This window comes from Gordonia mangrovi, from assembly GCF_024734075.1.
In the GTDB taxonomy this organism is placed as follows: domain Bacteria; phylum Actinomycetota; class Actinomycetes; order Mycobacteriales; family Mycobacteriaceae; genus Gordonia; species Gordonia mangrovi.
This window is the reverse complement of record NZ_CP102850.1, coordinates 742804-973489: the sequence shown is the minus strand read 5'-3', so window position 1 is coordinate 973489 and position 230686 is coordinate 742804. Positions and strand designations below refer to the sequence as shown.

Below are 230686 nucleotides of genomic sequence, written 5' to 3'. Positions count from 1 at the left end.
GTGTACGATGATCGCTGTGCCTGGTGACGTCGATGATCGTGTTGCGGCGCTGACGCGTGCGCTGGCCACCCAGCTCGACGAGCGGGTCCGGAGGGCGCAGCGGCGGGGAGTGGATCTGTCCTCGGCGCTCGACGATCCGGATGTCCTCGCTGAGCGCATGATTGCGGCATTACCGCTCGGCGACCCCTACGACGCGTTGATCGGCCCCTTCTACGACATGCAGGGCATCATCGGCTTCCTCGGCATCACCAAGAATGCGGTCGTCAAACGGCTGCGCGCCGGCCATCTCATCGGCTGTCAGCTCGCCAACGCCAGCCGGAGTTGGGTTTTCCCGACGTGGCAGTTCGGCGGAGAGCCGGTGCTCGTCGACGGGATGGCGGAGGCGTGGGCGATCGTGACCGTCGACGCCGACCCGTGGACCGCAGCAGCGTGGATGTGCAGCGGCAACGCCGGCCTCGACGGGACGACGCCGGTGGCGTGGTTGCGTGCGGGCCGACCCGTCGACGACGTGGTGGCCGCGGCTCGTCGTACCGCCGCCCGGTGGAGTGCATGAGCCGTCAGCGCTCGTTCCAGAAACCGCCACCCGCAACGCTCGACGGCTTTCCCGTCTGGGATCTCGGTGCCGACGTCGACCTGTTCCGTTGTCACCGGGCATCGCGGGGTCCGTGGTGGTTCACTGGGCTCGGACAAGGCCGGTTCGATCTGGTGCCGCCGCGGGGGACCTGCTACCTCGGCCTTGACGAGGCGGCTGCCGTTCGTGAGGCCGTCGGCCCGGAGCTCGTCGACTTCGGCTGTATTACTGCCGACTTCGCCTCGGCGCGGCGGGTGTCGCGGGTGCGGGTGCCCGAGCGGCACCGGCTCGCCGACCTCACGGCGTCGGAAGCCGCGGACTTCGGTGTCACCCGCGAGTTGTGTTCGATGACTCCGTACGACGTCCCGCAGCGGTGGGCGACGGCACTGGCCGCGCGCGCAGGCGGCATTCGCTACGAGCCGCGGTTCAGCACGGGGCCCGACGCGGTTGCGGTGGCGCTGTTCGGGGAGATGGGCGATCCGGGTTGGCCGGAGTCGGAGCGTGAATCGGTCAGTCTTGGTGTTGTGGCGCGGCGTGTGGGGATCGAAGTGCGTCGGGCGCCGTCGTCGGTGACGGTTGTGCAGCCGCCAGTGCGGTGAACGTGCTGGGAACCGGGACGTTCACCTCACTTGAGCTGGTCGCGCGATCGGATTAACGAACATAGCATTGATCTGACACCGTTAGAGGGAGAGGATCGCCATGTCGACCGCGGACGACGACCTCGACCACTTGCTGCGCGATCGTTTCGACCTCGATCGAGAGACTCTGGTCGCAGCGTTACGCACCTTGCCGGCGCAGCGCCCCGGGGCGGCGCGACTGACCGAGGGCGAAGCCCGGCTGCTCGACGCCGCCGGGTTCACCGAGAACCCCGACGACTACGCGCAGATCGCCGCGGACGTGACCGCGCACATGGCGCGGCTCTACAGCACCGCCCTGTCCGCGTCCGAGGTGGCCAAGGGGCTACAGGTCTCCGACTCGCGGGTGCGTCAACGTCGACTCGCGCACACATTGTGGGCAATTCACGACGGCCGGTCGTGGGTGTTCCCGGTGCTGCAGTTTGAGCACATCGAGCCGGACAAGCTCAAGCACGTTCGTGGGTTGGATCAGGTGCTGCCGCAGTTGCTGTCCCGTGGGCTGCATCCCACCGCGGTCGCGGGGTTCCTGGAGTCGCCGCAGCCGCAACTGCTCATCGGTGGACAGCCCCGGTCGGTCAGGCAGTGGCTGTTGCACGGCGAATCCGTCCAGGCGGTCCTCGAGTTGCTCGAGATCGCCGACTGGACAGCCTCGTAGTGGTTTCGGACCCGATGCTGCCCGCCCCGCCCGAGCTGGGCGATCTCCGGGCCCTGGGGTTGCGGGACGACGAGGTCCGGGTCGTCGGAGTCGACGAGGTGTGGTGGCGTGTGCACCGCACCGTCGGCGACCATGTGCTGGCATGGAACGCGCTGCGCACCTATGGGCCGGTGCTGCGGTTCGACCCCCACCATCTGCCGCGTGGTGAGGACCCTGACGGGCGGGGTGTCTGGTACGGCGCCGAGACTCCGGATGCCGCGCTGGCCGAGGCCTTCCAAATCGACCGCACGATAGACCGCGGGCGCCCTTACCTCACCGGCCTGTCGTTCAGCCGCCCGATCACCGTCATCGACATCGCGACCGACAGCTCAGGTGCCTGGGCCACCCGCGCCGGCGGCACCTACGCCCTATCCACCGGACGCCACGACATCACCCAACGATGGGCCCGCCACATCGTCGAGGCCCACCCCGACATCGACGGCCTGCGATACAACAGCCGATTCGCCGGTACGCCGTGCCTGGCCTTGTTCACCCCGGCCGCGACTGCCATGCCCGGCCGCCCGCAACTGTCCTTGCCGCTGACTCACCCGGAGTTCGCCGTCCGCATCGCGGGTGCGGCGAAGCGGCTTGGGTATGGGGTCGTCTGAGATGCCAGGAGACCGCACGGGATCGGGTGTCGTTACCTGGTCAAGGCCGGCGTGAGCATCGTGCCGACGTCGAGGGAACCGACCTGTCCTCCGCTGCTGCAGATCGGTGGCTACTTCACTTCTCGTGCGGCGGGTCATGGTTCGATGTTGTGCTCCCGGTGCTGACGGCCCAACGTCAGGACCCCGGGCACGAGAGCAGCAAGCACGACGGAGGCGATCAAAACGGCAAGGGATGCGGTCGACACCTCCCCGAACGAGAGATACCCGAGCGCCAGGCCGGTGATGAGGATGCCGACGAGCGAGAAAGCGCTGTTTCCGAGCGCGTCTATCGAAAGGACTCGGCCGAGCAGCTCGGCCGGGACGGTTGCCTGCAGGGCTGAGATCCACAATGTGCCGAATATGCCCATCGCCAGTCCGAGAACGAAATACGCGGGATAGATCAGGATCGTCGGGGCGCCACAGATCACGACGAGCAGTACCGCCCCCTGCAGGACGAGCACTGGCATCCCCAGCGTGGCAGGAATTCGTACCCCCCTCGTGAACAGCAGCGTCGCGGTCAGTGCGCCGACCGCCTCGATCGCCATCGCATACCCGTACTGCCCCGACGCGTGCTGATCGCTCAGCCACAGCGGGACGATGAGAGTGATTGGGGCGCTGACAAAACCGATCTGGATCGCACCTTGCGCGATGATGGCCATCACCCATTTGTGTGACCACACGAAGCGGAACCCGGCAGTTGAGAATCCACTCATCCGCCAGTGCCTTTCCGGAGTCATGCCGGGCGGCCCCAGAGTGAACCCCGCAATCGAAACGCAGGCGAGTAGGCCGGCCAGGATCGGGATCGCCATCTGTGCATCGACGTTGGCGAGCACACCCGCCAGAGCCGGGCCGGCAATGCTCGACAGTTTCGATGCCGTCGACCGCAGAGCATTCGCGGCGTGACGGTCGTCGGGTGCGGCAATGTCGCCGATGTAGGCGCTGAACGCGGGACGATACAGCGCGACACTGATGCCGGCGGTGATGCCGATCAACACCAGCAGCCACGTCTGCTCAGAGACGAGGTAGGCAACTCTGAGCACCGCCGCGATGACGCGCCCGACATCGATCACGATCAGGGTGCGGCGCCGATTGAAGGCGTCCAACCATATCGACGATCCGAGCAGGGCGACGATCCCAGCGGCAGTACTACACGCCAGTAGAAGCGTTAGTGCAGTGGCGCTTTGCGAGACGTTTACGACGATGAGCGTGAGCCCGACGGTGAGCAGGCCGTCGCCGAGCATGTTGAACAGTTGCACCGAAAGCAGTGCACGCAGTTTCGGCTTGGAGTACTGCTGCCGTGCGGTGTCGGTGGCGTCGGACGGTCTCACCTTGTGCCCAACGCGACTGAGCTCGCTCGAGCCAGTTCTATGACTCGCATGTCGGACTCTACGTACACAGCTCGTTGTCCCCCGACAGAGTGAGTTTCACAGCTGGACTGCGTTCGGAATGCGAGTCCGTGGTTTGTGCAGTGCTGATTCCGGCTACGCAATCAACCTATCCGCGGCTGTGGGATCTGGCACCTCGTGTGTGGCTGATTCATTCGGCTGACGGACGGGTCTCTGCGGCTCGGGCCTGTTTTCGAGCATTATCCGCTCTGTAGGTGCGATGCGGGTGTGGTGGGGCCCTTCGTGACACTCGGCTAGCGCCTCGTTCCTCAGGGATCGGGGGTTGCTGGGTGAATTACTTTGGGGCCCTTCGTGACCCTTCGTGACACTCGGCTAGCGCCTCGTTCCTCAGGGGTCGGGGTGGCGCCTCGTTCCTCAGGGATCAGGTGGTGGTGCTGGGTGCTGGAGCCGCGTTGGCGTGGTCTGCCGCCGAGACATGCTCGATGTCCGTCCGGGCGGCCGATCGGCGGGAACTGGACGACTGCGGCTCACCCGAACCCGGCGTGAACTCCGCCAGCCACCCAAACAGCGGCCGGGCCGGCTCCGAGGGTTTTGCGGGGACGAGACCCAGGGGGCTCATGATCGGTGGAAGCTTGTCGGGGAATAGCGGTTTGCTGATGACGTGGCCGTCGTCGAGGGGTGTGGCGGTTCGCCACCCGCCGCCGGCGTTGACCAGCGCGACGAGGTGGCCGTGATCGGTGACCGCGGCGCCCACCTCGATGTCGAGGGCTCCGGCGAGGGCGAGGAGGACACATTCGAACTCGCGGGGTGTGGCGCGTCCGGCCTTCAGCACGGCGGCGGCCGGGCGGGGAGCGCTTGCGGCCGACGCGTCGATGCTGAGCAGCTCCTCCAGGGCTGCCCGAAGCGTGATCACGCGGGTCTCGTCGTCGTCGGCGTTCCCGCTCAATGCCTCGGCGACGGGCAGCAATTGCGGTTCCGGGGTGATCTGCGGCAGCAGATCGGACAGGAGGCGTTTGCGTTTGCCCTGCACCATGCTGCGGACCCGGCCCGGTGCGGCGACCACCGCCGTCGGCGGCGACAATCGGCCGATCAGCTCGCGGGCGTCGTCGACGGCCGACGACGCATCGACCACGCCGGTCTGCGGCAGGTCGACGACGGCGTTCTGATAGGCAACATCACCGCGACGCGAGAACAGGATCACGTCGGCGGCGAGCACGGTGGCCCGTGCCGACCGCGGCATAGGCAGTTCGACGTTCCGCGGAACGGTGTGGGTGCGCAGGGTGGCGCGGTTCGCGCCGTCGTTGCTGATGATCGCGAGGGTGGCCTCGGGCGGTGAGGCGTCGAGCGGCAGGTCGATGCCGTCGGCCGGCCCCAGCGCCAGGTGTGCCCGGCTGCCGACGAGATGCTCGAAGTCGTTGCGGGGCAGATCGACTCCGCGGGGCGGCGAATTGATCCCGTTCGGGTTGGTGAAGTCGGCGCCGCGGGCTCGCCGCCACAGCAGCGGCACGCGTTTGCGGCGGGCCTCCTCGTCCTGCAGCTGTTCGAGGAACCACAACAGCCGCCCGCTGCCGCGCTGCGGATGAGGGGTGAGTTGCCACCAGGTCAGGCGGCGGGCGAGGTCGCCGGCCACCACCGGCTGCCACGAGCCGATGCCGATATGGCCCAGTGCGGCGATCCAGCCGAGGTAGCGCGGCAACGCGTCGATGGCGCGGATGAGTTCCGAGCGGGACATCGCACCGGACACCCGCAGACGATCCGGGCTGTTCAACGCCGCCACGGCGGCGGCCGCGCAGAACTGGCTGCCGAACTCGATGTCGAGCCGACGGTTCAACGTCGGGGCCGTCGCCAGGGTGTCGTCGACCCATTGCCCGTACGGTTTGGGATTGACCGGCCAATCACGCAGCGCCGGAACACTGTTCGCGATTGCCGCGAGGATGAGCTGTTCGGCTTCGGTGGCGTCGGTGGGAGTGGGCAGCGCGGCGAGGCGGGAGTGCAGGTTGCTCGCCGCGTCGACCCCCACCATCAGGCGGGTGGTGAGCGCGCCCAGATCGGTCACCGTGAGCGTGTCGTCGGCGTCGGTGACCAATTGGTGGGTGATGAGGTGATCGAGCACTCCGTCGAGGTCGCGGCGTCGGTTGTTCTGGGCGTAGGCGAAGGTGCCCTCGTACCAGAGTTGCGCGTCGGCGCGACGGGTGATGCTGCCGAGGAGAATCTCGGCGAGCAGGGCGTCGGCGAGTTTGTCGATCAATCGGCTGTCCACCCGATACCCGGTGACAAGCCTGCTGCGCCACGCGAGTTCCTCGCTGTGCGGCACCAGGATGAAGCCGAAACCCTCCGATTCGTGTCCGGCGCGACCGGCCCGGCCGAGCATCTGCTGGGCCTGACTGGTCTCGAGTTCGGAGATGCCGAGGGTCAGATCGCGGATGATCACCGATCGGGCCGGTGTGTTCACCCCCGTCGACAGGCCCGACGTCGCGACCAGGGTGTCGATCTGGCGTGCGTTGAACGAGGCGAGCGCCCGTTGGGATTTCGGCGCGTCCCGGAAGTGGATACCGACGCCTTTGGCGAAGGTCTGCTCCACCAGGGTGTCGTCGTCGACGCCGCGGTAGCGGACACCGGCCAGTTGGCCCGCGGTACGTCGCACGGCGTTCTTGCTGCCGCAGAAGATCAGGACACTGCCCGTGCCGGAGGCGTCGTCGTCGGACAGTTCGTGCAGCAGGTCGGTGAGGGCTTCGTCCTTGGCGTCCTCGTCGTCCCAGGGTTTGCCCGGCGTCGAGTCGTAGGTGACGAACTGGGTGATGAGGCGGGTGGGGCGCCAGTCCACCGTGATCAGTTGGGCGTTGAACCAGTCGGCGAGTTCTTGGGCGTTGGCCGCCGTCGCCGACAGGGCGACGATCCGCGTCCGGTCGGCTGACGCCCGCAGCCGCGCGAGCAGCGATTCCAGGGTGGCGCCGCGCTCGTGGTCGCCGACGAGATGTACCTCGTCGACGATCAGGCAGCCGACGGTGTCCAGGAAGGACCGCAATGATGAACGGCGATAGAGAGATTCGAACTTCTCGGTGGTCGCCACCCACAGCTGCGCGGTGCGGATGCGGTCGCTGGACATGTTGGTCTCGCCGGTCAGCTCGATCGACGCAATGCCGTGATCACGCCAGCGGGCGGCGGTCGCGGCCACCTCGGCGGCGAGCGCCCGCGCCGGCAGCAGCCACACCGCGGGCCGGTGCTCCAGCAGGATCGACCGCAGCGCGGCCACCTCGCCGATCAGCGTCTTACCCGAACTGGTCGGCGCCACCACCATCACATGCCCCGAGGTGTTCAGCACCGCCGGAACGGACTTCGACTGCAGCGGGTTCAGTTGGTCGAAGCGATCCAGGTAGGGCAGCAGCGTCGGTGGGATCAGGGTGGCGGTCGGCGTCCAGGTCTCCTCGCCGGATGCGGTGCGGTCCTGGTTGTCGGCCATCAGGTCGAAACCCGCGACGAACGCGTCGACCAGCCGCGGCGTGGTGTGCACGGTCCCGGAGTTCTCGTTGACCTCGAGTTCCTTGCGGGTGAAGTTCGTCGAATGGTTGAGGACGCGGTCGTCGGCCAGGACGACCTTCTCGTGCAGATTGCGGACGGCGACCACGCGGATACCGGCGCTGCGCAGGCGACGCAGCGCGGCATCGTTGGAGGCTTCGGGGCGGGCGAGGATGAGGACGTCGACGTGGCGTCGGTGCGCGGCGATCGTGTCGTCGAGCAGGGTGGTGGCGTGGGGCGAGGCGTCCCACCACGGGACCTTGATCCACAGGCGCTGCTGGGCTGAGCCGAGGAAGGACCGGAGGGTGCGGTAGAGCGCGCCCTCGATGCCGCTTTCCGTCGAGTAGCTGTCGACGTACTCGCTGACCACCACGCCTCCTGTGTTGACTCGTTGTTCATTGAAGTGCGGGCGGGAGGGGAATGCAATTGCGGGCTGTGGACGTCGGCGTGCCGTCGAGGTGTCGCATTGTGACATCGGCGGCAGGTTTTTGTGCCGAATCCACCGCATTTCTCTGCAATCGGAGCTGCGGCTCGTTGGGTGCTGCTTAGCTGGGCGCGGAGAACCGTGACACTCGGTCAGGTGGCACCACGCGGTGCTCCCTCATTCGATCCCAAGGAGACGCTCAAGATTATGTGCACGCGCGTGATGTGGCCAGATGCCAACGGATCGGTCATCGTCGGCCGGAACATGGACTTCCACCAGGACCTGCACACCAACCTGTGGAAGCTGCCCCGCGGCATCAAGCGCGACGATCGTGTCGCCGGCAAACTCCAGTGGACCGCGAAGTACGGAAGCCTCATCGCGGGTGTGTACGACCTGCTGTCGACCGACGGCCTCAATGAACGCGGGCTGGGTGCCCACCTCTTGTGGCTGGCGGAGTCGGATTACGGCACTCCCGATGACTCGAAGCCGCAGCTGGCCATGTCGGTCTGGCTGCAGTACTACCTCGACAACTTCGAAACCGTCGCCGAAGCCGTGGCGTGGACGCAGTCGGCCCAGCCGCAGATTGTTCCGATGGCCGATCCGACGGGCCACAGCAAACCTGCGTTGCATCTCGCCATCGAGGATGCCAGCGGGGATTCCGCGATCTTCGAGTACATCGACGGCGAGATCCAGATCCATCACAGCCGCGATCACCTGGTGATGACCAATTCGCCGAGCTACGACCAGCAACTCGAACTGGTCAAGAAGTACGAAGGGTTGGGCGGCGACGACCCGCTGCCCGGCACATGCCTGGCCACCGACCGCTTCGCCCGCGCGCTCTACTACGTCGGCGTGCAACCGGAGCCGACCTCACAGCTGCAGGCGACCGCGGCGATGATGAGCATCATTCGCAACTGCGCCCAGCCGTTCCGCAATCCCGAGCCCGGCAAACCCGATGCGTCGCAGACCTTGTGGCAGGTCGTCCTCGACCTGACCAATCTGCGCTACACCTTCGAATCCACCACCCGACCCAACACTGTGTGGGTCGATCTCAACGACCTCGACTTCTCCGAGGGGTCCGGCGAGACCAAGTTGGACCTGATCGGCAAGCTCGCGCTGGAAGGTGGCATCGCCGGCGAGGTGCACAAGGACTTCACACCGCGCCGCACCTTTCACATCGTCTCCATCGATGAGGCCAAACTCATCGGGCAGCTGGTGCAGAAGGCCGGCGCCGATCTCAAAGGCATCACGACACCGATCGAGAAGTACGAGAACAAGATCCAGGGGCTGGTCGAAGAAAAACTCGCGTCCTTCGTGACCGCGGAGTAGCGGCGGTCGGTGCGGTATGAGCAGTGAGGTGAACGTGCCGGAAATCGGAACGTTCACCTCACTCGCGGAGGTCCGGGGGAGCCTATTTCCTGGCTATCGATAGGCCAGAAGTGTGGCTAAAATGGGCGTATGACGACCGTGCCGCTTGGCGAGGCCAAGGACAAGCTCTCCGCGCTGGTCGACAGCGCCGAGTCGACGCACGACATCATCACGATCACCAAACACGGTAAGCCGGCCGCGGTGCTCATGTCGGCCGACGACCTCGAATCGCTGCACGAGACGATCTACTGGCTGTCGCGGCGCGGCACGGCCGAAGCGGTCGCCGCCGCCGACGACGAATCCGCGGCCGGAAAGACCATCAGTCTCGACGACCTGCGTGCCGAGCACGGTCTTCCCCCACGATGAGCGATTCGACGCCGCAACCCTACGACGTCGCCATCGCCTCACCCGCGCGCCGCGCCCTCTCGCGCCTTCCCGGACGCGTTGCGCACGCCGTCATCGAGTTCATCTCCGGTCCGCTCGCCGAGAATCCGCGGCGGCTGAGCAAGCCGCTGCGCAACCAGCTCGACGGCCTGCACAGTGCCCGTCGCGGCGACTATCGGATTCTCCTGCGGATCGATGATGACAACCGCACGGTGCTGATCGTCGACATCGACCATCGTGCGCATGTGTATCGCACATGAGCAGTGAGGTGAACGTGCCGGAATCCGGAACGTTCACCTCACTCGCGGAGGTTAGGTCGCCGGCATCAGATTGTGCACGAAGCGGATCTTGTCCAGCACCGCCGGCGGCAGCACGAACGGGTACAGATCCGGGTGGCCCATCGAGCGGTTGATCTGGTTGAGCGCCCAGCTCAGCGGCAACCACCAGCCGATGAGTTGTTCGAACCCGACGTCGCCGGGCAGCACGCTGTCCAGGGTGGAGCCGGCGGGCGCCATCGCGAAGGCCGCGGCGGTGTCGAGGGTGTCGCGGATGTGCAGATAGTGCGCGAAGGTCTCGGCGAAGTCCTCGGCCGGGTGCATCGTCGCGTAGGACGACACGTAGTTCTGCGGCCAGCCGGCGGGTGCGCCCTCGGAGTAGTGGCGGTCCAGCGCGGCCTGATAGTCGTCGTCGGGGTTGCCGAACAGTTCCTCGAACTTCGGGCGCACGTCGTCGTCGATGAGGACGATCTGATAGTAGTGCCCGATCTCGTGGCGGAAGTGGCCGAGCAGGGTGCGATAGGGCTCCTCGAGCTGCACCCGCAGCTTCTCGCGGTGCACGTCATCGCCCTCGGCGAGGTCGAGGGTGATCAGGCCGTTGTCGTGGCCGGTGATCACCGACTGATCCGAACTCGACAGCAGATCGAAGGCGAGACCCGTCTGGGGGTCGTCGTCGCGGCCGACGATCGGCAATTTCAGCTCGTCGAGCTCCAACACCAGCCGTCGTTTGGCGGTCTCGGCACGGCCGTACTCGGCGCGGGCCTCGATGTCGGTCTCCGGTGGCAGGGTGCGGGTGAGTCGGCACGACTCGCACAGGCTGGGGGTGCCGGTCCAGGCGACCAGCCAGTTGCATTGCGCGACTTTGGTGTTCTCGCACCGCTCGAGGAGCGTGCCGTCGATCTCGGTGCGCTCCTTCTCGTCGAGGTTGTGGATGGTCCGGGTCTCCAACCAGAAACCCAGGGGCTTGCCGCAGTTGAGGCATTTGCTGTTCTCGAAGGACAGACGCTGGCCACAGTTGTGGCAGAGGAAATCACGCATGGTGTGTGTCGCTTTCTCGCGGCGGGGGTCACGCACAGTTGTACCCGAGAAGCTGCGGTCTCAACCACTGACGCGTAGTGAGGTGAACGTACCGGTTTCCGGCACGTTCACCTCACTGCGACGAGAAGCGGGCGCGCAGGGCGCGGCGGTTCACCTTCCCCGGGCCGCGCGTCGGCAACTCGTCGATTTCGATCACCTCGCGGGGAGCCGCGTAGCGGTCGAGGCGGTCGGTGACCATGCCGCGGATGCGTTGCGGGTCGATGGTCTCCGCGGCGACGACGAAGGCAACCACCTTCTCGCCCAGCCGCTCGTCCGGAAGGCCGACGACAGCGCATTCGCGCACGGCCGGGTCGTCGAGGATCACCGCCTCCACCACCTGCGGCACGACGGTCAGCCCGCCGGTGCTGATGGCCTCGTCGGCGCGGCCCACGATGGACAGCACTCCCTGGTCGTCGACGCGGCCGAGGTCGTCGGTGCGAAACCAGCCGGGTTCGGCGAACGCGGGATGTTCGGGGCGGTTGCGGTAGCCGTGCGCGACCATCGGGCCGCCGAGCACCACCCGGCCGACGCCGTCGGGGTTGGGGTCGTCGATCCGGATCGTCACACCGTTCAGCGGAACGCCGTCGTAGACGCACCCGCCGGCGGTCTCGCTCATGCCGTAGGTCCGGATGATCGGCACTCCTGCGTCGACTGCTCTGCGCAGCAACGGAACCGGGGTGGCGGCACCGCCGACGAGCAGGGCGTCGGCGGCGGCGAGGGCGGTGGTGGCGCGCGGGTTGTCGAGGACCTTGATGAGTTGGGTGGGGACCAGCGAGGTGTAGCGGCGCGGGCCGTCGAGGTTCTCGAGTGCGTCGGCGAAGGCGTCCGGGTCGAAGCCGTCGGTGACGTCGAGGACGGCCGGGGTGAACCCGGCGGCCAACGCCCGCAACAGCACCTGCAGCCCGGCGGTGTGATGCGGCGCGAGTGCCAGCAGCCAGTTGCCGGGGCCGCCGAGGTGCTCGGCGGTGGCCTGCGCCGATGCGGTGAGGGTGGTGGCGGTGTGTTGGGCGCCCTTCGGCGTGCCGGTGGTGCCCGACGTCGAGATGACCAGTGAGACATCGTCGGCGATCGGGTCGTCGACGCCGAGAGCCGCACACAGCGTGGCGGTGGCGTGCGGGTCGTCGGGGACCGGGACGTAGGCGGCCGAGCCGTCGAGGATCGCGGCGAGTTCGGCGCGGTGGTCGAGCACCTCGGGCCGAGGGGGTAGGTGCAGGGCGCGCAGCGATCTCAGGGTGCGCCCCCGATCGCGTCGATGGTGGCCGTCGGCGAGATGGCGGTTGCTCTCGGCGGGATGCGGGATGCTGTCGGCGAGGGCACGAGCATCATCGTAGGCGCCCGGCCGGTCGTCGGCGTCGGGCTATCGAACGTTAGACCGGCCCTGTGATGCGGACGACTCCTGTGGAAGAATCCGACCATGACTGCTGCGATGAAGCTGGGAATGCCCATCAACTACGCGGGCGACTTCCGCGAGACCATCAACAACCTCGTCGACTACGAAGCGGTCGGCGTCGAGCGCATCACCGTGCCGGAGGCGTACAGCTTCGACGCGGTCAGCCAGCTCGGTTACATCGCCGCCAAGACCGAAAAGATGGAACTGCAGACCGGCATCCTGCCGATGTACTCGCGCACGCCCACCAACCTGGCGATGACCGCCGCCGGCATCGACTACATCAGCGACGGCCGGTTCGTGCTCGGTATCGGGGCGTCGGGCCCGCAGGTCATCGAGGGTTTCCACGGCGTCAAGTACGACTACCCGGTGGGCCGCGCTCGTGAGCACGCCGAGATCTGCCGCATGGTGTGGCGTCGCGACAAGACCGACTACCAGGGCAAGCACTACACCCTGCCGCTCGACAAGGAGCACGGCGGATCGGGCCTGGGCAAGCCGTTGAAGATCATCAACCACCCGACCCGCGAGCGCATCCCGATGCTGCTGGCCGCGATCGGTCCGAAGAACACCGAACTCGCCGCCGAGATGTTCGAGGAGTTCCAGCCGATCCTGTTCCACCCCGAGCAGATGAACGCCGCCTTCGGCGAATCGCTGAGCGCCGGCAAGGCCAAGCGGGACCCGTCGCTCGGCGAACTCGGCATCGTCGTGCAGGCCACCGCCCGCATCTCCGACGACCCGCAGGAGATCACCAACGCCAAGACCCTGGTGCGTCACCACGCCGCGCTCTACATCGGCGGCATGGGTGCGCGCGGCAAGAACTTCTACAACACCCTCGCCCAGCGCTACGGCTACGTCGAGGAGGCCAAGCTCATCCAGGACCTCTACCTCGACGGCAAGAAGCAGGAGGCCGCCGAGGCGGTCCCGGATGACCTGGTCAACTCGATGTCGCTGATCGGCTCGCGCGCCGAGGTCGCCGAACGCGCCGACGCCTTCCGCGCGGCCGGCGTCACCTGCCTGCTGGCCTCGCCGGTGGCGAGCACGCACAAGGAGCGCGTGGCCGACATGGAGGTGCTGCGGGGGATCTTCGGCTGATCAGCGGGTCGCCGGTTGCCCGGCCGATTCCCGCCGGCTCGGCACCGCCGCCTCGTCTGTGCGGAACAGCCGCAGAACGATCGTCGGTACCTCGCCGTCGCGCAACGGCCACGTCGTCAGCATCGAGCGACGCAACTCGACGAGTTCCTCGCCGTGCCGCTCCGACAGACCGCGTGTGGTCGCGTCGTCGGTGGCGTAGAGAAACGTCGGCGTCATCGGATGCACCGCGAATCCCAGCGACTCCGCGGTCAGCCACACCTGTTGGGTGACCTGGCCGGCATCCACATAGGTGGCCAGGTCGTCGCTGTCCTGCACCACGATGACCAGCGCCGACGACGACACCACCCGGGCGGCGGCATCGGCGCCCAACACCTCACCGGCATCCAAGTCGTCGAGCAGCGCCATCACGTCCGGCCGCCGTAGCACCTCGAACATTCCCTTCATCGCCGGCGGCAGCGCCAGGGACTCGACGTAGATGCCGGTCGGGTCGTCGGGGTCCTCGGTCAGCTCGGCGAACATCTCCCGGTGCAGTTCGGGGGTCAGGAACCGGATGCGATCCGATCGCGCCGCGAGCGTCGCATAGCGTTCGATGTCGGCCCGGTCGGTGAGCACGATCGCGCGGGTGTGCTCGGTCTCGGCCGCGGCCGTCACCTGGCCGGCATCGGCCGTAGACATCGGTGTGCCGTCACCCGGTCCGCGACGTGTGGTGCGGGCCCACATCGCCGACAGCTCGGTGCCGGCGGGTGGGGCATCGGCGGCGCCGTCGAACGCGATCTGCACCCCGAGCTGATCACCGGCGCCGATGATCTGCGTGTGCGCCGTCAGTCCGCGGCTCGCGGCAGCGACGCGCGCGTTGTAGGTCGCAGCACCCACCGCCACCGCGGAGGCCCGGTGACCGACGTCGAGGATCGAGGTGCGGATCGGGTCGAGCCAGATGGTCACCATCTGCTCGTCGGTGTCGATCTGCCACGGCTGCTGGTTGCCCGCCGACGGCGCCCGCGACGCCGCGTAGGCGACCAGGTCGGGTCCGGACATGTTCTCCAGGGCGGGCGGTTCGACGACGGGACGGGGCGCAGCGGTGCTCGACGCCGACTGCGCCGCGACGGGATCGGTGAGGCCGTCGAGCCACGCGTCACGGTCGAACCGCACTCGGCCCGACGGTAACGGCCGGCCCTGCACGAACCGCCGAACCGCCGCCGCGACGGTGGCGCCCCCCAGCAGGACGTCGCCACCCAGTTGCGGCCACGCGGTGACGGTCTGGCCGAGTTCCAGCGCCGAGGCGGCCATCGCGGCGGTCACCTTCGCCGGCTCCAGCACCTTGACCGCGAGCGGGGTCGTCGCGGCCCGATCCAGACCCACCAAGTCGTCGGCCTGCAGGTCGCCGGCGAGGCCGTGGAAAAGCGGTCGCTGGGGTTCGAGGTCGAAGCGTTCCACGTCGAGGGTGCCGCCGTCGCTGGTCTCCATCAATACCGGGATGCCGAGTTCTCGACAGCGGTCGCGCACCATGACCTTGACGTCGAAGGAATCGCACTCCTCGATCACGAGGTCGAGGCCGCCGACGAATTCATCGATGTTCTCCGGCGATATTCCGTCGGTGAAGCAATGCGTCTGCACATACGGATCTATTTCGGCGATTCGGCGTGCCGCGATGATCGCCTTATTGGTGTTGACATCGACCACCGAGCTCGGCACCCGATTCAGGTTCGTCAATTCCAGAGCGTCGAAATCGGCCAATCGTAATTCACCGGCCAGGCCTTCCAATGTCAACGTCAATGCGATGGAATGCCCGACGCTCAATCCGACGATCCCGATCCGCAGACTCGCGGCCCGGTCCTGTTCCTCCAGCGTCATCTTGTGTCGATTGCGGTCCAAACGAAGGCGCCGATAGGTGTTCGGGCCGGGTATCCGGACCAGGGTCCGGCGCCACGGAAAGTAGGCATAGCGTGGAGGTTCATCACTCAGGTTCCTCAACGATCGTTGTAGGAGCCCCGCGTAGGCGACCTCGGACGATATCGTTATGTCGATCACGTCGATGCCCGGGTCGGAGAGGAGGTCTGCGGGAACCGTGTCATCGGTGTAGACGGTCGCGACGGCGCCGTCGGGGTTCTGCATGATCGTATCTTCGCTCACGCAACAATAGTTTGCCACGCTACCGATCCGGTAAATAATGGTCCGATGACCGCGCATACTGTGCAGTATGGCAAGTCTGTGAGTCAGTTGCGCGCAGTCAATCGACTCAATGCGAACTAAGAAAGGTAGCCCCCGTCATGACCGTGATTCTCGACGGCACTGAATTCTCCGAATCGGCCTCGGCCCGAACCGGCTTGCTCCGCGCACCCGAGTACACCCTCGTCACCGCCACTCCGCGCGCCGAACGACGCCTGTGGGAGCGGTACCTGCGCGGAGCCGCACAGGCGTACACCCGTCACGGATGTGCCGCGGCCCTCGACTACGACCTGGTCGCCGACGGCGCGAGCACGGCCCGGTTCTTTGCCGTCCTCGGCGAGGACCGCAAGGTGGTCGGCGGCCTGCGGGTGCAGCATCGGTTCGAGCACGCCGGGCAGTCGCATGCGCTCGAGGAGTGGTCGGGGCAACGCGGACAGGTGCCGCTGGTGGACGCGATCGAGGCCCGACTCGATGAGGGTGTGGTGGAGGTCAAGACCGCGTGGGTCGACGAACGCTCGCCGATCGCCCGCGACGTCGCCGGCCAGTTGTCGCGGCTGGGCCTGCCGATCATGGAGTTGGCGGGGGTCGGACACATGATGGCGACCGCCGCCGACCACGTCCTCAAGAGGTGGGAGTCCGGCGGCGGTCGCGTCGACGGCTCCATCCCGCCCACCCCGTTTCCCGACGACCGCTACCGGACGCAGCTGATGTGGTGGGACCGAGCGCGGCTGACCGAATTCACCACTCCGGAGACGTGGGCTCGGATGCGCGCCGAGGCGGACGCGCTCTGGACCTCGGATCCGACTCAGTTGCGATCGGCGGCCTGATCGTTCGGGCGTAGTTCGCGCGTGAAGAGTTCGAGCACTGTGTACTGCAGGGTGGCATCGAGTCGTTTGGTCGAGGCGGGTTCGGCCGGTGGCCGACGCCAGAGAACCGGGTCCATGGGCTCCACGAAGGAACGATCCCGGCCCTGGGTTTTCGCCTGATAAACGCAGTGATCGGCGCTGTCCAGCAACGTCGACACGACTTCGTCGGTGGGTGCGGCGCGGGTCCGTACCGAAGCGATCAGGGGTGCGCAGACCCCGCCGACGCTCACCGTCACGGGCGTGGCCTCGGCGACCGAGCGCCGAAAACGCTCCGCAGCCGCACTGAGTTCGGCCTCGTCGCGTACCACGCAGAACACCAGGAACTCCTCCCCGCCGAAGCGGCAGACCACCGATCCGGACGGCGCGACCTCCCGGATCGCGGCTGCGGTGGTGAGGAGGACGCCGTCGCCGGCGAGGTGACCGTGGCGGTCGTTGATCCGTTTGAAGTGATCGAGGTCCATCAGCAGGATGCCGATCCACCCCGTAGAGACGTGCGCGGCCGACAGCAGGTGGGCCACCCGGCTCAGGAATCCGCGGCGGTTCAGCAGGCCGGTCAACGGGTCGATACCGCTGAGTTCGGTCTGACGTTTCAACGTCGCCTCGAGCGAGCGGCGCAGAGCGACCACCAGGAACACGGGCACGGTGATCACGCCCACGATCGCCCCGGTCCCGATGAGAAACGCCGCCACCGTCGGTGTGATCATTGCCAGCACCATGACCGAACCCAGAACGGCCAGAGAACTCAGCGACAGGATCAATGGAATCGACGGGGAGATGGCCGCGATCGTGGGTATCACCGCGACCAGCGCGAGGACCGCGGTTGCCGACGTCTTGTACGACAAGATCAGCGCGGTGCCGCAGATGCCGATGATGCCCATCCCACCGAGCACGGCGAACTCGGCGTCGCTGAGGTGCCGGCGTACCGCGGTGACCACGAACACTGCTGCGATGAAGGCCCAGATGACGAACAGCAGCAGCATGCCGCCGGGGCGGAGGGAGTCGGGAGCGAGCACCGCGATGATTGGTAACGGGAGTACCCCACCGGTACTGATGAGAGTGGCCATCGATCGGGCGTCATAGCGATCGAGCAATAGCTTGAATACGGTCACACTTCGGCTCCCTGGCGGCCCCGACCGCATTTTCTTTTGCTGTAATGCTTTGTGAACGAAACGAATTCATCAACCGCGGCTGGCCGAGAGTGGACGCACGAACACTTCAGATTTCGAGATTAGCGTAGGACGCCGCATCTGGCGACCATGAGAGCACAAATACCCCAATGTATTGACCTTCGGATGTGTCGGACACCGGCCGACCCGTTGCGGGAATGGTGATATCGCGGTGACCCGACACCCGACGCTCCGAGTGAAACGGGCGTTGACCACATACACTCACACGATGCAGATGAGTGACCCTGACGGTTGCGGAGGTCACCCGCCGGTCTTCGCAGCGACCGTGATCGCACTCTGTACGGATCCTTGTCATCGCGCGGCCACCGCCTACGGACACGCGACCTCGACCATGATGGCCCAGCGGTTCGTGGAGGAGGTGCTCACGCCGTTGTGTCCGCATGGCTCCTTGGAGCGGCGCTCCGATCGGGAGTGGCTCGTCAGTCTCTCGCCACAGGACGGGGACCCGGAGTTCTTCGTCAGGGCTTCGCGGGTCCGGTGCGGTGCGCACCCGGTGCATATCGACGGGAAGACCACCTTCCTCGACGTGTGCATGGGCGTCGCGGTGCGTGACGAGTTGCCCGAGGTCGTGAACCACGATGACCTGGTCCGATGTGCCGACGCGGCACTGTCGTTCGCGTTGACCCGGCAGCGCCAGGTCGTGTTCGCCGATGACGAGATGTTGCCGCTGGTGCGCGAACAGGTGGAGATCGCCAACCGGCTAGCAGCGGCGCAGCCGGAGGAATTCCGGCTGCACTACCAGCCGATCGTCCGGTCCGACGACCGCCGGCCGGTCGGGTTCGAGTCGTTGCTGCGGTGGTACGTCGAGGCCGAGGTTCTCACCCCTGCGTCATTCCTCCCGGCTGCGCAGGCCACGTCACTGATCCTGCCGATCGGCCAGCACGCGAGCGGGATGGCGATCCGAGCACTGGCCGGCCCGATCACGTCGGCCTGCGGTGACACGGCGTTCGTCTCGATCAACCTGTCCGCCCAGCAGCTCTGGGCCGATGACATCGTCGCGCACTTCGGTGAGCTCATCGCGGCCAGCGGCGTGGCGTCGCACCGGGTGTGGATCGAGGTCCGGGAGGACGAGGTGATCAAGCTGGGCAGTGCTGCGGCCCACGCGATCGAGGGCCTCGACGAACTCGGCTGCACCATTTGCATCGACGATCTCGGCGCCGGGTACTCGGCCCTGCGGTACGTGCGGGATCTGCCGGTCGATGTCGTCAAGGTGGATCGGAGTCTCATCGGCGGGATCGCCGACGACGAGTCGGATCGAGCTGTTGTGCGGGCGATCTGCGACATGGCGCGGGCGACCGGGATGACCAGCCTCGCCGAGGGCGTCGAGACCGAGGAGATGCTCTGCGCGGTGGTGGATCTGGGCTTCGACCTCGCGCAGGGTTACCTGTTCGGAAAGCCGCAACCCGCCTCGTCCGCCTTCGAGTGGTGATCCGGCCGCATCCGGGGCGGAGACATTCCGGATCGCGAATGTAGAGTCCTTGCCGGCCCGATGGGGCGATGTCCGAGTGTGCGGGAATGGTAGGGTTTGCGACGTAAGCGGCTGCGCCACGCCTACTTTGATGACGAAGAAGCCGTTGTGGCGAGGGTCGTTCCGCCGGTGCCGGTAGTGGGCGATGTCGTATCTGTCGTCGAAGGGAGGCGCCGTGCGCCGTGATTTCGATCAGCGGACACTGGCTCTCCTCGCCAGCGAGACCGGCGCGATTCCGTTGTTGGTCGTCGCATACCTGTCGCCGGAATTCCTTCGCCCCGGGACTCGCTGGTGGGTGGTGGCAATCGGTGTGTACACCGTCGTCTCCATTCTCGTCACCGTGCTCGCGCGGCCCCTGAACGATGCTCACTTCGCCGTCCTCAGTTTCGGCGGCATGGTCGGGATCGCCACGTCGGCGGCCGTCATCGCCGACGACGGTGCGGCACACGCCGTGCTGATCCTGTTGGCTGCGATACCCGCGTTGGCGGCGATCGAGTCACCACCCCGCACCGTCATCGCATTCGTGCTGGTGGCCGCCGGCCTTGCCGTCACCGTGGTGGCCACACGGGCGCATTCGGCCACGGCGATGTTCGTTGCCGGCGGGGCGGTGATCCTCGCGATTCTCGTGCCCACGTACCTGGTGACGACGCTGCGGCGCTCCCTGTCCCGGGCGCTCGAGGCGCAGGCCGCGATCAGCGAAACCGACCCGCTGACCGGCATCCTGAACCGGCGTGGGCTGGCCGGGCGCTGGGGGCAGGTCTTGCTGGGCGCGGTCGAATCCGGGTTGCCGATCGGATTCATCGAGGCCGATATCGACTATTTCAAAACCGTCAACGACAGGTTCGGCCACTCGGTGGGCGACGCCATGCTCGTCGCCGTGTCGGGTGCGCTCGCCGAAGCTGTGCCACCGGCGACCCTGCTGGCACGGACCGGCGGGGAAGAGTTCGTCATCGTGCGCAATGTCGCCGACGAAGCCGACCTGGATCGTCTGTGCGAGGAACTCCGCATGCACGTCGCTGCGAGTACCGATGTCACGGTCAGCATCGGGGCGGTGTGTGCGTCGCTGTCGATCATTCCTGGACGATCACCGGCCGCAACCCGGGAGATGGTCGACGGACTCTTCTCGATGGCCGACCGGCAGCTGTACAACGCCAAACGGAAGGGTCGCGACAGTGTGTCGGTGACGCGTGCGGGGCTGGTGTCCGGCCCGTTGACGGATGTGGCCTCGGGCCGGGCGAAGTCGCGATCGGACGACTCCGCCGGCCGGATTACCGAACCGCGCGAACGAGTGACCGACGATCGATGATGGTGCGTCGCGGTCAGTAGGCCCCGTCCGTGGAGACGACTGCGCGCAGGGTGCGCCACAGAATCACCAGATCCTGCATGATCGACCAGTTCTCGACGTAGGAGACATCGAGGCGAACGGACTCGTCCCATGACAGATTCGAGCGTCCGGACACCTGCCAGAGACCCGTCATGCCCGGCTTCACCAGCATACGGCGGGCCACCCGGCCGTCGTAGGTGGAGGCTTCGGCGGGAAGCGGAGGACGCGGACCGACGAGGCTCATCGATCCACCCAGCACGTTGAACAACTGCGGTAGTTCGTCCAGGCTGTATCGGCGGAGGACGCGGCCCACCGGTGTCACCCTCGGGTCGTCGCGCACCTTGAACAGGGGGCCGCTGCCCTCGTTGCGGTCGGCCAGGTCGGCGATCAGCGCCTCGGCGTCGGGGACCATCGATCGGAACTTCCACATGCGGAACGGTCGATTGTTCACGCCCAGACGGGTCGACCGGTGGAATACGGGTCCGCGCGTATCGAGTGCGATCGCGACGGCGATGGTCACGAGCACGGGTGAGAGGGCGAGCACGATCAGCGCGCCGCCCACGCGGTCGAGGGCCGCCTTGCGGAGCCGGTTCGCGCCCGCATAGCGCGGACGGTCGATGTGCAGCAGCGGCAATCCGGCGACGGGGTGCACCATCATGCGTGGGCCGGCGACATCGGCGACCCCGGGAGCGACCAGAAGATCGACATCCATGAGGTGCAGATTCCACGAGAGGTCCTGCATGGCACGGTGTCCAAATGCATCCGGGGACGTGACCGCGACGGTGTTCGCGTGGCACCTGGCGGCGGCGGTGGCCACCTCGTCGAGGTCGCCGTAGACGGGTACGCGCGCCGTGCCGATCGTCGTCGACGCCGAGCCGGATGCGACGTTCCGAACGCAGGCGCCCACCACCGAGAAGGGTTGTTCCGGAGCCCGACTGAGCCGATCGGTCACGGTGGATACCGATTCGGGTTCACCGACCACCAGCAGACGTTCCACGGCCAGGCCACGCGATCTCTGGCGGCTCAGGCGCCTGCGCCACACCCACCTCGACACCAACAGGCCGAGGGTGCCCAGCGGCAGCGCCAAGGCGAAATAGCCGCGCGACACGTCCAGATTCAGGACGAGAACGACGATCGCGAGGACGCCGAACACGCTCAGGCAGGCCGTGGCGACCCTGCTGTACTCCTCCGAGCCGCTGCCGAGGATGCGTCGGTCCAGCGTCTGGTACACCCGCAGCGAGAACAGCCACGCGGCGATCAACGCCGTCATCACCACCAGTGGATGGCCATGGACGCCGCCGAAACCCTCGGAATCCAGACTGGATCCGAACCGAAGTAGCTGCGCCCCAACGACTGCCGCCGATATCACGGCAACATCCGTCAACGCGATCGCAGTGGCGAACCGCGGCGCCCACGCGCGTCGGTTCTCGGTCGACGAGATCAGCAGCAGCGCACCTCGATCTCGACCGGGCCGACGGCGACGTGGGGCGCCCGACGACTCGTGATCCGATGTGCGATACGCGGTCATCATCCCCCAAACAGGTCTTCTGATGGTGTTTTTCGGTTCGCAGCCCACGGTGCGAACTCCGGTCGACGCATCACCAATGTAAATATGGAAATCACAACCTACAATCACAGCGTCGTGGACAACTGACAAGGACGAGTTGATGAAGAGCCGAGACGATCTGGACCTGCGCCGACTGCGGATGTTCGTGACGGTCGCGGAGGCACCCAGTCTCCGCGTTGCGGCCGAGAAGATGTTCATGACGCAACAGGCGGCGTCGTCGGCGATCAAAGAACTCGAACGGACCCTGGGTGTCGAGTTGTTCTCGCGCTCTCGGCGCAGCCTGATGCTCACGCCGGCCGGCGAGACCTTGTACCGGGGTGCCGCGGCGTTGCTCGCCGGAGGACATCAGCTGACCACGCTGGTGCAGGCGGCAGCGTCGGAAAGCGTGCCGCCGTACGTGATCGGCCACACGCCGAATCTGGCGACCTCCGAGGTGTTCAGCATCATCGAACCGGTGGTGGTGGCCGATCCGTCGGTGCCGATCACCGTGCGACCCATCTTTGCCGACCAGATTCGCAGCAGTCTGCTCGACGGGCAGATCGACCTCGCCCTGCGGCGAGGCATCCAGACCCCGCCGGACCTGGCCGGGTCCGTCGCCGGCCAACACGAGCTGAGGCTGGCCGTGGGCCGCGACCATCCGCTGGCGCAGCACGACCGGGTGGCCCTGGCGGACTTGGCCGAACACGAGATCGTGGTGTCGGTGGCAGAGCCGGAAGAGGACCGCGAGTACGTCCGCCTGCTGATATCGATCTGCCAGGCTGCGGGGTTCGAACCGCAGATCACGGCGTCCAGACTGCGAGGTACGCCGCCGCACACCGCGGTCATCGCGCATCCACAGGCCTGCACTTTCGTCACCAATGCACCGGGCTGGCTCTACGGCAACAGGATCCGGATCATCGAGCTCAACGAGACACCGACCGTGCCGGTGCAGGCCATGTGGCTGCCGCACACGTCGTCGGGAATCCGGGCGAGCATTCTCGAGGCGCTGCGCCAGTGACACGTGACGCACGCAGCTCCGAGCGCGGCGTGCGTATCCGAAATCGTGGTGCAGTTGCTCGCAGGACGGCTGCTCCGACCAGTGCAGACAACGGCTGACTGTCAATTGTCACGCGGAATCTGATTGTGGCCCGCGGTGGCGGACCATAGATTTGGGCTTGACCACCTCGACGAGCGCACGGTTCAGTGGCGAACCGGCCTTGCCGATATTGCCTAGCCATCATCCAGTTTCCCTGGGGGGCAGTTGATTTGTCGTGCATGAACCTTTCACTCAATATTCCTGACGGGCAGCTGTTGCCGGGCCCTGTTGTGCTGCAACACGTTCCGGAGGTTCGTCGATGAGGATTCTCGTCACCGGACACCTGGGATACCTGGGATCGGAGATGGTTCCGGTACTCCGGGCGCGCGATCATGAGGTGATCGGCCTGGACACCGACTTCTACGGTTCCTGCGATTTCCACGCCGTGCCGGTCGACGCGCCGATGCTGCCCCTCGACGTCCGAGATGTGACCGTCACCGACCTCGCGGCCCTCGATCTCGATGCGGTGATCCACCTCGCCGCACTGTCCAACGACCCGCTGTCGGACCTCGATCCTCAGCTGACCTATGACATCAACCTCGACGGCTCGGTGCACCTGGCGGAGGTCGCCAAGCAGGCCGGCGTGCGGCGGTTCCTGTTCTCGTCGTCGTGCAGCCTCTACGGCAAGGGCGGCGACGCCGCGCTCGACGAGAACGCCGCGTTCCATCCCGTGACGCCGTATGGCGAATCCAAGGTGCGGGTGGAGCAGGCTTTGAGCGCAATGGCCGACGACACGTTCTCGCCGGTGTACCTGCGCAACGCCACCGCCTACGGACTGTCGCGCCGGCTGCGTGCCGACATCGTGGTGAACAATCTCGTCGCGCACGCCGCCACCTCGGGAAAGGTCCTGCTGGAAAGTGACGGGACGCCATGGCGCCCGCTGGTCCACGTCCTCGACATCGCCGACGCGTTCGCCGCGGTGCTCGACGCGCCGGCCGAGGCCATCCACGACCAGGCGTTCAACGTCGGACGGTCCGGGGAGAACTACCAGGTGCGCGAGATCGCCGACATCGTCGCCGACGTCGTGGGAGACTGTGCCGTCGGATTCGGTGTGAACGCGTCCCCCGACATCCGCGACTACCAGGTCGACTTCACCAAGATCCACCGCACGCTCACCGGATATCGGCCGCGCTGGACCGTACGGCGCGGGGTCGAGCAACTCTGGGCGGCCTACCGGCACGGCGGGATGACCGCCGACATGTTCGCCGGACCGGCCTACGTCCGGTTGCGCGAGATCCAGCGTCTGCGTGCTGCCGGTGCGATGGGGGCGGACCTTCGATGGAGTGCAGCATGACCGATCTCGCCGCACTGTCCACACCGGTCGTGTGCCCGACCGGACCGCGTATCCCGGTCGCCGGCCCTTGGGTTACCGACCTCGAGGTGCGTTACGTCAGCGAGGCCGCCGCCACCGACTGGTACGGCAATGCCGGACGTTCGGTCGCGATGTTCGAACGGGAATTCGCTGATCATCTCGGCCTGCGCCATGGGATCGCCGTGCCGCACGGCACCTCGGCGCTGCACCTGGCAATGCTGGGCTTGGGGATCGGACCCGGCGACGAAGTGGTGGTGCCCGAGGCGACCTGGGTGGCCAGTGCGGCGCCCATCGTCTACCTCGGTGCGACGCCGGTGTTCGCCGATATCGACCCGGACACCTGGTGTCTCGATCCTGACTCGTTGCAGCGCGTGATCGGGCCGCGGACGAAAGCCATCGTCACCGTGGACCTGTACGGTAACACCCCCGACATGAACCGAATCCGGCGGATCGCTGGGGACACGCCTGTCATCGAAGATGCGGCGCAGGCGATCGGGGCATCGCGAAACGGTTCTCCCGCAGGAGCTCTGGGCGATATCGGTGTCTTCAGCTTCCACGGCACCAAGACGATGACGACGGGTGAGGGCGGCATGGTCGTCACCGACGACGACGCGCTGCACGAACGGATGTCCCGAATTCGGGATCACGGTCGCACGCCCGCCGGACACAAGTTCTTCGTCACCGACGAGATCGGCCACAAGTTCCGGATGAGCAGCCTGCAAGCGGCTTTCGGTCGCGCGCAGCTGGCCCGCATCGACCAACTCGTGGACAAGAAGCGCCAGATCTTCGACTGGTACGAGCAACGCCTAAGTCCGATCGCCGGTGTGACCCTCAACAGTTGCGAACCCGACGCGATCAACACCTACTGGATGGTCACCGCGGTGGTCGATCGATCACGGCGACTGTCCAGCCACCGGATGATGGCCATCCTCGACGATCACCAGATCGACAGCCGACCGTTCCTGCCGCCCCTGAGTTCACTGCCCGCATTCGACGGCTACCAGAGCGCCGCCGAGGCGGCCCGCCGCAATCCGGTTGCCTACGACATCGCGTCGCGGGCGATCAATCTGCCATCCGCACTCATGCTCACCGAGGACCAGGTGGAGGCCGTGTGCACAGCCTTCGCCGCGATCCTCGACGACGGAAGGGACCCATCGTGAAAGCAGTCATCCTCGCCGGCGGGCGCGGAACCCGGATCAGCGAGGAATCGCAGACGCGTCCCAAACCGATGGTCGAGATCGGCGGACGGCCGATTCTGTGGCACATCATGAAGATCTACGGTGCCGCGGGCATCACCGACTTCGTGATCCTGCTGGGCTACCGCGGCTACATGATCAAGGAATACTTCGCCAACTACTTCCTGCACATGTCCGACATCACCGTCGATCTCGGTGACGGTGCGGTGAGCACCCACAGCTCTAAATGTGAGCCGTGGAAGGTGACGCTGCTCGACACCGGCCAGGAGACGATGACCGGTGGCCGCCTGCTGCGGGCCCGTGACCACATCGGCGACGACACCTTCACCTTCACCTACGGCGACGGTGTGGCGGATCTGGACGTCCGCGCGGTGATCGACGCCCACGAGCGCAGCGGCACGGTGGCCACGGTGACCGCTGTGCAACCCCCGGCACGCTACGGAACCCTCGACATCGAGGGCGGTCTCGCGCAGTTCCAGGAGAAGCCGCACGGCAGTTCGGGCTGGGTCAACGGCGGGTATTTCGTGGCCTCACCGAAGCTGCTCGAGTACATCGACGGCGACGAGACGATCTTCGAACGGCAACCTCTGGAGAAGCTCTCGGCGGACGGTCAGCTGTCGGCGTACCAGCACGGCGGCTTCTGGCGCGGGATGGACACCCTGTGGGACAAGGTGATGCTCAACGACCTCTGGGAATCCGGCAAGGCACCCTGGAAGATCTGGAACGACTGAGATGACCTCTCCGGTATGCCGATCCTGCTGGACCCCGTTGACCGAGACCTTCTGCGATCTGGGTCTGTCGCCGATGGCGAATTCGTACGTCGCGCCAGAAGACCTGGACAGACCAGAGGTCTTCTATCCCCTGCACGCCTACATCTGCACCGAGTGCCTACTCGTCCAACTCGGTGAATTCGAGACCCCCGAGGCGATCTTCTCCGACTACGCCTACTTCTCGTCATACTCGACGAGTTGGCTGGAGCACGCCCGAACCTACGTCGAACACGTCACCCGCCGCTTCGACATCGACTCGTCGACGAGAGTGGTGGAGATCGCCAGCAACGACGGTTACCTGCTGCAGTACTTCGCGCGCAACGGTGTCCCGGTCCTGGGTATCGAACCGGCCGCCAACGTCGCCGAAGTGGCGCGGGACCACGGGATCGAGACGCGCGTTGAGTTCTTCGGGACGAAACTCGCCGAGAAACTGGTGGACGAAGGTCGATTCGCCGACCACCTGATCGGCAACAACGTGCTCGCGCACGTGCCGGATCTCAATGACTTCGTCGCGGGAATGAAGCTGCTGATCGCGGCGGATGGTCGCATCACCATGGAGTTCCCGCACCTGCTGCGCCTGATCGGCGAGACGCAATTCGACACCATCTACCACGAACACTTCTCGTACTTCTCCCTGCACTCGGTGACGCGGGTCTTCGCCCGCCACGGTCTGCGATTGTTCGACGTCGAACAGGTCCCCACCCACGGCGGTTCGCTGCGGATCTACGCCTGTCACGAGGACGCCAACCGATACGCACCATCGCAACGCCTGGAGGCGGTGGCGCGCAGTGAATCCGACTTCGGCCTCGACCGGCCGGCGGGGTACCGCGACTTCGCGCCGGCGGTCGAACGCGTGAAGCGCGATCTGCTGAGCTTCCTGATCTCGGCGCGCGACCGCGGCGAGCGGGTGATCGCCTACGGGGCGCCGGCCAAGGGGAACACGCTGCTGAACTACTGCGGTGTCGGGCCGGAACTCATCGAGTGCACCGTCGATCGGAGTCCGCACAAGCAGGGCCGCCACCTTCCGGGTACTCGTCTGCCGATCAAAGCGCCCGAGTACATCCGGCAGGCCAAGCCCGATCACGTGCTGATCCTGCCGTGGAATCTGCGTGACGAGATCGTCCGCGACCTGGAATACATCGGGGAGTGGGACGCACAGTTCGTCATTCCGATCCCGGATCTGGAGACCTTCAGCCCCGGGTCCGGGGACCAATAGTCAGGAGCTGCCATGCCTTTCGTCGTATCCACCGAAGCGAACCTGCCCGACGACATCCGCCGCGAACGGCTCTACGCCGGAACGGTGTTCTGCATGCCGCCGCGCGACTCGATCAGAGCGCTTGCCGACTTCGCGCTGGAGATGGTGTCCCGTGCGTTCGACGGCCGCGATCCGATGACGGCCCACCAGGATATGCCGGTGGAGGACTACGTCGGAGTCCTTGCCGCGCTCAAGCCGGCGTTCACCCACCACCGGCGCTGCAAGGAACTGCTGCGCGAGATCCTGGCCGATCTCGGGGCCGACATCTCGATGACCTACTTCGACGTGCCGAAACTGCGGGTGGTGCCCACCGCGAGTTACCTGTCGTCGGGGCTCGGGTACAACTACGCCGCGCACCGCGACACCTGGTATGCCTCACCGGACTGTCAGAACAACTGGTGGGTTCCGGTGGCCGGTAACGCCGCAGACAAGGGCATGCAGTTCCATCCCGATTTCTGGGGCCGTCCGGTCGACAACAGCAGCGCCGATTTCGATGCCTACGAGTGGAACCGTACCTCGCGACGTGACGCGGCCAAGTATGTCACCCACGACCCGCGGCCACATCCGAAAGCGGCGGCGGGCATGGAGGGCTCCGCGGTGCGCGTGGTGGGGGAACCCGGTTCGATCCTGTCCTTCTCAGGTGCGCAACTGCATTCGACGGTGCCCAATGAAACCGACACCGCACGAATCAGTTTCGACTTCCGGACGCTGCACGTCGACGATCTGGTGGCACACGCCGGACCGGTGAACGTGGATTCGCGTTCCACCGGAACGTCGGTGCGTGACTATTTGTGCGCGGACACCTTCGCGCCGTTGCCCGACGACATCGTCGCGATGTACGACGGCAACGGCAGCGCCGACGGTGTCCTCGTGTTCGATCCCGCCGTTCTCGAAGTCAACTGAAAACGAGAGTTGAGGCTTGTGGTCCGGTCACCGGTCGTCACCGGCGACGATAACCCCGAAGTGACGGGGACGCCGCCCGCACAACAACATTCGCTGCGCGCGGGGACCATCGCGCAGATGTTGCCGCTGGTGGCGGGCTACGGCGTCAACCTGCTGGTCACCCCCTACATCGTGCTGCGGCTCGGGATGCACAACTACGGCATCTGGTCGGTCACCGGTGCGTTGGCGCAGTATGCCGCGTTGTTCGACCTCGGGGTGTCGCGAGCCGTCACCCGCTTTGTCGCGTTGCATCATGCGCGTGATGAACGCGGCGACGAGCGCGCCGTGCTGGGGGTGGCCCTGGTGGTGACCGTTGGACTCGGTGCCATCTTGATCGGGCTGGGCGCAGTGGCGGCCTTCGCCTTCGAGGGGTCGCTGCACACCGGATCGGTCGGGTTGGCACGGACCTTGCTCGTCGCCGCGGTGGTGATTCTGGTGACGGGGATGGTGGCGCGGGTGGTGGCGGCCGCGGCCTTCGGGCGCGGCCGGATGATCGCGGGCAATATCGGGCTGGCGGTCCAAACGGCGTTGATCGCCGTCGGTGGGGTCGGCGGCCTGATCGTGGCACCCGAACTCGCGACGTTCGCGGTCGCGAGCGCACTCGGCGCGCTCATCGGCCTGGTGGTGGTCGTGGCCGCCGTCGTGGTCGACGAACGCCAGTTTCCAGTCGGACTCCCGACAGTGCAGATCACCCGCGACGTGATCGCCTTCGGGCTGAAGGGGCAGGTCCTCGGCGTCGGCGACATCGTCTTGTTCCAGTCTCCCAAGCTGGTCCTGGGGTTCATCGTCGGACCGGCCGCGGCCGGCGCGTACGACCTGGGCAGCCGACTGGCGCTCGGTGCGCGGGCCTTCGGGTCGATCGCCTCGGTGGCGCTCACCACCCACATGACCCGCCGCTTCGCGTCCGGTGGCGACCGCGCGGTGCGTGACGCCTACCTGCCGTTGGTTCGATTGAACTGCGGTGTCTCGATTTTCGGGCCGTTCCTGCTGGTGGCAACGTCGGTCAGTGCCATCCCGCTCTGGTTGGGGCAACCCAACAGCGACGTGCTGTGGGCGGCGGTCATCCTGTCGGTGGCGTTCACGTTCAACGTCGCGACGGGCGTCAGCACGGCGGCAACCCTGGCCATCGACCGGATGCGGATGCTGATCTGGTCCGCCGTCGCGTCGTGCGTGCTGGCGTTGGTGCTGGCGATCCCGGCCGGTGTCCTGTTCGGCTATCACGGCGTCGTCGTCGCGGCCGCCGCAGCCGTGATCCTGGGCGTCGCGGTGGGTGTCGTGCTGGTGCACCTGGCGTTGGATGTGCCGATTCGGGACTACCTGACCAACGTCGCACCCGGCTATGCGGCCGCCGCAGTGGGTTTGGCCGTGTCGGTGCCCATCGGTGTGCTGGCCGACCCCACCACGAGAGAAGCCGCAGTCCTTCCGTTCCTGCTCTCGGCCGTCGTGTTCACGACGGCATACGTGATCGTCGCCGCCGCGCTCAAGACGCTCCCGCAGGTGCGCGGCAGGAAGCCGAATCGCGAGCGCACCTGATCGACCGATTCCACCAGACCACCGCGCCGCGGTCCTGACCGTCGAGGCGCCTTCGTAGGAGGAGACCAGCTATGAATCGTGGTGACCTGCACCGCACGTTGCGCACGAGCAGTCTCAAATGGATTGTCGCGGTAGCTGTGTGCCTGCTCTGCGTGGGTGCCGCGGCAGTGGGCAACGCGACCGCGACACGCGAGTACACCGCCGTGTGCGCGCTGTACGTCTCGCCGGCGACGAGCGGAACGCCCGGGGAGACGTATCAGGGCTCGCTGATGGCGCAGGACCGGGTGATGTCCTATCGGGATCTCGCACTCAGCGATCGGGTCTCGGAGAAGAGCATCGCGTCCCTCGGCCTGGACATGAGCGTTCCGGAATTGCAGTCCCGAATCAGTGTCGAGACCCAGCCGCAGTCGGTGGCGATGGATGTGAGCGTCACCGGCACGTCGGCCGCCGAGGCTGTTCGAATGAGTCGCGAGGTCTGTCAGCAGCTCGTCGAGGCCGCGCGGTGGGGAGACTCACCCGACGACGGCGGTGGTCCGATCGTGGCACTTCGAATACTGCAGGAACCGCTGACACCCGAGACGCCGTCGTCGCCGCGCACCGGGCGCAACCTCGGCATCGGACTCTTGGCCGGCCTGCTGCTGGCTGCGGCCGTCGTCGTCGGCTGGGATCGGGCCGAGCGCGGCTTCCGGGATCGGGGTGCCCTACCGGACACGGACGAAAAGATCCGCGGCGGTCGACATTTCGAAGTGCCGGACTGGCCGACCGAGGAACTGAACGTCGATTCGTGGCGTTCCGGGGACCGGCCCCAGGACCGAGAGGAGTCACGGCCATGACAAGTGAGGCAACCGCCATCGACCCGGGAATCATCACAACGTCGACGGTGACGACCTGGCTGAATCATCACAGCGCGCTGGTGGCCGACTGGGATGCGGTGGCCCAAGCCGACGAGGTGGGTGTCGACGGTACGTTCCTGCAGTTGATGCTGCGTCTGCAGGGCGCATCGGTGGCGCGGTCCTCGGCGGATCTCGACCTGCCGGCCATCCTGCGTCAGCGACATCGGGAGGGGCGCACGATGGCGTTCGTCGGTGGTGGCCCCGGCATCGCGAAGGCCGCTGCCGAACGCTTCCCCGGCGTGGTTCTCGCTGTTGACGGATTCGACGGGGTCGCCGATCATCCCCGGCTCGTCCAACGTCTGCGAGTATCCGGTGCGTCGGTGATCGTGCTCGGCATGGGCTCGCCCGCGCAGGACCGGATCGCGATCCGGTTGCGCGACGATCTGCCGGGCGTCGAGATCTACACCGCAGGTGGCTGGTTCGACCAGCTCGCCCATGCCGAGAACTACTTCCCGCCGATGGTGCACGCACTGCGACTCGGATGGCTGTGGCGGCTGTGCCATGAGCCGCGGCGGCTGGCCGGGCGATACACCATAGAACCGTTCGTGGCGGCCGTGCGGCTGCGCACCGTGGCCCGCCGACTGGAGGCATCCGGGTTGCGGCTCCACGGCAACAAGCGCTTCTTCGTGCACCGGGGCATCGCCGAGGAGCGCGACGTGGTCCAGATCGTCACCCAGCTGGAACGGGCGGGCGCGCAGACGTTGTCGTGGTGGATCGAGAACCAGGCGTGCGGGACCCCCGGGTTCCGTTCGTACTTCCTGTACAACAAGTCCGGCAGCGATCTGTTCACCGGCTCCCGGTGCCTGGCTGCGTCCCGGCCGGCGACGCCTGGTGCGCTGGTGACGATGCTGCGCAAGCTCCGTGATCTGATGCGCGGTCGCGATGCGGTGATCGCGCACACCCACTACGCCATCGCCGCGGTGGTGCTGATGTCGATGCTGCTGCGGCCGGCCGACCGTCCGAAGGTGGTGGCGGTGCATCATTGGCCGATTGAGCGGTATCCGCGACTGGCGGCGACGGTGTACTCGCTCGGTGTGCGCAAGGCTCTCATCGACGAGGAGGTGTTCGTCTCGCCATCGGTGCGCCCCGACGCCGGTCGCGGAGTGGTGATCGAGAACCCGGTCCCGTTGGCCGCATTCGGCAGAGCTGCACCGCGTCGCGAGGTGGACCTGCTGGTCGTGGCGCGACACTCGGCCGAGAAGTCGGTGTCCACGGCGATCGATGCCCTGCCCCACCTACCCGGCCGGACCCTGACGCTGGTGGGTGAGGGGCCACTGACCGCCGAGCTCGAGGCGCAGGCGCGGTCTGCGGGGGTCGATGATCGAGTGGTGTTCGCCGGACCGCGCCCCAATGTCGAGGTCAGAGAAATGATGGAACGCGCCTCCGCACTCATCCTGCCGTCTCGGTGGGAAGCGATGCCGATGGTCCTTCTCGAGGGCATCGCGTGCGCGGTGCCGTTGGTGGTCAGCCGAATCCCCGCCCATGGTTTCGTCTCCGAATCGGGTGCCGCGCTCGGCTTCGAGGTCGACGATGCCGCTGGACTCGCGGAATCGGTCCGCAGCCTCGACGACGACGCCACGCGGAACTCGCTGGATGCCGGTGTACAGGTGGTCCGGGAACGCCTCTCCGAACCAGCCGTCGCCGAGCGGTGGTTGACCCTCGTCGACGACATCCTGGCACCGACATGAGCGGTGCAGCACCGGTATCCGGGGACCTGCGATGGGTTGCCCTGGCCGGTGGTGCACTGCTGGCCGTCGTGGTCGGACTGGCCACCGCACATGTCGACGCGGCAGTGGCGGTGGCTGCGGTGGTCGCACTGGTGGTCGTCGTGTGGCGTCGGCCGGCCACCGTGGTGGATTTGGCCATCGTCGTCACCTTCGTGACCGTGCCGGCGTCGGTGTCCGACGGTGTGCGCGTCGGCGGCCTGTTCGTGTACTTCCACGAGGTGGCGGTCCTGGCCGCGGTGATCTACGCCGGGCTCCGGTTACGCCAGGTGCGGTCGCTGGGGCGGCGACTGGTGCGGACTCCGACCAGCATCGCGATCGGCGTCTTCGTGGTGACCCTGCTGTTCGCGGTTTCGCGTGGACTGCTGACCGGATACCCGATTCGTGACATCCAGTACGACCTGCGGCCAACGGTGGCCTTGCTGGGTGCAGTGTTCGTCGTGGCCGTGGTGGTGGCGCTCGGGGAGGTGGCGCGCCACATACCGGCGTTGTTCGTCACCTTGGCGGTGTCGGCATTCCTGATGCTGGTGTCGTCGGCCACCGGGTTCGCACTGGCCGGACGAGAGGAAGCCGCCCAGCTCTACACGATCTCCGGCCGTCTGGTGGCCGGTGGGTCCGATGCCCACCGGTTGCTCACGGCCACCACTCCGGCGGCACTCGCGGTGACGCTGGTGGTCTCGGCCATGCTGCTGGTCGGGATGGGCCGGACGAAGGTCCTCCTCGCCCTGCTCCTGCCCGCGGTGCTGATCGACTTCTTCAGCTTCTCGCGCAACGTGTTTCTCGGTCTGGCGATCATGCTCGGGTTTCTGGTGGTGGCGGCCGCGCTGAACGGCATGCTCATGCGGCTGCTGGTCCGGATCGCGTCGGCACTTGCGGTGCTGGCGGTGGCCATGGCGTTGGCGTTTGTCGGCGCGAGCGGTATGGGTGGGGCGCAGTGGGTGCAGAGCCAGGTCAGCGGCTACTCCCACCGGGTGTTCGCCGGGCTCGACGAGTCGATACGGACGGTCGACTCGTCGACCCAGGACAGACGGCTGGAGAATCGTTACCTCACCGACAGCGTCGGGGACAAGGAGACCCTGGGCAACGGGCTCGGATTCCGGTACAAGCCGCCGATGGGTGAAGCCGACGAGTTCGCGGCGAACGAGGGACAACTGTACGCCCACAACTACTACGGCTGGATCAGGACCAAGGCCGGTCTGCTGGGACTCGTCGCGTTCATCGCGGTACTGGCCACCTGCCTGCTGCCGGTGATCGTCCGCCGATGGCGCGACGGCGTGAGTATCGCGGTCTGCGCCGCCATCGCAGGTTCGGCAGCGATCGTCGTCGTGTCCCCGATGCCGAATGATCATGGCGGCTCGGTGGTGTTCGGCTCCCTGCTGGGCTACGCGATCGCACGATACGCGCGCCGCAGAAATGCGGTGAGCACGGCCGCCGCGGCCGATATCGGCACGGGTCTGCCGGCGGGTGAGCATCGGGCGGAGGCACTCCGGTGAGAATCACGCGGCGCCGGTTCCTGGAACTCGCGGCAGCGGCCGCCCCCGCCGCCGTCGTCGGATGTGCGGCATCGCACGGTGCGAGCGAGCCGATCGAACCCTCCCGAATACTCGACCTCGATGGTAGGCGGGCATCGTTCGACCGCGACGGTGCGACCTCGGTGATCCGCAACCAGGTCGACGCGGGTGTGCGCGGCCCGGTCGGGGTCCGCGGCGCCACCCTCCCCGAGCCGACGCCTGCGGGCTGGCGCTTCTCGGCCTTCAATTCCATGGTGGCGGAGATTCTGCCGAGCCTCGACCAGTTCGGGTTGATGGTGGTTGTCGACGCCGCCGGCGGCGCAACCGGGCGGATCTGCACCGTCGGCGACGCGTCGGGCAGCACCCTGCAGTTGGTGCTCGCAGCGCCCGACACGCTCGCGGTGTGGTGGGCAGACGTCGAGGTGCTGCGAGTGCAGGAGGCGTCGATCCGGCAGGGGTCCTGCGTCTTTGCCGTGACCGTCGATCCCGCGCGGATCGTCCACGGATTTCTGAACGGAGCGCATGCCGCGACGTCCACCAGAGCTGTCGGGCTTCGAGGCGTGCAGCGATTGACGCTGGGGTCCGACGGGCCGGATCGGTCATTCACCGGTGTGCTGCAGCAACTCCGATGCTGGGACCGCGCGGTCTCGGGCACTCTGCTGCGGAGAAACTTCGATGTGTTGGGGTCGACGTGGGGCGCGTCCATTGTGCCGTTGATCGGTCACCGGCATAGTTCGGCACGACTGGTTCCCATGGGGCTCAAGGGAAGTTGTGTGATCCCGAAGGCGTCCGACATCGATAACGGCTCCGCGTGGCAGAACTTCTGGAGTCGATGGGACTGGCCGTGGGTGCAGGAGTCGATCGATCTGGCCGTCGAGGCCGGATCGAGATCCATCAGGATCATCGGGGACGTCGGCGCCCTGATACTCGGCTCGGTCGACGCCACGACCTACCGTCGCCGACTCGACCAGCTGGTCACCTACTGCCGGCGGCGGGGACTGACGGTCTACTACTGCCTGCTCGATCTTCGGCATACACCGCTGGGCCGTTTGGCCGAGGTGGAGCCGCTGGCGAGAATGATCGTGCGTCGGCTGTCCACGCACGACAACGTGGTCGCCATCGAGCTCTGCAACGAGGTGTCGGTGATCTACCCGCAGATGCCGAAGGAGACCGTGTTCGCTTTTGTCAGTCGGTGGGCTGCGGCCATCCGACACGAGACGAACCTACCGCTGTCGGTGTCCGACGTCCGCACCGGAACCCTCATCGAGAAACTCACGGACCGAACGGAAATGAGTAGATGGCGCGAGGTCGTCGATTTCTTCGACTTCCATGTCTACCGGCCTCCGCGGCTCGCGCCCGGTACCAACTACCTCGCGCCGTACGAACTGGCCACCGACATCCCGCTGGTCTTCGGCGAGGCGGGAGCCAGTCGCGACGACGACCCGGATCGAGCGGGGACGTATCGAACCATCGAGCAGCTGGCGACCTCATCGGACCGGGTGCACGGCGTCTACCAGTGGGGGTTGATCAACGATGAGTACGGCCTCATGACCGAGACCGGCCGAGTGCGGCAGTCCGCAGTGCTCGCAGAGTGGCGAACATTCGAGCCGAGGGCGTGATGAGCGACCGTGAGAGCCGTGACGTACATGTGGCGATCGTCAACTATTTCACCGCGCACTACCTGGATGTGCTTGTCCGCCAACTGGTGGCCGATGGCGCGGCGTCGGTGACCATCCTCGACAACAGTGTGGACGATGGCCAGTGGGCCGGCTTGTCGGAGCTCGCGGCGGGTCTCGACACCGTCGAACTGCTGCGCAGCCCACGCAATGTCGGCTTCGGTGCCGGACACAACGCGATCGCGCGGCATCTCGGGGCGCTCGCCGACGATCAGGTGCTGTGCGTGTTGAATCCCGACACCCGGATGGAGCCGGGGTGTCTTCGCGCACTGTCGGATGCGCTCGACGAGATCGGTGCGGACGCGGTGGTCTCACCGGTGATCGTCACCGGCGACCCGGTACGCCCGGTGACCTGGTTCGCCGGCGGAGAGATCGACCTGCGGCGCGGTGTGGTCACCCACTCCGGATATGGACAGCAGCCGCCGCCCCGCGACGGGTCGGTGTTCTCGACGGGGTTTCTCAGCGGAGCTGTGCTGGCTGCGACACTGAAGGTCTGGCGCACTGAGCCGTTCGACGAGACCCTGTTCCTGTACTGGGAGGACGCTGATCTGGCCCTGCGCTGGGCGGCGCGCGGCGTGGCGCTGATCGTGCAGCCGCGCGCCCGGGTCTGGCACGCGGAAGGTGGCTCGCAGACCGACGGCGGCCGGCAGCACGGCGCCGTCTATCACCGTTACATGAACCGCAATCGCACCGTCGTGCTCGCCGCACACATGGGATTGCTGTCGCTGTTCGTCGGCGCCGGGGCGAAACGCACCGTCGGCCAGCTCGTGGCACCGTTGCGCGAGCGCCGATGGCGAGGCGGTGCTGCCGAATGTCACGCCGCCCTCGCCGGCCTGATCGACGGCCTACGCGCGGTGGCGGTACACACGGCGGCACGACGGGCCGTGGGTCGCTCGCGGCGCCGCGCTCACCGTTGCAGTGAGCGGGGCGACGGGGGTGAGGTCACCACCGTGGCGGTGTTCGCCCCCACCCCGTCCGGTGGTCATCCGGAATACGTGTTGAAGGCGCTCGACGGTGTCCTCGACTCCGATGACGACATCCGGTTCGTCTGGCCTCGCCGCCCAGATCTCGAGCGCCGCTTCGTCTCCGATCGAATCAATCAACCCGTGGCGATTCCGGCTCAACTCCCGAGAACCGACGTGGATACGACGTGGCGATGGGTGAGCGAGCGAGCGCGGCCATGGCGACGGCATGACATGGCCTTCTGTTGGTTCTTGCTGTGGCGCCGCGACATCGATGTCGTTCTCCTGGAGGAGATTCAACGCTTCACCCTGCCGCTGGTGGTGGGGCTGTCCCGGATGCGGGGAAGGCGAGTGATCGTGCGGCTGCACAACATCCGACGTCACGACTACGCCGGATCGTTGGTGGACGCCGTGGACGAACGGCTGACCGGCCGGGGGTTGCGGATGGCAGACTCGGTGCTGGTACACACCGCGGGGAACCGCCGGGTTGCCTGCGCACACTATGGCCTGCGCTGCGTCGACGTTGTTCCGCATGGTATTTCGGTGGCTCCGGCTGCCGGCTCCGCGGCCACGGGGCCGCCGACCTTCCTGTTCTTCGGGGAGATTCGGCAGAACAAGGGTGTCGACATCCTGGTGCAGGGCTTCGCGAAGTACTCGGGCGAGTGCACGCTGATGATCGCCGGTCGATCCGAGGACTCGACACGGGCGAGGATCGTTGATGCCGCCGATCGAGATCGCCGGATCGAGTGGATCGACGGGTTCGTCGCGCCCGCCGCAGTGCTGGAGCTGTTTGCCCGCGCACGGGCTGTTGTGCTGCCCTACACCGACTTCGAAGCGCAGAGTGGGGTTCTGCACATGGCCATCGAGTACGGGGTACCGGTGATCGTGTCCGACGTGGGTGCGCTGGGGGAGACGGTGCGGGCGCTCGGCATCGGCCTCGTCGTGGCGCCCCGGGATCCTGTTGCGCTGGCCGACGCGCTCACCACCATCGAGGATTCCCGGGTCAACGGCGAATTCCGGCGAGCCATCGGCGACGCCCAGAATTCGCTGGACTGGCGCACGATCGGTCCGACGTTGTCGTCGGCACTGCGTGGTGTGTGTGCGTCAGGATGATGTCGCGGAGAACGTGAGCGGTCTGCGCCTGGCGGTGGCGGTCAGCTGACGGCCGAGTCGCTTGATCAGTGCCAGGCGCTGATCTTTCCGATTGCGCATCAGATCCTCGGGTACGTGCCACAGCGACCGTAGCCACAGGTTGACTGCCCGCCGCCGCAACGAGTTGTCGAGTTCTGGGCGTTGCATCAACCCCGTCATCACCCACATTCGGTCGATGGAGGGTGCGCCCTGATGGATGTCGGTCTCCGAACCGGCATGATGCCATCGCACGGTCAAGGGTTCGTCCACGTAGGCGACATCGCCCAACGTCATCACGCGCAGCCACGCATCGATGTCCTGTAGCTGCGGCACGTCGGCGCGGAATCCGCCTGCCTCGATCAGGGTCTCGCGTCGCACCATGACGGCAGTCGGCTCACCGATCGGGTTGCCCCCGCCGCCGGCCGCGAGGTGTCTGCGGATGAGTTCCTGGCCATCGTTGACCGCTGCCAGGGGAGACAGCGGCGTCTCGAGACGCGAGAAGTGTGCTTTCCATTCGGTGTCGTCGCTTTCCACGGTGCGCGGGGCAAACGCGAGACCCACCTGGGGATCGTCGAAGTAGGGCAGTAGCCGTTCGAGGCAGTGCGGCAGCAGCCAGTCATCGCCGTGGACGAACTGGACAACGCTGCCGCGGGCGAGTTCGATGCACCTGTTGTGGTTGCCGACCAGACCGACATTGTGTTCGTTGCGCACCAACCGGATGCGCGGGTCGTCGAACTCACGCACCCGTTCGGCCGTCCCGTCGGTGGAGGCGTTGTCCACCACGAGACACTCGAAGTTCTCGTAGGTCTGTGACAGAACGCTTTCCAGGCATTTCGTGACAGTGTCCGCGCTGTTGAACAAGGGTACGCACACACTCAGACGCTGCACTTCGACCTCCGTCTGGGCTTCATCGGTCAATCCAGTGATCGTTGCACCGAGCATAGCCTGCGCTCGCCGGATTTGTTGACGTGCAGGAGCGCATCGCCAGCTGCATTGGCGTCGTCTGAGATTCGGTGAGGATCAACCAAATCCGTACCATTCACAAGAACTACAGCAGGGACGATGTCCCCATTGCGGGGGGTACAGGACTTAGACTGTGGGGACCGGCTGACCGGGGCCGGGATTTAGGGACGGGGACGCCGGTGATAGACGAGGGATATTCGACGATGACCGCGATCGCAGTGGCGGCAGACCCGTATCACCGGGCTGCAGTGGCCTACGGTCGTGCGGAATCGGCGCTGATTGCTGACGAATTCGTCGATCAGGTGTTGCGGCCGGTGAGCTCTGCGGCGAGGTTCGAACAGCGGTCGGCATTCGAATGGTTGATCTGGCTCTCGGCGCACGACCCCGGCCTGGCGGGACTCATCGATGCCGCACGCGGCCATCTGCTGTCCCGTCAAGTGGAATACGGTGGTGTCGCCCGATTCCTCGATATCTGCATGGGGGTCGCGGTCGGGGCGGATCTGCCCGAAGCGGGCACGGCACGAGCTGTCACCGACTGTGCCGACGCTGCGCTGTCGACCGCCATCCTGCAGCATCAGACCGTGGTGTTCGCCGACCCGTTGACACCGGAGCAAATCCGGAAGGATGTGGACATCGCCACCCGGCTGAGTCGATCCGGTGGGAACGACTTCGTCCTCTACTATCAGCCGATCGTCACGCTGTCGGATCATCGGACGGTCGGATACGAGTCGCTGCTGCGATGGAACACCGAGGCCGGTCTGCTGTCGCCTGAGGTGTTTCTCGCCGTGGCCGAGGACACGTCATTGATCGTGCCCATCGGCAGACATGCGATCAGCGAAGCGATCCGGGCGCTGGCAACGGTGGTCGTGCCCACGATCGGCGAACACTCATTCGTGTCGTTAAATCTGTCGGCTCAACAGCTGTGGGACCCCACGATCGCCCGCTCCGTCCGGGATCAGATCGACGCGAATGCCGTGGCTGCGCGGCAGGTCTGGATCGAGATCCGGGAGAACGACGCCGTCGATCTCGGCACCCCGGCCGCGCGCGCCGTCGAGCAGCTTCACGAGATCGGTTGCACCATCTGCATCGACGATCTCGGCTCCGGATTCTCCGCGCTCCGATACGTACGCGACCTACCGGTGGATGTGGTGAAGGTGGACAAGACGCTGATCGACGGGGTGCTCGACGACCCGGCCAGTGAGGCGCTGGTGCACGCCATCCGCGACGTGGCCCAGTCGACCGGCATCGCCATGGTCGCCGAAGGCGTGGACGACGCGGCGCTGGCCCCGGCGTTGCGCGAGCTGGGCTTCGAATTCGCCCAGGGGTATCTGTTCGGACAGCCGTCGCCGCTACCGCGATAGTCGGCGCTGCCGCGATGGTCGGCGCTGTCGGATGTCGCGCGCCGGTCGATCATTCGCGCGTGAAATGGCACGCGCGGAAGATCGGCAGGCGCGCGAGGTCGTCGGCGGCTTGTCGGGTCCGGGGTTCTGCGTCAGTAATAGTAAGGGAAAGCGTCCCAGTCCGGGCTGCGCTTCTGCAGGAACGCATCCCGACCTTCCACGGCCTCATCGGTCATATACGCCAGGCGGGTGGCCTCGCCGGCGAACACCTGCTGACCCATCAGGCCGTCGTCGGTGAGGTTGAACGCGAACTTCAGCATCCGCTGCGCGGTGGGCGATTTGCCGTTGATCTTGCGGCCCCACTCGATGGCGGTGGTCTCCAGGTCGGCGTGGTCGACGACCCGGTTCACCGCACCCATCTGGTGCATTGTCTCGGCGTCATAGGCCTCCCCGAGGAAGAAGATCTCGCGGGCGAACTTCTGGCCGACTTGCTTGGCCAGGTAGGCGCTGCCGTAGCCGGCGTCGAAGGACCCGACATCGGCGTCGGTCTGCTTGAACCGGGCGTGCTCGCGTGAGGCAAGGGTCAGATCGCACACCGCGTGCAGGGAGTGTCCGCCGCCGGCGGCCCAGCCGTTGACCACCGCGATCACCACTTTCGGCATCGTGCGGATCAGCCGCTGCACCTCGAGGATGTGCAGCCTTCCGCCCTCGGCCTTGACCCGCGCCTCGTCGACGCCCTCCACACCGGCTGCGGCGACGTCGGAGTCGTGACTGCTCGCGTACTGGTAGCCAGAACGACCACGGATCCGCTGGTCGCCGCCGCTGCAGAATGCCCAGCCGCCGTCGCGGGGGCTCGGCCCATTGCCGGTCAGCAGAACGGTCCCGACGTCGGGGGTGCGGCGCGCATGGTCCAGGGTCCGATAGAGCTCGTCGACGGTGTGCGGACGGAAGGCGTTGCGCACCTCCGGGCGGTCGAACGCGATGCGGACGATGCCGTTGCTGCGGCCCTCGCCGGCATGCCGGTGGTAGGTGATGTCGGTGAGGTCGTCGAACCCGGGCACCGGCGCCCATTGGGCGGGATCGAACGGGTTGTCAGACGCTGCGGCACCGGTTTCAGTCATGGAATCGAGCCTAGTAGGAGGGATATCCGCAACGGTCGTGGCATCCTGGACACGTGGGCTGGATCATCGCCGCGATCATCCTCACCGTGTGGCTCACGGTGGCGGTGGTGCTCGCGTTGGTGATCGGCCGTTCGGTGCGGCTGCGCGACCGCAACGAGAAACCCCAGCCCATCGGGCACGACGATCTGCCGGGAGCACGTCGCGACGGGTGAACGGACGTTCTATACGGTTGGTCCATGAGTGATGGTTCAACCGGCCCGGAGGCGGCCAGCGAGATCGAGGAGGATCCGCACGAAGGCGGATTCCGGGCACACACCGCCATCACCACCGAACGCGGCGGCCCCCGCTACGGCGAGTTCAGCGAGCAGGTGCGCACCTTGATGGACAACGTCCGCTACGCCTGCCCGACGCCCGAGTTGGCCGACGAGTTGATCGCCGACTTCGAGAAGGTCAACGCGAAGCTCGCCGCGGCCCGCATCGACGAATGGCATTCGCCGTCGGGCACCCGCATCGACCTCCCGGCGCGCGGCAACATCACCTTGCCACCGTTCGAGGTCACCGATGTCAACGACGACGGGGTGTTCGCGTCGGTCACCTTCCGGGACTTCCACCTCGGCGGCAACAAGGCCGCGCACGGTGGGCACGTCGCCGTCGCCTTCGACGACCTGGGCGGCTACGCCTCGGCGGTCGCCGTCCAAGGTGTCAGTCGCACTGCCTATCTCACCGTCCAGTACCGCTCGATCACCCCGCTCAACACACCGCTGCAGGCGCACACCTGGGCCGAGAAGGTGGACGGCCGCAAGGTCTTCGTCAAGGGCACCCTGCACGACGGCGATCGGTTGTGTGCGGAGATGGATGCGCTGTTCATCAAGCTGAATCCCGGCCAGCAGTAAGGCGTTCCGCGCCCCCGGATGTCCGGTTCGCGTAACGATCCGGCAACGGCCGGCGATCCATTGGTATGTCAGTGAAGAGAGTGGGCCGCACTCGAACCATCGTCGCCTCCTCCGGGATCGCGGTCGCGCTACTGATGGCGGCGCCGGTCGGGGTCGCCGCAGCCGACGAGCTCACCGGCGCGGAATCGGGATCCCCGGTCGGCGCCGAGGATGACTCTGCCGCCGACACCTCCACCGACGCTCCGCCGGGCCCGACACCGCCGGACGCCGGGGACTCGGGAAGTGGGGAGCCAACCGAGACCACCGCACCGCCGGCCGGGGAGTCCGGCGGTGCGACCACAGAACCGGCGGATTCCGGTGAGTCGGGTGAGACGACCGCACCCGCGGAGACCGTGGAACCGTCCGGGGAAACCGAACCTGTCGAGACCACAGAACCGGCGGGGACCACAGAACCGGCGGGGAGCACGCCGTCGGGTGACGAGGTGTCGAGCGGCGCGGCGGAGTCGACGCCGCAGACCCCGGTGCCCGAGAGTTCGGCCGACCAGAGCTCTGCCGCCGACGGTGCTGAGCCGACCACCGTCGGCCCGGTCCCGAGCTGGTCGGCGCCGTCGGGCCGCCACCGTGCCGATGCACCCGCGACCGGCCGTCACCGCGCGTCGACCCTCCCGGATGATGCGGTCAACGCCGCACTCCCGCCGGTCGTCGCGGAGATCATCGGCGAACCGGGGACGGCTGCCGTCGCATCGAAAGCGGCTGACGCCGACGTCGAAACCCCCGAACCGGGTGCCTTCTACGATTTCACCGGCGATGTCGGCGCGGGTGGGCTGATCTTCCTCAACCAGAGCCTGACCACGGGCGGCGCGTTCCTGCGTCGCAGCCGCGGCGACGGCAGCGATCTGTTGGGCCTGCTCAGCCCCGGCGAGCGGGTGACGGTACCCGCCGCGAGTGTCGTCGGCTCGGCCGTCGATCCCCGGCCCGCCGTCGACGACACCGACGATTCGCTGATCGCGCAGGCACTCGACGTGCTGACCGCACGCCTGCAGTGGTGGATGATCGACCCGGACAACCGCTACTACGATCCGTCCGATTTTCAGGTGCTGATCGGCGACAACTACCGCATCGCCGACGCCGAGGACATCACCTACACCTATGACGCGGACGCCGACACCATCACCTTCACCAACACCGGCGACACCGACGTCGCGGTGATCGCGGTGGACCAGTACAACGTGCCGCACGGCGACGGCCTGTACCTGGTGCCGGCCGGGGAGTCGACGACCATCGACGCCAGTGGTGACATCTCCGGCTATGTCGTGCAGGGGGAGCGGGACGCCGAAGGCCGCGCGATCATCTACGGAATGGTTGTGGTGCAGGATGATTCGACGCTGAGTCAGAACTTCAACCCGTTCGGCGGTGCCATCCGCGACGCAGATCAGCCGATCGTGGACCCGGACAACAAGTTCTGGGATCCGTCCGAGGGTTTGGCGACCGGCATCCTGTGGCCGCTCGATGCGGTGGCCGCCGACGGTGCCGCGGACGGGGTGTACTACACCACGGATGCGACTGGGGTGACCGTCCACAACGACAGCGACGCCGACATCGCGATCATCGTGTTCAGCGGAACCGCCGACCGGAACCTGGTGCCCCAGACCGACTTCTACGTGATCACGGCCGGCGGTGCGCACACCATCGAACTCGACGAGGGTGCCTACGCGCTCACCTCGGTGCAGGGCGAGCGCGTCGTCGAGGGTCCGAACGCCGGAAAGCCGCGCCTCTACGGCAGTTTCGTGGCCCAGGGCACCGGTAGCGAGGTGGTGGTCACCGAGATCTGAGGCTGTGTCGTGTCTTGTCCCGCAGCGGTGCGTCGGGCGCTCAGGTGAGTTCGACGGCCTCCAGCGTCGCGCCGGCGTCGCGCAACCGGTTCACCAGCACGTCACCCATCGCCGCGGCGGGCGTCAGGACGCCGGTGAGGCCGGAGAGCCGGTCACGTTCCAGCGCCAGCGACAACGCGCTCTCGCCGAGCATCACGGCCGTCGCCTTGTAGCCGGGGTCGCCCTTCATCTTCATCACCGAGCGGTAGCGGCGGCCGGTGGTGGTGGTCGTGTAGGTCTCGGTGACGAACGAGCCCTTCTCGCGGACCTTTTCGCTCGGGCCCTCGCCGGGCTTCGGCAACAGCCGGTCGAGCAGCTTACGCGTCGGGCCGAAACTCATGGCGCCCAGGAAGACCCCGGTGCCGACTGCCACCACCCCGGCGACCGCGGTGGACACACCCGGGATGGTGCCGACCGACATCGTCTCCGCGTAGTGGAAGTCCTTGCCGTAGGCGTCGTCGAGCAGGGCGTTGGAGCGGCGCACGATGCGAGTGTTGGACGCGGCCATGAAGAACGGCGCCAGCGTGCCGCGCAACGACGGGTCGACCTTCTTGGCGCTCATCATCGACATGTCGCTGGGCTCCGACGAGATCGCCGGGCGCGGGGTGTTGCCGGGCTCGCCGGACAGCGAATGCGGGTTGAGCACCAACCGGCGGGTTTCGGCGTTGCGGGACTCCTCGGCCATCACCCGCACGGAATCGAAGGTGCCACCGGAGATCCCGCCCTTGAACTTCCGCACGATGAACGTGGTGTCGGTGAGTTCCCCCGCGTTGTCGTCGGCGATCTTCTTGTACAGCAGGTAGACGCCGAGATCGGATGGCACGGAATCGAATCCGCAGGAGTGCACGATCCGTGCGCCGGTGGCGTGCGCGGTCTCGTGGGCCTTGTTGATCGAGTAGTGGACGAACGGCGCCTCACCGGTCAGGTCCACGTAGTCGGTGCCGGCGCTGGCCGCGGCCACCACCAACGCCTCGCCGTAGCGCAGGTACGGCCCGACGGTGGTGCAGACGACGCGGGTGCGGGCGACCATCGCATCCAACGAACTGGGCGACGACGCGTCGGCGACGATGAGCGGCCAATCGTGGGCACGGTCGGGCAGTCGCTTGCGGGCGGCGGCCAGCTTGGTCTCCGAGCGGCCGGCCAGCGCCACCTTGGTGCCACGCGGCGCGTGCTCGGCGAGGTAGCGGGCGGTGAGTTCGCCGACGAAGCCGGTCGCGCCGAACACGACGACGTCGAACTCGCGGGCACTGGTCGAATTGGGCTCCCCGTTCATGTCCTCGACTCTAGACAGGTGACCGAGGCGGGTCGAGGTCCGATCGGTGTATCTGCGTGCGGTGCCGGCAAGCGTCCGCGACAACTATGTCCTCGGGTGACCGCTGTGACCGCAGCGGCAACTCACGAGGCGAGCCGTCGCGCGGCGGCCCGGGCCGCGAACGGAGCCACGAACAGCATCAACAGCACGCGCAGGATCTGTGCGGCCACCACGAAGGCCACATTGGCGCCGCCGGCGGTCGCCGCGGCGAGCACGGCATAGATCCCGCCCGGCGTGGTGGCCAGGTAGCAGTCGAACATCGACTCTCCGGTCCACACCGACAGCAGCACCCCCATCAGCGCGCACCCGACCCCGATCGCGAGGATCAGCACCAGCGCCGCCGGCAGCACCCGGCCGATGGCGCGCAGGCGGTCCATGGTGAAGCCGAGTCCGGCCTGCCAGCCGATGATCGCGTAAGCGACGGTGAGCAGGATGGTGGAGACCGCGGCGTCGCCGGCCAGGCCGGTGAGTTCGGCGACGGTGGCCAACGCCATCGGCCCGAGCAATCCGGCCGCGGGCAGCCCGATCTGCCTGCCGACCGGGATGCCGATGCCGAGACACACCGCCAGCAACAGCAGTCCCCAGCCCTGCTCGGCGATGCTCGGCGGCGCCTCGCGCACGGCCGTCGACTCGGCACCGAACACCAGTGAGGCCACCACCGGGATGGTGATGGTGATCAGCGCGACCCGCAGATACTGGATGACCGCGACCATCCGTTCGTCGCCGCCGAATTCGCGGGTCAGCGCCACCAGCCCGGAGGCGCCGCCGGCGACCAGCGCCAGCGAACCGGTGAGCGGGTCGACCAGCCGATGCAGCCCCAGCATCGCGCCGCCGGCCACCGACAGCGCGAGCGTCCCGAGGCCGATGACGAGCACCGGAAACCACGACGACCCGAGCCCGGACAACGTCTCCGGATCGGCCATGGTGCCGATGAACACGCCGAGCACACCTTGCGCGGTGTGCATGATCGGGCGGGGGATGGCCGGTGGGTCGGTGTCCGCGGGATCACCGTCGCGGGTCCGTCGCAGCGGCGGGGCGAGGCCGGCGATGGCCAGCACCCCGGCGACGACGAGTGCGGCGAACAACGCCGCCGCGTCCACCTCGAGAAGTTCGAGTAGATACGTCGCCGCCGCGGTCAGCAGAACCAGCAGTATCCAACGACGCACTCGGTCGAGGATATGGGGTGTCTACCCCACCTGCGCGACGCCGAGGCTCATCGCGGCCATCGGTTTGGGCGTGTGTTCTTCGTAGAAGGTGTCGAGACTGGTGATGGTGAGGCCGGCGTCGCGCAGGGCGGCCGGGATGTCGCGGGTCAGGTGGCAGCCACCGGCGACGCGCTTCTGGATCGGTTCGAGCCGCCGCTGCCATGTCCGCACCGACTCGTCGGGCGCGTTGCCGTGCTCCAGGAAATGCAGGGTTCCGCCGTCCTTGACGACCCGCTTGACCTCGGCGAGTGCGCTGGCGAGGTCGGGGATGGTGCACAGGGTGTAGGTGCTCAGCGCGGCGTCGAAAGTGTTGTCCGCGAACGGCAGGCGCTGGCCGTCGAGGCCGGCCCGTTCGATCGGGATGCTCGAACCGGCGACTCGGTCGGCGGCGATCTTCCAGCCGGTGTCCGACGGTTCGATCGCCGCGACCCGCGTCACGGTCTGCGGATAGAAGGGGACGTTGATGCCGGACCCGAAGCCGAGTTCGATGACCTCGCCCGACAGTCCCGCACACGCCCGACTGCGCAACGGGAGGGTGTCCTTCATGCCACACACCACATTGATCAGATGCGGAAGGATGCGATCTCCGTAGAAGCCCATGTGTCCATCGTGCGCCGATGACGTGACGAGCACCATGGCCTTACGCCGTGCGTAAGGGATTTACATTGGAGGGATGAATCCCTCGACACTGCAGGCCCGGGTCATCGTCGACGAGATGATTCGCTGCGGCGTGACCGAGGCCGTGCTGTGTCCCGGTTCGCGCAACGCCCCGTTGGCGTTCGCCCTGCACGCCGCCGACGTCGCGGGTCGCATCCGGCTGCACGTGCGGATCGACGAACGATCGGCGGGATTTCTCGCGCTGGGTTTGGCGGTGTCGTCGGGCCAACCGGTGCCCATCGTGATGACCAGCGGTACCGCGGTGGCCAACATGGGGCCGGCGGTGTTCGAGGCCAACTACGCCCGCGTGCCGCTGGTGGTGGTCAGCGCCAACCGGCCCTACGAGCTGCTGGGCTCGGGCGCCAATCAGACCGTCGAACAGTTCGGCATCTTCGGCACCCAGGTGCGTGCGGCGATCAGCCTCGGCCTGGCCGAACAGGACCTGGACACGAACAGCCAGTGGCGCTCGGCGGTCGGTCGGGTGCTCGCGGCGGCGCGCGGTGCCCGCACCGGCAACGCGGGTCCGGTGCAGTTCGACATCCCGCTACGCGAACCGCTCGTCCCCGACGCCACCGACGAGGACCTGGGTGCCTTCGCCGGCCGCGCGGACGGTCTGCCGTGGACGCAGGCCCCCGTGGGCAAGCTCGACGTCCCGCTGCCCATCGACCTCTCCCTGGACACCGTCGTCGTCTCCGGTCACGGCTCCGGCGTGCACCCGGCGCTGGCCGGCATCCCGACCGTCGCCGAGCCGACCGCCCCGCACGCCGACACCCTGTTGCACCCGCTGGCGCTGGATTCGATCCATCCGCAGCAGGCGATCATCTGCGGGCGCCCGACGCTGCACCGTGGGGTGTCACGGCTGCTCGCCGACCCGAACGTGACGGTGTACGCGCTCACCACCGGGCCGCGCTGGCCCGACGTGTCGGGCAACGTCTACGCCACCGGCACCCGGGTGCAGCCCACCGGGGAGCCGCGCGAGGAGTGGCTCAAGGAGTGCGCCGACGTGCAGCAACGCGTGCTGGGTGCGGTCGACGCCGAACTCGACAGCATGCTCGACGACCCGGCCGTCACCACCGGCCTGCACGTGGCGCGGGTGGTGAGTGCGGCGATGCGGCCCGGCGATCAGCTCGTCGTCGGCGCCAGCAACCCCATCCGCGACGTCGCGTTGGCCGGGCGGGTCCCCGACGGGGTGCGGGTGCTGTCCAACCGCGGGGTCGCGGGCATCGACGGCACCAACTCGACGGCCATCGGTGCGGCCCTGGCGTTGGACCGGTCCGCGCCGGGTGCGCACACCATCGCGCTGATGGGTGATCTGACGTTCATCCACGACGCCACCGGTCTGGTCATCGGGCCGGGGGAGCCACGCCCGAAGTCGTTGCGCATCGTCGTCGCCAACGACGACGGCGGCGGCATCTTCGGGCTGCTGGAGCAGGGCGATCCGCGGTACAACACGGGCGTGTATTCGGGTGCCTACGAGCGGGTGTTCGGTACCCCGCATTCCGCCGACCTGGCGTCGTTGTGCGCCGGGTTCCACGTGCCACATCGGCGGGTGACGATCGGCGAGTTGTCGTCGGTGCTGGCCGAGCCGGCCCCGGACGGTGGCCTCGAGGTGATCGAGGTCCCCACCGACCGCGATCATCTGCGTGCCGTGCACGCGGCGATCGGGGCGCGGTTGCGCCAGTGTCCCGCGTCGGAAATTCGTTGATGATTTCGACGCCCAGGCGGCGCCTCGCTTCGTTGGCGTCGTCGCAGGTACATCCAGTACCTGCTTCCTCCGCCGCCTCGCGATGCATCCACCTGGACCGCCGAACTCATGAAACGAATTTCCGACGCGGGACACTAGTTGTCCGCGTCGTCGACTTCGGTGGCGACGTCGACCTGGGTGCCATGCCGGATGGTGTCCAGCGTGATGCACAGCGCCTCCGCCTGCGCCAGCATCTGCCGTACCAGGCGTTCGTCGGTGCCGGTCGCCGGACGAACCCGGATTCGGGCGTCGATCTGCCGGAAGCCGGTCCGTACGTCGCGGTCGACGAGGAGGGCGCCGCGTACGTCGACGTCGCCGGTCACCTCGACGGTCAGGTCGTCGAGCACGATGCCGTAATGCTCGGCGACGATCCGCGTGGTGCTCTCCAGACATGCCGCCAGTGCCGCGCACAGCAGGTGGCCGGGGTTGGGTAGGTCGTCGTCGCCCCCGACCTTGCTGTCGATGCCGTAGTCCCACGTGATGCCGGGGAAGCGGGGTGCAGTGATGCGGCCATGCCAGCTGTCCGTGTCATCCGTGGGCACCGACACGACGCGTTTGGTGGAGATGGCCGCGCCCGGATCGTCGAGGTAGCGGTCACGCAACGGGGCCTGGCGGCGGGCTGCGCTGGGGGTCTGGGTGGCAGTGGACATGACGGGCTCTCCTCGGTTAGTTAGCACGATCGTTCGTGCTAACTAAGACAGTACGACCGTGCGTGCTAGCCTGTCAACATGTCGATAGATGACGGTGCGGGACGGCGGGTGCGCGCCGACGGTGAGCGTTCGCGCCACGCGATCCTGGACGCCGCCGTCGACCTGGCCACGGTGGAGGGCTTGTCCGGTCTGTCGCTGGCGCGGCTCGCCACCGTGACGGGGATGAGCAAGAGCGGCGTGTTCGGCTTGTTCGGTTCCAAGGAGGATCTGCAGATCGCCGTCGTCGACCGGGCGCGGGATGTGTTCATCCACGAGGTGGTGCTGCCGGCACTCGAGCTACCGCCCGGGCGGGACCGGCTGGCCGCGCTGTGTGTCGGGTACCTCGATCATGTCCAGCGTCGCGTCTTCGCCGGTGGGTGCTTCTTCGCGGCGGTCGCCTCTGAGGTCAGCACCCGGCCCGGACCGGTCCGCGACCGGGTCGTCGCCGAGCACACGGCATGGACCCGGTTGCTGGCCGAGAGCGCAGAACAGGCCGTCGAGCGTGGCGAGGTGGCGGGCGATCCTGACGCACAGCAGCTGACCTACGCGCTGTCCACCCTGCTTACCGGCGCCGACATCGCCTACCTGTTGCGCGACGACCCCGGCGTGCTCGACGCCGCCCGCGCCGAGATCGAGACCCGCTTGCGCCCGCGCTGACGCGCCCCGCGCTGACGCGCCTCGCGCTGACCCTGGCCTCGGTTCTGGCCGCAGTTTCGGCACCTATCGTCGTGCCGCCCCGACCGATGCGGAAGCGCTCTATCGGGAGCGGGCGATCGCGGCACGGTTGCGGTAGGGGCAGGACGGCGGCGGGAAACTGCGGCGGCGCGGATGTTGGGAGGCGTCAACCTGGCAAGGGCTGATTGCCAAGTCCGTTCAAGGATGTCGCAATGCGGCTGATCCCCTCGGCGGTGGCGTCGTCGGTGCTCTCGATCCGGTTGGCAGCTGCGACGATACGCTGGCCAGTCGACTGCAGTTCGTTGATTGTCGAGTCGAGTTCCGACCGCATGCTGTTGGCGAACGCCACGAGCGCAGGCCCCGTGGCGAAGCCGTCATTGCCGTCGGCCGCCGTTTGGGCAGAGTCGAATAGTGCTAACAGCCCAGCACGTGCCTCACCGGCTTCATTTTCGATGATGGCGCCAGCGTTCTTGACACCAGATGGATTGATGTCGATTCGGTCGGTCATCTCCAGCCTTCCGTACTTGCTGTCATCGCTAGCCGCTGCCGCACGGAAGCCCGCTCCCATCAACTCCGTCGTAGGGCGAAGACGGTGCATCGATGACGGTCACAATGCCATACAGCGCCAACCCAGCGGCGACGACGAGCATGACCAGTGTGATCAGAACCAGCCATGTCGGTGGAGAACTCCGTGTCCACCCGGCCACGATCGCCGCACACGCAAGTATCGAGAGAACGATTGCCAGTCCCCCGAAAAGTGTTGCCGACGGAAGCGGTTGGAGGTCGCGACAACCAGCCTTCACGGCCTGCTCCACCCAAATGTCGCGTTCGTGTTGTAGCACAACAATACTGGCGAGCGCCGCGGCAATGAAGATCAGGGCCGTTGCAGCAGCTGGCAGCATAACCACTCGTGAGCTCTTGGTTCGGTCGTGATCCAGGGTCACCATGTCTCCTTTGGCCTGACGATCGTGATCGTTTGCGCGCCCTCGCCCTGTTCGATCATCGGGAGTCGATCCTGCACGCTGTAATTTGCTGCACCCGGGGTGTGCTGGGTGTACAGCACTTGACCGTCTGGCAGCACTCCTGTCACTACCGCTGCGTGGTGGCTGAAGTCGCCTGATTCATGTGGCTGCGCATAGTTGAAATAGACGACGTCTCCGGGCATCGCCTGATCCAAGCCGACTGTTTGCCCGCCGTTACTGAGGAAGAACTCCCGCTGGGCGTCAGAATTGAACCACGATTTGGTGTGTGTTTTGCCCTCCAGCCCGGGAATCCAGTCGCCTTCACCGGCCGCAGATCTGCCCCAGTTGTCATCGTCGAGCGTGCCCGCCCAAGCATCCATTTTCTCGCCGAGTCCGCCGGCATCGAGGGAGTGCGAGACGAAATTCGCGCAGTTGTTGCCAAAGATGTCTAGCTCGTCGTTCTCAGCGTTTGCGATGGCAAACCGAACTGTCTCTACGGGGTTGTAGCCGCGGCCGCTGTCGGTGAGTTCGCGTTTGACGTCCTTTGATAGGCCATCAAGATCGGCGAGCTCAACCGGCACCGCGCGTTCAAGTTGCAGCTGCTGCTCGGGTGTCAGCCCTGCCCACCAGCGCCGCACTTCCTCTGGCGGTTGGCCGTCCGGCAACAGGTTGCGCATCTCCTTCAAGGCTGCCTGCACCGCTTGCGCCTGTTTCTCGCGAGCAGTGTCCGATGACACGGAATCCGGGTCGACGCTACATGCGGTGATCGCGTCGAGACACGACCGGTCCGCCTGAGAAGCAGCCTCGACAGCGTCGTCGATCATGGACTGAGCCTCGTCTCGCCATAGAATCGCGCGGTAGTAGTCTTCGGCCGAAGTGTCATCGGGAACAGCGACCGTGCCGTTCTCATCTACGGTGAGATTTCTGGAGGTAGCGAAGGTGGTCGCAGACACCAGCATGCGTTGGGCGACACCGATCGCGTCTTCCAGAGTGTCGAGTGCTGTCGCAACCCCGCGCGCCAAGATTCCGGCGTTGACCATTCTATTGGCGCAACTCGTCAAGGAATCGCGGGCTAGCGTGCCGGTGTGATCTGGCCAGTGATCCACCAACGGATCGACGCCGTTGGCATGAATGTTGTCTGCCGTGCGTTCTGCCTGTTTGCTGACGTCGAGGATGTCGTCAGCAGCAGACTCCCATAGGTTGGGTCGAGCATCGCGGAGCTCAGCAAACGTGACCATGACTTCCCCCGGCGTCATATCAGATATCTGGAATCGAACGACCCTGCGATTCCCCCACGCAGTGTACGTCGCTGCTGATCACAACCATTAGTCTGTCATTCGTGAACCCGACCATCCTGCGCCGCACCCAGTATGTGTTGGTGCTGTTGGGTGTGGTGGTTTCGACGATGGCGTTGGTGCTGGTCGCGGGGTGTCAGCGCAACGACGCGCAGATCGACGAGAACATGGCGACGGTGATGGCCGACGTCGTCTCGGCCGACCGGCTGCATGCGGCGGTCAATTTCCAGACCCCAGACGGCAACTTCCACAGTCCGCGGCTCGGGCTGCTGTATCCCACCGAACTGACCCAGGGGCAGCGGATCAGCGTCGAGTACGACGCGACCAACCCCGACCTCGCGCGGCCCGCCGGACGCAACTGGACCCTCGCCATCATCCCGGCGCTGTCGATCATCGTGCTCAGTTGGTTGATCATCGGCGCGGTGATGGTGCTGCTGGCGGAGATCCATCGTCGGCTCAACGCTCGGCGCGCGCGGGCCGGCACCGATCGGGACAAGGGCGATCAGGACGACCCCACCGACCGGGTCGAACCCGAGACCAGCAACGCCTGATCGTCGGCGAGCATTCGCAACGTGAACCGGCCCCCGTAACGGGTGCGCAGGTCGTCGATGACGCCGCGGCCCGACACGATGGCGTCGGCGTGCGGCACGATCACCTCGTCGACCCAACCCAGGCCCGTCGTCGACGCGAGATCGGGCGCTGCGGCTGGGTCATCGAGCAGCCCGAGCGGTTCGATGTCGGCGCCGACGACGCACGCTCCGGCGCTGGCACCCACGTAGGGCAGGCCGGCGCGAACACGGTCGGTGAGCATGCGGTCGACGCCGGTGCGGCGCAACGCCGACAGCAGATGGAACACGTTGCCGCCGGAGACGAAGACGGCGTCCACATCGTCGAGCGCGGCGGCGGTCTGCGATGGGGTCAGGACCTCGAGGTCGATGTCGGTCACGATGAACCCCTGCTTCTGCAGCGTGGTGCGGTCCAGATCCACCCACGCGCGGTCGGGATAGATCGACGACGCGGTGGGCACGAACCCGATACGGGCACCCGCGCCGCACCGGTCGCCGAGGAATCCGGGGACGGCTCCGAGCCAGCGACTGAGCAACAACAGTTCGGCCATGTCTGAAGTGTGCCCGACGCGCCGGGAAACATCCGAGACCACCGTCGCCGGGTCGTTCACCCGAACTTCGGCACGTCGTCACGTGTTCCGCCCACCCGCGCAAGCTGGCTGCCGGACACTGGCGGCATGCGGGTCGCGATCGTCGCCGAGAGTTTCCTGCCGCAGATGAACGGAGTGGTCAATTCCGTCCTGCGGGTGGTCGACCATCTCGAACGGACCGGACACCACACCGTTGTGATCGCACCGGACACACCCCGCGGTGAAATCCCGGCGCCGCGGATGGTGGGTCGGCGGAGCCCCGTGCACCTGGTGCCGTCGGTGATGGTCCCCAAGGTGACGTCACTGCCGATCGGCGTGCCGACCCCGGCGCTGTACCGCGCGCTGCGCGATGTGGAGCCCGACGTGGTGCACCTCGCCTCGCCGTTCGTGATCGGCGCGGCGGGTGCCGTCGCCGCCCGACGTCTCGACGTACCGACGGTCGCGGTGTTCCAGACCGACGTGGCCGGGTTCGCCGCCAGCTACGGCCTCGCGATGACGTCGCGACTGGCCTGGCGCTACACCCGGCGGCTGCACGAGATGTGCGACCGCACCCTCGCGCCGTCCACGGAGACGATGAAAGCCCTTGGCCAGCGCGGGGTTCCGCGACTGTTCCGGTGGGGCAGGGGTGTCGACGTCGAGCAGTTCGACCCGACGCACGCCGATCCCGAACTGCGCGCGGCGTGGGCCGCCGACGACCGGCTGGTGGTCGGGTTCGTCGGGCGGCTGGCGCCGGAGAAGCACGTGGAACGGCTCGCCGCGGTGGCGTCCGACCCGTCGGTGCAACTCGTCATCGTCGGCGACGGGCCCGAACGGTCCCGGCTGGCGTCGCTGATGCCGCACGCGGTGTTCACCGGTGAACTGCGCGGGGCTGCGCTCGCGCGAGCGTATGCGAGTTTCGACGTGTTCACCCACGCGGGTGAGCACGAGACGTTCTGCCAGACCATCCAGGAGGCGATGGCCAGCGGCCTGCCGGTGGTCGGCCCGGATGCCGGCGGCCCGCGTGACCTGGTGTCGCAGTTCCGCACGGGTTATCTGCTGCCGCCCGAGCAGTTCGCCGAGCGGCTGCCCGCGGTGATCGACGTGCTGCGGGATCCGACGTTGCGCGCGGAGATGGGCCGTTCGGCACTGAGCGCCGTGCGGGCCCGCACCTGGCCGGCGGTCTGTGACGAACTGCTGGGCCACTATCGCGCGGTGACCGGCCTCGAGGAGGTACGGACCCTCGCCGGCTGACCCGCCGGGTAGCGTGGTCGCCATGGAATCCGGCTCGCAGGATCGCGCAACTCTGGACAAGGATCCGGCCGAGGTCGCCGCGATGTTCGACGGCGTCGCCAAACGCTATGACCGCACCAACACGGTGCTCTCGTTCGGGCAGGACCGCGGCTGGCGGCGCAAGACCCGCAAGGCGCTGGATCTACGGCCCGGCGACATCGTGCTCGACCTGGCCGCCGGCACCGCGGTGTCGACCGTGGAACTCGCCACGTCCGGGGCGCACTGCATCGCGGCCGACTTCTCGCTGGGCATGCTGAAAGCCGGCGCCCACCGCGACGTCCCGAAAGTCGCCGCCGACGCGCTGGCGCTGCCATTCGCCGACGAATCATTCGATGCGGCAACGATTTCCTTCGGTCTGCGCAATGTGCACGATGCCCCGAAGGCGTTGTCGGAACTGCGGCGGGTGCTCAAACCCGGTGGACGCCTGGTGATCTGCGAGTTCTCCACGCCGACGCTCGCGCCGTTCCGGACCGTCTACATGGAATACCTGATGAGGGCGCTGCCGGCCGTCGCGACCAAGGTGTCGAGCAACCCCGCGGCGTATGTGTATCTCGCGGAATCGATTCGGGCGTGGCCCGACCAGCCGCACCTGGCCGCGCTGATCCGCTCGGCCGGCTTCACCGACGTGGCGTGGCAGAACCTGACCGGCGGGATCGCGGCGATTCACTCCGCGGTGCGCTGACCCTTCGTGACGCTCGCTCCGCAGGGGCGGGGGCGGGAGGTTCAGGCCGTGCGGTCGGTGCCGTGGGGGATGGGACACCCCGGCGCGAAGGTGCCGAGATCCTCGAGTCGATAGCCCTCCGGATAGCCGCACACCTGCGGCATCGCGCGACCGTAGAGCGACTCCTCGCGCGGGCCGGCGAACAGTCGGATGGCCAGAGCGCGCGTCTTCAGGCCACCTCGCACCAGCACGCGTTCGACGGCAGTGGGTTTCGCGTAGCCGAATACCTCGAGCAGTCGATCGTCCATGAGCGCGAACGAGAGTCGGCGCACCACCGCACGTGGCAGCAGGCGGTAGGGCAGAAAGGTGCCCAGCAGGTCCAGCGTGGCGTCGGCGACCGCGAGTGACTTCGGGCTGAATGCGAAGTGGCAGCGTTCGTAGTCTTCGTAGAAGGCCTCGAAGTCGGCGAAGGTCTCCGGGATGTCCTTGATCGCCATGTGTTTTCCGAGCTGCCGGTAGTAGTCGGTGAGGCCGGCGATCTCGTGGTCGGTGAGCGTGCGCCACTCGTAGGCGTTTATCCACTGCACCGGGCACACCACGAACGTGGACAACACGTAGAGCATGTCGTCGTTGGAGATGTCGTACATCGCGTGCATCTGATTGATGCGGCGGATGCCCGCGCGGCCCGTCGGGCTGTCGAAGCCGTGCTCGATCGGGGCGTCGAGCAGGAGGACCGTGTCGTCATAGCGCTTCTGGGTTTGCTCGGTGAACTGGCCGGTGTCGTAGAGCAATTCGCCGATCGACGGCACGGCATAGGTACGGAAGAGGGCGAAGCTCAGGGCCTGGGTGTGTTGCCTCAGGGGAACTCCTGGGTGGCCAGCGTGCGGGCGATGGTGGCCGGGTCGTCGACGCGGGCGATCTCGCCGCGGTGGCGGTAGCGCGCGGCCGACCGGTTCTGGATGGCGTGCCGCGTGCGATGCAGGGCGTTGGGCATGCGATGGAACATATCATTCGTTTTGTTCCAAAGTGGGGTGGGGGGATCTCGATACGGCTCCTCGCTGCGCTCGTCGCCTACTCGGTCAGCGATGGGGACCGCTGTGGTCAGCTGAACGGCGGGCGCTCGTCGATACGGGTGGAGACTCGACCGGCGGTGCGCCAGGCGCGGGCGACGAGATCGGCGTCGTCGGGGGTGATCAGGTTGCCCATCACCCGCACGACCAGCGACATCAGCCGCGCCGAGCGGATGCCGGGCCGGCCCAGGGCGGGCACGGTCTGCGGCACGGTGAGCAGTCCGGCGAGCCGGCGGGCGGCGGAGAAGGCGAGGCCGTAGTGCTCGGCGAGCAGATCGCGCCACCGGGCGCTGTGGTCGGTGGACTCGGCGAGGAGTTCGACGGCCAGCCGACCGGTTTCCAGCGCGTAGTCGATGCCCTCCCCGTTGAGCGGGTTCACGCAGGCCGCGGCGTCGCCGATGAGCATCCAGTTCGGTCCGGCCACCCCGGTCACCGCACCACCCATCGGCAGCAACGCCGAGGTCAGCAGCTGCGGCGGGCCGTGAATAGCCCACTCGTCGCCGACCATCGCCGCGTAGTGCTCGAGGATGGGCCGCAGCGCCATATGTGCGGGCCGCTTGGCGGTGGCCAGCGCGCCGACGCCGACGTTGAGCAGCCCACCCGACAGCGGCAGCGGCCCGGGCGCGACGTCGCCGAGCGGGAACACCCAGCCATAACCCGGCAGCAGATCGCCGTCGGGACCGCGCAGTTCCAGATGCGAGCCCATCCATTGATCGTCGGCGCGGCCCGACGGCACATACGCGCGGGCGGCGACCCCGTAGGCGGTCTCCCGATGCCACTCGCGGCCGAGTTTCTTGCCCAATCCCGACCGCACCCCGTCGGCGACGATCACCTCGCGCACCGTGATCGGTACCCGACCCGATCCGTCGTCGACGATCACCTCGGCGATCCGGTCGCCGGCCATCGTGACGTCGACGGCTTTGGCGCCCTGCACCATTCGGGCTCCGCGGGAGAGGGCGAGGTCACGGATGGCGTCGTCGAGCTCCATCCGCGACACCGCGCTGCCGTAGGCGGGGAACCGGCCCGACGGCCATCGCACCGCTTGGGTGGCACCCCATCCGTGCAGGGCGAGTCCGTCGATGCGCGGCCGGTGCGCGAGAAAATCGCCGAGCCCGAGATGGTCGAGTTCGGCCACCGCCCGCGGAGTGAGGCCATCGCCACAGGTCTTGTCGCGCGGGAACGTCGCCGCGTCGAGCAACACCACGTCGCGCCCGGCGGCCGCCGCATACGCCGCCGCTGCGGAACCGCCCGGACCTGCACCGACGACGAGGACATCGGTGCGTTCGGGAATCGGTCGGGTGACGTTCGGGTGTGGGGAGTCGTCGCTACTCACCCGACCAGTATGTCGGGCCGCGACTACGACTAGGCTCGGCAGCATGGCAGCCGACCGGAGAAGGCCGGTTGCACCGACGACGAGATGGAGCGGCTAGCGCGTGAAGTCCACATTCGCCGGGTTGGACCTGGGCACCGACGAGTTCGCCGAGACCGTCCGGGTGTCGTTGGAGCAGGTCGAGGACCTGTTGCTGACCGAACTCTCGTCGGGTGACGAGATCATGACCGAGGCGGCCACGCACCTGGCCAAGGCGGGTGGCAAGCGCTTCCGCCCCATGTTTGCGATTCTTGCGGCGCAATTCGGCGAGCAGCCGGACGCCTCGGAGGTCATCACCTCGGCGACCGTGGTGGAGATGATCCACCTCGCCACGCTGTATCACGACGACGTGATGGACGAGGCGCAACTGCGACGCGGTGCGCAGAGCGCCAACTCCCGCTGGACCAACTCCGTGGCCATCCTGTCCGGCGACTTCCTGTTCGCGCGGGCATCGCGGCTGGTGTCGACGCTGGGTCCCGACGCCGTGCGCATCATCGCCGAGACCTTCGCCGAACTGGTCACCGGGCAGATGCGCGAGACCGTCGGCGTGGCGGCGGGTGGTGACCCCATCGAGCACTACCTGAAGGTGGTGTGGGAGAAGACCGGCTCGCTGATCGCCGCATCCGGCCGCTTCGGTGCGATGGCCTCGCATGCCACCGCCGACGACGTGGAGCGGCTGTCCACCCTCGGCGACATCATCGGCACCGCCTTCCAGGTGTCCGACGACATCATCGACATCAGCTCGGTCAGTGGCGACTCCGGCAAGACACCCGGCACGGATCTGCGTGAGGGTGTGCACACGTTGCCGGTGCTCTACGCGCTGCGCGAGGACGACGCCGCGTCGCAGCGGCTGCGTGCGTTGCTGCTGGATCCGCAGACGGGTGCGGCCCGGCCGGTCACCGACGACGCGGCCGTCACCGAGGCGATCGAGGTGCTCAACGCATCGTCGGGCATGACGGCCGCCCACGCCCGGCTACGCGCCTACGCCGACGACGCCGAGGCCGTGCTCGCACAGCTGCCCGACGGCCCCGCCCACAGCGCACTCAGCTCACTGGTCCGCTACACCATCGACCGCACGGGTTAGCCCGGGCGCCGCACGGGTTGGCCCGACAGTTCTGGCCGCACCCGCCAGAACCGTCAGGGACCGACGGGGCCGACGCCGGCGTGGTGAAAACCGACGCTACGGAGCACCGAACCCCAGGTTGTGAGCAGTTCGCTAGCCGAGTTCGGACCTCACGGTCCACCCGCATCGGTGGCGGAGGGAAACTCTGCCGACCCCTCGGTCGTTTGGAAGAGTGAAAGCAGCCCGACGACGTGCGTCGGGTGATGCGTGAGAACGAGGGACAGATGCATTTCAATGGTCTGAAGACCGCTGCGTTGATGGGTCTGATGTCGGCGATCATCGTCGGCATCGGAGCGATGTTCCAGAGCCCGACGATCCTGTTGTTCGCGGTCGTCATCGCGATCGCCACGAACGCCTACGTCTACTTCAACTCCGCCAAGCTGGCGCTGCGGTCGATGCATGCGCAGCCGGTGACCGAGGTGCAGGCGCCGGTGCTCTATCGCATCGTGCGTGAGCTGGCCACCACCGCGCGTCAGCCGATGCCGGCGCTCTACATCAGCCCCACCGAGTCGCCGAACGCCTTCGCGACCGGCCGCAACCCGAAGAACGCAGCGGTCTGCTGCACCGCGGGCATCCTGCGGTTGCTCGATGAGCGTGAACTCCGCGCGGTGCTCGGCCACGAGCTGTCACATGTCTACAACCGCGACATCCTGATCTCGTCGATCGCCGGCGCGATGGCCTCGATCATCACCGGCCTGGCGAACTTCGCATTCTTCTTCGGTGGCGGTCGCAACAATGGCCCGGGCATACTCGGCGTGCTGATGATCACGCTGCTCGGCCCGCTCGCCGCGTCGGTCATCAAGATGTCGGTGTCGCGGTCGCGGGAGTATCAGGCCGACGAGTCCGGCGCCGAGCTCACCGGCGATCCGCTCGCCCTGGCCTCGGCGCTGGCCAAGATCAGCGGCGGCATCGACCGCGCGCCGCTGCCCGAGGACCCGAAGATCGAGTCGCAGTCGCACCTGATGATCGCCAACCCGTTCCGCGGCGGCGGTGTGGCCAAGCTGTTTTCCAGCCACCCGCCGACCGAGGACCGCATCGCGCGGCTGCACGAGATGGCGAGACGGGGGCCGCACGCGGGACGGTGATGGGTGATGCGTGATGCGTTATCCTGATCACATGAGAACGACGCTGGACATCGACCCGCAGGTACTCGCGGCTGCGCGTGCTCGCGTGAACGATGGGCGCAACAAGAGCGTCGGAGAAGCTGTCTCGGAGCTCGCCCTCGCGGGCCTGTCCTCGGATCAACCCCGACCGACCGAATCGAACGGGCTCGTGCTGCTGCCCGCTGAGCCGGGCCACGTGGTGACCGATGGGATGGTCGCCCGTGCCATGCTCGATGATGAGTGACCTCGATCTGCCCGACGTCAATGTGCTGGTGGCGCTCCTTGCGCCTGGCCATGTCCATCATCGATCTGCGCAGGAATGGTTCGCCGCCACCGGTCGATTCGCGACGACGCCGATCACGGAGGCCGGCCTGCTGAGAATGGCACTCAACCGGTCGGTCATGGGCCGAGTGGTGGAGGCGGAGGCGGCGTTGACCACCTTGGGCTCACTGCGGGAGCATGAGCGTTCGGTCTTCCTGCCGGACAATTCGTCCCTGGCGTACGCGAGTATCGGCCTCACCGGTCTCGTCGGCTTCCGTCAGGTCACCGACCTACACCTGGTGAATCTGGCCGCGCAGAATTCCGCGCGCCTGGTCACCTTCGACAGGAAGATCGCACCGGTGCTCGCCCCCGACGACCAGCAGCGCATTCACACGTTGGCGTGACCGCAGCACCACCAGAGGCGGTCCACGCAGATCGGGGTCCTCGGCGACTCGTCGGCTCAGCCGGCCGCGATGGCGTCGAGCGTCGCGAGGTCGGCGTCGTCGAGTCGCAGTGATGCGCTCGCGACGTTCTGCTCCAGATGCGCCGGGTTGCCGGTGCCCGGGATGGCGAGTACATGGGGGCCGCGCTGCAACGTCCACGCCAGCCTGATCTGGGCCGGCGTCGCGCCGTGCTTGTCGGCGACCGCCGTGATCTCCGCCTCCCCGGTCGCGTCCGGGCCGTCGACGGGGGAGGCGCCGGTGGCGGTGGCGACGGCGAAGAACGGAACGAAGGCCACGCCTTTCTCGCCGCACAGTTCGAGCAGGTCGTCGTCGCCGCGGTCGGTGAGTCCGTACCGGTTCTGCACGCAGGCCACCGGGGTGATGGAGAGGGCTTCGGTGAGTTGGTCGGCGGTGATGTTGGAGAGTCCGATGGTGCGGAGCAGGCCCGCGTCGCGCAGGTCGACGAGCGCCCCGATGTGTTCGGCGACCGACCCGGCGGTCTTGTCCATCCCGACGCCGAAACGCAGATTGACCAGACCCATCTGATCGACACCGAGATCGCGGAGGTTCTCCTCGACCTGGGTCCGCAGCTGCTCGGGGCGCGCCATCGGTTCGAACTCGCCGTCGCGTGACCGACTGGGGCCGACCTTGGTGGCGAGTACGAGGTCGTCGGGGTAGGGCTGTAGGGCAGTGCTGATCAGTTCGTTGCACGACCGCACCGCGGTGAAGTAGAAGGCGGCCGTGTCGATGTGGTTGACGCCGAGTTCCACGGCGCGGCGCAGGACGGCGGTGGCGTCGTCGCGGCGGCGCGGTGGCTCCCACGGCATACCGCCCAGGCGCATGGCGCCCAGGCCCAGGCGGTTAACGGTGCGGTCGCCGAGCTGCCAGGTGCCGGCGGCGTCGGCGGTTCCAACGATGGCGGAGGTGCTGATATCTGAGGTCATGGAAGCCAGCGTGCTCCTCGCATCGGTCCACGCGCGATGAGCCGGCAACAAGCTGCCAACGCGACACCGGAGCGTCGATCGGGCGCACAATCGATGCCATGCACAGCACCGAGTCGGTCACCGTCGTGCGCGGTGAGGAGGAACTGCTCCGACGAACAGCGCATCTGTTCGCCACCGCCACCGAGGTCTCCTGCGCGGCCAACGATCTGTGGACCTTCGCGTGGGCGCACGGCACCGGAGAACTGGCCGACGCGGCGGTTCGGCCACGTCGGACCGAACAGCGCGTCCGGAAGATCTACCGGGCGGCGAGCCTGCTCGATCCGGTCACCGCCAACGAGCTGGCCAACCGTCTGCGCCGGTTCGGTGCCGACATCCGCGTGACGAGTGACGAGATCAACGAGACCGTCATCATCGACCGGCGGCTGGTGATCCTGGCCGGCGACCGCGCTGCCGGCGCACGCAGCTATAGCGTGATCACTCAGCCGGACACCGTCGCCGGGGTGTCGTCGTTGTTCGAGGCCGCGTGGCGGTCGGCGACCGATCTCGCTTCCTACGACGCGCGCATCGCCGACGTCCGCCGCCTGGCCCCGCAGGTGCTCGACCTGCTGAGCCAGGGGGTGAAGGACGAGACGGCGGCACGCAGCCTCGGGCTCGGTGTGCGGACGTATCGTCGGCGGGTCGCCGAGTTGATGGCGGCGCTCGGCGCGCAGTCGCGGTTTCAGGCCGGGATGCGCGCGCGGGAGATCGGGATCGTCTAGCGGTAGTTCACGAACTGCAGCGCGATGCCGAAGTCCTCGCCCTTGAGCAGGGCGATGACGGCCTGCAGGTCGTCGCGCTTTTTGCTGGAGACGCGCAGTTCCTCACCCTGGATCTGCGCCTTGACGCCCTTGGGGCCCTCGTCGCGGATCTTCTTGGAGATCTTCTTTGCGTGCTCGGAGTCGATGCCCTCGACGATCTTGCCGGAGATCTTGAACGTCTTGCCGGATGCGGCGGGTTCGCCGGCGTCGAAGGCCTTGAGTGAGATGTCGCGGCGGATCAGTTTCTCCTTGAACACCTCGAGCCCGGCCTGCGCGCGCTCCTCGGCGTCGGAGGTGATCACGATGGTCTCCTCGCCGGACCATTCGATGCCGGTGTTGGTGCCACGGAAGTCGTAGCGTTGCGACAGCTCCTTGGCCGCCTGGTTGAGGGCGTTGTCGACCTCCTGGCGGTCGACCTTGCTCACCACGTCGAACGATGAATCAGCCATGACCGACAGCCTATCGTCGTGCGGTGCCGGCTCCGGACCGAACCCGCGATGAGCCGCTGAGCAGCCGATTTGCGTGGAAGCGGGATGCTCGTTGTATTCTTCACGGCGTTGTTCTTACCGCCGTGTGAACGGCCCACGGAACGGCACGGCAGGTTGCCCGAGCGGCCAAAGGGAGCGGACTGTAAATCCGTCGCGCAAGCTACATAGGTTCGAATCCTATACCTGCCACAACGTGGTCCCACGCTGATCTTTCGGCGCTCGCCACCGGTCGCGACAGCGATTTGGTGAGCGCCTGGTTCAGTGTGTAACCTCGTTAAGGCTCTCGAGCAGAAATGCTCGGGCACGCCCCCTTAGCTCAGTCGGCAGAGCGTTTCCATGGTAAGGAAAAGGTCGACGGTTCGATTCCGTCAGGGGGCTCGCTGGACCCCAGTCCACATGGCGGTGTAGCTCAGCTGGTTAGAGCGCACGACTCATAATCGTGAGGTCGAGGGATCGAGTCCCTCCACCGCTACACATCGGTGCCGACCAGCTCGGACCCGAACACGCAAAAGGGCAGCCCGAGCCCGCCACGTACCACCGAAAGAAGGCAACGAAGTGGCCTCCTCAACAGATGTTCGCCCCAAGATCACCTTGGCGTGCGAGGTGTGCAAGCACCGTAACTACATCACCAAGAAGAACCGCCGCAACGATCCCGACCGCCTCGAGATCAAGAAGTTCTGCCCGAACTGCGGCAAGCACCAGGCACATAAGGAATCGCGCTGAGCGCATCACCGGCGATTCCGGTATGAACGACTAAAAGCGGGCTGCCTCTTGATCCAAGAGGCAGCCCGCAGCCGTAGGGCAGGCGAACCGGTCGGCGCTGACCGACCTGCCCACGGAAGAGCACAACCGGCCACGGGGAACGGCCCAGGCGTAGGCGCAGTGAAGGAGCGGCATCCGATGTCAGTGACCGAAGCAGAGATCCAGCAGCGGATCGAGGCACTGAAGAACGGCGTCAAGCTGACTCCGGACGAGATCGCAGCCCACACCAAGGAGATGGTGGGCTTCAACTACACCGTCGACGACTATTACGAGGTCGGCCGCGAAGAGGTCCGCAAGCACGCCCGCGCCGTCCAGGACGACCACCCGGTGCACTGGAACGAGCAGGCCGCAGCCGAGATGGGTCACGACACCCTGATCGCGGCACCCACCTTCGTCTCCGTGCTCGGCATCATCGCCCAGCGTCGTCTGTTCGAGGACGTCGTCACCGGCTACGACCTGTGGCAGATCATGCAGACCGATCAGCGTCTGGTGTTCCATCAGCCCGTCAAGGTCGGCGACCAGCTCATCTGCGACGTGTCGCTCGAATCGTTCCGGCAGATGGCCGGCACCGACGTGCTGGTGACCAAGAACATCATCTGGAACCAGCACGACGAACCGGTGATGACCACCTTCACCAGCCTCGTCGCGCGCCCGGCCGTGGAGGCCGACCCCGACGTCCTCGACAAGCTCGAGCACGTGATGATGAAGGTCGACCGCGAGGCCGTCATGCCCAAGACGGTGCACGGTCCGTTCGACCGCTACTCGGCTCCCGACCCGCAGGTGGACCCCAAGCCGTACTCGGCGATCAACTTCGACGACCTGACCGTCGGTCAGGAACTGCCGCCGATGACCAAGACGCTCACCCGCGGCAATCTCGTCAACTACGCCGGCGTCGCCGGTGACCCCAACCCGATCCACTTCTCCGACGAGGTCGCGAAGGTGATCGGCCTGGAGACCGTGGTGGCCCACGGCATGCAGTCGATGGGTCTGGGCGCCAGCTTCGTCAGCAGCTTCGTCGGCGACCCGGCCGCGATCTTCGAGTACAACGTGCGGTTCACCAGTCCGGTGTACGTCCCGGCCGAGGGCTACGCGCAGGTCGACTTCACCGGCAAGATCAAGTCGCTGGATCCGGAAACCCGCCGCGGCGTGATCGCCATCGTCGCCAAGCAGGGCGACCGCAAGATCTTCGGCCGTGCGCTGGCGCACGTGCAGTTCAACTGAGGGCGGTAGTTCGCTCCAACCGAAGCATGCGGACCCGCAACGTGTCCGCGACCATCACGGGTCAGGGCAGTCGACGGGATAATCCAGTTCGGACGCCTCTGCGGTGATGTCGGTGGACACTTTCCGACGGCGCGGCGCCAGGTGGTGGCCGCCGCGGACCGCATCGAGCACCTTGTCGACGGTTGCCGGCCACTCGTAGACGACGTTCTTGTACGTCAGGGGCAGCCGGTGCAGTCCGAGGCTGGTGGCGACCTGATCGCGCCGATGATCCTCGTCGTAGTTGTGGACTCCGGTGTGGTGGGCCTTGCTGTCGATCTCGATCAGTAGCCGGTCGCCCACCTTCAGATCGACGTGTCCGAGTCCGGGGACATACGCCTGCACCTCGACCTTGAGACCGAGGCTGCGCAGCCGCACCCGGACCATGGTCTCCGTGCCAGAGGCGGCGCGCTCGTCGCATCTGTTGAAACACGCCACGATGTGCTCCGGCGCGCCGTCGAACGCTGACTCGACCTCGCCGGGCGTGAGGACCTCGGCCACCAGCAATCCGCTGCGCATCCGCAGTGACATGTTGAGCAGCGAATCGCACACGACGGTGATGCCCTCGAGGTCGAGGCACCGCAAGGCGTGGCGCAGGGCGGTGTGCGGGTCGTCGAGGATGGTCGTCACCGGGAGCGGCCGGCCGAAGTGGCGACAGTATCGGCCCGGGTGATCGCGGTTGGCCTGCGAGTTTCCGCGCAGGTGAACCTTGTCGACCTGCGGTGGGAGCCAGACCCCGTAGTGCTCGAGGGCGGTCACGCAACTCAATGCGCCGTGCTTGCGGACTGCGGCCAGCGCCGTGGGATCGGCCGAGGGGATGGAGTACCAATTGTTGTGCTCGTGGGTGTAGACCCCCCGGCGGACCTCGCGACGAAGGTCGGAATCGGTGACGTCCCTGCTGCGTAGTTCCTGTCGGGTGTAAACGCCGAAATCGTGCATGCCGGTAGATTGTGGTGCGGATCCGCCGATGTCAGATTTCGGTGTCCACAGGGCTGCGAGGACCTGTGGAGTGTCCGCCCGGATCACCGCTCAGCTCACCCGGCTGGATTATCCAGCCGGTGACGATCAGCGGTGATGTCCGCGGACACGCGGCGCAGCCCCGAGCGTGAGTCCGCACCCGTTTTGGGTTCCGGGCCGCCCGTGCTCTACACTGAGGTGTCTGGTTTGACTTGAGACTTGCGCGCTGCCCATAGGGTAGCGCGTTGGTTTTGTGAGGAGCTTTCCTCTCAGGGTCGGACCAGGTGGCAGCTGTAGCGTGGCGAGAGCCGCGGCACAGTCGCAAAGGGGCGTAGCTCAACTGGCAGAGCAGCGGTCTCCAAAACCGCAGGTTGCAGGTTCAAGTCCTGTCGCCCCTGCCCTGGTGAGGGCACACGTTGACGAGAGGACCTCGAAAGTGAGCAAGCGAGATCGAGCTGCCCGCGCGAAAGGTGCGGACGACACCTCCACCGACAAGGCGGGGGAGCTCGAAGGTCGCGAGAACGTCGAGGAGACCGGCGCGGAGTCGGGTGAAGTCCGTCCTTCGGGCAAACGCTCGTCGCGCCGGCGTCCGTCGGCGAGTGCCTCCAGCACCGGCGGCGACGCGGGCACCGGCACCGGTGCCACGGTCGCGGTCACAGAACGCAAGAAGAAGGCCGATGCAGGCCAGAGTCGCAATCCGTTCGTGCGGATCTGGGTCTTTCTGCAGCAGGTCGTCGCCGAACTGAAGAAGGTCATCTGGCCCACCCGCCGGGAGATGATCACCTACACGATCGTCGTGCTGATTTTCGTGATCGTCATGACCGCCTTCATCTCCGGTCTCGACCTGGTCTTCGCCAGGGGAGTCCTCTGGCTGTTCGGCTGACGACGCCCACGCCAGTGGGACCGAGGCCGAGCCAGGACGACCGGAAACGAAAGAGGAGCGTGGGCTGCAGTGAGCACCCCGGACAACGAGATCGAATCGACCACTGAGTCGCTCGACGCCGTCGAGTCGTCGGCGGTCGACGCCGTCGACGAGACCAACGACCCGGGTGTCGAGGCTCAGGTCGAGGCCGCCGTGGACGACGAAGCGGCCGTCGACGGTGGCGAGGTCGCCGTCGAAGAAGCCGAGGCCGTCGAGGACGCCGTCGCCGACGAGGCAGAGGTGGCCGACGAGGTCGCTGCCGAAGAAGCCCCCGCCGAAGAAGCCGACCCGGTGGAGGAACTGCGCAAGCAGCTGCGCCGCGCGCCCGGCGACTGGTACGTCATCCACAGCTACGCCGGCTACGAGAACAAGGTGAAGGCCAATCTCGAGACCCGCGTGCAGAACCTCGACGTCGGCGACTACATCTTCCAGGTCGAGGTGCCGACCGAAGAGGTCACCGAGATCAAGAACGGCCAGCCCAAGAAGGTCAACCGCAAGGTGCTGCCCGGCTACATCCTGGTGCGCATGGACCTCAACGACGAGTCGTGGGGCGCGGTGCGCAACACCCCGGGCGTGACCGGGTTCGTCGGCATGACCTCCAAGCCGTCGCCGCTGTCGCTCAACGAGGTGCTGCAGTTCCTGATGCCGCGTGTGGAGGCCAAGAAGCCCGCCGCGTCGAAGGGTGCCGCCGCAGAGGGCGTCGAGGCTGCTGCCGCCGCGGCGACCGCGGTCGTCGAGGTCGACTTCGAGGTCGGCGAGTCGGTCACCGTCATGGACGGCCCGTTCGCGACGCTGCCCGCGTCGATCAGCGAGGTCAACGCCGAACAGCGCAAGGTCAAGGTGCTCGTGTCGATCTTCGGCCGCGAGACGCCCGTGGAACTCGGCTTCAACCAGGTCGAGAAAATCTAGCGCCAGCTGCTACAGCTGAGCACGAAACTTTCACGTCTCCAGCGGACGTGAATCTGCAAGGAACAAACAAGGAACAAGGATGCCTCCCAAGAAGAAGAAGCTCGCCGGCATCATCAAGCTCCAGATCCAGGCAGGCGCGGCCAACCCGGCTCCGCCCGTGGGTCCGGCGCTCGGTCAGCACGGCGTCAACATCATGGAGTTCTGCAAGGCGTACAACGCCGCGACCGAGTCGCAGCGTGGCAACGTCATCCCGGTGGAGATCTCGGTCTACGAAGACCGCTCCTTCGACTTCAAGTTGAAGACCCCGCCGGCCGCCAAGCTGCTGCTCAAGGCAGCCGGTCTGCAGAAGGGCTCCGGCGAGCCGCACACCAAGAAGGTCGGCAAGGTCTCGATGGACCAGGTCCGTGAGATCGCCAAGACCAAGCAGGAAGACCTCAACGCCACCGACATCGACCAGGCCGCGAAGATCATCGCCGGTACTGCTCGGTCGATGGGGATCACGGTCGACGGCTGATCTCGCTGGATCTCGATACGCTGCTCGCCTAGCGGCTCGCAGCTACTCGATCAGCAGGGAAGAACACCGCGTGGGAGGGCCGGCTCGGCCCACTAACCACCAACCCGAATTTTCATACACGGAGAAAGAACAGAGCAATGGCACAGAAGAGCAAGGCCTACCGCGCCGCCGCGGAGCAGGTCGATCGCGACAAGCTGTACAGCCCGCTGGAAGCTGCGCAGCTTGCCAAGGACACGTCGTCGAAGAACACCGATGCGACCGTCGAGGTCGCCATGCGCCTGGGCGTCGACCCGCGCAAGGCAGACCAGATGGTCCGCGGCACCGTCAACCTGCCCAACGGCACCGGTAAGACCGCCCGCGTGATCGTGTTCGCCACCGGCGACAAGGCTGCCGAGGCCGAGGCCGCCGGCGCCGACGTCGTGGGCGCCGAGGATCTGATTGAGCGCATCCAGGGTGGCTGGCTCGACTTCGACGCCGCGATCGCCACCCCGGACCAGATGGCCAAGGTCGGCCGCATCGCGCGTGTCCTCGGCCCGCGTGGCCTCATGCCCAACCCGAAGACCGGCACCGTGACCCCCGACGTCACCAAGGCCGTCAACGACATCAAGGGCGGCAAGATCACCTTCCGCGTCGACAAGGCAGCCAACCTGCACTTCGTCATCGGCAAGGCATCGTTCGACACCGACAAGCTGGCCGAGAACTACGGCGCCGCGTTCGACGAGATCATGCGTGCCAAGCCGTCGGCAGCGAAGGGCCGCTACATCAAGAAGGTCACCGTCTCCACCAACACGGGTCCGGGCATCCCGGTCGACCCGGCGGTGACGCGCAACTTCACCGAGGCACCGACCGCCTGACAACATCACCGACGAGACCTCCGACCCACCGGTCGGGGGTCTCGTCGTCTCTGGGCGTCCCCCTGCGCAACGTCGGCCGGACGTGAATAATCACGAGCAGGACGAAACCCACGAGACCAGGCGGTTATCTGATGGATGCTCGACCTACGAAACTGGCCATCATCGGAGCGGGAGCGGTCGGCACCGCTGTCGCCTATTCATCCCTGATCCGCGGCGTTGCGCGGACTGTGGCCCTCATGGACATCAACACCTCGAAGGTCACCGCCGAGGTGCTCGACATGTCCCACGGACTGGAGTTCATCCCGCGCGCCGACATCATCGGCGGCGACGACGTCTCGGTGTGCGCCGATGCCGATGTGGTGGTGTTCACCGCCGGCGCCAAGCAGAAGCCCGGGCAGTCGCGGCTCGAGCTGGCCGAGGCGACCATCAGTCTGACCAAGAAGATCATGCCCGGCGTGCTCGAGGTGGCGCCGAACGCGGTCTACATCATGGTCACCAACCCCGTCGACATCGTCACCTATGCCGCCCTGAAATACAGTGGGCTGCCGAACAATCAGGTGTTCGGGTCGGGCACGGTGCTCGACTCGTCGCGGCTGCGGTTCCTCATCGCCCAGCATTGTGACGTCGCGGTGCAGAACGTGCACGCCTACATCGTCGGCGAGCACGGCGACACCGAGATCCCGCTGTGGAGTTCGGCCACCATCGGCGGTGTCCCACTGACCCATTGGAAGCCGCTGCCGGGTGGGGAGCCGATCGACGCGGCAGCCCGTGAGCGTATCCACCACGAGGTGGTGCACGCGGCCTACAAGATCATCGAGGGCAAGGGTGCCACCAACTACGCGATCGGACTCGCCGCGACCCGCATCGTGGAGGCGGTCCTCGACAACGAACACCGAGTGCTGCCGGTGTCGACGGTCGCGTCCGGGTATGAAGGTCTCGACGATGTGTGTCTGTCGCTGCCGACCGTCGTCGATCGCACCGGCGCGCAGACCCGGCTGGAGATGCCGATGTCCGACGAGGAGCATGCGGGGCTGATGGCGTCGGCCGAGACGCTGCGGGGCATGCAGGCCAAATTCGGTCTGTGAGACGTACGTCGTTCGGCGGACCCGGTGCCTGAACCGGTGTCGCGTGCCCGCCACATCGGCTGACAGTTCTTCCCCCCGGTTTCGGTTCCTCCCCCACAAACTTGTGGGGGAGGAACCGAATTCGGGGGGACGAGCAGAAAAGTGGAACCGAACGGGCCGCTGGATAGTCTCATCTATATGCGCGACGACAAGCTGCTCACCAAGATCGCGGCCCTGCTCCGGCAGGCCGAGGGCACCGACAACCCGCACGAGGCGGAGACGTTCATGCAGGCGGCTCAACGTCTGGCGACGGCCGCGTCGATCGACCTCGCGGTGGCCCGCTCACACGACCCGGCCGGACGCACGTCCACGGTTCCGGTGTCGCGGCAGATCGCGATCGGGGAGAAGGGCAAGCGCGGGCTGCGCACCTACGTGCAGTTGTTCGTGGCCATCGCGCGGGCCAACGACGTGACCGTGGACGTCGCGGGCAACTCCACGTTCGTCATGGCCTACGGTTTCGCCGACGACATCGACACCTGCGAGACCCTGTACACCTCGCTGGTGGTGCAGATGGTCGCGGCCAGCGATGCCTACCTGCGGTCGGGTGCCTACAAGGGGGAGGAGTTCTCCCGGGTGGTCACCCGCGGCACCGGGTGGCGGTCGCGGCGGGTGATCGAGACCAAACCGCTCTCGCCGATCACCGCGCGGCTGAATTTCCAGTCGGCGTTCGCCGAACGCATCGGCAAGCGGCTCAACGAGGCCCGGGAGCAGGCGCGTGCCGATGCGCTCAGCGCCGACCCCGACGAGGCGAGCCGTCCATCGTCGACGGCGGTGGCGCTGCGCGACAAGGAGATCGAAGTCTCCGACTTCTACCGCAGCGAATCGAAGGCGCGGGGGACGTGGCAGCCGTCGAGCGCCTCGGCCGGCTACTCCGAAGCCGCGCGTAAGGCGGGGGACCGGGCGGGTCGACGCGCCAAGATCGGCCCCGACCGTGAATTCGGCGGCCCACGGGGTGCGCTGGAGTGACCTGCTCAGCCGTTCGACGACGGGCTCGGTCGGGCCTCGAGCAGATCGTCGAGCGCTTCCGGCCGCGGCGGAAACGGCGCTGGAGTGCCGAAGCGCTGTCGTATCCAGGTACCGACACGTCCGGTGTCGCAGGTCAGCGAGTGGATGACGATGGTGCAGACCACCACGATGCCGGCGAAGAAGAACAGCCAGCTGATCGCGGCGAAGACCAGACCCAGGGTGCCGAAATGCTGCGTCGTCTCCTTCAGGATCCTCGGCAGTGCGATCCGCGTGCCCACCAGGAAGACGGTGATGAACACGCCGGTCACCACACCGCTGAGCGCCAGCAGACGCATCGGCACCTGACCGGACACCAACAGCCGGGGCAACAGGGTGAACATGAGCGACCAGATGACGAACGTCGCGAGCACCTCCAGGATCACGCCGAGGACGCCGTAGGCCCCGAAGGTGACACCGATGAGGTTGATGCCGTGCAGATTGGCCGCGAAACCCTGGGCAACAACGCCGACGGGGAGCAGCAGGATCACCACCACCCACCGCCACCAGCCCGACAGCGGCAACTTCGTCACCTGCCAGATCGACGTGTACATCCGGCCCATCGCCCGCGACAGCGACGTCGCGCCCCCGATCACCATCAACGCGCCCAGCAACCCGAAGGCGGTAACGGAGTCGGGAACGGTTGCCTCGTCGACGTCGACCTCACCGGTGGCGATGCCCAGGTCGCCGAGCGCGTCGGTGACGATGTCACTGTCGGGGAATGCTGCGAGAAGGATCACCATCGGCAGCACGGCGGTGAAGGCCTGCGCAGCCAGTGTCATGGCCCGGTCGGTGATGTCGCTGACCGCGAGGTCACGCAGCACCCGCAGGATGAGGCCGGCGCCGGGAACCGCGAGTGCACGTTCGGACAGGGCGGCGGCCCGCTGCCGGGCGCGGTCGCCCAGCGATGGAGAGCTCACCGGCCACACCTCCGTTCGTCGCGAGCGCACGCCGCGTCCGCCGGTCAGATGGTAGTTCGTCGTCGTCGCCTGCGACGCGCGAGCCGGCGGGGGACGCGGTGCCACGCGAGCCGGGGATGACACCACGCGACGTCGGGCGGGCGCGCTTCTACGAGGCCGAACGACTCGTGCACCACATGTTCGACCGGGCCGGCTCCAACCGCACGGTCCAGCTCGCCGGGACCGAGCTCACCCTGCCGGTGGAGGCCCGATTCGCGTCGGTGGACTCGGTGCGCGATCACGTCGCCCGGGTGCTGCAGTTGCCCGGGGTGCGCGCACGGTTCGACCGGGCGAACCGGCCGGTGATCGTCCGGGAACGACGCGGACACCGCTCCGCGCACTATCAGTACGGGTCCGGCGGTGACCCCGAGATCGCGATCCCGTCGTCGTCCGACGGCCGCTGGGCGTTGCGGGAGCTCGTCGTGTTGCACGAGATCGCCCACCACCTCGACGACCCGGGCGGCCCCGCGCACGGCCGTACCTTCGCGATCACCCTGATCGACCTCGTCGAGCTGGTCCTGGGGCCGGAGGCCGGACTCGTCTATCGGGTGGTGTTGTCCGACAGCGACGTGCTCTGAGGCGCGCGGCCGTCGAAGCCCGCGGCGAGCACGTCGACGGCCCGCTCGAGCTGCGGCCACAATGAACCCTCCCCGCCGCCGCGGAACCACTCGTCGATGCCGACGGTGAGCGCGTCGGCCACGCAGCGACCCTGGATGCGTGCGGCCAGCGGGTCGGTGCCGCCGGCCGCGATCGCCTCCCCGAGGGTCGTCCCGATCGAGGCCACCATCTCGGCGACGGCCGCGCGCAGGTCACGGTCGGAATCGATGATCCGCAGCTTGCGGATGCCGTCGTGCATCGCGCCGTCGTCGACGGCGTCGGCCGCCGCCCGCAGCGCCCGGCGGATGGCATCGAGCGCCGGCATCGATCGCACGAGGTGGGTGAAGGCGGCGATCGCCACCTCGTCCATCTCGTCGTAGAGCACCACGCCCTGCTTGCTGCCGAAGTACCGGTAGACCGACCGCTCGCCGACCTCGGCCGCCTGCGCGATCTCGGTGATCGTGACCGACGCGTAGCCGCGTTCGTCGAACAGGTCCAGCGCGACCCGCTGGATGTGCGCCATCGCGCGCACGCGGTTGCGGGAGCGCAGATCGCGCGGAGGTGATCGGTCCATCGGTGTTCCTTCTGTCTGCCACCTACCGTACAGTCACTGCCAAGTGGCGGGCACTGCCAAAACGGAGGTCGGAGATGGATCTGGTCGTCGATGTCGAGGGATTGACCAAATCGTTCGGGCGGACACGAGCGCTCGACGGATTGGACCTGGCCGTACAGGCCGGTCGGGTGCACGGATTTCTGGGGCCCAACGGGGCCGGCAAGTCGACGACGATTCGTGTCGTCCTCGGACTGATCCGCGCCCAGGCCGGGAGGGTGCGACTGTTCGGCGCCGACCCGTGGTCGGATGCGGTGAAGCTGCATCGGCGGATGGCCTACGTGCCCGGCGACGTCGCGCTGTGGCCGGATCTGACCGGCGGCGAATGCATCGACATCCTGGCCGCGGGCGGCGCGGGCCTCGACGAACGTCGTCGCGCCGACTTCGTCGACCGCTTCTCTCTCGACGAGTCCAAGAAGGTCGACGAGTACTCCAAGGGCAACCGGCAGAAGGTCGCGCTCATCGCCGCGCTCGCCTCGGATGCCGAGTTCCTCATCTTCGACGAACCGACCTCGGGCCTGGACCCGCTGATGGAGGAGGTCTTCCAGGAGGCCGTCCGCGAGCGCGTCACCGCCGGTGCCACGGTGCTGCTGTCGAGTCACATCCTCGCCGAGGTGGAGGCGCTCAGCGACGAGGTCACCATCATCCGCGACGGGAAGACGGTGCGCTCCGGTGGTCTCGACGAACTGCGCCGAGGATCACGCACGCACGTGCAGGCGCGGACCCGGCGCCGACCCGACGGCCTGCGCACCCTCGACGGCGTGGTGCATCTGCAGTTCACCGACAGCGGCAGCGGCGACCACGCCGACACCGACGTCCGATTCGACGTCGGTGCCGCATCGCTGGAGTCCGCGCTCGAACAGGTGCTGGCCGCCGGCGTCACCGCGATCACGGTGCGCCCACCGAGCCTCGACGAACTGTTCCTGAGTTCCTACAGTGCAGCCGCCGACGACACCGCGGACGTGCCGTCATGACCGCAGCACTCGACACGCGGGCGACGGCTGCCGCGCCGCATGTCCCGAGCGGCGGCGTCGGTGCGATGCTGCGGCTGCAGCTACGCACCGGCTGGAAGGTGTATCTCGCGTGGATCTTCGGTCTGGTCGTCGGGTATGCCGCCACCATCGTCGCGATCGACGGTCTCTACGGCACCCCCGAGCTGCTGGCCACCTACGGCGCCGCGCTCGGCGATGACGCCGCCGTCGCCGCCATCAACGGGACTCCCTACGGCGCCGACAATCTCGGCGGTGTCGCGGCCAACGAGTTCGCGTTCATCGCCGCGGTCGCCTTCCCGCTGATGGCGACCCATCTCGTCGTGCGGTTCACCCGGACGCCGGAGGAGTCCGGACTGCTCGAGTTGATGCGGTCGCGGTCGGTCGCCTCGTGGGCACCGCACGTGGCGGCCGTCGTCGGGTCGATCGTCGCTTTCGTACTCGTCGCGACCGGCATGTTCGTCACGTTGGTCGCCGAAGGCGTGCCCACCGAACGCGGACTGCTGTACGTGCTCTCCCTGCTCGGCCTCGGCGCCGTGTGGACCGGCATCGCGGTGTGCGCCGCGCAAGTGTTGCGCCGGGCGCGTCGGGTCTACACTGCGAGCCTGGTCCTGTTGGGTCTCGCGTACGCGGCCCGCGCGATCGGCGACGTCGGCGACAATGCGTGGAAGTGGCTGTCGCCGTTGGCCTGGCAGCAGGAGACCCGCCCCTTCGCCGACGACCTCCGCTGGTGGCCGCTGCTGCTCGCGGCTGCGGTCGCGGGCGTGTTGATCGGGACGGGGGTGCGCCTGTCGGCCACCCGCGACCTCGGTTCCGGACTGGTCGCCGCGCGGCCCGGACCGGCTCGCGCCGCCGACCACAAACGCTCCATCCCGCTGCGGGCGATCGGCGAGCACCGTGGGTCGATCATCGGCTGGACGGTCGGGGGACTGGCCGTGGCGGTGATCTTCGGCAGCCTGGCCCAGGAGGTCGCCGACGCGGTGGCGGGCAATCCGCAACTCGCGCAAGCGTTCGGTGGCGACGGCTCGCACGGGATCGACACCTACCTCTCCCTGACGATGCTGATCCTCGCGCTGATGGCTGCCGGTTACCTGATCTCGGCGATCGGCCGGATGCGCGGCGATGAGCGGACGGGGCTGTTGGAAGTCGTGCTGGCTCAGTCGGTGTCGCGGGTGCAATGGATCGGCACCCAGCTCGCGGTGATCCTGATCGGGCTGGTCCTGGTGCTGCTGGTGCCCAGTGTGGGGCTCGGCGCGGCGGTTGCGGTACAGGTCGACGACGCCGGCGAGATCGGCCACAACCTGCTGGCCGGCCTCGCCTACCTGCCCGCGGTGGCGGTGTTCGCGGCGGTGTCGGTGGTGTTGTTCGGGTGGCTGCCCCGCGCGCAGCCGGCGGTGTGGGGACTACTCGGGTACGCCACCTTCATCGGATTCCTCGGCGGCAGCCTCGACTGGCCCGAACCGATTCTGCGTGTCTCGCCGCTGTACGCCGTCGGCGCGGTGCCGGCCGCCGATGCGTCCGGTGTCGCCGTGCTGGTCCTCACGCTGCTCACCGTGGCGCTGCTGGTCACCGGAATCGTGGGCTTCCGGCGGCGCGACGTGCCACATCCGTGACACGCCGCCCCGCCGGGACGGCTACCCCGCCCCCGCCGGTCTAGAACTGCCCGCCCGCGCAGAACGTCAGGTAGCTCGGATGGCGCGGGTCGAGGACGAGGCGCTGCCGCCGGCCACGGGCCTTGATCAGGTCGGGCACCACGGTGAGATACCGCGGGAAACTGGCGGCGTACACGTCGACCCGCAGGCGATGGCCGGTGTCGAGGATGGCGTCGGTCGGCACCAGATCGACGTCGATGCGGACAGGTTCGTCGGCGGGCACCGGCAGCTTGCGTTTGTGCGACAGATAGTGATGCGCCGACAGCAGGCTGCCGTCGGCGGCGTAGGTCGACTTGGATTTGTCGAGGGCGCGGTTGGACGCCGACAGCGCGCCGTTGGTCAGGACCGTCGAGGTGCCGTCGGGGGCGACATCGTTGACGGTGACCGCCCAGATCGCCTCGTGCGCGGTGGTGGCGACATTGAGTCGCAAATTCATGGGACCGCTGATCGTGGTCGGTTCGTCGACCGGCTCGGTGCTGAACGAGAGACCGCCGCGCTCCTGGTAGCGGGCATCCACCGTGAAGGTGGGTCCCAACGCCATGGCCGCACCCGCGGTCACCTGGGTCATGTCGCGCGACATCGCGCCGCGGATGTCGGCGCGCACATGTATCGACGTCAGGTGATCGACCGGTTCGCGGCTCAGTGTGCCGTCGTGTACCGCATGCTCGGCCGAGCCCGACGAACTGTTGTGCAGGTAGAGACGCTGGGTGCGCACCCCCGGCCGCGGAAAACTCTGCCCGGAGGTCCAGGAGCCGCCCTGCTGCAGCATGGTCACCGGGCCGTAGTACTCGACCCCGTTGCGGTGTCCCTTGAGCCAGCGGTCGAACCATGCGCGTTCGAGCACATCGAGACGCGGCGGGGAGCTCTTGCCGCCGTACCCCGACCCGACGTCGAGGTGGTAGCCGTCGCCCACCAGCATCTGCTTACGCCCCGGCTCCATCCGCAACCGCTCGTAGATGCCGGTCGCGCTGCGCCCGAACAGGTCGTGCCAGGCGCCGACGGTGAAGGTGGGCACCTCGATGCGATCGACCTGCGGGTCGCGTTCGTCGAAGTAGGGGTCGTCGAAGATGCGGTCGTCGCGGGCGGTGAGGAACCCCCACAGCAGGGACCCGATCTCGGTGGCCGGCGACTTGATGCGGTCACGCGCCCAGCGCAGGGTGTCGCCGCGCAGGATGTCGAGGACCGGGGTCGACGGATTGGGCACCCATTTGAGCAGGTTGACCGCCGAGAGCCAGGTCGGGATGAACGCGGACGGCATGCCGCCGGTGATGTAGATGTCGCGGACGATGTCGTCACAGCCCTCGACGGCGAACACGGCCTTCAGTGCGGCCGGACGTTTGTCGGCCGCCTGCAGCGAGTTGATCGCCGAGTACGACCAGCCGGCGAGCCCGACGGTGCCGTCACACCAGTCCTGCTCGGCGACCCAGTCGATGATCTCCACCGAGTCCTGCTGCTCACGCTCGCCGAGAATCTGCCATTTGCCCTGGCTGGCGCCGGTGCCCCGGACGTCGACGATGACCTGTGTATAGCCGCTGCGCACCAGGTTGCGGTTGATGCCGAAGACGTCGAAAACCCCGCCGGAGAGCGTCTTGGTGAGTTGGGTGAGCCCTTCGAGCCCGGTGCCGGCGGCGTCGATCGACGCCGACGCGGTACGCAGCGCCTTGCCGAGCACCGGCGCGTGCAGCGTGTGGTCGAGGGCGTCGACGGCCACCCGGTTGTACGGATTGATGTTGATGACGGCCGGGTAAGGCGTCAGCACGGTCTGCCCGAAGCGGTTGGCCGGACGTACGACGGTCGCGCGCAGCCGGACCCCGTCGGTCATGGTGAGCACGACGTCGCGCCGGATCGACACCCGCGGATACAGCGGCTTGCCGTCGACCTGCTCGCGCCAGCGGATCGCGTCGGCGCCGCCGGTGGGATCACCGAGCGGTAGCGAGCCGAAATGCGGTGCGCCGAGCCTGCGCCGTGCGGGCGCGGGCGCCGCGGTGGCGCGTCCTGGCTGGTCCAACCGGTACGTCATGGTGCATCACCCTGCCTCAAGGCGCGATGCACCACCGATGTCCTGCGGGCATCATCGCCTGCTCGTCGTCGGCACCTGTCGTGTGCCGAATTGCGAGGTGAGACCCACACCGCAGGTGTGGCGTTCGTCACCTCGCCGGACGAGGATAGCTCAGCCCCGATATCGGATCGCTAACTAGGGTGCGTCGGTTTCATCATGCTCTGGTGACCTCGATTCGACGGCCGCCGCCGCCTCCAGCACCATCCAGCCCGACAACTGGACCGACAGGTCCTGCTCCGGGATCTGCGACGAGCGCACCGATCCGCCGCTGAACTGGGACTTCCGTCCGTCGTCGCCCGGCGACCGCGCAGGGTGACGCCAGTCGGCGCCGAACACGGGTCCGTGCTCGGTGTCGCGACGATGCGTCCACGCGGCGTCGGCGCTGGTGGTCACGATCGCCGCGGCACGCGCGCGGATCCCGTCGCTGCCGGACGGGAGGTCGGTCGCGATCAACGCGACATAACGCGCGAGGATGCCGGCGAACAGTCCGCCGTCGCCGCCGCCCGCACCGGGGATGACCCCGTCCTCGCACAGGTCCTTCTCGACGGCCTGCAGCAGTCGGTCGAGCCGCTCGAGGTGTATCGCGTCGCCGGTCAGTCGCAGCAGTTCGAGTTCGGTGCCCAGCACGACGCCCTGACAGTAGGTGTAGATATCGTGCACCACCTGTCGGGGGCTGTCGGCCAAGCCCGGTTTGACGCCGTCGACGATCAGCCCGGTGGTGTCGTCGACGAGGTTGGCGTCCATCCAGTCGGCCATCGCGACCGCACGCTCGACGTGGCCGGTGCGGGCCAGCAGGATCGCGGCCGGCCCGTTGGACGGGGCATTGAAGAACAGATCCATCGTGCGCCACGGGATACCGCCGCCGAGATGCGGCACCCACGCGTCGTACAGCCGCGACGTCAGCGTCTGCAGGGCCTTGTCCCGCGCCACCCCCAGATGACGATCCGCCCGCTCGAGCGCCAGCCCGAGCCAGGCCATGTCGTCGAAGTAGTTGTTGGTCCACCGGCCCAGATTGCGCAGCGCGATGCCGCGCAGCAGACGGTGCGTATCGTCGGCGAGAGCGGGTGAGCGATGTTTCGCGGCGTCCACGAGCAGGTCGACGACATGTGCCTGCCACCAGTAGTGCCAGCGGCCGAGCGCGCCCGGGATCATCGACGACGGCCAGGCGATCGCGGCCAGCCGGGTGCCGGGCAGGCACGCGAATCGTCGCAGGTGGCGGCTCACAATGGCCTCGGCTGCGGCCGCCGCGCGGGCGTCGGCGGAGGCCTCGGCCGGGTCGTCCCACCCGGCGGCGGCCTCGGATTTGGATGCGTCGACCATCCTCAGGTAACCTCTTCGCTTGGTGTGGCACACATCCGTGTGCCGTATCGGTTCAACCAGAGACCGTCGGTCATCGGGCTCCCAGCTGGGATTCCCGATCGAAGGTCCGGCTCACGTCACCGCGGTGACGACAGGGTCGGCGGCCCACGCAGGGAGAACGAGGAATGACGGCGCCGCTGCGCGCCGATTCACGCCCCGGACCTCTGCGTGCCGGGGCGTTTGTCGTATCTGCACGGCTTTCTTTCCGCCTCTTCGGCTCTCCGGTTGGGTCTGAACCCAACTCTAGTGATGAGAGAGGAGGCGAAGTATGGCCAAGTCCGAAAAGGTCGCCGCTGTTGCGGAGATCGCCGAGCAGTTCAAGGGCTCATCGGCAGCGGTGGTCACGGAATACCGTGGCCTGTCCGTCAGCCAGATCACCGAACTGCGACGTTCGCTCGGTGAGGGCGCAACCTACTCCGTCGCCAAGAACACCCTGGTGAAGCGTGCCGCTGCCGAAGCGGGCGTGGAGGGACTCGACGAGCTGTTCAGCGGTCCGACCGCCATCGCCTTCATCGAAGGCGAGCCGGTGGTGGCCGCAAAGGCGATCAAGAACTTCGCCAAGGACAACAAGGCACTCGTGGTCAAGGGCGGCTACATGGACGGCCGTGCGCTGTCCATCGGCGAGATCGAGCAGATCGCCGACCTCGAGACCCGCGAAGTGTTGTTGGCCAAGCTCGCCGGTGCCATGAAGGGCAACTTGGCAAAGGCCGCCGGACTGTTCAACCAGCCGGCCTCGCAGGTGGCGCGTCTTGCCGCTGCTCTGCAGGAGAAGAAGAACGAAGCCGGCGAGTCCGAGTAATTCGGCCGCGCTGCACCCAAGCAATCCCCGAACCGTACGGGGATGAACCAACCCCCGTACGGGGACTGACAGGAAGGACGCCACCATGGCGAAGCTCACCGCTGACGAGCTCATCGATCAGTTCAAGGAACTGACCCTGCTGGAGCTCAGCGATTTCGTGAAGAAGTTCGAAGAGGTCTTCGAGGTCACCGCTGCGGCTCCGGTCGCCGTTGCCGCTGCCGGTGCCCCGGCTGCCGGTGGCGAGGCTGCCGCCGCTGCCGAGCAGGACGAGTTCGACGTCGTGCTCGAGGGCGCGGGCGACAAGAAGATCCAGGTCATCAAGGTGGTCCGCGAGATCGTCTCCGGCCTGGGCCTGAAGGAAGCCAAGGACCTCGTCGAGGGTGCTCCGAAGGCTCTCCTGGAGAAGGTCGACAAGGACGCCGCCGAGGCTGCCAAGGCCAAGCTCGAAGAGGCCGGCGCTTCGGTTTCGGTCAAGTAAGACCTCTCTCAGCGATTTCGTAGTACCAACCGGCGTATATATATCGCCGGTTCCTACTGCGGATCGAGAGAACTGCGATGGCCCGTGGGTGAACACACCCACGGGCCATCGTCATATCCAGGGGTCAGCCGGCGATGGTGAAGCCCTCATAGCCCTTGGCCGTCACGTCGTCGCAGATCTCCCGGTAGACGTTGAGGCCGCCGACGTAGGACATGATCACGCGCGGCTTACCGGGGATGTTGGCGCCGGTGTACCAGGAATTGCCCTCGGGGTAGAGCGTGGTGTCTGCGAGTTCGACCGCCTCCGCCGTCCACTGCTTGGCGGCGGTCTCGTCGGCTTCGAAGGTGCGGGCCTCCACCGACTCCAGATGCGCGACGGCGTCGGCGGTCCACTCCACATGCTGTTCGATCGCGCAGACCACGTTGGTGAGCACATTCGGGCTGCCCGGTCCGGTGAGGGTGAACATGTTGGGGAATCCGTCCACCGCGAGACCCAGGTAGGTCATCGGGCCGTCGGCCCACTTGTCGCGCAGCTGCACACCGTCTCGACCCCGGATGTCGATGTTCATCAGCGGACCGGTGATCGCGTCGAAACCGGTGGCGAAGACGATGGCGTCGAGTGGGTATTCCGCGTCGGCGGTGCGGATACCGGCGGCTGTGATGGCCTCGATCGGCGCGTCCTTGACGCTCACCAGTGACACGTTGTCGCGGTTGTAGGTCTGGAAGTAGCCGGTGTCCAAGGTGATCCGCTTGGCGCCGAGCGGATAGTCGCGGGGGGAGAGCGCCTCGGCGAGTTCCGGGTCCTCGACGACCGCGCGGATCTTGCTGCGGAAGAACTCCGCGATGGTCTCGTTGGCGGCGCGATCGGTGAACAGGTCGGGATAGCAGGCGATCAGATCGATGGCCCGGTGGCGATTCCAGCGGTCCTCGTAGACCGCGGTGCGCTCCTCTTCGGTGTGGTCGAGGGCGTTGACCTCCAGGGTGTCGGTGAACTGCCCGCTGCCGGACTGGCGGGAGAGCACCTTGAATTCCTCGATGTTCTCCTTGAAGTCGCGCTTCTCCTTCTCGGTCAGCGGCCGATTGCCGCAGTCGAGGCTGAATGCCGGCGTGCGCTGGAACACCGTGAGGTGCTCGGCGTGTTCGGCGATTTTCGGGATGACCTGCACGCCCGACGACCCGGTGCCGATGACGCCCACTCGCATCCCGGAGAAGTCGATGCCCTCGCGCGGCCATGCGCTGGTGTGCAGGGTCTGGCCGCCGAACTGCTCGATCCCGGGGAAGGCGGGGGTCGACGACGTCGACAGGCAGCCGGCGGCGGTGATCAGGTATTTGGCGGTCACCGTCTGGCCGGTGTCGGTGGAGACCGACCACAGCGCCGAGTTCTCGTCCCAGTGGGCCGACTCGACGCGGGTGGAGAACGAATAGTGCCGCTTGATGTCGAGGCGGGCGGCGACGAACTCGAGGTAGCGGAGGATCTCCGGCTGGGCCGGATAGCGCTCGGTCCACTCCCATTCGTCGATGAGTTCGGGGGAGAAGGTGAAGGCGTACTCCATGCTGATGCAGTCGCACCGGGCGCCCGGATAGGTGTTCCAGAACCACGTGCCGCCCACGGTCTCCGCGGCCTCGAAGGCTTTCACGGTCAAGCCCTGCTCGACGAGCTTGTGGGTCATGTAGACGCCGGCGAAGCCGGCACCGATCACAACGGAGTCGTAGTGGCTTTCGGTCATGGGTGTTTCCTCTCGATCGACGTCAGCGCGGACTTTGTGGGGTGGGGCACGAGCGGGGGAGCAAGTGACTCAAATCACCATAACCATGATAATGATCATACGCAACACCGTCGTCCGCCGGGCCGGTCCGGCGGGCCCATGCTGGTCCGACGAGCGCCGGCCTCGGCGAGGTGGATGGACCGTGCGTGGTGGGGCCGCGGCGCACCCCGCGGTCCCTCGGAGTGATCGGTGGCGCACTTTGCCAATCGGGTGGTTTCGACTACGCTCAGCGAGCGAGCCAACTTACCGGCGGGTAAGGGAGTTTGATCGTCCTCGGGGGATTTCGGTCGGGCGTCCCAGTTGGTGTCGCAGGTGGGTGTGAGCTGCAGAGTCGTCCGCTACAGTGACCCCAACCACAAATGTCGCCGGTACGTGTGTGGTCACACCGATCGCAGCGAGGGGGCAGCGAATGTCTGGGAGGATGCCGTGGGTGTAGAGGTCAGTGTCGAGGGGCTCACCAAGTCGTTCGGGTCGCAGAATATTTGGCGTGACGTGACGATGACGTTGCCTGCCGGTGAGGTCTCTGCGCTGCTCGGACCGTCGGGTACCGGTAAGTCGGTGTTCCTGAAGACCCTGATCGGTCTGCTGCATCCGGAACAGGGCTCGGTGATCATCGACGGCACCGACATCACCCAGTGTTCGGCCAAGGAACTCTACGAGATCCGCAAACTCTTCGGCGTGCTGTTCCAGGACGGTGCGTTGTTCGGCTCGATGAGCCTGTACGACAACATCGCCTTCCCTCTTCGTGAGCACACGAAGAAGAAGGAAGACGAAGTCCGCGACATCGTGATGGAGAAGATCGACCTGGTCGGTCTGGCCGGTGCCGAGGACAAACTGCCCGGTGAGATCTCCGGCGGTATGCGCAAGCGCGCCGGCCTGGCGCGCGCGCTGGTGCTGGACCCGCAGATCATCCTGTGCGACGAGCCCGACTCGGGCCTCGACCCGGTCCGTACTGCCTACATCAGCCAGTTGCTGATCGACATCAACGCACAGATCGACGCCACGATCCTGATCGTGACGCACAACATCAACATCGCCCGCACCATCCCGGACAACATCGGCATGTTGTTCCGTAAGGAACTGGTCATGTTCGGTCCGCGTGAGCAGCTGCTGACCTCCGAACAGCCGGTGGTCAAGCAGTTCCTCTCCGGCGACCGCTTCGGTCCCATCGGCATGTCCGAGGAGAAGGACGAGGCCGTACAGAAGCAGGAAGAGGCCATGCAGGCCGCCGGCATCGGCGGTGGCGGCACCAAGGACGACTTCTCCGAGATCATCCCGCAGGTGCAGCCCAACCCGGGGATGCCCGAGCGCAAGGCCATCAAACGGCATCGGGAGCGCGTGCACAACATGCTGCCCGACCTGCCGCCGAATGCGCAGGACGCGATCCGTCGCAGCATGGCCGAAGAGGACCGCATGCGCGACGAGATGGCCGCCCACGTCGACGAGCAGCAGACCGTCGCTGTCGGAGCGGGCCAGGGGTCGGGGGAATGGACCTCTGCCGGGGGCGATGATTACCCGGGTAGCGATGCGCCGACGCAGAGTTGGGCCACCCCGCCCGCGGCGGACTCCACCACTACCCAGCCCATCGACACCGGCCGCCACCAGCAGCCCACCGACGGTCGGAGTCACTAAGGATGAGCAGTGCCACCACGCGTGGCGTTGATCGGATAGCTCAGGCCGGAACGGGCGCTCTCGCCCAGACCGGCAACATCGTGCAGCTCTTCGTCGATGTCGCGCGTCAGTCGTTCGTGCGCCCGTTTCAGTGGCGGGAGTTCATCCAGCAGGCCTGGTTCATCGCGAGTGTCACGATTCTGCCGACCGCGCTGATCGCGATCCCGTTCGGCGCCATCGTCTCCCTGCAGACCGGCTCGCTGATCAAGCAGCTCGGTGCCGAGTCCTACACCGGTGCCGCCAGCGTGCTGGTGGTGATCCAGCAGGGATCGCCGCTGGTGACGTCGTTGCTGATCGCCGGCGCCGCCGGCTCTGCGGTGGCCGCCGACCTGGGTTCGCGCACGATCCGCGAGGAGATCGACGCGATGGAAGTGCTCGGCATCAACCCCATCCAGCGCCTCGTGGTGCCGCGGGTGCTCGCGATGGTGCTGGTGGCGATGCTGCTCAACGGGTTGGTCGCCGTGGTCGGCATCGGTGGCGGCTACTTCTTCAATGTCGTCGTCCAGGGCGGCACCCCTGGTGCGTACCTGGCGTCGTTCGGCGCGCTGGCGCAGCTGCCCGACCTCTACATCTCCACCTTCAAGGCCGCGATCTTCGGTGTGCTCGCCGGTGTCGTGGCCGCCTACAAGGGCCTCAACCCCAAGGGCGGCCCCAAGGGCGTCGGCGACGCGGTGAACCAGAGCGTGGTCATCACGTTCTTGCTGCTCTTCCTGGCCAACCTGATCATCACTGCGGTCTATCTGCAGATCGTTCCGCCGAAGGGAGGCTAGGGGTGGCTGCAGATGGTGGCGGCGTGACGATCGCGAAGTCTCGTCCCGAGTACTACCGGTACGAGGCCCGCAAGCAGCTGGGCAAACCGCTGAAGGTCCTCGACGGTGCGGGCGAGCAGATGTCGTTCTACGGCCGCACGCTGGCCTGGATTCCGCGGACGCTGGTGCACTACACCCGCGAGGTGCTGCGGTTGCTCGCCGAGGTGGCGTTCGGCTCCGGCGGTCTCGCCGTCATCGGCGGCACCGTCGGTGTGATGGTGCTGATGTCGGGCTTCACCGGTGTGGTCGTGGGTCTGCAGGGTTATGCCGCACTCGACCAGTTGGGTTCGCAGGCGCTGACCGGCTTCCTGTCGGCGTATGTGAACACCCGTGAGGTGGCGCCGTTGGTGGCGGGGCTCGCGCTCTCGGCGACGGTCGGCTGCGGTTTCACCGCCCAGCTCGGTGCCATGCGCATCTCCGAGGAGATCGACGCGCTGGAATCCATGGCGGTGCCGTCGATCCCGTTCCTGGTCTCCACCCGTGTCATCGCCGGTTTCGTCGCGGTCATCCCGCTGTACGTACTCGGTCTGTTGTCGGCCTATCTGGCGTCGCGAACCATCACCACGGTGTTCCAGGGCCAGTCCGGCGGCTCCTACGACCACTACTTCAACCTGTTCCTGCCACCGGCCGACGTGTTGTGGTCCTTCGGCAAGGTGCTGGTGTTCGCCTTCGTGATCATCCTGGTGCACTGCTACTACGGCTACTACGCGACCGGCGGACCGGCCGGCGTCGGTGTGGCCGTCGGTCACGCGGTGCGAGCCGCACTGGTGCTCATCGCGATCCTCGACTTCTTCCTCGGTCTGGCCATCTGGGGCACCACCACGACGGTGCGAGTGGGAGGCTGATCGATGTCGACGCTGCGTCGCCGGCTGCTCGGGCTGGTGTTCTTCCTGGTGGTCGCCATGTTCTTCGTCGTCACCATCACCAAGTTCAACGACGGCTTCACGACCTTCACCAATGTGACCCTGAGAACCGACTCGACCGGCAACGCGTTGCCGGCGAATGCCGATGTCAAGGCGCGTGGGGTGCTCGTCGGCGAGGTCCGCGACGTGGAACCGACCGACGACGACGAGGTGGCGGTGACCCTGGGCCTCGACCCGGACATGGCCGCGCAACTGCCGGCGAACACCACCGCGCGCATCCTGCCGAAGACGTTGTTCGGCGAACGCTATGTGGATCTGCAGGTACCCACCGACGACGCGTCGGCGCAAACCCTGGCCTCCGGCGACACCATCTACACCGATGAGAGCGGCAACGCCAAGGAACTACAGGAACTGTTCGACGATCTGCTGCCGGTACTCGACGCCATCCCGCCGCAGGACCTCAACGTCACGCTGACCTCGCTGTCGCAGGCGCTGGCCGGCCGCGGCGAGCAGCTCGGCGTCACCTTCGACGAACTCGACACCATCTTCCGGCGGTTCAACGACAACATGCCGGAACTGCAGAGCACCCTGCGCGGACTGTCGAGCTTCTCGCAGACCTACTCCGAGGCGCTGCCCGACGTCATCGACGCCCTCGACAACTTCCGCACCACCAACGCGACCATCGTGGAACGGCAGGGCGATCTGCGCACCCTGATCGCCACCGTCGGCGTCGCCGCCACCGACACCACGGCGTTCCTGCGGCAGAACCGCACCGACCTGATCGACCTCGCCGTCGACTCCGAGCCGTTCCTGGTGGGTCTGGCCAAGCAGTCGCCGACCTTCGTGTGCACGTTCCGCAACTTCGCCGGCCTGATCCCGGAGTCCCGCAAGATCGTCGGCGAGGGCACCGACAACCCGGGCGTGCGGGTGAACCTGCAGTTCGTCAACCCGCGCGGGCGGTATCTGCCCAACCAGGACGAACCGCGGCTGCTCGACACCGACCCGCCCGCGGTCTGCTACGAACCGGCCACCGACGGCCGGCCGTTCCCGCAGTACCCGGGCGGCGGCCTGGCCGACGGCTCCTATCAGCCGCCGTCGCGTAACGCCGGCCCGCGCGACGTGGCGACCCTGCCGCAACCGCAGTTCTCGGCCACGCCGGTCGGCCGTATCGCGGCCAATCCGTTCGACGATCCCGACTATGTGAAGCAGTTGAAGGTCATCTACGGCGGCGCCAACGGCACCGATCCCGAGCAGGTCCCACTGTGGGTCACCACGATCGGCGGAACGTCGCTTCAGGGAGCGCAGGTCACCATCCGATGAAATCCATCACCGGACCGCTGATCAAGCTGATCACCTTCGGCGTGGTCACGGTCATCGCCACCAGCCTGCTGGCGCTGACCATCGCCAATGCCGGCGGCGACGGCGACAGCGACTACAAGGCGGTGTTCTCCGACGCCGCGATGCTCAACCCCGGCGACGACGTGCGCATCGCCGGTGTCCGCGTCGGCCAGGTCACCTCGGTGGAGGTCTACGAGCGCAACAAGGCGATGGTCGAGTTCAACGTGGACCGCGACCAGCTGCCCGAGGGCACCCAGATCTACATCCGCTACCGCAACCTCACCGGGCTGCGCTATCTCGCGTTGGAGAAGGGGGCCGGCGACCCGAACAAGACCGTCGACACCGGCTACACCTTCGGCGTCGACGGTGCCGAGAACACCCATCCGGCCGTGAACCTGACCGAGCTGTTCAACGGTTTCAAGCCGCTGTTCCGGGAACTGTCGGCGGCCGACGTCAACACGCTCTCCGACCAGATCATCAAGGTGTTCCAGGGGGAGAGCGGCACCATCTCCCAGCTCATCAGCAGCACCTCGCAGCTGACCAACGCGGTGGCCGACAAGGACCGGGTCATCGGCGAGCTGATCACCAACCTCACCACCGTGCTCGACACCGTGAACCGCAACGAGGACCAGTTCACCGCGCTGCTCGACAACACCGAGCAATTGGTGACCGGCCTGGCCGCGCAACGCGGATCGGTGGGATCGGCGATCACTTCGGTGTCGAACCTGACCGCGGTGACCGCGTCGATCCTGCAGCCCACCCGTCCGGCGATCCAGGGGGACATCGCGGGACTGAAGTCGCTGGCCGATCAGATCAACGCCCGTGACGAGGATGTCGCAGAGATCTTGACGAACCTGCCGGTGAAGCTGCAGAAGATCGGTCGTGCGGCCAGCTTCGGCTCGTGGTTCCAGTTCTATCTGTGCGGCATCGACGTGGTGGCGGGCAACGGGAAGTCGACGCTGCTCACCCAGCCGCTGATCCCGCTGCCCGACATCAATCACGTGCTCTACACCAGCGCGGCCACCCGCTGCTGGAAAGACGAGAGGCCGGGGGGATGACCTGTGGCTGACGAACAAGACCGGCAGCAGCCGGGCGGTGACAACCGTGGATACGGGGATGACGCGCAGACCGAACGCTTCTCCACCGAGGACGTCCGGGCCGCCGCACACGCCGACCAGCAGTCCGATGCCGAGCCGCAGGAGAATGTGCATCCGCACCGTCGTTTCGGCGGTCGACGCAGCCCGGTCAGCATCGGCGCGATCGGCATCCTGATCCTGCTGATGACCGCGGTGTCGGCGTTCTTCCTGAACTCGCTGCCGCTGATCGGCGCGGCCGCCCGCTACACCGCCCAGTTCTCCGAGGCCGCCGGCCTCAAGCCCGGCGCGGAGGTGCGCGTGGCCGGCGTCAAGGTGGGCGAGGTCGACGGTGTCTCGCTGGCCGGCGATCACGTGGACGTCGATTTCCGGGTCACCAACACCTGGATCGGCAACCAAACGCAGGCCTCGATCCAGATCAAGACCATCCTCGGTCAGAAGTATCTGGCGCTGAACCCGCAGGGCACCGAGCCGGCCGACCCCGACGTCGCGCTGACCGACACGGTCGCGCCCTACGACGTGGTGGAAGCGTTCTCCGACGCCGCCGATCAGATCGAGGAGCTCGACACCGACCAGCTCGCGACCTCGATGAAATCGCTGAGTGACGCGTTCTCCGGCACCGCCGGCGACATCGGGCCGTCGCTGGACGGTCTGACGCGGCTGTCGCAGACCATCGCCAGCCGCGACCAAGAGGTGCAGCGACTGCTCGAGGCGACGAAGTCGACGTCGCAGATCCTCGCCGACCGCAACGAGGAATTCGTGCGGCTGATCGCCGGAGCCGGCCAGCTGCTCGACGAACTCAACAACCGGCAACAGGCGATCTCGCGGCTGCTGTCCACGACGACCGTGCTGTCGGATTCGTTGTCGGGCATCGTGGCCGACAACCAGGAACAGATCGGTCCGGCGCTGGAGTCGCTGCAGCAGGTCAACCAGCTGCTGATCGCGCAGAACCAGAACCTGCGCGACACCGTCACCTACATGGCGCCGTTCTACCGGCTCTACGCGAACGTGCTGGGCAACGGGCGCTGGTTCGAGTCGGTGGTCACCAACCTGCTGCCGCCGGCGTTGCCGCAGCAGAACACCACCCGACCGCCCAACAAACAGGTACTGCAGAACAACGGTGGAACGGAGGCCGGCTGATGAGCACCGCACCCGACCTCACCGGCACCGCCGGACCGGGGCGCTGGTTCACCCCGCGCCACATCGTGGTTCTCGTCCTCGGGCTCATCGTCGCGCTGATCGTCGCCGGCGTGCTGTGGTGGGCGTTCTCGATGATCGGGACCACCAAGATCACCGCCACCTTCGCCCGCAGCGTCGGCATCTACTCCGGCTCCGACGTCCGGGTGCTCGGTGTCGAGGTCGGCAAGGTCGACGAGGTGACCCCACAAGGTGACACGGTCGAGGTGACGATGACCGTCAACCGCGGCATCGACCTGCCGGCCGATGTGCGGGCCGTGCAGATCATCCCGTCGGTGGTCGCCGACCGCTACGTGCAGCTGACCCCCGCCTACAGCGGAGGGGAGAAGGCGCCCAAGGACATCACGCTCTCACTCGACCAGACGATGGTCCCGGTGGAGGTGGACCAGATCTATGCGAGCGTGCAGGAGCTGTCGGAGGCGCTCGGCCCCGAAGGGGCCAACAAGGACGGCGCGGTCAGCGACCTGGTCGCCACCGGCGCCGACAACCTCGAGGGCAACGGCGCCAAGCTCGGCTCGGCCATCGAGGAACTGTCCAAGGCGACGACGACGCTGAGCAACTCGCGCGGCAACATCGTCGACACCGTGAAGAACCTCGACGTGTTCGTCGGCGCGCTGCGCGAGAACGACGCCCAGGTCCGCCAGTTCAACACGCAGATGGCGTCGTTCAACCAGTTCCTCGCCGGCGAGCGCAACCAGCTGGCGGCGTCGCTGAACAAACTCTCGGTGGCCCTCGGCGACGTCGCGACGTTCGTCCAGGACAACCGGGAACTGCTCGGCGACACGGTCCGGGACCTGCAGCCCACCACGCAGGCGCTGCTCGACACCAAAGACCACCTCAAGGAGATCCTGACCGTCCTGCCGGTCACCATCAACAACCTGATCAACGCCTACGACGCCGAATCGGGCACCCTGGCGATGCGGCTGACCATCCCGGACCTGCAGGACCTGATCGGTGCGCAGTGTCGCCTGCTCGACCTCGGCAAGCTGCTCGACGGCAATCCGGCCGCCGAACAGTTCAGCACCACCCTCGCCCCGATCATCAGTCAGTGCGAGGAGATCGGCCGGCAGATCACCGACGGTGTGCTCGAGCCGCTGCTGCCGGTGCTGCCGTTCGGCATCATGAGCAACGACAAGCTGCAGCGCTATCCGGCGCCGGGCACCACGCCGGGCAACCCCGACCCGCAACTGGAGTCGGGTGCGGAGTCCGCGCCGCCGACCGGACCTGCGGTCACACGGCCCTCGGCCGCCCGTCCCGAGGCCGGTGAGAACTGATGCGCAACGTCCTCACGCGTACACCGCTGCGGGCCGTCGTCGGTGCCGCGATGGCCTCACTCGTGCTGATCCTGGCGGGCTGCGGGACCAACGGCATCCAGTCGATCCCGCTGCCCGGCGGCGTGGACACCGGCGACAACCCGCGGACCTACCAGATCCAGTTCGACGACATCCTCGACCTGGTGCCGCAGTCGATGGTGAAGATGAACGGCATCCCCGTCGGCCGCGTCGAAGCGATCGAGGTGCCCGACAACCAGTGGTATGCGCAGGTCAAGGTGGAGGTGCAGAACGAAATCGACCTCTCCGACGAGGCCACCGCGGCCGTGCAGCAGACCTCGCTGCTCGGCGAGAAGTTCATCGAACTGTCCGAACCCGAGAATGCCAACGAGCTGCCGAAACAGAATCCGGCCGACCCGATCCCGGTGGGTCGCACCCGCACCGCCACCGACATCGAGCAGGTGCTCGGCGCGTTGTCGATGCTGCTCAACGGTGGTGGCATCAATCAGCTGCAGCCGATCGTCACCGAACTGAACAAGGCCCTGGAGGGCTCGGTCGACCAACCGTGTGAGGTCGGTCCGCAGGGCCGGACCTGCCCCGTCGTACGCAGCCTGCTCGAACAGACCGAGGGCCTGATCACCGGGCTCAACCGGCAGCGCGACGACATCGTCAACGCGATCGACGGACTGGCGCGGCTGTCGACGCGGGCCGCGGACCAGACGGTGCAGATCGAGCGGATCCTCGACGAGATCCCCGCAGGTGTGGCCGTGCTCGAGGAGCAGCGTCCGCAGCTCGTCGATCTGCTCACCAAGCTCGATGAGCTCGGTCAGGTCGGTACGGATGTGCTGAGCAAGTCACGCGACGCGCTGATCACCGATCTGAAGGCGTTGCGCCCGGTGCTCACCGAATTGTCGAAGGCGGCACCCGATCTGATCACCGCGGCACCGCTCATGCTGACCCATCCGTTCCCGGACTGGTTGCTGCCGGGTGTCCACGGCGACTCGACCAACCTGTTCATGACCCTCGACCTGCGGCTGCTCAATCAGCTGGAGGCGCTCGGCGTGGGACAGGGGACACCGGAGTACTCGCCGCCGCAGCGGGTGGACGTGCCCGTCAACCCGCGCAACCCGTACATCGGTGACAACGGGCCGCGTTACGGCTGGCCGACCATCACGCTGTTGCCGCCGGGACCGAACTGGGAGCCGGGGCCAAACACGCCGCCGTCCGGTGGCACCTATCCGATGAACCCGGCCTCGGCCGACGAGTCGAGCCCCGAGACCGGCTCCGGCGATGACAACGCCGACTTCACCCTGCTGCCACCCGCCCAGCCGGGCCAGCGGTTCATCGACGGGCCACTGAACATGATCGGAGCGGGACGATGATGCGCGCCTCGGCACGGAACGGAGGACGCTGATGTTGTCGAAGATGGCGCGTATCCAGCTCATCGTGTTCGTCGTCGTCGGGCTGATCGCCCTGGTGTACGTCGGAGCGAAGTACGCACGCCTGGACCGGCTGGCGGGTTACGGCCAGTACACCGTCACCGCGTCGATGCCGTCGTCGGGTGGGATCTTCACCAACGCCGAGGTGACCTATCGGGGTGTGCCGGTGGGCCGGGTCGGCCCGTTGACGCTGACCGACGACGGCGTGAACGTGGCGTTGGAGCTGGACTCGGACGGTCCGGAGATCCCGGCGTCGTCGGCGGCGGTGGTAGCCAACCGGTCGGCCATCGGTGAGCAGTACGTGGATCTGCAGCCGACGTCGTCGGAGGGCCCGTATCTGGAGGACGGCTCGGTGATCACGGAGACGTCGGTGCCGCCGGAGCTGGAGGACGTGGTGGCCTCGGCGATCGATTTCACCTCGTCGATCCCGGTCGACGATCTGCACACGGTGATCACGGAGCTGGGCAAGGCGTTCGATGGTCGGGCCAATGATCTGACGCGCCTGGTGGATTCGTTGTCGACGTTGTCGCGGGCGGGATACGACTCGCTGGATGAGACGATTTCGCTGATCCAGAACTCCGATGTGGTGCTGACGACGCAGGCCGAGCAGTCGGACGCGATCTTGTCGTGGTCGCGGAATCTGAATGTGATCACCGCGACGTTGGCGTCGGCCGATCCGGATCTGCGGCGGTTGCTGACCACGGGGACCGCCTCGGCGACCCAGATCTCGGCGTTGCTGCAGGAGAGCGGCGGTGACATCTCGACAGTGGTCAAGCAGTTGGCGAGCACCGTGCGCACCATCGAACCCACCAGCTTCGCCACCGCGCCCACGTTCGCGATGCTGTCGGCGCTCTCGGCCGGCAGCCACAGCCCTGCGCCGGGCGATGGTCAGATCCACTTCGGCGTGGTGTTGGAGACGAACAATCCGGCGGCGTGTACGCGCGGCTACGAGAGCACGCAGGCGATGGTGGACCGGATGAAGCGTGAGGACCCGTCCTTCGACATCCGGTACGACGAGTTCCCGTTCAACACCGACGCCAAGTGCACGGTGCCGGTGGGTAATCCTACGGGTGTGCGCAGTGCCGAGCGGGCGGTGTACGCCAATCCGGAGTTCGCCCAGCCGTGGGATGACATCCCGAAGAAGGACCCGGACAAGCTCAATCTGAACCCGTTGGCACGGCAGCTCGCCGCGCTGCTGGGAGTCCGTCCGCAGTGATCGCTTGGGTTCCTCTCAGGTCCCGATGGTTAGGGTGACCGCCGATGACGAGTAACACATCGAGCAGCCCGACGTCGGGTCGGGCATCGTCGCGCAGCAGCGGCGTGACGGTCGCGTTGGCGGCTGCCATCGTCGCGGTGATCGCGGCGGCGGGTTGTGCGGTCTGGTTCGGCTACCAGGGCTATCAGGCGTACTTCGTGCAGAAGCCCATCCAGGAGGCCCGCGACGGCGCGGTGAACGGTGCCGAGCAGGCCATCATCAACGTGACGACGGTGGACCCGCGCGACACCGCCGACTGGAAGCGTCGGGTGGACGCCTCGCTGACGGGCAAGGCGCGCGAGCAGATCACCAATCAGGACGTCAACAACCTGAACTCGATGATCTCCGACGCCGGGCCGCAGGCCGCGACCCTCACGTCGCGTCTCATGCGCAGCGCACCCACCGAGGTCGACGCGGACGGCGGCAACGCGAAGGTGCTGGTGTACGTCGCCGCGACATCCAAGCGCGAGAACGAGGCCGGCGTCACCCAGACGATGGGCTTCTCGGTGTCGATGACCAAGGACGGCGATTCGTGGAAGGCCAACGACATCGTTCCGCTCGACTCGCTGCAGTACCAGGACCCGGGCACCGCGGCCGCGACCGAGGACAACGGTGAGGGAGCGGACAGCAGCGGGAACACGGACAGCAGCGGGGGAGGAGGCAACTGATGCCGACCAACCCACGTCCGTCGCGGAAGTCACCCAAGCGGAAGTTCACCCCGCGCGTCGCGGGTCGACCGGCGCCGGGCCAGCCCCCGGTTCCCGCCGGGAGCACCCCGAATCCCGCCGACGGAACCCCGAATCCCGCCGACGGAACCCAGAATGTCGCCGACGGAACCCAGAATGTCGCCGACGGAACCCAGAATGTCGCCGACAGAACCCAGAATGTCGCCGACAGAACCCCGTCGGATGAAGTGACGACCGGCGACAAGGCGGAAGAGGACACGGCGGAAGCGGACACCGCGGAAGCGGACAAGCCCAAGCCCGCCGCCAAGCGACCGGTCTCGAGAGTGTCCACCCTCCGGCCGGGCGACAGTGCGACCGCGTCGTCGACGACATCGTCGAGCACACCTTCGCACCGACGCGTCGCGCGATACGGGCCGCGGACCGTCGTCGGGGTGCTGGCCGCGATCGCGGTGCTGCTCGGCATCTTCGCGGTCATCGCGGGCGTGCACCCCGGCGCGGACATCGGACCGAACAAGGCATTCATCGATCAGCCCGCCACCACGGAACTGACGTCTCAGGTGCAGAGCAAGGCCTGCGCGCTCACCGTCAACACCGTCGACATCGACAAGTGGGCCGGTGAGGCGCGCGCGGTCCTGACCGGTCAGGCGCTGACCGAGTTCGACCAGTACCTGCCGCAGCAGCGCGAGATCCTCGACCAGACCCAGGCGGTCGCCGACTGCCGGGTGGAAACGGTGGGCGTCGCCGACCTCAGCGGCGGCGACGACGGTGCCACCGCCCGGGTCATCGTCAACATGATCGTCAGCCAGCAGCAGGCCGGTCTCGCCGGACAGAGCGCCGCGCCGCGCTACCAGTTCGGCATGGTCAAGCAGGGAGACGCGTGGCTGATCAACGAAGTCGAGGCCTTCTAGCGTCCCAGCCTGGTATCCAACTGCAGTCCCAGCGTGCGGAGGCGACAATTATCGTCGCCGCGACGCGCTGGGACTGCTGCTGTAAACGCCTCTGCGCAGGTAAGGCGCCAGTTTTCTGGGGCAAATATGCGCGTAGCGCTTGACGTATCGGCGATGTCGGGCCAGTCTGTGACCAGTGATCAACGTGCAGGCAGCCATCAGCGCGGAGTCACTTCACGACGCGACTTGACAAAGTGCGTCTATTTTCTGCTACAGTTGGACGTTGCGCTGGCTGCCTCCTGTCCATGTACCGATCCTTCCTCTGGCCACCTTTGCTGTGTGTGCTCGTGGTGATCGCCGAAGTCGCAGGGTGTCACCAGCGAACGGCCCATCAAGCCAAGCACCGAGCTAGGTAGAACACTTCGTGTTGGAAGGACGCATCTTGGCACTCGACCGCCAGTCCACCTCAACCATCCCCGGCGCGCCCAAGCGCGCATCTTTTGCAAAGATCGACGAGCCACTGGAGGTCCCGGGACTTCTCGACCTCCAGCTCGATTCCTTCGAGTGGCTCGTGGGTTCCCCCGAGTGGCGTGCCAAGGCCATCGCCCGCGGTGACGACAACCCCACCGGCGGCCTCGAAGACATCCTGCACGAACTGTCCCCGATCGAGGACTTCTCCGGCTCGATGTCGCTGTCCTTCTCCGAGCCGCACTTCGACGAGGTCAAGGCCTCCGTCGAGGAGTGTAAGGACAAGGACATGACCTACGCGGCGCCGCTGTTCGTCACCGCGGAGTTCATCAACAACAACACCGGTGAGATCAAGTCGCAGACCGTGTTCATGGGCGACTTCCCGATCATGACCGACAAGGGCAGCTTCATCATCAACGGCACCGAGCGTGTCGTGGTGAGCCAGCTGGTGCGCAGCCCGGGCGTCTACTTCGACTCCTCGATCGACAAGGCCACCGAGAAGAACCTGCACACCGTCAAGGTGATCCCGGGCCGTGGTGCTTGGCTCGAGTTCGACGTCGACAAGCGCGACACCGTGGGCGTGCGTATCGACCGCAAGCGTCGCCAGCCGGTCACCGTGCTGCTCAAGGCGCTGGGTCTGACCACCGAGGAGATCACCGAGCGCTTCGGTTTCTCCGAGATTATGATGTCCACCCTGGAGAAGGACAACACCGCCAACCAGGACGAGGCGCTGCTCGAGGTCTACCGCAAGCTGCGTCCGGGCGAGCCGCCGACCAAGGAGTCCGCGGAGAACCTCCTGGAGAACCTGTTCTTCAAGGAGAAGCGTTACGACCTCGCCCGCGTCGGCCGCTACAAGATCAACAAGAAGCTCGGCCTCACCGACAACCCGATGTCGGGCGAGGGCGTGCTGACCCGTGAGGACATCGTCGCCACGGTCGAGTACCTGGTGCGTCTGCACGAGGCCGACCCGCACACCGTCACCTACATGACGGTGCCCGGCGGCGTCGAAGTTCCGGTCGAGGTCGACGACATCGACCACTTCGGCAACCGTCGTCTGCGTACCGTCGGCGAGCTGATCCAGAACCAGATCCGCGTCGGACTGTCGCGGATGGAGCGCGTCGTGCGTGAGCGCATGACCACCCAGGACGTCGAGGCGATCACCCCGCAGACCCTGATCAACATCCGTCCCGTCGTGGCGGCGATCAAGGAGTTCTTCGGCACCAGCCAGCTGTCGCAGTTCATGGACCAGAACAACCCGCTGTCGGGTCTGACGCACAAGCGTCGTCTCTCGGCGCTGGGCCCGGGTGGTCTGAGCCGTGAGCGCGCCGGCCTCGAGGTCCGCGACGTCCACCCGAGCCACTACGGCCGCATGTGCCCGATCGAGACCCCGGAGGGTCCCAACATCGGTCTGATCGGTTCGCTCTCGGTGTACGCGCGGGTCAACCCGTTCGGCTTCATCGAGACCCCGTACCGCAAGGTCGAGAACGGTGTGGTCACCGACAGCGTCAAGTACCTGACCGCCGACGAAGAGGATCGCTACCTCGTCGGGCAGGCCAACACCAACTACGACCTGAACGGGCAGATCACCGACGGCCGTGTGCTGGTCCGCAAGAAGGGCTCCGAGGTGGAGTTCGTCAACCCGGATCAGGTCGACTACCTCGACGTGTCGCCGCGCCAGATGGTGTCGGTCGCGACCGCGATGATCCCGTTCCTCGAGCACGACGACGCGAACCGCGCCCTGATGGGTGCCAACATGCAGCGTCAGGCCGTGCCGCTGGTGCGCAACGAGTCGCCGCTGGTCGGTACCGGTATGGAGCTGCGTGCCGCCGTCGACGCCGGCGACGTCATCGTCTCCGACAAGACCGGTGTGGTGGAGGAGGTCTCCGCCGACTACATCACCGTGATGGCCGACGACGGCAGCCGCGACACCTACCGGATGCGCAAGTTCGCCCGCTCCAACCACGGCACCTGCGCCAACCAGCGTCCGATCGTGGACGAGGGGCAGCGTGTCGAGGTCGGTCAGGTGCTGGCCGACGGTCCGTGCACCGAAGACGGTGAGATGGCGCTGGGCAAGAACCTGCTCGTCGCGATCATGCCGTGGGAGGGCCACAACTACGAGGACGCGATCATCCTGAGCCAGCGTCTCGTGGAGGAGGACACCCTCACCTCGATCCACATCGAGGAGCACGAGATCGACGCCCGCGACACCAAGCTCGGTGCCGAGGAGATCACCCGGGACATCCCGAACGTCTCCGACGAGGTCCTCGCCGACCTCGACGAGCGCGGCATCGTGCGCATCGGTGCCGAGGTCCGCGACGGCGACATCCTGGTCGGCAAGGTCACCCCGAAGGGCGAGACCGAGCTGACCCCGGAGGAGCGACTGCTGCGCGCGATCTTCGGTGAGAAGGCGCGTGAGGTCCGTGACACCTCGCTGAAGGTGCCGCACGGCGAGACCGGCAAGGTCATCGGCGTGCGCGTGTTCAGCCGCGACGACGACGACGATCTGGCTCCCGGCGTCAACGAGCTCGTGCGGGTGTACGTGGCTCAGAAGCGCAAGATCCAGGACGGCGACAAGCTGGCCGGCCGCCACGGCAACAAGGGTGTCATCGGCAAGATCCTCCCGCAGGAGGACATGCCGTTCCTGCCCGACGGCACCCCGGTCGACATCATCCTGAACACCCACGGTGTGCCGCGTCGTATGAACATCGGCCAGATCCTGGAAACCCACCTCGGGTGGATTGCCAAGGCCGGCTGGAACATCAACGTGGCCTCCGGCGTGCCGGACTGGGCGTCGAAGCTGCCCGAGGAGATGTACTCCGCGGAGCCCGACACCAACACCGCCACCCCGGTGTTCGACGGTGCGCGCGAAGAGGAGCTGCAGGGCCTGCTCGGCTCCACGCTGCCCAACCGTGACGGCGAGGTGATGGTCAACGGTGACGGCAAGGCGACGCTGTTCGACGGTCGCTCCGGCGAGCCGTTCCCGTACCCGGTCTCGGTCGGCTACATGTACATCATCAAGCTGCACCACCTGGTCGACGACAAGATCCACGCGCGTTCGACCGGTCCGTACTCGATGATCACGCAGCAGCCGCTCGGCGGTAAGGCGCAGTTCGGTGGTCAGCGCTTCGGTGAGATGGAGTGCTGGGCCATGCAGGCCTACGGCGCCGCCTACACGCTGCAGGAACTGCTGACCATCAAGTCCGACGACGTGGTCGGCCGCGTGAAGGTGTACGAGGCGATCGTCAAGGGCGAGAACATCCCCGAGCCGGGTATCCCGGAGTCGTTCAAGGTGCTCCTCAAGGAGCTGCAGTCGCTGTGCCTGAACGTCGAGGTGCTGTCCTCCGACGGTGCCGCGATCACCATGCAGGACTCCGACGACGAGGACCTCGAGCGTGCGGCGGCCAACCTGGGAATCAACCTGTCGCGCAACGAATCCGCGACGGTCGACGACCTGGCGAACTGACCCACCGACGAACCAGACTAAAGAGCTCTCGAAAGGTAACAAGTGCTCGACGTCAACTACTTCGACGAACTGAAGATCGGTCTCGCCACGGCCGATGACATCCACAACTGGTCCTACGGTGAGGTCAAGAAGCCCGAGACCATCAACTACCGCACGCTCAAGCCGGAGAAGGACGGCCTGTTCTGCGAGAAGATCTTCGGACCGACTCGCGACTGGGAGTGCTACTGCGGCAAGTACAAGCGCGTCCGCTTCAAGGGCATCATCTGTGAGCGCTGCGGCGTCGAGGTGACCCGCGCCAAGGTGCGTCGTGAGCGGATGGGCCACATCGAGCTGGCCGCCCCGGTCACCCACATCTGGTACTTCAAGGGTGTGCCGAGCCGGCTCGGCTACCTGCTGGACCTGGCGCCGAAGGATCTCGAGAAGATCATCTACTTCGCCGCCTACGTCATCACGTCGGTCGACGACGAGCTGCGTCACGCGGAGCTGTCGACCCGTGAGGCCGAGATGGAGGTCGAGAAGAAGGCGGTCGCCGACCAGCGCGACGTCGACCTGAACGAGCGTCAGCAGAAGCTCGAGGCCGACCTGGCCGAGTTGGAGGCCGAGGGCGCCAAGGCCGACGTGCGCCGCAAGGTGCGTGACGGTGCCGAGCGCGAGATGCGGCGCATGCGCGATCAGGCCCAGCGGCAGCTCGACGAGCTCGAGGAGATCTGGGACAAGTTCACCAAGTTGAGCCCGGGCGAGCTGATCATCGACGAGAAGCTCTACCGTCAGCTCGACGAGCGTTTCGGTGAGTACTTCACCGGCGCGATGGGTGCCGAGGCGATCAAGAAGCTCCTGGAGAACTTCGACATCGACGCCGAGGCCGACTCGCTGCGCGACACCATCCGCAACGGCAAGGGCCAGAAGAAGCTGCGTGCGCTCAAGCGACTGAAGGTCGTCGCGGCGTTCCAGCAGTCGGGCAACTCGCCGCTGGGCATGGTGCTCGACGCGGTGCCGGTGATCCCGCCGGAGCTGCGTCCGATGGTGCAGCTCGACGGTGGCCGCTTCGCGACGTCGGACCTCAACGACCTGTACCGCCGCGTCATCAACCGCAACAACCGCCTCAAGCGACTGATCGACCTCGGTGCGCCCGAGATCATCGTCAACAACGAGAAGCGGATGCTGCAGGAGTCGGTGGACGCCCTGTTCGACAACGGTCGTCGCGGCCGCCCGGTCACCGGACCGGGCAACCGCCCGCTGAAGTCGCTGAGCGATCTGCTCAAGGGCAAGCAGGGCCGTTTCCGTCAGAACCTGCTCGGCAAGCGCGTCGACTACTCGGGCCGTTCGGTCATCGTCGTCGGCCCGCAGCTCAAGCTGCACCAGTGCGGTCTGCCCAAGCTGATGGCGCTCGAGCTGTTCAAGCCGTTCGTGATGAAGCGTCTGGTCGACCTGAACCAGGCGCAGAACATCAAGTCCGCCAAGCGCATGGTGGAGCGTCAGCGCCCCGCGGTGTGGGATGTCCTCGAAGAGGTCATCGGCGAGCACCCGGTGCTGCTCAACCGTGCACCGACGCTGCACCGTCTCGGTATCCAGGCCTTCGAGCCGCAGCTGGTGGAAGGTAAGGCCATCCAGCTGCACCCGCTGGTGTGTGAGGCGTTCAACGCCGACTTCGACGGTGACCAGATGGCCGTGCACCTGCCGCTGAGTGCCGAGGCGCAGGCCGAGGCGCGCATCCTGATGCTGTCGAGTAACAACATTTTGTCGCCGGCGTCGGGTCGTCCGCTCGCCATGCCGCGTCTGGACATGGTGACCGGCCTGTACTACCTGACCACGCTGCGTGAGGGTGCGGCCGGCGAGTACAGCCCGGCATCGAACGACGATGTCGAGCGCGGCGTCTACTCCAGCCCGGCCGAGGCCATCATGGCCGTCGACCTCGGTGCACTGACCGTGCAGTCGCGCATCAAGGTGCGGCTGACCGATCAGCGTCCGCCGGCCGACATCGAGGCCGAGTTGTTCCCGGACGGCTGGACCTATGGTCAGGCCTGGGATTGCGACACCACGCTGGGCCGCGTCATGTTCAACGAGCTGCTGCCGGTGGAGTACCCGTACGTCAACGAGCAGATGCCGAAGAAGCGTCAGGCCGTCATCATCAACGACCTGGCCGAGCGGTACCCGATGATCGTGGTCGCCCAGACCGTCGACAAGCTCAAGGACGTCGGCTTCTACTGGGCCACCCGTTCGGGTGTGACCGTGTCGATGGCCGACGTGCTGGTGCCGCCGCAGAAGAAGGAGATCCTCGACAAGTACGAGGAGCGAGCCGACGGTCTGGAGCGCAAGTTCCAGCGCGGTGCGTTGACTCCGGAAGAGCGTCGGGACGCACTGGTCGAGATCTGGAAGCAGGCCACCGAAGAGGTCGGCCAGGTCATGGAGGCCCACTACCCCGACGACAACCCGATCCCGATGATCGTGAAGTCGGGCGCGGCGGGCAACATGACCCAGATCCGCTCGCTGGCGGGCATGAAGGGCCTGGTGACCAACCCGAAGGGTGAGTTCATCCCGCGTCCGATCAAGTCCTCGTTCCGCGAGGGCCTGACCGTGGCCGAGTACTTCATCAACACCCACGGTGCGCGTAAGGGTCTGGCCGACACCGCGCTGCGTACCGCCGACTCGGGTTACCTGACCCGTCGTCTGGTGGACGTGTCCCAGGACGTCATCGTCCGCGAGACCGACTGCGGCACCGAGCGTGGCATCAACACGACCATCGCCGAGAAGATGCCCGACGGCACGCTGATCCGCGATGCGCACGTGGAGACCTCCACCTACGCCCGCACGCTGGCGGTCGACGCGCTCGACGAGAACGGCAACGTCATCGTCGAACGTGGCCACGACCTCGGCGACCCGGCCATCGAGGCGCTGTTGGCTGCAGGTGTCACCCAGGTCAAGGTGCGCTCGGTGCTCACCTGTGCCACCGGCACCGGTGTGTGCGCGCACTGCTACGGGCGGTCGATGGCGACCGGCAAGCTCGTCGACATCGGCGAGGCCGTCGGTATCATCGCGGCCCAGTCGATCGGTGAGCCCGGCACCCAGCTGACGATGCGTACCTTCCACCAGGGTGGCGTCGGTGAGGACATCACCGGCGGTCTGCCGCGTGTCCAGGAGCTCTTCGAGGCTCGCGTGCCCAAGGGTGTCGCGCCGATCGCGGAGGTCTCCGGACGGGTGCGTCTCGAGGACGACGACCGCTTCTACAAGATCACCATCATCCCCGATGACGGCTCCGAAGAGGTTGTCTACGACAAGATCTCGAAGCGTCAGCGTCTGCGCGTGTTCAAGCACGACGACGGTTCCGAGCGGCTGCTGGCCGACGGCGACCACGTCGATGTGGGCCAGCAGCTCATGGAGGGTTCGGCGAACCCGCACGAGGTGCTGCGCGTGATGGGTCCGCGTCAGGTGCAGGTGCACCTCGTCAACGAGGTCCAGGAGGTCTACCGCAGCCAGGGTGTGTCGATCCACGACAAGCACATCGAGACCATCGTGCGTCAGATGCTGCGTCGCGTGACGATCATCGACTCCGGTGCCACCGAGTTCCTGCCCGGTGCGCTCACCGAGCGATCCGAGTTCGAGTCGGAGAACCGTCGCGTCGTGACCGAGGGTGGCGAGCCCGCCGCCGGACGTCCGGTGCTGATGGGTATCACCAAGGCCAGCCTCGCGACCGAGTCGTGGCTGTCGGCGGCGTCGTTCCAGGAGACCACGCGTGTCCTGACCGATGCGGCCATCAACAGCCGCAGCGACAAGCTGATCGGTCTCAAGGAGAACGTGATCATCGGTAAGCTGATCCCGGCCGGTACCGGCATCAACCGGTACCGCAACATCCAGGTGCAGCCGACCGAGGAAGCGCGCGCCGCCGCGTACGCCGTGCCGTCCTACGACGACACCTACTACAGCCCGGACGGCACCTTCGGTGCTCCGGCCGGTGCCGCGGTGCCGCTGGACGACTACGGTTTCTCCAACGACTACCGGTAGCCAACCGCACGCTCACGACCCCCGCACTCACGCCACGTAGTGCGGGGGTCGTTCGCATTTCCGGCCGCAGTTCCAGGTTCCGGCTTGGACCCGCAACTGCGGCCAGAACCTGCAGCTGCGGCCGGAACCATCTGCGAGTCTCGGTAGAGTCGTGACGTGGTGACCGAGTGGCTGCTCCTGCTCGTCGTGGTGGTCCTGATCTCGGCGAACGCGCTGTTCGTCGCTGCCGAGTTCTCGTTCGTCGCGGTGGATCGTCCCGCCGTACACGAGGCCGCCCGCAGCGGTGACCGTCGCGCCGAGTCGGTGGCGAAGGCGCTGCGTTCGCTGTCGACGCAGCTGTCCGGCGCCCAACTCGGTATCACCGCCACCAGCCTGCTGGTGGGCTATGTCGCCGAGCCGTCGATCGCCGCGTTGATCCGCGGACCCATCTCCGCTCTCGGGGTCCCCGAGCAGGCAAGCCTCGGTGTCTCACTCACCGTCGCGTTCGTGATCGCCACCGTCGCTCAGATGGTGTTCGGGGAGCTCGTCCCGAAGAACTGGGGGATCTCCGAACCCATGCGGGTTTCGCGGGCCGTGTCGGGCCCGCAACGTGCGTTCACACTCGTCGCCAGACCGCTGATCTTCGTGCTCAACGGTGCGTCCAATCGCGTCGTCCGTGCTCTCGGGATCGAGCCTCGCGAGGAGCTCGCGTCGGCACGGTCGGCGCGTGAGCTGGGCTCGATGGCGGTGCGGTCTGCACAGCAGGGAGTGCTGGACCGGGCCATCGCCCGCCGCCTCGAAGAAGCCGCAGTCTTCGCGCAGCGCACCGCCGCCGACGTGATGACTCCGCGTCCGCGCGTCGTCTTTCTCGACCGCGACACCCCGCTCGACGACGTTCTCACGGTGGCGTCGAACACCGGGCATGCGCGGTTCCCGGTGCAGGGCGATTCGGTGGACCGCATCGTCGGCGTCGTGCATTTCAAACTCGCACTGGCGATTGCGCCCGATCAGCGCGCCGACACCTGCGTGGCCGATGTGATGCAGTCGATCCGGGCCGTGCCGAGCTCGATGGGGCTCGGCGACGTGCTCGAGGAACTCCGCGACGGGCTACAGCTGGCGGTCGTGGTGGACGAGTGGGGAGGCACGGACGGCATCGTGACCCTCGAGGATCTGGTGGAGGAGGTGCTCGGTGAGATCCGCGACGAGCAGGACCGTCCCGGCAGCGCACCGCGGCAGCTGGCCGACGGTGGGTGGTCGATACCCGGATTGATGAGGCCGGACGAGGTCGCCGACATCACCGGCATCGAACTGCCCGACCCTGAGCACAGTGAGACGACGGGCGGGCTGGTCGTGGAGACGCTGGGCAGGTTCGCCCAGGTGGGTGATGAGATCACGCTCGCGGCCAAGGACATCCACCGCCCCGACGTCGACGGTGTGCCCACGCCGCTCGTGGCGCGGGTGCGGGTCACCGCGATGGATGGTCGTCGCGTCGCACGCGTGCAGATCGACGCCGAGCCCCAGGTGGAGCAGCCGACAGGAGAGCAGGATGATTGACGTCGTCGGGATGCTCATCGGACTGCTACTACTCGCCGGCAACGCCTTCTTCGTCGGCGCGGAGTTCGCGCTGGTGGCTGCTCGGCGCACCCAGATCGAACCCGCCGCCGTCGACGGCAGCATGACCGCACGCATCACCCTGCGGGCTCTGGAGAACGTGTCGCTGATGATGGCGGGTGCGCAGCTTGGCATCACCATGTGCTCGCTCGGGCTGGGTGCCATCGCCGAACCCGCCATCGCCCATGCACTCGAGATCCCACTCGAGGCGGCGGGCGTGCCGTCGGCACTGCTGCACCCCATCGCCCTCGTCATCGCACTCACCATCGTCTTGTCGCTGCACATGACCCTCGGAGAGATGGTTCCGAAGAACATCGCGATCGCCGGCCCCGGGCGTGCGGCACTGATCCTGGGGCCGCCGCTGTATGCGATCGTGATGGCGTTGCGCCCCTTCCTGGGGCTGATCAACTGGATCGCCAACCACATACTCACATTGCTGAAGGTGCAACCGCGCGACGAGGTGGCGTCCACGTTCACCGCGGATGAGGTGGCCGCCTACATCGAGGAATCCAAGGGCGAAGGCCTACTCGACCCGAGCACGCACACGTTGCTGACCGGGTCGATCGCGATCGCCGGCAAACCCGTCCGGTCAATCGCGGTTCCGTTGGCGGATCTGATCACCATCGAGCATGGCGACACCATCGCCGATCTGCACCGGCTCTGCGTCGACACGGGCTACTCGCGCTTCCCGATACGCGACGAGGACGGTGCCATCTTCGGCTACGTCCACATCAAGGACATCCTGGACCAGCCATTGGGGTCGGCGTTGCCGGCAGAGCATGTTCGCTCGATCATTCGCGTGCAACAGTCCGACAGTCTGGATGGGGTGCTCTCGGAGATGCAGGGCCGCGGCACACACATGGCATTGGTTGCCGACGACGATGGTGAGATCGTCGGCGCGGCCATGCTCGAAGACGTGATCGAGCATGTGGTCGGCGAGGTCGCCGATGCTGCCGCCGCAGGCAGGGCAGGGTAGCGGAGCGATCCCACTGGCCGGCTGGCCGACTGTGGTCAGCGGTCGATCGAGAACCGCACCGCTGCACGAACTTGAGCCGCGATCGCCGATCCGGCGCCCAGCGGCCACCGGCCCATGATGTAGTCGGCGGCCTCGTCGACGGTGAGTTGGCGGGTGGAGTTGCCGCTGCGCACCCAGAACTCGGGATCGGCTTTCTTGCCCGGCCGCAGATACACCGGCCGCGTCGACGGTGAGCAGCTGATGCGGCACACCGGCAGCTGACCGGCGTCATCGGCGGGTACGTCCTCGATCGCGACACCGATGGCGGCAGCCGCGTTCTGGCCGAATGACGCCGAGAACAGATCACGCAGCCACAGTTCGAACCGGTCGGCGTCGGGAACCTTCATGGTCGCGTAGTCGCGGTCGAGGCCCAGCGGTTTCCCGTCGTCGTCGACACCCACGAGCAGCGTGCCGCCGCCTGCGTTGAGGAACCCGGAGACCGTCTTGACGATGACATGCTCCATGCGGGCGTCCTTTTCGCCCGTGTGCATGTTGACCCGCGCGGTCGACTTGAACTCCACCCGGTCGGATTCGCCGGCGGCAATCAGTTCAGTGACGTCGACGTGATAGCTCCGCTGGAAGCGGGCCGCGATCACGCCATAGGTGGCGACCGCGCCGATCGAACTGAGCAGGCACAGCAGCACGGTGAGCGCGCTCCACAACCGGATGTCGGGGTCGACCGCACCCGCGATGAACAACCCCACGGCGGAACCCAGGATCGACAGCACCATCGATGTGGTGAAGCTGAGGCGGGCCCGCCGCCGCAGCACCCATCGTGCGACGGTGCCGAACACCATCGCGACGAACAGCACGAACAGCAGCGCTGCGGCGGTCGCCCACACCGGGTGGGCGACCTCGAACGCCTCCACGCGGACAGGTGATGCTGAGACACGCACAACGGACAGTATGGCGAATCAGTGTTCGATCGGACCTTTCTGGTGCTCGGATGGAACCGAAGCGCCTCCTCGTGCGTCCAAACACAGGACAGGTACGGTCGTTTCATTCGCGAGCCGGGGGAGAGAAGATGCGAGCCGAGGACGAGGTACGAGTCGATTTCATGGCCATGCGCGCTGCCGGGGCACGTCTCGGGGAGGCTGCGGGTGATGCACGTGACGCCTTCGATCGTGGCCACGGCCAGCTGGAGGCCACCATGGTGGGATGGACGGGGGCATCGAAGGCTGCGCTGTCGGCATTGACATCCCAGTGGCGCATTACCGCTGATTCGCTGGTGACGGCGGTCGATGATCATGTGGCCGGCATCCGCGAGGCGGCGGACAGATTCGAACGCGAGGAGTTGGCGTCCTCGGCGGACTTCCGTCGCATCGGCGGAGGCAGCACCGCCGGATCACCGTCGGTGAACCTGGATTGATTGACAGACGGTATGACTCCTGAAGAGATCGACCGGTGGGATCCTGCCCAGATCGGCGAGGTCTTTCGTGTCTGCCAGGCACGCTAGGAAGTGTGCTCGTCCACCAGCGAGCAGCTCGAGTCCCCTGAGCTGTTCGAAACCTGGGGCGGGACGGCCGGCCGGGCTGCTGACGAGGCGGAGGGTCGAATGCGCGTCGACATCGACACTCATGGCAACGAAGTGGCCGCCGTTGCAGAGGCAGCGTCGATTGCTCAGTCCGAAGTGCAAGCAGTCAAGGCGCGGCTTGAAGAGGTGAGGGCCTTCGCCGCAGCGAACGGACTCGTCATCGATGATTCGACCGGAACCGTCGACCTTCCCGCGTGGGAGATCGGCACGATGAACGTCGACAGAGCGAACGATGTGGACGTGGCTCAGACGATGGTCAACAGTGTCATGGCGGCAGCCGACGACGCTGATCGCGACCTGGCCATGGCTATTCAGGCGGCGTCAGGGATTGTGGCTCCTGAATCGGTTCAGGTCGACGGCGCACCTCTGCCCCAGGCAGAAGCGGCCGATCACTTGCCGGGACGCGAGTACACGCCCGATCAGTTGGTGACCATGGGGCCGACAGCGAAGACTTCAAGCGTTCGAGTGCTGCCTGTCCAGGTACCCAAGGGGTGGAACGATCCTCATATGACATCCGATCTGGCACGTCGCTTCGCCAAGAGCGTGACGATTGACCCCACGGCCAAGGGGTCCGTCGGCGGTCTTTCCGCTGATCAGATGCCGGCAAACCCCATTACCGGTGAGGGAGTTGGAGTCCCGGTAAAAGGTGACTCGGTCAACTTCGATGTCACCGACAAGAAGCAGGTGAGGGTCGTTGGTGCTGAACCAGCGTCGGTAGGGTCAGTGGAGGTTAATGGTGTGACATATCTCGCGGTTACATATGACTACCAATACGAAGTATCGGACGTACGCACCGCGGGTGTCGATGGACTGATGTTGCCTCTGGACAACGCCCCGAATTGGCATTCGGTCTCGCGCGACGAGATTCACGCGCTTGTGGAGAAGGGCGTGCCGCTTCCGGACCCCGGAGCGGTCAAGTGACGCTCCGTCGTCGGCTCTCGGGCTGGCGCGTATCCGTCGTCGCGGTGCTCATCATGGCAGCGACCGCCTGCGGTACCAGCACCTCGTCATCATCGACCTCACCGACCCGGGGGCCTGATCCTGACCTCCTCCTGACCGCCTCAGATTTTCCCGCCGGCTATGACGTGTTCCCCGCGGACACTCACGTAGGAGAAGCGCAACGACGCGCTGTCGATGGCAGGGCCTACCAGCCCGCAGAATGCGCAGCGGTGTTTCGGGCACAGGCCGAGTTCACGATCGAGAGTCAGCGCATTGGTGTCGTCGCCGTCAACAGGAACCAGTCGTCGTTCCCCAAGTACTCCAACGCCGTGATCAGGAATGCGGAGCCGATGGCGCACCGCCGCGAGGTCATCACGACATGCGGCAACAACACTGCCACGATTACCGGACGAGGCACCATGACGATGACGTCGACGCTCGCCGAGGCGCCCCCTGGGCTGCGGGCCGACGATGTCCTGGTATTCACCTTCACCACGACATTCCAGCCGGAGCCGGGATCGACGGCACTGCGCTCCCAACAACAGACCGTGATCGGGTACGCCGACGTCCCCGGACTGCAGGTCGAGTTCTATGAGGAGGTCGATGGCTTTGATGGCCAACTGGACATGGCGAGCTTCGACGAACTCTTTGTGAAGGCGGTCAATCGTGCGTCGAATTTCCAGTGAGCCCGTACACCCGCCGCGCATTCCCGTGGGCAATCATCTCGGCCACCCGCAGCGCATCGTCGAGCGCCCACGCGTCGGCGTCGACGAACCGTTGCAGCACGGTCGCCAACCCGTGGCGCCACAGCTGCGCGCCCAGGTAGTGCAGTTCGGCCGGACCGAACGCGTCCGATGAATAGAGCACCTTGCGGAAGGGCGCTAACTCGAGCGAGCGGGCGATCAGTTCCGACGCGCGGGCACCGAGATGGTTCACTGCGAGCCCGACGTCGATGTAGACATTGCTGAACGCCTGCGCCAGGTATCCGGCCTCACGCTCGAACGGGTAGCAGTGCAGCAACATGACCGGCGTGGTGCCGCTGCCGCGCAGGAAGTCGAGGAGCAACAGGGGATTGGTGCGGTGCAGGTCGGCGTCGCGATCACCGAGTCCGACGTGTAACTGCAGTGGCTTGCCCAGTCGAAGCCCGCGATGCAGCCCGAAACGCAGCAGCGTGCGGTCGGTGACTCGCCGGCCCCCGGCGTCGCGCCAGCGCCGGGCCGCGTCCTCCACCTGCACCGGCTCCGGGTCGGTCAGGTCGCCGTCGAAGCCGCCGCGGTAGGCGATGATCGACTTGGTGCCCACGGCGGTTGCGGCGCGATGGGCGAGGATCTCGTCGAAGGCGGCCGCGTAGTTGCCGCCGCGCGCGACGGCTTCCTCGGCAATGGATTCGAGCCGGATCACCTCGTGAGCCGCGGCTCCCGACCACCGGGCCAGGGTGTCGGGGTCGGCGACGCCGGGCAGTCCCGTGTCGACGATCCAGTTGGACACACCTGCGGCGGGCAGAAACGTCCGGGACACCTCGTCCTCCGACAGCCGTTCGCGGCGATCCCAATACACGTCCGCGGCCGCGTGCGCGGGCAGCCCGAGTACCGGTGCGCACCACCGACGTACCGCGAAGCCGATCTGCGAGTCGAACGGCGCGTCGTCGGCGGCGACCGGCTCGGTGTTCGCCTCGTTCAACGCATTCTCGAACCGGACCCGGTCGACGTCGCCGACCCAGCACCCGTGCACATGGTGGTCGATGAGCGGCAGCGTCGCGAGCTGCTCGGCGATCGGGCCCGGCGACGACGCCATGGGTGTCAGACGCTCCAGGCGAGGCGGAATCGGTTGGTGAGGGTGTCGGCGGTGTGGTCGGGGAAATGGGTGACCTCGTAGCGGCGGACGGCGACCAGCGCGTCGACCGCCGGATCGCCGAGAATGGCGCGTAGCACCGCGGAGCCGTCCATGGTGTCGACGACGGCACTCTGCTCCGCCGACAGCGGACGGATGTCGGCCTCGGCGAGTTGGGCGTCGGTCAGCGTTCCCGGGTCCACCGTGGTCTCGGGAGGCAAAGGTAGCTCCTGTGCGATGCCGAGGGCCGCGGCGCCGAGGATCGCGGCTGTCGCGAAGTACACGTTGGCCGACGGGTCGATGGCCTTGACCTCGACGTTCGCCCCGCGCGGGTTGGCCGGTCCCGCGCGCACGAGGCGGACCGCGGCCTCCCGGTTCTCCACACCCCAGCAGGCGAACGCGCCCGCCCACTGCCCGGGCAGCATCCGCAGTCCCGACACGACCGAACCGCTCAGCACACCCTGCAGATCGACCATCGCGTCGACGAGCCCGGCGATCGCGTACTCGCCTTCGGTGGTCAGCCCGGTCGGACCCGGCCCGCCGGTGAAGATCGGGACGTCGCCGGCCATCAGCGAGATGTGCTGGTGTGCGCCGCATCCGACGCCGTCGGCGAACGGCTTCGGGGAGAAGCTGATCCGCAAGCCGTGTCGTCGCGCGACACGGCCCAACACCAGGCGGGTCAGCACCAGCTGGTCGGCGGCGGCGATCGGGTCGCGAGGCTCGATGGACAGTTCGAATTGGGAACGTCCGTACTCGGGATGGAGCTGATCGACGCCGATGCCGGCCGCATGGCACTCGGCCAATACCTCCCGGATGAACGCCTCGTGCTCCAACACCCCCGCCACGCCGTACTGCGCCCACAGGTGCGACGGCAACTGCTGACCCTCCGGTCCGGTGAGCATGAACTCCAGCTCATGCCCGACCAGCGCGCGCAGACCGGTGCGGCCGAGGCCGTCGACGACCCGGCGCAAGGTCCCGCGCGCGCACTGCGGCACCGGCACGCCGGCCTGATCGAAGAACTCACCCGGCGCCCACGCCAGCGTCGCATCGAGCATGTGCATCGCCTCCAGGTCGACCCGGATGCGCTGGTCACCGACGACGCCGATCGCGTCGGTGAACGCGATACCGACCTGGTCGGCGGCGAACGCGTGCCATGTCGGGCTGGCGCCGAGTCCCGGCGAGGCGAACGCCGGGACCCGGACCTGCGGCACCGTCTTGGCCAGGATGAGACCTGCGGGGTTGACGATCGTGCCGATCAATACGGTCGGATCGGCACCCAGTGCGCCGCTCGGCGCGCCCGATTGCATACCTGACAGTGTCGTGCCCGCCGCGGCGTGGCGCACCCGAAACGGCCCATCGGCCCGCGACCGGAGCATTTGCTGCTACAGCCGACCAAGCCACGGAGAATCCGGTATGAGTAGTGCGCATGGTGCGCTATCACCTGCCCGAGACCCGTGTGGCGATGTCCGGCGTCATCGAACACGTGCGGACGCGCTATCCAGGCGGTGACGCCACCGCGGTTCTGTCGACCGGCGCGGAATGGTCGACGTGTGCCGACGTCGAGGCGCAACGAGAACTCGACCTCGAAGTCGGTCGGTTGATGGACCAGGTCGTCGCGTTCTCGTTCTCGGCCGATCGTCGGCTGGTGGGTGCGTCCGCGAAGGCGACGAGCAGGATCACGAAGGTCATCAAGGCCGGTGCCACGATGGCAGCGACGGCACTGTCGGCCGGGATGCTGTTGAGTGAGGGTGAGTCGCCGGAGATAGACCCGGCAGCTCTGGGTTACGACGAGGCCTGTTCGACCGAATCGGCCCATCTCGCACGTGTGCGAACCCAGCTCGCCGACGCGCGAACGGCCCTGCTGGACGCCAGGTCGGCGTATCTGGCCGCCCCGCCCGACACGGAGGCCGATGACCTCTACGTGCGAGTGCGACGGCTGACCGTGACAGTGGATGCGTTGGAACGCGAAGTCGATGCTGCCGCCCAGCGCTTCGAGGTCTGGCGTCGCGCGAACACCGACGTGTGGACCGAACAGCTCGAAGGAGTTCTGGAACTTCGCCAGTTGCCACGGTGGACCGGTGTCAACCTCGATTGGGGCAGTGCCGCGCCCGCAATGCCGGGACGGGTTGGCGCTCGGGAGATCTGGGACCGACTGGGCTTTGTGATCGCCCGGTCCGCACCGGCCCCGTCGGTACGCGATCGGGTGGATGCCCCTGGGACACGCTCGATCCAGGTTCGTCTCCCGCGGACAGAGGAATTCGTGTGGCTGCGGCGCATTGACCCGATCGGGGACGACGACGCACCGGCGACTCGGGTGGAGCAGACGTTCCAACGAACAGTGCTCGACGATCATTGCGCCACCGAGGTCATCGATCTCGCCTCCGGTGCATTCAAGAACCACTCGGTGGAGTTGAGTTTCGATGCGGACGGCGTGCTGGTCGGCGTGTCGCGCGAGGTCACGGGAGGGGCCGAGGCAGCTGTGGACGCGGTCACCGCTGGGTTCTCGGACGGGATGTCGTGGGCGAAGTCGACCGTGGAGGCGGTTGACGGATTCGCCGACCATCGTGCCGCTGTGCGCAAGGCACGCCTGGAACGGGAACTGGCGCGAGCACGAGCCGAGGTGGAGCTCAACGGGCTCGGTGCGACCACGCACGAAGCTGCTGAGGTCGCGCGGTTGGGGCAACTCGCGGAGATGGCAGGCCACATGGAGACGATCACCCACGCCGGAGCGGATGCCGCGGGCGCGTTGCAGCCACGCGATCCGGCGGCAATGGCGTGGTATCGCGAACCGCCGCCGCCTCGGCCGTAGGCCCACGGAGTGGGACTCACTCGGGCGCTGGACGCCCATTCGTGACGCTGCGTCTGCGCGCCTGCACGAAATGCTCACGCTCGGCGCAGAAGCGTTGGAGTGTCGAGTCCTCAGGGCGTCGCGACGCCGCAGCCCGGTAGAGGTCGGCGGCACGGGTCAGCGCTGCGACTGCATCGGCGTCGCCGACGGCCCCGGACATCGATATCAGCGCAACGGCATGGTCCATCATGACGTCCGGGTCCAGCGGGCAGATGCGACGGCCCACGTGCGCCCAGGCCAAGGCCTTTTCGTGCTCGCCGAGCGAACCGAACGTCTGGCTGATGCCGCGGTACGCATCGAGGATCGTCAACGCGCACAATGAGCAGGGTGGATCGTCCGGACGGTCCCAATGACGATGTGCGGGCGGTACGCGAGACAGCAGGTAGCGGTAGGCGGCATTCACCGCCCAGCCCTGGGCAGCCGTCGCGTTCCGTTGCTCGGCAAGCTGTTCCAGTGATCGGTGGCGCATGACGATGAGCGAGTTCACGAGGCTGACCCGCATCATGTATTCGAGGTCGCCGTCTGGATCGTCGAGCGCACACACTCCGGTGAGCAGTGGCGCCGCGAAACTGGTCGCCGCAAATCCGGCCGGGAGGGGAAGGACGAACTCGCAACGAGCCGACTGGTCGTGGTCGGGAAGTCCGGCGGCCAGCGCGAGATTGTCACCCTGAGCCGTCCGCGACACCACCTCGAATCCGGCGCCGACGCATCGGCGATGCGCCGCCGGGCACACAGTCGCGTCGGAATTGCCGCCCGCTGCGACCAGCGTGGCCGACGCGTCCGAGGCGTCGAGCGAGTCGCACACGGCGCAGGGCCGTTGACACCTGTCCGCCGCGAACAGCGAGACGGTCTCGAGGTACCGATCGATGATCGTCGTCGTGTCCTCGCCCGGGTGATCGACGTCGACGAGGTCGAATGCATCGACGCCGGCCACCGATTCGACGGTGACCGACGTGGTGAACCCCAGACTCAGGTTCAGCAGTTGGCATCCGGCCTCGCGGGCTTTCGATACTGCGTCGGCGACGTTGCTTTGGTGCAGATATCTGGCCGGCCGGACGTCGAACAACTGCAGGGTGGCTTCCGGTGCCACCTCGCTGATGAGTAGCGCGACCGCGGTCCCATGCCCGGCGGTCCGAGTAGGAGGCGCCGCCACACTTGGGGCGATCCGAGACGCGAGGCGGCGAATCGACAGGTCGAAGTCGGTGTCGACGATCCCGACGATTCGACCCGCGCCCCGACGTCCAGCCGAGTGTGCGGATTCGACGGCATCCCACAGTCGCGACGACCGCTCGATCGTCACCGCCTCGGTGGCTGGATCGAAGATTCGGCCGAGGAACGTGCTCACGGCGTCGTCAGATGTGCAGAACGTGCCGACCTGGTCCGAGGTCACACCGCGAATCGTAGTCGGCACGGCGCGCGGCCGCGGTCCCTTCCGCGCCCGACGCTCAGCCCTCGTACCGATACGGCAGGTACTGCACGTTCCAGTGATTGCCGTCGGGGTCATCGAAGTAGACGAAATGGCCCCACGGCTGAACGTCGACCTCGCTGGCGTCGACCCCGGCAGCGATGAGTTGCGCGCGTGCGGCGTTGATGTCGGAGACGCACAGCATGAGCGTGCCGACGTTCGGGCCGGCGCCGTCGACGATGCCCTTGCCGAAGGCGATCGAACAGGCCGAACCGAGCGGGGTCATCTGCACGAAGCGGATGTTGTCGCTCGGAGACTGGTCGTGGTCGGGGTGGAATCCGATCCGGGTGTAGAAATCCTTGGCGCGGTCGACGTCGGTGACGGGCAGGAACGCGACTTCGAGTGTCCAGTCCATGGCGATACTCCTTCTGGATGGTTCGGGTGCAACGAGCTGACGTCAGTCTGACTCGCATAGCGGACACTTACGGTCCTCGATTGGCGGCCCGGACGGATTTCGCGGTCGGCGCGTCGCCGGCCGAGGACGGGCGCATGCCGGGTCCGCGCAATATCCTGAGCGATGTGCACCCCGATCGGCCGGTGACCATCTTCGGTCCGGATTTCCCGTTCGCCTACGACGACTGGATCACGCATCCGGCCGGGATCGGGTCCGTGCCCGCCGAGGCCCTCGGCTCCGAGGTCGCGGTGATCGGCGCCGGGATGGCGGGCATGGTGGCCGCCTACGAGCTGATGAAGGTCGGGCTGCGGCCGGTGGTCTACGAACCGGAGCGCATCGGGGGCCGACTGCGGTCCGAACACTTCGTGCCGGGCGAGCCGGAGGTCGCCGAACTCGGTGGGATGCGGTTCCCGATCTCGTCGTCGACCTTCTTCCACTACGTCGACACCTTCGGCCTGCGCTCGCGGCCCTTTCCCAATCCGCTGACCACGGCGGCCGGCTCCACCGTCATCGACCTCGGTGGTGAAACGCTCTACGCGCGCACCCTGGCCGACCTTCCGCCCATCTACACCGAGATCGAAAAGGCCTGGGACAGTGCGCTCGAACGCGTCGCCGGCTTCTCCGCCCTGCAAGAGGCCATCCGCGACCGCGACACCGCTCGCCTCAAAGAGTTGTGGGACCGGCTGGTGGTGGAGTGGGACGACCGCAGCTTCTACGACTTCCTGGCTACCTCCGACGAGTTCGGGTCGTTGTCCTTCCGGCATCGGGAGTTGTTCGGACAGGTCGGATTCGGCACCGGCGGATGGGATTCCGACTTCGCCAACTCCATGTTGGAGATTCTGCGCGTGGTGGTCACCAACTGCGACACCGAGCAGCACCTGATCGTCGGCGGCGTCGAACAGCTGCCGCGCCGTCTCTGGTCGGACAGCCCGGCCCGCATCCGGTACTGGCCGGTCGGTACGAGCCTGTCGTCGCTGCACAGCGGCGTCCCGCGCGCCGGTGCGGCCGCGATCCGCCGCGTCGGGCCGGGTCGGATCGAGGTCGTCGACCGCTGGGGTGACGCCCGCGAGTTCCCGGCCGTTGTGGCGACCTGTCAGGCCTGGTTGCTCTCCACCGAGATCGACTGCGACGAGAGCTTGTTCAGCCAGGACCTGTGGATGGCGCTGGACCGGACCCGCTACATGCAGTCGTCGAAGACGTTCGTGATGGTGGACCGGCCGTTCTGGACCGACCGTGACCCGACGACCGGTCGTGACCTGCTGAGCATGACGCTCACCGACCGACTCACCCGCGGCACCTATCTGTTCGACAACGGCCCTGACCGGCCGGGCGTGATCTGCCTGAGTTACAGCTGGATGAGCGACGCGCTCAAGGTACTACCGCATCCGGTGGAGAAGCGGGTGTCGCTGATGCTCGACGCCCTGCGCAAGATCTACCCCGACGTCGACATCGCCGAACACATCGTCGGCCGCCCGATCACCATCTCCTGGGAGGACGAGCCGCACTTCCTGGGTGCGTTCAAGGGTGCGCTGCCCGGGCATTACCGTTACAACACCCGGATGTACGGCCACTTCTACGGTCAGGAACGCCTCCCCGACGCCGAACGGGGTATCTTCATCGCCGGCGACGACGTGTCGTTCATGCCGGCGTGGGTGGAAGGTGCGGTGCAGACCGCACTCAACGCCGTCTGGGGCGTCTTGCACCACTTCGGCGGCGGCAGTCATCCCGACAACCCCGGCCCCGGTGACCGCTACGGCGAACTCGGACCGATCGACATCGGCGGGTGAGGGCGATGCCGGACCACACCGACTCACGACGGATTGCGCTCTGGCAGTGCGAGTCCCACCCACAGCAGGTCGAGGACAACCTGGCTCGGCTGGACGCGACCGCGGGTGCGGCGGCCGACCGTGGAGCGCAGCTGCTGATCGCCCCGGAGATGACGATCACCGGCTACGCCATCGGTCCCGAGGCGGCCGATCTCCTCGCCGAACCGCCGGATGGGCCAGTGGCCCAGCGGGTCCGCGACATCGCCAGACGTCACGGCATCGCCATTCTGTACGGCTGTGTGGAGCGCGCCGGCGACGGTCGGCGCTACAACGCGATCCGCCTCGTGGATCGACACGGCACCGCGCTCGCCACCCATCACAAGACGCAGCTCTTCGGTGACCTCGACCGGCACATGGTGGCGCCCGGTTCGACTCGTCCGCCCGTCGTCGAGTGGTCCGGATGGCGAGTAGGCCTGCTGACCTGTTACGAGGTCGAGTTCCCCGAACTGGTCCGGTCCTGCGCCGTGCGGGGAGCGGACCTGATCTGCGTACCCACCGCGAACATGATCGAGTACGACGTGGTGCCCGACGTGCTGTTGCCGGCCCGCGCGCTGGAGAGTCAGGTGTACATTGCCTACGCCAATTACTCTGGGGCAGAGAATGATCTGGTGTATGGCGGGCGCAGCACGGTGGTGGCCCCGACGAGTGCGATACTGGCCCGCGCGGACCGCACGCCCGAACTGATCGTCGTCGATCTCGATCGCGGGGTGCTCGATCAGTCGCGGGAGAACTATCCGTATCTCCGCGATCTGAGAACGGATGTGTGCTGATCGGCGAGTGGGTCGATCGCCAAATGCGTTACAACCAAGTCGAAATTGTCTCTGGACAGTCGCCGATCCGTACCCTACGGTAGCGATACACATCGAACTTACTAACGGGTAGGGGCCGGTGTGGAGGGGGTCGGTAGCGGTATCCATCGGCGATCACCGATGGATTCCGTCATCTCCGACAAGCGATGTGAGATTCTTCGAGGCTGACGCCGTGAGGGTCAGCTGCCGTTCGATCGTCATGTATCTGGTGTCGGGGCTGGGCATGGCCGACGCGATTGCACGTCCGATGACGGGGGAGGGGCCATGCCCGACACATTGTCACCACAGTTCCGCGGCCGGGCCGACACGCCACGTCGACTCCCGGCGCTACTCGAGGCGGTCGAGATCGATGAACGCATCGTGATCCCGGGGCTCGACGCACTCCTCGACGCTCCGCAGGACTTCGCACTGACCTTCGACGCGTCGATCGCGCTGTCGGCGATGCTACGCACACACGCTCACCGGATCGGTGTGCTCAAGCAGATGGCCGCCCAGGTGATCGACGAGAAAGGGTGTCGGCCACTGGATCTGGCAGAGATCCCGGCATCTCTTCCGGTGCGGGAGATCGAGGACATCGCCGCGGCCCCGCGCTGGGCCACCGATCCGCACGGGCTGGCAGTCGTCCGCGTCGCGTTCGCCTTCGTTGCGGTCCATGCGCTCACTGATCCGACCGACTGCCACACCGCCTCGCGCGCACTGCATCTGCGTCCGCGGCCGCTGCACGATGACCGCGCGCTGCTGCGGAAAGTGCTGAGCGCGGCGATGCCCATGCTCGACGATCGTTCGGCGGGTTTGCTGTCGATCCACCTCAGCAAGGCGAGCACCTTCTTCGCCGATGCGGACCATGTGCGGCGGTCGGCGCCGTCCGGCGTGCGCGCGTCCGAGGGTCCATCATGGTCGCTCCTCGACTACAACCCGGACGCCCTGCGCGAAAGCTGCCGCGCCATCGGGCTCCGCGACGTCTCGGTGCGGCTCGCGGCACGACAGTCGCGCTGACCGGCAACGATGAGCTGATCGTGGTTCGGATGACGATCGTTCACCGGATGTGTCATGCACTACTTTACAAGCGCACAGCTTTACCCTAGCGTAGGTTACGCGACGGTAAGCTACTTGGCGGTAAGGAAGCGGTGAGGTGCGTATGCGCAGGTCACGTGGTGTTCCGCCGGAGGGCTGAGCCGCGGTGACCGCCGGAGTGACTCCGTGCTGAGTCGCGATGTCGCACCATGTCCACCAGGGTGCGCACCCCGGACGGGTCGATTTCGGTGGACGGGCGTTCTGCTCTGTCCTGGCCGATCTCGACCAGCACGCGTCGACGCAGGGGAGGGCGTCGTTCGAGGGGTCGGGTCGGGCGACTACGTTGCCGGGGGGCAACCGGTCGCCCGACCCGACGCGGTCGCGGAACGACGTGTGCGGCAAGCGCACCGCAGTAGGCTGGTCGGGTGGCCGATGCAGCGCGACGCCATCGATGGCTGATCCACGTCGACCTGGATCAGTTCCAGGTCTCCGTCGAACGCCTGCGCAGCCCGGAGCTCGTCGACGTGCCGGTGATCGTGGGAGGCAACGGCGATCCGACCGAGGCGCGCAAGGTGGTCACCTGCGCGTCCTACGAGGCCCGCGCCGTCGGTGTGCGCGCCGGGATGTCGTTGCGCGCGGCTCATCGCAAGATGCCCGACGCGGTCTATCTGCCGCTCGATGTGCCCGCCTACGATGTGGCGTCCGCCGACGTCATGGCTGTCCTGCGTGCCAGCGGTCACCCGGTCGAGGTGTGGGGCTGGGACGAGGCCTACCTGGGTGTGGACCCGGTCGACGATGCCGCCGCGCACGACCGCGCGACGATCGGTGAGCTCGCCCGGCGCATCCGCACCGACGTGTTCACCCGGACCGGCCTGCACTGCTCGATCGGCATCTCCGACAACAAACAGCGAGCCAAGATGGCCACCGGATTCGCGAAGAAGCCGGAGCCTGCCGCAGTGGACCTCGCGCCGTTCCACATCGAGAAGGTCTACCTGCTCGACGAGCAGAACTGGCTGCCTCTCATGGGCGAGCGGGCCTGTCGTGAACTGTGGAGCGTGGGGCCCAAGACGGCGGCGAAGCTCAGCTCCCACCGCGTGGACACCGTCGAGCAACTGATCGCCACCCCGCGCGAGGAACTGATAGAGATCTTCGGGCCGCATCAGGGCAACTGGCTCTACGTGCTCTGCCGGGGTGGCGGTGACGCCACGATCACCGAGGAACCCTGGCTGGCGCGCTCGCATTCCAAGTCCCGCACCTATCCGACCGACTTCACCGATCCGGACGAGATGCGTTTGGCTGCTCTCGAACTCACGCGAGACCTGCTGACCGAGATCTTGTCCGAGCAACGCGTGGTGTTCCGGGTGGCCGTCACGGTGCGGACCACCACCTTCTACACCCGGACCAAGTCGCGAAAGCTCCCCGCGCCGACGACTCGCTACGACGACATCGCGCCGGTCGTCGGTGAACTGCTGGGGGATTTCGAGCTCGACAGGCCGGTGCGGTTGCTCGGTGTGCGGTGCGATCTGGTGATGCCGGAGGAGGACTGATGCGCATGTGGCTGCGCGCACTGCTCATCTCGGTCGTCACGGCGGCCGCGGGATTCGTCGCGCCGGCGGTGGCCGCGCCCGGACCGCTGCCGGTGGCTTACGACTTCACCGCCGGTATCCGTGCCGAGCTCGCCGAACCCGGTGGGTCGCTGCCGGGCACCAACGACGTCGGTTGCCGGCCATCGCGTGCCCACCCGCGCCCGGTGATCCTGGTGCACGGCACCGGCGGGGGACGGCAGACGAACTGGGCCACGCTCGCCCCGGTCCTGCACAACGCCGGCTATTGCGTGTTCGCGTTGACCTACGGGTCGTTGTCGACGGTGTGGCCGGCCTCGGCGCTCGGCGGTCTGGGGCCGAAGGTCGACAGCGCCTGGCAGGTCAAGTCGTTCGCCGATGCGGTCATGGCGGCAACGGGGGCGCGTCAGGTGGACATCGTCGGCCATTCGCAGGGCACCGAGATCCCGACCTACTGGATGAAGTATCTCGGCGGGCGGGACAAGGTCGGGCACTATGTGTCGCTGGCGCCGTACTGGCGGCAGGATCCCGACACCGACGACAGCCGCGGAGAGGCGATCGACATGTTCCGTCGGGCGCTCGGCATCCCGCGACCTTCGTATCCGGCCTGCCCCGAGTGCGCCGCACCACCCGCCGACGCATCGTTCAATCAGGCGGTGCGGCAACCGACTCCGTATCTGCCCGGGGTGGCCTACACCAACATCGTGACCCGCGACGACGAGATCGTGACGCCGTACAGCAGCGGGATTCTCGACGGCCCGCCCGGCACCGACGTCACCAACATCGTCGTCCAGGACGGTTGCCCGATCGACCGGTCCGACCATGCCTCGATCACCTCGAACCGACGCAGCGCGGCACTGGTGCTCGGCGCGCTCGATCCCGCCCACGCACCACCGGTGCCGTGCATCCCGGTGCCGCCTTTCACCGGCGCCTGACCCGCACCAGCCCGTCGCCATGCGACCACTCGCGCGCCCGGCTGTCCTTCGCGCGCGCAGTTTCGCGCGCGGGTGATCGCTGGACGCGCGATGTCACTCGCGCGGGATGCGGACGCCGACGAGCCGGGCGTCCGGGTCGACGTCGAGGCCGACGCGATCCCAGTCGGTGCCCACGGTGACGACTGCATAGGCGGAGGTGGGGAAGCGCTCGATGTAGCCGTCGGCGTCGAGGGTGAGCGCGGTGGCCGGCATACCCGGCTCATGCCCGACCACCATGACCGTCGACGCCTTGGCGGGTGCATACACCCGAACGGCCTCGAGCACCTCGTGGGGAGATCCGCCATAGACATCGTCGACATAGACCACCGGAGCGTCGACGCCGGTGCGGTCGAGGGTCTGCCGGGTGCGGGTGGCCGTGGAACAGATGACCGCGTCGATGCGCAGTCCCTCGTCGGTCATCCAGCGCCCGGCCAGCGCTGCCTCGCGGCGACCGCGGGCGGCCAATGGCCGATCGTGGTCACCGACACCGGCGGGATATCCGGACTTGCCGTGCCGCATCAGCACGAGTGTGCGGCTCATGCGGCACCGCTGACGGTTCGTCGTGCATCGGGGTCGTCGGCGATGACCCGGAGCAACGACACGGTGGCACGCCACGCCGCGGCCTCCTGGCGGCAGTAGGCCGCCTGCTCGTCGTTGCCCGACGACAGGTGCTCGTCGGCCAGCTCGTCGAACTCGAGGCATTCGTCGACGGCCTCGGCGATCAGGTCGACGACGGCTTCCGGCGAGGTGCACACCCGGACGATGGCCTCGCCGTCGAGGGTCATCAGGCGTTCGAGATCGGACTGGTACCGCATGCCTTCCAACTTACGACGCTGAGCCGACACGATGCGGTATCCACACCGTGAACAGGGCAATTCCGGGGTGATTGAACAGCGCGAGGTGAACGCTAGGGTAGGGCGAGTGCATACCTGGGTTCCCGCGCTGCTGTCTGTGACGGCGGCGGTGCTGATCGCGGGTGGCACCGTGATGCGGCAGCGGTCCTCGTATGCCAGCGGCGCGATCGCCCGGGGTTGGTGGCTGGGTGCGGTCGTCGCGGTGATCGGGTTCGGCGCGCAAGCAGCCGCGCTCGGACTCGGATCGATCCTGCTGGTGCAACCGCTGGTGGTACTCGCGATTCTGTTCGCGCTGCCGATGGAGGCCTGGGCCGACCACCGGTGGCCGCTGCGGATCGAGTGGGCGTGGGGAGCGGTACTCGTCGCCTGCGTCACCGTGTTCCTGGCCATCTCGCGGCCCGAACCGTCCGAACGACGGCCGGACGAACTGCTGGTCGTGCTCACTGTCGGGGCGGTCATCCTGGGCGTGGCCGTTTGTGTCATCGTGGCCGAGCGGTCGAACCGGCACTACAAGTCGCTCTGCTATGGAATCGCGGCGGGAACCCTGTTCGGGGTGTCGGCGTTGCTGGTCAAAGCGGTCGCGGTACGGCTGGTCCACGATCTCGACCGAGCCCTGCTGTACCCGGAGCTGTACCTGTTCGCGATCGTCGGCGCCACGGCGATCCTCATGCAGCAGCGCGCGTTCGGGGCCGGCGAACTGCAGACGTCGTTTCCCGCGCTGACCGTGATGGAACTGGCGGTGTCGATGGCGCTCGGGGTGGTGTTGCTCGGCGAGAACCTCAAGGTCTCGGTGCCGACGGCGTTGTTCCTCGGCGCGGTGCTCGCCGTGATGGTGCGAGCCGTCCTGGAGCTGACGAAGCTCGCCGCGGTGCGCGCGGAGGAGATCGCGCATCGCGCGCACCGAACGGGCGGATCGAGCGTCAGCTGACCGAGACCGGATCGATGAGGCCGCTGATGCCGCGGGCCCACTCTCCGGCCAGCTTCGCCGGGGTGATCTCCGACGAGTAGTCGTGGCGGGCGTGCTCGCCCACCTGGGTGGCGCCGCGAGAGCCGAGCAGGTCGGCGATGATCTCGCCGCCCCGGTTGAAGGTCTCCTCGTAGACGGTGTCACCGAGTCCGAACACGGCGAACCGCAGGCCCGTCAGGTCGGGGTCGGCGTCGGCGAGTTCCTCGGCGAACGGTTCGGCTCCGGTCGGCAGCTCACCCTCGCCGTACGTCGAGCAGATGACGACCAGGAAATCCGCCGGGTCGAGATCCTCGACGGCGAACTCGCTCATGTCGTAGATCGACGGGTCGTGCTCGGCGGCGAGCACATCGGCGATGGCGTCGGCGACCACTTCGCTGTTGCCGGTCTCGGTGCCGTAGAGGATGACGACGGACATGGCAGTTATCCCTTTCGATGTTGCGCTCTCGATCGTCGCGAGTCTAGTAGGTGAGGCTACCCTAACTCCAAGTCGCGAATCAATCCGCAGGTGAGAGGGGGTTGCGAAAATACTTGGATGTCCTACTATTAATGCGGAAGCCGGTCATCCCGGTATTGCCCCGACTCTCGAATCAGGTGATCTTCTCGTGTCCACTACAGACGCTGACGTCCGTTCCATTCCGCACTACCTGAACGGTGCCGCGGTCCCGGCCACCGACGGCCGCTTCGCCGATGTGTTCAATCCCAGTACGGGACAGGTCGCCGCCAAGGTGCCGCTGGCCACCACCGCCGAGGTCGACGCCGCGGTCGCCACCGCCGTCGAGGCGCAGCGTGAGTGGGCCGCCTGGAATCCGCAACGCCGCGCCCGCGTCCTGATGCGGTTCGTCGACATCGTCAACCAGAACGCCGACGAACTGGCCACCCTGTTGTCGCTGGAGCACGGCAAGACCCACGCCGACGCCAAGGGCGACATCCAGCGCGGTATCGAGGTCATCGAGTTCGCCATCGGTATCCCGCACCTGCTGAAGGGGGAGTTCACCGAGGGCGCCGGCTCGGGCATCGACGTGCACTCCGTCCGTCAGCCGCTCGGTGTGGTCGCCGGCATCACCCCGTTCAACTTCCCGGCGATGATCCCGCTGTGGAAGGCCGGTCCGGCGCTGGCCTGCGGCAACGCGTTCATCCTCAAGCCCAGCGAGCGGGATCCGTCGGTGCCGGTGAAGCTCGCCGAGTACTTCACGCAGGCGGGACTGCCCGACGGTGTCTTCCAGGTCGTCCACGGCGACAAGGAGTCGGTCGATGCCCTGCTGAACAACCCCGACGTCCAGGCATTCGGCTTCGTGGGCAGCTCCGACATCGCGCAGTACATCTATTCGACCGCCGCCGCCAACGGCAAGCGCTCGCAGTGCTTCGGCGGCGCCAAGAACCACATGATCATCATGCCCGACGCCAACCTCGACCAGGTCGCGGACGCATTGATCGGTGCCGGCTACGGCAGCGCCGGCGAGCGCTGCATGGCCATCAGCGTCGCGGTTCCGGTGGGAGAGCAGACCGCAGAACGTTTGCGCGCCAAGCTCGTCGACAAGGTCAACGCGTTGCGGGTGGGCCACAGCCTCGACCCGAAGGCCGACTACGGGCCGCTCGTCACCGCCGCCGCGCTCGAGCGGGTCAAGGGCTACATCGCCAAGGGGGTCGAGGAAGGTGCCGAGCTGGTCATCGACGGCCGGGAGCGCACCAGCAACGACCAGTCCTACGGCGACGAGGACATCTCGAACGGCTTCTTCATCGGACCGACCCTGTTCGACCACGTCACCAAGGACATGACGTCCTACACCGATGAGATCTTCGGGCCGGTGCTGCAGATCGTGCGGGCCGGCGACTACGAGGAGGCGCTCGCGCTCGCCTCGGATCACCAGTACGGCAACGGCGTCGCGATCTTCACCCAGGACGGCGACGCCGCCCGCGACTTCACCGCGCGGGTCAACGTCGGCATGGTCGGCGTGAACGTCCCGATCCCGGTTCCGGTGGCCTACTACACCTTCGGTGGTTGGAAGCGCTCCGGTTTCGGCGACCTGAACCAGCACGGACCGGCGTCGATCCAGTTCTACACCAAGACCAAGACCATCACGTCCCGGTGGCCGTCGGGCATCAAGGATGGCGCCGAGTTCGTCATCCCGACGATGGACTGAGTCCCTCGGTACCCGCGACGTAAGAGAGCATCCTTCGCATGACGATCATCACCGACAGCGGTCTCGACGCGGACGAACGCGTCATCGTCGAGACCGCCGCCGGGTTCGCGGCCAAGAAGTTGGCGCCTTTCGCCCTGGAATGGGATGAGGGCCACCACTTTCCGGTCGACGAACTCCGCGAGGCCGCCGAACTCGGTATGGCCGCCATCTACTGTTCCGAGGACGTCGGTGGCAGCGGTCTGCGCCGCCTCGACGGCGTCCGCATCTTCGAGCAGCTGGCCTACGCCGACCCCGCCGTCGCGGCCTTCCTGTCCATCCACAACATGTGCACGTGGATGGTCGACAAGTACGGCACCGCCGAGCAGCGCGAACAGTGGGTGCCGCGCATGGCCTCGATGGAGGCCGTCGCCAGCTACTGCCTCACCGAACCGGGCGCCGGATCGGATGCGGCCGCGTTGGCGACGCGTGCGGTGCGCTCCGGTGACGACTACGTTCTCACCGGCGTCAAACAATTCATCTCCGGCGCCGGCGCCAGCGACGTGTACGTCCTGATGGCTCGCACCGGCGACAGCGGCCCTCGTGGCATCTCCACGTTCATCGTCGAAAAAGACACGCCCGGACTGAGTTTCGGCGCACAGGAGCGCAAGATGGGTTGGCATGCCCAGCCCACCGCGCAGGTCATCCTCGACGAGGTACGGGTGCCGGCCGCCAACCTGCTCGGCGGGCAGGAGGGGATCGGCTTCGGTATCGCCATGAACGGACTCAACGGGGGACGGCTCAACATCGCCGCGTCGTCGTTGGGTGGGGCGCAAGCCGCCTTCGACCGTGCGGCGAGCTACGTGGCCTCGCGCAAGGCGTTCGGCGGCGCGCTGATCGACGAACCGACGATCCGGTTCACCCTCGCTGACATGGCGACGTCGTTGGAGGCGTCGCGGTTGATGCTGTGGCAGGCCGCTTCGGCGCTCGACAACGACGCACCGGACAAGGTGGAGAAGTGTGCGATGGCCAAGCGCTTCGTCACCGACAACTGCTTCACCGTGGCCGACCAGGCGCTGCAACTCCACGGCGGCTACGGATATCTCAATGAATACGGTCTGGAGAAGATCGTCCGCGATCTGCGGGTGCATCGGATACTGGAAGGCACCAACGAGATCATGCGTGTGGTGGTCGGCCGATCGATCGCCACACGGTATCGGGACAACTGAACCCCAGACCACTGGGTGACATCACAAGACTGGGAGATTCGACAATGACGACGATTGCCTTCCTCGGCCTCGGCAACATGGGCGGCCCGATGGCTGCCAACCTGGTGAAGGCCGGCCACACCGTGCACGGATTCGATCCGGTGCCCGAGGCAGTGAAGACGGCGCAGGGCAACGGTATCGAGACGTTCCCGACGGCCGTGGAGGCCGTGGCCGCGGCCGAGGTGGTGATCACCATGCTGCCCAGCGGCGCCATCGTGAAGAGCCTCTACACCGAGATCCTGCCCGCGACCCAAACCGGTGCGCTGTTGATCGACAGCTCCACCATCTCCGTCGACGACGCCCGCGCCATCCACGAGCAAGCCGCTGAGCACGGGTTCGCCCAGCTCGACGCCCCGGTCTCGGGCGGGGTGAAGGGTGCCACCGCAGGCACGCTGGCCTTCATGGTCGGTGGCGAGGACGAGGCGTTCAGCGCGGCTCGACCCACGCTGGAACCGATGGCCGGCAAGGTGATCCACTGTGGTGCCGCCGGTGCCGGGCAGGCGGCGAAGGTCTGCAACAACATGGTGTTGGCCGTGCAGCAGATCGCTGTGGGCGAGGCGTTCGTACTCGCGGAGAAACTGGGCCTGTCCGATCAGGCGCTCTACGACGTCATCACCGGCGCCACCGGCAACTGCTGGGCCGTGCAGACCAACTGCCCGGTACCCGGACCGGTCCCGACCTCGCCGGCCAACAACGATTACAAGCCCGGATTCGCCACCGCGCTGATGAACAAGGACCTCGGTCTGGCGCTCGACGCGATTGGCAGCACCGGCTCCCGCGCCCCGCTCGGCACCCACGCCGCGCAGATCTACAAGTCGTTCGCCGAACAGCACGGCGACCTCGACTTCAGCGCCATCATCAAGACCCTGCACTAGTTCGAATGGCGCCGGGCCCGCACTCGCTCCGGGCCTCCTCGCTGCGCTCGTCGATCCTCACTCGGCGACCCGGACGCTGGATCAATGTCCGTGAGCATCACCGCTCGTCGCCGTCGGCTGGATAATCCATCCGAGCAGGCTCAGCGGTGATCCGGATGGACACCGAAAGCAGATCCTGTCGTCAGAAGTCGCCGGCGTTGTGGCGCAGCGACTGAATGGCTTTCACCATCGAGCCCATCTCGTCGTCGGTCATCCCGACCGCGCCGAACACCTCCGCATTGAGCGTCGCGGTGGCGTCCTCGACCGTGGAGCGGCCGAGGTCGGTGATCTCCACCAGCGTCGTCCGGCCATCGGTGGGGTGGGGGACGCGCCGGACGAGGTTCGCCTCTTCCAGCCGACGGATCGCGTGCGTCACGCTGGTGACGTGCACCTGCAGCCGGTCACTCGCCTTGGTGATCGGCAACGCACCCTGTCGTGAAAAGGCCAGCAGGCGAAGCAGTTCGAAGCGCGAGAAACTCAGATCGTACGGGCGCAGCGCACCTTCGACGCGGGCGAGCAGTATCTGATGCGCCCTCATGATGGAGGTCACCGCGACCATCCCGTCGGCCACATCCCCCCATCCGGCGTCCGCCCAGTTCTGTCGTGCCTCGGCGATCGGGTCGAAACGCATACTGCGGCCTGCCATGCTCACACCCTATCGGCGATCGGCGCATCGGTCGGCCGCGGTTCCTCCCCCGGGTATCGCTTCACTCGCCAGCTGCCGCCGGAGAACGAACTGATACCCGGGGGAGGAACAACGCGGCGGCGGGCGCGGCGTCAGTGGCTGGGCGTGTGCTCCATGAGCATCTCGATAGCGCCGACGATGGTGTCCACCAGGCCGGCCACGGTGTGATCGCCGAGTTCACCCCGCTGCTCGTCGGAGCGCATCATGATCACCGACTCCACCAGCCGGAAGGGCAGCAGTGCACGCGTATCCGATGCCGTGCCGAGTGTCGCGGCCGCGAGGGTCTCATAGGCGCCGGCCAGTTCCTGGCGGGCGGCGCGGAACTCACCGAAGCGGTCATCGGCCAGCTCGGGCAGCAGATACAGGGCGCCGAGGTTCCAGCGGGCGGCGGCCAGTTGGGTGATGTCGTAGCGGGCGAGGTCCAGTAACCGGCGGAGCGGCGCGTCGTCGGCCCGCAGCAGTTCGCGGGCATGCTCCACCGACGGGTCGACGGTGGTCGCCAGCAAAGCCGCGAGGATGTCGTCCTTGGTCTTGAAGTAGTGGTACAGCGATGCCTGCCGCACCCCGACGGCGTCGGCGATCATTCGGGTCGATGTCCCGGTGTAGCCATGTCGGGTGAACAGTTCGGCGGCCGCGTCGAGGATCTCCTCGCGTGCGGTGTCGCCATGACGCCGTGGCTTGACCAGACGCGGACGGCCCGGGCCGGCGGTGCCCGGCGATGCTGACGGCCGCGACGCCATGAAGTCCTCGTTTCTGCCCGTGCCGACGGTGTGGCACCCAACTCCCAACCACCCTAACGCACCCGTGTTGCGGAGCCGGCAACCCGCTGACCTGCGCGATGTAACACACTTGTAGCATGTGTTTCCATTTGCGAAACAATTCTGTCACTTGATAGAAATTGCCCGGAGGTTATCTATCACCTGACAGATACGCCGCTCACTGTGGAGCCGACGCACCGACCTCACTTAGAGAGATGACGAGAATGACCTCCACCGCCATCACGCCACCGCCCACGCCACCCGGACCCCCGGGAGGCGACGCCGACGACCTGTCGGAGTTCGGCTACGACCAGCAGTTGCATCGCTCGCTCGGTAAGTTCGCCTCCTTCGCCGCCGGCTTCTCGTTCGTGTCGATCCTGACGACGATCTTCCAGCTGTTCGGTCTCGGCTTCGGTTTCGGCGGCCCGGCATTCTTCTGGACCTGGCCGATCGTCTATGCGGGCCAGTTCCTCGTCGCGCTGTGCTTCGCCGAGATCGCGGCGCGGTACCCGATCTCCGGCGCCATCTATCAGTGGTCACGACGGATGGGCGGCGAAGTGATCGGCTGGTTCGGCGGCTGGTTCATGATGATCGCCCAGATCGTCACCGCGTCCGCTGCGGCCATCGCGCTACAGGTCGTGTTGCCGTCGATATGGAGTGGGTTCCAGGTCATCGGCGACGACCCCACACTGACCAGCACCAGCGGCGCCGCCAATGCCGTCCTGCTCGGGTCGATCCTGCTGGTCATCGTCACCGCCATCAACTGTGTCGGCATCTCCTGGATGAGCCGCATCAATAACATCGGGGTGACCTGTGAGCTGGTCGGTGTCGTCGCCGTGGTGCTCGCGCTGTTCACCCACGCCCAGCGCGGCCCAGACGTGGTCTTCGACACCGGCATCCCCGGCCAGCAGCCCGGCTACATCTGGGCCTTCATCGTCTCCGGCCTGATGGCCGCCTATGTGATGGTCGGATTCGGTTCGGCCGGCGAACTCGCCGAGGAGACCCGCAACCCACGCCGGGTCGCCCCGCGCACCATCCGGCTGGCCTTGACCGTGTCCGCGATCGGTGGTGGGCTGATGCTGCTCGGCGCACTGATGGCCGCTCCCACCCTCGACGAACAACTCGCCATCGGCGGTCTGCCCTACGTGCTGGACTCGGTGCTCGGCAGCTTCTGGGGCAAGGTCCTGCTGTGCGACGTCGCGGTGGCCATCTTCATCTGTACCCTGGCGATCCAGACCGCGTGCTCACGCCTGATGTTCTCGATGGCCCGCGACGGCCGGCTGCCGTTCTCCAAGACGCTGTCGCATGTCAACGCGCGCACCGGAACCCCGATCGCACCGGCGATCCTGATCGGTGTGCTGTGTGTCGGCATCCTGCTCGTCAACGTCGGCAACTCGGCGATCTTCGCCACGCTGGCCAGCGTCTGCATCATCCTGATCTACCTCGCCTACCTGGCGGTGACCGGACCGATGCTGTACCGCCGATTCCAGGGCTGGCCCACCGATCGGGCCGCCGTCGACGCCGAGGGCAAGAAGCTGTTCACGATGGGATGGTTCGGGATCGTCGTGAACCTGCTCGCCGTGGTCTACGGCACGCTGATGGTCATCAACCTGGCCTGGCCGCGCGCCGAGGTGTTCGACCCCGCCGGCGACATGCCGATCCTGCGCTGGGCCGGCCCGATCTGCATCGCCATCACCGTGCTCGTCGGCATCGCGTGCTTCCCTCGCGGCAAGGAACACCCCAAGCCCGTCACCTCGCCAACCGCCGACCGGGCAGCCGCGGGCCGCTAGGTCCAGATCGCTTTCTCGACAACGCTACTCAGGAGTTTCATCATGACCACCACCACCGCCGACGGCACCGCGACCACTGCGGGAGCCCGCGAACACGCCCGGTCCCAGGCCGGCACCATCACCGACTCCATGCCGGTGGTACCGGCTGCCAACTGGCCGAACCCACCCGCCGGCGTCAACGCCGCCCGACTGACCTGGGCCGAAACAGTCCCCGGCGGCCGCTACACCAGCAAGGTGCTGGCCCGCGGCACCCGCCTGCGTCTGCGTGACGTCACCGGCTCGGCCTGCGCCCACCTCCTGCTCTGGCGGGCCGATGCGCCGTGGGAACGGCTCAACGTCGCCGACACCGTGAAGGTGCCCTGGCAGGCCTACCTGTCGACGGGACACCCGCTGCTGAGTGATCAGGGCCGGGCGCTGGCCACCGTCGTCGCCGACGACTCCGGTCACCACGACGCGCTGTGCGGAACCAGCACGCTGGCCGGAAACATCGCGAAATACGGTGACGGGCTGGCACACTCGGACAGCCCGGCCGGGCGCGAACTGTTCACCCTGGCCGCTGCCAAACACGGACTCACCCCGACCGATGTGGCGCCGTCGCTGTCGTTCTTCCACGGCGTCGTGGTCGAGTCCGACGGCGCGCTGACCTCGAAGGGAACCGCGGGGCGGGACAAGACGGTCGACCTGATCCTGCACTTGCCGTGCGTGGTGGCCGTCGTCAACACCGCCCACCCGCTCGATCCGTCGCCGAAGTTCGACACCGGACCGCTCGAGGTCGTGGCCTGGCAGGCCCCCGGCGACCTCGACGAGTTGCTCGGCACCGTCGCCGACACCGACCCCGAGTACCAGCGTGCCGTCGCGAACTCCGAAGATGTCTGGGCCGCAGCCCATTTCTGACCCGTCACCCCACCGCCCGTCCGCTGGTCGAGTAGCCCCGAGCGAGCGCAGCGAGCCCGAGGCGTATCGAGACCAACCACCTGAACGGATAGATGCATGACCACCGAACTCACCACCGATCCCCGCGAACTGGCCCTGGTGCCCGGCGAGATCATCACCGACGCCGTCATCGGCGACCGCGCGCCGTGGACCGGCGTCGTTGCCGCCGGCGACGTGCTGACCATCGTCGACCTCCACGGCAACCAGGCCGTCGACACCCTGTTCTACGGCGGCCAGGACCACACCATCCGATACTCGGCGCAGGCCACCATCGCCGCCCAGGGCAACATCTTCCTGACCACCGGCAGCGTGATCCGCGACCAGGAATCCCGGCCGATGATGACCATCGTCGGTGACGAGGTCGGCAATCACGACACTCTCGGCGGCGCGTGCTCCCAGGAATCGAACACGCTGCGCTACGGCCACCACACCAAACACCAGCACGCGTGTGTGGAGAATTTCCTCATCGGCGGCGCGAAACACGTTCTCGGGAAACGAGATCTGGTCGGCAACGTCAACTTCTTCATGAATGTGCCGGTCGATCCCGACGGCTCTCTCGGCATCGTCGACGGGCTGTCCGCGCCGGGCAAGCGTCTCGCACTGCGCGCCGAGGTCGACACGCTGGTGCTGATCTCCAACTGCCCGCAGATCAACAACCCCTGCAACGGATTCGACCCGACGGCAGTCCGGGTCATCGTCACTCGCCCCGCGGTCTGACCCGCCCATCACCTGCCTTCTACACACGAGGAGCTTCGAGACCATGGCCACCATCACCGTTCTCCGCGCGGGGCCACAGACCACGATCCAGGACTGGCCCGGCCGGATCGGCTACTGGAAAGTCGGCGTCCCGCCGTCCGGTCCGATGGACGACCTCTCGTTCCGCCTGGTCAACAAGGCCGTCGGCAACGCCGGCGCCGCCGCCGGGCTGGAGGCGACGATGATGGGCCCGGCCCTGCGGTTCGACGTCCCTGCGGTGATCGCGGTGGGTGGTGCACCCGCACCGGTCACCGTGTCCGGACGTCCGGTGGCGCAGTGGGTGCCGGTGCCGGTCGCCGCGGGTGACGTCCTCGACGTCGGCGCGGCCGCCGACCTCGGCATGCGCATCTACATCGCGGTGTCCGGTGGTATCGAGGCCGAGGACTACCTGGGCAGTCGCTCGACCTTCACCATGGGACGCTTCGGCGGCAAAGACGGCCGCAACCTCGCCGACGGTGACGAGCTGTCGCTGACCGACACCCAGACCGGGCAGCCGCGCCGCGTGCTGTCCGACGAGCAGCCCGCCTTCACCCACGCATGGGAACTCGGCGTGACGGTCGGCCCGCACAGTGCACCGGAGTTCTTCACGCCCGAGGACATCGACGACGTCTTCGCGACCGCCTACGAGGTGCACTTCAACTCCGACCGCACCGGCATCCGTCTGATCGGACCCAAACCGCGGTGGGCGCGCGACGACGGTGGGGAGGCCGGACTGCATCCGTCCAACATCCACGACAACGCCTACTCGGTCGGTGCCTTGGACTTCACCGGCGACACCCCCATCCTGCTGGGACCCGACGGGCCCAGCCTCGGTGGATTCGTCTGCCCGGTCACCGTGGTCGCCGCGGAGCGATGGAAGCTGGGGCAGCTCAAGCCCGGCGACACCGTCCGGTTCGTCGCCGTGCGCAGTGAGCAGGCGGCATCGCCGTCCACCATCGGCCCGGCCCGCCGGGCCGGCATGGTGAATGTGCTCTCGGCCGGCGGCGATGTCGATGACGGGATCCTGGGCACCACGACGACCGCCGATGGCGCCACCACCGTCACGTACCGCCGCAGCGGTGACGACAACATCCTGGTCGAATACGGGGACATGCGGCTGGATCTCGCGTTGCGCGCCCGTGTGCACGCGCTGAGCGAACGCATCGCGGCAGAGCGCCCGGCCGGTCTGATCGATCTCACCCCCGGCATCCGGTCGTTGCAGGTCAAGGCCGACCCCGATGTGTGGTCGCAGCAGCGCATGGAGCAGTGGCTCAAGGAGTGCGAGAGTCAGTTGCCGGCCGCCGAGGACCTGGTGGTGCCGAGTCGGGAGGTGTCGCTGCCCCTGTCGTGGGACGACCCGGCCACCCGCGAGGCCATCGAACGGTACATGCTGGGTGTGCGCTCCGACGCACCGTGGTGCCCGTGGAACATCGAGTTCATCCGCCGGATGAACGGCCTGGACTCGGTCGATGACGTCCACCGGATCGTCTTCGACGCCAGCTACCTGGTGTTGGGCTTGGGTGACGTCTATCTCGGTGCACCGGTGGCGGTTCCGCTGGACCCGCGCCACCGGCTGGTCACCACCAAATACAATCCGGCCCGCACCTGGACCCCGGAGAACGCGGTCGGCATCGGCGGCGCCTACCTGTGCGTCTACGGCATGGAAGGGCCGGGCGGCTATCAGTTCGTCGGCCGCACCACCCAGGTGTGGAACCATCGGCACCCGGAGCCGGCCCCCGGCTTCGATCCCGAACATCCGTGGCTGCTGCGGTTCTTCGACCGCATCAGCTGGTACCCGGTCGGCGCCGACGAACTGCTCGAGATGCGTGCCGACGTGGCCGCCGGACGCGGCAACAGCATGCGGATCACCGAGGGCAGCTTCTCGCTGGCCGACCACCAGGCCTTCATCGACGACAATGCCGCAGCCATCTCGGCCACCCGAACGGCGATGGAGACCGCCCGCGACGAAGAGCGTGAACGCTGGTCGCAACAAGGAGAATTCGCGGCCCGCAACGCCGCTCAGGACATCGAACAGGGGAAGGTCGCATGAGCCGCATCGACGACATCTACCGCCGGATCGCCGATGCCGACCGGCCCGAGGTGTTCATCACGCTGCGTCCGCGCGAGGAGGTCGCCGCGGAGTTCGCGGCATCGGCGAGTAGCGGCCTGCCGCTGGCGGGCACGGTGCTCGCGGTCAAGGACAACGTGGATGTGGCCGGCCTGCCGACCACCGCTGCGTGTCCCGGATACCTCTACCACCCGGACGTCGATGCGCCGTCGGTCGCCGCGCTGCGGGCGGCCGGTGCCGTGGTGATCGGCAAGACGAACCTCGACCAGTTCGCCACCGGTCTGGTCGGTACGCGCAGTCCCTATGGTGCCGTGCGGGATTCCCGCCGACCCGACCGTATCTCCGGCGGCTCGAGCTCCGGTTCGGCGGTGGCGGTGGCGCTGGGGTTCGCCGACATCGCCATCGGCACCGACACCGCCGGGTCGGGTCGGGTACCGGCCGGACTGCAGGGCATCATCGGCGTCAAGCCGACGCTCGGTGTGGTGTCGACCGAGGGTGTGGTGCCGGCCTGCGCCAGCTACGACACGGTGACGATCTTCGCCGAGACCCTCGACCTCGCCGACCGGGCGATGGCCGCGATGGCCATGGGTGCCGGTCCACGCCCGTTCGGAACCGCGACCCGCCTCGCCGCGCCCGAACAACCGACGATCGCGGTGCCCGCCGAACTCCCCGAACTCGACGAGGGGTGGCGAGCTGCCTTCGCCGACGCGGTCGCCGCCGCCGAGGGCGCCGGGTTGCGGATCAAACCCATCGATCTGACACCGTTTCTCGCTGCGGCCCGGTTGCTGTACGAGGACGCACTGGTCGCCGAGCGTGCCCACGCCGTCGGCGGATTCCTCGGTGCGGCCGATGAATCGGCCGCGCTCGATCCGACGGTCGCCGGCATCATCGGCGGCGCAGGACGATTCAGCGCGGTGGACCTGTTGTCGGCGCGGTCCCGGCTTGCCGATCTGCGACGTGCGGCGATGGCCGAACTCGGGGACGCGGATGCGCTGATGGTACCCACCGCCCCGGCCCACCCGGGTCTGGCCGAGGTGGCCGCCGACCCGGTGGGGGTGAACTCCCGGATGGGAACCTACACCAACTTCTGCAACCTGTTCGATCTGTGTGGGGTCGCCGTGCCTGCCGGAACCGTTGCCGAAACAGACGGAACGCAAGCACAGTTCGGCATCACTTTGTTGGCGCGCGCCCATGAGGACGCGGTCGTGATGGATCTTGCCCGCCGGTTCAGCGCGAACCGTGCGGCGCCGGCATGGCCGGAAAGTGTCGCGCCGAGTGTGGAACTGGCCGTGTTCGGGGCCCACATGCGCGGCGGCCCGCTCACGCACGAGCTGTCCGATCGTGGTGCGCGCTGGGTGGGGGAGGTGACCACCGCACCCAGTTACCGACTGGTGGCTTTGGATACCGTGCCGCCCAAGCCCGGCCTGGTGCGCGACGGCGTGCACGGTCGTGTCATCGAGGGTGAGGTGTGGTCGATGTCCCCGAACGCGTTGGGTGAGTTCCTGGCCGCGCTGCCGGCACCCATGATGCTCGGCAGTGTGGAACTGTCGGACGGCCGTTGGGTCGTCGGCTTCGGATGCGCGGCCGACGCCGCCGCCGAGGGGGAGGCGCTGGTCCGCGCACGCTGGTGATCCGGGTTTGCTGGTCGGACGATCGTCCAATTCGTGCCCCATGTTTGCGACCGTTGAATATTCCTTTGAAATGGCACACTGTCCGACGTGGCGTGGTTCAATGAGCGCGCTCACATCGGGGCGGACAGGGGATTGGGACGAATGACCAACATGGGCGGCAACGGAATTCGGCGATCGCAGAAGCTGGAACGTCGACGCAACCGCAAGCAGAGGCGCAACGGTGTCGCCGCGGGGGTCGCGGCGCTGGCCACGGTCGCGGCGGTTGGTGCCGGGCAGATGATGGGACCGGCGCAGGCTGCTGCGGTCACCATCCCCGGTGTCGGTGACATCGACAACCCGGCCGGTCAACTGGGTGAGATCATCGGCAGCATCGCCAACAACGCCGCCACTGAAGAAGCGTTGAAGGCCCTGCGGATCGAACTGTGTGCCAGCGGGGGCGCCAGCGGCGGCGCCGACTGTACACAGTCGACCGGCACCGGGATCGCGATCATCATGCCGACCAGGATCGAACTCGTTCCGCGAGTCGATGATCTCGATGATCCGTCGAACACCGATGTTCTGTACAACGGCACCAAAGACTATCTGAACAACCCGCCCGAAGAACCGGAGCGCAGTGATTTCCCGGACGGTGCCGCCGGCTACGCCGAGTACCTCGCCGCGCTCGCTGAGTATGAGCTGGAAGATGCCGCGTACACACTCGCCGAAGCCGCGTTGAATACCGTCGGAATCGAGGTCCCGATCCCAGACGCCCCGGTCACTGAGGGTTCGGCCAAGGTGATCGGCAGCGGTTTCCAGTTCGCGCTGGCATCCGGCGGCGGTGATGCGACCGCGATTTCGTATCTGCCGGTCAGCCTCGCAACTGCCGGCGCGAGCGGCGACCGCAAGGCCGTGTCGTTCGCACTTCTCGGCATGGCGAATGCGTGGACTACCGACGAGATCCCGGTGACGCTCCTGGGTAGCGACAACATCCTCGGCATCGATTTGCCGGTGATTCCCGCGGTGCGTCAGGTCAGCTGCTACGGCGGCCTGACCGGCGCCTATGCCGAGGGTGTCGGCGCGTGCGCAAACGTATTGGGCACCTTCGACTTCCGATGGAATGAACCCAACGGTGAGGTCCAGTTCGCACTGACCGACCCCTCCGCCGTCCTGACCGACCCGTCCGGGGTCTTCTCCCAGGTCATCACCCAGCTCCTCGAAGGCCAGCCCTTCACCCTCAGCAAGGACTTCGCCCGCCTGAGCTTCGCCGGCGACTACGACCTACTCAGCGGCAACTTCGTGCGGTTCACCAGCGACTACGGTACCCAGGAGTCGACCACCATCAACTGGCTCGGTCAGCAGCTCACGCTCAACCCGATGGTCACGGTCAACGGGCAGGAGCGTCCGAACCACCTGGGGGTGCCGATCCTGACCCTCGACGAACTCGACACCGGTGAGATCGTGCCCGTCCTGCACATCCCCGAGGTCGAGTTCCCGTTCGGCATCCCGACTGCCGGTCCGTTCGACATTCCGGACACCACCGCGTCGATGACGTCGGGCGCCACCCTCGCGGCGGCCGAGACCGACGCGCCGGTCGTCGAGCCGACGGTGCAGCGGAGTTCGCTGAGCACGCCCGCGTCAACGGAGTCGGATTCCTCCGCCGAGGTCTCCGATGAGCCGGAGTACGTCGGGAAGCATCGGACGGTGGAGACCTCCACCGAATACGTGGGCAAGCACCGCCTGGACGACACCACGTCGGACGAACCGGCGGACGACAGCACAACCGCGGACGACACCACCTCCGACGACGCCACGACGTCCGGAGATGACGGCGCCGGCACAGACGCCGCCGGCAGCGACGCGTCCGATGACAGCGACGCATCCGATGACACTGGCGCATCCGAGGACACCGACGCCACCGACACGGAGTCCACCGACAGCTCCGACTCGACCGAGTCCGACGCGGACGCCGACTCGAGCACGGACTCTGACGACTCCGACGACTCCGACGACACCTCAACCGACGGGGGTGACGCGAGCGCGTCGTCATCCACCGAGGACTGACGCCGCGGCGTCCCCGGCCCGCCGATCTCCTTGGCTACAGTGGAGGTATCGATCAGCCTCATCTGACCGGCCGCACCAAGGAGGAGCCATGGCGGTAGATCCAGCGAGACGCAAGGCGGTTTCCGAGGTCGTACGCCAGCATCCCGGGATGGCGGTGGCCGCGGTGTCGCCGGCAATCGTGATATTCGGGGTGCTGTGGTTGGTCCTGGGCTTTTGGCCGGCGCTGATCATCGGCCTGGTGGCCGGCGGCGCCGGCTACTACTTCCTGACCCGCCAGCAGTAGCGCGAGCAGCGATCGACCCCGACCAGCGACCAACGCAGAGGAGCAATGACCACCCGCGTCGACAGTTGGATCTGGGCGATCCGGCTCACCAAGACCCGATCAGCGGCGGGGGCGGCGTGTCGCGGTGGGCATGTCCGCGTCAACGGGGTCACCGCAAAACCGGCCCAGCCGGTCACCATCGGCGACGAAGTGCGCGTGCGCCTGCACGGGCACGAACGGATCGTCGAGGTGACGAAGTTGATCGGCAAGCGTGTGTCCGCGTCCGCCGCCGCCGAATGCTTCATCGACCGAAGTCCGCCACCCCCGCCGCGTGAGATCGTGGCCAGTCAGCCCCGCCGCGACCGCGGCGCCGGGCGACCCACCAAACGCGAGCGCCGCGAACTCGACCGGCTGCGAATGCGTGACGGATTCCTGCTGGCTCTTGTCGCCATCGTCGCGGCCGTCCTCACCGCCTGTTCCGACGACCCGGCAGATCCGGCATCGCCGGACACACCGGGGGCTCCCGCCCAGGCCGGTGCCGGCCCGTTCTTCGGTGAGTGCGGGGGTGTGACGACCGAGGAGGTCACGCGGATCACCAAGTTCGCGGGCCTCACCAACACGGTCAACAATCCGTCGGTCTGCGAATGGGACACCAGCGGTGACCGCACCGGCGCGGTCACCTCGTTCAACTGGTATCGCGGGTCGCCGATCGGCCGCGAACGCGCCACCGAACAACTGTCCCGCGAATCGACCAAGGATTTCGAGATCAACGGTCACCAGGGCTTCATCGCCTCCGATATCGGCATCTGCGAGATCGGGATCGCGTTCGGCGCCGACTTCTTCGAATGGTCGGTGAGCGCCGGGACACAGGCGTTGCTCGGCGAGGAACCGCCGCCGACCGAGCAGATCTGCGATGCGGCCACCGAACTGTCCCGCCTGTCGATCGAGCGGTCGTCATGAGGCGGCGCGTGATCGCGCTGCTCGGCGCCGTCCTGGTGGTTCTGGGGGTGGCGACCGGTTGCACTGTCGACGGCACCCCGGTCGCGGTCGGCGCCGCCGACGACCAGCAGTCCGGCAACGTCGACACCGATCAGTTCGACAATCTGTTGCTGGAATGTTCGGTGCTGTCACCGAATCAGATCGCCGAGGCGGTCGGTGGGACCATCGCGCGCGGCACGTTCAACGGCGCGATCTGCCGGTGGATCGTCGAGGGATCGATCACCGCGGGCGTGACCTTCAACTGGTTCGAGTGGGGCGATCCGAACGTCGAGAAGGACACCGCCAAGGAACTCGGCTACGAGACCGAGAACATCAAGGTCGCCAGCCAGGCCGCGTTCACCCAACGCGATCCGAACCGACCCGCGATCTGTGGGGTCACCGCGCGCGCGCCGAGCCGCGGGGTCTACACCTGGTGGGTCGAACCACGTACATCCGCGGTACCGGCCGACCCGTGCGCGGCGCCGATCAAGTTGATGGAGTTGCTGCTCACCGGCGGTCAGTGACCCGGGGTGCCCGGCTCAGACGGGCACGACCGGAACCAACTCGTCGATGCCGACGAAGTCCGACGGATTGCGCGTGTAGAGGCGCGCGCGATGGGCATGCGCGGTGGCCGCGATGAGTAGATCCAGCGAGCGTGGGCGAGGTTGCCGACCCGCCTCGAATACGGCAGCAGCCACTTTGCCGGATGCGGCCGCAACCGCCTCGTCGACCGGCAGCGCATCGAAAGATCGTTCGATGATCAGCAGCCGCCGCAGTCGCTCGGCCCGCGACGTTGCGTCCTTGGCAACGAGCGTACCGACGTGCAGTTCTGCCACCGTGATGGCGCTCAGCGCCAACTCGTCTTCCAGCGGTCCGACGTCGTCGGCGAACAGGTCGCGGATGTCGTGTCATTGGCGCCAGGCCCGCGGGGCCGCAGGGACAAACCTCACCGCCCGGTTCATCACTCCGGCAACTTCGACACCGACACCGTCGCCGCGACCACCAGCTCGCCGTCGGCGTCGGGGATCATCATCCACACCAGCAGGCGGTCGGCCTCGCGCACGCGTCGCAGCGTGATGGACACGCCCGGCACGATGGGCCGCAGGTACTCGATCACGGCGCGGTGTGGCACGTCGGCCAGATCGGGGTGATCGAGCAGTTCGTCTTCGATCGCCTCCAGGTACGCCGCGTTGTTCAGGTGTTTGAACGGATCGAAGTCGGTGATGCGCAGGACGTGCGTCCGGTCGGCCAGCTCCACCTCGTCGGCCGATGGCGCCTTGTCCGGGTTCATCGACCGCCAGCGCAACCGATGCTCGTCGGTCATCGACGAGAGCATCTCGAGCATCTCGTCGGTGATCCGCGACGGCATCCCCTGGTCATTGACGTTGATCCAGAACGCCTCGGTTTCGATGAGCCCCGGTTCCCGCGGCTCCGGATTGAACCGGTTCGTCTCGTGCTCGGCGGTCAGCCGCACCCGCATGTTGGTCCACCGCGTCGACAGCGCACCGCACCAGCGTTGCGCGGTGACCGTCGCCGGCCAGGAGATCGGTCGGATGACATCGATGACGGTGCGGCGCACGATCCAGAACGGATCGCTGTGGCTGTAGTCGGTGGCCTCGATGTTGTCGTTGGCGACATCCTGCAGATAGCGCGCCACCGCGTCGAGGCGCAGCCGCATCTCCTGGTCGATGTCGCCGGTGCGCACACGGTAGGCCACTTCGAAGTGCCGTGCCCCCTCCTTGCGATCCCGCAGTGGTTCGATGTTCGTCCCGCTGGGTGAGGCGCTCACTACGTCCCTACTTTCAGCCGCCGGTATCTTTACAGTTAAGATACTCAGGACGGAAAAACTAGAACACGTTCCACGTGTCGGATTTCGAGGAAACAGCAGATGGCGCATGTGATCACCCGACCATGTTGCAACGACGCCAGTTGTGTCAGCGTGTGTCCGGTCAACTGCATCCACCCCACGCCGGATGAACCGGAGTTCTTCACCGCGGAGATGTTGTTCATCGATCCCGAGACCTGCATCGACTGTGGTGCGTGCATCGACGAATGCCCCGTCGAGGCGATTCTGCCCGACGACCAGCTCGAAGAGCGCGACGAGCCCTACCTGCAGATCAACGCCGACTACTACAAGGATCACGACGTCGAGGGTGGTCTGGTGCCGCCGAAGAAGGCGCCGCAGCTGCCCGACGGAGAGCTGCACGTCGCGATCGTCGGGGCCGGTCCGGCCGCGTTCTACGCCGCCGAGGAGCTCGTCCGCAAGCCGCAGGTGAAGGTCGACATGTTCGACCGTCTGCCCACCCCGTACGGGCTCGTGCGCGCCGGCGTCGCTCCCGATCACGCCCCCACGAAGGGTGTCGAGAAGACATTCGCGGCCACCGCGGCCAAGCGGAACTTCCAGTATTTCCTCAACGTCGAGGTCGGCAAGCACATCACCCACGGCGAACTCGCCGAGCGCTACCACGCGGTGATCTACGCCGTGGGCGCGGCCACCGACAAACGCCTCGGCATCGAGGGTGAGGATCTCGCCGGCTCGATCCCCGCGACCGAGTTCGTCGCCTGGTACAACGGTCACCCCGACTACGCGGACCTCGACGTCGACCTGTCCGCGGAGCGCGCGGTCGTCGTCGGCAACGGCAACGTCGCCCTCGACGTGGCACGCATCCTGGTGACCGACCCCGAGGAACTCGCCGCCACCGACATCGCCGACCATGCGCTGGCCGCACTACGCGAATCCAACGTGCGTGAAGTCGTGTTGCTCGCCCGCCGCGGTGTCGCGCAGGCCGCCTACACCAACAGCGAATTCCTCGCACTCGGTGACGTCGAGGGTGTCGACATCGTCATCGACCCCGACGAGCTCGTCCTCGACGCGGCCACCGAGGCAGCTCTCGACGACGACACGCTCGACTCGACGATCGGTACCAAGATCCGGCTGGCCCGCGAGTTCGCCGAACGCCCGACCACCGACGGCAACCGGCGCATCGTGTTCCGCTTCCTGGTCTCGCCGGTCGAGATCGGCGGCGACGGGCATGTCGAGTCGCTGACCTGTGTGCGCAACGCCTATGCGCCGGGGACCGAGCGGATCGCGGTGACGCCGACCGAGGAGCGTTTCGAACTGGCGACCGGAGTGGTGCTGCGGGCCATCGGCTATCGCGGTGTGCCGGTGATGGACTTGCCGTTCGACGAGGTCAAGGGCGTGGTGCCGAACACCGACGGCCGCGTGCAGGCCGTGTCCGACGGCGACGTCATGCCCGGACTGTTCGTGACGGGTTGGATCAAGCGAGGGGCGACCGGGGGGATTGGCATGAACCGCATTTGTGGGCACGAGACCGCGGAGGCGGTGCTGCGCGACTTCGTCGACGGCACCCTGCCGACGCCGTCGACGGTGCGTGATGATGTCGCCGACATCGTCGCCGATCGTGGCGCACGGCGCATCGACCTCGCCGGCTGGAAGGCGATCGACTCCGCCGAGCGGGACGCGGGTAAGTCGGCCGGTCGCCGCCGCGTGAAGTTCGTCGCGGTCACCGAATTCGAAACCGCCGCCGGCATGGAACCGGTGTAAGGGGATGCGCGTCGCACTGCTGTCGTATCGCAGCAAACCGCACTGTGGCGGCCAGGGGGTGTACGTCCGGCATCTGTCCCGGGAGCTGGCACTCCTCGGTCACGAGGTCGAGATCTTCTCCGGCCAGCCGTATCCCGAGCTCGACCAGGTCGCCATCGACGCCGGGGTCAGGCTGACCAAGGTGCCGAGCATGGCACTCTACGACGAGCCGAACCCGTTCCGGACTCCCCGGCCCGGGGAGTACCGCGACTGGATCGACATGCTCGAGGTCGGGTCGATGTGGACGGCCAGTTTCGGTGAGCCGCTGACCTTCAGCCTGCGCGTGGCACGTCTGCTCAAGGACCGTCGCGACGATTTCGACATCGTCCACGACAACCAATGCCTCGGCTACGGTCTACTCGACATCCAGCAGGCCGGCTTCCCGCTGATCGCGACGATTCATCATCCGATCACCCGCGACCGCACACTGGCGGTGAAGGCGGCCAAGGGGTGGCGCAAGATCACCGCGTGGCGCTGGCACTCCTTTCTGCGTATGCAGGGACGTGTGTCACGCCGGATTCCGGAGTTGCTCACGGTCTCCCGCAGCAGCGAGGTCGACATCCGCAAGGCCTTCGACATTCCGTCGGGTCGCATCACCACGATCCCGCTCGGCGTGAACACCGATGTGTTCAAGCCCGGTGTGGCGCGGGTGCCGGGTCGGATCGCCTGCGTCGCAAGCGCGGATGCTCCCTTGAAGGGGGTCTCGTATCTGCTCGAGGCAGTGGCCAAGCTCAGCGCCGAACGCAACGTCGAACTGGTACTGGTGTCCAAGCTGGACCCGAACGGCCCGTCGGCCAAGATGATCGACGATCTGGCCATCCGCGACCAGGTCCGAGTGGTGTCCGGTCTCGAGGACGAGGAGATGGCCGAGCTGCTCGCGTCCGCCGAAGTCGCCTGTGTGCCTTCGCTGTACGAGGGTTTCTCGCTACCGGCCGTCGAGGCGATGAGTTGTGCGACCCCGTTGGTGGCGACGCGGGCCGGAGCGATCCCGGAGGTCGTCGGCACCAGCGAGGAGGCGGCGGTGCTGGTGGGCCCGCGGGACTCGGGCGCATTGGCGCAGGCGATCGAAGGCCTGCTCGACGACGCGGAACTGCGCCGGAGGCTCGGCGACGGGGGACGTCGTCGGGTCGAGGAACGCTACAGCTGGGCAGCGGTCGCCGCGAAAACCGCGGCGCACTATGAGACAGTGCTGCAACGGGTCGCGGCCGAGCAGAATGCGGCCGACCGGACGACCTCGCGGTGAAGCGGCCGGCCGGGAACTGATCGCGCGACGCCGGATCGACACAAAGGAGATGAACGAGTGCTGACAGTGGATTTCGACCGCCTGGGGGTGGGTCCGCAGACCAAGGCGATCGACATCGGGGCGGGACAGGGCCGGCACTCCTTCGAGATGTTCCGCCGCGGCGCGGATGTCATCGCCTTCGACCAGTCCGAATCGGATATGGCCGAAGTGGCCGAGATGTTCGACGCGATGACCGCGGAAGGGCATGTGCCCGCCGCGGCCAAGGCGCGCGCCGAGGTCGGTGATGCACTCCGTCTTCCCTACGCCGACAACAGCTTCGACGTCGTACTGATGTCGGAGATCCTCGAACACATCCCCAGCGACGAGGCCGCGATCACCGAGATGGTGCGTATTCTGAAGCCCGGCGGACTCGCCGCGGTCACCGTCCCGCGCTACTGGCCGGAGAAGGTGTGCTGGGCGTTGTCGGACGAGTATCACGAGGTCGAGGGCGGCCACGTACGCATCTACAAGGCGTCCGAGCTCGCCGACAAACTCACCCGAGCCGGCCTCGAGGTGACCGGAACCGATCACGCCCACGCCTTGCACGCCCCCTACTGGTGGATCAAATGTGCTGTGGGCGTGGAGAACGACAGGAATCCGCTGGTCAAGGCCTATCATCAGCTGCTGGTGTGGGACATGATGAGCAAGCCGTGGCTGACCCGGGTCGGTGAGCAGGCGCTCAACCCGTTGATCGGCAAGTCGGTCGCGTTGTACCTGCGTAAGCCGGTCACCGCCGACGACGCCGGAAGCAGGTGACGACGCTACCGGCGATCGCGGGGGTTCTCACCGCGGAGCAGATCGACGCCACCGGCGCCGCGATCGCCGCGATGCAGGAGGATTCCGGTGCGCTGCCGTGGTTTCCGGGTGGTCAGACCGACCCGTGGGACCATGTCGAGTCGGCGATGGCGTTGTCGGTCACCGGTCGGATCGCCGAGGCCGAGGCGGCCTACGGCTGGTCGCGGCGGCATCAGCGCGCGGATGGGTCGTGGCCGATCCGGATGGTCGACGGCCGTGTGCTGGACCCGAACATCGACAGCAACTTCTGCGCCTACATCGCGGTGGGCGTGTGGCATCACTACCTGATCACCGGGGACACCAGATTCCTCGACGAGATGTGGCCGACGGTGTGGTCGGCGATCGATCTGGTGATGAAGTTCCAACGGCCCGACGGGGCGTTCCGGTGGGGTGGTGATCACCGCAGCGGTGCGATGTTCGACCAGGCCCAGATCACCGGTAATGCCAGTATCTTCCAGGCGATCGACTGCGCGGTGCGCATCGCCGACGAGATGGGGCAGCCGGAATCGTCGTGGGCGGCCGCGCATGCGGCGCTGGGAGACGTGATCCGCGACCGTCCGGAGAATTTCGAGCCGCCGTCGGATCATTCGATGGACTGGTACTACCCCATCCTCGGTGGCGCCCTGCGCGGCCGGGCCGGACAGGAGCACATCGCCCGGCGATGGGACGAGTTCGTGGTGGCGGGCATGGGGATTCGGTGTGTCGACCATCGGCCCTGGGTCACCGGCGCCGAAACGTGTGAATTGGCTCTGGCCGTCGACGCGCTCGGCGACACCGCCGACGCCATCACGCTGGTCGAATCCATTCAGCATCTTCGTGATCCGGACGGGTCGTACTGGACCGGGCTGGTGTTCTCCGATGGGAAGCGCTGGCCGGTGGAGAAGAGTTGCTGGACGTCGGCGGCGGTGGTCCTGGCCGCTGACGCGATCAGCCGCACCAGCGCCGGCGAAGGAATCTTCCGCGACGTCCGGCAAACCCTGGTGGCTGACCAGCAAATCACCTAGACTGGTGTCCAGTCAGCCGTCCAAGATGTGGGCGGCAGCGATCGCGACGTCGCGCGGGAGGGTCCATGGATTTCGGAATCGTGCAGTTCACCAGCGATCGCGGACTGAAGCCGCACGTGCTGGCCCCGCTGATCGAGGAGGCCGGGTTCGCGTCGTACTTCGTGCCGGAACACGGACACATCCCCACCCGACGCGATGCGGCGCATCCGCAGACCGGTGACGCGTCGTTGCCCGACGACCGGTACATGCGCACCCTCGATCCGTGGACCTCGCTCGCCGCGGCCGCCGCGGTGACCGAACGGATTCGGCTGGCCACCGCTGTTGCGTTGCCGGTCCAGTCCGATCCGATCACGCTCGCCAAAACGCTGGCGACGCTGGACCACATCTCGGGTGGGCGCCTCACCCTGGGTGTCGGATTCGGCTGGAACCTCGATGAACTCGCCGACCACAACGTGCCGCCGAAGCGTCGTCGGACCATGCTGCGGGAGTATCTCGAGGCGATGCGGGCACTGTGGACCGACGAAGAAGCCGAATACCACGGCGAATTCGTCGATTTCGGCACCAGTTGGGCCTGGCCCAAGCCGCAGCAGCACATCCCGACGTTGGTCGGTGCGGCCGGCAACGAGAAGAACTTCCGCTGGATCACGCGCAGTGCCGACGGTTGGATCACCACTCCGGGCGAGGACGACATCGAGGGCTCGATGGCCCTGCTCAAGCAGATCTGGTCCGACACGGGGCGCGCCGGTGACCCTGAGATCGTGGTGCTCGACTTCAAGCCGGTCGCCGAGAAGCTCGAGAGGTGGCGCGAGATCGGTGTGACCCAGGTGCTTTACGGGCTGCCCGACGACAGCGTCGAGCGGGCGAGTGGTTACCTCGCGAAACTGGCCGGCAAGCTCGGGCTCACGCCCGTCGGCGTCTGATCCGGACCTCTTGCCGCTGGTCGAGCCGCACCCAACCGCTGGTCGAGTAGACGCGAGGCGCTAGCCGAGCGGCGTATCGAGACCACCCGCCACGTCCCGCGGATCAGCCCGCAAACCGGGCATGAGGTACCGGCGCACATGCCGCAGCACGACGTCAGGATCGTCGGGGTCGATGGTCTCCGACGGCACCGTCCCGAGGCTGATCAGCACGCGCGCAACCCATTCGGACACCTCACCGAGGTCGTGGTCGGGATGGATCTCACCGCGGCCGGCCGCGGCTTCGACATAGGGTCGCCAGAACAACGCCAGATCCGGGACCAGACCGGCGACGCCGGCACCAGCGCAGGCCGCGAAGTCGTCGGGCTCTTCGGTGCGCAGCCGCATCAGCAGGGTGCCCGGGTCGTCGTACGCGCCGCGTCCGATCCGGACGCCAGCGGCAACCTGCTGATCGAACCCCTCGATCTGGTCGAGTTCGCCGATCGCACCCGACCAGAACGATTCGTTCAGCCGGACGATGGCCGCACCGATCAGCGTCGACTTGTCGGGAAAATGGCGATAGAGCCAGGCGCGGGACACCCCCGCGGTCTCGGCCACCTGTTGCATCGTGGTGGCGCGGATTCCTTTGTCGGCGAGCAGTTTCTCGGTGGCGTCCAACAGGCGGCTGCTGACCGTGCTGGTCGGGCGGCGCTCGGTCGGTGCCTCACTCACATCCGAACACTAGCAAAGCCGTAGACAAATCTCGGATTCTGTCCACTCGGAATGATCGGATGGGGTAGACAGAAAGGACAATCTGTCTACCGCCTGCCTGTGTGGGCTGTTCGGTGAGGAACCATGACGACTTATCTACCGCGTACCGCGATCATCGGGGCCGGCATCAGCGGGCTCACCTCCGGCAAGATGCTCGCGGACTACGGCGTGCCGTACACCTGCTTCGAATCGTCGGATCGCATCGGCGGCAACTGGGCATTCGGCAACCCGAACGGTCACAGCAGCGCCTACCGCTCACTGCACATCGACACCTCCAGGCATCAGCTGAGCTTTCGGGACTTCCCGATGCCCGACGACTATCCCGACTTCCCTCATCACTCCCAGATCAAGGCCTACCTCGACTCCTACGCCGAGGCGTTCGGATTGCTCGACAACATCGAGTTCCGCAACGGCGTCACCCACGCCGAACGCCTTGATGACGGCGGTTGGGAACTGAGCACCGAGCGCGGTGAGCGCCGACGTTTCGATCTGTTGATCGTGGCCAACGGTCATCACTGGGACCCGCGTCTGCCCGACTTCCCGGGCACGTTCGACGGTCTCGAGATGCACGCGCACCACTACATCGACCCGCGAACCCCGCACGACTTCTCCGGCAAGCGAATCCTGGTGGTGGGGCTCGGCAACAGCGCCGCCGACATCGCGGTCGAACTGTCGTCGAAGGCCCTCGACAACACGCTCACCCTGTCGACCCGGTCCAGTGCCTGGATCGTGCCGAAGTACTTCGCCGGTAAGCCGGCGGACAAGTATTACCACACGTCACCGCACATCCCGGTCGCCTGGCAGCGCAAGTTCATGCAGGCGATGCAGCCGATGACCGCCGGCCGGCCGGAGTCCTATGGTCTCCCGACGCCGAATCACAAGTTCTTCGAGGCGCATCCGACGCAGTCGGTCGAGCTGCCGTTGCGCCTCGGCTCCGGCGACATCATTCCCAAACCGGATATCGCATCGCTGGACGGCGAGACGGTGCACTTCGTCGACGGCACGTCGAGCGACTTCGACGTCATCATCTACGCGACGGGGTACAACATCACCTTCCCGTTCTTTGACCCCGAGTTCATCAGTGCCCCCGACAACCGCATCGACCTCTACAAGCGGATGTTCTACCCGGGCATCGATGACCTGATCTTCGCCGGATTCGCGCAGGCGGTGCCGACGCTGTTCCCGTTCGTCGAATGTCAGTCACGACTCATCGGCGCTTACGCCGTCGGCCGCTACCGGCTGCCGTCGACCGACGAGATGTACCGAACCATCGAGGCCGACACGCAGTACTACACCGGACACATGCTCGACCGGCCCCGGCACACCCAGCAGCTCGACCACTACCTGTACGAGCACGACATGCGGACCACCGAGATTCCTGCGGGCAGGCGACGAGCTGCCGCCGACGGTGGAGCGACGTGGGCGCAGGTGGACACCCACGAGGCGGCCGCGGCGCATGCCGTGGCTGCCGGGGCGGGGGAGCAACGATGAACCGACAGAGCGTGACCTTCGATTCGCACGGAACCGCCTGTGACGCCTGGTTCTTTCCCGGTGCCGACGAGTCACCGTTCGACGGCCCGACGGGTCGTCCGGTGGTGGTGATGGCGCACGGGTTCGCCGGCACCAAGGACTCGGGACTCGAGCCGTATGCGCGGCGGTTCGCCGAGGCGGGTCTTGCGGTGTTCGCCTTCGACTACCGCGGTTTTGGGCTGTCCGAAGGCGCTCCCCGCCAGCGGATCTCGATGAGTGCCCAGGCCGACGACTACCGGTCGGCGGTTGTCGCGGCGAAAGGCCGACCCGGCGTCGATCCGCAGCGCATCATCCTGTGGGGGATTTCCCAGTCGGGCGGCCATGCGCTGGTCGTCGCCGCGCACCGCGACGATGTCTGTGCGGTGATCACCATGGTGCCGATGGTGAACGGGCTGGCGGCCGGCGTCCATCACTATCCTCAGGTGGGCGCCGCGTCGATGCTGAGGTCGGCCGCCGTCGGCATCGGCAGCACACTCGCCGCCAAAGCGGGACGTGCGCCGACGATGATGCCCGTCGTCGGACGGCCGGGGGAGAAGGCCGCGCTCACGTCGCCGGGCTTCTACGAGGACTACCTCGCGATCGCCGGACCGTCCTGGCGCAACGAGGTCGACGCCTCCGTCGGCCTGGAACTGGGCAGCTTCCGCGCCGACAAATCGGCCGAGGCCGTCGACGCCCCGGTGTTGATGCAGATCGCCGACTTCGACCAGGCGACACCGGCACACGCCGCGGCCAAGGCCGCCTTCAAGGCACGCGCAGAGGTGCGGCACTACCCGTGTGACCATTTCGACGTCTTCGCCGGCAACGACTGGTTCGAACCCGCGGTGAACCATCAGATCGACTTCCTGACGCGACATCTCGCCGGCGAGCGGACGCAGGTGACCGCCCGATGACGCGCACCGCCGTCGTCGTCGGTGGCGCATCCGGCATCGGGCTGGCCACGGCGAAAGCGCTGGCGGCCGAGGAATTCTCGCTGGTCATCGCCGATGTGAACGCTGATGCGGCCCGAACGGCCGCCGACCACCTCGGTGCACGCGCGGTCACACTGGACGTCACCGACGAATCTTCTGTCGCAGCAGGTTTCGAGACCATCGGTGCGATCGACGCAGTGGTGAGTTGCGCGGGTCTCACCATCCCCGGCGCGCTGACCGAATTGGAACTCGAGCACTGGCAGACCACCATCGACGTCTGCCTGACCGGGTCGTTCCTGGTGCTCAAGCATGCCGGGCAGCACATCGTCGACGGTGGCAGCATCATCGTGATCTCGTCGCTCAACGGGCGGCAGCCCGGTGCCGGTATGGGCGCATACTGCGCGTCGAAGGCCGCGGTGACGATGCTGGTCGAGGTGGCGGCGCTGGAGATGGCGCCCCGCAAGGTCCGGGTCAACGCCATCTCGCCCGGCCTCATCGACACCCCGCTCACCGAAGGTCTCGCCCTTGTTCCCGGGCTCATCGATGAGTACGTCGAGAACACCCCGCTGGGCCGCAGTGGCCGCCCCGAGGAGATCGCCGACATGGCCGTCTTCCTCGCCTCCGAGAAGGCCGCCTGGATCACCGGCGCCGCCTTCGACGTCAACGGCGGCGCCCACCTGCAGCGCTACCCCGATGTCCTCGGCAAGATGCGTGCCCTGATGTCGTGACGGCCTTCGGTGCTCGTCCCCCGGGTATCGTTTCGTTCTCCAGCGGCCGCCGGGGGATAAAGCGATAGGCGGGGGAGGAGCGGCGAGCGTTGAGGCCTGTGGATAGCGTCGGGGAGGGTCGCTGCGGGCGGGGCATCATGATGGGCCATGGACGAATTCGACAACAGCCCGCAGGATCTGCTGTTCCGGGCGGACGCGCTCAACCATGGGGTCACCGACGCCGTGCTGCGTCGCGACGTCCGCAACGGATCGAAGGAACGGGTCTGGCACGGCGCGTACCTGGAGGTGTCGGGTAAGCCCACCGACCATGTCGCGAAGCTCGAGCGGTACCGTGCGACTGTGGTCGCCGCGTCGCTCAACGGCGGCCCCAAGCGGACGGCCAGTCACATCTCCGCTGCCGCCATGCACCGCATACCGATGCTGAACCCGGACCTCTCGATGGTCCACTTCACCTCGACGACAACGGGAAAGAGCGGGAAACGCGGAATCGTCCATCAGGCGCCGTTGCCGGATACGGATATTGTGATCGTCGACGACATCCAAGTCACCAGTGTCGCCCGCTCGGTGTGCGACGTCGCGCGCATGGGTTCGTTGCCGCAGGCTGTCTGTGTGCTCGACTCCGCGCTGCGGGTGGGCGTGTCCATGGCCGAGTTGCGGAAACAGTGTGCGCGGATGCAACGACAGCATGGTGTTGCGATGCTGCGTACGGCGCTGACGATGGCGGACGGGTTGTCGGAAAGCGTCGGTGAATCGGTGAGTCGAGTCGCCTTCGTCGAGTGTCCGCTCATTCCGGTCCCGGAACTACAGGTGCCTGTTCACGTTGTTGTCGACGGAAAGTCGAAGGTGATGCACGGTGACTTCGGCTGGCGTGACGTCCACGGCGTACTCAGGGTGGTTGGCGAATTCGACGGACGGTTCAAGTACCACCGCTCGAACCCATTCGGCGATGATCGATTTCCCGAGGACGTCCTCTTCGAGGAGAAGCGACGCGAGGACGCCATCCGCGACACCGGACCGCTCGTTGTCCGCTGGATCTGGTCCGAGGCGATGCAGCCAAAGGTTCTGCACCGGAAGGTCATCCAGACCCTGCGCGCCGCGGGCCTGATCCACTGAGCGCTCTTCCCCCGGGTATCGTTTCGCTCCCCGGCTGCCGCTGGAGGATGAAGCGATACCCGGGGGAGGAACCAGGCGGGCGTAGCTAGGGGCGGGCGAGGGGGGCGCCAGGGGTGCCGGAGTCGCGGCGCAGGACGCGAAGAGAGCCCTCGGCGCGGACCTCGGTGAACTGGCCGGTGGCCAGGGCCTGGCGGTAGATCTCGTACGGGGGGCGGCCGCCGTCGGCGGGGTTCGGGAAGACGTCGTGGATGAGCAGGGCGCCACCGATGCGCACCCACGGGGCCCAGCCGTCGAGGTCGTTCTGCGCGGCCTGCATGCTGTGGCCGCCGTCGATGAACACGAAGTCGGCCGGCTTGCCCCACACTTTCGCCGCGGCAACCGACCCGGCGAGCAGACCGATGACGGTGCCCTCGAGGCGAGCGTCGAACATGGTGCGGCGGAACCGGGCCGAGGTGTCGAGCGTGCCGGTGTGCGGATCGACCAGCGAGGTGTCGTGATACTCCCAGCCCGGCTGGTGCTCCTCGGAACCACGATGATGATCGACGGTCACGATGGTGGCGCCCGCTGCCTCGGCCGCTGCACCCAGGAACACCGTCGACTTACCGCAGTAGGTGCCGATCTCGACGCCGATGCCGACCGAATCCGGCTGGGACAGATACTCTCCGGCGATCTCGAAAAGGGTCTGCGCCTCGTCGAGCGGCATGAAGCCGGGAGCCTCTGCGGCCACCGTGAGACGTTCGGGGGAGGGCGTTGCGGACATCCGCGTCGACGATCCGGTCATGAGGCAGATCCTATCCGGTGGGCCATCTCCGCACAGTAGGGTGAGCGGTATGAAAGCACAGCTGCTGACTGCCGAGAACGGTCCCGAAGGTCTCGAACTGTCCGACGTCGACGACCCGAAACCCGCCGACGGGCAGGTGCTCGTCGACATCAAGTCGTGCGGGGTGTGCTTTCCCGATCTCCTGATGAGCCAGGGCAAGTATCAGCTACGGGTGCCGACCCCGTTCATCCCCGGGACCGAGGTGGCCGGTGTGGTGCGGGAGGCACCCGACGGCGCATCGGTGAAGGCCGGCGACAAGGTGCTCGTCGCGTCGATCGTGGGCGGCTTCGCCGAGCAGGTCGCCGTGTCGCCCGAGCAGCTGCTGCCGATGCCCGAGGGCATCTCCTTCGACCAGGGCGCGGCGATGGGTATCAACTATCAGACCGCGCTGTTCGCGCTCAAGGTGCGCGCCCAGACCGCACCCGGCGAGATCGTCGGGGTGCTCGGTGCCGCCGGTGGTGTCGGTACCGCCTCGATCATGGTGGCCAAGGCGATGGGCGCCAAGGTCATCGCGATCGTGCACCGCAAGGGCGCCGACGAACTGCTGCGCAGCGCCGGCGCCGACGAGATCGTCCAACTGGAGGACGGCTGGGGCGCCAAGCTCAAGGAGATCTCGCCCGAGGGCGTCGACGTGATGATCGATCCGTCCGGCGGTGAGGTGTTCGACGAGGCACTGCGCCAGGTCGCCCCGGACGGCCGTTACGTGGTGATCGGCTTCGCCGCCGGCGGCATTCCGACGGTCAAGCTCAACCGGGTGCTGTTCCGCAACATCTCCGTCGTCGGCGCGGCGTGGGGCGAGTACGTGCGCACCCATCCCGATCTGCCCGCGCTGCTGCACGACGAACTCACCGAGATGATCGACGCCGGCCTGAGCCCGCAGGTCAACACGACCTACACGCTCGACGAACTGCCCACGGCATTGACCGATCTGGCCGAAGGGCGGATCCTGGGGAAGGCGGTCGTCAAGATCGCCGACTGACCCGCCAACAGGGGGAGCCCTCCATGTGCCGCAACATCACCGAACTGCGCGGGTTGGAGCCCGCCGCGACCGATGAAGAGATCGAGGCGGCCGCCCGACAGTACATCCGGAAGGTGAGCGGCATCCGCCACCCCTCGGCGAACAACGCCGAGGCGTTCGAGGAGGCCGTGCGCAAGGTCACCGAGGCCACCCACGAGCTCCTCGACGTCCTCCCGGAGCGGCGGCAACCACCCAAGACGGTGCCGCCGCTGCGACGACCCGAGGTGCGGGCCCGGATGGCCGGCCGCACGTCGGCCTAGCCGCGATCGAACACTGCGGCCGTAAGACCGACAACCCTAGGGTGCGATGCTGAACAGCTGCGCCGCGTTCCGGTACAAGACGTCGCGCAACCACTCGTCGCCGAGATCGAGGCGGACGACGGCCTCGAGCGCATGAGTGTACGGATACGGGATGTTGGGATAGTCGCTGCCGAACATGATGCGGTCACCGAGGTCCACCAACCGCGGTAGCGCATCCTTCGGGAACGGCGCGTCCTCCTCCGCGAAGTCGGTGAACGACATGGTGGTGTCGAACCGGACGTTCGGGTAGCGCTCGGCGAGGTCGAGAAACTCGACGTACTCCGGGGTGCCCATGTGCGCGATGATCAGCGGCAGCGACGGAAACCTGTGCAGCAATGCGGCGATCGGCTCCGGCCCGGTATAGGCGCCCGGAGCGGGCCCTGAGCCGCAGTGGATGATGACCGGTACCTGGCTGTCGGCGATCTGCGACCACACGCCGTCGAGCAGTGAGTCCATCGGCGAGAAGTCGCCGACCTGGATGTGGCATTTGAACACCTGCGTGCCGTGCTGGATCGCCCTCGAGACGTAGGTCGGCGCGGATTCTTCCGGGTAGAACGTGGCTGTTCGCAGGCAGTCCGGATGATGTGTCCCGAAATCGGCGGCCCAGCCGTTGAGCCATTCGGCCATGTTCGGTTTGTGGGGGTATACCAGTGACGAGTATCCGCGGATGCCGAAGCGCTGTAGTGCGGCGACGCGGACGTCCTCGTCGGCACGGTAGGTGATCGGCCACTCCCGGCCGATCAGCGGGCCGGCGGAATCGAAGTATGCCCACACCTTGTCCATCACGGGTTTGGGCATGAAGTGGGTGTGGATGTCGATCAGGCCCGGCAAACCCAACGTCTGCCACACCTGGCGCACGGCGTCGGCTTCTTCGGGGCCGAACGAGGTCGGTCGGGTGGTGTCGTACACGTCGTTGTCCACCCGACCACGCTACCGCCGGTTCGGTGGCCCGATCACCCCTCGGTGGAGGTGATCCGACGCGGCATCGGTCCGTCCCAGGAGCGGGGCACGATGAACACGCCCTCGGCCGTCGCGGTCTCGCCCTCGGCATCGGAGATCGAGCCGCGCACGATCTTCTTCCGGCCGTCACGCTCGACGATGCGGGCCTGTGCATGCAGTGTGCCCAATGCGGTGGGCCGCAGGTAGCGGACCGAGATGGTGCCGGTGTAACAGGGCACGTTGTCGGCGCTGCCGGCGTCGCCGAGGATGTGGTCGAGGATCATCGCGACGACCCCGCCGTGCGCGCATCCCGGTGGCCCCTCATAGGCGGAGCCGAGCGTGAAGTCGGCGGTGACGGTGCCGTCGTCCTGCCGTTCCGGACGCACCGGTGGGGCGATGGCGTTGCGCAGGCCGATGACGGCGTTTCCCCAGGGCATGCCCTGCAGATCGGCGGTGTAGCGCACCCCGTATGGCCCGTCGGTCTGTGCGGCCCGCAGTGATTGCACGGCGGTGTCCAGGGTTCGCTGGACCTCGCGGATGGTGTCGTCGTCGACCTCGGTGCGGATGGCGGCGTCGATGAGCTCGCGCACAGACTCGGTGAGCGGTTCGTAGAGTGACCGACGGCGCGCGATCTCGGCATCAGAGATGTCCTCGAGGGTGAACTCCATGGGCTCCTGCCTGCGTCGTGTTCGGGTGGGCGATGACACTCGGCATCCCCACCCCTCAACTAGAACACGTTCTACTTCGGGGCGCGAGGATTTCGTCGACTCAACCGACGGCGGACCGGGCGGGTATGAGGTCCGGTCGCGCATCGGCGAGGATCTCCTCGCGATCCTCCTCGAGCGCGTATCCGGCGCCGATCATCGCGTCGGTCGCCGACCGGTATCGGGCAAGGTAGTCGTCGGTGTCGAGGTACCGCTTCGCGAGTACGTCGGGATCGGCCGGCGTGGTGGAGCCGAACAGCACGCAGATCCGGGCGACATCGCCGGTGACGATCCCGCTGAGCACCTGCGTCGCCGCCTCGACGCTGGGTGAGCGCACCCCGCCGAGCACGTTGCCGAGCTCGTCGAGCGCGAACCTCGGGCTCGGCGTGTCCAGGGCGTCGACGGCCAGCGGCCCCGCGATCGGTGGCGGCGTCCCGCCGGCGGTCCAGGTGGTGAGATGGCGCAGCGCCGCCCGGAGCACGAACCGCTGCTGGCCCCGATTCACCGGTGTCGGACACCCCAGCATGTGCTCGTACGGGCCGATCTGGTGGAAATCGGCATGCGCGGTGCCGGCGATCTCCCAGATCCGGAGACGGTCGGTGTCGGGCTGACGCGACCGTACCGACATGAAGTTGGTGAGCACATCGGTCTCGGTCTGCACGACGAACACCGGAACGGGCGCGGAGTCGGCGATCGTCGCCGGCGTACCGTCGAACACCCGGTCGATGTCCACGCCGCACCCGGGTTCGCCGAACGGCATCTCGGCGGCCGCGCGGCTGTGGATGAGGATGCCGTCGACGGCATCGTGGTGACCGGCAACGCGGTTGGCGTAGGTCGTCAGCGCCATCGCGGACTGCGATTCGCCGGCGGCGAGCACCTGCCGAACCGGCAGTCCGGTCAGCGGATGATCGCTGCCGGACGGCGAGCGCAGTGCGGCGCAGACGGCGCCGAAGATGTCGAAGCAGTAGGCGTCGCCGGGGTGGGTCAGCGCGCCATACCGTTCCGGGTCCTTCGCGGCGAGCCCGCGGGGGCCGCCGCCGACGGACATGCCCACCGACCCGTCTCCGCCGGCGATCCCGGTGTACTGGGCCGACACCCCCAGCCATGCATAGCCGCCGCGGACGAGTTCCTCGGCGAGGTAGGCGTATTCGGGAGCGGCGTCGGACCCGCTGCTCACGTTGAGCCACTCCACCACGACCGTGCCGTTGAAGTGTGCTCCGGCGATCGGCCGCCGCAGCAGGGCCCGCGTGGTGAATGCGGCGGAATCGAGTTCGATCACCCCGTCGAGACCGGAGGGGGTGAGATGGCGTGCGACTCCGCTGACGGCATACTCGGTCTCGCGATAGCCGTGCACGCGGAGGTCCGGGCCGGCGACGGCGCTCACAACGGAACAGCCGCCACCGCCGATGAGCTCGACGAAGTCGACCGGAGGCGCGACCTGGTGTCGTCGTGGCCTCATCGTGGTGTCCTCCCTGACGGCGATCACACGAAAGCGTTTGTGCTTCACGCTGATTGTCGAGTTTACTGATCGAGACCGGTTTGTGGGTGAGGAGTTCTCGATGGCGGGCATCTTGATCGCGGGAACCACCAGCGACGCCGGCAAGAGTGCGGTGACAACCGGATTGTGCCGGGCGTTGGCGCGCCGTGACGTCCGGGTCGCGCCGTACAAGGCGCAGAACATGTCGAACAACTCGATGGTCGCCATCTCGCCGGACGGTGACGGGGTGGAGATCGGTCGGGCCCAATGGGTCCAGGCGCTGGCGGCGCATGCCACCCCGGAGGCGGCGATGAATCCGGTGCTGCTCAAGCCGGGCAGCGATCGCCGCAGCCATGTCATGTTGATGGGTCGGCCGTGGGGCGCGATCGACTCGTCGGACTGGCTGGAGGGACGGCGCGAACTCGGGCGGGCCGCCCACGCGGCTTTCGACGATCTCGCCGCCCGCTTCGACGTGGTGGTCGCCGAGGGCGCCGGCAGCCCCACCGAGATCAATCTGCGAGCGGGCGACTACGTGAACATGGGCCTGGCGCGGCACGCCGTGTTGCCCACGGTGGTCGTCGGCGACATCGACCGCGGCGGGGTGTTCGCCGCGTTTCTCGGCACGGTGGCGTTGCTGTCGCCGCAGGATCAGGCGCTGGTCGCCGGCTTCGTGGTCAACAAGTTCCGCGGCGATCCCGAACTGCTCGCCCCCGGACTGCGCGACCTCGAACGGGTCACCGGCCGTCGCGTGTTCGGCACGCTGCCGTGGCATCCGGACGTCTGGCTGGATTCCGAGGATGCTCTCGACCTGCAGGGCCGTCGGACCACCTCGGGCAATGTCCGACGGGTCGCGGTCATCCGCCTGCCGCGGATCAGCAACTTCACCGATGTCGATGCGCTCGGTATCGAACCCGACCTCGATGTGGTGTTCGCATCGGATGCCCGGTCGCTGGCCGACGCCGACCTCGTCGTGCTGCCGGGCACGCGGTCGACCATCGCCGATCTGGCGTGGCTGCGCGACCGCGGACTCGATCGGGCCATCACCGGGCATGCGGCCGCCGGCAAGCCCGTGCTGGGCATCTGCGGCGGCTTCCAGATGTTGGGCCGCACGGTTCGTGATCCCGGGGGTGTGGAGGGGTCGCCGACCACGGTGGCGGGTCTGGGCCTGCTCGACGTCGAGACGACGTTCGGTGCGGCCAAGGTGCTGCGGCTGCCGCACGGCAGCTGGCGTGGGACGGCCGCGGCCGGCTACGAGATCCATCACGGCCGCATATCCCGGGGCTCGGGGGTCGAGGAGTTCCTGGGCGGGGCGCATGCGGCCGGGGTGTACGGGACGATGTGGCACGGGTCGCTGGAGGGCGACGAGTTGCGGCGCACGTTTCTCCGGGAGGCATTGGCGCTCAGCCCTTCCGCGGTCTCGTTCCCGGCGGCGCGGGAGCAGCGGCTGGACGTCCTGGGGGATCTGGTGGAGAAGTTCGTCGACGTCGATGCGCTGCTCGAACTCGCCACCGCCGGGGCACCGACGGGCCTCCCGTTCCTTCCGCCGGGGGCGCCGTGAGCGCGCTGCGGCGGCGGGTGTGGGGGCCGGGCCGTCAGTGCGGCGACCCGCGGTGCGACTACCGCTGCTGCTGCGCCGCCCGATGCTTCGCGATCACCTGACCGAACATGAAGTTCATCTTGGTGCCCAGCGGCCAGCCCACGTAGTAGCAGAGGAACAACGCGATTTCCTCGAGTTGCTCGGGGGTCAGTTCGTCGTTCGTGAGCGCAGCGCCGGCCTGGATCTCGGCGACGTCGATCTGCCCGCCCGCGGCGAGCGCGCCGAGCAGCAGCAGGCGACGGTCGCGGATCGACAGGCCTTCTCGGGTCCACACCTCGCCGAACACCTGATCGCAGGTGTGGGCGAAGAAGTCGCCCGGCCCGTCGGACATCTCCCAGCCGTACACCTTCGACATCATGTCGAGGCCCTTCTGACGCCGAGGATCGGTGGTCTCGTTCGCGGAGGTCTCGTCTGCGGTGGTCTCGTCTGCGGTGGTCATGGTTGTTCCCCTTCCTGATGTGGCACACCGAGTTCTGCGGCGAAGTCGCGTAGTGCGATCTCGCCGAGCGGGAGGTCGACGCCGAGTTCGCGACCCAGTTGCAGTGCCAGGGCGAGGTCCTTCTCGCCGAGTCCCCGGACGGGGATCAGCACGTCGTGCCAGAAGTCGTCGGGCGGCACGTCGGCGGTGGTGTCGCGGAGCATGATCGCGCCTGGTCCACCGGTGATCGCGTCGGTGTGCCGAACCACCTTGCCGAGCTTGGTGATGTCGATCCCGGCGGCCTCGGCGAGGCGGGAGGCCTCCATCGCCGCGGTGAACGCGACGAAATGCATCAGGTTGCGCGCCAGTTTCATCGTGGTTCCGGCACCCACATCGTTGCCGGCGTGGACGAGCATGTCCGAGACCGCCGAATAGGGTTCTTTCAGCCGCAGGTATGCCGCTCGGTCGCCGCCGACCATGATGGCCAGGCGACGCTGTTCCGCACCCGCCGCCCCGCCGGAGATCGGTGCGTCGAGCAGGGTGACGCCCTGCTCGGCGCATTCGGCGGCCAGGTCGGCGGCAGTCTGCGGGCTGATGGTCGAATGCACGGCGATGATCGTTCCGCGCGTGGCGGTGTCGAGTAGGCCGCCGTCACCGGAGACGACCGTGCGCACCTGGTCGTCGTTGAGCACGCAGATGCCGATGATGTCGGCATGGGCGGCGAGATCGGCCAACGATGTCGCGGCGGTGGCACCCTGGTCGACGAGCTTGGCCACGGCGTCTGCGGAGATGTCGAACACCGTGAGACCGCCAGACCAGGCGGCGAGGCTCGCGGCCATCGGCCCGCCGATGTTGCCGAGACCCACGTAGCCGAGCCGAATCCGGCCGACGTTGCCGTCGCTCATGAGCGGATGACCTGCCCGCCGTCGACATTGAAGATCTGCCCGGTGATCCAGCCCGCCTCGTCGGACAGCAGGAACAGGCACATGCCCACCAGGTCCTCGGGCGTACCGAAGCGCTTGAGCGGCAGGCGGTTGACGATGTCGGCGACCATCTCCTTCGGCGTGGTGGAGCGGGTGGCCTCGGTGTCGATGGGGCCCGGGGCGATGGCGTTGACCCGGATGTTCTGGCCGCCGAGTTCGGTGGCGAGTTGCTGGGTGAGTCCGTTGACCCCGACCTTGGCCAGACCGTAGAAGCCGCTGTAGAGCCATGCGGCGGTGGAGGACTGGTTGACGATGGCGCCGCCGCCGGTCATGTGGGGATATACCGCGCGGGTCACGTTGAGCGCCCCGTCGAGGTTGACGCTCATGAACTTCTTGTAGTAGTCCCACGGCACGGTGATGAGGAAGTCGAGCTTCATGCCGCCGTAGATCGCGGCGTTGTTGACCAGGCCGTCGATCGTGCCGTAGGCATCGACGGTCGCGGCGGCGAGTGCCTGCGCGGACTGCTCGTCGGCGACGTCGGTGCTGACGTAGAGGCCGTTGATGTCGGCGGCGACCTGCTTGCCGGCCTCGTCATTCAGGTCGGCGACGACGACGTTGGCGCCCTCGGCGGCCAGAGCGCGGGCATAGGCCTCACCGATACCGCCGGCGGCGCCGGTCACGATGACGGTTTTGTCCTGGAAGCGATTGCGGGTGTCGGAAGTCATTGTGCTGCTTTCTGTTGTGGTGGCACTCTGCGAGATCGAGATCACGTTTCCTTTCACGCCGGCGTGGCCACGGCCTTGGATTCCAGGTACTCCTCGAATCCCGCGACGCCCATCTCACGACCGATCCCGGATTGTTTGTAGCCGCCGAACGGGACGTCGGCGGCGTACCAGATGCCGCCGTTGACGCCCATGGTTCCGGTGCGAACGCCGTTGACCACCTTGTCGATCCGGTCCGGATCGGTACCCCACACGGCACCGGACAGGCCGTACGGTGAGTCGTTGGCGATCCGGATGGCGTCGTCGTCGCCGTCGTGAGGGAGGATCACCAGGACCGGCCCGAAGATCTCCTCCTGCGCGGCCCGCGCCGAATTGTCCAGCCCAGAAATCAACGTCGGTTCCACGAAGAAGCCTGTGTCCTTGTCGGACGGCCGCCCGCCGCCGATCTCGATGGTCCCGCCCTCCTCCTTCGCAATTGCGATGTAGGACTCGACCCGCTCGCGCTGGGCGGCCGAGATCAGCGGTCCGCAGATCGTGCCGGCATCGGTCGGGTCCCCGGCGGGCAGCCCGGCCAGCGCGTCCTTCGTCGCCGCGATGGCTTCGTCGAGCTTCCCGCGCGGCACCAGCAGGCGGGTGGTGATGGCGCAGCCCTGTCCGGCGTGCGTCACCACGTTGAACGCGGCCATCGCGCAGGCCGACGCGATGTCGGCGTCGTCGAGCACGATGAACGCCGACTTTCCGCCCAACTCCAGGAAGACCTTCGTCAACGATTCGGCGGCTCCGGCCATCACCTTCTTACCGGTCGCGGTGGAGCCGGTGAACGAGACGAGGTCGACACGTGGGTCGGTGGACAGCTGAGCGCCCAGCGCGTGGTCGCTGGAGGTGACGATGTTGATCACGCCGGGCGGGAAGTCGGTCTCCTCGGCGATCACCTTCCCGACCAGCGCTGCGCACCACGGGGTGTCCGGCGCGGGTTTGAGGACCACGGTGCAGCCCGCGGCCAGCGCGGGTCCGATCTTGGCGAAGTTGATCTGGTGTGGGAAGTTCCACGGGGTGATCGCGCCGACCACGCCGACGGCTTCGTGCCGGATCTCCCGAGTGTTTTTGAGTCCCATGGGTTTCGCCACGCCGAGGTCCTGCGTCCAGAGATAGGACTCGGCGAGGTCGGCGAAGTAGCCGAGGTCGGTGACCGGACCTTCGAACTGCGGTCCGGCGGTCAGGAACGTCGGGCAGCCGACCTCGGCCACGGTGAGTTCGCGCAGCTCGTCGCGGTGAGCGAGCAGGGCGTCGCGCAGCTGCCGCAGGCACCGGGCGCGGAAGGCATGGTTGCGCGACCAGTCGGTGGTGTCGAAGGCGCGCCGGGCCGCGGCGATCGCCGCCTCCATGTCGTCGGCGGTCGCGTCGGCCGCCTGTCCGAGGACTTCCTCGGTGGCCGGGTTCACGACGCCGAACGTGCCGCCGGCGCCGGGGGTGAGCTTGCCGTCGATCAGCAACTCAGAGGATGAGGCTGGGCGTAGAGACATGGTCTGGAACTCCATCTGGACAGGTGTCTGGACTCGCGTTCAAACCTAGTGTAGCCTCGCTCACATGTCCAGTCCCGTATCCCAGGAATCCACCCGACGCCGGCTGACGCAGCAGCAGGCCGAGACCGTGACGCGACTGACCGACGCCGCGGTCGACGTCTTGAACGCCGACGGATTCGACGGGCTCACGGTGCGGACCGTCGCCAAGCTCGCCGGGGTGGCCCCGGCCACCGCCTACACCTACTTCTCGTCGAAGAGTCACCTTGTGGCCGAGGTGTTCTGGCGTCGGCTGAGCTCGGGTGTGGCCGAGCCGGATCTCGCGATGCCCCCAGCCGAGCGGGTGGCACAGGTGTTGCGGGAGGTGTCGATGGTCGTCGCCGGGGAGGGGCAACTCGGCGGTGCGGTCACGATGGCGTTGCTGGGTACCGACCCCGACGTGGAACATCTGCGGCTACGGATCGGCGGGTTCATCCGCCGGCGACTCGCCGAGGCGCTGGAGGTGGACCCGGAGAACCCGGGCCCGCTGCTCGATGCGCTGGAGATGATCTACGCCGGTGGCCTGGTCCACGCGGGAATGGGCCACATGTCCTACGAGCAGACGTCGGAACGCCTTGTCGCAGCTGCACATCTACTGATGGAGAAGTGAGTGACCGAGACAGCCACGCGCGCGGGGATGGAACACCTCGTCCCCTTCGACCCGTACGCCTACGACTTCCACGAGGACCCGTACCCGACCTACGCCCGGCTGCGTCGCGAGGCGCCCGTCTACTACAACGCGGAGATGAACTTCTGGGCGCTGGCCCGGCACGCGGATGTGCGTGCCGGATTCCGTGACAGCGTCAACCTGTCGAACGCCTGGGGGGTGTCAATGGACCCGTCGTCGTACGGGCCGGACGCCCACAAGTCGATGTCGTTTCTGGCCATGGACGATCCCAAGCACATGCGCATCCGCAAACTGGTGTCGAAGGGCTTCACACCGCGACGGGTCAACGACCTGTCGGAGCGCATCACCGCGCTGACGCGACAGCATTGGAGCGCCTGCCTCGACAAGGGCGAGTTCGACTACGTGGCCGACTTCGCCGGACTGCTCCCGATGGACGTGGTCTCGGAGCTGTTGGGGGTCCCGGAGGCCGACCGGGCATTCCTGCGAAAGCAGTCGGATCTGTTGCTACACCGCGAAGAAGGTGTGCTCGACATCCCCGAGGCGGCCGTCTACGCCTACATCGAACTGCACAAGTACTACGGCGACCTCATCGCGGATCGTCGCAAGAATCTCGGTGACGACCTGGTGTCAGCGCTCATCTCCGCCGAGATCGATGACGAAACCGGCGCGAAGGCCAGGCTGTCCGACGACGAGATCGTCGGGTTCATGGTCCTGATGGTGGTCGCCGGCAACGAGACGACCACCAAATTGCTGGCCAATGCGCTGTATTGGGGATGGCGCAACCCGCACGAATTGGCCAAGGTGCTCGCCGAACCGCAGGTCGTGCCCGATTGGACCGAAGAGACACTGCGCTATGACAACTCGACGCAGCTGGTGTTGCGCAAGGTGGCCGCCGACGTCACCTACGGCGATCTGACGATCCCCGAAGGCGACCGGGTGCTGCTGCTCGTCGGGTCGGCCAACCGGGACGAGGACGTCTTCGAGGATGCGAGCAGCTACCGCATCGGCCGCGACAGCAGCCAGGCGCTGATGAGTTTCGGCTTGGGCACACACTTCTGTCTCGGCGCACATCTGGCGCGACTCGAGGCGAACATCGGGCTCGACGCGGTGGCCCGTTCCATCACGGGAGTCGACATCGACATCGACAACGCCGTCCGGGTCCACTCGGTGAACGTGCGCGGGTTCGCCGAACTCCCGGTGACAGTGCAGGTGCGCTGATGGCATTCATCGCTCACCCAGAACGCAGGCCCGTCCTGGTCGCCGGCGCATCGTCGGGTATCGGCGCCGCCACCGCCGAATATCTGGCGGCCGCGGGATATCCGGTGGCAGTGGCCGCCCGGCGGGTGGGTCGGCTGCAGGAACTCGCCGACAAGATCACCGCTGCGGGCGGTGAGGCCGTCGCGGTGCCGTTGGATGTGACCGACGAGCAGTCCGTGCTGGATTGTGTCGCCAAGGCGGAAGCTGCGCTGGGACCCCTCGAGATCGTGGTGGCCGGCGCCGGGGATCTTGCCGTCGGTCTGTCGTACGAATCGGGGCCGGATGAATTCGCCGACCAGGTCAACATCCATCTCAACGGCGCCTACCGGCTGTATCGGGCCGTGATCGGCGGCATGATCGACCGCGCGCGTGGCGATGTCGTCTTCATCGGCTCCGATGTGGCGATCCGTCCGCGACCGTGGTCGTCGGCGTACGTGGCGGCGAAGTCGGGTATCGACGGACTGGTCGCCACCATCCAGCTCGAACTAGAGGGCACCGGCGTGCGGGCCGGCGTGGTGCGCCCGGGCCAGACGCTGACCGGGATGGGGATGAACCTGGACCCGGCCACCACCGAGAAGATGCTCAACGACTGGATCAAGCACGGCCTGGCCCGTCACGGCAACTTCCTCTCGCCCGAGCACATCGCCCAGGCGGTGTCGGCGATGGTGACGATGCCCCGCGGCGCGCACATGCGTTCGGTGGAGGTGGAGGCCGAGGGCGCCATTCCGTGCGCGAAACGTGCACAGACCCCGGATCGTCCACAGACGCCGCCAGAATCGAAAGGACACGAGTGATGACCGCTCTGACCAAGCCCAAACGTGTCTCCGGTGGAGACGGCGAACACGGACACCTCGACGAACTGGCCTCCGATCCCATCGGCCTGTTCTGGCGGGTGCGGGAAGAATGCGGGGACGTCGGACAGTTCCAGCTCGCCGACCGCGAGGTGGTGCTGGTATCCGGTGCACTGGCCAACGAGGAGTTCTTCCGCGCGCCGGAGGAAGACCTCGATCAGGCCGCGGCCTACCCGTTCATGACCCCGGTGTTCGGCGAGGGCGTCGTCTTCGACACCAGCCCGGAAGAACGATCCAAGGCGATCCACAATTCGGCGCTCAAGGGCCCGCACATGAAGCAGCACGCGGTGACCATCCCGAACGAGGTGGAGCGGATCATCGCCGGCTGGGGTGACGAGGGTGAGATAGATCTACTCGAGTTCTTCGCCGAGCTGACTCTCTACACGTCGTCGGCCTGTCTGATCGGGCGCAAGTTCCGCGAACGATTGAACGGCCACATCGCGCACCTGTTCCACGATCTGGAGAAGGGCACCGACCCGATCGCCTACGTCGACTACAACGCCGACATCGAGAGTTTCCGCAAACGGGACGAAGCGCGTGCCGAGTTGGTGGAGTTCATCCAGGGAGTGATGGACGAGCGGATCGCGAATCCGACCGAGAACAAAGAGGATCGCGATCTCATGGACGTGTTGGTCCAGGTCGGATTCGACGCCAACACCATCACCGGCATGTTCATCTCGATGATGTTCGCCGGCCACCACACCACCTCGGGCACCGCGGCGTGGACGCTCATCGAGTTGCTGCGCAACCCCGACTACATGGGTCGGGTGTACGCGGAGCTCGACGAGATCTACGGCGACACCCCGGCCGGTGAACGGCCCGAATACACCTTCGCCCACACTCGGCAGATGCCGCAGTTGGAGAACGCACTTAAGGAGGCGCTGCGGCTGCACCCGCCGCTGATCATCCTGATGCGCATGGTGCGCAACGACTTCCACATCGAGGACTTCGAGGTCACGGCCGGTCAGTCCATTGCAGTGTCGCCGGCCATCTCCAATCGGTTGCCGGAGGACTTCCCGGAACCGGACACCTTCGACCCCGATCGCTACGAGAAGCCCCGGCAGGAGGACCTCGTCAACCGCTGGACCTGGATTCCGTTCGGCGCCGGGCGGCACCGTTGTGTCGGTGCGCAGTTCGCGATCATGCAGCTCAAGGCGATCTTCTCGGTGCTGTTTCAGAACTACGAGTTCGAGATGCTGCAGCCGTCGGAGACCTACCGCAACGACCATTCCAAGATGGTCGTGCAACTGCAGCAGCCGTGCCGGGTGAAGTACCGGAGGCGGTGACCGCTGATGCGTGTCGAAGTGGACCTGGACCTGTGTCAGGGGCACGGGATGTGCGAGATGGAGGCGCCCGACGTCTTCCGGGCGCATGCCGATCACGTCGAGATCCTGCAGAGGGAACCCGATGAGAGCCGGCGGGCCGAGGTCGAGGCTGCGGTGACCTATTGCCCGACACAAGCCCTGAAGATTGTCGACGACGAGTGAGTGGAGATCCCCGAGATGCCTTTTGATCGTGCCGAACTGGAAGAGATGAAGCAGCGATGGTTGGACGCCAACATCGAGGCGGAGAAGGCCGGCGACTGGAAACCCCTTGCGGAGTTCTACACCGAGGACGCCACCTACGGGTGGAACTATGGCCCGGACAAGGATTTCATGGCCGTCGGCCGCGACGAGATCCGCGACATCGCGTTGGGCCAGGAGATGGAAGGCCTCGAGGGGTGGGAGTATCCGTATCAGGCGTGGGTGATCGACGATCAGACCGGCGACATGATCGGCTTCTGGAAGCAGGTGTACAACGGCAAGCGTGAGGACGGTAGCAGCTACGCGCTCGAGGGTATCCAGGGCAGTTGGTTCAAATACGGCGGCAACTTCCAGTTCTCGTGGCAGCGTGACTTCTTCGACTACGGCAATGTCTCTGCGCTGTTCATCGAGATGCTGAAGAACAACGCGATGAGCGACGGGATGCTCAAGCGGATCGAGAAGGCCACGGGTGATCAGCCCGGCTGGTATCCGTTCGGCAAGGCGCCCGTGAAGTTCTGGTGAGCTGACACATGACTCATCCAGCGCCGGCCTATCAAGGGCTGAGTCACCAACAGCTGGCGGTCCTTGTTCCCGAGCTATTGCTGTCGGGTCAGTTGATCGATCGCAGCGGGATGGCCCATCTGATCAGTGCGTTCGGTCGTGAGGTGATGGGCCAGGTCGCCATCGAGGAATGGATGGCGGCCAGCCCCGTCTACACCCAGCGCATGCGGTCTGCGCTGAGGATCGACGGCGACGGTGTCGAGGATATGTTCAAGTGCCTGCAGCTCGACATCGGCGCGCCGCCGCAATTCATGGACTTCCGCTATGAGGTGACAGACAAGTACCACGGGTCGTTCTTCCTGCAGCACTGCGGCGCGCTGATGGATGTGGAACCGATGGGCGACGACTACGTCACCACGATGTGTCACGACATCGAGGACCCGACATTCGACGCGACGGCGATCGCGACGAACCGTCGGGCGCGCATTCGTCCGATCCACCGGCCGCCGCGACGGCCGGAAGGTCGCACACCGCACTGTGAGTGGACGGTGACGATCGAGGACGACCGTGACGAACTGCCGTTACCGTCCGACGCGCAGGAGATGTTCGGCACCCGAGCCGGGACGGTGGCGCTCACCCCCATCGACGGGTCGGCGACAGACGGACTGGTCGACTATCGGGGGCCGCTCCGGGCAGATCTGCAGTTCCGCGAGTGGTCGCACACCGCGCTGGCCCGGATCGCGGAGGAGATCGCCCTGCAGCACCAGTTGTTGTCGCTCGGCTTCCTCTGGTCGGTTCGTCGGCATGCGACCGATGAGGCCCAGGTGCGCGAGATATACCGCAAGCAGTTGACCGGCATCGCGGGGTTGTCGGCCGATCGTCTGCGGCGGGCGCTGATGTTGGGTGCCGATGCGTCGGCCCTTGCGACGGTGATTAACCTGCATCCGGTTCTCGGTCCGCTCGCCTACACCGGGGTGGCTGCCGAGGTGCGGGGTGACGACGTCGTCGTTCGGGTGCCGACCGAGTCGGATGCGGTCGTCGACGGCGGCTGGATCGCGCTTCTCGATGCCGACCACGTCGAACCGCTGCAGGCGATCGCGACCGCGGTGGACGCGTACTGGGCGGTGTCGTCGGCAACCGCTGCCGACGGTGCCACCGAGTTCGTGATGAGCAGAGGGGATGCCGCGCACCGGGAGTCGGGGGAGGTGGCGATCGCGCGATTCAGTTCGGGCGCCGACTTCGAGTTCACCGACCGCGGGCGTTCGATTCCGATCACGCCGGTGGGTAGCGGTGTCTGATGACCCCGAGTCGGTGACCGCCCTCTGGCCGGCGGTGGGGGACCTGAGTCTCTCGGGTCGCGTCGCCGTGGTGGCCGGCGCGACACGGGGGATCGGCCTGTCAGTGGCCTATGCGCTCGCCGGGTGTGGTGTGTCGGTGGTGATCAACGGTCGCGATCCGGTGGCGGTCGACGAGACCGTCACCGAGATCCGTGGCGGTGGTGGCTATGCCGTGGGCGTCATCGGGTCGGCCGGCGATGACGGCGTGGCCCAGAAGATGGTCGATGCGGCGCTCTCGGAGTTCGGGGCGCTCGACGTCGCCATCAACTGTGCCGGCATCGCCGAACCGGCGGGATCGACGATTCTGTCGATCAGCGCCGAGGAGTTCCGTGACCAGCTCGACGCACATCTGATGAGCGCATTTCATCTGGTGCAGGCCGCGGGCCGGGTCTTCGCCGAACAGGGGACCGGCTCGATCGTCCTGACCGGGTCGGCGGCGTCGCTCGGGATGTTCGGGGGTAGTGGCTACCCGGCGGCCAAGGGCGGGGTCAACGCCCTTGCGCTGGCCGCTGGTGCCGATCTCGCCGATCGCGGTGTGCGGGTCAACGTGGTGATGCCGGGCGCGAAGTCGCGGTTGTCGAGCGGTGACCACTACGTCTCCCACATCGAGAGCCTGCACCGCCGGGGGATTCTGGACGAGCTCACACGTGACGCGGCCCTCGATCCTGCGCCACCCGAGTACGTCGCCGCACTGTATGTGTTCCTCGCCAGCGATGCCGCGCGGGGGATCACCGGTCAGGTCTTCACCGCCGCCGGCGGATTCATCGGACGATATGAACCGCAGCAGGCGTCGTTCATCGCCTACCGCGATCACAAGGACAATGCGCCATACACGCTGGCCGAACTCGCCGAACTGCTGGGTGACGGCTGAACTCGGGGCGCGCCCTCACCGCGGGTGGGTGATGATCGTCTGCCCGGTGCGCAGGTTGGTCCACGTTACGGTGCGGTCGGTGTGCATGGTGGGTATCCACGGCCCGTCGTGTTTGCGGTCGTGGTCGGGGCGGCAGAGCGGGATCAGGTTGTAGGGCACGGTCCAGCCGCCGGCCAGCGGGTCGGCATGGTTGAACTTGACCAGATGGTCGAGTTCACATGTGTCGGACGGCCTGTTGCAGAACGGATATCGGCAGCGGTGATCGAGATAGAGGATCTCGGCCCGCAATGCGGCGGGCGGTGCGTAGGTCAGGGCGCCGGGCGGCGGATTGCCAAAGCCGCCGTGCCCGCTCGGGTCGATCGGCGGTGCCGGCGACCGGTTGCCGAGCAGCACGAGACCGCTGGTGGTGCGGCGTTCCGGCATGGCCGGTGCGGTGAGGATCTGCGCCTGCGGTGCGACTCGTTCGGCGTGGGCGGGATCGATTGCGCCGTAGCCGGCGAGCCGGGTGACGTCTCGGCCGGTGGGGTCGACGTACAGTGTGTGCCGAGACGGTGCGGTGGTGGGGTCCTCGTCGTCATCGGAGTCTGTGTTGTCGGCGGAGGCAGCCGTGTCGTTGTTGGAGGCAGCCTCGTCGGCATCCCCGGCTGTGACGACTGCATCGACGCCTGCGTCGGTGGGTTCGTCGGCGTCAGCAGGGATATCGGTGGCAATGTCGGAGGTCTGCGGCGCCTCGGCGTCGAACGTGGCGTCGGCAGGTTGCGGCATTTCTACGCCGCGTCCGCGATTGCCGCGCGTGCGGGTCTTGGCTGCCGGGCAGGTGTCGAGTCCACATCGGCAGCGCAGTTTCGCGCCGGGCGCGCCCTGGATTTCGGCGAGCGCTTCGACGCGTTGTTGCCCGAGGGTCCGTGGGTCGAGGCGACACACCCGTCGTTTGAGCATTCGGGCAATACGGTCGCGGAGATGAACGCCGTGTTCTGCGGGCATGCATGCGTCCACGTTGACATGACCGTGGGCGTCGTCGGTGATGGTGACGTTCTGCCACGCCTCGCCGAATTCTTCGCGGATGTTCTCGGCGCGGTCGGGATCGAGTTCGATCAGGGCTTCGTTGAGTTCGTCCCGTAGCGCCGGGTCGGTGGATGAGCGCTGCGCGAGATCGAGCGCAAGGTCCTCGAAGGTGATCGGCTCGGCGTCCTCGTCCTGGCCGTCGGCGTCATCCTCGGTGTCGCTGCCCTGGTCGTCGGCTCGGTCACCGCCGGGAGTGTCGGCATCGGCGTCAGCCTCGACGTCGTCGGGCAGGTCGTCGAAGGTGGGCTGATCGGGGAGGTCGGTCGCATCGGTGTCGCTGTCGAGAGCTTCGTCGTCGGCGTCGGCCCACCGATCCCGTAGGTCGCCTTCGGGGGCGTCTTGCGCGGATGCGGCCAGGAGTGACATGCGGTGGATGCTGTGCTTGCCGGCCAGGAACTGTGCCCGGAACTTGGGGAGCGTGGCGAGTTGGTCGCCGAGGGTTATCCATTTGGCGGCCTTGGATCGGGAGATCCGCAGCTGTAGCGACACTTCCCCGAGTGCGGCCTTCTCGGCAGTGGAGTGGGAGGCCGGTCGGCCATTGCGTCCGCCGCTGTTGAGGCGCTCGGTGTAGGTGCGCCGCCCGATCTCATGTGCCGCCAACACCGCGAGGGCGCCGGCCTGTTGACTGAGTCGAAGGGCTTCGCGTGCATGGTCACCCAACGGTGCGGTGTCGGCCGAGGCGATCAGCGCCTCGTCGGCCACCGGGTCGGTGTAGGTGAACATGTGCGTCCTTCGCGGTGTGCGGGTCGGATCGGCTGCGGGAATCGAACTGGTACCAGGATATCGGGCTGGTCTGACAGGTTTCGTCCGTCGGATGGGGCGGGTGGACAACTACTTTCGAATGTGTGGGACCAGGATATCGGGGGACTCCGACAATTCTGTCGCGGTGGGATTCGGGAGCTGGCTCGTGTGTGAAATGAGGTGTCGGGGGGCTGATCTCGATACGCTCGCTCCTTCGTCGCTCGCTACTCGATCAGCAGGTAGGTGGGGGCGTTCGGTTCTTCGTTGCTTGCTGCTCGATCGGCGGTGGGGTACGTGGCTCGCTGGGCGATCAGCGGGAAGCCCGCTGCGCCACACGGTCGATCCAGAACCGGGCGCCGGCCGTGATCGAGTCGGTCACCGGACGTGGGTGCCAACCGAGTTCGCGTTCGGCCTTGCTGTGGTCGGCCGGGGACATGAAGTTCATCAGACGAACCGAGGTCACAGTGAGTTGGACCGGTGAGCGGGTGAGGGCGGCTCTCACGGAGCCGACGGCCCCGATGAGATAGAGAACCGGTCGATGCAGCACGAGTCGTGGTGGCGTACGATTGCCCGCCGATGCCGCGATCGAGATGATCTCGCCGAGATCCATCACACGTTCGGAGACGATGTAGCGCTCGCCCGCACGGCCTTTCGTCGCCGCCAGCACGAGGGCGTCGGCGGCGTCCTCGATGCCGACGGACTCTGCGTGACAGTTGCGAACGGTGAACGGCAGCTTGCCCAACGCGGCGGCGGCGACGAACTGTCCGTGCGGGGTCGGCTGGAAGTCGCGCGCTCCGTATGTGTTCGCCACACACATGGCCACCACCGGAACACCGCGGTCACGTGCGTAGCTCAACGCCAGCTCTTCGCCGGCAACCCGACTCTTCACGTAGTCAGAAGCGTGCCGATGCCAGTTGAAGGCATCGGACTCGGTCACGGGCCGTCCGGTGACGCGGCCGATCGTGGCGATCGTGCTGGTGTAGACGTACTTCCGCAGGCCGGCGTTCGCCGCGACGTCCAGCACCGATCGCAGCGCTTCCACATTTGTCCGGTAGAGCGGTGCGGGGTCGGTCAACCAGGCTCGCGTGTCCACCGCGCAGTAGAACACCACGTCGCAGTCTGCCATCGCCGCAGCGACCTGATCGGTGTCGAACAGGTCGCCGGTGAACCGTTCGATGTCGAGATCGTCGATCGACCGGGTGTCGCTCGATTCCCGGACGAGGACGCGGACGTGCTCGCCATCGGCGACGAGGCGACGAACGACATGGGAGCCGAGAAAGCCGCCGGCGCCGATGACCAGCTTCACCCGAGGGCACCCGGCACGAGGTCGTCGATCGCCGCGGCGCTGCGGTCCAGCATCGTTCTGAACATCCGGTCGCCACGTTCGGTCGGCATGGCCGCGCCACAACCGAACACGATGATCATCGGCGCCTGGATGAGGGAGTCGACATAGGACTCCCAGCAGTCCTCGATCGACCAGTCGGTGACGCCCTGGTCGATCAGTGCGGCGTGATAGGCCGCCACGATCTCCCGCTCATGCGCCCGACGATCCGCCGTGGTCAGACTCGTGGACAAGAGAAAGGCGATGTCGCGCAGCGGGTTACCGACGGTGATCGTCTGCCAGTCGACGATGGTGACCGCGCCGTCGGCGCCGAACAGGACGTTGTCGATCCGCAGGTCACCGTGGATCAGCGCGAATCGGCGGGGTGGTCGCTCGATCCATGGCCCGGCCTCGGCGACCAGCCAGTCGACGGCGTCGGCGGCACGCCCCGTCAGCGCGAACCGATTGCGGAAGGTATCCGCCATGGGCTCGAGGATCGAATCCATCAGGACACGGTCATCGTGGGTGGGCAGCGCCAGCCCGGGCAGTTCGAAGAGGGTGTTGTCGCACCAGCGCGGCGCGTGGATGCCGGCGGCGGCCACCGCGATCGCACGCGCCTGCTCGGGGGCGCATCCGGCGATCTGATCGCCCTGTTCCGCCGGCGCGATGTCCTCGAGCAGCAGGATGAACTCGGTGTCGTCGGCGGAGATCTCGGCAGCATGGCATCGCGGGATGGGTGCGGTCAGTGTTGGTGCCAGCCGCCGGTAGAACAGCACCTCGTTGCGGAACACCCCGGCCGCGAACTGTCGCTGGGAGAGCTCTCCGATGGCGAGCTTGGCCACCAATGTGGCAGGCGGAGGGTTCGGCCCGGTGTGTTCCGCATACTCCGGGGTGAGCCGATACGAGCCGGCCATCTGCCCGGAGCCTACCCGTTCGTAGCGCACCGACCGCACGTCGGTATTCAGCAGTCGGCCGAGCACCTCGGGTGTCACATCCGCCGGGTCGGTGGGCAGGCCGGATCTGCCGGTCCCGTCGGCGGTGGGTGCGCTCATGGTGGTCAGACCGCAGCGGTGTCCGCCGACAGCCGATACTCGGTGGACCGGGCGTCGCGGGTCAACAGCGTGCCGCGGGAGCCCGCCACCGGGCCCTCCTTCTTCAACTCCCGCTTGAGTATCTTGTTGGTGGCGGTGGTCGGCAGGTCGTCCTCGATGCGCACGAACCGCGGCCACGCCTTGGGTGACAGATCTGCCTGAGCAGCAAGCTGTTCGGCAAGTCTCTCGGGTGTCAGGGTGGCGTCGTCCTGCAAGACGACCGCTGCCATCACCGCGTCACCGACGTGCTCGTCGGGCACCGCGTAGACGGCGACCCGATTGATCTCCGGCAGCCGCAACAGGATTCGTTCGATCGGTCCGGCGGCGAGGTTCTCGCCGTCTACCCGCATCCAGTCCCCGGTGCGTCCGGCCAGGTAGATCCAGTCGTCGGCGTCCTTGTAGGCGAGATCGCCCGACCAGTACATCCCGTGACGCATCCGTTCGCTGGTGGACGCCTCGTCGTTGTAGTACCCCATGAACATTCCGGCGCCCTCGACATTCACCAACTCACCGATGGCCTCATCGGCGTTCGACAAGGCGCCGTTGTCGTCGAACTCGGCGCGCGGGCATTCGGTCACCGTGCCCGAGTTGTACACGGCCACATTGGGGAAGCCCTTGCCGATCGAACCCTCCGGCGTGCCGGGCTCGCGGGTGATGATGATGGCGAGTTCGGTGGAGCCGAAGCCGTCCCATACGGTGCAGCCAAAGCGGCGGGAGAACTCGGTGATGTCGCGGTCGGTCGCCTCGTTGCCGAAGGCCACCCGCAGCGGGTTGTCGGCGTCGTCGGGCTTCTCCTCGGTGGCGAGGATGTAGGCGAGTGGCTTGCCCACGTAGTTCATGTATGTCGCGTTGTAGCGTCGGATGTCGTCGAGGAAGGTCGACGCCGAGAACGTCGCCGGCGCGATCGCGGCGCCCCCGCACAGTGCCACGCAATAGCCGCCCATCAGTGCCGCCGAGTGGAACAGTGGCATGGACAGGTAGCAGACGTCGCCGGGGCCGATCTGGTACTTGTCGGCGAGCACCGGCCCGGCGAACGGGATCATCATGTGCGCGAACCGAACCGGCTTGGGGTTGCCGCTGGTCCCGGAGGTGAAGATCAGCATGAAGGTGTCCGCCGCCGTGGGTACGGCCAGCGGAACCAGGTCGCCGGCCTCGCCGAGCAGGTCGGCCCACTCGGTCGCGGAGGTGTCGAGCACGCGGACGCCGGGCAGGTCGAGGCCGTCGAGCAGTCCTCGGTGCTCGGCGTCGGTGATGAGGATCTGGCAATCGGCACGCAGAATGTCGGCGGCCAGGCCGTCGCCGCGGCGGGTGTTGTTGACACCGACGGTGACGTAGCCGCCCAGCGCGCCGGCAGCCAGTGCGATGAGCATGTCGGGGGTGTTGCCCAACAACGTGCCCACGTGCGGGGGACGCGAACGATCGGCGATCCCGAGCACTGCGGCGCTCGCCTGCTCGGCCGCCGCGACGTACTCACGCCACGACCATCGACGGCCGTTGTAGGTGATCGCCAAGTTGTCGTCATCGGTCCGCTCGCGAAGGAGTTGGGTCACGGTCTCAGCCACGAGACTCACTGTAGAACGTGTTCTCATTCGGCGTGGACAGATTCTGAAGAATGTCTACTCGGACATTGTTGCAGCCCATTCGTGCAGCGTGACGACGGCCACTGGGGGATGGATGCTTGGATCGAAGTATGGTTTTTGAGCCGAATGCGACCGACCCGCCGGCACCGACCGATCCGATGACGGCCTTCGGTATCGGCAATATCGAGGTCCTCGACAAGGGGCGGGTGGTCGCTGATCAGCAATTGGGTCCGGTGTTCGCCGATCACCGCGGACGGATCGACCTGCCCGCTCTCGCGGTCCTGTTCGACCACCTCGGCGGCCTGCCGTTCTTCCGTTCGGGTCCGGACGGATCGCCCTGTGTGCAGGCCCGGCTCTCGATGTCGATGCAGGGCCACGTCGGCGTCGACGACCGCCTCACCGGCACCGCCGAGCTGATGATGCACGACGATCGGTTCGGGTCCACCCGTGTGGACGTGGTCACCTCCACCGGGCATCTGTGCTGCACCGGCACCGCCCGCAACGTGGCGGTCGCGCGCACCTTCGACACCCACCCAGGGGACCCGCGTGGGGCCGGGCCCACCCCGACCGGCCGGCGTACCCACGGCGCCGACCTCCCGCCGGCCATCGATCCGACGCTGCCGGGGCGGGAGATCGTTCGACAGATCTCGAGTGGGGTGCGCGCGGCCGGGCCGATCACCGACCTGCTCAACGGCCGGGTGGAGCTGATCGCACAGGAACGCGCCGCCGGCGTCCGCTTCACCGTCTCCACCCGCCCCTGGATGGGCAACATCTTCGGCACCATGCACGGCGGGATGATCGCGGCGATCGTGGCGCAGGCCTGCTCGTTCGCGGGTCAGGCGAATGCGGCCGCCGGGGTCGACTATCAGCTCGGCGATCTGGCCATCGGTTTCCTGCGGTCGCCGGCGGTACAGGGGACCGAGGTCACGGTGGAGGTGAGCGCGGTGAAGGCGGGCCGGCGGATCGCCACCTTCGAGGCGGTCATGCGCGGACACGACGGGCTGTTGTTGAGCACGGCGACCGCCGACGTCATCTACCGCTGACGACCCGGCGACCGCCGCTGCGGGTTGCCGTCGACGTCATTCCGGTTGCCGTCGGCGGTATCGGGGTTGCCGTCGGCGCAAAACAATCATGCGTGCTTGATTTTTCTGACCCGTCGTGTGACGCTGGTCTCATGTCGTTGGTGGAGACGCTCGTCGCCGATCTGAGCGATGAATCCCGAGAGCTCGATGACCTGGTCGCAGACCTGGACGACGCCGGCTGGGCACGACCGACGCCCGCGCCGGGGTGGACGATCGCCCATCAGATCGCGCACCTGTCGTGGACCGACGAGGTGGCGTCGATCGCGGCGACCGACCCGGACGGATTCGCCGCGGTGCTCGAATCGGGTGCGCACAATCCGGCGGGCTTCGTCGATGAGGTGGCCGAGCAGCGATCCGCAACGCCACCCGCTCAGCTTCTCGAAGACTGGCGGACGGCGCGGAAGTCGCTCGCCGACGCCCTGCGCAGCGTCCCCGCCGGCACCAAGATCCCGTGGTTCGGGCCGCCGATGTCGGCGAGTTCGATGGCCACGGCCCGGCTGATGGAGACCTGGGCGCACGGACTCGACATCGCCGACGCCCTCGGCGTCACGCGCACGGCGACCGACCGGATCAAGGGCGTCGTCCACATCGGCGTACGCACCCGCGACTTCGCCTACGCGGTCAACGGTCTCACCCCGCCGAACGCCCCCTTCCGCTATGAGATCACCGCTCCGTCGGGCGAGCTGTGGACCTGGGGACCCGAGGACGCCACCGACATCGTGCGCGGACCCGCTGTCGACTTCTGCCAGCTGGTCACCCAGCGGCGGGCGCTCGACGACCTCGACCTGACCATCGAGGGCGACGATACCCGGCAGTGGGCGCACATCGCGCAGGCCTTCGCCGGCCCGCCCGGCGAAGGCCGGACGCCCGACAACACCACACCCCAAGGCTGACGGCCATGGCCGACACCGCGACCCGCAGCATTCGCATCGGTAACGCCTCGGGGTTCTACGGCGACCGTTTCAGCGCCGTGCGCGAGATGCTCGACGGCGGTCACCTCGACTACCTCACCGGCGACTACCTCGCCGAACTGACCATGCTCATCCTCGGTCGCGACCGGATGAAGGACCCGAAAGCCGGGTACGCCAAGACCTTCTTGCGTCAGATGGAGGACTGCCTCGGCCTCGCCGTCGACAAGGGCGTGCGGATCGTGGTCAATGCCGGCGGACTCAACCCGCACGGACTGACCGTCGCATTGCGCGAGCTCGCCGACAGTGTGGGCATCGACGCCGGGATCGCCTTCGTCGACGGCGACGATCTCACCCATCGCGCCACCGAACTCGGCCTGGGCACACCGCTGACCGCCAACGCCTACCTCGGCGCCTTCGGCATCAAGACCGCTCTGGACGCCGGTGCCGACGTGGTGGTGACCGGCCGGGTGACCGACGCATCGTTGACCGTGGGCCCGGCGGCGAGTGAATTCGGTTGGGAGTCGCACGACCTGGATGCGCTGGCGGGCGCGGTGGTGGCCGGCCACGTCATCGAATGTGGGGCGCAGGCCACCGGCGGCAATTACTCGTTCTTCACCGAACTCCCGCGGATGGGCCATCTCGGATTCCCCATCGCCGAGGTCGCCGCCGACGGATCGTCGGTGATCACCAAACATCCCGACACCGGCGGTGCGGTCACCGTCGGGACGGTCACCGCACAACTGCTCTACGAGGTCGGCGGCCCGCGTTACCTGGGGCCCGACGTGACCACCCGACTCGACACCATCACCCTGGCCCGGGCCGGCGACGACCGGGTGTCGATCAGCGGTGTCCGCGGCGAGGCGCCACCGACCACCACCAAGGTGTCGCTCAACCACCTGGCCGGCGTGCGCAACGAGATCACCCTGATCCTCACCGGTCTCGACATCGAGGCCAAGGCCGACCTGTTCATCGAGCAGTTCACCGCCGCCCTCCCGACCCGGCCGGCCGAGATCGATTGGGAAATCTCCCGTCTCGACCGCGCCGACGCCACCACCGAGGAACAGGCCAGCGCACTGCTGCGGTGCGTGGTCCGCGATCCCGACGCGAAGAAGGTCGGCCGGGCATTCTCGGCGACCGCCGTCGAACTGGCGCTGGCGAGCTATCCCGGCTTCACCATGACCGGGCCGCCGGGCAACGGCTCACCGTACGGGGTGTTCGAACCCGGCTATGTCGACGCCGCTCGCGTGGAACACCGCGTGGCGCTGCCCAACGGCGTGGTCGAGCGCATCGACCCGAGCCCGTTGCGCACCGAGGTGCCCGTCGACGCCGACGACGACTCGCCCACCGTCGGCGCACCCGACTGGGGCCCGACGTCATCGTTGCCGCTGGGCACGGTCGCCGGCGCGCGCAGTGGCGACAAGGGGGGCAGCGCCAACATCGGTGTGTGGGTGCCGAATCCGGAACACTTCGCCTGGCTCGATCACACCCTTGACGTCGACCTGCTCAAGGAGTTGCTACCGGAGGTTGCCGACCTCACGGTGCACCGCTACCGGCTGCCGAACCTCAATGCGATCAACTTCGTGATCGAGGAGGTCCTCGGTCGCGGCGTGGCCGAGAACGTGCGCTTCGATCCGCAGGCCAAGGGCATGGGCGAATGGCTCCGGTCGCGCCCGGTGCCGATCCCGATGGCATTCACCACCGCGACCACCGACAGCGAGGAGAACCGGTGACCATCACCAGTCCGGTCTGGGACAGTCCGGAGAGGACCGAATTGCGTTCGACGGTCCGCGGGTTCGTCGAACGACATGTCCTGCCCCGGCAGGACGACTGGGAACGCGAGGGTCTGCTGCCGCGCGAACTGCATCGCGAGGCCGCCAAACTCGGCCTGTTCGGACTCGGCATCCCCGAGGAGACCGGCGGCTCGGGTGGCGACCTGATCGACGCGTCCGTGCTGGGGGAGGAGTTCCACTACGCCGGTGCGGCAGCAGGGGTGTTCGCTTCGCTGTTCACCCACGGCATCGCGCTGCCGCATCTGATCGCCGCCGGTGACCCCGACCAGATCGACCGCTGGGTGCGGCCGACGCTGGCCGGGGAGAAGATCGGCAGCCTCGCCATCACCGAACCCGACGGCGGCAGCGACGTGGCTCATCTGCACACCGCCGCAGTCCGCGACGGTGACCATTTCGTGGTGAACGGGGCCAAGACCTACATCACCTCGGCGGTGCGCGCCGACTTCGTGACCACCGCGGTCCGCACCGGTGGTGCGGGCGCGGCGGGCGTGTCGCTACTGGTGATCGAGAAGGACACTCCCGGCTTCACCGTCACCCGCCGACTGGACAAGATGGGCTGGCGAAGCTCGGACACCGCCGAGCTGTCGTTCGTCGACGCGCGCGTTCCGGTGGGCAATCTGGTGGGTCCGGAGAATTCCGGATTCGCCCAGATCGCCGCCGGATTCGTCGCCGAGCGCGCCGGCCTGGCCGTGCAGGCCTACGCCAGCGCACAGCGGTGTCTGGACCTCACCCTCGCCTGGGTCCGAGACCGCGAGACCTTCGGCAAGCCGTTGATCGACCGGCAGTCGGTGCAGGACACCGTCACCGAGATGGCCCGCCGGATCGACATCGCCCGCACGTACACCCGGGCCGTCGTGGAACGGAAGGTGAGTTCGGGCGACGACCTCATCGCCGAGGTGTGCTTCGCCAAGAACACCGCGGTGGAGACCGGCGAGTGGGTGGCGAACAAGGCGGTTCAGCTCTTCGGTGGGCTGGGCTACATGACCGGCACCGAGGTCGAGCGGCAGTACCGCGACATGCGCATCCTCGGCATCGGCGGCGGAACCACCGAGATTCTCACCGGGCTGGCGGCAAAACGATTGGGGTATCAGCAATGACCACATTCCGGTCCACCCTCGACCCGGCCGGCGAGGACTTCCGCGTCGCCGAGCGGTCGATGACCGAGAAGCTGACCGAGTTGCAGGCAGAGTTCGACAAGGCACTGGCCGGCGGCGGCGAGAAGTACGTCGAGCGCCACCGCAAGCGCGGCAAGATGATCCCGCGTGAGCGCATCGAGCTGCTGATCGACGAGGACTCTGCGTTCCTGGAGTTGTGTCCGTTGGCCGGTTACGGCTCCGACTTCCAGGTCGGCGCGTCGGTCGTCACCGGCATCGGTGTCGTCGAAGGCGTCGAATGCATGATCGTCGCCAACGACCCGACCGTGCGTGGCGGCACCTCCAACCCGTGGACGCTGCGCAAGATCCTGCGGTGCAACGACATCGCGCTGGCCAACCGGCTGCCGGTGATCTCGCTGGTGGAATCCGGTGGCGCCGACCTACCCACGCAGAAGGAGGTGTTCATTCCGGGCGGGCGGATGTTCCGCGACCTCACCCGACTCTCGGCCGCCGGCATCCCGACAATCGCGTTGGTGTTCGGCAACTCCACCGCCGGCGGTGCCTACGTTCCGGGGATGAGCGACCACGTGGTGATGATCGAGAACGCCTCCAAGGTGTTCCTCGGTGGGCCGCCGCTGGTCAAGATGGCCACCGGTGAGGACAGCGACGACGAATCCCTCGGCGGCGCCCAGATGCACGCCCGTCAGTCCGGCCTGGCCGACCACTATGCCGCCGATGAACAGGACGCCATCCGGATCGGCCGGCGCATCGTGTCGCGGCTGAACTGGCGCAAACACGGTCCTGGGTCGGTGGCCGAGGTCGTCGAACCACGCTACGACCCGGAGGAACTGCTCGGCATCGTGCCGGGAGATCTGAAGATCCCGTTCAATCCACGCGACGTGATCGCCCGGGTCGTCGACGACAGCGACTTCGACGAGTTCAAACCCGAATACGGCAGTTCGCTGTGCACCGGGTGGGCCCGCATCCACGGCTATCCGATCGGCATCCTGGCCAACGCCCAGGGTGTCCTGTTCAGCCAGGAGGCGCAGAAGGCCACCCAGTTCATCCAACTGGCCAACCGTAGTGACACGCCACTGTTGTTCCTGCACAACACGACCGGCTACATGGTCGGCAAGGAGTACGAGCAGAACGGCATCATCAAACATGGCGCGATGATGATCAATGCGGTGTCCAACTCGACGGTGCCGCATATCTCGGTGTTGGTGGGCGCCAGCTACGGCGCCGGGCACTACGGAATGTGCGGGCGTGCCTATGATCCACGCTTCCTGTTCGCCTGGCCCAGCGCCAAATCCGCGGTGATGGGGGCAGCGCAGCTGGCGGGTGTCATCTCGATCGTGTCGCGGGCGGCGACCGAGGCGCGTGGCGGGACGGTCGACGAGGACGCCGACGCCGGTATGCGGCAGATGATCGAAGCGCAGATCGAGGCGGAATCGGTGCCGGCGTTCCTGTCCGGCATGCTCTACGACGACGGCGTGATCGATCCCCGCGACACCCGCACCGTGCTCGGGCTGTGCCTGTCGGCGATTCACAACGCCCCGGTGGAGGGCACGTCCAACTTCGGCGTCTTCCGGATGTGAGGCACCCATGACAGATTCCACACCACAGATCACGTCCGTCCTCGTCGCCAACCGTGGCGAGATCGCCTGCCGCGTGTTTACCACGGCACAGGCGATGGGCCTGCGCACCGTCGCGGTGTTCTCCGACCCCGACGAACACGCCCCGCACACCCGGATGGCCGACGCCGCGGTACGGCTGCCCGGGTCCACCTCCGCCGACACCTACCTGCGCGGCGATCTCATCATCGCGGCAGCCCGTGCGGCCGGTGCCGACGCCATTCATCCCGGGTACGGGTTCTGTTCGGAGAATGCCGAATTCGCGCAATCGGTGATCGACGCCGGCCTGGCCTGGATCGGACCGCCGCCGTCGGCCATCTCGGCGATGGGTTCCAAGGTCAACGCCAAGAAGTTGATGGCCGACGCCGGGGTTCCCGTGCTCGGTGACCTCGACCCGGCGGCCGTCGGCGCAGACGACCTGCCCCTGCTGATCAAGGCATCGGCCGGTGGCGGCGGCCGCGGCATGCGCATCGTGCGGACGCTCGACGAACTGGGCGATGCCGTGGCGGCCGCAGCACGGGAAGCGGAGTCGGCGTTCGGCGACCCGACCGTGTTCTGCGAACCGTACGTCGAGCGTGGGCACCACATCGAGGTCCAGGTGATGGCCGATACCCACGGCGCCGTGTGGGCCGTGGGTGAACGCGAATGTTCGATTCAGCGGCGCCATCAGAAAGTGGTCGAGGAAGCACCGGCACCGTTGGTGGAGCGTATCGGCGGCGACCTGCGGCAACGGTTGTTCGAGGCCGCGCGGTCGGCGGTGTCGGCCATCGGCTACACCGGGGCGGGCACGGTCGAGTTCCTGGCCGACGAGTCGGGGCGCTTCTTCTTCCTGGAGACCAACACCCGGCTGCAGGTAGAGCATCCGGTCACCGAGTTGACCACCGGCACCGACCTGGTGGAGTGGCAGTTACGGGTCGCGATGGGGGAGCCCCTGGACGACGCGGAGCCCGCCGCGAACGGACACGCCATCGAGGTGCGCCTCTACGCCGAGGATCCCGCGGCCGACTGGCAGCCGCAGTCGGGCACCGTCCACGCCATCCGGATCGACGCCGACACCGAGTTCGGGCTGTTGTCGCGGCCCGGCATCCGCGTCGACTCGGGCATCGTCGACGGCAGTGAGATCTCCACGTTTTACGATCCGATGCTCGCGAAAGTGATCAGTTGGGCGCCGAATCGTCGACGTGCGGCGGCAATGCTGGCTCGCGCCTTGGCCGACGCGACAATCCACGGGCCGGTCACCAACCGGGACATGCTCGTCAACACGCTGCGCACCGAGCAGTTCCTGGCCGGTGAGACCGACACCGGGTTCATCGACCAGATCGGACTTGACGTGTTGTCGGCGTCGACGGCCACCGACCGCGACATTCACCTCGCGGCGGGGGTCGCCGCGCTCGCCGATGCGGCCGCCGCGCGGCGGGATGCTCCGGTGCAGCGTGGCGTGCCCTCGGGTTGGCGCAATCTCGCGGCGGGATATCGGGTGCGACGGTTCGCCGAGGTTCGGGGCGAGACCGAGATCGAGGTCCGCTACCGGCATGGACGCGCGAGCGTGGATCTGCCCGATCTCCCTGGCACCACGGTGGTGTCGTCCACCCCCGATCAGGTGACGGTGGACGTCGACGGCGTCCGCCACGTGTGGGCGGTGTCGCGGTACGGCGACCTGATCGTGGTCGACCGGCCCGGGGTGTCGGTGGCGATGCGGCGCATCCCGCGCTTCGTCGATCCGTCCGCGATCGCACGGCCGGGGTCGCTGCTGGCACCGATGCCGGGCGCGGTCATCCGCGTCGCCGTCGCGGAGGGCGATCGGGTGAGCTCCGGTCAGCCGCTGCTGTGGCTCGAGGCGATGAAGATGGAACACACCATCTCCGCGCCCACTGACGGCGTCGTTGCCACGCTTTCCGTGCAGCCCGGACAACAGCTGTCGGTGGGCGACGTCCTCGCGGTGATCACCGACGACGAGAACAACCACACAGACCAAGCAGCAGAACAGAAGGAGAAGGTCGGATGACCGACACGCTCAACGAGGCGGCCCCCAACCCGTACGTCGAGACCCCGGAACGCGCCGCGCTGCGTGCGTCGGTGGCGGCATTCGCTGCGAAGTACGGTCAGGAGTACTTCCGGGAATGTGCCCGCGAAGGCCGGAAGACCGACGAGATGTGGCTGGAAGCAGGAAAACTCGGCTTCATCGGAGTGAACCTGCCCGAGGAGTACGGCGGCGGCGGCGCCGGCATGTACGAACTGTCGATCGTGATGGAAGAGATCGCGGCGGCCGGTGCCGGACTGTTGATGCTGGTGGTGTCGCCGGCCATCTGCGGCAACATCATCGCGCGTTTCGGCACCGACGAGCAGAAGGATCGGTGGATTCCCGGCCTGGCCGACGGCACCATCACGATGGCGTTCGGCATCACCGAACCCGACGCCGGATCGAACTCCCACCAGATCACCACCACGGCCCGCCGCGACGGTGACGAGTGGCTGCTGACCGGACGCAAGGTGTACATCTCCGGGGTCGACCAGGCCGAGGCGGTGCTGATCGTGGCGCGCACCGAGGACGCAAAGACCGGCAACCTCAAGCCCGCGCTGTTCATCGTGCCGACCGATGCACCGAACTTCGAATACAAGATGATCGAGATGGAGCTGCAGAACCCGGAGAAGCAGTTCCAGCTCTTCCTCGACGATGTGCGGCTGCCGGCCGACGCGCTGGTGGGCTCCGAGGACGCGGCGTTGAGCCAGCTGTTCGCGGGTTTGAATCCGGAACGCATCATGGCCGCGGCATCAGCGGTAGGCATGGGTCGGTTCGCGCTGAACAAGGCGGTCGCCTACGTCAACGACCGCACGGTGTGGAAGACGCCGATCGGCGCCCACCAGGCGATCGCGCATCCCCTCGCGGAGGGCAAGGTGCAGATCGAGATGGCCAAGCTGATGATGCAGAAGGCCGCGACGCTCTACGACGCGGGAGACGACTGGGGTGCTGCCGAACCGGCCAACATGGCGAAATTTGCTGCCGCGGAAGCGTGTGTGAAGATCGTCGACCATGCCGTTCACTCGATGGGCGGCAACGGACTGACCACCGAGTACGGCCTCGCGCCGTTGTTGAGTCTCGCCCGGATCGCCCGGATCGCGCCGGTGAGCCGCGAGATGATCCTGAACTTCGTCGCGCAGACCAGTCTCGGGCTGCCGAAATCGTACTGACCGTGACCGATGGGCGAGAACGAGACCGCGTGAGCCGAAGGCGAGGATGACATGACCGACGAGACCACAGAGGTCGTCCACACGAGCATCGTCGACGGTATTGCGACGCTCGAGCTCGACTCACCCGCGAACCGGAACGCACTCGGTGCAGCGCTTGTCGGCCAGCTGTCGAGTGCGTTGCAGTCGGCTGCCGACGATCCTTCGGCGCGGGCTGTGGTTCTCACTCATACCGGTGGGACATTCTGTGCAGGTGCCGATCTCGGCGCGGCACTCAAGTCCGGAATGTCGGTGGAGGACGCGTCGGCACACGGGACGCGGTCGATGATTGATCTGATGCGCACGATCCTGACGATGCCCAAGCCGGTGGTCGCGCGCATCGACGGAAACGTGCGTGCCGGGGGATTCGGGCTGATCGGTGCCGCCGACATGGTGCTGGCGGGTCCATCGTGCACGTTCGCGCTGACGGAGGCGCGGCTCGGGTTGGCGCCGTCGGTGATCTCGCTGGTGCTGCTGCCGAAGCTGACAGCGCGTGCTGCCGGGCGGTTCTTCCTGACCGGTGAGACCTTCGGGCCCGAGGAGTCGGTCCGTATCGGGCTGGTGACCGAAGCCTTCGCCACCGTCGACGACCTCGGGTCCGGCCTGGACGCCGTGCTGGCCGGCCTCCGACGATCCTCCCCGCAGGGGCTCGCGGCGTCGAAAGCGCTGACGACCGCAGAGGTGCTGGCGCGGTTTGAGACCGAAGCCGATGCGCGGGCGGCGGAGTCGGCGGAACTCTTCGGGTCCGAGGAAGCCCGGGCGGGAATGACTGCGTTCCTGTCCAAGCAACGTCCGCCGTGGGATCTCACCGCGGATCAGCGATGACGACGAGTGGTACCCGTGCGTCGGTGCCGCGCGAACCCCGCCAGGAGCGGTCGCGGCTGACTCGTGAGCGGCTGGTGCAGGCGACGATGGACGCTCTCGCGCATGACGGGTGGGCGGCGGCCACGGTGGCTGCGGTCGCCGAGCGTGCCGGGGTGTCGCGTGGTGCGGCTCAACATCATTTCCCCACCCGCGAAGCGCTGATCACTGCGGTGCTGGAGCAGGTGTTCGAAGAGATGACCTCAACCGCGTCGGGTGTTCTCGCGTCCCTACCCGACGACAAGGATGCCCGCGTGGCCGCCGCGGTCGACCGTGCGGTTGCCATCTATACGGGAACCGAATTCAAAGCGGCGCTGCAGGTGTGGGCCGCCGCAGCTTCTGACCCGGCGTTGCGGGAGCTCATCCTGCCGATGGAGGCAAAGTTCGCGCGCGCCGCTCACCGGATGACCGTGGCGGCCATCGATCCCGACGACCGCTACCCTGATTCACATCGAATCGCGCAGGTCACCCTCGACCTCGCCCGCGGTCTCGGCCTGGCCGACACCTTGTCCGACGATTCTCGCCGGCGCGAACAGGTGGTCGCGACATGGACCGAGATGGTGACAGCTGCGATTCAGGTGCGGTCCCGCTGAGGGCTTGAAGCGTCCCCGGTCCCTGTGGTCCCCAACCACTCTCACCATCGAAAGTTGTCGTAGTCGACCGATATCCTGAACCCAACAGCTCAACGACCAATTAATCCACACCCCACTCGCAGCGCACCAAAGTTGTCAGACCCGACCGATAGTCTGACGGCAGTTCGATTCCCCACCAACCAATCCCGCGACGACACCCCCTGGTGGTCGAGTAGACCGTGACGACACCTTCTGGTGGTCGAGTAGACCCGAGGTCAGCCTTCTGGTGGTCGAGTAGGCCGAGGCGCTAGCCGAGGTCGTATCGAGACCGTCACCACCCGAGACGAACTGGCCACGAGCATTGTCCTGCAGGCAATGTCACCCCGAACGGAATTGTCACACCCCACCGATATCCTGAACCCCACATCGATCGAACAACTCATCCACACCCCACCCGCAGCCCACCGAAACTGTCGGACCCACCCGATACTCTGACAGCAGTTCGATTCCCCACCAACCGAGCCCGCGACGACACCCTCTGGTGGTCGAGTAGGCCGAGGCGCTAGCCGAGGGCGTATCGAGACCGTCACCAGCCGAGACAGAGCCGCCGCAAGCATTGTCCCGCAGGCTATGTCACCCCGAACGGAATTGTCACACCCCACCGATATCCTGAACCCACCACCGATCCACAACTCATCCACACCCCACCTGCAGCCCACCAAAGTTGTCGGAGCCACCCGATACTCTGGTAGCAGTTCGATTCCCCACCAACCAAACCCGATCCCGATCTCGCTGTCGTCGCCGGAAAGGAGCGTGTCGTGTTCACCTTCACCGACCGTGCCGCCGACGACGCCCTGCTGGCCACCAGCAGCCTCGACGAGTTGGCCCAGTACGGCCGCGACGCCCTCCGGCTGAGCAATCAAGCCCAGGCCGTGGCCATGCAGATCGCCCGTCAGATCGGTCAGTCCACCTATAACGAGCGCATCACCGGATACAACGACTACGTCCCGAACCGAATCCGCAACGCCGCCGACAAAGCCGCCATAGGCGAAATCTCGCTGCAACTGGGCATCGCCCGAACCAAAGCCGGGGAATGGGTCCACCTCGATGAACTCCTCGACGACCACCCCAAGATCCGTGATGCCTTCCGCGCCGGCGACCTGAGCCCCCACCGCCTGGGCGTGGCCATCCGCGGCGCCGCCACCGGCCCCACCGGCGACCTCCGAGCACGACTGGCCGAACTCACCGACAACACCGACACCGCCGACACCACCGACACCGACGACACCGACGAGGACCTCACCCTCGACTTCGACACCGAGAATGCCGACACCGACGATGCCGGTGATGCCGGTGATGGTGCGGCCGAGACCGATCCTGCCGGCGATGAGCCGTGGGATTTCGATGATGTGGTGCTCGATCTGGCCAGCCGCCCGACCACCGACACCGCGCTGCAGGCCGATCTCGACGCGATCATCATCACCCTGGACCCCGACCGGGCCGTCGAGGCCCACGACGACATCGCCGACCTGTTCGGCGATGTGAAGATCGGTAGCGAAGCGTTCGGGCACATGACCGTCGACGCCTGCATTCCCGCCGAACACGGTGTGCACCTACGCGACCGGATCAGCGCGCTCATCGGCCGGCGGGTGTGCCGCCGCGACGGCCGCAGCATCAAAGCCCAACGTGTGGCCGCGTTCGCGGAGATCATCAAGGCCCCCGGGGCGACACTGCGCTGCCACTGCGGCGACGACACCTGCCCGGCCAAACAGACCCGCACCAGCAACCCGACGTCGGCGACGGAGGCCACACCGAGTTCGGTCGATGGCGGTGACCGCAAGCTGTCGGTCACTGGTAGTGAGCGCGAGTCCTCGGTCGACACCAACCCGGTTGACGACACCAACGCACGCGTCGACACCGCCGACGAACCCGCAGTGGGTGGGCCTGACGCGGCTGAAGAACAGCCGATCACCCTCGCCGACCTCGACGATGACCGTGACATCGACGGGGACGTCGACAATGACGGTGAGAGTGAACAGTCCGGCACCGGAAGCGATGGCGCCGACAGCGATGACGTCCAGCCCTCCCCGGAACCCCGACGAGACTTCATCACCGCACCTCGCGCCGACGCCGAGGTGGCCGATCATGATCCGGCCGACGACTCCGAAGCAAACAGTGCGGACGACGCGGACGCCGAAGACACCACGGACACAGACTCCGACATCGACTCCGAATCCGACACCGACTCCGGCCTCGTCGTCCCCGGCCTGACCCTGCTGCGCGACCCCACCGGCCTCGACCCCACCCGCCTGATGGGCTACGGCGCGATCGACCCTGCCCACGCCGCACGTCTGGCACCCCACGCCACCACCATCACCGCCCCACCGAGTGAAACCCGCACCGCCAGCGGCCTGATCATCTTCGGCAACCAGACACCGGCACCACCCATCGACCCGACCGGGCACGGCGGCTACGCCACCCCACCACCCGGGGCACTGACCTACGCACCCTCAGCAGCACTGCGTGCCGAGATCATCCAACTCGACCGACGCTGCCGCTACCCCTACTGCGGGCGCCCGTCCGAAGAGTGCGAACTCGACCACCTGCACAAATTCCTCCACGCCGACCCGCTGGCCGGCTGCTGGACCGTGGCCTTCAACCTCGCACCCCTATGCCGACCCGACCACGACCGCAAACACGACGGCCCGTGGCTCCCCACCATGCACACCGACCGCACCATCACCTGGCGCAACGCCCGCACCGGGCAGGTCATCGTCACCTATCCGCGCTGACTCCTGCTGCGCCACCGCGACCGGATCGTGTGACGTGCCGACCCGTCGATCCGGGCCTACACTCGCCCTGACGGATCAGTCAGGCAGCGCTGCAACGGAGGGGTGCGGTGGTGATGGAGGCCGGAGGGCCGGCAACCGAGGGACCCGACCTCGGAGGAGTCGATGAGGATCGCCGGGAACGACTGACCGCACTGCGCGCGCAACTTGTCGACCTGCGCGACGACGCTCGGAAGGCGGAGTCGGTGACCGCGGACCGGATCGCCGCAGTCCATCCGGCGCACCGCGCAGGTGCGGCCAACCTGGTGCACTACCGGGCGATGCGCGCGCACGATCTGCGCGACCTACAGAACCAATTGACCGCCGAAGGCCTGTCGTCGTTGGGGCGCATGGAATCCGGGGTGCTGACCAACCTGAACGCCGTCATCCGGATCATCGACGAGGTCCTGGGCGGCCACGGGCCGGGCGTCGAACCGCTCGGCGTCGATTCTGAAGCCGGCCCAGAGATCCTCGAGCGGAACGCGTTCGCGTTGCTGGGTCCACAACCGCACGCACGGTCCGCGCGGGTGATGGTGACGATGCCCGGCATCGCAGCTGCCGATCCTGGATTCGTCGAGCGGTGCTCCGAGGCCGGGATGGACCTGGCCCGGATCAACTGCGCCCACGACAACGCCGCCGCCTGGCGCACCATGGCGACCCACGTCCGCGCCGCCGACCCGGAGATCCGAATCGCCATGGACCTCGGCGGACCAAAGGTGCGGACCGGACCCATCAAGGACGGGCCGAAGGTCGTGCGGATACGTCCAAAGCGTGACCAACTGGGCCGAGTCACCACACCTGCGCGGTTCTGGCTCGGGCGGGCACCCGACGGAGCCGACATGCAGACCACGATCCCGATCGATGACCCCGCCTGGCCGCCATCATCTGTGACCACCGGCGCCCACATCACCCTGACCGACGCGCGTGGACGCGCACGCACCCTCGTCGTCGAAGAGACCGCACCGCACGGCGCGCTCGTGAGCTGCGACCGCACCCTCTACCTCACACCCGGCACGCTGCTGCACCCCGATGCCGGCGATGCCGGCGATGCCGTGGTCGGCGACCTTCCCGCGCTCGCGCAGGCCCTGCTGCTACGTCCGGGTGACACTGTCACGCTGACCGCCGATCTGAGTCCCGCCACACCCACCGACGATGGCAATCACCATATTGGATGCACACTGGCCGAGGCGTTCTCGGCCGTCGCCGTCGGCGATCGGGTGTTCTTCGACGATGGGAAGATCGCCGGAGCGGTCACCGACGTGAGTGCCGAGGAAATCGCCGTTCTGGTCACCCGCGCGAAGCCCGAGGGCACCAAGCTGAAGGCGGAAAAGGGTATCAATCTGCCAGATACCCGACTGCCGACCAGCGCACTCACGGCCGACGATGTCGCAGCGCTCGACACCGTGGTCGAGATCGCCGACGTGGTGAACCTGTCCTTCGTGCAGGGACCACAGGACGTGGCCGAACTGCAACGAATACTGGCCGAACGCCACAGCCCCGATCTCGGTATCGTGCTCAAGGTCGAGACCGTGGCCGGTTTCGAAGCGCTTCCGCAATCGTTGCTGCAGGCCATGCGCACCCGCCGCGTCGGCGTCATGATCGCTCGTGGTGACCTCGCCGTCGAGACCGGATTCGAACGCCTCGCCGAGGTACAGGAGGAGATCCTGTGGCTGTGCGAAGCCGCCCACGTCCCGGTGATCTGGGCGACCCAGGTCCTCGACTCGCTCGCCGACCGGGGACTACCCACCCGCGCCGAGGTCACCGACGCCGCGGCCGGCGAACGAGCCGAATGCGTGATGCTCAACAAAGGGCCGCACATCGTGGAGGCGATCGAGGCCCTCACCGAGATCCTGTCCCGGATGCGCGGCCACGTCGACAAGAAGCGCACACTGCTGCGCCGCCTGGGTGCATGGGATGAGGACCGCCGCCCACTCATCGGATGACATGGTCCGGCCCGGACGCGCACGGGTCATCGCGTCCGGGCCGGGGTCTGTGCGGCGGGTCAGTTGTCGTGGATGATCACACCGCGAATGTTCTTGCCGTCCCGTAGATCCTGGTATCCCTCGTTGACCTGATCGAGGGTGTAGGTGGTGGTGACCAGCTCGTCGAGTTTGAGCTGGCCGGCGTCATAGAGGCGCAACAGCCGGACGATGTCGTATTGCGGGTTGGCCGAGCCGAACAAGCTGCCCTTGATGGACTTCTCGTTCAGCGTCAGGTCGATGCCCGGCCAGTGCACGGTGAACTTCTCCGGGCTCGACAGGCCGGTGAGGATCACCGACCCGCCCTTGCCGACGGCGCCGATGGCCGCCGACACCACGTCCTCGTCGACGGTGCCGACGGTGACGATCGCGGCGTCGGCCCCTTGACCCCAGCTGATCTCGGTGATCGTCTCCTGGGCCTCGGCAGCGCTGGCGAACGCGTGGGTGGCGCCGAACTTGATCGCGGTGTCGCGTTTGAAGGCGATCGGGTCCACGACGATCACGGCCTTGGCGCCGGCGTGCACGGCACCCTGCACCGAGTTGATGCCGATCCCGCCGATGCCGTAGATCACCACGATGTCCCCGGCCCGCACATTGCCGGTGTAGACCGCCGAACCCCAGCCGGTCGGCACGCCGCAACCCACCAGGACGGCCTTGTCCAGCGGCAGCCAGTCGTCGACCTTCACCACCGAGTGCTGGCTGATGGTGGACCGCTCGGAGAAGGTGCCCAGCATGCACATGGCGCCGAAGTCGGTGTCGCCGTCATGGAAGCGGAACGACCCGTCGGGCATCGAGCCTTCCAGGATGGTGGCGCCCATGTCGCACAGCGACTGTCGGCCCGTCGCGCAGTAGCGGCAGGTGCCGCAGTTCGGGATGAAGCTGCACACCACATGGTCGCCGGGTTTGACCTTGGTGACGCCCGGCCCGACCTCCTCGATGATCCCGGCGCCCTCGTGGCCGCCGACGATGGGGAAGCGTGGCGGCAGATCGCCGTCGGTCAGATGCAGATCGGAATGGCACAGGCCGGCGGCGGTGTACTTGATCAGTACTTCGCCGTCCTTCGGCGGGTCGAGGGTGAGTTCGGTGAGTTCGAAGGGCTTGCCGACGCCGGTGAGGATGGCGGCCTTGGTTTTCATGATTGTTCGCTCCTTTGCGAAGGGATGGGGGATTGATGGTCAGAGTGCGACGTTGACCGCTTTGGTCTGCGTGTAGAGGTCGATCGCGGACGAACCGAGTTCGCGACCCCACCCACTTTGTTTGTAGCCGCCGAACGGCATCGCGGTGTCGAATCCGTTGTATTGGTTGACCCAGACCGAACCGGCCTTGATCGCGCGTGCCGTCTTGTGGGCCTTGGACAGATCGGTGGTCCAGATACCGGCGGCCAGACCGTAGACCGAATCGTTGGCGGCCGCGGCCACCCCGGTGTCGGCGTCGAAGGGCAGCGCCGCCACGACGGGCCCGAAGATCTCCTCGGAAACAATCGAGAAGTGCGGCTCGACGTCGACGAACACCGTCGGTTCGATGAAGAACCCCTCATCGCCCCAACGCTTTCCGCCGGTCAGTGCGCGCGCGCCGTCGGCCAGGCCGGCCGACAGGTAGCCCGAGACCCGATCGAACTGTTCCTGACTGACCAGCGGGCCGAGTTCGGTCGCCGGGTCCAGCCCGGGGCCGATCTTCGCCTGCGCCGCTGCCTCGGCGACGGCCGTGGTGAAGTCGTCGAAGATGGGTCGCTCGACGAACAGTCGGGTGCCGGCCACGCAGCACTGCCCGTGGTTGAACATCCATGCCGCCACCGACCCGGCCACCGCCTTGTCGAAGTCGGCGTCGGCGAACACGATGTTGGGGCTCTTGCCGCCGAGTTCCAGCGACACCTTCTTGAGGTTGCCCTTGGCGGCCTCGACGATCTTCTTGCCGACCTCGGTGGAGCCGGTGAAGGCGATCTTGTCGACGTCGTCGTGGGCGGCCAGGGCCGCACCGGCATCGCCGAAGCCGGTGACGATGTTGACCACGCCGGGCGGGAAGCCCGCTTCGTCGAAGATCTCACCGAGCAGCAGCGCGGTGAGTGGGGTCTGCTCGGCCGGCTTGAGGATCACCGTGTTGCCGGCGGCCAGCGCGGGTGCGAGTTTGAATGCGGCCATCAGCAGCGGGAAGTTCCACGGCACGATCAGGCCGCACACGCCGACCGGCTCGCGCAGCGTGTAGGCGTGGAACTCGCCGCCGGGCACGAAGGGCATCGACACGTCGACGGTGGAGCCGGTGATCTTGGTGGCCAGGCCGGCGTTGTAGCGGAAGATGTCGGCCGACCAGTTCATGTCCACCGCGGTCGCGATGGTGGCCGCCTTGCCGTTGTCGAGTGCCTCGAGCTGGCCGAACTCGGCAGCCCGCTCGGTCAGCAGGTCACCCACCCGCCACAGCAGCCGCTCACGTTCGTTGGGCTTCATCCGCGACCACGGTCCGTCGTCGAAGGCCTGTCGGGCGGCGCGTACGGCGCGATCGACGTCGACGGCCTCGCCGTGGGCGACCGAAGTGATCGGGCGTGCGGTGGCCGGATCGATGGTCTCGAAGGTGCGGCCGGAGGCGGCCGACACCCACTCGCCGCCGATCAGCATCGGGCGGTCGGTGGAGATGAAGTCGCGGACCCGCGTGAGCAGCTCGGTGGCGACGGCGGTCATGAAAACCTCCTGGTCAGGTGGCGAGATCTGTAGTGATCTGGGTCATAGTTGTGACCTGCTTCATTTCTGCCACCTTCGGGCAGGGGTGCACTGTCCAGAAACTGAACAGTGCGTTGGACAGTCGCCGGGTCCGCGACCGGCTCAGATACCGAGTGAGCGCATCCGGGCGTACAGGGTGGTGCGGCTGATCCCGAGTTCACGCGCCGCATGCACCTTGTTGCCGCCGGCGTGGTCGAGCGCATCGATGATCGCAACCCGCTCGGCCTGCTCCCGCCCGGACAGGTGCGCGGCGCGACTGGTGGTGCGGTAGCCCGGCGGTAGGTCCGCGGGCTCGACGACGCGCGCCGCGCGGGCCGCGCACGCCTCGGCGGCCTGTCGCAGAACCGCATCGAGTTCGGCGAGATTGCCGGGCCAGTCCTGACAGAGGAGTGCGTCGGTGGCATTGCCGGACAGTGTCATCCCGGGCTCGATGCGGTCGAGGACCGCACTGGCGGTGGCGGCGAGATCCGAACTGCGCTGTCGTAGCGCGGGTAGATCCACGCGGCGCCCGCATCTGCCGATCAGCGCCGCCACGCCTGCCGCGACGTGCTCGCGCGGAGCGCTCACCACGATGAGCGGGCACTCCGACCACGTCGTCGCCGCCTTGGTGAGCAGCGCGATGGAGCGATCGTCGAGCAGGTCGACCCCGTCGATGACGAGCGGTACCCGCCCCGATCGGGCCCGGGTGATCGAGGCGACGATGTCGGGTTCGCGGCCGCAGATCAGATCGTCGGCGACGTCGACGATCAGGGTCGGTCCGGGGCCGTGATCGGCGGCGAGCGCGTGCGCCTCGGTGGTGCGGCCGGTGCCGGGCTCACCGGTGACCGCGATGGTGGTCGCGGCCGCTGGTGCGGTGCGCGCCGTCGGAGTGGGTCTCGGCGAGATGTGCGCGGCCGGGCGGAACCGGAACAACGCCGCGCCGCCGATCCCGGCGACCGGTTCCACACCGACCTCGACCTCGATACCGGACACCAGCGTCAACGGCACCACCATCGCGCGCAGCCCCGGGTCGGTGGCAAGCCCCCGCAAGGCCCCGATGTCGGCGGGGGAGAGCAACTCGGCGGCCGGCGCGTTGGTCAGCTGCAGGTCGTCACCGATCGCGGCGACCGCGATGTCGCGGCGGGCCGCGGCGCGTTGGAATGCGTCGAGCACCCGGCGCTGTTGGGCCCGGGAACGGTCGAGCAGGCGGTCGGCGATGTCGGCGACGACGCCATTGATGAACGGCACCGCCAGAGGGTTGATGTGCTCGGCCGTCTCCGACATGCAGACGATGCCGGCCAGTCGTCGGGTGGCCGGATGGATGATCGGCTGGCCGAAGCAACTGATCGTCTTGAACCGTTCGAGGTAGTGCTCGCTGCTGTTGACGGCGATCCCGCCGCGGATCTCGGCGGGTGTGCCGAGCGCGGTGGTCCCCACGGTGTCCTCGCCGAACGGTACGCCGGGTGCGGCACCCAGTTCGTCGAGCTTGCGTTCGATTGCGGTCCCGAATGCCACCCGCGACACCATCCGGCATTCATGATCGACCAGCAGCAGCGACATATCGGTGTCCACCAGCCGTGCTGCGGCGTCGTCGAGGACCGGCCGTGCCGCATCCAGCAGTGGGTCCGCGGCGGCGATGTCCACCAGTGCCGTGGGTGTCGGGTCGTCGGGGTGTACTCCGGACAGCGCGGAGCGTCGCCACGAGTGGTCGATGACCGCTCGTCGCGGGCTGGTGCCGGCCGCATCTGTGAGCAAGTTGATGCACACCAAAGTGACACAGGTCACGCTGGAAGCCAAGCCCGGCGGGGCCGCTACGGTGGACCGCATGCGTGTCGCGACCTGGAATGTGAACTCGGTCAAGCAGCGGATTCCGCGGTTGTTGCCGTGGCTCGATCAGCGCGCACCCGATGTCGTCTGCCTACAGGAGACGAAACTCTCCGACGACGCGTTCCACGACGTGCTCGGTACCGACCTGGCCGAACGCGGCTACCAGATCGCCCATGTGGGACAGGGGCAGTGGAACGGGGTGGCGTTGCTGTCGAAGGTCGGGCTCGACGATGTGCGCAGCGGATTCGAGAACGTGCCCGGCTATCCCGAGCCGGATTCGCCGACCGAGGCCCGCGCGGTGTCGGCGCTGTGCGGGGGAGTGCGCATCTACTCGTTGTATGTGCCCAATGGGCGCACCCCGGACTCCGACCACTACCACTACAAACTGGAATGGCTGTCGCGGTTGCGCGATGCCGTCGCCGCCGGCGACGGAGACGATGCCGCGGCCAACACCATGCTGTGCGGCGACATGAACATCGCGCCCGCCGATGCCGACGTGTTCGACCCGGTTGCCTACGTCGGGCACACCCATGTCACCGACCCTGAACGTGACGCCCTGGCGGCGTTCACCTCCCTCGGACTGCACGATGTGGTGCGCGACCGCTGGCCAGGCGACCGGGTCTTCAGCTACTGGGACTACCGCGCCGGGATGTTCCACAAGGATCTCGGCATGCGCATCGACCTCATCCTCGCCGGAGCGCCGGTCGCCCAGCGGGTGGCCGCGGCCTGGATCGACCGGCAGGCACGCAAGGGCTCCAAACCCAGCGATCACGCGCCGGTGATGGTGGATCTCGACACCGCCCCGGACGGCGACATCGGGCCGGTGGTGCCCCCGCCGTCGAATCCGGCGAAGCGGTCGGGCGCAACGGTCAAGCTCCCGCAGTCCGTCGAGCCGGGCGAATAGCCCCATGAGCTGCGAGTTCTTCCTCCCGGAATCCGCAGATTCGCCGCCCGTTTTCGGGGGAGACGACGATACCCGGGGGAGGAGCCGAGGACGGTCCAGCCACCGGCCGTTCACCTCCCGGCGGCCGGCCGTTGGGCGGTACGCACAGTTTTTTGACCTGTGCAAACTGCATCGGTAGAGTGGATCGCCGGTGCCCGGCTAGTGCTGGGCCAGTCCGCATGCCCGGGACACCCCGGGACCGGCGGACTGACAGGCGAATCCGTTGTCGAGTGTATGACACGCCCGACCTCGGGGTAGCGAAATTGTACTGACCAGCACAAATGTGCTGGTGGGGCGAGTTGCGGAGGCAACGCAATCGGAAACGGTTGTCGTTGTTTGCCCGGAGCACCAACCGCAACGAGACAACTGCACCGACGTCGGACACTCACGAGGTGGCCGCCGATCACTGCCGACAAAGGAAAGAACACCTAGTGCCAACCATCAATCAGCTGGTCCGCAAGGGCCGTCACGACAAGGCTGCCAAGACCAAGACCGCGGCCCTCAAGGGGAGCCCGCAGCGTCGCGGCGTGTGCACCCGCGTCTACACCACCACCCCGAAGAAGCCGAACTCCGCGCTGCGCAAGGTCGCCCGTGTGCGCCTGACCAGCTCCGTCGAGGTCACCGCTTACATCCCGGGTGAGGGCCACAACCTGCAGGAGCACTCGATGGTGCTCGTCCGCGGCGGTCGTGTGAAGGACCTGCCCGGTGTGCGCTACAAGGTCATCCGCGGCTCGCTCGACACCCAGGGTGTCAAGGACCGCAAGCAGGCCCGCAGCCGCTACGGCGCGAAGAAGGGGAACTGATAAGTCATGCCACGTAAAGGACCCGCACCCAAGCGCCCGCTGATCAGCGACCCCGTCTACGGCTCGCCGCTGGTCACCCAGCTCGTCAACAAGATCCTCCTCGACGGCAAGAAGTCGACCGCCGAGCGCATCGTCTACCAGGCTCTCGAGCAGGCCCGCGAGAAGACCGGCACCGATCCGGTCATCACGCTCAAGCGCGCCCTCGACAACGTCAAGCCGACCCTCGAGGTGAAGAGCCGCCGCGTCGGTGGTGCCACCTACCAGGTGCCGGTCGAGGTGAAGCCGAACCGCGCCAACACCCTCGCCCTGCGCTGGTTGGTGACCTTCAGCCGTCAACGTCGCGAGAAGACGATGGTCGAGCGTCTGGCCAACGAGCTGCTCGATGCCTCCAACGGTCTCGGCGCGTCGGTCAAGCGTCGTGAGGACACCCACAAGATGGCCGAGGCCAACCGGGCGTTCGCGCACTACCGCTGGTAACCAAAGCTCAACAAGCGGGCACTGGCCGCTCCGAGCGAAGCGAGGACCGGCCAGTCCACCCGAGCTTGCGAGGGTGGGCGGCGAAGCCGCGGCTTGAAAAAAAGAACAGCCTTTAGTCCCAAGATTTCCCGAAGGGAACGGAATGGCACAGGAAGTGCTCAGCGACCTCAAAAAGGTTCGCAACATCGGCATCATGGCCCACATCGATGCCGGCAAGACCACCGCAACCGAGCGAATCCTCTTCTACACCGGTGTGAACTACAAGATCGGTGAGACCCACGACGGTGCCTCGACCACCGACTGGATGGAGCAGGAGAAGGAGCGGGGTATCACCATCACCTCCGCCGCCGTCACCTGTTTCTGGAACAAGAACCAGATCAACATCATCGACACCCCCGGGCACGTCGACTTCACCGTCGAGGTGGAGCGCAGCCTGCGCGTGCTCGACGGTGCCGTCGCCGTCTTCGACGGCAAAGAGGGCGTCGAGCCGCAGTCCGAGCAGGTGTGGCGCCAGGCCGAGAAGTACGAGGTCCCGCGCATCTGCTTCGTCAACAAGATGGACAAGCTCGGTGCCGACTTCTTCTTCACCGTGCGCACCATCGAAGAGCGTCTCGGTGCCAAGCCGCTGGTGCTGCAGCTGCCGATCGGCGCCGAGGACTCCTTCGACGGCGTCGTCGACCTGATCGAGCAGAAGGCGATCACCTGGCGCGGCACCGTCGAGATCGGCGCCGAGCCGACCATCGAGGAGATCCCCGCCGATCTCGCCGATCAGGCCGCCGAGTACCGCGAGAAGCTGCTCGAGACCGTCGCCGAGTCCGACGAAGCGTTGCTGGAGAAGTACTTCGGCGGCGAGGAACTCACCGTCGAGGAGATCAAGGGCGCCATCCGTAAGCTCACCATCGCGCGTGAGTACTACCCGGTGATCTGCGGCTCCGCGTTCAAGAACAAGGGTGTCCAGCCGATGCTGGACGCGGTCATCGACTACCTCCCGTCGCCGCTCGACGTCCCCTCGGTCGAGGGTCACGCCGTCGGCAACGAGGAAGAGGAGATGTCGCGTAAGCCGTCGTCGGACGAGCCGTTCTCCGCGCTGGCGTTCAAGATCGCGGCGCACCCGTTCTTCGGCAAGCTGACCTTCGTGCGCGTCTACTCGGGCCGCATCAACGCCGGCACCCAGGTCCTCAACGCGACCAAGGGCAAGAAGGAACGCATCGGCAAGCTCTTCCAGATGCATGCCAACAAGGAGAACCCGGTCGAGGATGCGACCGCGGGCCACATCTACGCGATGATCGGTCTGAAGGACACCACCACCGGTGACACCCTGTGCGATGCGAGTGCGCCGATCGTGCTCGAGTCGATGAGCTTCCCGGACCCGGTCATCAACGTCTCGATCGAGCCGAAGACCAAGTCCGACCAGGAGAAGCTCGGCACCGCGATCCAGAAGCTCGCCGAAGAGGACCCGACCTTCACCGTCCAGCTCGACGACGAGACCGGCCAGACCGTCATCGGCGGTATGGGCGAGCTCCACCTCGACATCCTCGTCGACCGTATGCGGCGTGAGTTCAAGGTCGAGGCCAACGTCGGCAAGCCGCAGGTCGCCTACCGCGAGACCATCCGCAAGGCGGTCGACAAGCACGAGTACACGCACAAGAAGCAGACCGGTGGTTCCGGCCAGTTCGCGAAGGTCATCGTCAAGCTCGAGCCGCTGGTGGACGCCGAGGACGGCGCGACCTACGAGTTCGACAATGCCGTCACCGGTGGCCGCGTGCCTCGCGAGTACATCCCGTCGGTCGACGCCGGCATCCAGGACGCCATGCAGTACGGCGTGCTGGCCGGGTACCCGCTGGTCAACATCAAGGCCACCCTGCTCGACGGTCAGTACCACGATGTCGACTCGTCGGAAATGGCCTTCAAGATCGCTGGGCAGCAGGTTCTGAAGGAAGCTGCCAGGCTGGCCGGTCCGGTGATCCTCGAGCCGATCATGGCTGTCGAGGTCACCACGCCCGAGGACTACATGGGCGATGTGATCGGCGATTTGAACTCCCGCCGTGGCCAGATCCAGGCCATGGAGGAGCGCAGTGGCGCACGTGTCGTGAAGGCACAGGTGCCGCTGTCGGAGATGTTCGGCTACATCGGAGACCTTCGGTCGAAGACCCAGGGCCGGGCTAACTACTCCATGGTGTTCGACTCGTACGCGGAGGTTCCGTCGAACGTGTCGAAGGAAATCATCGCGAAGGCGACCGGCGAGTAATTCCGTCGCGATCCATCGCGAACCGCGCTGGCCCACAAGCGGGCGCACCAACGTAAATGAAGAACTCCTGCTGGGATCCGCCCAGTAGGACAACAACAGTCCAGGAGGACAAACAAAGTGGCGAAGGCGAAGTTCGAGCGGACCAAGCCGCACGTGAACATCGGCACCATCGGTCACGTCGACCACGGCAAGACCACGCTGACCGCGGCCATCACCAAGGTGCTGCACGACAAGTACCCGGATCTCAACCAGAGCTTCGCGTTCGATCAGATCGACAAGGCTCCGGAAGAGAAGGCTCGTGGTATCACGATCAACATCTCGCACGTGGAGTACGAGACCGACAAGCGTCACTACGCACACGTTGACGCCCCCGGTCACGCTGACTACATCAAGAACATGATCACCGGTGCCGCTCAGATGGACGGCGCGATCCTCGTGGTCGCCGCCACTGACGGCCCGATGCCGCAGACCCGTGAGCACGTGCTGCTGGCCCGCCAGGTCGGTGTGCCCTACATCCTGGTCGCCCTGAACAAGGCCGACATGGTCGACGACGAAGAGATCATCGAGCTCGTCGAGATGGAGGTCCGCGAACTGCTGGCCGCCCAGGAGTTCGACGAGGAAGCCCCGGTCGTGAAGGTCTCGGCGCTCAAGGCGCTCGAGGGCGACGCCGAGTGGGTCAAGTCGGTCGAGGAGCTCATGTCGGCTGTCGACGAGTCGATCCCGGATCCGGTCCGCGAGACCGACAAGCCGTTCCTGATGCCCGTCGAGGACGTCTTCACCATCACCGGCCGCGGCACCGTGGTCACCGGTCGTGTGGAGCGTGGCGAGGTCAACGTGAACGAGGAAGTCGAGATCGTCGGCATCCGTGACAAGTCCACCAAGACCACCGTCACCGGTATCGAGATGTTCCACAAGCTGCTCGACTCGGCACAGGCGGGCGACAACGCCGGTCTGCTGCTGCGCGGCCTCAAGCGTGAGGACGTCGAGCGCGGTCAGGTCATCGTGAAGCCGGGCACCACGACTCCGCACACGGAGTTCGAGGGCCAGGCCTACATCCTGAGCAAGGACGAGGGTGGACGCCACACCCCGTTCTTCAACAACTACCGTCCGCAGTTCTACTTCCGTACCACCGACGTGACCGGCGTCGTGACCCTCCCCGAGGGCACCGAGATGGTCATGCCGGGCGACAACACCGAGATGAGCGTCAAGCTCATCCAGCCGGTCGCCATGGACGAGGGCCTGCGTTTCGCCATCCGCGAGGGTGGCCGCACCGTCGGTGCGGGTCGAGTCACGAAGATCAACAAGTGAGGTTCGCCTCCTGACGATCTGACTCACTGAGTCGAGAAGGCGCCCAACCACGAAAGTGGTTGGGCGCCTTTTCGCATGTCGGCTGCCGGCGAGGCGGCACGCGTCCGGTGATCACTCCAGAAACATGCGCCACTTTGGTAACAGGCCGGTTGCGGTCTGCCGCTGCTCTGGTCACAGCTGTGGCGACCCAGTCGCGCAACGGATTACGGTTCTGCGGTGCCGGTACTCTCCATGCGCCCTCGCCGTCTGGCGAAGAGGCGCCGATTACTCGTCTGTCTGCTCGTCATGGCCACCATCGTCGGGATCGGCTCCTTCGAGGCCGGGAGCGCGAACGCGGCGTCTTTCGGACGGTTCTACGTATCGGGGTGTGGCATGCCGTCCACCCCGGTCGACATGTGGACGCGCTGGGGCAACTACAAGACCGTCATCGCTCTCGACGGGCTGCGGGCGACCGGCGACGTCAGCGGTTGGCGGCACGAGACGAACATCCAGCGCATTGCGAACACGGGCGTCAACGTCGTGGAGCCGGTCGGTGGTCTCGCCAGCTTCTACACCGACTGGAACGCGGCGAGCCCGCGAAGCAAGGTGAAATACCGCTATCGCTGGACCTGCCGCCTCAAGACCATCATCCGTGAACTCGACGCCCGCGGGCTGGCCGTGGGTCCCCGCGCCAAATACGCGATGATGGGTATCTCCATGGGCGGCAACGCCGCGATGATCTTCGGCGCCTACCACCGCAAACGCATCTCGCACATCTTCTCGATGTCGGGCTTCCTCAACCCGTCGGCGCCGACGATGCGCACCGCCGTCCGGCTGGCCCTGATCGATGCGGGACTGGCAGCCGGCGTGGGGCCGTTCAGCGCCGACGCCATGTGGGGTCCGCCCTGGGCGGCACGCTGGATCGCCAACGACTCGGTCGCGCAGCTACAACGCATGCGCGGGATGCGCATCCGGGTCGGCGCGGCATCGGGGCTGTGGGGCAAGTACAACACCGACGCCATCGGGTCGGTGAAGGGCACACCGCTCGAGGTCATCTCCCTCGCGCAGACCCGTACCTTCGAGGTCGCCGCTGCCGTCCAGGGCATCCGCATCACCACCGACTTCCCGGCTGTCGGTACCCACGAGTGGGGCTATTGGCAAGACATGGTCTTCAAGGCCAAAAGCAGTGGGTGGTTCCGCGACTGACCCCGCCGACAGAACCCAAGATTTCGCCGACGGAACCCCAAATGTCGGCGACGGAACCCCAAATGTCGGCGACGGAACCCCAAATGTCGCCGACGGAACCAGGGGCCGCGACGCGCGTGCAGCCAATGCCCCGTGGGGCGACTGTCACGGATGAACCCCGCGCTTGTTGAGCCACACCTGCGGGTTGATCTTGGTGCCGTTCGCATCCCAGACCTCGTAGTGCAGGTGGGGGCCGGTGGATTGGCCGCGGTTGCCGACGGTCGCGATCTTCTGACCGGCGCGTACCTTCTGGCCGGGACGAACGAAGCTCTGGTCGACGTGACCGAAGACGCCGATGGTGCCGTCGTCCTGCGTCACGCGGACCCACTGCCCGAAACCGGAGGCCGGCCCGGACTCGAGGACGACACCGTCGGTGACGGCGTAGATGGGCGTTCCGATCTTGTTGGCGATGTCGACTCCATTGTGGTGAGAGCCCCAGCGCGGGCCGTAGCCCGACGTCACGGTGCCGCTGACGGGTTTCACAGCGCTCTTGATGCCGGGGGTGCCGGGGGCGAACACCGACGGCGGCAGGACGTCGTGCGCGAGGTCGTCGATCTCGGGCGGCAGGACCAGCCCTGCCGGCAGCTTGACGTTGTCGGGCAGCGCGATGTCCGACGGGATCTGCGGCGGTACGGGTTGCGCTGCTGCCTGTGCTGCGGTGCCGGCCGTCAGCCCGACCGCACCGACGAACGCCGCGAGTGCGCCCGCTCGGAACGTCGTCCGCATGCTGGACTGTGGGGCGGCGCGATGTCGACCGGGCCGTCGCGTGCGCGATGTCGAGTCCAGGAGGGCGCGGGTGGCGGGTCGCGTCGAGGTGTGGGCGTTCAGGCGGTGGTGAGGCACAGCGTTGTCCGTCTCAGGTTGGGGTCGTCCGCATCAATTTTGGTAACGGTTCGGTATCGGCAAAGACACGGCGAGATTACCCATATAGACATAAGCGGACCCTGAGAAGTGGGCGTCCGTGCGTCGGAAAGCGCTGGTCAGAACACACAAGAGATCTGGGTCACGCACCGGAACTTGCGCTCCGGCCGCCGCTTGACGTAGGAGAAACACGTGCGTGTGCTGTATCGATCGAGCCCGTCGGGTGACCTGGCACTGGGGGTCCGGGTGTCCGGCGACGACCGGCATCGTCCGCCGGTGTTGCTGGTGCACGGCATGGCCGGCGATCACACCACGTGGCGTGCGTTCGCGAGGGCGCTACGTCGTGAGGGTCGGCGGGTGATCTCGGTGGACCTGCGCGGACACGGCCGCAGCGGTCACGCGCAGACGTACCTGCTCGATGATTTTCGCGACGACCTGGAGTTCGTACTCGACGAGCTCGACATCGACGAGACCGACATCGTCGCCCATTCGCTGGGTGGGCAGACCGCGCTGCGACTGGCGATGGACGTCCCCGGCCGGGTGCGTCGCCTGGTGCTCGAGGAGGTGCCGCCGATGCCGCGCGATCAGGGCCACGTCGACGAGGGCATCGTCGTCGCCGCGTCGCTCGGCGAGCGTGTGCGCGGAGTCGGCGCTGCGCTGCGGAATCCGTGGCCACTGATCCGATTCGATCGCCGCGTGGGTGTCGAGGTCGCGCCGCAGTTCGAGACGCCCGATCCCGAGTGGTGGGCACGTCTCGACGTCATCGCGGCATCCACCCTGATCATCTCCGGTGGCCGGCGGAGCTTCCTCCCACCGCGCCACCTGCGCACCTTGAGCGAGGCCCTGCCGGACGCCGTGTTCACCGAGATCGATGCAGGGCACAGTGTGCACCGCGACAAGCCTGCCGAGTTCGCTTCCGCAGCTGGGGAATTCCTGCAAATCAGCTGACTGGGCCAATTCGATGGAACCGGTCGGCGGGCGGCTGCGTCCAATGAACATGACACCCAAAGATCTCGAACCGCCCACCGTCCTCACCGAGTGGCTCGCCGCCGGCGACCGCACCGCAGAGGTCCTCGCCGACTCCGTCGTCGTCGACCGGCCATGGTGGTCCGATCAGCTCGGTGAACACGGTCTGCCCGGTGAGTTGATCGGTGACACGATCTCGCGCACGCAGCTGTTCGGGCTGGCCGAGGCCGCGCTGTCATCGCCCGACGACGCCATCAACCTGCTCTGGAACACCATCGCCTTCTGCCACGGTCGGCGATGGAACGAGAACAAACGACGTATGGTCGCCGTGAAGACGGATCGTCGGCGCATCGGCGAACTGCTGCAGGAGGCAGCGCAGGCGAGTCGGGAGGACCCGGCGGTGGCTTTTGATCTGCTCAAACCCGATCGCGGAAGCCAGGAGATCGATCGGCTCGGACCGACCGGCTTCACCTGGTTCCTCTACTTCGCCGGCGCCGGTGCGCCCGAGCATCCCAGTCAGGTGCTCGACGGAAAGATCGCGCGCACCGTCCGACGTGCCGGGTGGAAACGGTTCTCGACGAGCAACTGGAACGCGCAGGACTATGCCGCCTACGCGGAACTGGTGTCGCGGTGGCGGGTGGACTGCGGAGCCGACCGTAACGACGTGATCGTCCGCGGGCTCTATTCGGTGTCACCACCCGCCGACGCCGACTACCCGTGGCAGACCTGGCAGCGGGAGACCTGGACGTCCGACAACTGGGTGAACGGGCCGCTGTCCGCCGACGACCTGCGCCAGATCCACCACTGGATGGCGCTGATCGCCGACGCCTATCCGATGTCCACGGCCGCTGCGGATTTCGCCAGGATAGGCCCCATCATCAGCAAGGCCGTGGGGGGCGATCTCGGCGCCACACCACGCGTGCGTCCCGCGCGGGGGCGGTATCCGGACGAAGAGTCCTACGCCTACGACACCAGATACCGCGCGGGCTGAGGGCCCGGTCAACCGGGAAGGTCCAGCGGGCGTGGGCGGTCAGGCGGCAGGAGTGTTGTGCAGCGGCCGAGGGTCGACGCCGACCTCCTGCCACGCCCGGTAGGCCCATGGCACGTACAGCCACTTCAGCGGCAGGCGGTTGAACAGCGGGTTCAGTGCCCGCATCCCCCGCGCGAAGCGTTGGAAGTTGCGTTCGCGCTTGTCATTCCACTCGAGTCCGCAGACGTCACGCATCTGCTGGGGGAGGGTTCCGACGATGACGGTCCGCATGAACGCGTTCAGTGGTGCCGATACGACATTCCACACCGGCACCGGGACCTTCTTCGGCCGGGGGAGTCCCTGCCGGATGTAGCCCGTCGCATAGACGACCGTCTTGTGCGGCACGAAGCGGTCGAGCATGTCGTCCCAGTACGCGCGGAACTCCTCGTAGGTCTGCGGCTGACTACGGGCGCTCACGCCGTAGAGCTCGTACCAGATCTTGCTCTCCTCGAAGATCTGCACTTTCTCGGCGTAGCTCAGTCGACGGATGAACGTGTCGGTGATGTAGAGGACCTGGTCGACGAAGGTCGCGTGTGCCCAGTAGAAGAGTTCCGGGTTCAACGCGTGATAGCGCGAGCCATCGCTGATCTCGCCCTTGATGTTGCGGTGGAAGTCGCGGACGGTGCGGCCCCACTTCTGCGGTTCGGTGCTGTAGACGGTCTTCATCACCGGTGGACCGGTGCGCTTGGCCCGGCCGAGGAAGTCGTCGAAGATCACCGAGTGGTCGAGCACCGCCTGGCCCAGCTGTTCGATGCAGTTCTCGGTGCCGGCCAGCCGCTGGAATCCGAGGATGCCGCGGCTGTCGCCGTAGAACTTCCAGATCAGCGAGTCCGCCCCCAGGCGTGGTGATGGCAGGGCGGTGTCCGGGTCGTCGGCGGCGATGACCGGCTCGGCTTCGCGGATCGCGCGCTCGTAGTCCTGATTGACTGACATGACACGAACAGTAACCCAGGTTGGAACGGAATGAAAGATTTGTTCCAACGCGAGCCCGGTACGGAGAGTCTTGCGTGGTAGAGCTGCTGCCTGATGTCGATACCCTGCTGACCGACGCCTATGTGGTCCGCCTGCCGATGCGCACGCGATTCCGGGGGATCACCGAGCGCGAGCTGATGGTGTTCCGGGGGCCCGCCGGGTGGGGCGAGTTCGCGCCCTTTCTCGAGTACGACGACGAGGAGGCCGCCAACTGGCTGGCCGCCGGTATCGAGGCCGCCGTACTCGGGCCGCCCACCGCACGCCGCGACCAGGTGCCGGTCAATGCGACCGTGCCCGCGGTGCCCGCCGAGCAGGTCGCCGGCATTCTGGCCCGCTACCCGGGCGCCCGCACGGCGAAGGTGAAGGTGGCCGAACGCGGACAGTCCCTCGACGACGACGTCGCCCGCGTCGCGGCGGCGCGCCAGATCGTCGCCTCGGTACGCATCGACGCCAACGGGGGATGGTCGGTGGATGAGGCGATCCGCGCGATCCGGGCGATCGGCGAGGTGGAGTACGCCGAGCAGCCGTGTGCGACCGTGCCGGAACTCGCGGCGGTTCGCCGCGCGGTGGACGTCCCGATCGCCGCCGACGAATCGATTCGCAAGGCCGATGATCCGTATCGGGTCGTGGCCGCGGACGCCGCCGACGTCGCCATCGTCAAGGTCGCGCCGTTGGGCGGCATGCGGGCGACGTTGGCTTTGGCGGAGTCGATCGGTCTGCCGGTGGTGGTGTCGTCGGCGCTCGACTCCGCAGTGGGCATGGCGGCCGGGGTGGCTGCCGCGGCTGCGCTGCCGAGCCTGGACCACGCCTGCGGGCTGGGTACCGGCACCCTCTTCACCGCCGACGTCGCCGAACCCTTCGTGCCGACGGTGGGCGCGGTGGTCCCACGATGGTTCACCGACGACCTGGATCTGCCCGTCGGTGTGCATGCGCCGGCCCACCGGGCCCGCTGGTGGAGGGACCGTCTGACGCGATGCCACGCGATCCTGGCGGCACGACCTCGCCGATGAGCGCGTTCGACACTAGAAACAATTTGCGATTTCTGTTCCAATAGGGTGATATGCGATTCGGGTCACAGCATTGGACCCGCCAGGCAGTGCATCGACGGTGATGTCTCGGGGATGAGGAGAATGGCCATGGTTTCGACGGGTACGGCGGCAAAGTCCGCGGTGTTCGCCCAGGCGCCGGCGGGTAGTGACCTGCTCGAGGTGCCCTGCGCGCAACGCAACGGAATCCTGGAGATGATGGCGATGCGCCGCGACCCGTTCGCCTTCGGCGACGAACGCCTCGCCCGGCTCGGTCAGGTGTCGGGGCTCAATGCGCTCGGGGTGAAGATGGTCATCGCCGCCGGGCCGCGCGCCGCCGACGAGATCCTGATGAACCGGGACAAGGCCTTCGCCAACGGTCCCGCGTGGAGCTACTTCATCGGCCCGTTCTTCAACCGCGGCATCATGCTCCTCGATTTCGACGAGCACCGCCATCACCGCCACATCCTGCAGCAGGCGTTCACCCCGTCGGCGCTCAAGGGTTACATGCAGGAGATGCAGCCGATGATCGCCGAGCGGGTCGCCGACCTTCCCACCGGCAACGTGAAGATGTTCGAGCAGTTCAAGTCGTTGACCCTCGACGTCGCGCTCGAGGTGTTCCTCGGGCTCGAACTGCCGAAGGACCAGGCGGACAAGATCAACAAGGCGTTCATCGACACCGTGCGGGCCGGCGTCGCCTACGTCCGCAAGCCCGTACCGGGCGGGCGGTGGTGGAAGGGCCTGCGCGGGCGTAAGGTGCTCGAGGAGTTCTTCTACGACAACATCGCGGCCAAGCGTGCCCGCGAGACCCCCGACCTGTTCTCCGTGCTGTGCCACGTGGAGGGCGACGAGGGGGAGCGGTTCACCGATGAGGACGTCGTCAACCACATGATCTTCGTCTTGATGGCCGCCCACGACACATCGACGATCACCATGACCCAGATGGCGTATCGGATGGCGAAGTCGCCCGAATGGCAGCAACGGGCGCGCGAACAGTCGCTGGAGCTGAACCCGGAATTGGGCTACGACGATCTCGGCAAGCTGTCGGTCCTCGATCTGGTGCTCAAGGAATCGCTGCGGATGTGCCCGCCGGTGCCTGCGCAACCGCGGATGGCGGTCAAGGACACCTCCGTGCAGGGGTTCTTCGTGCCCAAGGGGTCGATGGTGACCGTCCCGCAGATGACCAATCACCGTGATCCGGAATTCTTCACCAACCCCGACATGTTCGATCCCGAGCGCTTCACCCCCGAGCGGAAAGAGGACAAGGGCCACCGCATGGCCTGGACACCATTCGGTGGCGGCGTGCACAAGTGCATCGGGCTGTATTTTGGCCAGATGGAGATCAAGACGATCCTGCATCACCTGCTGCGCAACTACGAATGGTCGGTGCCCGAGGGCTATCAGATCCCGATGGACTACAGCGCGCTGCCGGTTCCGAAGGACAAGCTGCCCGTCGACCTACGACGCCGATGAGCCCCGCGTCGATGTCACCGACCAAATCGCCACGCAAGGCCCGGAACACGGCGAGTCCCGAAGACCAGGAACAAGCGATCCTGGCGGCCGCCGAGGTCGAGTTCACCGACGTCGGCGTGCGGCGGGCGAACATGGACGAGGTCGCGACACAGGCCGGGGTCAGTCGCAGCACCCTCTACCGGCGTTTCCCGAACAAGGAAGCGCTGCTGCTCGCGGTCGCCAACGACCTCTACGAACGCGGTATGCAACGCCTGATGTCGGCGGTCGTCGGCCTCGGTCCGGCCGACGCCGTCGTCGAGGCCTTCGCCGAAGGCGCCGTGATGATCTCCGAGGACCCGTTGATGCGGCGGCTGGTGCTGACCGATGCCGAGATGCGCGGTATCACCTCGGCGGTCACCTCACTGTTCATCGACATGGTCACCGAACGAGTCGCGAGCACGCTGCGCGAGGCCGGGGCGAGGATGCCCGACGACGATCTGCGTCAGGCGGTGGAATTACATGTCCGCCTGGTCATCTCCTACCTCGAAGTACCTGCGACCGACGAACGCAGGCAACAACCCGACGCCGTGCGCGAACTTGCCGCCAAGTACCTCGCACCGATGATCTGGTGATCCCCACTCGCGGCCACGAACCGGTGGTCGCGGTCCGCTGATGGAAGGATTCTGATGGCCGTTCGAGATCTGCTGCGCCGCGGACCGGACCCCGAAGAGACCCGTGATGCGCTGCGCGGCAAGGTGATCGCAATCACCGGCGGTGCGCGCGGAATCGGGTTCGAGACCGCGACACAGTTGTTCGATGCGGGGGCGGTGGTCGCACTCGGCGACATCGACGATGACGCCGTCGGCAAGGCCGCCGCCGACCTCGGGGTGGAGGGTTTCGCGGTCGACGTGACCGACCGATCCTCCTTCGCCCAGTTCCTCGACGCGGTGGAATCCGCGGTCGGGCCGATCGACGTGCTGATCAACAACGCGGGCATCATGCCGGTCGGCGACTTCCTGTCCTACGACGACGCGCTGATCCGCCGCACCTACGACATCGACGTGATCGGGGTGATCACCGGCACTCAACTGGCCGCTCGCCGCATGGTGGCCCGCGGGCACGGGCAGGTCGTCAACATCGCCTCGGTTGCCGGACGGTTGCCGACACCGGGACTGACCATCTACAACGGCGCCAAGGCGGCCGTCATCGAATTCTCCGAGGCTGTTGACGCCGAACTCGAGAAGACCGGCGTTCGCGTCAGCACCGTGATGCCGACCTTCACCCGCACCGGCCTCATCTCCGGACTGCACACCAACTCGATGGTGCGGGCGATTGAACCCGAAGACGTGGCCGCCCAGGTGCTCTCCATCATCGCGCGCCCGCGGGTGCGGCTGACCGCGCCGCGCTCGATGGCCTGGACACACGCCAATGCCCTTTTCCCACAGCGGATGAAGCGGGCATCGCGGCGGATGACCAAGCTGGACAGTATGTTCCTCGACTACGACCACGACCAGCGTGCAGAATACTCGAAACGGATCGGTTCGCGGTAGCGCGGCGCGCTCGATCCGACCGGTGTCAGCGCGGCAGTACGAGCACCGGTACCGGCGAGTGGCGGATGAGTTTGCTGGCGCGCGATCCGAGGAACACCTGCGCGAGCACGCTGTCGCGGGCGCTGCCCAGGAACAGCACCTCGCCGTCGATCCACTCGATCGAGTCGAATGCCTCCCGATAGCCGCGTCCGGCGGCGACCACACAGTCGGTCCCGGCGGCGATCACGCCATCATCGAGCAGCATTCGGTGGGAGTCAGCGGACTGCGCCTTCCATTGGGAGAGCACATCGTCCTCGGTACCCAGGCCGACCAGCGGTGGGTACATCGCACCACCACGCACCGCAAACGACACCACCCGCAGTGGCGCATCCATGCGGTCGCAGAGACCCCGCGCGCGGGCGATGACCGACCGCGACTCGGGTCCCGATCCGCTGACGGCCGCGGTGACCCGGGTGAGCCGGCCGTCCTTGGGTGAGCGATAGCCGCGCGGACTGATGCCCACCGGCACCGGCGAGCGATGCATGAGGATGTTGGCGGTGGAGCCCAGCACGATCTGGCCCAGCTGCCCGTCGCCGGTCGAGCTGATCGCGAGTGCATCGGCGTCGATGGCGCGGGCGTGTTCGATGAGCGCCGAGGCCACCGTCCGATGATCGAGACGGATGAACCGCCAGCTCAGCTCGGGCGGATAGATCGTCATGTACTCGGCGACCTCCGCCTCCGCTTTGGCCGCGACTTCGTCGGTCCACGACGCGAACTCGGCATCCACCTTCGCCATCGACGGCGTGGTCCACGGCTTGGGGACGACCGTCGCCACCACGAGATCGGTGTGCAAGGACTCCGCGGCCATCGCGCCGAGTTGCAGCCCGCCCAGCCCGCCCTCGCCCTGGACGTAGCCCACCAGGATCGTCACGTGAGCGCTCCGTCGGAGTCGGGTGTTGTCGAGTTCAGCTTGCTGTGGCGTCGTCCCCACAGGAAGTAGAACAGCAGCGCCGCGGCGACCCACGCCCCGAAGAACAGGAAGGTGACGGGAGCGAGGCCGCTCAGAATCCACACACAGGCGGCCACCGACAGCACCGGCGTCACCGGGTAACCGGGCACACGGAACGGCCGGGGCAGATCAGGCATGGTGCGACGCAGGATGATCACGCCGATCGAGACCACGATGAACGCCGCCAGCGTGCCGACCGACACCAGATCCCACAGCTTGTCGATCGGCACGAAACCGCCGAGCAGGGCGATGGCCGCACACACCACCACCGTGTTGTTCACCGGTACCGACGTCGTCGAACTGACCTTGGCGAAGGCGGACGGCAGCAGGCCATCCCTTCCCATCGCGAACAGGATGCGCGTCTGGCCGTAGATCACCACCAACGTCACCGAGAAGATGGAGATGACCGCACCCGCCGCGATGATGGTGCCGACCCAGGTGGAACCGGTGACCGAGTTGGCCAGCACCGACAGGCTGGCGCTGTCGTCGGGATCGAAGTCCGTCCACACCTGTGCGCCGATCGACGCCAAGGCGGTGAGCAGGTAGATGCCGGTGACCACGACGAGGGCGCCGATGATGGCGCGCGGCATGGCCTTCTGCGGGTTACGCACCTCGTCGCCGGCCGTGGACACCGCGTCCAGGCCGATGAAGGTGAAGAAGATGACCGCGGCTGCCGCCGTCACCCCGGCCATCCCCTCGGGCATGAACGGCGAGAAGTGGCTGGAGGTGAACGCGGTGAGACAGACCGCCGCGAACAGCAGCAGCACGCCGAGTTTGATCAACACCATCACCGTGTTGACCATCGCGGACTCGCTGGCACCGCGGATGAGCAGCAGCCCGCACAGGACGACGAGGATCACCGACGGCAGGTTCACGATCCCGGGATCGTCGACGCCCCAGGGTGCCGCGTTGAGGGCGTCGGGGATGTGCCAGCCGAACAGATTGTCCAGCAGCTCGTTGAGATACTGACCCCAGCCGATCGAGGTGGCCGCCGCCGACACCCCGTACTCGAGCATCAGGCAGGCGCCGATGCCGACCGCCACCACCTCGCCCAGGGTCGCGTATGCGTAGGAATAGCTCGACCCGGACACCGGGACCGCCGACGCCATCTCGGCGTAGCAGATCGCGGCGAGACCGGCCGCCAGACCGGCGACCACGAACGCGATCAGCACGGCCGGGCCGGCCTTGCTGATGGCCTCCGGGACGACGATGAAGATGCCGGTGCCGACCGTCGCGCCGACGCCGAAGAGGGTCAGCTGAAACGTGCCGATACTGCGTTTGAGGTGCGGATCGTCCGCAGCCTCGCCGGGTGCCCCGGCGCCGCGCACAGGTTTGCGGCGGAACATCGTGGCGGTGATCGATTGTGCTCGCGTCATCGGCGCCTCCTCGCAGGTGGTAACGATTCTGCGCCGGTTTCGCCCGAATCGCAGGCCGATCGGCCGACCGGGGCGCCTGACGGGGCCGTGCCGTCGCTGGTGGTGTGTCTAGGGTGGAGTTCGTCGACACCGGTGATCGGGGTCGGCGGAAAGGGGCGTTCGATGGCCCGGCACGCGGCGATCGAGGCGGAGCGGGCTGCGCGCGGTGAGTTGCGACGAGCCGTCGAGGCGCTCGGCGATGCCGAGGTCGCCGCGGGGCTGCGACGTCGGTCCCGCGCACCCCGGAGGATGGCGATGACGGCCGCCGTTGCGGTTGTCGCAGCGACGGTTTCGACGGTGCTGTGGGTGCGCGCCGCCGACGCCTACACCGACGCCGACTACCGACGCGCTGCCGTCGACCGCGTGACGATGCTGCTGAGCCCCGATCATCGACGCCCCGAGCAGGTGCGCCGGATCATCGACGGGGCGACCGGCGAGTTCCGGGACCAGTTCGCGCAATCCGCGGACGCCTACTCCCGGTTCGTCGCCTCGCAGGGCACGGTGGCGCGTGGAATCGTCGACGGCTCAGGTGTGGCTCGGCGTTCGGGTGATCGGGCTGTTGTCCTCGTCGCGTCGACGGTGGCCTTCGCGGTGGGCGACGACCCCGATGCCGTCGGCGACCCCGATGCCGTCGGCGACCCCGATGCCGTCGGCGACACGGTGCGTCGGTTCCGGTTGCGGGTACTCGTCGAACCGGCCGACGGTGAACTCAAACTCGCGGCGGTGCAGTACCTCCCATGACGACCCCACCCGAGAAGAGTGCTCACGCAACGATGTCTGCCCCTGCCGCCCGTGGTCTGCGCGCTGCTCGCGGGGTCATCCCGGTGCGGCGCGCCGTCGCGATCGGCGGGGTGATCGCCGTCGTCGCGACCGCACTGTTGGTCGCGGTGGGTGTGCAGTGGCGGCAGTCGGTGACCGACTCGGCCACCGACCGGGCGCGCACCGAGTTGCGTCGGTCCGCCGGCGAGATCGTCGCCCAGGTGTTCTCGGTGACTGCGGCCTCGTGGCAGGCGGACCGGGATCGTGCGCGCGGTCTCGTCGGCGGTGAGTTCGCGCGGCGCTATGCCACCGAATTGACCCGGCCGCCGGCCGACGGCGCCGTGCGGGTCACCTGGCGCCCCGACGTCGTCGGCGTGGTCGCCGCCGAACCGGACCGCGGTACCACCCTGATCCGGGCGTCCGTGGAAACCGTCGCGACCCCCGATGCCCCGCCGATCACCGAGAAACGTTCGGTGCAGGCCCGGTTCGACCGGGATGGGGACATCTGGCAGCTGACCGGGATGGAGGTGCTGTCATGACGTCGTCGGACTCTCGCGGCGCCGACGCCCCGGATCATGCCCTCGACGCGCCAGAGCATGCCCTCGACGATGCCCGCCGGCGCGTCGAATGGGCGACCCGCACGGCCCGGCGTGCTCGGATCGACGCGTCGGATGCGTTGCGTGCCCGTGCCCGACGCCGGTCGGCGTGGTTCCGCGTCGGCGCTGCGATCGCGGGTGTGGTGATCATCGTCGTGGCCGGGGTGCTCGTCGGGGTGATCATGCACAACCACGCCTCGGCCGAGCGGTCGGCGGCCGCCGATGCGGCGCTGGCGGCAGCAGACTCCTCGGTCGCGGCCTTGCTGACCGCAGATCCCGCCGATGCCGTCGGCTACGTCGATCGCGCCGTCGCCGTGACGACCGGTGACCAACGCGATCGGATCGAGGCGGCCCGCGACGCCCTGATGGCCGAAGTGACCGCCCAGCCGGAACCCAGCACCGGGCGCGTGCTGTCGGCGGGACTGATCACCGACCCCGACTCGGATGCCGAGGGTGCCGAGGCTGCGGCACTTGTCGTGGCCGAGGCCTCCGATCCGCAACTGATCGGCGCCCAGAGCGATGACACCCGTCTCACCATTGAGGTGACGATGATCCGAGCCGGCCAGGACTGGCTGATCAGCCGGGCGGTGCTGACATGACCGCCGGCGCAGCTCCCGGTCCGGCGCGGCGGCCTGGCGCGCACCTGGGCAGACGTGGCCGTCGCCGCGTCATCGTGGCCGCGGTGATCGCGCTCGTCGCCGTCCTGGTGACGATCGTGGGTCTGATCGGTGCCGCTCGGTCGCGCCCGGTGCCCGACGACAGGCAACGCACCGCGGTACTCACGGCGACCGATGCGGCCGTGACCGCACTGTTGTCCTACACGCCGGGCGAGGGCGAGCGCGACCGCCGAGAGGTCCTCGCGCAGCTCACCGCACCGCTCGACGAGGCGTACCGCGTGCAGGGCGTCGACGTGGTGTTACCTGGCGCGATCGAGGCCGGAGCCACGCTGTCGGCGCAGGTGGTGGGTGCCGGGGTCGAGGAGTTCAGCACAGAACGCGCGCGGGTGCTGGTGTTCGTCGACCAGACGGTGGCGATCCCCGCAGCAGCCGATACCGGTCACCGGAACGACGACCGTACCCCTACCGCTCGATGGGCCACTATGCGTAATGTCGAGGGGAATTGGCGTCTCGCCGACCTCGCAACGGTCGGCGACGTCACCCGGTGAGGAAGTGCATTCGGCGCACTTCCTCCACGGCCCACGCAGGCCGGCACCCGCGCTGCCGCATGTCGCGACACCGCGGACAACGACGTGTCAGGAGGAATTCGGGATGAGCGCATCATCGGCAGGTGTGGTGGTGGTCGGTGCGGGGCTCGGAGGTATCCGCGTGGCGGAGAGCCTGCGCAGCAACGAGTACACCGGGCCCATCACGCTGATCGGCGAGGAAGCCCACCCGCCGTATGACCGTCCGCCGTTGTCGAAGTCGGTGCTGCTCGGCAAGGACGACCGGGTCGATCTCAAGCCCGCCGACTACTTCGGTGAGGCAGCCGTGCAGCTTCGCGTCGGTGAACGTGTATGTGCGATCTCGCCGGAGTCGCGCACGGTGACCGTCGCACGCACCGACGACTCCAGCCGGCGCGAGGACATCGCATACGACGCGCTCGTACTGGCCACGGGGCTGCGCCCACGGTCGCTGCCGGGTACCGACGGGGTCGCGGGGGTGCATGTGCTGCGCACCATCGACGATGCTCTCGCACTGCGCGCCGAGATCGAGAACGCCTCGCGCGCAGTGATCGTCGGCGCCGGATTCATCGGCTGCGAGGTCGCGGCCAGCCTCAACCAGCGCGGCCTGACGGTGACGCTGGTCGAGCCCGCGCCGACGCCCCTGGCCGCCGCCCTGGGTACCGGCGTGGGGGAGTTGATCACTCGGCTGCATCAGGCCAACGGGGTCGATGTCCGCGCCGGGGTCGGCGTCGACGAGGTGCTCTCGGCCGACGGCAAGGTCACCGGTGTGCGGCTCGCCGACGGCGACGAGGTGGCCGCCGACATCGTGGTGGTGGGTATCGGGTCGATCCCGGTGACCGACTACCTCGACGGTTCCGGGATCGAACTCGCGCCGCGCGAGTCCGGCGGCGGGATCGCCTGCGACGAAGACGGCCGCGCCTGCGTGCCGGATGTCTACGCACTCGGTGACGTGGCGAACTGGCGCACCGAGACCGGTGGCACGCGCCGCGTGGAGCACTGGACGCACACCGTCGAGCAGGCCACCGTTGTGGCCCACCGCATCGCGCAGACCGACGCCATGATTCCGGCTGCGCCACCGTACTTCTGGAGCGACCAGTACAACCTGAAGATCCAGGTGCTGGGTCGACCCGAGGCCGGCGACGAACTCCATCTGGTCGACGACGACGGCACGAAGTTCCTGGCCTATTACAGCCGTGACGGCATCCTCACCGGCGTCGTCGGCGCGGGCAAGGTGGGCGCGGTGATGAAGACGCGGCCGAAACTGCTGACGCGGACGCCGATCGCGGACGTGCTCGGCTGAGGTACCCGGTGCCCGGGCCGCACCCCGACATGGTCGATGCCGTCGAATGCGCGATCGGTGACCTCGCCGACCCCCAGCGGGCGGTGTCCTCGGCGCGCTTCTTCAAGACCGGGCCGGGCGAGTACGGCGAAGGTGACCGGTTCGTCGGCGTGACCGTGCCGCAGCTACGCATGGTGGCCAAGAGGTTTCGTGGGGTCGGGACCGACGTCGTGTGGGGTCTGCTGGCCTCGGAGATCCACGAACATCGCCTGACCGCCCTGTTTCTGCTGCGCGGCGAGTATGAACATGCCGCCGACGACGCCGCGCGTCAGGGCTGGGTGAATCTCTATCTGGAGGCGTTGTCGGCCGGGCGCGTGAACAACTGGGATCTGGTCGATGCCTCCGCCGATCCGGTGCTCGGCGCCTGGCTCGTCAGATCCGACGAGTTCGGTCTGCTCGTGGACCTCGCCGAACACGATGAACTGTGGACGCGGCGGGCCGGTATCGTCGGCACCTTCGCCTTCCTGAAATGCGGTGTCGCGGATGCGACGCTCGCGGTGGTGCCGGTGGTCATCGACGATCGCCGGGATCTGATCCAGAAGGCGACCGGCTGGATGTTGCGGGAGCTGGGAAAGCGCGTCGACCGTGACCAGTTGACCGGCTACCTCGAGGCGCACGCCGCCGAGATGGGGCGCACCGCTTTGAGTTACGCGATCGAACACCTCACGCCCGAGGAGCGTGTGCACTACCGCTCGCTGCGGTAGGGGTGTCGCGGTGGTCTGGTCTCGATACGCCTCGTCGCAGGCTCCTCGGCTACTCGACCAGCAGAGTGGGTGTTGCCCTTTTCCGCTGGTCGAGTAGCGACGAACGGAGTGAGGAGCGTATCGAGACCACTCGCGCCCGTACCTACCGCGAACCGCGAAACACCTTGACCGCGGCCCAGATCATCGGGAACTGGAACGGCAGTCGGCCGATGGCGACCGCGCGCATCGCGAGCGGCTTGTCCTTCCACAGCCGCACCATGTTGAGGTTGGCCGGATACACCGCCACGAACAGTGCGGCCGCCAGCGCGGCACTGAGCCGTCGGGTGCGCGGCACCAGCAGACCGGCGCCGATCGCCACCTCGGCCACCCCGGAGGCATAGGTCAGCGTCCTCGGATCGGCAGGGATCTCCTCGGGGATGATCTCGTCGAAGGGTTTGGGTGCCACGAAATGCAGTGTGCCGATGGACAACAGCATTCCGGCGAGGAGGCGGGCCAATCGGTCGGGACTCATGCGTTCACCCTTCGTCGTCTGTGTGGGCTCGTCGTCTGGGGGGGCGCTGGTCAGAATTCGATCTTGAGGGCATCCGATGTCGGGTGTGCCTGGCAGCCCAGGATGTAGCCGTCGGCGATGTCCTCCGGGTCGAGCGCGCCGGTGTTGTCCATCTCGACCGTACCCTCGATGAGGGTGCAGGCACACGATCCGCACTCGCCCTCCTGGCACGAGTACGGGGCGTCGAGTCCGGCGGCCAGCATGATGTCGACCAGCGAGCGCTTCCGCGGCCACCGGAGGTTGTGTGTCTGACCGTCCAACTCGACGTCGACGGTGGCCGCCTCGGCATCCTCGGCCTCGCTGACCTCCTCGAGCTCGACATCGGCGAACGGGTCACCGGACAGCGAGTTGTACACCTCGGTGTGCACGTTGTGGTGCGGGAAGCCTGCGCCCGCAAGGGCTTTGTGTACCGCATCCATGAACGGTCCGGGCCCGCACAGGTAGGCGGCGTGGTCGGCGTAGGCGCGGAACATCGTCGCCAGCGACCGGTCGTCGGGCAGACCCTGCAGGGATTCGAGCCAATGGATCAGGGTCAGCCGCTCGGCGTGGGCGCGCTGCAGGTCACGCAGTTCGTCGGCGAAGATGACGTCGTCGACGCCGCGGTTGGCATAGAAGAACGTGATCGGGGCGGACCCGGCGTGCAGCGCTGCCTTCAGGATCGACATCACCGGCGTCACGCCGCTGCCGGCGGCGATCAGCAACAGCGGGGTGTCGAGGTCCTTCGGGGTGAACACCCCCGACGGCGGTAACGCCTCGATGCGGGTGCCGACGGCCAGGTTGTCGCACACCCAATTGGAGCCGTAGCCGTCGACGGTCCGCTTGACCGTCACCTTGGGCAGTCGGTCGGTGCGCGGCGACGACGCGAGGGAGTAGCAGCGGGCCACGGACCCGGTGCGGTCGCTGGGTATGCGCAGCGTCAGGAACTGGCCCGGTTTGTACTCGGTGAAGTGTTCGTGGTCCGCGTCGGGCACGTCGAACACGATCGAGCGCGCATCGGCGGTTTCGTCGATGACATCCGCGACCGTGAGGATCACGCTGCGCGAGCCATGCGGTGTCAGCTCGGTCATCTCCCACCTCTCCACCGACGGATGGACCACTCGGTGCGTCGTTCGCTGTGCAGTGCCGAAGACACCGTACTCATTCACTGTGCCACGCATCATCGCCGCTGTTCAGGCGAAAATAAGAACACGTTCTAGTTCAGTCTAGCGTAGGGTTCGCCGATCACGACAGTGCGCCGACGCCCCCCGCAAGCGTACGGCTGCCGGTGACGATCAAGTTCTCCAGATCGGCTCCGGGCTCGGCCAGCCACTGCTCGTAGGCCGCCAGCGCGATTCCCAGGCACATCCAGGCGATCGTCTGGGGCACGTGGTCGGTGTCGCGCAGGCCCAGGCGGTGTGCGCAGAACTCGGCGATGACCTGACGCCATTCGGCATACATCAGCATCGAATGTGCCTGTAGGGCGGGCACGCCGAGCAACAGCGACATCCGACGGCGATGGCCCGGCAACTCGCTGGGCGGTACGTGGTTGAACGAGATGAGTGCTCGGCGCAGTGCGTCGGCGATCGGTTCGGTCGGTGGGATCTCGGCCAGCAACGTCCGCATCTCGGTCAGATGGGCGTCGAAGTCGCCCCAGGCGATCGCGTTCTTGGACGGGTAGTAGCGGAACAGGGTGCGTCGCCCGATGCCGACCGCCTCGGCGACGTCATCGACGCTGGTCTCCTCGAAACCGCGTGCGGTGAACAGGTCGATCGCGATCGCACTGATCTGGGCCCGAGACGTGACCGGCCGCCGACCGGGCTGGTTGGCGGGCGTCAACGACGACGACGACGGCGACGGCGCCGCGTCCGATGGGGTCATCTTCACCTGTCCATGTGATCAGTTTCTCGCCAACAGTGGTTTTCTGCACCGAGTGCCATTATAGTATCCGGTGATCCACATCACGATAGGGAAAACAAGGAGGTTGGATCATGGCCGATCAGTCCGTCACGTCGGATCACGACGAGCTCGTGGGTGAATCGTTGGTCGAAGAGGTGTCGATCGACGGGATGTGCGGGGTCTACTGATGTCGGTGACGACATCGAGTTCGGTGTCCGGCGGTCGCGTCGACGCGACCGCCGGGCCCGGCGGACCCCAGTCCGACATGCCCACCCAGTCCGACATGCCCGGCCCCGCGCGCACCGCCCGGTTCGACGTCGGCGCCGCGTGGCAACTCAACCCGAAGGTGGCGCTGCGGCCCGAACCGTTCGGTGCGTTGCTGTATCACTTCGGCACCCGCAAGCTGTCGTTCCTGAAGAACCTCACCGTCGTCGGGATCGTGCAGTCGCTCGCCGATCATCCCAGCGCCGATGCCGCGCTCGACGCCGCCGGGATCGAGGCCGCTGAGCGGCCGCTGTACCTACAGGCGCTGCGCGCGCTCGCCGACTCGGGGATGATCGCGCGTCGTCCGGACGCCTGACCCGTAGCCGGCCGCACATGCCTGACCCCGCACACGCCAGACTCGCCACGCCCCCAGGAGTCCAACGATGACCACACTCGAAATGCCGCCCACCGCAACCGCGTCGGCCGTCACCGCGCCCCCGGCGAGCAGTCCGCCGAAGGTGGGCCGACTCGTCGATCAGTTCGAGAAGGGACTCGATGCGCCGATCTGCCTGACGTGGGAGCTCACCTACGCCTGCAACCTCGCCTGCGTGCACTGCTTGTCCTCGTCGGGCAAGCGTGATCCGCGGGAACTGTCCACCGAACAGTGCAAGGCCATCATCGACGAACTGCAGCGAATGCAGGTCTTCTACGTGAACATCGGCGGCGGTGAGCCGACGGTGCGGCCCGACTTCTGGGAACTCGTCGACTACGCGACCAGTCACCAGGTGGGGGTGAAGTTCTCCACCAACGGACTACGCATCGACAAACAGGTCGCGGCCCGGTTGGCGGCGTCGGACTACGTCGACGTGCAGATCTCGCTCGACGGTGCCACCGCCGAGGTCAACGACGCCGTGCGTGGGCCGGGATCGTTCGACATGGCCGTCCGGGCGCTGGAAAACCTGCATGAGGCCGGCTTCGCCGACGCCAAGATCAGCGTGGTGATGACCCGGGAGAACGTCGCACAGCTCGACGAGTTCAAGGCACTTGCCGACCGTTACAACGCCACCCTGCGCATCACCCGACTGCGTCCCTCCGGTCGCGGAGCCGATGTCTGGGACGACCTGCACCCGCTACCCGAGCAGCAGCGCGAGCTCTACAATTGGCTTGTCGCACATGGTGACAACGTGCTCACCGGCGATTCGTTCTTCCATCTGTCCGCCTTCGGCGGCGGTGACGGCGGGGGAGCGCTGCCGGGTCTGAACCTGTGTGGCGCCGGCCGCGTGGTGTGCCTGATCGATCCGGTCGGTGACGTCTATGCCTGCCCGTTCGCCATTCACGAGAACTTCCTGGCCGGCAACATCACCACCGATGGTGGCTTCCGCGAGATCTGGCAGAATTCGGATCTGTTCACCGAACTGCGCGAGCCGCAGAACGCCGGTGCCTGCACCAAGTGCGCACATTTCGACGCCTGCCGCGGTGGCTGCATGGCCGCCAAGTTCTTCACCGGACTGCCCCTGGCCGGGCCCGATCCCGAATGTGTGCAGGGCTACGGAGAAGAACTCCTGGCCGGTGACCGCACCAAACCGACCGCCAACAAGGATCATTCGCGCGGCACGCCGCTGACGCTGATGACCCGCCGACCGGACGGTGATCTGCTGCCCGTCGGCGCCCCACCGTCCAAGAGTTGTGACGAGAACCCGCTGGCCGGCTTCACGCCCGACAGTCTGTAGCTCGAGAAGAAGATAGGTAAGAACATGCCGAAGAATCCCTGGGCCCGCAATCCCTGGTTCGAAACCGTGCACGAGGCGCAGCGACGCGCCAAGAAGCGGCTGCCCAAGTCGGTGTACTCCTCGCTGGTCGCCGGCACCCAGGCGGGCATCACTCTCAACGACAACACCCAGGCGTTCAACGAACTCGGGTTCGCGCCGCATGTGGTCGGCGCCCAGCCGGACCGGGAACTGGCGACCACCGTGATGGGCCAGGAAATCTCGTTCCCGGTGATGATCAGCCCGACCGGCGTGCAGGCCGTCGATCCCGACGGCGAGGTGGCCGTCGCACGCGCCGCGGCGGCACGGGGCACCGCGATGGGACTGTCCAGCTTCGCATCTCACCCGGTCGAAGAGGTCGCTGCGGCCAACGACAAGATCTTCTTCCAGATCTACTGGCTCGGCTCGCGGGAGGAGATCCTGGCTCGCGCGCAACGCGCCAAGGAGGCCGGCGCCAAGGGCCTGATCGTGACCACCGACTGGGTGTTCAACATCGGACGCGACTGGGGCAGCCCGGAGATCCCGGAGAAGGTGGATTTCCAGGCGTTGCTGAAACTCGCGCCGGAGATCGCGACCAAGCCGCGCTATGCGCTGGACTGGGTCAAGGGCGGCAAGATCAACATCCCGGATCTGACCGCGCCGAACCTCACCCCGCCCGGGGAACCCGGACCGACGTTCTTCGGTGCCTACGGGCAGTGGATGGGCACCCCGCCGCCCACGTGGGAGGACCTCAAGTGGCTTCGTGAGCAGTGGGACGGACCGTTCATGGTCAAGGGCATCACCCGGCTCGACGACGCCAAGCGGGCCGTTGACATCGGCGCCTCGGCCATCTCCGTGTCCAACCACGGCGGCAACAACCTCGATGGCACACCCGCGACCATCCGCGTTCTCGGACCGATCGCCGACACCGTCGGCAACGACATCGAGGTGCTTCTCGACGGGGGTATTCGTCGCGGTAGCGACGTCACCAAGGCACTGGCGCTCGGCGCCCGCGCGGTGATGATCGGGCGCGCGTACCTGTGGGGGCTGGCCGCCAACGGCCAGACGGGTGTGGAAAATGTGCTCGACCTGTTGCGCATGGGTCTTGACTCGAGCCTGATGGGGCTGGGCCGCAAGAGCATTCACGAACTGTCCCGTGACGACCTGGTCATCCCGGACGGCTTCGAGCGGTCCTTCGGCCACGCCTGAGGCGAGAAACACTCGCGACGGTAGGGGTCGATCGTGCCCGCGACTCGGCGATCGCCCACCACAAGTAGAACGTGTTACAGTTTTTCTGACAGCGTTCACCTGTGGTGGGTGACACGACGAGAGAACGAGGGCTCAGCGGATGGGGCAGTTCGACGGCAAGGTCGTCTACATCACCGGGATCGCGCGTGGTCAGGGCCGGAACCACGCGCTGCGCTTCGCGCGCGAGGGTGCCGCGATCATCGGGATGGACATCGCCGGTCCGGTCGCCGACCACACCACCTATCCGGCGGCCACGGCCGACGATCTCGCCGACACCATCCGTCTGGTCGAGGAAGCGGGCGGAAAAATTCTTGCGCGCCAAGGTGATACCCGCGACCTGGCGTTCCAGGAAGAACTTGTCGCCGACGGGGTCGAGCAATTCGGCCGCCTCGACATCGTGGTCGCCAATGCCGGGCTGCTCACCTGGGGTGCGGTGTGGGAACTGACCGAGGAACAATTCACCGACGTCGTCGACGTCAACCTGGTGGGAACCTGGAAGACCCTGAAGGCGGCGATCCCGGCCATGTTGGCGGCGGGTAACGGCGGCTCGATCGTGGTCATCAGCTCGTCGGCCGGACTGAAGGCCATGCCGCTGCAGGCCTCCTACTCGGCCTCCAAATTCGGCCTGCGCGGGCTCACCCAATCGGCGGCCAAAGAGCTGGGGCACCACCGCATCCGCGTCAACAGTGTGCACCCCTACGCGGTCGACACCCCGATGGGCGTCGCCGACACCGAGGCGCACCGGATCTTCGGCATCCCCTGGGTCGCGCCGCATCTCAGCTCGATGATGAACCACTACCCGGTGGCGTCACTGGACGAGATCTCCGATGCCGTGCTGTTCCTGTGCTCAGATGGGGCCAAGGCCATCACCGGTTCGGAGTTCTCCATCGACATGGGTGCGACGAAGGTCTGAGGGCGGGTCGGGTTCGCGCCGACAGAACCCGGTTTCGCGCCGACGGAACCCGGTTTCGCGCCGACGGAACCCGGTTTCGCGCCGACGGAACCCGGTTTCGCGCCGACAGAACCCCAGAATTCGCCGAGAGCATCCGCAGACTGCACGGATGGTCTCGGTCGGTGCGCGGGGCGGATGCTCTCGGCGAATTCTGGGGTTCTGTCGGCTACCGTGCTGGGCGCGTTGGGGGGTCAGCTCACCACGCGTTCGGGGTCAGTCCTGCCAGAGGGTGGCGGGATCGGTGGCCTCGCGGTCCGGGGCGGCCGGGGTCTGCGGGGAGGTGCGGGAGAAGCGGGGCGCGACCTGCGCCTGTGTCACGCCGTCGATCTCCACCAGGTTGGCACGGGCCGCCATGTGCGGGTCCGACGAGGCCTCGGCGAAGTCGAGGACGGGGGAGGTGCATGCGTCGGTGCCCTCGAACACCTTGGTCCACTCGTCTCGGGTGCGCGACTTGAACGTCTCGGTGAAGATGCGTTCCAGCTCCGGCCACTTCGCGAAGTCGTTCTGCGCGGGCAGATCCGCATCCGCGAGGCCCAGTCCGGTGATCAGTTCCGCATAGAACTGCGGTTCGATGGCGCCCACCGCCATGTACTTGCCGTCGGAGGTCTCATAGACCTCGTAGTACGGTGCGCCGGTGTCGAGCATGTTCACGCCGCGTTCGTCGCTCCACAGGCCTGTGCCCCGGAAGGCCCACATCATCTGGCCGAGCACCGAGGCACCGTCCACCATCGCCGCGTCGACAACCTGACCCTTTCCGGAGACGCCGCGTTCCAGCAGTGCGGCGAGTACACCCACGACGAGGAACATCGAACCGCCGCCGAAGTCGCCTGCCAGGTTGAGCGGCGGAACCGGCCGGTCCTCTTTGCGCCCGATGGCATGCAGCATGCCGGTCAGCGAGATGTAGTTGATGTCGTGGCCGGCGCGGTCGGCGCGCGGGCCCTTCTGGCCCCAACCGGTCATCCGGCCGTAGACCAGGCCGGGATTGATCTCGGCCAGGTCATCGGGCCCGAACCCGAGGCGCTCCATCACGCCGGGGCGGAAACCCTCGAGGATCACGTCAGCCTTGGCCACCAGGCCGAGGATCGTGTCGCGGTCGGCGGGGTCCTTCAGATTGGCCTCGACCACGCGTCGTCCCCGCAACAGGGCATCGGCCTTTCGGCCTTCCGCCGGCAGCGATCCTGGCCGCTGCACGCGCACCACGTCGGCGCCCAGGTCGGCCAACAGCATCGCTGCGTGTGGTCCCGGGCCGATGCCCGCGAACTCGACCACCCGGATTGCGCTGAGGGGTCCGCTCTTTCCGCTGCTATGCGGTGTCGTCGACGTCATGGTGTCCTCCCGATCAGTACCCGCCCCGATGTGTCGGGTCTCACGCTTGCCGGTCCAGCATCCCACAACCGATCGAGCGCTCGGACAGTCGGCCCATCCGTTCGGACGGATGGACGATTCGTATCGAGCAAATGCGCCGACCCGGTTAACAGGCGCGCACCGCGTCGCTAAAGTTGAACGAATGGAGCGTCGGGCCGCACTGGGACAGATGTCGTGGCCCGAATTGTCAGAAGCCACCGTGACCCTCCTGGTCCCGCTGGGGGCGACCGAACAGCACGGGCCGCACCTACCGCTCGACACCGACACCCGGATCGCACAGGCCGTCGCCGAGCGGGTGGCCGCCCTCGACCACCAATCCCTGAACGGGCCGGTGACCACAGTGCTGACGGCTCCCGCACTGAACTACGGGGCCAGCGGCGAGCACGAGGGCTTTCCCGGCACCATTTCCCTCGGACATGACGCCCTGGAATTGCTGCTGCTCGAATTCGGGCGAAGCGCCTGCCGGTGGGCGGATCGGCTGTTGTTCGTGAACGGGCACGGCGGGAATGCGGGTACCCTCGCCACGGCCGTGCGTCGGCTGCGCTATGAAGGACGTGACGCCGCCTGGTTCCCGTGTGCCTTCCCCGCAGCGGACGCGCATGCCGGGCACACCGAAACGTCGGTGTTGCTGCACTTTTCGCCATCGGCCGTCACCGTGTCGGCGGCGCAGGCCGGCAACACGGCGCCGGTCGAGGCACTGCTGCCCGCCATGCGGACCGGCGGTGTGGCCGCGGTCAGCGCCAATGGCGTGCTCGGTGACCCGACCGGGGCCAGCGGCGACCACGGGGCACAGCTTCTCGATGCGCTCGTGGCAAGCCTCGGCGCGGCGCTGGTTGACTGGCGGGTCGGCGAAAGCGGGCGGCTCGGATGACGGCACTCGATCGGCCGGCCGAAACCGTGGCCACGGCCGACCACGCGCTCCCGGACGGCTTCCAGGTGCAGATCGACATGCGCTGCGCGCGTCGCCGAGACCTGCGCTTCCTCGTGGGGGGATCGCCGACCCGCATGCTCCGGTTGACCGACACCGCGCTCGGCATGACCTCCGCCGACGGCCGCATCGAGGTATGCGATCCCGCGACCCGCAGCCTGGCGCGGCGGTTGCTCGACAGTGGAATCGCCAACCCCCGACCCATGTTCGGCCCTCGACCCGACGACGTGACGATCGTGGTCCCGGTCCGCGACAACCAGGCCGGCGTCGACAGATTGTTGCGCGCGGTCGATGGCGTCAAGGTGATCGTGGTCGACGACGGCTCACGTACACCGATCCGGGTGGACCGACCCGACGCCGAGGTGGTCCGGTTGGCGGAGAACCACGGTCCGTCGGCAGCGCGCAACGCCGGCGCGGCCGCGGCGACCACCGACTTCGTCGCATTCCTGGACTCCGACGTCGTCCCCACCTCGGATTGGCTCACCATGCTGCTGGGTCATTTCTCGGACCCGTCGGTCGCCATCGTCGCGCCGCGCATCGTGGGGCTCACCCGCGCCGCGCGCGAGGCATCGAAGGTCGAACGGTACGAGAACGGGCACTCGTCGCTCGACATGGGGCCCGAAGAATGTTCGGTGGTACCGGGGAGTCGGGTCCCGTATGTGCCCAGTGCCGCGATGGTGGTGCGCCGCAAGGCCTTCTATCAGTTCGATGAATCGCTGCGGGTGGCCGAGGATGTGGATCTGTGCTGGCGTACCCACAAGGCCGGCTGGCGGGTGCGCTACGACCCGGTCGCCCGGGTGGCCCACGATCATCGCAGCGACGTGCGGTCGGTGCTGGGGCGTCGCCGCTACTACGGCACCGGGGCGGCACACCTGGCCGACCGTCATGGCGGCTACGCCGCGCCGGTCGTGATGTCTATCCCGATGGCGATCGCCGTGGCCGCGCTGCTCACCCGGACCAGAATCGGATTGGCCGTCGCGCTCATCATCGTGGTGCAGACCGGTGTGCGGTTGCGCCGACGACTCGGCGAGCTTCCGGATGCGCACGTGGTCGCCACGCAGATGACGGGCCGGGCCGTGGGCTTCGGTCTGCTGCAGGCCGCGGGCGCCATCTGCCGACACTACTGGCCCATCGCTGTCCTGCTGGCCGTGTTCTCGGCCCGTTTCCGACGACTCGCGGTGGAGGTCGCACTGGCCGAGGGGGTGGTGTCCTGGGCGCGCGAGATCGCCGCGGATCCGGCCTCCGGCCCCGCCCTGGGGCCGCTCTGGTACACCGTGTTCCGGCGGCTCGACGATCTCGCCTACGGTGCCGGGCTGTGGCAGGGTGCCATCGAGCAGCGCGACATCGGGGCGCTGCGGCCAGTTCTGACGTCCTGGCCGTGATCACCTCGTGTCGTCACGAGGGCTCCCGACCATCGCCGATGTGGTGGTGGTGGGCGCCGGCAGTGCCGGGTGCGTGATCGCCGAACGGTTGTCACGCGACCCCGACCGCACCGTCGTCGTGCTCGAGCGCGGCCCGCACGAGTGGCCGACGCGGGCGGTGCGCGATCTCAGGGTGTTGCCGATCGAGGACGGCGCTCGCTTCGCCACCGGATACGCCGAGGCCGCGGGGCTGCCGGTGGTGCGGGGCCGCGCGCTCGGTGGTTCGTCGGCCGTCAACGGGGGATACTTCCTGCGCTGGCATCCCGGCGACTTCGCCGGCTGGCCGGACGGATGGACGCGGGAGGCGATCACACACGCCTACGACGAGCTGGACGCTCCCGGCGGCACCATGGGGGTGACCGCCTTCGCCGACGACGAACTCGCGGACGTGGTCGGTCTTTTCGAGTCCCATTGGGCGCAGACACTGCCGGTGCGGGCTCCCGCGGACCCGTGGCCGATCGTCGGCGTGAACCGCGTTCGGTCCAACCGGGACGGACCACTGCGGCGCACATCGGCCGAGGCCTACCTCCGGCCGGCGATCGACCGCCCCAACCTGAGCGTGATCACCGACACGGAGGCGACGGAACTGACCGCCTCCGGACGTCGGGTCACCGGGGTCCGCGTCGGGCAGGAGCGTCTGGCGGCCGGCGAGGTGGTGCTGAGTGCGGGCACGCTGGGCACTGCGGGCCTCCTGCTGCGGTCCGGTGTGACACACCTCATCGGGGCCGGGGACGCACTGCCCGTCCACGAACATCGCGAGGTGCTGGTGCACTACCGCCGCCGGGCACAACCGCCAGTGGCGCCGACCGCGTTGTTGCAGTCGGTGGTACACACCGCTGACGATGTGGAAATCCGATGCTACAGCGCCGATATGGCGAGTTTTGTGAGGGGACTGGAGCCCGCGGGTCCGGCCGTCGGCGTGGCAGTGATGCGACCCGGCGCCCGCGGTGTGGTTCGGGCCGGGGACTCCGGGCTCCTGGTGGACCTCGGTACACTCGACGCCGACAGCGCCCGCCGGACCGCGGCCGGGACCGCGTCGGTCCGAGACATGTTGCACTCAGCGGTGTTCCGCGACATCGTCGCGCCCGGTTCGGTTGCGGTCGATCCGGTCGTGCGGACCTCTCAGCACGCCTGGGGCAGTCTGCCGATGGGTGTGCGCACCGATGAACTCGGTGGCCTCGACGGCGTCATCGGGCTTCGAATCGTGGATGGCTCCATCCTGCCGACGGCGGGTCGCAGCGGACCGCACGCCACGATCATGATGGTCGCCGTCCGGATCGGTGACGCGCTGGCGCGTTGACCGGGGTCGGGTCCGTAGGCTGGCGAGATGACCGCGGCACTGCAGGATCCCGAGATCCGAGATTTTCTCACCACCGGTACCCGAACCGGCCATCTCGGGTGGGTCGCCGCCGACGGAAGGCCGCTGGCGGCACCGGTGTGGTTCGTCCTCGACGGCGACCGGATCGCGTTCAACACCGGCGCCACCACCGCCAAAGCGCGTGCGATGAGCCGGGATCCACGTGTGGTGTTGACCGTCGACCTGCCCGGACCGCCGTACGCGTTCGTGCAGATCCAGGGCCGCGCCGTCACCGGCGACGACCTCGCCGAGGTGCGCAGGATCGCCACCGAATGCGGCCGGCGATACATGGGGGCCGACCGCGCCGATGAGTTCGGCGCGCGCAATGGCGTCCCCGGTGAACTCGTCGTGTGGATCGAACCGACCAAGGTCATCGCCGCGCTCGACGTCTCGGCCTGACCCGCCGCGCTCGTCGACCGGGAACGGTTCCCAGTCGACCGGGAGCGTGCGATCCGAGGCTGCGGTGGGCGGCGACGACAGTGGGTCGATCAGATCAGCGTCGACCAGTAATCCCAGAATTCCACGCCGATGGCGACGATCACCACCGCGTACCACACCGGGAGCAACACCCACAGCCACGAGCGGATCTCGCGCCCCACACGGGACGATCGGAGGACCCGCCCGGCACTGAGCACCAGGATCACCGGGGTCACGGTCCAGACCACCATGCAGTAGGGGCACAGGGCGTGGATGCGGTACAGGCTCTGGAAGACGAGCCAGTTGACCATGGCGAAACCGGCCAGGGTGCCCAGCGTCTGGCCGAGCCAATACCACCGGGGCAGTGAGACTCCCGCGGCCGCCAGCGCCCCGGTCACCATGATCACCGAGAACGCCGCGATGCCGATCAGCGGGTTGGGAAAGCCGAAGATGGCCGCCTGATCGGTCACCATGACCGACCCGCACGACAGCACCGGGTTGATGCTGCAGCTGGGGGTGTAGGACGGGTCGAGGGCCAGTTCGAAGCGCTCGACCGTCAGGGTGGCCGAAGCGAGCAGGCCGATGGCGCCGGCCACGAGCACGATCACCCCGACCACGCGGGAAACCGGAACCAGCGAAGTCCAGCCGCGACCCGCGGCGTCGTCGTCCTGCGGGTGGGTGAGGGTGTCGCCGTACTCGTCGGTGGTGTCGGTCATGATGCGGTGTTCTCCAGTGCTCAGTTCGTGGCCGCGAGGACTGCCTCGCGCAACGCCTCCGGCGTCGACAGCGCGACATCCTCACCGTTGAGTCGAACGGTCGGTGTGCCCGTGGCGGCGGCCGCCTGGGTGGTGTCGGCGACCCAGTCGGCGAACTGCTGGTCGTCGATGCACTGTCGGACGTTGCTCGCGCCCGACTGGGTGGCGAGATTGTTCAGCTGGTCGTCGGAGAGTCCGGCCCCACCCTCGGCGGGCTGCTGGGCATAGAGCATGTTGTGGAACTGCAGCCAGGTCGAGAAGTCGCCGTCGGTCGCGGTCGACTCCGCGACACATGCCGAGGCGTTCGCCGCGCGCGTCGAGTAGTCCGTGGTCGACATCCGGTCGAGGATGGAGATCGGCATGTAGTCCACGGCGACCTGTGGGTTGTTGCGCAACTCCTCGAGGACCGGCCCGAACTGTTCCTCGAACTGGCGGCAAGCCGGGCACTGGAAGTCCTCGATGACGGT

General features: G+C 67.1%; 209 protein-coding genes, 4 tRNA genes and 1 pseudogene (1 of these 214 cut by a window edge). 149 read left to right on the top strand and 65 right to left on the bottom strand.

Features of this window, described 5'->3' with window-relative positions:
* The first annotated feature begins 7 nt into the window (after positions 1-7).
* From NWF22_RS04565 to NWF22_RS04550, 4 genes are all read left to right on the top strand, one after another.
* A complete protein-coding gene (locus NWF22_RS04565) occupies positions 8-553 on the top strand; it encodes a hypothetical protein (RefSeq protein ID WP_160900431.1) in 546 nt (181 codons plus the stop codon).
* Entirely contained in the window at positions 550-1170 is a 621-nt protein-coding gene (locus tag NWF22_RS04560; RefSeq protein ID WP_160900432.1) for an RES domain-containing protein, read from the top strand. The genes NWF22_RS04565 and NWF22_RS04560 overlap by 4 nt, the downstream gene beginning before the upstream one ends.
* A 100-nt stretch (positions 1171-1270) precedes the next feature.
* A complete protein-coding gene (locus NWF22_RS04555) occupies positions 1271-1861 on the top strand; it encodes a DNA-binding protein (RefSeq protein ID WP_160900433.1) in 591 nt (196 codons plus the stop codon).
* Positions 1862-1875: 14 nt separating this feature from the next.
* Positions 1876-2508, top strand: a complete 633-nt coding sequence (locus tag NWF22_RS04550) for an RES family NAD+ phosphorylase (protein WP_373692004.1) — start codon at positions 1876-1878, stop codon at positions 2506-2508.
* 134 nt (positions 2509-2642) lie between these two features.
* Here the strand turns inward: NWF22_RS04550 and NWF22_RS04545 are convergent, their stop codons facing one another.
* A complete protein-coding gene (locus NWF22_RS04545; protein WP_258321322.1) occupies positions 2643-3803 on the bottom strand; it encodes an MFS transporter in 1161 nt (386 codons plus the stop codon).
* A gap of 511 nt (positions 3804-4314) precedes the next feature.
* The gene (locus NWF22_RS04540; RefSeq protein ID WP_160900435.1) at positions 4315-7782 is read right to left on the bottom strand and encodes a DEAD/DEAH box helicase; all 3468 of its coding nucleotides are present in this window, start codon (positions 7780-7782) and stop codon (positions 4315-4317) included.
* Positions 7783-8040: 258 nt separating this feature from the next.
* Between NWF22_RS04540 and NWF22_RS04535 the strand changes: the two genes are divergently transcribed.
* The 3 genes from NWF22_RS04535 (at position 8041) to NWF22_RS04525 (ending at position 9845) form a co-directional block, all read left to right on the top strand.
* A complete protein-coding gene (locus NWF22_RS04535) occupies positions 8041-9162 on the top strand; it encodes a linear amide C-N hydrolase (protein ID WP_160900436.1) in 1122 nt (373 codons plus the stop codon).
* Between the two features lie 129 nt (positions 9163-9291).
* Positions 9292-9567: a type II toxin-antitoxin system Phd/YefM family antitoxin gene (locus NWF22_RS04530; RefSeq protein ID WP_160900437.1), complete on the top strand. Its 276-nt coding sequence runs from the start codon at positions 9292-9294 to the stop codon at positions 9565-9567.
* On the top strand, positions 9564-9845 hold the full coding sequence (locus NWF22_RS04525) for a type II toxin-antitoxin system RelE family toxin (protein WP_160900438.1): 282 nt from the start codon (positions 9564-9566) through the stop codon (positions 9843-9845). Before NWF22_RS04530 ends, NWF22_RS04525 begins: the two co-directional genes overlap by 4 nt.
* A 51-nt stretch (positions 9846-9896) precedes the next feature.
* Here NWF22_RS04525 and NWF22_RS04520 read toward each other — a convergent pair whose 3' ends face one another.
* Entirely contained in the window at positions 9897-10898 is a 1002-nt protein-coding gene (locus NWF22_RS04520) for a zinc-binding metallopeptidase family protein (RefSeq protein WP_160900439.1), read from the bottom strand.
* A gap of 112 nt (positions 10899-11010) precedes the next feature.
* Positions 11011-12126: an o-succinylbenzoate--CoA ligase gene (gene menE, locus NWF22_RS04515; RefSeq protein ID WP_258321321.1), complete on the bottom strand. Its 1116-nt coding sequence runs from the start codon at positions 12124-12126 to the stop codon at positions 11011-11013.
* 225 nt (positions 12127-12351) lie between these two features.
* On the opposite strand from menE, the gene NWF22_RS04510 reads away from it, so the two are divergent.
* Positions 12352-13416 carry an LLM class F420-dependent oxidoreductase gene (locus NWF22_RS04510; RefSeq protein ID WP_233750863.1) on the top strand — a complete coding sequence of 355 codons (1065 nt, stop codon included), beginning with the start codon at positions 12352-12354 and terminating at the stop codon, positions 13414-13416.
* Here the strand turns inward: NWF22_RS04510 and NWF22_RS04505 are convergent, their stop codons facing one another.
* A complete protein-coding gene (locus tag NWF22_RS04505) occupies positions 13417-15546 on the bottom strand; it encodes an Rv1355c family protein (protein WP_309249732.1) in 2130 nt (709 codons plus the stop codon).
* A 137-nt stretch (positions 15547-15683) separates the two neighbouring features.
* On the opposite strand from NWF22_RS04505, the gene NWF22_RS04500 reads away from it, so the two are divergent.
* Positions 15684-16409: a hypothetical protein gene (locus NWF22_RS04500; protein ID WP_160900440.1), complete on the top strand. Its 726-nt coding sequence runs from the start codon at positions 15684-15686 to the stop codon at positions 16407-16409.
* Here the strand turns inward: NWF22_RS04500 and NWF22_RS04495 are convergent.
* Entirely contained in the window at positions 16388-17557 is a 1170-nt protein-coding gene (locus NWF22_RS04495; protein ID WP_258321320.1) for a GGDEF domain-containing protein, read from the bottom strand. The genes NWF22_RS04500 and NWF22_RS04495 overlap by 22 nt on opposite strands.
* Before the next feature lie 292 nt (positions 17558-17849).
* Here NWF22_RS04495 and NWF22_RS04490 point away from each other — a divergent pair, with 292 nt between their 5' ends.
* Both NWF22_RS04490 and NWF22_RS04485 read left to right on the top strand, forming a co-directional pair.
* Positions 17850-19064 carry an EAL domain-containing protein gene (locus tag NWF22_RS04490; RefSeq protein ID WP_160900441.1) on the top strand — a complete coding sequence of 405 codons (1215 nt, stop codon included), beginning with the start codon at positions 17850-17852 and terminating at the stop codon, positions 19062-19064.
* A gap of 214 nt (positions 19065-19278) precedes the next feature.
* Positions 19279-20409: a GGDEF domain-containing protein gene (locus tag NWF22_RS04485; RefSeq protein ID WP_160900442.1), complete on the top strand. Its 1131-nt coding sequence runs from the start codon at positions 19279-19281 to the stop codon at positions 20407-20409.
* Positions 20410-20422: 13 nt separating this feature from the next.
* Here the strand turns inward: NWF22_RS04485 and NWF22_RS04480 are convergent, their stop codons facing one another.
* Positions 20423-21955 carry a sugar transferase gene (locus tag NWF22_RS04480; RefSeq protein ID WP_160901371.1) on the bottom strand — a complete coding sequence of 511 codons (1533 nt, stop codon included), beginning with the start codon at positions 21953-21955 and terminating at the stop codon, positions 20423-20425.
* A gap of 178 nt (positions 21956-22133) precedes the next feature.
* Here NWF22_RS04480 and NWF22_RS04475 point away from each other — a divergent pair, with 178 nt between their 5' ends.
* The 12 genes from NWF22_RS04475 to NWF22_RS04420 all read left to right on the top strand — a co-directional run bounded on the left by NWF22_RS04475 (position 22134) and on the right by NWF22_RS04420 (position 37956).
* Positions 22134-22991 (top strand): LysR family transcriptional regulator, encoded by an 858-nt coding sequence (locus NWF22_RS04475; protein ID WP_160901372.1) that lies wholly within the window; start codon positions 22134-22136, stop codon positions 22989-22991.
* Between the two features lie 337 nt (positions 22992-23328).
* Positions 23329-24363, top strand: a complete 1035-nt coding sequence (locus NWF22_RS04470; RefSeq protein WP_160900443.1) for an NAD-dependent epimerase/dehydratase family protein — start codon at positions 23329-23331, stop codon at positions 24361-24363.
* Entirely contained in the window at positions 24360-25541 is a 1182-nt protein-coding gene (locus tag NWF22_RS04465) for a DegT/DnrJ/EryC1/StrS family aminotransferase (RefSeq protein ID WP_160900444.1), read from the top strand. The genes NWF22_RS04470 and NWF22_RS04465 overlap by 4 nt, the downstream gene beginning before the upstream one ends.
* Positions 25538-26308, top strand: coding sequence for a glucose-1-phosphate cytidylyltransferase (rfbF, locus tag NWF22_RS04460; protein ID WP_160900445.1), 771 nt, complete (start codon positions 25538-25540; stop codon positions 26306-26308). The genes NWF22_RS04465 and rfbF overlap by 4 nt, the downstream gene beginning before the upstream one ends.
* A 1-nt stretch (position 26309) precedes the next feature.
* Complete coding sequence (locus tag NWF22_RS04455) at positions 26310-27563, top strand: class I SAM-dependent methyltransferase (protein ID WP_160900446.1); 1254 nt, start codon at positions 26310-26312, stop codon at positions 27561-27563.
* A 12-nt stretch (positions 27564-27575) separates the two neighbouring features.
* Complete coding sequence (locus NWF22_RS04450) at positions 27576-28505, top strand: 2OG-Fe(II) oxygenase family protein (protein WP_160900447.1); 930 nt, start codon at positions 27576-27578, stop codon at positions 28503-28505.
* Between the two features lie 60 nt (positions 28506-28565).
* Positions 28566-30077 carry a lipopolysaccharide biosynthesis protein gene (locus NWF22_RS04445; protein ID WP_160900448.1) on the top strand — a complete coding sequence of 504 codons (1512 nt, stop codon included), beginning with the start codon at positions 28566-28568 and terminating at the stop codon, positions 30075-30077.
* Between the two features lie 71 nt (positions 30078-30148).
* On the top strand, positions 30149-30910 hold the full coding sequence (locus NWF22_RS04440) for a YveK family protein (protein ID WP_160900449.1): 762 nt from the start codon (positions 30149-30151) through the stop codon (positions 30908-30910).
* Entirely contained in the window at positions 30907-32658 is a 1752-nt protein-coding gene (locus NWF22_RS04435) for a WecB/TagA/CpsF family glycosyltransferase (RefSeq protein ID WP_160900450.1), read from the top strand. The genes NWF22_RS04440 and NWF22_RS04435 overlap by 4 nt, the downstream gene beginning before the upstream one ends.
* Complete coding sequence (locus tag NWF22_RS04430; RefSeq protein WP_160900451.1) at positions 32655-34187, top strand: O-antigen ligase family protein; 1533 nt, start codon at positions 32655-32657, stop codon at positions 34185-34187. The genes NWF22_RS04435 and NWF22_RS04430 overlap by 4 nt, the downstream gene beginning before the upstream one ends.
* On the top strand, positions 34184-35824 hold the full coding sequence (locus NWF22_RS04425; RefSeq protein WP_160900452.1) for a LamG-like jellyroll fold domain-containing protein: 1641 nt from the start codon (positions 34184-34186) through the stop codon (positions 35822-35824). The genes NWF22_RS04430 and NWF22_RS04425 overlap by 4 nt, the downstream gene beginning before the upstream one ends.
* Entirely contained in the window at positions 35824-37956 is a 2133-nt protein-coding gene (locus NWF22_RS04420) for a glycosyltransferase (protein WP_160900453.1), read from the top strand. The genes NWF22_RS04425 and NWF22_RS04420 overlap by 1 nt, the downstream gene beginning before the upstream one ends.
* Here the strand turns inward: NWF22_RS04420 and NWF22_RS04415 are convergent.
* Positions 37948-38892 carry a glycosyltransferase family 2 protein gene (locus tag NWF22_RS04415; protein WP_160900454.1) on the bottom strand — a complete coding sequence of 315 codons (945 nt, stop codon included), beginning with the start codon at positions 38890-38892 and terminating at the stop codon, positions 37948-37950. The two genes, NWF22_RS04420 and NWF22_RS04415, sit on opposite strands and share 9 nt — an antisense overlap.
* Before the next feature lie 248 nt (positions 38893-39140).
* Here NWF22_RS04415 and NWF22_RS04410 point away from each other — a divergent pair, with 248 nt between their 5' ends.
* The gene (locus NWF22_RS04410) at positions 39141-40298 is read left to right on the top strand and encodes an EAL domain-containing protein (RefSeq protein ID WP_160900455.1); all 1158 of its coding nucleotides are present in this window, start codon (positions 39141-39143) and stop codon (positions 40296-40298) included.
* 131 nt (positions 40299-40429) lie between these two features.
* On the opposite strand, the gene NWF22_RS04405 is transcribed toward NWF22_RS04410, so the two are convergent.
* Positions 40430-41398, bottom strand: coding sequence for a 1,4-dihydroxy-2-naphthoyl-CoA synthase (locus NWF22_RS04405; protein ID WP_160900456.1), 969 nt, complete (start codon positions 41396-41398; stop codon positions 40430-40432).
* A gap of 53 nt (positions 41399-41451) precedes the next feature.
* Between NWF22_RS04405 and NWF22_RS04400 the strand changes: the two genes are divergently transcribed.
* The 3 genes from NWF22_RS04400 (at position 41452) to NWF22_RS04390 (ending at position 44123) form a co-directional block, all read left to right on the top strand.
* Complete coding sequence (locus NWF22_RS04400) at positions 41452-41610, top strand: hypothetical protein (protein ID WP_202398158.1); 159 nt, start codon at positions 41452-41454, stop codon at positions 41608-41610.
* Positions 41611-41634: 24 nt separating this feature from the next.
* Positions 41635-42291, top strand: a complete 657-nt coding sequence (locus NWF22_RS04395) for a PaaI family thioesterase (RefSeq protein WP_160900457.1) — start codon at positions 41635-41637, stop codon at positions 42289-42291.
* Positions 42292-42356: 65 nt separating this feature from the next.
* Positions 42357-44123: a prolipoprotein diacylglyceryl transferase gene (locus NWF22_RS04390; protein ID WP_160900458.1), complete on the top strand. Its 1767-nt coding sequence runs from the start codon at positions 42357-42359 to the stop codon at positions 44121-44123.
* Positions 44124-44163: 40 nt separating this feature from the next.
* Here the strand turns inward: NWF22_RS04390 and NWF22_RS04385 are convergent, their stop codons facing one another.
* The 3 genes from NWF22_RS04385 to NWF22_RS04375 all read right to left on the bottom strand — a co-directional run bounded on the left by NWF22_RS04385 (position 44164) and on the right by NWF22_RS04375 (position 47279).
* Positions 44164-45435: a saccharopine dehydrogenase family protein gene (locus NWF22_RS04385; RefSeq protein ID WP_160900459.1), complete on the bottom strand. Its 1272-nt coding sequence runs from the start codon at positions 45433-45435 to the stop codon at positions 44164-44166.
* A 122-nt stretch (positions 45436-45557) separates the two neighbouring features.
* Positions 45558-46640, bottom strand: a complete 1083-nt coding sequence (locus NWF22_RS04380; RefSeq protein ID WP_160900460.1) for an AbrB family transcriptional regulator — start codon at positions 46638-46640, stop codon at positions 45558-45560.
* A 21-nt stretch (positions 46641-46661) separates the two neighbouring features.
* Positions 46662-47279: a class I SAM-dependent methyltransferase gene (locus NWF22_RS04375; RefSeq protein WP_160900461.1), complete on the bottom strand. Its 618-nt coding sequence runs from the start codon at positions 47277-47279 to the stop codon at positions 46662-46664.
* Positions 47280-47352: 73 nt separating this feature from the next.
* Between NWF22_RS04375 and menD the strand changes: the two genes are divergently transcribed.
* Positions 47353-49041: a 2-succinyl-5-enolpyruvyl-6-hydroxy-3-cyclohexene-1-carboxylic-acid synthase gene (gene menD, locus NWF22_RS04370; RefSeq protein WP_160900462.1), complete on the top strand. Its 1689-nt coding sequence runs from the start codon at positions 47353-47355 to the stop codon at positions 49039-49041.
* A gap of 134 nt (positions 49042-49175) precedes the next feature.
* Here the strand turns inward: menD and NWF22_RS04365 are convergent, their stop codons facing one another.
* Positions 49176-49730 carry an OsmC family protein gene (locus NWF22_RS04365; RefSeq protein WP_160900463.1) on the bottom strand — a complete coding sequence of 185 codons (555 nt, stop codon included), beginning with the start codon at positions 49728-49730 and terminating at the stop codon, positions 49176-49178.
* Between the two features lie 78 nt (positions 49731-49808).
* Here NWF22_RS04365 and NWF22_RS04360 point away from each other — a divergent pair, with 78 nt between their 5' ends.
* Positions 49809-50426, top strand: coding sequence for a TetR/AcrR family transcriptional regulator (locus NWF22_RS04360; protein ID WP_160900464.1), 618 nt, complete (start codon positions 49809-49811; stop codon positions 50424-50426).
* Between the two features lie 184 nt (positions 50427-50610).
* Here the strand turns inward: NWF22_RS04360 and NWF22_RS04355 are convergent, their stop codons facing one another.
* From NWF22_RS04355 to NWF22_RS04345, 3 genes are read right to left on the bottom strand one after another with little or no spacing between them, the layout of a single operon-like run.
* Positions 50611-50952, bottom strand: a complete 342-nt coding sequence (locus NWF22_RS04355) for a hypothetical protein (RefSeq protein WP_160900465.1) — start codon at positions 50950-50952, stop codon at positions 50611-50613.
* 28 nt (positions 50953-50980) lie between these two features.
* Positions 50981-51391, bottom strand: a complete 411-nt coding sequence (locus NWF22_RS04350; RefSeq protein ID WP_160900466.1) for a hypothetical protein — start codon at positions 51389-51391, stop codon at positions 50981-50983.
* Complete coding sequence (locus tag NWF22_RS04345; RefSeq protein WP_233750865.1) at positions 51385-52644, bottom strand: amidase domain-containing protein; 1260 nt, start codon at positions 52642-52644, stop codon at positions 51385-51387. The genes NWF22_RS04350 and NWF22_RS04345 overlap by 7 nt, the downstream gene beginning before the upstream one ends.
* Positions 52645-52745: 101 nt before the next feature.
* On the opposite strand from NWF22_RS04345, the gene NWF22_RS04340 reads away from it, so the two are divergent.
* Positions 52746-53252, top strand: a complete 507-nt coding sequence (locus NWF22_RS04340; RefSeq protein WP_160900468.1) for a DUF3592 domain-containing protein — start codon at positions 52746-52748, stop codon at positions 53250-53252.
* Here the strand turns inward: NWF22_RS04340 and NWF22_RS04335 are convergent.
* Positions 53204-53818: a Type 1 glutamine amidotransferase-like domain-containing protein gene (locus tag NWF22_RS04335; RefSeq protein WP_160900469.1), complete on the bottom strand. Its 615-nt coding sequence runs from the start codon at positions 53816-53818 to the stop codon at positions 53204-53206. The two genes, NWF22_RS04340 and NWF22_RS04335, sit on opposite strands and share 49 nt — an antisense overlap.
* 126 nt (positions 53819-53944) lie before the next feature.
* Between NWF22_RS04335 and NWF22_RS04330 the strand changes: the two genes are divergently transcribed.
* Both NWF22_RS04330 and NWF22_RS04325 read left to right on the top strand, forming a co-directional pair.
* Positions 53945-55087 carry a glycosyltransferase family 4 protein gene (locus NWF22_RS04330; protein WP_160900470.1) on the top strand — a complete coding sequence of 381 codons (1143 nt, stop codon included), beginning with the start codon at positions 53945-53947 and terminating at the stop codon, positions 55085-55087.
* 22 nt (positions 55088-55109) lie between these two features.
* Positions 55110-55808, top strand: a complete 699-nt coding sequence (locus NWF22_RS04325; protein ID WP_160900471.1) for a demethylmenaquinone methyltransferase — start codon at positions 55110-55112, stop codon at positions 55806-55808.
* A gap of 41 nt (positions 55809-55849) precedes the next feature.
* Here NWF22_RS04325 and NWF22_RS04320 read toward each other — a convergent pair.
* Positions 55850-56781: pseudogene (locus tag NWF22_RS04320) on the bottom strand (oxygenase MpaB family protein).
* Between the two features lie 107 nt (positions 56782-56888).
* On the bottom strand, positions 56889-58190 hold the full coding sequence (locus NWF22_RS04315) for a geranylgeranyl reductase family protein (RefSeq protein ID WP_309249731.1): 1302 nt from the start codon (positions 58188-58190) through the stop codon (positions 56889-56891).
* Between the two features lie 100 nt (positions 58191-58290).
* Between NWF22_RS04315 and NWF22_RS04310 the strand changes: the two genes are divergently transcribed.
* The 4 genes from NWF22_RS04310 to NWF22_RS04295 all read left to right on the top strand — a co-directional run bounded on the left by NWF22_RS04310 (position 58291) and on the right by NWF22_RS04295 (position 61117).
* Positions 58291-59310, top strand: coding sequence for a polyprenyl synthetase family protein (locus NWF22_RS04310; protein WP_160900473.1), 1020 nt, complete (start codon positions 58291-58293; stop codon positions 59308-59310).
* 263 nt (positions 59311-59573) lie between these two features.
* On the top strand, positions 59574-60434 hold the full coding sequence (gene htpX, locus NWF22_RS04305) for a zinc metalloprotease HtpX (protein WP_160901373.1): 861 nt from the start codon (positions 59574-59576) through the stop codon (positions 60432-60434).
* A 31-nt stretch (positions 60435-60465) separates the two neighbouring features.
* Positions 60466-60696 (top strand): hypothetical protein, encoded by a 231-nt coding sequence (locus NWF22_RS04300; protein WP_160900474.1) that lies wholly within the window; start codon positions 60466-60468, stop codon positions 60694-60696.
* Positions 60689-61117 (top strand): TA system VapC family ribonuclease toxin, encoded by a 429-nt coding sequence (locus NWF22_RS04295; protein ID WP_160900475.1) that lies wholly within the window; start codon positions 60689-60691, stop codon positions 61115-61117. Before NWF22_RS04300 ends, NWF22_RS04295 begins: the two co-directional genes overlap by 8 nt.
* 56 nt (positions 61118-61173) lie before the next feature.
* On the opposite strand, the gene NWF22_RS04290 is transcribed toward NWF22_RS04295, so the two are convergent.
* The gene (locus NWF22_RS04290) at positions 61174-62100 is read right to left on the bottom strand and encodes an oxidoreductase (protein ID WP_202398159.1); all 927 of its coding nucleotides are present in this window, start codon (positions 62098-62100) and stop codon (positions 61174-61176) included.
* A gap of 98 nt (positions 62101-62198) precedes the next feature.
* Here NWF22_RS04290 and NWF22_RS04285 point away from each other — a divergent pair, with 98 nt between their 5' ends.
* Entirely contained in the window at positions 62199-62858 is a 660-nt protein-coding gene (locus tag NWF22_RS04285; RefSeq protein WP_160900476.1) for a helix-turn-helix domain-containing protein, read from the top strand.
* Here the strand turns inward: NWF22_RS04285 and NWF22_RS04280 are convergent.
* Entirely contained in the window at positions 62855-63346 is a 492-nt protein-coding gene (locus tag NWF22_RS04280) for a YajQ family cyclic di-GMP-binding protein (protein ID WP_160900477.1), read from the bottom strand. The two genes, NWF22_RS04285 and NWF22_RS04280, sit on opposite strands and share 4 nt — an antisense overlap.
* A gap of 147 nt (positions 63347-63493) precedes the next feature.
* Here NWF22_RS04280 and NWF22_RS04275 point away from each other — a divergent pair.
* The 5 genes from NWF22_RS04275 to NWF22_RS04255 all read left to right on the top strand — a co-directional run bounded on the left by NWF22_RS04275 (position 63494) and on the right by NWF22_RS04255 (position 65368).
* Positions 63494-63574: transfer RNA gene (locus NWF22_RS04275), tRNA-Tyr, on the top strand.
* Positions 63575-63690: 116 nt separating this feature from the next.
* Positions 63691-63763, top strand: a tRNA-Thr gene (locus NWF22_RS04270).
* Positions 63764-63783: 20 nt separating this feature from the next.
* Positions 63784-63857, top strand: a tRNA-Met gene (locus NWF22_RS04265).
* Between the two features lie 83 nt (positions 63858-63940).
* The gene (gene rpmG, locus NWF22_RS04260; RefSeq protein ID WP_003929651.1) at positions 63941-64108 is read left to right on the top strand and encodes a 50S ribosomal protein L33; all 168 of its coding nucleotides are present in this window, start codon (positions 63941-63943) and stop codon (positions 64106-64108) included.
* Positions 64109-64285: 177 nt separating this feature from the next.
* Positions 64286-65368, top strand: a complete 1083-nt coding sequence (locus NWF22_RS04255; RefSeq protein WP_160900478.1) for a fused (3R)-hydroxyacyl-ACP dehydratase subunits HadA/HadB — start codon at positions 64286-64288, stop codon at positions 65366-65368.
* A gap of 54 nt (positions 65369-65422) precedes the next feature.
* On the opposite strand, the gene NWF22_RS04250 is transcribed toward NWF22_RS04255, so the two are convergent.
* On the bottom strand, positions 65423-66343 hold the full coding sequence (locus NWF22_RS04250; protein ID WP_160900479.1) for a putative endonuclease domain-containing protein: 921 nt from the start codon (positions 66341-66343) through the stop codon (positions 65423-65425).
* A gap of 343 nt (positions 66344-66686) precedes the next feature.
* On the opposite strand from NWF22_RS04250, the gene NWF22_RS04245 reads away from it, so the two are divergent.
* The 7 genes from NWF22_RS04245 to NWF22_RS04215 all read left to right on the top strand — a co-directional run bounded on the left by NWF22_RS04245 (position 66687) and on the right by NWF22_RS04215 (position 71650).
* Positions 66687-66759 (top strand) — tRNA-Trp (locus NWF22_RS04245).
* 38 nt (positions 66760-66797) lie between these two features.
* Complete coding sequence (gene secE / locus NWF22_RS04240; protein WP_160900480.1) at positions 66798-67244, top strand: preprotein translocase subunit SecE; 447 nt, start codon at positions 66798-66800, stop codon at positions 67242-67244.
* A gap of 69 nt (positions 67245-67313) precedes the next feature.
* Complete coding sequence (gene nusG / locus NWF22_RS04235) at positions 67314-68192, top strand: transcription termination/antitermination protein NusG (RefSeq protein WP_160900481.1); 879 nt, start codon at positions 67314-67316, stop codon at positions 68190-68192.
* Positions 68193-68271: 79 nt separating this feature from the next.
* The gene (gene rplK / locus NWF22_RS04230; protein WP_160900482.1) at positions 68272-68706 is read left to right on the top strand and encodes a 50S ribosomal protein L11; all 435 of its coding nucleotides are present in this window, start codon (positions 68272-68274) and stop codon (positions 68704-68706) included.
* Between the two features lie 137 nt (positions 68707-68843).
* Positions 68844-69560 carry a 50S ribosomal protein L1 gene (rplA, locus tag NWF22_RS04225; protein WP_160900483.1) on the top strand — a complete coding sequence of 239 codons (717 nt, stop codon included), beginning with the start codon at positions 68844-68846 and terminating at the stop codon, positions 69558-69560.
* Positions 69561-69691: 131 nt separating this feature from the next.
* Complete coding sequence (locus NWF22_RS04220) at positions 69692-70645, top strand: L-lactate dehydrogenase (protein WP_160900484.1); 954 nt, start codon at positions 69692-69694, stop codon at positions 70643-70645.
* 177 nt (positions 70646-70822) lie between these two features.
* Positions 70823-71650: a DUF2786 domain-containing protein gene (locus tag NWF22_RS04215; RefSeq protein ID WP_160900485.1), complete on the top strand. Its 828-nt coding sequence runs from the start codon at positions 70823-70825 to the stop codon at positions 71648-71650.
* 5 nt (positions 71651-71655) lie between these two features.
* Here NWF22_RS04215 and NWF22_RS04210 read toward each other — a convergent pair whose 3' ends face one another.
* Positions 71656-72606 carry a YhjD/YihY/BrkB family envelope integrity protein gene (locus tag NWF22_RS04210; RefSeq protein ID WP_258321318.1) on the bottom strand — a complete coding sequence of 317 codons (951 nt, stop codon included), beginning with the start codon at positions 72604-72606 and terminating at the stop codon, positions 71656-71658.
* A 116-nt stretch (positions 72607-72722) separates the two neighbouring features.
* Between NWF22_RS04210 and NWF22_RS04205 the strand changes: the two genes are divergently transcribed.
* Positions 72723-73223, top strand: coding sequence for a TIGR04338 family metallohydrolase (locus NWF22_RS04205; RefSeq protein WP_160900486.1), 501 nt, complete (start codon positions 72723-72725; stop codon positions 73221-73223).
* Here the strand turns inward: NWF22_RS04205 and NWF22_RS04200 are convergent.
* Positions 73187-73816, bottom strand: a complete 630-nt coding sequence (locus NWF22_RS04200) for a TetR/AcrR family transcriptional regulator (RefSeq protein ID WP_160900487.1) — start codon at positions 73814-73816, stop codon at positions 73187-73189. The genes NWF22_RS04205 and NWF22_RS04200 overlap by 37 nt on opposite strands.
* 74 nt (positions 73817-73890) lie before the next feature.
* On the opposite strand from NWF22_RS04200, the gene NWF22_RS04195 reads away from it, so the two are divergent.
* Positions 73891-74826, top strand: coding sequence for an ABC transporter ATP-binding protein (locus NWF22_RS04195; protein WP_160900488.1), 936 nt, complete (start codon positions 73891-73893; stop codon positions 74824-74826).
* The gene (locus tag NWF22_RS04190) at positions 74823-76454 is read left to right on the top strand and encodes an ABC transporter permease (protein WP_160900489.1); all 1632 of its coding nucleotides are present in this window, start codon (positions 74823-74825) and stop codon (positions 76452-76454) included. Before NWF22_RS04195 ends, NWF22_RS04190 begins: the two co-directional genes overlap by 4 nt.
* 40 nt (positions 76455-76494) lie before the next feature.
* Here the strand turns inward: NWF22_RS04190 and NWF22_RS04185 are convergent, their stop codons facing one another.
* On the bottom strand, positions 76495-78513 hold the full coding sequence (locus tag NWF22_RS04185) for a CocE/NonD family hydrolase (RefSeq protein WP_160900490.1): 2019 nt from the start codon (positions 78511-78513) through the stop codon (positions 76495-76497).
* A gap of 174 nt (positions 78514-78687) precedes the next feature.
* Complete coding sequence (locus NWF22_RS04180; RefSeq protein ID WP_160900491.1) at positions 78688-79872, bottom strand: glycoside hydrolase family 76 protein; 1185 nt, start codon at positions 79870-79872, stop codon at positions 78688-78690.
* A 307-nt stretch (positions 79873-80179) separates the two neighbouring features.
* Between NWF22_RS04180 and rplJ the strand changes: the two genes are divergently transcribed.
* Both rplJ and rplL read left to right on the top strand, forming a co-directional pair.
* Positions 80180-80710: a 50S ribosomal protein L10 gene (gene rplJ, locus NWF22_RS04175; RefSeq protein WP_160900492.1), complete on the top strand. Its 531-nt coding sequence runs from the start codon at positions 80180-80182 to the stop codon at positions 80708-80710.
* A gap of 85 nt (positions 80711-80795) precedes the next feature.
* Complete coding sequence (gene rplL, locus NWF22_RS04170; protein WP_160900493.1) at positions 80796-81188, top strand: 50S ribosomal protein L7/L12; 393 nt, start codon at positions 80796-80798, stop codon at positions 81186-81188.
* 124 nt (positions 81189-81312) lie between these two features.
* Here the strand turns inward: rplL and NWF22_RS04165 are convergent, their stop codons facing one another.
* Positions 81313-82914: a flavin-containing monooxygenase gene (locus NWF22_RS04165; RefSeq protein ID WP_160900494.1), complete on the bottom strand. Its 1602-nt coding sequence runs from the start codon at positions 82912-82914 to the stop codon at positions 81313-81315.
* A gap of 465 nt (positions 82915-83379) precedes the next feature.
* Here NWF22_RS04165 and NWF22_RS04160 point away from each other — a divergent pair, with 465 nt between their 5' ends.
* The 15 genes from NWF22_RS04160 (at position 83380) to NWF22_RS04090 (ending at position 105959) form a co-directional block, all read left to right on the top strand.
* Positions 83380-84585 carry an ABC transporter ATP-binding protein gene (locus tag NWF22_RS04160; protein ID WP_160900495.1) on the top strand — a complete coding sequence of 402 codons (1206 nt, stop codon included), beginning with the start codon at positions 83380-83382 and terminating at the stop codon, positions 84583-84585.
* A 2-nt stretch (positions 84586-84587) separates the two neighbouring features.
* Complete coding sequence (locus NWF22_RS04155) at positions 84588-85394, top strand: MlaE family ABC transporter permease (RefSeq protein ID WP_160900496.1); 807 nt, start codon at positions 84588-84590, stop codon at positions 85392-85394.
* Positions 85395-85396: 2 nt separating this feature from the next.
* On the top strand, positions 85397-86278 hold the full coding sequence (locus NWF22_RS04150; RefSeq protein WP_160900497.1) for an MlaE family ABC transporter permease: 882 nt from the start codon (positions 85397-85399) through the stop codon (positions 86276-86278).
* Between the two features lie 3 nt (positions 86279-86281).
* Positions 86282-87616 carry an MCE family protein gene (locus NWF22_RS04145; protein ID WP_160900498.1) on the top strand — a complete coding sequence of 445 codons (1335 nt, stop codon included), beginning with the start codon at positions 86282-86284 and terminating at the stop codon, positions 87614-87616.
* Positions 87613-88692, top strand: a complete 1080-nt coding sequence (locus NWF22_RS04140) for an MCE family protein (RefSeq protein ID WP_160900499.1) — start codon at positions 87613-87615, stop codon at positions 88690-88692. Before NWF22_RS04145 ends, NWF22_RS04140 begins: the two co-directional genes overlap by 4 nt.
* A 147-nt stretch (positions 88693-88839) precedes the next feature.
* A complete protein-coding gene (locus NWF22_RS04135; protein ID WP_160901376.1) occupies positions 88840-89868 on the top strand; it encodes an MCE family protein in 1029 nt (342 codons plus the stop codon).
* Positions 89868-91199: an MCE family protein gene (locus tag NWF22_RS04130; RefSeq protein ID WP_160900500.1), complete on the top strand. Its 1332-nt coding sequence runs from the start codon at positions 89868-89870 to the stop codon at positions 91197-91199. The genes NWF22_RS04135 and NWF22_RS04130 overlap by 1 nt, the downstream gene beginning before the upstream one ends.
* Positions 91199-92578, top strand: a complete 1380-nt coding sequence (locus tag NWF22_RS04125) for an MCE family protein (protein ID WP_160900501.1) — start codon at positions 91199-91201, stop codon at positions 92576-92578. The genes NWF22_RS04130 and NWF22_RS04125 overlap by 1 nt, the downstream gene beginning before the upstream one ends.
* Positions 92579-92609: 31 nt before the next feature.
* The gene (locus tag NWF22_RS04120) at positions 92610-93851 is read left to right on the top strand and encodes an MCE family protein (protein ID WP_160900502.1); all 1242 of its coding nucleotides are present in this window, start codon (positions 92610-92612) and stop codon (positions 93849-93851) included.
* A 44-nt stretch (positions 93852-93895) separates the two neighbouring features.
* On the top strand, positions 93896-94558 hold the full coding sequence (locus tag NWF22_RS04115; protein WP_233750866.1) for a conjugal transfer protein: 663 nt from the start codon (positions 93896-93898) through the stop codon (positions 94556-94558).
* Positions 94558-95484: a hypothetical protein gene (locus NWF22_RS04110; RefSeq protein ID WP_160900503.1), complete on the top strand. Its 927-nt coding sequence runs from the start codon at positions 94558-94560 to the stop codon at positions 95482-95484. The genes NWF22_RS04115 and NWF22_RS04110 overlap by 1 nt, the downstream gene beginning before the upstream one ends.
* 421 nt (positions 95485-95905) lie before the next feature.
* Positions 95906-99394, top strand: a complete 3489-nt coding sequence (gene rpoB / locus NWF22_RS04105; RefSeq protein WP_160900504.1) for a DNA-directed RNA polymerase subunit beta — start codon at positions 95906-95908, stop codon at positions 99392-99394.
* A 42-nt stretch (positions 99395-99436) separates the two neighbouring features.
* On the top strand, positions 99437-103393 hold the full coding sequence (locus NWF22_RS04100; RefSeq protein WP_160900505.1) for a DNA-directed RNA polymerase subunit beta': 3957 nt from the start codon (positions 99437-99439) through the stop codon (positions 103391-103393).
* Positions 103394-103549: 156 nt separating this feature from the next.
* Positions 103550-104926 carry a hemolysin family protein gene (locus NWF22_RS04095; RefSeq protein ID WP_160900506.1) on the top strand — a complete coding sequence of 459 codons (1377 nt, stop codon included), beginning with the start codon at positions 103550-103552 and terminating at the stop codon, positions 104924-104926.
* A complete protein-coding gene (locus NWF22_RS04090; protein WP_160900507.1) occupies positions 104919-105959 on the top strand; it encodes a hemolysin family protein in 1041 nt (346 codons plus the stop codon). Before NWF22_RS04095 ends, NWF22_RS04090 begins: the two co-directional genes overlap by 8 nt.
* 35 nt (positions 105960-105994) lie before the next feature.
* Here NWF22_RS04090 and NWF22_RS04085 read toward each other — a convergent pair whose 3' ends face one another.
* Positions 105995-106894, bottom strand: coding sequence for an AlbA family DNA-binding domain-containing protein (locus NWF22_RS04085; protein WP_258321317.1), 900 nt, complete (start codon positions 106892-106894; stop codon positions 105995-105997).
* A 128-nt stretch (positions 106895-107022) separates the two neighbouring features.
* On the opposite strand from NWF22_RS04085, the gene NWF22_RS04080 reads away from it, so the two are divergent.
* From NWF22_RS04080 to NWF22_RS04070, 3 genes are all read left to right on the top strand, one after another.
* Entirely contained in the window at positions 107023-107367 is a 345-nt protein-coding gene (locus NWF22_RS04080; RefSeq protein ID WP_160900508.1) for a WXG100 family type VII secretion target, read from the top strand.
* Between the two features lie 186 nt (positions 107368-107553).
* Positions 107554-108453 (top strand): Rv0964c family protein, encoded by a 900-nt coding sequence (locus tag NWF22_RS04075; RefSeq protein ID WP_160900509.1) that lies wholly within the window; start codon positions 107554-107556, stop codon positions 108451-108453.
* A gap of 53 nt (positions 108454-108506) precedes the next feature.
* Positions 108507-109157: a hypothetical protein gene (locus tag NWF22_RS04070; protein ID WP_160900510.1), complete on the top strand. Its 651-nt coding sequence runs from the start codon at positions 108507-108509 to the stop codon at positions 109155-109157.
* On the opposite strand, the gene NWF22_RS04065 is transcribed toward NWF22_RS04070, so the two are convergent.
* Together NWF22_RS04065 and NWF22_RS04060 are read right to left on the bottom strand one after the other, a co-directional pair.
* Positions 109132-110265 (bottom strand): amidohydrolase family protein, encoded by a 1134-nt coding sequence (locus NWF22_RS04065; RefSeq protein WP_160900511.1) that lies wholly within the window; start codon positions 110263-110265, stop codon positions 109132-109134. The two genes, NWF22_RS04070 and NWF22_RS04065, sit on opposite strands and share 26 nt — an antisense overlap.
* 5 nt (positions 110266-110270) lie before the next feature.
* Complete coding sequence (locus NWF22_RS04060; RefSeq protein ID WP_160900512.1) at positions 110271-111608, bottom strand: type I glutamate--ammonia ligase; 1338 nt, start codon at positions 111606-111608, stop codon at positions 110271-110273.
* Between the two features lie 119 nt (positions 111609-111727).
* On the opposite strand from NWF22_RS04060, the gene NWF22_RS04055 reads away from it, so the two are divergent.
* Positions 111728-113110 carry a hypothetical protein gene (locus NWF22_RS04055; protein ID WP_160900513.1) on the top strand — a complete coding sequence of 461 codons (1383 nt, stop codon included), beginning with the start codon at positions 111728-111730 and terminating at the stop codon, positions 113108-113110.
* A 16-nt stretch (positions 113111-113126) separates the two neighbouring features.
* Here the strand turns inward: NWF22_RS04055 and NWF22_RS04050 are convergent, their stop codons facing one another.
* Positions 113127-114539, bottom strand: a complete 1413-nt coding sequence (locus NWF22_RS04050; RefSeq protein ID WP_160900514.1) for a S8/S53 family peptidase — start codon at positions 114537-114539, stop codon at positions 113127-113129.
* Positions 114540-114594: 55 nt separating this feature from the next.
* Positions 114595-114969: a VOC family protein gene (locus NWF22_RS04045; protein ID WP_160900515.1), complete on the bottom strand. Its 375-nt coding sequence runs from the start codon at positions 114967-114969 to the stop codon at positions 114595-114597.
* Positions 114970-115103: 134 nt separating this feature from the next.
* Between NWF22_RS04045 and NWF22_RS04040 the strand changes: the two genes are divergently transcribed.
* The 5 genes from NWF22_RS04040 to NWF22_RS04020 all read left to right on the top strand — a co-directional run bounded on the left by NWF22_RS04040 (position 115104) and on the right by NWF22_RS04020 (position 121154).
* Positions 115104-116795: a flavin monoamine oxidase family protein gene (locus NWF22_RS04040; RefSeq protein ID WP_202398292.1), complete on the top strand. Its 1692-nt coding sequence runs from the start codon at positions 115104-115106 to the stop codon at positions 116793-116795.
* Between the two features lie 5 nt (positions 116796-116800).
* Positions 116801-117604 (top strand): carbon-nitrogen hydrolase family protein, encoded by an 804-nt coding sequence (locus tag NWF22_RS04035; RefSeq protein ID WP_160900516.1) that lies wholly within the window; start codon positions 116801-116803, stop codon positions 117602-117604.
* 303 nt (positions 117605-117907) lie between these two features.
* Positions 117908-118639, top strand: coding sequence for a hypothetical protein (locus tag NWF22_RS04030; RefSeq protein ID WP_160900517.1), 732 nt, complete (start codon positions 117908-117910; stop codon positions 118637-118639).
* A 443-nt stretch (positions 118640-119082) separates the two neighbouring features.
* A complete protein-coding gene (locus tag NWF22_RS04025) occupies positions 119083-120204 on the top strand; it encodes a DNA polymerase IV (RefSeq protein WP_160900518.1) in 1122 nt (373 codons plus the stop codon).
* Positions 120205-120209: 5 nt separating this feature from the next.
* On the top strand, positions 120210-121154 hold the full coding sequence (locus NWF22_RS04020; protein ID WP_160901379.1) for an esterase/lipase family protein: 945 nt from the start codon (positions 120210-120212) through the stop codon (positions 121152-121154).
* A 93-nt stretch (positions 121155-121247) separates the two neighbouring features.
* Here the strand turns inward: NWF22_RS04020 and NWF22_RS04015 are convergent, their stop codons facing one another.
* Together NWF22_RS04015 and NWF22_RS04010 are read right to left on the bottom strand one after the other, a co-directional pair.
* The gene (locus NWF22_RS04015; RefSeq protein WP_160900519.1) at positions 121248-121733 is read right to left on the bottom strand and encodes a SixA phosphatase family protein; all 486 of its coding nucleotides are present in this window, start codon (positions 121731-121733) and stop codon (positions 121248-121250) included.
* Complete coding sequence (locus NWF22_RS04010) at positions 121730-122008, bottom strand: hypothetical protein (RefSeq protein WP_160900520.1); 279 nt, start codon at positions 122006-122008, stop codon at positions 121730-121732. The genes NWF22_RS04015 and NWF22_RS04010 overlap by 4 nt, the downstream gene beginning before the upstream one ends.
* Before the next feature lie 106 nt (positions 122009-122114).
* On the opposite strand from NWF22_RS04010, the gene NWF22_RS04005 reads away from it, so the two are divergent.
* Positions 122115-122975, top strand: a complete 861-nt coding sequence (locus NWF22_RS04005; protein ID WP_160900521.1) for a DMT family transporter — start codon at positions 122115-122117, stop codon at positions 122973-122975.
* Here NWF22_RS04005 and NWF22_RS04000 read toward each other — a convergent pair.
* Positions 122968-123429: a flavodoxin domain-containing protein gene (locus NWF22_RS04000; protein ID WP_160900522.1), complete on the bottom strand. Its 462-nt coding sequence runs from the start codon at positions 123427-123429 to the stop codon at positions 122968-122970. The two genes, NWF22_RS04005 and NWF22_RS04000, sit on opposite strands and share 8 nt — an antisense overlap.
* Positions 123430-123616: 187 nt before the next feature.
* Here NWF22_RS04000 and NWF22_RS03995 point away from each other — a divergent pair, with 187 nt between their 5' ends.
* From NWF22_RS03995 to mmsB, 3 genes are read left to right on the top strand one after another with little or no spacing between them, the layout of a single operon-like run.
* The gene (locus NWF22_RS03995; protein WP_160900523.1) at positions 123617-125155 is read left to right on the top strand and encodes a CoA-acylating methylmalonate-semialdehyde dehydrogenase; all 1539 of its coding nucleotides are present in this window, start codon (positions 123617-123619) and stop codon (positions 125153-125155) included.
* 38 nt (positions 125156-125193) lie between these two features.
* Positions 125194-126360, top strand: a complete 1167-nt coding sequence (locus NWF22_RS03990; RefSeq protein WP_160900524.1) for an acyl-CoA dehydrogenase family protein — start codon at positions 125194-125196, stop codon at positions 126358-126360.
* A 44-nt stretch (positions 126361-126404) separates the two neighbouring features.
* Complete coding sequence (gene mmsB / locus NWF22_RS03985) at positions 126405-127274, top strand: 3-hydroxyisobutyrate dehydrogenase (RefSeq protein WP_160900525.1); 870 nt, start codon at positions 126405-126407, stop codon at positions 127272-127274.
* 181 nt (positions 127275-127455) lie between these two features.
* Here the strand turns inward: mmsB and NWF22_RS03980 are convergent, their stop codons facing one another.
* Together NWF22_RS03980 and NWF22_RS03975 are read right to left on the bottom strand one after the other, a co-directional pair.
* On the bottom strand, positions 127456-127959 hold the full coding sequence (locus NWF22_RS03980) for a MarR family transcriptional regulator (protein WP_160900526.1): 504 nt from the start codon (positions 127957-127959) through the stop codon (positions 127456-127458).
* A 131-nt stretch (positions 127960-128090) separates the two neighbouring features.
* Positions 128091-128738: a TetR/AcrR family transcriptional regulator gene (locus NWF22_RS03975; RefSeq protein ID WP_160900527.1), complete on the bottom strand. Its 648-nt coding sequence runs from the start codon at positions 128736-128738 to the stop codon at positions 128091-128093.
* A gap of 242 nt (positions 128739-128980) precedes the next feature.
* On the opposite strand from NWF22_RS03975, the gene NWF22_RS03970 reads away from it, so the two are divergent.
* The 9 genes from NWF22_RS03970 to NWF22_RS03930 all read left to right on the top strand — a co-directional run bounded on the left by NWF22_RS03970 (position 128981) and on the right by NWF22_RS03930 (position 139717).
* Entirely contained in the window at positions 128981-130546 is a 1566-nt protein-coding gene (locus tag NWF22_RS03970; RefSeq protein ID WP_160900528.1) for an amino acid permease, read from the top strand.
* A 42-nt stretch (positions 130547-130588) separates the two neighbouring features.
* Positions 130589-131440 carry an urea amidolyase associated protein UAAP1 gene (locus tag NWF22_RS03965; protein ID WP_160900529.1) on the top strand — a complete coding sequence of 284 codons (852 nt, stop codon included), beginning with the start codon at positions 130589-130591 and terminating at the stop codon, positions 131438-131440.
* Positions 131441-131536: 96 nt separating this feature from the next.
* Entirely contained in the window at positions 131537-132196 is a 660-nt protein-coding gene (locus NWF22_RS03960) for an urea amidolyase associated protein UAAP2 (protein WP_160900530.1), read from the top strand.
* A gap of 43 nt (positions 132197-132239) precedes the next feature.
* Positions 132240-134264, top strand: coding sequence for a 5-oxoprolinase/urea amidolyase family protein (locus NWF22_RS03955; protein ID WP_160900531.1), 2025 nt, complete (start codon positions 132240-132242; stop codon positions 134262-134264).
* A complete protein-coding gene (gene atzF, locus NWF22_RS03950) occupies positions 134261-135913 on the top strand; it encodes an allophanate hydrolase (protein WP_160900532.1) in 1653 nt (550 codons plus the stop codon). The genes NWF22_RS03955 and atzF overlap by 4 nt, the downstream gene beginning before the upstream one ends.
* Positions 135914-136054: 141 nt before the next feature.
* Positions 136055-137953: a hypothetical protein gene (locus tag NWF22_RS03945; RefSeq protein WP_202398161.1), complete on the top strand. Its 1899-nt coding sequence runs from the start codon at positions 136055-136057 to the stop codon at positions 137951-137953.
* Between the two features lie 88 nt (positions 137954-138041).
* Entirely contained in the window at positions 138042-138236 is a 195-nt protein-coding gene (locus tag NWF22_RS03940; protein WP_160900533.1) for a hypothetical protein, read from the top strand.
* Positions 138237-138281: 45 nt separating this feature from the next.
* Positions 138282-139175, top strand: coding sequence for a DUF3558 family protein (locus NWF22_RS03935; protein ID WP_160900534.1), 894 nt, complete (start codon positions 138282-138284; stop codon positions 139173-139175).
* Positions 139172-139717 (top strand): DUF3558 domain-containing protein, encoded by a 546-nt coding sequence (locus NWF22_RS03930; protein ID WP_160900535.1) that lies wholly within the window; start codon positions 139172-139174, stop codon positions 139715-139717. Before NWF22_RS03935 ends, NWF22_RS03930 begins: the two co-directional genes overlap by 4 nt.
* A gap of 15 nt (positions 139718-139732) precedes the next feature.
* On the opposite strand, the gene NWF22_RS03925 is transcribed toward NWF22_RS03930, so the two are convergent.
* Positions 139733-140050 carry a PIN domain-containing protein gene (locus NWF22_RS03925; protein WP_233750867.1) on the bottom strand — a complete coding sequence of 106 codons (318 nt, stop codon included), beginning with the start codon at positions 140048-140050 and terminating at the stop codon, positions 139733-139735.
* 104 nt (positions 140051-140154) lie between these two features.
* On the bottom strand, positions 140155-140982 hold the full coding sequence (locus NWF22_RS03920; RefSeq protein ID WP_325064851.1) for an acyl-[acyl-carrier-protein] thioesterase: 828 nt from the start codon (positions 140980-140982) through the stop codon (positions 140155-140157).
* 99 nt (positions 140983-141081) lie between these two features.
* Between NWF22_RS03920 and NWF22_RS03915 the strand changes: the two genes are divergently transcribed.
* From NWF22_RS03915 to NWF22_RS03895, 5 genes are all read left to right on the top strand, one after another.
* A complete protein-coding gene (locus NWF22_RS03915; RefSeq protein ID WP_160900537.1) occupies positions 141082-142758 on the top strand; it encodes an FAD-dependent oxidoreductase in 1677 nt (558 codons plus the stop codon).
* 4 nt (positions 142759-142762) lie between these two features.
* Complete coding sequence (locus tag NWF22_RS03910) at positions 142763-144040, top strand: glycosyltransferase family 4 protein (RefSeq protein WP_160900538.1); 1278 nt, start codon at positions 142763-142765, stop codon at positions 144038-144040.
* A 57-nt stretch (positions 144041-144097) separates the two neighbouring features.
* On the top strand, positions 144098-144835 hold the full coding sequence (locus NWF22_RS03905) for a class I SAM-dependent methyltransferase (RefSeq protein ID WP_160900539.1): 738 nt from the start codon (positions 144098-144100) through the stop codon (positions 144833-144835).
* The gene (locus NWF22_RS03900; RefSeq protein ID WP_160900540.1) at positions 144832-145878 is read left to right on the top strand and encodes a prenyltransferase; all 1047 of its coding nucleotides are present in this window, start codon (positions 144832-144834) and stop codon (positions 145876-145878) included. The genes NWF22_RS03905 and NWF22_RS03900 overlap by 4 nt, the downstream gene beginning before the upstream one ends.
* Positions 145879-145943: 65 nt before the next feature.
* Entirely contained in the window at positions 145944-146798 is an 855-nt protein-coding gene (locus tag NWF22_RS03895; protein WP_160900541.1) for an LLM class F420-dependent oxidoreductase, read from the top strand.
* A gap of 60 nt (positions 146799-146858) precedes the next feature.
* Here the strand turns inward: NWF22_RS03895 and NWF22_RS03890 are convergent, their stop codons facing one another.
* Positions 146859-147506, bottom strand: a complete 648-nt coding sequence (locus NWF22_RS03890; RefSeq protein ID WP_160900542.1) for a TetR/AcrR family transcriptional regulator — start codon at positions 147504-147506, stop codon at positions 146859-146861.
* 123 nt (positions 147507-147629) lie between these two features.
* Here NWF22_RS03890 and NWF22_RS03885 point away from each other — a divergent pair, with 123 nt between their 5' ends.
* The 4 genes from NWF22_RS03885 to NWF22_RS03870 all read left to right on the top strand — a co-directional run bounded on the left by NWF22_RS03885 (position 147630) and on the right by NWF22_RS03870 (position 151824).
* Complete coding sequence (locus tag NWF22_RS03885; protein WP_160900543.1) at positions 147630-149036, top strand: flavin-containing monooxygenase; 1407 nt, start codon at positions 147630-147632, stop codon at positions 149034-149036.
* Positions 149033-149965 (top strand): alpha/beta hydrolase, encoded by a 933-nt coding sequence (locus NWF22_RS03880; protein WP_160900544.1) that lies wholly within the window; start codon positions 149033-149035, stop codon positions 149963-149965. The genes NWF22_RS03885 and NWF22_RS03880 overlap by 4 nt, the downstream gene beginning before the upstream one ends.
* Positions 149962-150711, top strand: a complete 750-nt coding sequence (locus NWF22_RS03875) for an SDR family NAD(P)-dependent oxidoreductase (RefSeq protein ID WP_160900545.1) — start codon at positions 149962-149964, stop codon at positions 150709-150711. Before NWF22_RS03880 ends, NWF22_RS03875 begins: the two co-directional genes overlap by 4 nt.
* A gap of 147 nt (positions 150712-150858) precedes the next feature.
* Positions 150859-151824, top strand: coding sequence for a hypothetical protein (locus NWF22_RS03870; RefSeq protein ID WP_233750868.1), 966 nt, complete (start codon positions 150859-150861; stop codon positions 151822-151824).
* Between the two features lie 85 nt (positions 151825-151909).
* Here the strand turns inward: NWF22_RS03870 and NWF22_RS03865 are convergent, their stop codons facing one another.
* Positions 151910-152605, bottom strand: a complete 696-nt coding sequence (locus NWF22_RS03865) for a class I SAM-dependent methyltransferase (RefSeq protein ID WP_160900546.1) — start codon at positions 152603-152605, stop codon at positions 151910-151912.
* A 49-nt stretch (positions 152606-152654) separates the two neighbouring features.
* Here NWF22_RS03865 and NWF22_RS03860 point away from each other — a divergent pair, with 49 nt between their 5' ends.
* Both NWF22_RS03860 and NWF22_RS03855 read left to right on the top strand, forming a co-directional pair.
* A complete protein-coding gene (locus NWF22_RS03860; RefSeq protein ID WP_160900547.1) occupies positions 152655-153623 on the top strand; it encodes an NADPH:quinone oxidoreductase family protein in 969 nt (322 codons plus the stop codon).
* 23 nt (positions 153624-153646) lie between these two features.
* Positions 153647-153922, top strand: coding sequence for a DUF2277 domain-containing protein (locus NWF22_RS03855; protein ID WP_160900548.1), 276 nt, complete (start codon positions 153647-153649; stop codon positions 153920-153922).
* A gap of 36 nt (positions 153923-153958) precedes the next feature.
* Here the strand turns inward: NWF22_RS03855 and NWF22_RS03850 are convergent, their stop codons facing one another.
* The 3 genes from NWF22_RS03850 to NWF22_RS03840 form a co-directional block, all read right to left on the bottom strand.
* Positions 153959-154882 carry an amidohydrolase family protein gene (locus NWF22_RS03850; RefSeq protein WP_373691979.1) on the bottom strand — a complete coding sequence of 308 codons (924 nt, stop codon included), beginning with the start codon at positions 154880-154882 and terminating at the stop codon, positions 153959-153961.
* A gap of 32 nt (positions 154883-154914) precedes the next feature.
* Entirely contained in the window at positions 154915-155568 is a 654-nt protein-coding gene (locus NWF22_RS03845; protein ID WP_160900549.1) for a PaaI family thioesterase, read from the bottom strand.
* Between the two features lie 100 nt (positions 155569-155668).
* Positions 155669-157063 (bottom strand): alpha/beta hydrolase domain-containing protein, encoded by a 1395-nt coding sequence (locus NWF22_RS03840; RefSeq protein ID WP_160900550.1) that lies wholly within the window; start codon positions 157061-157063, stop codon positions 155669-155671.
* A gap of 100 nt (positions 157064-157163) precedes the next feature.
* Here NWF22_RS03840 and NWF22_RS03835 point away from each other — a divergent pair, with 100 nt between their 5' ends.
* On the top strand, positions 157164-158639 hold the full coding sequence (locus NWF22_RS03835) for a cobyric acid synthase (RefSeq protein ID WP_160900551.1): 1476 nt from the start codon (positions 157164-157166) through the stop codon (positions 158637-158639).
* A 58-nt stretch (positions 158640-158697) separates the two neighbouring features.
* On the opposite strand, the gene NWF22_RS03830 is transcribed toward NWF22_RS03835, so the two are convergent.
* Genes NWF22_RS03830 through NWF22_RS03815 form a run of 4 tightly spaced genes read right to left on the bottom strand, consistent with a single transcriptional unit; the run spans position 158698 to position 162264 of the window.
* Positions 158698-159117, bottom strand: coding sequence for a carboxymuconolactone decarboxylase family protein (locus NWF22_RS03830; protein WP_160900552.1), 420 nt, complete (start codon positions 159115-159117; stop codon positions 158698-158700).
* On the bottom strand, positions 159114-160001 hold the full coding sequence (locus NWF22_RS03825; RefSeq protein ID WP_160900553.1) for an NAD(P)-dependent oxidoreductase: 888 nt from the start codon (positions 159999-160001) through the stop codon (positions 159114-159116). Before NWF22_RS03825 ends, NWF22_RS03830 begins: the two co-directional genes overlap by 4 nt.
* The gene (locus NWF22_RS03820; protein WP_160900554.1) at positions 159998-160744 is read right to left on the bottom strand and encodes an SDR family oxidoreductase; all 747 of its coding nucleotides are present in this window, start codon (positions 160742-160744) and stop codon (positions 159998-160000) included. The genes NWF22_RS03825 and NWF22_RS03820 overlap by 4 nt, the downstream gene beginning before the upstream one ends.
* 53 nt (positions 160745-160797) lie before the next feature.
* The gene (locus NWF22_RS03815) at positions 160798-162264 is read right to left on the bottom strand and encodes an aldehyde dehydrogenase (protein ID WP_160900555.1); all 1467 of its coding nucleotides are present in this window, start codon (positions 162262-162264) and stop codon (positions 160798-160800) included.
* 64 nt (positions 162265-162328) lie between these two features.
* Here NWF22_RS03815 and NWF22_RS03810 point away from each other — a divergent pair, with 64 nt between their 5' ends.
* From NWF22_RS03810 to NWF22_RS03775, 8 genes are all read left to right on the top strand, one after another.
* Complete coding sequence (locus tag NWF22_RS03810; protein ID WP_160900556.1) at positions 162329-162910, top strand: TetR/AcrR family transcriptional regulator; 582 nt, start codon at positions 162329-162331, stop codon at positions 162908-162910.
* Complete coding sequence (locus NWF22_RS03805; RefSeq protein ID WP_160900557.1) at positions 162911-164146, top strand: cytochrome P450; 1236 nt, start codon at positions 162911-162913, stop codon at positions 164144-164146.
* The gene (locus NWF22_RS03800) at positions 164146-164979 is read left to right on the top strand and encodes an SDR family oxidoreductase (protein ID WP_160900558.1); all 834 of its coding nucleotides are present in this window, start codon (positions 164146-164148) and stop codon (positions 164977-164979) included. Before NWF22_RS03805 ends, NWF22_RS03800 begins: the two co-directional genes overlap by 1 nt.
* Entirely contained in the window at positions 164979-166322 is a 1344-nt protein-coding gene (locus NWF22_RS03795) for a cytochrome P450 (RefSeq protein ID WP_160900559.1), read from the top strand. Before NWF22_RS03800 ends, NWF22_RS03795 begins: the two co-directional genes overlap by 1 nt.
* Before the next feature lie 6 nt (positions 166323-166328).
* Positions 166329-166523 carry a ferredoxin gene (locus tag NWF22_RS03790; RefSeq protein WP_160900560.1) on the top strand — a complete coding sequence of 65 codons (195 nt, stop codon included), beginning with the start codon at positions 166329-166331 and terminating at the stop codon, positions 166521-166523.
* Between the two features lie 15 nt (positions 166524-166538).
* Positions 166539-167081, top strand: a complete 543-nt coding sequence (locus tag NWF22_RS03785; protein ID WP_160900561.1) for a Cif family virulence factor — start codon at positions 166539-166541, stop codon at positions 167079-167081.
* Between the two features lie 8 nt (positions 167082-167089).
* Positions 167090-168358, top strand: coding sequence for a hypothetical protein (locus NWF22_RS03780; protein WP_160900562.1), 1269 nt, complete (start codon positions 167090-167092; stop codon positions 168356-168358).
* A 67-nt stretch (positions 168359-168425) separates the two neighbouring features.
* Positions 168426-169268 carry an SDR family NAD(P)-dependent oxidoreductase gene (locus NWF22_RS03775; protein WP_258321415.1) on the top strand — a complete coding sequence of 281 codons (843 nt, stop codon included), beginning with the start codon at positions 168426-168428 and terminating at the stop codon, positions 169266-169268.
* 15 nt (positions 169269-169283) lie between these two features.
* On the opposite strand, the gene NWF22_RS03770 is transcribed toward NWF22_RS03775, so the two are convergent.
* From NWF22_RS03770 to fadD1, 4 genes are all read right to left on the bottom strand, one after another.
* Positions 169284-171056, bottom strand: a complete 1773-nt coding sequence (locus tag NWF22_RS03770) for an HNH endonuclease (protein ID WP_160900564.1) — start codon at positions 171054-171056, stop codon at positions 169284-169286.
* 328 nt (positions 171057-171384) lie between these two features.
* Complete coding sequence (locus tag NWF22_RS03765; protein WP_160900565.1) at positions 171385-172380, bottom strand: NAD-dependent epimerase/dehydratase family protein; 996 nt, start codon at positions 172378-172380, stop codon at positions 171385-171387.
* On the bottom strand, positions 172377-173447 hold the full coding sequence (locus NWF22_RS03760; protein ID WP_160900566.1) for a phosphotransferase: 1071 nt from the start codon (positions 173445-173447) through the stop codon (positions 172377-172379). The genes NWF22_RS03765 and NWF22_RS03760 overlap by 4 nt, the downstream gene beginning before the upstream one ends.
* A gap of 5 nt (positions 173448-173452) precedes the next feature.
* Entirely contained in the window at positions 173453-175048 is a 1596-nt protein-coding gene (gene fadD1 / locus NWF22_RS03755; RefSeq protein ID WP_160900567.1) for a fatty-acid--CoA ligase FadD1, read from the bottom strand.
* Positions 175049-175176: 128 nt separating this feature from the next.
* Here fadD1 and NWF22_RS03750 point away from each other — a divergent pair, with 128 nt between their 5' ends.
* From NWF22_RS03750 to NWF22_RS03700, 11 genes are all read left to right on the top strand, one after another.
* Entirely contained in the window at positions 175177-176109 is a 933-nt protein-coding gene (locus tag NWF22_RS03750) for a hotdog domain-containing protein (RefSeq protein WP_160900568.1), read from the top strand.
* Positions 176110-176240: 131 nt separating this feature from the next.
* Positions 176241-177041, top strand: coding sequence for a TIGR03084 family metal-binding protein (locus NWF22_RS03745; RefSeq protein WP_160900569.1), 801 nt, complete (start codon positions 176241-176243; stop codon positions 177039-177041).
* Between the two features lie 5 nt (positions 177042-177046).
* The gene (locus NWF22_RS03740) at positions 177047-178789 is read left to right on the top strand and encodes an acyclic terpene utilization AtuA family protein (RefSeq protein WP_160900570.1); all 1743 of its coding nucleotides are present in this window, start codon (positions 177047-177049) and stop codon (positions 178787-178789) included.
* Positions 178786-179946: an acyl-CoA dehydrogenase family protein gene (locus NWF22_RS03735; RefSeq protein ID WP_160900571.1), complete on the top strand. Its 1161-nt coding sequence runs from the start codon at positions 178786-178788 to the stop codon at positions 179944-179946. Before NWF22_RS03740 ends, NWF22_RS03735 begins: the two co-directional genes overlap by 4 nt.
* On the top strand, positions 179943-181541 hold the full coding sequence (locus NWF22_RS03730) for an acyl-CoA carboxylase subunit beta (RefSeq protein ID WP_160900572.1): 1599 nt from the start codon (positions 179943-179945) through the stop codon (positions 181539-181541). Before NWF22_RS03735 ends, NWF22_RS03730 begins: the two co-directional genes overlap by 4 nt.
* 7 nt (positions 181542-181548) lie before the next feature.
* On the top strand, positions 181549-183582 hold the full coding sequence (locus NWF22_RS03725; RefSeq protein WP_160900573.1) for an acetyl/propionyl/methylcrotonyl-CoA carboxylase subunit alpha: 2034 nt from the start codon (positions 181549-181551) through the stop codon (positions 183580-183582).
* Positions 183579-184766: an acyl-CoA dehydrogenase family protein gene (locus NWF22_RS03720; RefSeq protein WP_160900574.1), complete on the top strand. Its 1188-nt coding sequence runs from the start codon at positions 183579-183581 to the stop codon at positions 184764-184766. Before NWF22_RS03725 ends, NWF22_RS03720 begins: the two co-directional genes overlap by 4 nt.
* 51 nt (positions 184767-184817) lie before the next feature.
* Complete coding sequence (locus tag NWF22_RS03715) at positions 184818-185627, top strand: enoyl-CoA hydratase family protein (RefSeq protein WP_160900575.1); 810 nt, start codon at positions 184818-184820, stop codon at positions 185625-185627.
* Positions 185624-186256, top strand: a complete 633-nt coding sequence (locus NWF22_RS03710; RefSeq protein ID WP_160900576.1) for a TetR/AcrR family transcriptional regulator — start codon at positions 185624-185626, stop codon at positions 186254-186256. Before NWF22_RS03715 ends, NWF22_RS03710 begins: the two co-directional genes overlap by 4 nt.
* A 797-nt stretch (positions 186257-187053) precedes the next feature.
* Positions 187054-189027 carry an HNH endonuclease signature motif containing protein gene (locus NWF22_RS03705; RefSeq protein ID WP_160900577.1) on the top strand — a complete coding sequence of 658 codons (1974 nt, stop codon included), beginning with the start codon at positions 187054-187056 and terminating at the stop codon, positions 189025-189027.
* Between the two features lie 113 nt (positions 189028-189140).
* Positions 189141-191006 carry a pyruvate kinase gene (locus NWF22_RS03700; protein ID WP_160901383.1) on the top strand — a complete coding sequence of 622 codons (1866 nt, stop codon included), beginning with the start codon at positions 189141-189143 and terminating at the stop codon, positions 191004-191006.
* Positions 191007-191065: 59 nt separating this feature from the next.
* Here NWF22_RS03700 and NWF22_RS03695 read toward each other — a convergent pair whose 3' ends face one another.
* The 3 genes from NWF22_RS03695 to NWF22_RS03685 form a co-directional block, all read right to left on the bottom strand.
* Positions 191066-192178: an NDMA-dependent alcohol dehydrogenase gene (locus NWF22_RS03695; RefSeq protein WP_160900578.1), complete on the bottom strand. Its 1113-nt coding sequence runs from the start codon at positions 192176-192178 to the stop codon at positions 191066-191068.
* A gap of 39 nt (positions 192179-192217) precedes the next feature.
* A complete protein-coding gene (locus tag NWF22_RS03690) occupies positions 192218-193714 on the bottom strand; it encodes an aldehyde dehydrogenase family protein (RefSeq protein WP_160900579.1) in 1497 nt (498 codons plus the stop codon).
* A gap of 141 nt (positions 193715-193855) precedes the next feature.
* A complete protein-coding gene (locus NWF22_RS03685; protein WP_258321316.1) occupies positions 193856-195517 on the bottom strand; it encodes a sigma-54-dependent Fis family transcriptional regulator in 1662 nt (553 codons plus the stop codon).
* A 40-nt stretch (positions 195518-195557) separates the two neighbouring features.
* On the opposite strand from NWF22_RS03685, the gene NWF22_RS03680 reads away from it, so the two are divergent.
* The 6 genes from NWF22_RS03680 (at position 195558) to NWF22_RS03655 (ending at position 202523) form a co-directional block, all read left to right on the top strand.
* A complete protein-coding gene (locus tag NWF22_RS03680; protein WP_160900581.1) occupies positions 195558-196463 on the top strand; it encodes an exodeoxyribonuclease III in 906 nt (301 codons plus the stop codon).
* Positions 196464-196933: 470 nt separating this feature from the next.
* Positions 196934-197305, top strand: coding sequence for a 30S ribosomal protein S12 (gene rpsL / locus NWF22_RS03675; RefSeq protein ID WP_007619326.1), 372 nt, complete (start codon positions 196934-196936; stop codon positions 197303-197305).
* A 6-nt stretch (positions 197306-197311) separates the two neighbouring features.
* Positions 197312-197782 (top strand): 30S ribosomal protein S7, encoded by a 471-nt coding sequence (gene rpsG, locus NWF22_RS03670; RefSeq protein WP_160900582.1) that lies wholly within the window; start codon positions 197312-197314, stop codon positions 197780-197782.
* 142 nt (positions 197783-197924) lie between these two features.
* Positions 197925-200030, top strand: coding sequence for an elongation factor G (gene fusA, locus NWF22_RS03665; protein WP_160900583.1), 2106 nt, complete (start codon positions 197925-197927; stop codon positions 200028-200030).
* A gap of 117 nt (positions 200031-200147) precedes the next feature.
* A complete protein-coding gene (gene tuf, locus NWF22_RS03660; RefSeq protein WP_160900584.1) occupies positions 200148-201338 on the top strand; it encodes an elongation factor Tu in 1191 nt (396 codons plus the stop codon).
* A gap of 285 nt (positions 201339-201623) precedes the next feature.
* Complete coding sequence (locus NWF22_RS03655; protein ID WP_373692003.1) at positions 201624-202523, top strand: alpha/beta hydrolase; 900 nt, start codon at positions 201624-201626, stop codon at positions 202521-202523.
* A 144-nt stretch (positions 202524-202667) separates the two neighbouring features.
* Here NWF22_RS03655 and NWF22_RS03650 read toward each other — a convergent pair whose 3' ends face one another.
* The gene (locus NWF22_RS03650; RefSeq protein WP_233750869.1) at positions 202668-203288 is read right to left on the bottom strand and encodes a M23 family metallopeptidase; all 621 of its coding nucleotides are present in this window, start codon (positions 203286-203288) and stop codon (positions 202668-202670) included.
* Between the two features lie 327 nt (positions 203289-203615).
* Here NWF22_RS03650 and NWF22_RS03645 point away from each other — a divergent pair, with 327 nt between their 5' ends.
* Complete coding sequence (locus NWF22_RS03645) at positions 203616-204371, top strand: alpha/beta fold hydrolase (RefSeq protein WP_160900586.1); 756 nt, start codon at positions 203616-203618, stop codon at positions 204369-204371.
* A gap of 49 nt (positions 204372-204420) precedes the next feature.
* Positions 204421-205380 carry an 8-oxoguanine DNA glycosylase OGG fold protein gene (locus NWF22_RS03640; protein ID WP_160900587.1) on the top strand — a complete coding sequence of 320 codons (960 nt, stop codon included), beginning with the start codon at positions 204421-204423 and terminating at the stop codon, positions 205378-205380.
* Between the two features lie 39 nt (positions 205381-205419).
* Here the strand turns inward: NWF22_RS03640 and NWF22_RS03635 are convergent, their stop codons facing one another.
* Positions 205420-206352, bottom strand: a complete 933-nt coding sequence (locus NWF22_RS03635; RefSeq protein ID WP_160900588.1) for an oxygenase MpaB family protein — start codon at positions 206350-206352, stop codon at positions 205420-205422.
* A gap of 137 nt (positions 206353-206489) precedes the next feature.
* On the opposite strand from NWF22_RS03635, the gene NWF22_RS03630 reads away from it, so the two are divergent.
* From NWF22_RS03630 to NWF22_RS03615, 4 genes are all read left to right on the top strand, one after another.
* Entirely contained in the window at positions 206490-207401 is a 912-nt protein-coding gene (locus NWF22_RS03630; protein WP_233750957.1) for an o-succinylbenzoate synthase, read from the top strand.
* Positions 207402-207527: 126 nt separating this feature from the next.
* A complete protein-coding gene (locus tag NWF22_RS03625; RefSeq protein ID WP_160900589.1) occupies positions 207528-208889 on the top strand; it encodes a cytochrome P450 in 1362 nt (453 codons plus the stop codon).
* A gap of 11 nt (positions 208890-208900) precedes the next feature.
* Positions 208901-209500, top strand: a complete 600-nt coding sequence (locus tag NWF22_RS03620) for a TetR/AcrR family transcriptional regulator (protein ID WP_160900590.1) — start codon at positions 208901-208903, stop codon at positions 209498-209500.
* A 54-nt stretch (positions 209501-209554) separates the two neighbouring features.
* Positions 209555-210418, top strand: a complete 864-nt coding sequence (locus NWF22_RS03615; RefSeq protein WP_160900591.1) for an SDR family oxidoreductase — start codon at positions 209555-209557, stop codon at positions 210416-210418.
* A gap of 25 nt (positions 210419-210443) precedes the next feature.
* Here the strand turns inward: NWF22_RS03615 and NWF22_RS03610 are convergent, their stop codons facing one another.
* Positions 210444-211328: a universal stress protein gene (locus NWF22_RS03610; RefSeq protein WP_160900592.1), complete on the bottom strand. Its 885-nt coding sequence runs from the start codon at positions 211326-211328 to the stop codon at positions 210444-210446.
* Entirely contained in the window at positions 211325-212782 is a 1458-nt protein-coding gene (locus NWF22_RS03605; protein WP_160900593.1) for an amino acid permease, read from the bottom strand. The genes NWF22_RS03610 and NWF22_RS03605 overlap by 4 nt, the downstream gene beginning before the upstream one ends.
* Before the next feature lie 162 nt (positions 212783-212944).
* Here NWF22_RS03605 and NWF22_RS03600 point away from each other — a divergent pair, with 162 nt between their 5' ends.
* From NWF22_RS03600 to NWF22_RS03575, 6 genes are all read left to right on the top strand, one after another.
* The gene (locus NWF22_RS03600; RefSeq protein WP_160900594.1) at positions 212945-213562 is read left to right on the top strand and encodes an Rv1363c family protein; all 618 of its coding nucleotides are present in this window, start codon (positions 212945-212947) and stop codon (positions 213560-213562) included.
* A gap of 32 nt (positions 213563-213594) precedes the next feature.
* Positions 213595-214119, top strand: coding sequence for a hypothetical protein (locus tag NWF22_RS03595; protein ID WP_160900595.1), 525 nt, complete (start codon positions 213595-213597; stop codon positions 214117-214119).
* Positions 214116-214775 (top strand): hypothetical protein, encoded by a 660-nt coding sequence (locus NWF22_RS03590; protein WP_202398164.1) that lies wholly within the window; start codon positions 214116-214118, stop codon positions 214773-214775. Before NWF22_RS03595 ends, NWF22_RS03590 begins: the two co-directional genes overlap by 4 nt.
* Complete coding sequence (locus NWF22_RS03585) at positions 214772-215341, top strand: hypothetical protein (protein WP_160900596.1); 570 nt, start codon at positions 214772-214774, stop codon at positions 215339-215341. Before NWF22_RS03590 ends, NWF22_RS03585 begins: the two co-directional genes overlap by 4 nt.
* Before the next feature lie 103 nt (positions 215342-215444).
* Entirely contained in the window at positions 215445-216659 is a 1215-nt protein-coding gene (locus NWF22_RS03580) for an NAD(P)/FAD-dependent oxidoreductase (protein WP_160900597.1), read from the top strand.
* A gap of 29 nt (positions 216660-216688) precedes the next feature.
* Positions 216689-217402, top strand: a complete 714-nt coding sequence (locus NWF22_RS03575; protein WP_160901386.1) for a DNA alkylation repair protein — start codon at positions 216689-216691, stop codon at positions 217400-217402.
* 142 nt (positions 217403-217544) lie between these two features.
* Here the strand turns inward: NWF22_RS03575 and NWF22_RS03570 are convergent, their stop codons facing one another.
* The 3 genes from NWF22_RS03570 to mftR all read right to left on the bottom strand — a co-directional run bounded on the left by NWF22_RS03570 (position 217545) and on the right by mftR (position 219809).
* Positions 217545-217913, bottom strand: coding sequence for a DoxX family protein (locus NWF22_RS03570; RefSeq protein WP_160900598.1), 369 nt, complete (start codon positions 217911-217913; stop codon positions 217545-217547).
* A 50-nt stretch (positions 217914-217963) separates the two neighbouring features.
* Entirely contained in the window at positions 217964-219019 is a 1056-nt protein-coding gene (locus NWF22_RS03565; protein WP_160900599.1) for a ferredoxin--NADP reductase, read from the bottom strand.
* Between the two features lie 154 nt (positions 219020-219173).
* Positions 219174-219809 carry a mycofactocin system transcriptional regulator MftR gene (mftR, locus tag NWF22_RS03560; RefSeq protein ID WP_160900600.1) on the bottom strand — a complete coding sequence of 212 codons (636 nt, stop codon included), beginning with the start codon at positions 219807-219809 and terminating at the stop codon, positions 219174-219176.
* A 110-nt stretch (positions 219810-219919) separates the two neighbouring features.
* Here mftR and mftA point away from each other — a divergent pair, with 110 nt between their 5' ends.
* From mftA to NWF22_RS03535, 5 genes are all read left to right on the top strand, one after another.
* A complete protein-coding gene (gene mftA / locus NWF22_RS03555; RefSeq protein WP_160900601.1) occupies positions 219920-220015 on the top strand; it encodes a mycofactocin precursor MftA in 96 nt (31 codons plus the stop codon).
* Entirely contained in the window at positions 220015-220407 is a 393-nt protein-coding gene (mftB, locus tag NWF22_RS03550; RefSeq protein ID WP_160900602.1) for a mycofactocin biosynthesis chaperone MftB, read from the top strand. Before mftA ends, mftB begins: the two co-directional genes overlap by 1 nt.
* A 67-nt stretch (positions 220408-220474) precedes the next feature.
* Positions 220475-221761 carry a mycofactocin radical SAM maturase gene (gene mftC / locus NWF22_RS03545; protein WP_160900603.1) on the top strand — a complete coding sequence of 429 codons (1287 nt, stop codon included), beginning with the start codon at positions 220475-220477 and terminating at the stop codon, positions 221759-221761.
* A gap of 24 nt (positions 221762-221785) precedes the next feature.
* Complete coding sequence (mftD, locus tag NWF22_RS03540) at positions 221786-222985, top strand: pre-mycofactocin synthase MftD (protein WP_160900604.1); 1200 nt, start codon at positions 221786-221788, stop codon at positions 222983-222985.
* Between the two features lie 139 nt (positions 222986-223124).
* Complete coding sequence (locus NWF22_RS03535) at positions 223125-223937, top strand: mycofactocin-coupled SDR family oxidoreductase (protein ID WP_160900605.1); 813 nt, start codon at positions 223125-223127, stop codon at positions 223935-223937.
* Between the two features lie 252 nt (positions 223938-224189).
* Here the strand turns inward: NWF22_RS03535 and NWF22_RS03530 are convergent, their stop codons facing one another.
* Positions 224190-225302 (bottom strand): CaiB/BaiF CoA transferase family protein, encoded by a 1113-nt coding sequence (locus NWF22_RS03530; protein WP_160900606.1) that lies wholly within the window; start codon positions 225300-225302, stop codon positions 224190-224192.
* 181 nt (positions 225303-225483) lie between these two features.
* Between NWF22_RS03530 and mftE the strand changes: the two genes are divergently transcribed.
* Genes mftE through NWF22_RS03510 form a run of 4 tightly spaced genes read left to right on the top strand, consistent with a single transcriptional unit; the run spans position 225484 to position 229446 of the window.
* Complete coding sequence (gene mftE / locus NWF22_RS03525) at positions 225484-226212, top strand: mycofactocin biosynthesis peptidyl-dipeptidase MftE (RefSeq protein ID WP_160900607.1); 729 nt, start codon at positions 225484-225486, stop codon at positions 226210-226212.
* Positions 226209-227651: a mycofactocin biosynthesis glycosyltransferase MftF gene (gene mftF, locus NWF22_RS03520; protein ID WP_160900608.1), complete on the top strand. Its 1443-nt coding sequence runs from the start codon at positions 226209-226211 to the stop codon at positions 227649-227651. Before mftE ends, mftF begins: the two co-directional genes overlap by 4 nt.
* Before the next feature lie 7 nt (positions 227652-227658).
* A complete protein-coding gene (gene mftG / locus NWF22_RS03515) occupies positions 227659-228990 on the top strand; it encodes a mycofactocin system GMC family oxidoreductase MftG (RefSeq protein WP_258321315.1) in 1332 nt (443 codons plus the stop codon).
* A 27-nt stretch (positions 228991-229017) separates the two neighbouring features.
* A complete protein-coding gene (locus NWF22_RS03510; RefSeq protein ID WP_160900609.1) occupies positions 229018-229446 on the top strand; it encodes a PPOX class F420-dependent oxidoreductase in 429 nt (142 codons plus the stop codon).
* A gap of 89 nt (positions 229447-229535) precedes the next feature.
* On the opposite strand, the gene NWF22_RS03505 is transcribed toward NWF22_RS03510, so the two are convergent.
* Both NWF22_RS03505 and NWF22_RS03500 read right to left on the bottom strand, forming a co-directional pair.
* Positions 229536-230180 carry a vitamin K epoxide reductase family protein gene (locus NWF22_RS03505; RefSeq protein WP_160900610.1) on the bottom strand — a complete coding sequence of 215 codons (645 nt, stop codon included), beginning with the start codon at positions 230178-230180 and terminating at the stop codon, positions 229536-229538.
* Between the two features lie 20 nt (positions 230181-230200).
* A protein-coding gene (locus tag NWF22_RS03500; protein ID WP_160900611.1) for a DsbA family protein crosses the window boundary here: on the bottom strand, positions 230201-230686 show its 3' portion. It continues 237 nt past the right edge of the window; only the last 486 of its 723 coding nucleotides appear in the window; its start codon lies off the right edge, out of view — the gene reads right to left on this strand; its stop codon occupies positions 230201-230203.

Bases quoted from the DNA above. Each gene is read 5' to 3' on its own strand.
- NWF22_RS03595 (WP_160900595.1), top strand. From the start codon at position 213,595: ATGTCTGCCCCTGCCGCCCGTGGTCTGCGCGCTGCTCGCGGGGTCATC.
- NWF22_RS04360 (WP_160900464.1), top strand. From the start codon at position 49,809: ATGTCGATAGATGACGGTGCGGGACGGCGGGTGCGCGCCGACGGTGAG.
- NWF22_RS04165 (WP_160900494.1), bottom strand. From the start codon at position 82,914: ATGACCGAAAGCCACTACGACTCCGTTGTGATCGGTGCCGGCTTCGCC.
- NWF22_RS04045 (WP_160900515.1), bottom strand. From the start codon at position 114,969: ATGGACTGGACACTCGAAGTCGCGTTCCTGCCCGTCACCGACGTCGAC.
- NWF22_RS03780 (WP_160900562.1), top strand. From the start codon at position 167,090: ATGACTCATCCAGCGCCGGCCTATCAAGGGCTGAGTCACCAACAGCTG.
- NWF22_RS04280 (WP_160900477.1), bottom strand. From the start codon at position 63,346: ATGGCTGATTCATCGTTCGACGTGGTGAGCAAGGTCGACCGCCAGGAG.
- NWF22_RS04220 (WP_160900484.1), top strand. From the start codon at position 69,692: ATGGATGCTCGACCTACGAAACTGGCCATCATCGGAGCGGGAGCGGTC.
- NWF22_RS04385 (WP_160900459.1), bottom strand. From the start codon at position 45,435: ATGAACGGGGAGCCCAATTCGACCAGTGCCCGCGAGTTCGACGTCGTC.
- NWF22_RS03745 (WP_160900569.1), top strand. From the start codon at position 176,241: ATGTCGTTGGTGGAGACGCTCGTCGCCGATCTGAGCGATGAATCCCGA.
- fusA (WP_160900583.1), top strand. From the start codon at position 197,925: ATGGCACAGGAAGTGCTCAGCGACCTCAAAAAGGTTCGCAACATCGGC.
- NWF22_RS03790 (WP_160900560.1), top strand. From the start codon at position 166,329: ATGCGTGTCGAAGTGGACCTGGACCTGTGTCAGGGGCACGGGATGTGC.
- NWF22_RS04565 (WP_160900431.1), top strand. From the start codon at position 8: ATGATCGCTGTGCCTGGTGACGTCGATGATCGTGTTGCGGCGCTGACG.
- NWF22_RS03870 (WP_233750868.1), top strand. From the start codon at position 150,859: ATGGACGAATTCGACAACAGCCCGCAGGATCTGCTGTTCCGGGCGGAC.
- NWF22_RS04195 (WP_160900488.1), top strand. From the start codon at position 73,891: ATGGATCTGGTCGTCGATGTCGAGGGATTGACCAAATCGTTCGGGCGG.
- NWF22_RS03730 (WP_160900572.1), top strand. From the start codon at position 179,943: ATGACCACATTCCGGTCCACCCTCGACCCGGCCGGCGAGGACTTCCGC.
- rplA (WP_160900483.1), top strand. From the start codon at position 68,844: ATGGCACAGAAGAGCAAGGCCTACCGCGCCGCCGCGGAGCAGGTCGAT.
- NWF22_RS04350 (WP_160900466.1), bottom strand. From the start codon at position 51,391: ATGGTGACCCTGGATCACGACCGAACCAAGAGCTCACGAGTGGTTATG.
- NWF22_RS04525 (WP_160900438.1), top strand. From the start codon at position 9,564: ATGAGCGATTCGACGCCGCAACCCTACGACGTCGCCATCGCCTCACCC.
- NWF22_RS04560 (WP_160900432.1), top strand. From the start codon at position 550: ATGAGCCGTCAGCGCTCGTTCCAGAAACCGCCACCCGCAACGCTCGAC.
- NWF22_RS04115 (WP_233750866.1), top strand. From the start codon at position 93,896: ATGACGAGTAACACATCGAGCAGCCCGACGTCGGGTCGGGCATCGTCG.
- NWF22_RS04395 (WP_160900457.1), top strand. From the start codon at position 41,635: ATGAGTGATGGTTCAACCGGCCCGGAGGCGGCCAGCGAGATCGAGGAG.
- NWF22_RS04030 (WP_160900517.1), top strand. From the start codon at position 117,908: ATGCCCGACACATTGTCACCACAGTTCCGCGGCCGGGCCGACACGCCA.
- NWF22_RS03750 (WP_160900568.1), top strand. From the start codon at position 175,177: ATGGTTTTTGAGCCGAATGCGACCGACCCGCCGGCACCGACCGATCCG.
- NWF22_RS03530 (WP_160900606.1), bottom strand. From the start codon at position 225,302: ATGACGTCGACGACACCGCATAGCAGCGGAAAGAGCGGACCCCTCAGC.
- NWF22_RS04295 (WP_160900475.1), top strand. From the start codon at position 60,689: ATGAGTGACCTCGATCTGCCCGACGTCAATGTGCTGGTGGCGCTCCTT.
- NWF22_RS03770 (WP_160900564.1), bottom strand. From the start codon at position 171,056: ATGTTCACCTACACCGACCCGGTGGCCGACGAGGCGCTGATCGCCTCG.
- NWF22_RS04300 (WP_160900474.1), top strand. From the start codon at position 60,466: ATGAGAACGACGCTGGACATCGACCCGCAGGTACTCGCGGCTGCGCGT.
- NWF22_RS03585 (WP_160900596.1), top strand. From the start codon at position 214,772: ATGACCGCCGGCGCAGCTCCCGGTCCGGCGCGGCGGCCTGGCGCGCAC.
- NWF22_RS03880 (WP_160900544.1), top strand. From the start codon at position 149,033: ATGAACCGACAGAGCGTGACCTTCGATTCGCACGGAACCGCCTGTGAC.
- NWF22_RS03980 (WP_160900526.1), bottom strand. From the start codon at position 127,959: ATGGCAGGCCGCAGTATGCGTTTCGACCCGATCGCCGAGGCACGACAG.
- NWF22_RS03930 (WP_160900535.1), top strand. From the start codon at position 139,172: ATGAGGCGGCGCGTGATCGCGCTGCTCGGCGCCGTCCTGGTGGTTCTG.
- NWF22_RS03635 (WP_160900588.1), bottom strand. From the start codon at position 206,352: ATGTCAGTCAATCAGGACTACGAGCGCGCGATCCGCGAAGCCGAGCCG.
- NWF22_RS04075 (WP_160900509.1), top strand. From the start codon at position 107,554: ATGCGCGTCGACATCGACACTCATGGCAACGAAGTGGCCGCCGTTGCA.
- NWF22_RS04510 (WP_233750863.1), top strand. From the start codon at position 12,352: ATGACTGCTGCGATGAAGCTGGGAATGCCCATCAACTACGCGGGCGAC.
- NWF22_RS04420 (WP_160900453.1), top strand. From the start codon at position 35,824: ATGAGCGACCGTGAGAGCCGTGACGTACATGTGGCGATCGTCAACTAT.
- NWF22_RS03800 (WP_160900558.1), top strand. From the start codon at position 164,146: ATGGCATTCATCGCTCACCCAGAACGCAGGCCCGTCCTGGTCGCCGGC.
- mftF (WP_160900608.1), top strand. From the start codon at position 226,209: ATGACGGCACTCGATCGGCCGGCCGAAACCGTGGCCACGGCCGACCAC.
- rplK (WP_160900482.1), top strand. From the start codon at position 68,272: ATGCCTCCCAAGAAGAAGAAGCTCGCCGGCATCATCAAGCTCCAGATC.
- NWF22_RS04470 (WP_160900443.1), top strand. From the start codon at position 23,329: ATGAGGATTCTCGTCACCGGACACCTGGGATACCTGGGATCGGAGATG.
- NWF22_RS03580 (WP_160900597.1), top strand. From the start codon at position 215,445: ATGAGCGCATCATCGGCAGGTGTGGTGGTGGTCGGTGCGGGGCTCGGA.
- NWF22_RS04355 (WP_160900465.1), bottom strand. From the start codon at position 50,952: ATGACCGACCGAATCGACATCAATCCATCTGGTGTCAAGAACGCTGGC.
- NWF22_RS04375 (WP_160900461.1), bottom strand. From the start codon at position 47,279: ATGGGCTTCTACGGAGATCGCATCCTTCCGCATCTGATCAATGTGGTG.
- NWF22_RS04390 (WP_160900458.1), top strand. From the start codon at position 42,357: ATGTCAGTGAAGAGAGTGGGCCGCACTCGAACCATCGTCGCCTCCTCC.
- NWF22_RS03945 (WP_202398161.1), top strand. From the start codon at position 136,055: ATGACCAACATGGGCGGCAACGGAATTCGGCGATCGCAGAAGCTGGAA.
- NWF22_RS04020 (WP_160901379.1), top strand. From the start codon at position 120,210: ATGTGGCTGCGCGCACTGCTCATCTCGGTCGTCACGGCGGCCGCGGGA.
- NWF22_RS03600 (WP_160900594.1), top strand. From the start codon at position 212,945: ATGGCCCGGCACGCGGCGATCGAGGCGGAGCGGGCTGCGCGCGGTGAG.
- NWF22_RS04060 (WP_160900512.1), bottom strand. From the start codon at position 111,608: ATGCAATCGGGCGCGCCGAGCGGCGCACTGGGTGCCGATCCGACCGTA.
- NWF22_RS03640 (WP_160900587.1), top strand. From the start codon at position 204,421: ATGACACCCAAAGATCTCGAACCGCCCACCGTCCTCACCGAGTGGCTC.
- menD (WP_160900462.1), top strand. From the start codon at position 47,353: ATGAATCCCTCGACACTGCAGGCCCGGGTCATCGTCGACGAGATGATT.
- NWF22_RS04065 (WP_160900511.1), bottom strand. From the start codon at position 110,265: ATGGCGTCGTCGCCGGGCCCGATCGCCGAGCAGCTCGCGACGCTGCCG.
- NWF22_RS03625 (WP_160900589.1), top strand. From the start codon at position 207,528: ATGGTTTCGACGGGTACGGCGGCAAAGTCCGCGGTGTTCGCCCAGGCG.
- NWF22_RS04500 (WP_160900440.1), top strand. From the start codon at position 15,684: ATGACCGTGATTCTCGACGGCACTGAATTCTCCGAATCGGCCTCGGCC.
- NWF22_RS04140 (WP_160900499.1), top strand. From the start codon at position 87,613: ATGAAATCCATCACCGGACCGCTGATCAAGCTGATCACCTTCGGCGTG.
- NWF22_RS03620 (WP_160900590.1), top strand. From the start codon at position 208,901: ATGTCACCGACCAAATCGCCACGCAAGGCCCGGAACACGGCGAGTCCC.
- NWF22_RS03910 (WP_160900538.1), top strand. From the start codon at position 142,763: ATGCGCGTCGCACTGCTGTCGTATCGCAGCAAACCGCACTGTGGCGGC.
- NWF22_RS04345 (WP_233750865.1), bottom strand. From the start codon at position 52,644: ATGGTCACGTTTGCTGAGCTCCGCGATGCTCGACCCAACCTATGGGAG.
- NWF22_RS04155 (WP_160900496.1), top strand. From the start codon at position 84,588: ATGAGCAGTGCCACCACGCGTGGCGTTGATCGGATAGCTCAGGCCGGA.
- NWF22_RS03860 (WP_160900547.1), top strand. From the start codon at position 152,655: ATGAAAGCACAGCTGCTGACTGCCGAGAACGGTCCCGAAGGTCTCGAA.
- rplJ (WP_160900492.1), top strand. From the start codon at position 80,180: ATGGCCAAGTCCGAAAAGGTCGCCGCTGTTGCGGAGATCGCCGAGCAG.
- NWF22_RS04535 (WP_160900436.1), top strand. From the start codon at position 8,041: ATGTGCACGCGCGTGATGTGGCCAGATGCCAACGGATCGGTCATCGTC.
- mftB (WP_160900602.1), top strand. From the start codon at position 220,015: ATGTCGGTGACGACATCGAGTTCGGTGTCCGGCGGTCGCGTCGACGCG.
- NWF22_RS04250 (WP_160900479.1), bottom strand. From the start codon at position 66,343: ATGCACGATTTCGGCGTTTACACCCGACAGGAACTACGCAGCAGGGAC.
- NWF22_RS03680 (WP_160900581.1), top strand. From the start codon at position 195,558: ATGCGTGTCGCGACCTGGAATGTGAACTCGGTCAAGCAGCGGATTCCG.
- NWF22_RS03740 (WP_160900570.1), top strand. From the start codon at position 177,047: ATGGCCGACACCGCGACCCGCAGCATTCGCATCGGTAACGCCTCGGGG.
- NWF22_RS03965 (WP_160900529.1), top strand. From the start codon at position 130,589: ATGACCACCACCACCGCCGACGGCACCGCGACCACTGCGGGAGCCCGC.
- mftD (WP_160900604.1), top strand. From the start codon at position 221,786: ATGCCGAAGAATCCCTGGGCCCGCAATCCCTGGTTCGAAACCGTGCAC.
- NWF22_RS04255 (WP_160900478.1), top strand. From the start codon at position 64,286: ATGTCAGTGACCGAAGCAGAGATCCAGCAGCGGATCGAGGCACTGAAG.
- NWF22_RS04450 (WP_160900447.1), top strand. From the start codon at position 27,576: ATGCCTTTCGTCGTATCCACCGAAGCGAACCTGCCCGACGACATCCGC.
- NWF22_RS03825 (WP_160900553.1), bottom strand. From the start codon at position 160,001: ATGAGCGACGGCAACGTCGGCCGGATTCGGCTCGGCTACGTGGGTCTC.
- NWF22_RS03845 (WP_160900549.1), bottom strand. From the start codon at position 155,568: ATGGAGTTCACCCTCGAGGACATCTCTGATGCCGAGATCGCGCGCCGT.
- NWF22_RS03725 (WP_160900573.1), top strand. From the start codon at position 181,549: ATGACAGATTCCACACCACAGATCACGTCCGTCCTCGTCGCCAACCGT.
- NWF22_RS04040 (WP_202398292.1), top strand. From the start codon at position 115,104: ATGCCGGGTCCGCGCAATATCCTGAGCGATGTGCACCCCGATCGGCCG.
- NWF22_RS04555 (WP_160900433.1), top strand. From the start codon at position 1,271: ATGTCGACCGCGGACGACGACCTCGACCACTTGCTGCGCGATCGTTTC.
- NWF22_RS03975 (WP_160900527.1), bottom strand. From the start codon at position 128,738: ATGGCGTCGCGGCCGTCAGCATCGCCGGGCACCGCCGGCCCGGGCCGT.
- rpsG (WP_160900582.1), top strand. From the start codon at position 197,312: ATGCCACGTAAAGGACCCGCACCCAAGCGCCCGCTGATCAGCGACCCC.
- NWF22_RS03510 (WP_160900609.1), top strand. From the start codon at position 229,018: ATGACCGCGGCACTGCAGGATCCCGAGATCCGAGATTTTCTCACCACC.
- NWF22_RS03815 (WP_160900555.1), bottom strand. From the start codon at position 162,264: ATGTCTCTACGCCCAGCCTCATCCTCTGAGTTGCTGATCGACGGCAAG.
- NWF22_RS04070 (WP_160900510.1), top strand. From the start codon at position 108,507: ATGGCAGCGACCGCCTGCGGTACCAGCACCTCGTCATCATCGACCTCA.
- NWF22_RS04190 (WP_160900489.1), top strand. From the start codon at position 74,823: ATGACCGCAGCACTCGACACGCGGGCGACGGCTGCCGCGCCGCATGTC.
- NWF22_RS04440 (WP_160900449.1), top strand. From the start codon at position 30,149: ATGAATCGTGGTGACCTGCACCGCACGTTGCGCACGAGCAGTCTCAAA.
- NWF22_RS03940 (WP_160900533.1), top strand. From the start codon at position 138,042: ATGGCGGTAGATCCAGCGAGACGCAAGGCGGTTTCCGAGGTCGTACGC.
- NWF22_RS03855 (WP_160900548.1), top strand. From the start codon at position 153,647: ATGTGCCGCAACATCACCGAACTGCGCGGGTTGGAGCCCGCCGCGACC.
- NWF22_RS04090 (WP_160900507.1), top strand. From the start codon at position 104,919: ATGATTGACGTCGTCGGGATGCTCATCGGACTGCTACTACTCGCCGGC.
- NWF22_RS04205 (WP_160900486.1), top strand. From the start codon at position 72,723: ATGACACCACGCGACGTCGGGCGGGCGCGCTTCTACGAGGCCGAACGA.
- NWF22_RS04125 (WP_160900501.1), top strand. From the start codon at position 91,199: ATGCGCAACGTCCTCACGCGTACACCGCTGCGGGCCGTCGTCGGTGCC.
- mftR (WP_160900600.1), bottom strand. From the start codon at position 219,809: ATGACCCCATCGGACGCGGCGCCGTCGCCGTCGTCGTCGTCGTTGACG.
- NWF22_RS03820 (WP_160900554.1), bottom strand. From the start codon at position 160,744: ATGACTTCCGACACCCGCAATCGCTTCCAGGACAAAACCGTCATCGTG.
- NWF22_RS04215 (WP_160900485.1), top strand. From the start codon at position 70,823: ATGCGCGACGACAAGCTGCTCACCAAGATCGCGGCCCTGCTCCGGCAG.
- NWF22_RS03875 (WP_160900545.1), top strand. From the start codon at position 149,962: ATGACGCGCACCGCCGTCGTCGTCGGTGGCGCATCCGGCATCGGGCTG.
- NWF22_RS03955 (WP_160900531.1), top strand. From the start codon at position 132,240: ATGGCCACCATCACCGTTCTCCGCGCGGGGCCACAGACCACGATCCAG.
- mftC (WP_160900603.1), top strand. From the start codon at position 220,475: ATGACCACACTCGAAATGCCGCCCACCGCAACCGCGTCGGCCGTCACC.
- NWF22_RS04015 (WP_160900519.1), bottom strand. From the start codon at position 121,733: ATGAGCCGCACACTCGTGCTGATGCGGCACGGCAAGTCCGGATATCCC.
- NWF22_RS04530 (WP_160900437.1), top strand. From the start codon at position 9,292: ATGACGACCGTGCCGCTTGGCGAGGCCAAGGACAAGCTCTCCGCGCTG.
- atzF (WP_160900532.1), top strand. From the start codon at position 134,261: ATGAGCCGCATCGACGACATCTACCGCCGGATCGCCGATGCCGACCGG.
- NWF22_RS03970 (WP_160900528.1), top strand. From the start codon at position 128,981: ATGACCTCCACCGCCATCACGCCACCGCCCACGCCACCCGGACCCCCG.
- NWF22_RS03650 (WP_233750869.1), bottom strand. From the start codon at position 203,288: ATGCGGACGACGTTCCGAGCGGGCGCACTCGCGGCGTTCGTCGGTGCG.
- NWF22_RS04520 (WP_160900439.1), bottom strand. From the start codon at position 10,898: ATGCGTGATTTCCTCTGCCACAACTGTGGCCAGCGTCTGTCCTTCGAG.
- NWF22_RS04200 (WP_160900487.1), bottom strand. From the start codon at position 73,816: ATGGACCGATCACCTCCGCGCGATCTGCGCTCCCGCAACCGCGTGCGC.
- NWF22_RS04080 (WP_160900508.1), top strand. From the start codon at position 107,023: ATGCGAGCCGAGGACGAGGTACGAGTCGATTTCATGGCCATGCGCGCT.
- NWF22_RS04475 (WP_160901372.1), top strand. From the start codon at position 22,134: ATGTTCGTGACGGTCGCGGAGGCACCCAGTCTCCGCGTTGCGGCCGAG.
- NWF22_RS04430 (WP_160900451.1), top strand. From the start codon at position 32,655: ATGAGCGGTGCAGCACCGGTATCCGGGGACCTGCGATGGGTTGCCCTG.
- NWF22_RS03505 (WP_160900610.1), bottom strand. From the start codon at position 230,180: ATGACCGACACCACCGACGAGTACGGCGACACCCTCACCCACCCGCAG.
- NWF22_RS03535 (WP_160900605.1), top strand. From the start codon at position 223,125: ATGGGGCAGTTCGACGGCAAGGTCGTCTACATCACCGGGATCGCGCGT.
- NWF22_RS03720 (WP_160900574.1), top strand. From the start codon at position 183,579: ATGACCGACACGCTCAACGAGGCGGCCCCCAACCCGTACGTCGAGACC.
- NWF22_RS04180 (WP_160900491.1), bottom strand. From the start codon at position 79,872: ATGGTCGACGCATCCAAATCCGAGGCCGCCGCCGGGTGGGACGACCCG.
- NWF22_RS04035 (WP_160900516.1), top strand. From the start codon at position 116,801: ATGCCGGACCACACCGACTCACGACGGATTGCGCTCTGGCAGTGCGAG.
- NWF22_RS03575 (WP_160901386.1), top strand. From the start codon at position 216,689: ATGGTCGATGCCGTCGAATGCGCGATCGGTGACCTCGCCGACCCCCAG.
- NWF22_RS03690 (WP_160900579.1), bottom strand. From the start codon at position 193,714: ATGACCGCCGTCGCCACCGAGCTGCTCACGCGGGTCCGCGACTTCATC.
- NWF22_RS04010 (WP_160900520.1), bottom strand. From the start codon at position 122,008: ATGCGGTACCAGTCCGATCTCGAACGCCTGATGACCCTCGACGGCGAG.
- NWF22_RS04435 (WP_160900450.1), top strand. From the start codon at position 30,907: ATGACAAGTGAGGCAACCGCCATCGACCCGGGAATCATCACAACGTCG.
- NWF22_RS03700 (WP_160901383.1), top strand. From the start codon at position 189,141: ATGGAGGCCGGAGGGCCGGCAACCGAGGGACCCGACCTCGGAGGAGTC.
- NWF22_RS04465 (WP_160900444.1), top strand. From the start codon at position 24,360: ATGACCGATCTCGCCGCACTGTCCACACCGGTCGTGTGCCCGACCGGA.
- NWF22_RS03695 (WP_160900578.1), bottom strand. From the start codon at position 192,178: ATGAAAACCAAGGCCGCCATCCTCACCGGCGTCGGCAAGCCCTTCGAA.
- NWF22_RS03590 (WP_202398164.1), top strand. From the start codon at position 214,116: ATGACGTCGTCGGACTCTCGCGGCGCCGACGCCCCGGATCATGCCCTC.
- NWF22_RS04000 (WP_160900522.1), bottom strand. From the start codon at position 123,429: ATGTCCGTCGTCATCCTCTACGGCACCGAGACCGGCAACAGCGAAGTG.
- NWF22_RS04145 (WP_160900498.1), top strand. From the start codon at position 86,282: ATGTCGACGCTGCGTCGCCGGCTGCTCGGGCTGGTGTTCTTCCTGGTG.
- NWF22_RS03565 (WP_160900599.1), bottom strand. From the start codon at position 219,019: ATGACCGAGCTGACACCGCATGGCTCGCGCAGCGTGATCCTCACGGTC.
- NWF22_RS04290 (WP_202398159.1), bottom strand. From the start codon at position 62,100: ATGACCTCAGATATCAGCACCTCCGCCATCGTTGGAACCGCCGACGCC.
- NWF22_RS04405 (WP_160900456.1), bottom strand. From the start codon at position 41,398: ATGACTGAAACCGGTGCCGCAGCGTCTGACAACCCGTTCGATCCCGCC.
- NWF22_RS03830 (WP_160900552.1), bottom strand. From the start codon at position 159,117: ATGACCACCGCAGACGAGACCACCGCAGACGAGACCTCCGCGAACGAG.
- NWF22_RS04110 (WP_160900503.1), top strand. From the start codon at position 94,558: ATGCCGACCAACCCACGTCCGTCGCGGAAGTCACCCAAGCGGAAGTTC.
- NWF22_RS03710 (WP_160900576.1), top strand. From the start codon at position 185,624: ATGACGACGAGTGGTACCCGTGCGTCGGTGCCGCGCGAACCCCGCCAG.
- NWF22_RS04455 (WP_160900446.1), top strand. From the start codon at position 26,310: ATGACCTCTCCGGTATGCCGATCCTGCTGGACCCCGTTGACCGAGACC.
- NWF22_RS03810 (WP_160900556.1), top strand. From the start codon at position 162,329: ATGTCCAGTCCCGTATCCCAGGAATCCACCCGACGCCGGCTGACGCAG.
- NWF22_RS03935 (WP_160900534.1), top strand. From the start codon at position 138,282: ATGACCACCCGCGTCGACAGTTGGATCTGGGCGATCCGGCTCACCAAG.
- NWF22_RS04055 (WP_160900513.1), top strand. From the start codon at position 111,728: ATGGTGCGCTATCACCTGCCCGAGACCCGTGTGGCGATGTCCGGCGTC.
- mftE (WP_160900607.1), top strand. From the start codon at position 225,484: ATGGAGCGTCGGGCCGCACTGGGACAGATGTCGTGGCCCGAATTGTCA.
- NWF22_RS03960 (WP_160900530.1), top strand. From the start codon at position 131,537: ATGACCACCGAACTCACCACCGATCCCCGCGAACTGGCCCTGGTGCCC.
- NWF22_RS04480 (WP_160901371.1), bottom strand. From the start codon at position 21,955: ATGACCGCGTATCGCACATCGGATCACGAGTCGTCGGGCGCCCCACGT.
- NWF22_RS03605 (WP_160900593.1), bottom strand. From the start codon at position 212,782: ATGACGCGAGCACAATCGATCACCGCCACGATGTTCCGCCGCAAACCT.
- mmsB (WP_160900525.1), top strand. From the start codon at position 126,405: ATGACGACGATTGCCTTCCTCGGCCTCGGCAACATGGGCGGCCCGATG.
- NWF22_RS03885 (WP_160900543.1), top strand. From the start codon at position 147,630: ATGACGACTTATCTACCGCGTACCGCGATCATCGGGGCCGGCATCAGC.
- NWF22_RS04120 (WP_160900502.1), top strand. From the start codon at position 92,610: ATGTTGTCGAAGATGGCGCGTATCCAGCTCATCGTGTTCGTCGTCGTC.
- NWF22_RS03835 (WP_160900551.1), top strand. From the start codon at position 157,164: ATGGCGGGCATCTTGATCGCGGGAACCACCAGCGACGCCGGCAAGAGT.
- NWF22_RS03990 (WP_160900524.1), top strand. From the start codon at position 125,194: ATGACGATCATCACCGACAGCGGTCTCGACGCGGACGAACGCGTCATC.
- mftA (WP_160900601.1), top strand. From the start codon at position 219,920: ATGGCCGATCAGTCCGTCACGTCGGATCACGACGAGCTCGTGGGTGAA.
- NWF22_RS03715 (WP_160900575.1), top strand. From the start codon at position 184,818: ATGACCGACGAGACCACAGAGGTCGTCCACACGAGCATCGTCGACGGT.
- NWF22_RS04365 (WP_160900463.1), bottom strand. From the start codon at position 49,730: ATGTCCACTGCCACCCAGACCCCCAGCGCAGCCCGCCGCCAGGCCCCG.
- NWF22_RS03630 (WP_233750957.1), top strand. From the start codon at position 206,490: ATGCGCACGCGATTCCGGGGGATCACCGAGCGCGAGCTGATGGTGTTC.
- htpX (WP_160901373.1), top strand. From the start codon at position 59,574: ATGCATTTCAATGGTCTGAAGACCGCTGCGTTGATGGGTCTGATGTCG.
- NWF22_RS03785 (WP_160900561.1), top strand. From the start codon at position 166,539: ATGCCTTTTGATCGTGCCGAACTGGAAGAGATGAAGCAGCGATGGTTG.
- NWF22_RS03615 (WP_160900591.1), top strand. From the start codon at position 209,555: ATGGCCGTTCGAGATCTGCTGCGCCGCGGACCGGACCCCGAAGAGACC.
- NWF22_RS03655 (WP_373692003.1), top strand. From the start codon at position 201,624: ATGGCCACCATCGTCGGGATCGGCTCCTTCGAGGCCGGGAGCGCGAAC.
- NWF22_RS04330 (WP_160900470.1), top strand. From the start codon at position 53,945: ATGCGGGTCGCGATCGTCGCCGAGAGTTTCCTGCCGCAGATGAACGGA.
- NWF22_RS03760 (WP_160900566.1), bottom strand. From the start codon at position 173,447: ATGAGCGCACCCACCGCCGACGGGACCGGCAGATCCGGCCTGCCCACC.
- NWF22_RS03795 (WP_160900559.1), top strand. From the start codon at position 164,979: ATGACCGCTCTGACCAAGCCCAAACGTGTCTCCGGTGGAGACGGCGAA.
- NWF22_RS03915 (WP_160900537.1), top strand. From the start codon at position 141,082: ATGGCGCATGTGATCACCCGACCATGTTGCAACGACGCCAGTTGTGTC.
- NWF22_RS04130 (WP_160900500.1), top strand. From the start codon at position 89,868: ATGAGCACCGCACCCGACCTCACCGGCACCGCCGGACCGGGGCGCTGG.
- NWF22_RS04285 (WP_160900476.1), top strand. From the start codon at position 62,199: ATGCACAGCACCGAGTCGGTCACCGTCGTGCGCGGTGAGGAGGAACTG.
- rplL (WP_160900493.1), top strand. From the start codon at position 80,796: ATGGCGAAGCTCACCGCTGACGAGCTCATCGATCAGTTCAAGGAACTG.
- NWF22_RS03865 (WP_160900546.1), bottom strand. From the start codon at position 152,605: ATGACCGGATCGTCGACGCGGATGTCCGCAACGCCCTCCCCCGAACGT.
- NWF22_RS03895 (WP_160900541.1), top strand. From the start codon at position 145,944: ATGGATTTCGGAATCGTGCAGTTCACCAGCGATCGCGGACTGAAGCCG.
- NWF22_RS03840 (WP_160900550.1), bottom strand. From the start codon at position 157,063: ATGAGGCCACGACGACACCAGGTCGCGCCTCCGGTCGACTTCGTCGAG.
- NWF22_RS03570 (WP_160900598.1), bottom strand. From the start codon at position 217,913: ATGAGTCCCGACCGATTGGCCCGCCTCCTCGCCGGAATGCTGTTGTCC.
- NWF22_RS04490 (WP_160900441.1), top strand. From the start codon at position 17,850: ATGAGTGACCCTGACGGTTGCGGAGGTCACCCGCCGGTCTTCGCAGCG.
- NWF22_RS04325 (WP_160900471.1), top strand. From the start codon at position 55,110: ATGGAATCCGGCTCGCAGGATCGCGCAACTCTGGACAAGGATCCGGCC.
- NWF22_RS04550 (WP_373692004.1), top strand. From the start codon at position 1,876: ATGCTGCCCGCCCCGCCCGAGCTGGGCGATCTCCGGGCCCTGGGGTTG.
- NWF22_RS04410 (WP_160900455.1), top strand. From the start codon at position 39,141: ATGACCGCGATCGCAGTGGCGGCAGACCCGTATCACCGGGCTGCAGTG.
- NWF22_RS04185 (WP_160900490.1), bottom strand. From the start codon at position 78,513: ATGACGTACCGGTTGGACCAGCCAGGACGCGCCACCGCGGCGCCCGCG.
- NWF22_RS04335 (WP_160900469.1), bottom strand. From the start codon at position 53,818: ATGGCCGAACTGTTGTTGCTCAGTCGCTGGCTCGGAGCCGTCCCCGGA.